The following is a 225,327-nucleotide window of genomic DNA, read 5'->3' on the forward strand; positions in this document are numbered from 1 at the left end:
GGACCTGGGGCTTCCGGACCTGGACGGCGTCGAGGTCATCCGCCGCCTCAGGCGCTGGAACGAGGTACCCATCCTGGTCCTTTCCGCACGGCACGGCTCCGATGACAAGATCCAGGCCTTGGACGCCGGGGCGGACGACTACGTGACCAAGCCGTTCGGGATGGACGAACTCCTCGCCCGGCTCCGGGCCGCCCTGCGCCGCGGCGCCCCGGGGGACGCCCCGGTGGTGAAAACCGAGGACTTCACCGTTAATCTGCCCGCGAAACAGGTGACCCGCCGCGGGGTGCCCGTGCGCCTGACGCCCACGGAGTGGAACATCCTGGAACTGCTGGTCAGGAACAGCGGCGCCCTGGTCAGCCACGAGGAGATCCTCACCCAGGTGTGGGGCCCCGGCTACGCAGGCGAGACTGCCTACCTGCGCGTCTACCTCGCACAGCTGCGGCGGAAGCTTGAACTGGACCCGGCCAACCCCCGGCACCTGCTCACCGAAACCGGCCTGGGGTACCGCTTCCAGGAGTGACCGCCCGGCCACGGCGGACCGCCCGCGCCGCCACGGCCCTGCCATGCTCCGGCGGAGGCGTTAAGAAAGCATTAAGATCCCCGGAATCGCCCGCTGGGCAGCGCCTGGCCGGTGCTACGCTCCGGTGGTTATCAGCACAGTGCCGCGCCTGGAAACGGGGACCGGTGTGCCCTCAACAGGCAATATAGAAAGACACGTCCCTTGACGGCTCCCGCCCAGTTCTCCCTTCCCGCCACCGTTCCCAACCCTGAACGCGAGATAGAACCCGGCAGCGCGTTTGTCCGGTGGCTCCTTGAACACCGGGTGCACCAGCCCGTCGGGCCGGAAGCAGCAGAAGCCCACGCCCCGCAGCAGAGCTGGTGGAAGGTTATGTGCCTCACCGGGGTGGACTACTTCTCCACCCTGTCCTACCTGCCAGGCATCGCCGCCCTGGCCGCTGGTGCGCTGTCCCCGCTCGCCACCCTGCTGATCGTGGCCCTGACACTGCTCGGAATGCTGCCGATGTACCGGCGGGTGGCCAAGGAAAGCCCCCACGGGCAGGGTTCCGTGGCCATGCTCGAGCGGCTCCTGCCGTTCTGGCGCGGGAAGGTCTTCGTGCTGATCCTGCTCGGCTTCGTGGCCACCTCCTGGATCATCACCATCACCCTGTCAGCAGCCGATGCCACCGTGCACCTGCTCGAAAACCCGTACCTGCCCCGCTTCCTGGAGGGCCAGGCCGTCACCATCACCGTTGTCCTGCTCCTGATCCTGGGCGGGGTGTTCCTGATGGGCTTCTCCGAAGCCGTTGCCGTGGCGATTCCGCTGGTGGCGGTCTTCCTGCTGATGAACGCCGTGATCATCGGGGCCGGCATGGTCGAGATCTTCACCACCCCGGGCGCCCTGAACGGCTGGACCGATGCACTGACATCCTCCGGCGGCGGACCGGGCGGGGTCATCGGCCCGGCCCTGATGGCTTTCCCCCTGCTGGTCCTGGGGCTGTCAGGCTTCGAGACCGGCGTCAGCATGATGCCCCTGGTCGCCTCCAAGGGCGCCACTCCGGAGGAGAAGCTCGCCGGCCGGATCAGGAACACCCGCAAGCTCCTCACCGCAGCCGCCATGATCATGAGCGTCTACCTGATCGGCAGCAGTTTCGTCACCACCGTGCTGATCCCCGCGGAGCAGTTCCAGGCCGGCGGCGAGGCCAACGGCCGCGCCCTGGCATACCTTGCCCACGAACACCTCGGCAACGGCTTCGGCTCCGTCTATGACATCAGCAGCATCCTCATCCTCTGGTTCGCCGGCGCCTCCGCGATGGCCGGCCTGATCAACATCGTTCCGCGCTACCTGCCCTCCTACGGCATGGCCCCGGACTGGTCCCGCGCCGTCCGCCCCGTGGTCCTGGTCTACACGGCCATCAGCGTCCTGATCACCATCGGCTTCAACGCGGACGTCAACGCCCAGGCCGGCGCCTACGCCACCGGAATCCTGGCCATGATGGTCTCCGGCGCCATCGCCGTCACCATCTCCGCCATCCGGAAGAAGCAGCGCGCCGCGTCCATCGGTTTCACCGTGCTCACCCTGGTGATGCTCTACGCCCTGGCCGCCAACGTGATCGAGAAACCGGACGGCATCACCATCTCCGCGTTCTTCATCCTTGGCATCATTGCCGTCTCCCTCGTCTCCCGCATCAGCCGCACCACAGAGCTGCGCGTGGACAAAATAGAGTTCGACGACGGCGCGCGCCGCTTCATCAGCGACACGTTGGAATTCGACGGCCGGATCAACCTGATCGCCAACCGTCCGCAGGACCGGAACGGCGCCGAATACAGGGACAAGGAAGCCGTGCAGCGGGAGAACAACCCCGTGCCCGGCACCGCGGACGTCATCTTCCTGGAGATCGACATCACCGATCCCTCCGAGTTCAGCGACATCCTGAAGGTCCGTGGCGTGGAAGTGGACGGCCACCGGATCCTGCGGGCCAACAGCCCGGCCGCTCCCAACGCCATCGCCGCGATCCTCCTGGCCCTGCGGGACGGCACGGGCGTCCGGCCGCACGCCTACTTCGAGTGGTCCGAAGGAAACCCCCTGGCCCACCTGATGCGCTACCTCCTCCTGGGCCGCGGCGACACTGCCCCGGTGGTCCGCGAAATCATCCGCGAGAACGAACCCGACCCGGACCGCCGCCCGGGCATCCACGTGGGATGAGCCTGCGCCGGAGCGGCCCGCCGCCGTCGAACACCTCGAAGACCGGCCAGGACACTGCCAGTGTTGCGGCAATCCAGAAGATGCTCCGCGACGCCAGGAACGGAAAGGGCACCGGCAGGGAGAACTTCCTCCGCCGGCTGATGTCCCACCCGGTCAGGGCAGTCCCGGTGGCGTTCCTGATGGTCATCATGCTGGGCACCGCGCTGCTGATGCTCCCGGCGGCCCGGACGGACGGCGGCTCCGAAGCCTTTATGCCCGCCGCTTTCACGTCCGTCTCGGCCGTGTGCGTCACCGGACTCATCACCGTGGACACGGCAACGTTCTGGACCCCGCTGGGGCAGGGCATCATCCTGGGCCTCATCCAGGTGGGCGGGTTCGGGATCATGACCCTGGCAACGCTGCTGGCGCTGCTGGTCCGCAAGAGCATCGGCCTGCGCGGCCAGCTCGTTGCCCAGTCCGAGACGCACACCCTGAACCTCGGCGACGTCCGGGCGGTGCTGCTCCGGGTTGCGAGGATCATGCTCTCGTTCGAAGCCGCAACAGCGCTGATCCTGACTGTCCGGTTCTGGATCGCCTACGACCAGAACCTTGGGACCGCCCTGTGGCACGGGATCTTCCACGCCGTCTCCGCGTTCAACAACGCCGGGTTCTCCGTGTACAGCAGCAACCTGATCGGCTTCGCCGAAGACCCCTGGATCATCACTCCCATCTGCCTGGCCATCATCGCCGGCGGGCTCGGCTTCCCGGTCATCATCCAGCTCACCCGCGGTGAAATCGCACCGAAGAACTGGACCATCCACCTCCGCCTGACCATCTACGGAACGCTGCTGCTGCTGGCCGCCGGGATGGCACCGTTCGCGGCCTTCGAGTGGAACCGGAACGAAACCCTGGGCCCGCTCTCCCTCACCGGCAAGATCCTGGGCTCCTTCGCCGGCAGCGTCTTTCCCCGCACTGCCGGCTTCAACAGCATCGATTACGGCGCTGCGGCACCGGAAACACTCATGGTCACCAACATCCTGATGTTCATTGGCGGCGGCAGCGCCGGCACCGCCGGCGGCATCAAGATCACCACGTTCCTGGTGCTCGGCTTCGCCATCTGGAACGAAGTCCGCGGCCGCGACCAGGTGACCATCGCCCACCGCTCCATCAGCTCCTCCTCCCAGCGCCAGGCCCTGTCCGTGGCACTCCTGGGGATCGCCGCCGTCGTCACCGGAACCATGCTCCTGCTGATGTTCACCGACTACAGCCTGGAGAAGGTCCTCTTCGAATCCATCTCCGCCTTCGCCACGGTGGGCATGAGCACCGGCATCACCTACAACCTTCCGCCGGCGGCGGAGTGGGTCCTCATGGCGCTCATGTTCACCGGCCGCATCGGGACTGTGGCCGTGGCGTCCGCGCTGGCCCTCGCGGCCCGGCCTCGCCTCTACCGGCTGCCGGAAGAACGGCCCATCATCGGCTGACGCTCAGCCCGAGCAAGGGATCGGACTCGGAGGCTGATACTTGCCTCGCAGATCCTGGAAAGAAATATGTCTTCTTTTTGCGCCTGACGGGCACTCCAGCTTTAGACTTTTCGCAGTTGCAAGAGCCGGGGGGCCAAGTGGAAGAACAGAACGTTTGCCTGGTCATAGAAGATGACCCGGACATCCGTGGATTGATTACTGCCGTCCTGGGCCGTGCAGGGTTTAATGTGCTGGCGGTAGAGACCGGAGCCGAGGGCATTGCCGCGTGCACCGCTGCCGGCGCGTCCCTGTCACTGATCACCCTGGACCTGGGCCTGCCGGACATGGACGGACATGACGTTGCCCGTACGCTCCGGGACCTGAGCCAGGCGCCGCTGCTGTTCCTCACGGCCAGGTCCGAGGAAGAGGACGTCCTTTCCGGAATGGCGTCCGGAGCCGCCGCCTACGTCACCAAGCCGTTCCTGCCGCGCGCCCTGAAGGAAGCGGCCCTGGGCCTCGCCGGGCTCCAGGACAGCACCAGGCTGCCGGCAACAGGGAAACCCTAACCGATGTAATAAATGTCCCCATGTTGCGTGCATCACAATCAGCCCCTACTCTGATTGAGGCTTAAGAAACGGGCCATAGCAAGAAGCTGCAGCGTCGCAGCCAATGCCGGGGAAGGCTTTACAACTTGAATTCCAAGCTGAACATTGTTGTCCGTGTAGATCTCGACCACGCCAGGGCCCAGGTGATTGCAAAGGGGCATATCACCGTCCACAGCGTCAACGCACTTTATGTAGTAGTCAAGCGCGCCAATTCCTTGCGGAAGGGCCTTGGCGTGGAGCTGGACATTTCCCACGCCCGGGTGGACCGGGAAGCGCTGGAAATGCTCCACGACTCCTCCGCAACACACCACCTGCCGGCCCGGATCGATCCGGACCAGGCCCCCTGTACCATCAGCGTCCTGGCACCTCGCACAGACGCCGCTGCCGTCCGCCGCGCCCATTCGCCGGCGCTCATGGCCGCATAGGCGTCCCAAGGCAACGGCACCCGCAGCGCCCATTCATCGGGCCAGGGCCGCCAGCCGCACCCTTTACTCCGTGGTTTCCACGGCCGGCGAGCGCAGCTGTATCCGAATAGACGGGTAGCTGCACTCCCAGCCAGGCGCCACTCAGGCGCCGACGTCGCGCCGCCGGAATCCCAGCACGGCCAACGCAAGGAGTACGACGGCGGTCGCAACCGAAATTGCCACGCTTCCGCCGTCGAGTCCGTTCCGTAAGGGATCGTGCCCAATGTACTGGTAAAACGGCGAAAGCTCCTGGATGTCCGCCAGCCAGTCCACCAAGGAGGCCAGTCCGTTGACGATGTAGGCCACCACGGCCACCAGCGCGGGTACTCCCTTGCTGAGGCCGGTCCGGCCCGTCGCGGCGGACAGCATCAGGGCCAGGGTTCCAAAGACCACGCCCAGCAGGGCCAGGTGCAGCATGGCGGCGGCCACCTTGCCGGGAGGCAGGTTGAGGTCCACGAGGTTGCCTTCAGCCACCATTCCCACGCCCATGACGGCGGCGATCAGGAAGGTCCCCGCGGCCATGGCCAGGAACTTGTCCAGGACCACGCGGCTCCTGCTGACCGGGTTGGAGAGCAGCAGGTCCAGGGTGTGGCGGTCCTCCTCGCCGCCGATCGCCCCGGCGCCCGAGCTGACGGCGTACGTCAAGACGGCGGCCGGTCCCATAAAGGCGAGCAGTTCCACCTGGACGTAGCCGGTGGGGGTGGACATGTCCGCCCCGGAGGAGGCGAACAGCGCCCTGAACGCCTCGGGCATCTGGTCCAGGAGGTCGCTCATGGAGGGCTGGTCCCGCACCGTTGGCCAGAACGCCACGTACATGGCGATGAGCAGCGCAACCGAAATGCACCAGCCCAGGAGCGCGCGCCTCTGGTCCCGGAGTGTCTTGGTCAGGACACTAGTGAGCATCGAGGCCTTCCTTCCCCGCGTGGTGGGGTCCGTAATAGGTAAGGAAGGTTTCCTCAAGCGGCGCTTCCGCGCACTCGAAGTCCACCACCCTGCGGGCGCTGACCCGTTTCAGCAAGGCGTCGAGGGAAGCCTGGGGTGCATTGCAGGTCAAGGTCCGTTTGTTAACCACGAGGTCCCGGAGCCCGGGCAGGTCGTCGTAGTCGGCGTGGGCAATGTCTTCGGCGAAACTCGCACGCACCCTGTGCAGGGACCGGGCGGCGAGCTCCTGGAGGCGCTCCACCGCAACCAGGCGCCCTTCACGCACCACGCCGATCCGGTCCGCCACCCTTTCCACTTCGCCGAGCACGTGGGAGGACAGCAGCACGGAACCGCCGCCCGCGGTGTGCTCGCGGAGGAGGGAATGGAAAACCTGCTGCACCAACGGGTCCATGCCGCTGGTGGGTTCGTCGAGCACCAGCAGCCGGGGGCCGGACATCATGGCGAGCACCACGGCGAGCTTTTGCCGGTTCCCGCGTGAGAGTGTTTTGGCGGGGCGGTCCAGGTCCAGGTCCAGCCCGGCGGCCAGGTCAGCGGCGCGCGGTGAGGCATCGTGGCGGCGGAGGTGGGAGCAGAAGGCAATGTGGTCCCGGCCGGTGAGCCGGTCATAGAGCGCCGGTTCGCCGGGGACATACCCCACCAGCTTGCGCACCTCCACGGACTGCCGCCACGCGTCCCGTCCCAGGATCTCTGCCCGCCCCGCGCTTGGCCGCAGCAGGCCCATCAGGACGCGGATCGTCGTCGTCTTCCCCGCTCCGTTGGGCCCCAGGTAGCCAAAAGCTTCGCCCTCGCCAATGGTGAAGCTCACGCCGTCCAGCGCGGTGGTCTTCCCGAAGCTCTTCCGGAGGTCCGCCAGCTGCACCATCGCATCAGCTCCCATACCCCCAGTGTCCGGCCGGGGCTCCCCCGCCCACAGAGTCTTTGGACCCCGGAAGGGTTAACCGCAGGGGCGTGCGTCCAGCCACTCCTTGAGGAGCGGGGCCGGAAGCGGGCGGGCAAAGTGGAAGCCCTGGGCGAGGTCGCAGCCCATCACTTTGAGGGTTCGCAGTTGGCCGGCGGTTTCCACACCTTCGGCAACAGCCCGCAGGCCAACCGCGTGCGCCAGATCGATGCAGCTGCCCACAATGGCGGCGTCTCCTTTGTCCGAGTCCAGGCCGCTGATGAAAGAGCGGTCGATCTTCAACTCGTCGATAGGGAATCTCTTCAGGTAGGTAAGGCTGGAGTAGCCCGTGCCGAAGTCGTCAACGGCAAGGCCTACCCCCAGGTCCTTGAGGGCGGTCAGTGATTCGAGCGCAGCGGAGGGGTCCGCCATCAATGCTGTTTCGGTGATTTCCAGGAGCAGCACCGCGGGGTCGACCTTCCGTAGCCTGAGGGCGTCGTCCACCGTAGCCACCAGGCCGGGATCGTTCAGCTGGCGGGCTGACAGGTTGACCGCAACTTCGAGCTCCGCACCGCAGCGACCTTCACTGCGCCAGCTGGCAGCCTGTTTGAGGGTTTCGTCCAGGACCCAAGCGCCAAGTGGCAGCACCAGGCCCGATTCCTCCGCCATGGTGATGAATTCCGACGGCGGCAGCAGGCCGCGCGTCGGGTGCTGCCACCTGACCAGCGCTTCCACCCCGCTGGCCAGCCCGGTGCGGAGGTCCACACGGGGCTGGTAGTGAACACGGAGCGCGCCGTCGCTGATTCCGTGCCGCAGTTCGCCAAGTGCGCGGAGCCGGTCCACGGTGGGATCTGAATCCGCCGGCCGGTGCAGTTCCCAGCGGCCGCGTCCCAGCTCCTTCGCCCGGTACATGGCGATGTCTGCACGGCGGACAAGATCATCAATGGTTTCGTCCCCGTCACTGGCAATGGCCACGCCGATGCTGGCTGACGTAACAATCTCCAGGCCCTCGATCCTCATCGGGGCCTTCAGCACGTCCAGAAGCCCCGCGGCGAGCGAGGTCGCCTCCTGCGGATCCGCGAAGGTGTCCACCACAACAAACTCGTCTCCGGAGAGCCGGGCCACGATGCGTGTCCCCTGGCCCGCCGGGAACAAGCGCTGCGTGACAGCGATCAACAGTTCGTCCCCGGCCGCGTGCCCAAGGCTGTCATTGACAGCCTTGAAGTGGTCGAGGTCTATGAAAAGGACAGCCAACACGTCCTTCCCTGGAGCACGGTTCGCCCGGACCGCGTCCAGCTTTGCCTTCAGCCCCGTCCTGTTGGGCAGGCCGGTCAGCGCATCGTGCAGGGCGAGTCGGTGCAGTTCCTTTTCCGCCAGGGCCCTGCGGGCTTCGGATTCCTCCGCGGCACGGAGGGCTGACACCAGTTCCTGCTCGTACATCCGGCGTTCGTGCGCGCTGAAAATGATGACCCGGACGCTGCGGGGCTCCTCCCCGGTGGCCGCCGACCGGGATGCCGAGAGCAGGACAGCGCGGCGTCCCCCGTCGGCGCCGATGATTTCAACGGCTACCTCGGACACAGCGCCGTTGATGCCCAACTGCGGAATGCAGTGGGTTGAATACAGGATCTGGTCGCCCACGGGCATGAAGGCCTGCAGCTTTTGCCCCAGCAGGTGGGAACGGCTGTGGCCGGACCAGCGCACAAAGGTGTCGTTGACCGCTGTGATGCGGCCGTCGTCGTCCGTTACCAGGTAGCCGCAGGGGGCCTGGTGGAACAGCGCTTCAAAGTGGCCCGGGTCCGGGCCGGGGCTGCCACTCACAGTCCGGCAGCCAGATACTGCTGGATAGCAGCGGCTGTTGCCTCCGGCGCGCTGACATGCGGACAGTGCCCCGTCGCCTGCAGCTGGACGAAGGCGCTCCCGCGCAACTGCCGGTGCACGTACGCGCCTACCTCCAGCGGGGCGAGGAGATCGTCGGAGCATTGCAGGACCAGGCTTTCCGTGCGGACTTTCTCCAGCACGTGCCGGGTGTCGGAGAGGAAAGTGACTCGGGCAAAGTGCCGGGCGATGGAGGGGTTGGTCCGGCAGAGGCTGGTGTGCAGTTCCTCCGCGAGGCCCGGCTCCTCCGGATTCCCCATTGCCATCGGCGCCAGGGCCTCTGCCCAAGCGAAGTAGTTGCTGTCCAGGGATACCAGCAGGCCCTCGATGTCCTCGCGCGAAAAGCCTCCAACATAGCCGCTGGCAGTGTCATCGGTGTAGCGGGGAGAGGGCGCCACGAGGACCAGCCGCGAGAACCGCTCCGGTTCCTGCGCCGCCGCGATCACCGCAATCATCGCACTGACGCTGTGGGCAACCAGGATGACATCATCCAGGTCAAGGGAGGCGCAGATTTCCAGGAGATCCGCCGCATAGCCTTCCAAGGACCCGTACTTCGCGCGGTCATAGGCACTGGCGTCGGAGCGGCCGGCGCCGACGTGGTCAAACAGCACCAACCGGTAGCTGCCGGCGAAGTGCGGCAGCAGCCTGCGCCACATGTCCTGGTCGCAGCCAAATCCGTGGGCGAAAAGCATCACAGGTCCGTCCGCCCGGCCGGAAACAGTGACGTTGTTCCGGCGTATGACCGATGAGACGGCTGCGGTTGCTGCGTCGCCCATTCCCCACCAACCCGTAAGTAAGCTGACTTTTCCTTTGCACAGATACTAGCGGCGGGAACCGGCAGAATCCTAGGGTTCGTCGCGGCCTTGTGAGGCCCGACTAGTCAGCCACGAACTCCAGCAGGTCGCCCGGCTGGCAGTCCAGAACCCGGCACATGGCCTCCAGCGTGCTGAAGCGGACGGCCTTGGCCCGGCCGTTTTTCAGGACCGCCACGTTGGCGGGCGTGAGGCCCACGCGTTCGGCAAACTCCCCCACGCTCATTTTCCGCTTGGCCAGTTCGACGTCGATGCGCACCACGATCGGCATCAAATCACCGCTTCCATGTCCGCGCGGAGGTCCGCGGCCTGCCGCAGCAGGGCGCGCAGCACTACCACCACCAGGCCCAGGGCGGCGCCGGCCACCAGGACCAGGAGCAGCAGGAGCGGCAGTCCGGGATCGTCGGCGTTGAGGACCACGACGGCGGCGAGGGCGGCGAGCATCGTCCAGCCGCTTGCAATGGCCCACACAATCGCATCCACCCACACCAGGGCACCGCGGGTGAAGATCCTGTCCTGCTTGACCAGGGTCAGCAGTTTCCAGGTGCCGACGATCACCACCTGGACGCACGCCACTTCCAGGATGAAGAAGATGGTCAGCGGCCACTGCAGGGACGCCCGCTCCGGATTCTCCTGCGCCATATGGGCGAACTGGCCCGGGATGGACATGACCTGGAACAGGACCAGGAGGAGGAAGGCGGCAACGAGCACGATCCTCAGGGCAGGGACGGCCAGGCGGGTTATTTGCATGTATCGAGTTTCAGCTACTACCTATCGAAAGTCAATCGACAGCCAGGGGACCGCCGCGCGGCGGGAGGGGAATGCCGGGTCAGGGAAGCAGCTGGGCCCGGCGGTACCGGAGCTCCCGCCGGGCGCCGTTGAGCGGCGATCCCGTGAAGGGCAAGGCGTCCAGGTCGATGCCCTCGGCAGCTTTGAGGGCAATGATGTTGGCCGCTGCCGCGGCCCGCGGCGGCAGGGCGATGGCGGCCGCGAACTCCTGCCAGTGCCTGGCTTTGAGCCCCTTGACCTTGCCGGCGAGGGGCAGCGCCATGGTGTCGTCGCCATAGAGCAGGGTGCAGGGGATGTCATAGATCGGCGAAACGGCCCAGCCGCCGTTCCGGCCTGCAAGGACGGCGGCGTTCTTGGCGTGGAGGTCCCCGTTGCCGGTGAGCCAGGCGAAGGCGAACTGAAGGTACAGGTTCCTGGCCGCCACGGCCTTGGCCTTGCACAGCCCGGCCAGCGCCAGGACCAGTTCCTCCGAGCTGACTGCGTATTTCGACGCCGGCGGAAGGTTCAGGACCTGCGCCCCGTCTTCGAGCGCCAAGCGCACCGGCCCGTCAACGTGGGCGCGGTCGAACCGCTCCACGAGGAGCCCCGGCCGGCCCTTCCTGTCAGTGACCACGCTGTGCTGGGCCACGGGGATCTTGAGGGCCTTGGCCCCGGCGAGATGGGCGGCCTCGTTCACCACAAGGTGCGGGTACTGGGGAGGGTCCAGCTTGAGCAGGTAGCGCCGGCCGGCAAGCGCCAGAGGGGTGGTCATCATCGAGGCGCTGGCCTTGTGCTGCACCCCGGGCAGCCCGTGCGGGTCCACCGCGTCCGCCAGGTAGGCGAAGTCCAGGTCTTCGGGCCGGGAGGTATCCGCCAGCGGCTGCTGCTCCACCAGGGGTTCGCCGGCGGGGACAACCTGCACATCTCCGGGCACGTCCGCGCCGACGGCCAGGAGCAGGCTGAGCTCATCGCTCAGACTCGTCTTCACGGCATCTTTGAGCACGGTGAGCCGGTGGCCTTCCGGCAAGAGGCCGGAGAAGAAGGCCGGCAGCGCGCCGCTGGGTGATTCCACGGGATCGGCGGTGACCGGCAGGGTTGTTGCCACGGGCCGCGCGCCGGCACGGAGGTAGTGCTCGGCGTAGGAAAAGGCCACGCTGCCGCGGTCCGTGCGCGCCAAGTGCCCGGCCAGGATGCCTGCCTTGTACACGTCGGCGCCGCGGACGAACTTGAGCCGCCGGAGGTCCTCAGTCATCGGTGGCCCGGAGGCGGAGCCCCACAGCGTTGGCGGCGGCGGCCACCGTTCCCAGGGACGGATTGCCCGTCCCCGTTTCAATGGCATGGATGGTGCGGGCGGAGGTACCGGCCAGGTCCGCCAGCGTACCTTGGGTGATGCCGGCTTCCTTCCGGGCCCGCCGGATCATCTCGCCGATCGCGGCCACGTCTTCCATGGTTCCCTTTCTGCAAGATATTGCTGATTGGCATCCTTCTTCCTGCCACCATCCACCAGAAACCACAAAACCGCAAGATATTGCAGAAAAGGAGATGGGACGGGCGGCGAGGGCCTCCTCTGACCAGAACCGGCAATATCCTTCCGGTCCGGGACGGCCGCAAGGCCAATTTGGAAATTCTTGATCCGATCCTCGCCGATCCTTGAGGTGGCCCGTGCACACTGGCTCTCGTAAGGCCTGAAGCGTACAAAAGTAGCAGCTGGGATCTGGGCCCAGCGCGCCAAAGCCCCCAACTCGGTTACGGCCGAAGGTCTCAGTGCTTGGCGGTGTCAGGAAACCGGCACCGCCAAGCACACCATCTTCCAGTATTTACGTAGGATTTCTCTATGAGGATTGCCGTCGCGGGGGGAACCGGTACCGTGGGACGCCACGTTGTAGCCGTAGCGAAGGAGCGCGGCCACGACGTTGTGAGCCTGAGCCGTGCCGAGGGTGTGGACCTGGTGAACGGGCGCGGCCTGGCCCGGGCCCTCGCGGGCATGGACACCGTGATAGACGTCTCCGGCATCCAGACCACCTCCACCAAGCAGGCCGTGGACTTCTTCACCAACGCCACCCAAAACCTGCTGGCAGCGGAAAAGGACGCGGGCGTGCAGCACCACGTGGCGCTCTCCATTGTGGGCATCGACGGCGCCACATCCGGCCTCTACGCGGGGAAGCTGGTGCAGGAGGACGAGGTCCGGCACGGCGGCATCCCGTGGACCCTGCTGCGCTCCACCCAGTTCCACGAGTTCGTGCCGCTGACGGTGAAGATCGGATCTGTGGGCCCGCTGGTGGCCGTTCCAAAAATGGTCACCCAACCCATCGCTGCCCGCGAGGTGGCCGAGGCCCTGGTGGACGCCGCGGAGGCAGGACCCCGGGGACGGATCACCGACCTTGGCGGGCCGCGGACCGAGGAACTCGCAAACCTGGTCCGCACCTATCTCGCCAAGACCGGCGAGCGCAAGAAGGTCCTGGAGGCTGTGCTGCCCGGCCGCATGGGCAAAGCCATGCGCAGCGGTGCGCTGGTCCCGGCGCCTGGTGCCGCCGTCGGACGCCAAACGTTCCAGCAGTGGCTGGAAGCCAGCACCTCCAGCGCCGGATAACCGGCTTTCCCTGACTGCCAACGCACTCCAGTACTCCAAGCAAGTAGTCCCTCCGCCGGGCAGGAAAAGTAGAGTACCTGCTACTCGTGCCCTTCCCCGGCGGTCCCGCTAGATTCAGGGAAAGCCCGCGCAGCGAGGCACGGGCCGGACTGGACGGGGGCAAAGCGTGGCAGCACATCCGGCGACTGACGGCAGGCGCCAGGACCGGCCCGGGTTCCTGTTGGACCTGATCACCGGGACCGAGACGGAACTGGACTCGCTCCAGCGGCTCACCGAGGCCGCTGCGAAGGCGGTCAACGGCCAGGCCGGGTCCGGGATGGACTGCGCCGCCGTGCTGGCGCGCGGAGGGACTACGCTGGCCACCGCCGGCAGCAGCAGCGCGGCCGCCGAACTGGCCGCTTCGGAGGACCGGTACGGGGACGGTCCACTGATGCAGGCACTGAGTACCGCGGGTGCAGTGACGGTCGACGGCGACACGTCAGTGCGGTGGCGGGCGTACCGGCGGCGGCTGGTGGCCAGCGGGTATGGCCGCGCGGTGGCGGTTCCGCTGGGGCTGGCCGGCGGCACGTCCTGCGCCCTGGTGTTCCTGGGGCGGACCGGCACCGGGTTCCCGGAAGACCTCCTGGCGGAGGCGAAATGGTTCGCCGGGGTGGCAACCCACAGCATGCGGCTGGCCCTTGAGGTGCGGAACGTCCGGTCCGCCGGGGACAACCTGAAATCCGTGCTGGAAAGCCGCACCTCCATCGATGTGGCCTGCGGTGTGATCATGGCGCAGAACCGCTGCACGTACCCCGAGGCGTTCATCAAGTTGGCCAGCGCGTCCCGGCAGCGGAACCTGAAGGTCCGCAGTGTTGCCGAGAACATCCTCAAGGCGCTGCCCAGCGGCGCTCCGGCTGCACGGTTCGAATTCTGAAGGGGTCCGCAGTATCAGCTGGCGCAGCCGGACTGTCCGGGCAAGGGGAAAGCCCCTCCTAGGAGGGGCTTTCAACGTAGTGGTCAATTGTCTTCTGGCTACGGTCAGTGGTGGTGATGCGCTACCCCTTCCCAGACGCCCCCCGGCGCCCATCTGGACTATGACAAGAACTGACTTTAATAACCTGTGCCCCGGAAGTAAACAGCTAATTAAAAGTTCCCGCGCTCCCCCCGCGGATTTCCACATGATTCGGGATTTTTACTTGCGCGAAACAGGCCCGGCCGTATTATTCATGCATGTGGACTAAACAGCACCAGGCTCTGTGTGTCACGTGTGGCAGGAACACCAACCACGTGACGCACTATGTAAAGGACGACGTCGGCGGTTCGTTGATTGCCCAGGTCCAGTGTGCTGAGCACCACGAGGCGCAGGTCCGCAGTGAGCAGTACCAGGCTGTGCGGCTGGCACCGGCAGAGGAGCCCGCAGCCTGACCTTCCCCACGGCCCTTCGGGCGGCGCGGTTGCCACGCCCCCGCTCTGGGAACGGCGCTCCCGGGCGGCAGCACGCGCGGACATTACCCTCCACTGGTTTAGGGGCATGCGGAATTAGTAAGTAGACTGATTAGCATGGCTTGTAAATCAGCACAGAGGCATGGGCTGGATGCGCATCCCATGCCCCGGCGGAAAGCATGAGCGACGAGTCAGAGCGGCGGCTTGAGCTTGCTGCCATGATGGTTGCCGGTTTGGACCCGGCGCACATCTGGCCGGCCTACTTTGGCGGCGCCCGCTTTTCCGATTTTGAGCTGCGTGCCTACCTTCACGGCGCCCTGGCATTGCCCGAATTTGAACAGGGCTACAGCGCCGGCACAGTTCCCGCACCTGCGCAGCAGCGGGGCCGGGGACACCAGCACGGGAGTGGAAGCACCAGCGAGGATGCGCTGGCGTCCTTGGGAGCCGCGGGCAGGTTTCTCCTGACGCCTGAAAGGGCAGAAGAGGAACGGATACAGTCCCTTCGGGAGACCAATCTGCTCCACACCGGGACGGTGGACATCTTTGACCGGGTGGTGGAAACCGCCAAGGACTATTTCGGCGTTGGCGCCGCGTCCCTGTCCCTGATCGCTGAAAACGCCCAGTTCCTCAAGTCCGTGGTCGGCCCCCTTAGCGTGGAGACACCCCGGGAGATCGCGCTGTGTACGCATACCGTCCGGCTGAACAGGATGCTCGTAGTCAACGACACCCTCACCGACAACCGGTTTGCCACCAATCCCCTGGTCCTCGGGGAGCCCTTTATCCGCTTCTACGCCGGTTATCCCCTGCACGGACCCCGCGGCTGGAACATCGGAACGCTGTGCGTCATTGACCACAACCCCCGGGCGTTCAGCGACTCCGATGAGCAGGTACTCCGTACACTCGCCACCATCGTGCAGAACAACATCGACGCCCGCACCGGCGCCGCCGGCTAGGACCCGCGGCCGGCGGCCACCAGTTCAGGGCTGCGGTCCGGCGCAGGTTTTCGCGCCGCCTCCGGAGCGGAACGCACGACGGCGGGCTCCAGCCTGGTGTTTGCCCAGCGGCGGACGGGCGTTTCCACCAGGCGGTGGGAGGCATAGGCCAGCAGTGCGGTCCCCGCTGCAGCCAGCGGCACGAGCAGCCACAGCGAGGGGACCAGCGGCATCAGCAGCAGGTAGACGGGCAAGTGCCAGAGGTAGAAGGCATACGAGAGGTCGCGGCCGGGCCCGGCAAGCCAGGGATGGCTGAGGACCCGTGCGGGAAATCCGGCCGGCTGCAGCACAAGCGATCCGATCAGCACGGCCGCCAGCAGGGACAGCACCGTGGGCCCGGCGGTCCAGAAGGCGCTGAACCAGAGGCCAGGGGTGTCCGGTTCCTTCAGCAGGAACAGGGCCGCCAGCAGGATGAACCCGGCGGCGGGCCCGGCCCAGCGGGCCGCTGCCCGGAGTGTTGCGTGTAGCCGGGAGCCCGGGGTGACAGCGGTGAAGGCGAGGGCCAGGGCACACCCGATCAGCAGCTCGTCGGCCCGCATGTCCGGCCCGTTGTACAGGCGGTTCAGCGGCGCCCCGAACAGGACCAGGACAAACCGCTCCAGGAGGAACGCCGCGGCCAGCCCTCCGGTGATCCACGTGACGGTGCGGACCTTCCAGTACCGGAGCAGCATCAGCAGGAGCAGCGGCCACACCAGGTAGAACTGCTCCTCGACGGCCAGTGTCCAGGTGGGGCCAAGCGTTTCACCGGCTATGGAGTCGCCGAACATTCCGAAGCGGGCCAGGTTCATCACGTACCCGGCGGCCGGCAGGACAAATCCTTCCTGTCCCGCCCATTTCGACGCCGGGAAGGCCACGCCCACCACGACAATCACGCCGCACAGGGCCAGCAGCGCCGGCCATAGCCTGGCCATTCGCTTGGCGTAGAAGACCCCCAGCCGCAGGCGGCCGGCAGCCAGATACTCCTTCATGATTAGGAGGGTGATCACGAAGCCGCTGAGCGTGAAAAAGACGTCCACCCCAATGGATCCGCCCGGCATCAGGGCAGTTGCCGTGTGGAAGAGAAACACCCCCGCCACGGCAAGCGTCCGGAGCCCGTCCAGGGCATGCTTGCGCCCGGCGACGAGGCTTGTCCCGGGTACCGCGCTGCGTCCGGGTGCTGACAAATTTCCGCTGCTTGACCTAAAAACCACCAAGCAAGCATATATAACGTTTCCATAACTGCGCTGAACGCAGGCTGGACGTTGGCTGTGTGAGGGCAGGTTGCACAAGCGGGCGGAACGGGCTGAAACGGACGACGGCGGCACGCGGCCGCCGTCGTCCGTTCCATGTGAGCCGCTCCCGGCAGAGGGGTGGAGCTAACACCTGCCGGCGCGTCAGTGGTGTGTTGCCGCAGGGCTCCGCATGCCGCTGTACGCTGCCGCTACCCCCACCAGGAAGATGAGGACGGCGAGGTAGATCAGGCCGAGGTGCCCCAGCGTTGCCAGGCCCCACGGGTAGTGCGCGGGAAGGGCCACAGCGAGCCCAACCACCGGGACGACAACCGCGGTGGCGAAGGCCCACCGCTCCCCCCGGCGCACCCCGTACCAGGACAGGCCCGCGACAGCCAGGCCAGTGGCCGCGATGAAGCCGCTGACCGCGATGTGCAGGTGGCTTATGTAGTGGTACAGCTGCGGACTGAATGCCTCGATCTCCGCCTTCCCCTTGTCCACCTGATCCGGTCCGATGCCCAGCTCAAGGAAGGCGTCCGTGAAGTTCATGACCAGGAAGATCAAGGCGTACCCCACGAATGCCAGCCCGGCGAATGTCATGAGTGCCGCTCCTGTCCGGAGGCGGGACTGTTGCTGGTGTGGAGATTGGATGGTGGACATGGCCACCACTTCCTTTCTATTCAAGTAGATACTTGAATAAGAACCCCGCGACGGTAGGATTGTCAAGAGATCTCTTGAATAGGAGGAGCGGGTGGGCGACCAGCAGGACAAGGACGCGCTTTACGACGTCCTCGTAGAAGCCGCCAAGGCGTTGGGGAACGGCCGGAGGGCGCAGCTGATCGATGTCCTCGGCCAGGGTGAGCGCTCGGTTGAAGAGCTGGCTGCGGAGATCCATCAGAGTACGGCCAACACATCCCAGCACCTGCAGCGCCTGCTGCGCGCCGGCCTCGCCTCCTCGCGGCGCTCCGGGACGCGGATCTACTACTCCCTTGCCAGCCCCGCAGTGGAACGGCTGTGGCGGGCACTCCGGGAGACGGCCGAGGCGCACGCCGGGGAGCTTGGCGAACTGGTCCGCGCCTACGTCGGCGACCGCACCGACCTGAGCATGATCACGCGCGACGATCTGCTGCTGCGGCTGCGGCAGGGCGGCGTGGTGGTGCTGGACGTGCGGCCACGGCCGGAATACGACGCCGGACATATCCCCGGCGCGCTGTCCCTGCCCCTCTCCGACGTCAAGTCCCGGCTGCGGGAGGTTCCCCAAGGGGGTGAAATCGTTGCCTACTGCCGGGGCGCGTACTGCCTGTTTGCGGATGAGGCCGTCCGGCTGCTCGCGGACGAAGGGCGCCCCGCTGCAAGGCTCGAGGAGGGCTTCCCTGAGTGGAAGGCCGCAGGACTGCCGGTGGAACAGTCCGGCACGTAGTCCGCCCGGACACCAGCCGGGCACCCAGCTGGCGGCCCTGGATAATTTGAGGAAGTCTTGGGTGGTTCTTGACGGTATCTGCCGCCGCCCTTGAGGATGAAAGCCCACAGTAGTCCGTGAAAGGCAGCGGCGCATGGGGGTGCGGCTGGAACTGGGTCCAGTAGTACCGCAGCCTTGAGTCGGGAAACCGATGGGTCTCAGCGCTTGGCGGTGTCAGGGGCGGCGCCGCCAAGCGGGACCCCCTCGCAGCACGCGTCACCCCGCCAGGCATCAAGGCCTTCCCGGACGGCGATACCCGCAATGACCAGTGCCGCGACGGCGTCGGCCCACCACCAGCCCAAGGTGCTGTTCAGGACCAGGCCAAGCAGCAGTACGGCCGAAAGGTACGTGCAGAGCAGCGTCTGCTTGGAATCGGCGACGGCGCTCTTTGAGCCGAGTTCGCGTCCGGCGCGTCGTTGTGCCCAGGACAGCACGGGCATGATTGCCAGGCTCAGGGCTGCGATGACTATGCCTGGTGTCGAGTGCCGGGCTTCCCCGGCCCCGCCCAGTGACCGGATGGCGTCCACGCTCACAAACGCGGCAAGGGCGAAGAAGGAGACGGCGATGATCCGCAAGGTAAGGTACTCACGCCGTTCCGGGTCCTTGGCGGCGAACTGCCAGGACAATGCGAGAGCGGATGCCACCTCGATGACGGAGTCAAGGCCGAATCCGATCAGCGCCGCGGAGTCCGCCACTCCCCCGGCCCAGAGTGCCACGGCGGCTTCGATGACGTTATAGGTGATGGTCGCGGCCGCGAGCAATCGGATTCTCCGGCTCAGCACCGCCCGCCGGTCAGTGCCAGGTGAAGGGGGCCGTGGGGTCATGCCACCCCCGACGCATAGGACGGCGCGTCCGCGGATGCCATCAGAATCCGGGCCCGGGCCGGGTCGGACGCCGCATAGCCGAACCTGGCCAGAACAGGCGCACGAGTGAGGGCTTCCATGGAGCCAAAGTACATCGAGGGATGTACTGCGGAAAAGCTGTAACGCTGTGGTAACGCCTCGGCAGGTACTACTGGGGCTCGCTTCCAGGACGGAGAAGAACCGTAATGAAATCATTACCTCGAAAAGCAGCGTTCAGGGCAACTGCCCAGACCGGCACCCTGAGGGGTGGCGCCCGGCGCATGGGGTTGATGGCCGCCGTCGCCACGGGACTGGTGGCCGGCTCCGTGGCCGCGCCGGCAACCGCGCAGGACTCCGGACCGCTGGACTACGTTGCCCTGGGGGATTCCTATTCCTCGGGCATCGGTTCCTCGCCATATGTCACCGCCTCCCCGCTCTACCCCGCAGAGCTGCAGCCGTGCTACCAGGCATCACCGGGCTACGCCGACGTGCTGGACGCCCAGGACGGCGTGCAGCTCACGGGCAACGCCGCCTGCGCAGGCTGGACCGCCGCGGCCGTGCCCTACCAGGTCCAGGTGGCCTCCGCCACCGGCGTGCTGAACGCAGAAACGGACCTGGTGACCATCACCGCCGGCGGAAACGACGTTGGTTTCACGAACCTGCTCGCAACCTGCATGCTCCAGGCGTTGAAGGACTGCAAGACAGCAGTCAGGGCAGGCGAAGCCGTTGCCAAAACCCAGGTCCTACCGGCCCTGATGGCGGCGTACGCGGCCATCCGCGCGCAGGCGCCCAACGCCAAAATCGTGGCACTGGGATATCCGCATCTGTTCTCGCCGGAGTTCGGGGACACCCCCATCATCACCGCCGACGCAGCCCAGATCTTCAACAAGGGAACGGACACCCTGAACAAGGTCATCCGTGAGGCGGCCGCAAACTCGGCCGGAACCGTCTACGTCAATGTCACGGACGAGTTCGCAGGGCACGGCATCGGACTGCCCGGTTCCTGGTTCTATTTCGACCCGACCGACCCCTTTGCCGGCATGAACTTCCACCCGACTGCCACCGGCTACGCCGAGGGCTATGCGGACGCCACCATCCGCGAAGCGAAAATCCCAGCCCTGAGCAACTGATTCGTGGCAGGACTGGCCGCCCCCAACAGCGGCCAGTCCGGTCAGGGAATCGCTCCGGCTACTGGGTCAGCGCAGGACGGGGATCAGCCCAGGACGCCGCACACCGCCAGGTCCGTGGCCTCGGCAGGCAGGTCACCATTCAGTTCGCTTGCACCCTCAGGGTCGCTGAAGTTGTAAGTGCCGTTGCCTCCCATCAAGCGGCCGCCGAGGAGGCTTGGCGGCCTTCTGTGATTCGCAGCACCAAGGGCCGGGGATGGGTGGGCCGGCCGCAAGAACCAGCGGCACACCTGAGGCTATGGCTGATTGGGCAGCACCAGCCCGCCCGCTCTGTGGCAGTCGGGAGGGAAATTGATGGAACGTTGATGCTACGTACTGCGCCTTCTTGAGAGTGGATCGCCAAAATTGTGGGGTTGGGCCGAGCCGCTGGGGTTGGGCCCGTCTTTTTGAACGGGGTACACCTCATGGGATTCGGCGTGAACAGAGTGTCCGGTGCAGCTCAGGCTCCCGGGACTGTTGACGCAGACAGCTCACGTGGCTGGGCACGAACGGCCGGACCGGCGCCTGCACTGGACTTCGTGCTGATCAGGAAACTCGCCGAGGATCTCAGCCCGGACGCAGCGCTCAGGTTCCTGTCTGATTATCTGGGCATGCTGCCTGGCCGCTGGACCCGCATCCTCCTGGCCCTGGAGGACGATGACACAGAAGTGGCCCTGGACGCCCTGGTCAGCTTGAGGATCACCTCGTCCATGACGGGCGCACTGGAGGCCGAAGGCCACTGCCGGCAGTTGGAATCGTTTGTGCATGCCGGGTGGTTTGCCAAAGCCCGGACGGAAGCCTCGGAGCTCGGACCGAAGCTTGAGCGCCTCTTCTGCGCGGCCCCGGATCTGCTGAAGCAAGCACGAAACAGCCTGGGCACGGTGTCCGTCCGCTAAGTTGTGACGGCCGAGGATCAATTCACATCCGAAACCGGTCTTTCCCTTTCCGGAGCATCAGCTCTCTTGAGACCCATTCTGCCTGCGCAGTTACGGCACCTTGGCAATAACAGAAGAGCTACTTGGTCAGTGCCATATGCACAACAAAAGCGGTGGCAATTGCGAGCAGGGAAAGGAAGATATAGGATAACGCCCGGAGCCGGCGCGCACGATTAATTTCGCGTTCGTAATAGCGGTAATAAGCAGGACCGTACTCGCGAGGGCGCGGCTTAGCTGGGCTCTGTTTCATACTTTTCTTCCTCATCAGGGGGTCTCACAGACCAAGGTGAGATGACAGTGGATGCGCAATCGTTCTAAACGACGTCTCATGCATCGCGTCTGCATGGCTCTAGCCCGGGGGCCCGAGTCGCACGAATGATTCTTCAGGCCGAGACTCAAAAACCGCTGCTGCTTTAGCTCAAGATTCACTCAAAACACGTGAATGTAAATGCAGCGGAATTCCGGGCGGCGGATAACCAAGAATGTACTCTCAATTCCGCTATGCATAAGATTCCATCGGATAACAAGGCAGGCTGATTCCAGAAGAATTACAAAACGGAAAACAGGAAGTAGGCAGCCAGCGCCGCGGCCAGCACCAGGACGGCAGCCAGGATAACGACGGGGCGGCGGCCTCCTGTGGCTGGCCCCGGTCCGCGGCGGCGCCCGTGCTTTCGTTCAATTGCATTCGCCATGCGCCGACTCTATGCACCCTTAAACGTCGGCGCCCGCGTATTGCCTACTCGTTTTACAAATTTCCACCACGTGGTTCCCGGCAGTGTCAGCGCACGCCGGGCGGCCCGCTCACCGGGTCAGGCCGGCCCAGGACTCCAGGAACTTCCGGGCGAGGTAGGCGTGGCCGGCGGTGTTGGGGTGGGCGCCGTCGGCGTCGAAGCCCGGGCTGTTGGCACTCGTGAACCAGTTGCCCTCGACGGCGTCAATAAACGGAGCGTTGGCGGCCGCAGCACCGGCACGCACGGCGCTGTTCACCCCGCGCAGTTCCTCCGCGAGGGGCTGCGGCGCCGACGGCCCGAGCACCACCACCTGGATTCCCGGCCAGAACCTGCGGGCCGCCTCGATGGTCTGCGTCGTGGCAGCTTCCACTTCCTTCACGTCGGGGCTCTGGGAGTCGTTCTGCCCGCCTTGAAGCACCAGTACGTTGGGCACAAAGGCGGGGTTGCCAGCGATCCTCCGCAGCCGGACCTCGTACTCTTCACCCCGCTCGTCCTGAGCCCCGCCGCCCCACGCGAATCCGGTCCCGCCCACGCCGTCCACGTCGGCGGGGTATCCCAGCTCCTCGGCCACCAGGTACGCCCACCCCTGGTCCGGCTGGTCGGCTCCAACCCCGGCGGTGTACGAATCGCCAAGAATCAGCAGGACGGGCTCGGCGGGCAGCTGAATGCCCGGCGGCTGGGGTGTTGCGGTACCGGTGGGTGACGGCGCCCCGGTAGCCGGCGGCGCGGCCGCCGACGGGGGCGCGGAAGCGCTTGCCGAAGGACTCCCGGAAGGGCTCACCGGCACGGGTGCGGTTTCCTCCGGCGGTCGCGGTCCCATCAGGGCAATGGCCGCCACGCCGAACGCCACAATCGCCAGCACCAGAAGCCCGCCGTACTTGAGCCAGTCCTGCCTGGACGCGAAGGCACCCAGCCGGCGTCCCGGCGTCGCGCTATCCATCGAACCGCGCACTGTTGCTGCTCTCCGGCACCACAACGTGCACGGCGTTGCGCTCGATGGTGAAGTCGGCGGGCGTCACGGTGGCGATCTCGCCGTCGAGGTTCACCGGCACGGGCGGCTCGGTGACCAGCCGGACCCGCCGGCTGGTCAGGTGGTACACCCCGCGGTGCTCCACAAAGCTGCCGTCCTTCAGCAGCCTGGCGATCCGCACGTGCTCGCGGAGCGGCGCCCCGGGAATGGCGTAGACATCAAGGAGGTGGTCATCAATCCCGGCCGTCGGGGAGACCGTGTTGCCCCCACCGTAGTGCCGGCCGTTGCCCACGGCCACCTGCAGCATGTCCTCGAGCTCCAGCGGTTCGTGGTCCCCCTCCGGGAACTCGAGCCGGGCGCGGAAAGGCTTGTGCCGGGCGTAGGCGCGCACTGCGGCAACCCCATAGGCCACCGGCCCGAGGTACCGCTTTAGGCGGGGGCTGAGGGTTTCGGTGACGCCGACCGAAAGTCCAACGGAGGCCACGTTCAGGAAGGGCTGGCCGTTCGCCCGCCCCAGGTCGATGTCCACCACCTTCCCGCCGGCCAGCGCGGCGCAGGCCCCGGCGAGGTCGTTCGGTATCTCGAGCGTGCGGGCAAGATCGTTCGCTGTTCCCAGCGGCAGGACGCCGAGCACAATCCCGGTCCCGGCGAGCCGGCCGGCGGCGCAGGACACCGTTCCATCACCGCCGCCAACAACCACCAGGTCGTGCCCGTCGGCCACCACCCGGTCCAGGGTTCCGGCCAGTTCGGCGCCGGAGAGCACATGGTGCACGGCGGCGACGGGCAGGCCTGCCCTTTGCAGCGAGTCCGCCGCCAGGTCCGGCCCCGCCGCGCCCCGGCGTGCCCCGGCGTTGATCACCACGGCAGCGGAGTGCGCCTCTCGGGCAAGCTTCATGGGGACCATCCTAGGCTGGGCGGGCGGGGAAATCCCTGAGCCGCAAGGAGGAAGGTGCGCACCAGGCAACGCAAGGCGTGCGACGGCGGCACGCGCCCGCCGTCGTACGCTTCCTTTTGACGACCGGCGAAAGGGTTAGGGAACCGTGACCATGGGGTTGTTCCTTAGCCGTGAAACGCGCATTACTGTCAGGTGCACTATCCGGGGCACAACGGAAGAGGCACGATGAGCATCGACATCGAGATTGGCAGCAGGCTCAGCAATGAGGACGCAGCACACTTTGCAGCCGAGACGGAAGCAATCACCACAGCGATGCAACAGGTACGGGCACAGCACGCAGCATATAGCTGGGTATGGACGGACGAGATCCGCTGCCGGGGATGCAATGCCAGCCTCAACATACCGATACTTGCCAGCACCAACCTCAACGCGGACAAGGCTTTACAGGCGCATCAGTCCGCCCAGCTGGATGCCCTGTTGGCTGCAAACGGCAGGGATGAGCCGCCAGCAGTCGTGCGGGCGTAGAGTCCTCCGGATACTACTGGCGGCCGGCCCGCTCCTGGTCGTGGCCGGCTATGAGGCCTTGCCGCCGTTCAGTGCTCGCGGCGGGTCTCCTGGAGCCGCTTGATGAACCAGCGGGACTGTTCCGGCCCGTAGGGCAGGACGGGGATGGCCTTGGTGGCGTCGCTGGGGGTGTCGCGGATGGACTGGCGCGCCTGGCGGACAGCCGTGGTCAGCGTGTTGGCCATGGTCTTGACGAACTGGTCGCTGCACGGCTTCCCGTGCCCGGGGATCAGGAACTCGTAGCGGTGGCGGAGCGCCGAGATGTGGCGGAGCACGTCCGCCCACTCCTCCGGGTACGAGTCCTCAAAGGACGGGTGCGCGCCCTGCTCCACCAGGTCCCCCACGTAGAGGGTGGTGGGGGTGCCCACCAGCAGGTCGCCGTCGGTGTGGCCGCGGCCCAGGTAGAACAGGGTGGCTGTCAGCCCGCCCAGGTCCACCAGCACAGGCTGGTCCTTGACGATGGCGTTGGGGACCACGAGCTCCACGTCCTGGCCCTCGCCGGCGGACATCTCCGGTTCGATCGTCCCGACAAACCGGCGCTGCAGGTCCCCCCGCTCCTCGATTTCGGTGGCGCAGTTCTGGTGCGCCCAGAACTCGGTGGCGCCGGCTTCCGCGAACACAGCGTTGCCGAAGAAATGGTCGTAATGCGCGTGGGTGTTGACGACGACGAGCGGCAGCTGGGTCTTCTCCCGCACCGCGTCCAGGATTTCCCGCCCCTGCCGGGGCCCGCAGCCGGTATCGATCACCATGGCCCGCTCGGATCCCACCACCAGTCCGGTGTTCAGCAGCGATCCTTCGGTGACCAGCACGTAGTTGTTCGCGCCGACTTCGAGCCATTCCGACATTGTTTCTCCGTACCTCCGGCAAAGCAGTGTGCGTTCGTCTGTGTTCGTTCGTCTAGGCGTCGATTGTACCCAGCATGCCGGTGAAGTTCCCGGGACGCGCACGCATGCCGGTGGCCGGGCAACCCGGATACGGGCGGACCGTATCTATTCCTTGGCCCAGATCGCTACCCAGTCAACGTAGACATGGCCGCTGGTCTCGGGCGCCGGGCAACCTGTCAGGCAGGACTCGGTCTGCAGGATGTAGCGCATTGGCGTATCCGGAACCATCGACGTAGCAACGCCTATGGAATTGCCGTCAAGGAAGAACTCGATGCGGCCGGGGCTCCACTCGGTGGTTGCCACGTGCCAGTCCGTAAAGGGAACGTTGGGACGAAAGACGTCGAATCTGTGCCCATCCGGGCCGATGCCGTGCAGGGCGGCGTATATGACTTTGGACAGATCCCCTTCCGGGAAATCGACCTCCCCGTCCTGCGGCCACTGCTTGCTGACGGGCCAGAGCAGCCAGGCCACCTTGAAGCCCGGCAGGGAATCGGCCTTGAAGCGCACGGAGTAACGCCCGTACAGCTGGCTGTTGTACGGCGGCTGATTGGCTCCTGCGAAGCGCGGGGAAGGTGCGGCTCCCATGGAAACGCCGTTTTCCGAGTGCAGGAACATGTCCAGGACGCCACCATGGACGCTCAGAACCTTGGACGGATAGTAGCCGGACGTTCTCTGGTCCTTCGCCTGCGTCTTGGCATGGGTGTCCGGTGCGCCGTCACTGTAGGTCTCGTGCCATCTCGAACCGTAGATGCCGGGAAAACCGCCAAGGGGCACGTCCCCGTCCGTGAAGTCCTCGACAAAGACCTGCTTCCAGCCGGGCAGGTCGCCCACCGGCACAGCTTCAAGGGACGGCGGAGGCTCGGTGTTCAAAGCCGGCCCGGACCCGGCGTCTTTTGTGGGCTCCGGGGGTGCAGTCTCCGCAATGGCTTCCGGGGTGCTTGCCTCAGCGCTTGGCTGCTGCGGCCCAGGATCAGGAGTCGGTTCCGGAGAGGCAGCAGCCGTGCTGGGCTGCGCTGAGCCGGTCACCGGGGTTATTGGCTCTGCGCCCTTGCCTTCCACGGACTGGGGCCTGGGGGGATTTGCTGCAATGCTGAGCGAGCCAATTATGATCGCCAAGAGTACTATCTTCAGGACGGCGCCGCGGGTACGCGCACGCGAATCGATCGGCTCCGCCGGCGACGTTCCGTCCCCGGCGACACGCTGCCGCAGCGTCCGGAGCGCAGCCCTCCAGGCAAAGAGGGCATTGCGGGGGCTGTTTGCCATGTGTCCTCCCAGCGTGGTCCACAGGGGACTGTGGGCAGGAACGGAGCGCCCCGGTCTTATCCCCTTCGGTTCAGCCTAAGAGCGTCGCCGCTGTCCGTCACGAGTATCGAGTACTCATATTTCGGATTCAACTCTCGTTCGGATACCTGTTTTCCCTCTCCCCCAAAGTGTGATGGGTGTAAATGGCCGGGATCCAAGGCGGGCCGGAACGCGCAGCCCGGTTCCTGCCGCTTCCCCGGGGCGCCAACAACTTCAGGGGTTGCAGTAGCCACACACAGCGGGGCGCGCGTACGGTGCGTCGGTCAGCTCGCGGGTGTCCTGGAAAGGGCATCCGGGGCATCCAAATGTCTCAGCAAGTGCCTCGCCGGTCGGAGTACCGCAGGCACTGCACGGGAGCCCCGGTACCCGGGCGATGCGGCAAAACCCTGGAGTGCCGCACGCCGGGCACAGCGAGGAAAGCTTCCGCGCGAGGTCTTTGGCCGCGAGAGCGATCACCTCCATGCGTGTTGAGTTGGCGCTGGCACGCATGTCAGTCTCGATCAGGACCTTGCCGCTGGCGGATCGGGCCAGCGCCCTCGAAAAGGCGCGTTCCAGGTCCGGCCAGCTTGCGATTCCCTTGCAGATGGACGGTCCGTGGCCGCCGTCAGGGCGGACCACCAGGTGGTGCCCGGGAAACTGTGCGCCACGGGCGAACGCCTGGGCTGCCACCCACTCGCCAGTGAGCATATGACTGAAATTGCTGGCCCCCTGCCCCATGCCCACAACCTCAAGGTTGCGCCCGGCATCCCTCCAGACGATCAGTTCGATGTTCCACGGAAACATCGGGAAGGATGGATTCGGCCCAAAAGACCCCTCACTGGCGATCCCCAGCAGCAGGCCCGAGAGCTCCATGCCCACTGTTGCCTTCTTGCGGGCAGCTTCCAGTTGGGTTCCTGCACGGGGAACGTCGCGGGTGAACGTACCCAGCAGGTCCGTGTCATAACCCGTGACGCGTTCAACCCGGCACCCAAGGGCTTGCTCCAGCACGGGACCCAACACCCGCTCCTTTCCATGCTGGGTAAGGAGGGCAGCGCGTTCACCGGCATACACCGAACGCGGCACCGGATCGTCAGGTTTGGTCACGGCTCACCTTTCAACAAGCAGCACGGCTGGAAGTACAACCTCGCGCAGCCTCCACGATACATGAATTACGTTTCGTGAATTGAATTGCATGTTTACGATGCATTCGTGGAATGCTGGTGCAGCGAAGCGGCCAAGGGGCCCTGCAGGGTCTGTTACCGCTTCCGTCCATCCGCCGGGAAACAACCAGAGAGTCCGAGCATGGTAGACCCCATCATCCTTTTCTTCATTCTTGGCGCGCTTGCCGGGCTGCTCCGCTCCGAGCTGCGCCTCCCCGCGGCGATCTATGAGTTCGTGACCATCGTGTTGCTGCTGGCCATCGGCCTCAAAGGAGGCGTGGAGCTGGCCAAGCAGCCTTTTGGAGAACTGCTGCCGCAGATGCTGGCTGTCGTGGCGATGGGCTTCTTCCTGTCCCTCCTGGCCTTCCCGGTGCTGCGCTACCTGGGCCGCTTCAAGCGCGCCGACGCAGCTTCCATTGCCGCCCACTACGGATCCGTCAGTGTGGGTACCTTTGCTGTGGCCATCGCCTACCTGGGCACACGGCAGGTGGTCTTCGAGGAGCATATGCCGCTGCTTCTGGTGATGCTGGAAGTGCCGGCCATTATCGTGGGCATCGTTCTGGCCCGGGGAATTTCCAAGGAAACCCGGTGGAAATCAGTGGCCCATGAAGTCTTCCTCGGGAAAGGCATCGTACTGCTGCTGGGCGGCCTGCTCATCGGCTGGATCGCCGGGCCGGAGGGCCTGTCCTCCATCGAACCCCTGTTCGTCGACATGTTCAAAGGCATCCTGGCCCTGTTCCTGCTGGAAATGGGGCTGCTGACGGCAACGCAGCTGGGAGGCCTGCGCAAGTACGGCGTGTTCCTCGTGGCCTTCGCCATCATCATGCCGCTGTTATCCTCCGTCATCGGCGCAGGGCTGGGCTGGGCGCTGGGACTATCGGTGGGCGGAACAGCTATTCTGGCAACACTGGCGGCCAGTGCCTCCTACATTGCGGCGCCGGCGGCCATGCGGATTTCCGTACCGGAGGCCAACCCCACTCTGTCGCTGGCGGCATCCCTGGGGATCACCTTTCCGTTCAACGTGGTGCTGGGCATTCCCATCTACCACGCCCTGTCCATCTGGATCCATACCTTCGCGAGGGGATAACGCCGTGGAAAGCCATCAACGCAAGCTCCTGACCATCGTCACCGAGGCCGTCCTCGAGTCAACGCTCGTCCGCGACATCGAGCAGCACAACGCCCACGGGTATACCATCACCGACGCGCGCGGGAAGGGCAGCCGGGGCGTCCGGGGAGCAGGGTGGGAGGCAACCAGCAACATCCGGATCGAGGTGGTGTGCGACGCTGGGACAGCGGAAGGACTTGCTGCCCACCTTCGCGAGCACTACTACGCGGACTACGCCATGATCCTGTTCCTGAGCGACGTCGAGGTCCTGCGGCCGGCCAAGTTTTAGGCCTGCGTGCCCTCCGCGGGCAGCCCCCTTTCAGGGACGAGGACGGCCAGGAGCTCGTCCAGCTGGTGGCCGGAATCGATAGGGTGCCGGAACGGGCGGCCGGACACCACTGAATAGATGTTCCGCCGGCCTTGCCGTGTCCTGGTGATGTAGCCTGCCTCCGCGAGGTCGGCGGCGATCTTCTGGGCGGCTCGCTCGGTGATTCCCACCGTGGCGGCCAGCTCGCGGAGCCGTACCTGCGGGTCACGGGCGATGGTCAGCAGCACGTGGGCATGATTGGTCAGGAATGTCCACCGGGTCCCGCTGCCGGCCGTATCGTTTCCCTTTGCTTCAAAATCTTCGCTCGCCACCCCTTGGACAATAGCCGAGGGTTCAGCCATGCCCCAAGCAGCACACCACCTGGCCAGCGCTTATGGCCATGCGCGTTGCCGCACGGTTATCCCCGGCGAGCCTGAAAAGCGGATGACGGGGTATCCGAGCTCCTCGAGTGCCGCCTTGTCGGTGGTTGAAGCTGTGGAAACGCACACGGTAACGCCCCAGTAACGCGCGGCAGGGTCCACTGGGCAGTGCCGGAGCGGCGTTTACGAGGGAGCGGAGAGAAAACATGGGATGGAGCGGCTGGTTCAATCTGGGTGGCCCTGGGGGCGGGTTCAACGGTGGCCCGGCTACCATCTCCCGCAACAAGGACGTCTGCAACATCTACGTCCGCGGCAATGACAACGCCCTGTGGCAGCGCGCCTGGTTCGCCAACAGCTGGCACCCCTGGGGCAGGCACAACGACGGCGGCGTCCTGGCTTCGGAGCCCGCGCTCGGCTCCATGGGCCCGGACCATGAACACGTGTTCGTGCGCGGGACCGACGGCAATGTGTGGCAGAAGTACTGGACGGGCGGCGGCGGGTGGAGCGGCTGGTTCAACATCGGCGCCCCGGCCGGCGGGTTCAGCGGCGGGCCGGCAACGATCTCGCGGAACAAGGACGTCTGCAACGTGTACGTCCGCGGCAATGACAATGCGCTGTGGCAGCGCGCCTACTACGCCAACAGCTGGCACCCCTGGGCTCGGCACAACGACGGCGGCGTCCTGGCGTCGGAGCCCGCGCTCGGCTCCATGGGCCCGGACCATGAACACGTCTTTGTCCGCGGGACCGACGGCAATGTGTGGCAGAAGTACTGGACAGGCGGGGGCGGGTGGCAGGGCTGGTTCAACATCGGCGCCCCGGCCGGCGGGTTCAGCGGCGGGCCCGCCACCATCTCCCGGAACAAGGACGTCTGCAACGTCTACGTCCGCGGCAACGATAACGCGCTGTGGCAGCGTGCCTACTACGCCAACAGCTGGCACCCCTGGGGACGGCACAACGACGGCGGCGTCCTGGCTTCGGAGCCTGCGCTGGGCTCCATGGGACCGAACCACGAGCACGTCTTCGTCCGCGGCACGGACAACAACGTCTGGCAGAAATACTGGGTCCATGAGGTGGAACCGGCAGGCGAGGTGTCCTTCGCGGTGAGCGAATGCGTCTATGGCTGGACGGCCCGCTACCACCAGTCCGGGACGCGGGTCACGGTGCGGATCCAGCTGAACCCCGACGCGGGCATCAGCACCGCCACCATGGACAGCCTGCGGACCACCTGGCGGAATGGCATCATCAATAAATGGTCGGACCGGTTCAGTTGCCTGGCCCCCAACGGCGGCCGCCAGTCCATTACCTTTGACGTGCAGTGGGTCAGTTCCGGAGCGCACCATGTGGTCCGCGTCCAGCCGGGGCCCGCCCGCTCGAACATGGGGCTGTGGGACACCAGCGACACCGGCGATGTGGCCTCGCACGAGTTCGGGCACATGCTGGGGCACCCGGATGAATACTCGGACGCGGCGTGCCCCGCCAGGAGCCCGGTGGACACGGGCACGGTCATGGCGGACAACACCGAGACCGTGGCCCGTCACTACAATCGGATCACCGGATTCCACGGCTCGGGCCACAACCCGGTGGCAGGCCCATCGGAGCCGGCCGAGGTCCCCGAGGAGGCCGCCATGACGCTGAAGAACATTGACAACCTGAGGCCGGAACCGCGGGCCGCCGTCCTGGGCAGGCTGCGCGGCATGGGCGGCGGCGGCGCCGCCCCGGAGCGCGCGGAGGACACCGAAGTGTCCTTCGAGGTCAGCGGCGGCGCACCGGGTGAGCGCTACGTGTACCGGCTGGGCGTGCACGGTGACGGGGCCGCCCAGCGGAGCGTGGTTGATGAGCTGCAGCAGGGCGGGGATGAGGAGACCAGCCATGCGGTGGACCGGGAGCTGGCGGGCCGGGTGTTCCAGGCCGCCGCCGACGCAGGCTTGCTCAATGACAGCGCCCCCTCGGTGCCGCAGCAGCAGGTGGAGGGCGAGGTGCTGCCGGACAGCATGGTTGCGATCATCACCGTGCGCGACGGTGACGCCGTGCGCCGCATCGCCGTCCCCGCGGACGAGCCCGCCAACGCCCAGGCGAGCCTACCCGGCGAGCCTGCGGACATCCCGCTGCGCACCCAGGTCCAGCTCCCTTCCGATTCGGCCACGGCCCTGCGCCCGGTCCTGGAGGCGCTGGGGGCGGTTGAAGCGGCGCTGTGACGCCTGCGCGGTTTCCCTTAGGCGGAGCTGGCAGAGGTGAGAGTACGACTGCGCCCCGCGGCCGCCGTCGTCGGCCTGCCTTGTGGTGGTAGTTGGGCTTTGCGACGCGCAAACTCGTTTTCGATGCGGCAATTCCCTGGCGCTACCAAAATGTGGGTAGCGCCAGGGAATTTCCCCATCGAAAATCCGGACGCGCGTCGAAAACGGTGGCGGGAGTTCGAGCGGGGTTCTAGAGGCCAGGGGACGAACGTCATCAGCGTCGGGCACTTCCAGGTATGCGGTTCCGCTGGGGTGTTCGAAGAGTGCCTCCAGGATTGAACTGATGGCCGGGACGGGGTTTCGTCCCGGCGAGCAGCACGTGCCGCGCGTCGCCCGGTTTCCAGTTAATGCCGGCCTCCGGGAGGGGTGTGGCGGTGGTGACCGCGGCGGCGTCTGGTCCAACGAACCATACATACCGGCTGCCCCGGGCCCGGCCGCTCCTGCCGAAGCCAAACCTGGTACCAACCTGCCGCACCGGGTGGACGTGCTGGAACTCGTCCGCAGGCTGAACCGCGAACACCAGCGCACAGTGGTGATGGTCCTGCACGACGTCCCGCTCGCGGGACGGTACTCGGACCACATTGTTGCCATAAGGACGGCGCCATCATGGCACAGGGCACCCCTGCAGAGGTGATCAAGCCCGAGCGCCTGCTGGAGGCGTTCGGCCTTGACGCGCACGTGGTATGCGAACCAATCGAGGGCCGCCGGCATGTCATCCCGCTCGGAACCGGGTGGCTGCTGCAGTCTTGAGGAATTCTTGATGCAATCCGGGCTTGTTCTTGAGCTGCCGGGTTCAGAATGCTGGAAACAGACTGGGGCCGACGGCGGAGGCGGCGGATCAGCGTCGATCCGCAAAGAAGCCGCCGGCTCCCGCGCCACGTGCCCTGACCGCGGTGGTATCCTCACGTGGCGCCTAGGCCGAAATCCTGTCGATGAAGGACAGCACGTCAGGGTGGGACGGATCGATCAGGTGGCCTCCGCGTACCAGAACGGCCTCTGCTTGTGGCAGGGCTGCAGCCAACCGCACGTTTACCAGCCGGCAGGCTTCCAGCGAATCTTCGCCGGAAACGATGAGGGCAGGACAGCTTATCGCGGCGAGTTCCGCCTCCGTCCACGTGGCTGGTTCCTGGGAAAGGTCCAGCCCGCGGCCTTTCATCTCCGCCAGCAGGGCAGGGCCCGTGTCCAAAAACATGCCCTTGAGCTTGTCCGGGAGGGATTCCCAGACGTCATCCCCGAGTATGTCCCGAAGCAATGCCTCCGCCGCCGCTGCGGGGTTTTCAGCCGCCCGCCGAAGCACCCGCTTGCGCAGGTCGGCTGCCCAAGCATTCGCTTTCGGGTCAATCGTGAACAGCGCAGGTTCCAAGAGGACCAGGCCCTTCACTTTGTCCGGGAAGTGCCGGGCGAGCTCCAAAGCAATTTGGCCGCCAGTGCTGCGTCCGATTACCACCGCAGGCCCGGCGTGCAAGGCGGCCAGGAGTGCTGCTGCGTCGTCCACGTGCTCAAGCAGATCCAGGCTCGTGAAAGGAGTGGCGGGCGCGCTGCGGAAAAAGCCCCTGCGGTCGTAGATGATGCTTCGGCCGTGCTTCGCCAATTCGCGGGCGGCAGCAACCCACGCCAGCGCGGAACTCGGGGTGCCATGTATGCCAAGAACAGGCACCCCTTCGCCTTGTTCTTCGAAGTAGAGGTCGACGCCGTTGACGCGCACCCTGGGCATGACTTCAGCCTAGATCCAGCTGCCAACGCCGTACAGTGCCGTCCTGGCGGCGGCATTCGGTGTAGTCCGCCCCCGCTATGGCCACATGGCACCCGGCTAAGCCGGGTGCCATGTTCTTTATGGCGTACGACGGCGGCACGCGGCCGCCGTCGTGCGCCTAGCCTTTCCGCGGGTGGTCCGGGCACCGACTGAGAGAGGGTTTGGGCTAAACCGACATCGAGTGAGAGAGGGCGTGGATAAAACCGACGTTAAGTGAGAGAGCGTCTGGGGTGGGTTGGGGTTGGGGTGGACGGGTTTAGAGGTCTGCTAGGAGGGTGGTTGGGTTTTCTATTGCGTCGGCTACGAAGCGGAGGAAGCCTGCCGCGGTGCCGCCGTCGCAGACGCGGTGGTCGAAGGTAAGGGTGAGTTCGGTGACTTTCCGGACGGCCAGCTCGCCGTTGACCACCCAGGGCTTGTCGATGATCCGGCCCACGCCGAGGATGGCCACCTCGGGGTGGTTGATGATCGCCGCCGATCCGTCCACGCCGAACACCCCGTAGTTGTTGAGCGTGAAGGTGCCGCTGCCCAGCTCGGTGGGGGTCGCCTTGCCTTGGCGTGCGACGTCGGTGAGCCGGCGGATCTCAGTGTCCAGTTCGCGGGCGGTCAGCTTCTCCGCGGCTCGGACGGACGGGACCACCAGTCCGCGGTCGGTCTGGGCGGCGATGCCGAGGTTGATGCCGTCGAACGAGACAATCTCCTGGGACCCGTCTGAAGCGGTTTCGATCCTGGTGTTCAGCTCCGGATACCTTTTTAACCCGGCTGTGACAAAACGAGCGATGAACGCGAGCAGGCCCGGCACCTGGGAGCCGCCGGCTTTGAGTCCTTCGCGGAGCTCGAGCAGCGCCGTGGCGTCGACGTCCACCCAGACCGTAGCTTCCGGGATCTCGGAACGGCTGCGGGCCATGTTCGCGGCAACGGCTTTGCGGACTCCCCTGACCGGCGTGCGGGCAGCGATGGGCAGGCCGGTGCGGGTATCGACGCCCTCCGGAGCCCCAGCGGTCTCGACAGGCCGGGTTTCTGCAGGCCTGGTCTCAACGGGCTTGGTTTTAGCAGGCTCTGCCACCGGAGCATGGATGGCCTTCTCCACGTCGCGGCGCATGATCAGGCCGCCCTCGCCTGAGCCGGGGAGCTCGCCGAGGTCCACGCCGTGCTCCCGGGCCATCCGCCGGACCAGCGGGGAGATCACCGCACCGAGCTTGCCGGGGACGCGGGTGCGCAGCAGGGTGAGGTCGTCGTCGGTGGGCTTGGTTTCCTGCGGCTCGAGCACGGAGACTGAGGTCTTGGGCGCGCGGGTCCGCCGGGCAACACCGTGCCCGCCGGGAGTGCCGTACCCGATCAGGACATTCCCGGAACCGGCCTTTTCTTCTTCCCGGTAGGCCTCCGCCTCGGGGTGGGTTTCGACGGGTTCGCCCAATTCGGTCTCGGTGGGTGCGGTCACAGGCTCTGCTGGTTCCGAAGCCCCAACAGGCGTCACCGAGATCAGCGGCTTTCCAACGTCGAGCGTCTCGCCCGGCTGCCCGTGCAGCTCCGCCACAATCCCGGCGTACGGAGACGGCACCTCAACCGTGGACTTGGCGGTCTCCACCTCGGCGATCGGCTGGTCAACAGAAATCGTGTCGCCCACGGCAACGTGCCAGGACACCAGCTCGGCTTCGGTCAGCCCCTCACCCAGGTCCGGCAGCAGGAATATGCGTGTTTCACTCATGGTCAGTTCTCCCACTGAAGGTCGTCGACGGCGTCGAGGATGCGGTCCACGCCGGGCAGGTAGTACTTCTCAAGCTTGGGCGCCGGGTACGGGATGTCGAACCCGGTGACGCGGCGGATGGGGGCGGCCAGGTAGTGGAAGCAGCGCTCCTGCACCCGGGCCACGATCTCGGAGGACACGGACGCGAAGCCGTGCGCCTCGGCGATCACCACCGCCCGCCCGGTCTTCCGCACCGACTCACACACCGTCTCGTCGTCGAACGGCACAATGGTGCGCACGTCGATGACCTCCAGCGAGCGCCCTTCCAGCGCTGCCGCCTCGGCGGCGGCGAGAGCGGTGGGGACGGACGGGCCGTAGGCGATCAGCGTGGCGTCGGTGCCGGGACGCGCGACGGCGGCGCGGCCTTCGGTGGTGCGTCCCGCCGTCGTGCCTTCCGTGTGAAGGCGCCGCAGCTCGTCAAGGTCCACCAGATCCTTGGACCAGTAGAGCTTCTTGGGCTCCATGAAGATGACGGGATCGTCCGAGTCGATGGCCTCGCGGAGCATCCGGTAGCCGTCCGCCACGGTGGCGGGGGTGTAGACCTTCAGGCCGGCGGTGTGGGCGTAGTAGGACTCGGAGGAGTCGCAGTGGTGCTCCACTCCCCCGATGCCCCCGCCGTAGGGGACCCGGATCACCATGGGCAGCTTCACGGCGCCCTTGGTGCGGTTGTGCATCTTGGCCACGTGGCTGACGATCTGCTCGAACGCCGGGTAGGCGAACGCGTCGAACTGCATCTCGATCACGGGGCGCATCCCGTTGATGGCCATGCCCACGGCCATGCCCACGATGCCGGACTCGGCCAGCGGGGTGTCGAAGCAGCGCTGTTCGCCGAAGGTTTTGGTGAGCCCGTCGGTGATACGGAAGACGCCGCCCAGCATGCCCACGTCCTCGCCGAACACCAGGACGGACGGGTCCGAGTGCATGGCGTCGGCCAGCGCCGTATTCAGGGCCTTGGCCATGGTGACCGGCTGCGGGCCGGCGGCCTCGGCTGATGCAGCGGCGGACGCGGCGGCCCGGGCGGTGGCGGCGGAAACGTTGCCGTTGGCCTCGGATGAGGTGGTGATGGTGGGGCTCACTTGCCGGCCTCCTTGGCTTCGGAGTTCTGGGATGCTGCGTCGCGGGCGAGTTCGTCGGCGAGCAGGGCGGACTGTTCCTTCAGCTGCGGTGTGGTCTTTGCGAAGACGTGGCGGAAGAGTTCCTGCGGGTCCACGGGAACGTCCTCGCTGAGGCCCTCGCGGAGCTGGGCGGCCACGGCCTCGGCGTGCTCGGCGATCCGCGCTTCAACGGAGTCGTCCAGCAGGCCGCGGTCCGTGAGGTAGGTCCGCATCCGGTTCACCGGGTCCTTGGCCCGCCACTCCGCAACCTCGCTGCTTTCGCGGTAGCGCGTGTCGTCGTCGGCGTTGGTGTGGGCCTGCATGCGGTAGGTGTTGGCCTCCACCAGCAGGGGGCCGGAGCCTTCGCGGGCGAGTTTCACGGCGCGGTCCAGGACGGCGAGGAGGGCCACGACGTCGTTGCCGTCCACGCGTTCGCCGGCCATGCCGTAGCCCACGGCCTTGTGCGCGAGCGACGGCGCCACGGACTGGTGTGCCAGCGGCACCGAGATGGCGTACTTGTTGTTCTGGACGAAGAAGACAACCGGCAGGTGGAAGACGGCGGCGAAGTTCAGGGCCTCGTGGAAGTCGCCTTCGCTGGTGGCGCCGTCGCCGCACATGGCCAGCACCACGGTGTCCTCGCCGCGGAGCTTGGCGGCGTGGGCCACGCCCACGGCGTGCAGCAGCTGGGTGGTGAGCGGGGTGCACTGGATGCCCACCTTGTGCTTCACGGGATCGAACCCGCCGTGCCAGTCGCCGCGGAAGATGGTCATCACCTGCACGGGGTCCACGCCGCGGGTCATGACGGCGACGGCGTCGCGGTAGGTGGGGAACATCCAGTCGCCGCCGGAGAGGCACAGCGCGGCGGCCACCTGGCAGGCTTCCTGGCCGTGGCTGGACGGGTACACGGCCATGCGGCCCTGCCGGACCAGGGCGGAGTTCTGGTCGTTGACGCGGCGGCCGACGACGAGCTGTTCGTATGCTGCCAGCAGTTCCTCGTCGCCGGGCAGGGGGTATTCGTGGCCGGGTTCGGTGCCCTGCTCACCTTCCGGGATGAGCCGGCCGTCCGGGGCCACCATCTGGATCTGGTGCCGGGCCGGGAGCATGTAGTCCTCGGCGGTGATGCCGAACTTCTTGGCGGTTTCCGAGAGGTCAGTTCCGGCGGGGGCTGCGCCTGCCTGGCCGGCGGTTGTTGTGTCCGGCGCGGTGTGGTCTGCGGAGATCGTCATTGTTCCGTCCTTCTGTTGCCACTATTCCTTCCCAGTATCCGCCTAGGCCGTGTTTCGTATCCAGCACCTTACGGAATCGTGGAGAAGCTGCACGATTCCTCCTGCTCCGGAAGACGAATCGTAACTGTGAGCTGGGTTACGGGCCGGTGTGTGGACAAATTGGCGGCGCAAGGAGGTGCGCTGCCAGCGGTCCTGACATGAGCCGGGGCGGACGTGGCGGCTGATAATATCGCAGGGCTCTGATACACGCCCCCAGGAAAGTAGCCCAAATGGCATCATCGCGCCCTGCCCCCTCAGTATCGGGGCCGGTCCGCCCACGGCTGCTGCTCCTTGATTGTCTGCGCCTGGCGGCAGCCCTTAGCGTCGTGGCCTACCACTACACATCGGTTTTCGGGTCCCTGTTTTGGGGCGTTCCCGCGCGGGAGGTCTTTCCCAGGCTCTCGGGAGTCACTGCCTACGGCGCGCTGGGGGTCCAGCTCTTCTTCATCATCAGCGGCTTTGTTATCTTGATGTCCGCCTATGGGCGGACGGTGGGCCAGTTTGCCGCGTCACGGATTTCACGGCTGTTCCCGGCCTACTGGGCCGCATGCATCCTCGCCGCTTTTCTCCTGCTGGTGGTTACCGACGGAGAGATGAATAAAGTGACGTGGACCGATGCGGTGGTAAACCTCACCATGCTGCAGCAGTCCCTTGGAGTCCGTTCCCTGGACGGTGTCTTCTGGACGCTTTGGGTTGAGCTGTTGTTCTACCTGACTGTTGCGCTGTTCCTCTGGCGGGGTATGACCTACCAGAGGCTGCTTGCCTTTGTTTTCCTTTGGCCGCTCCTTGGAATGCTGTCCCTCCAGGGGGATTCGAAGTTGCTGCAGACGCTGCTCATGCCTGACTTCTCCCCACTTTTCGCGGTTGGGATGGGTCTCTACCTGATCCACTCCCACGGGCACGACCTCGTCCGGTGGTTGGCCGTTGGCGTCAACGCGGTCCTCGCTTCTCATCAGACAGCGGACAGGTTCCTGCCCGGGATGTCCCAAAGTACGGGCCACCAGCTTTCCCCTGAGGTGACGTGGCTGGTTATTCTCGGCTTCGTCGCCGTTGTTGCGCTTGTCACTACTACGCCCCTGCGCCACGCTGGGTGGAAGTGGATGAGCATCGCAGGCGCGCTCACTTACCCCCTGTACCTGGTCCACGAAATGTGGGGGTGGTGGATTATCAGGAGCCTGCACGGCGCCGTGGGAGCGTGGCCCTCCGTTGCCGTGGCGCTGGGATCCAGCCTTCTCATGGCGTGGTTGATCCACAGGTTCATTGAGCGCCGCTTCGCGGGGAAGTTGAACAGGGCTTTGCTTGCTTCCCTATCACCGGCACCCCTCACCGCGGAGGGACCTGAAAGGCGGGCACAGCCGCCAGCGGCGGGAGCCTCCCGCTCGCTTCAGGATCAGCTCCGCTAAAAGCTGGTTGCAAAGCTGGGACATGGCAAGTGTGAGCCGGGTTACGGGCTGGCGCGTGGACAAATTGGCGGGAAGCAAGGGACTGAAGTCCCTTGATCCTTACCCGCGTGAGGACCACACTCAGGGGGATGCGTTTGACGGAAACGTCAATGCGCTGAATCGAGAAGGTCCTTCTCCCTCGTGAAACAGGGAGAAGACTCCGTACCAGGCGGCAGGGATTTCCCTTGATGGGGGCGCGTGGTGCGGCGATGGACGCGGTGGGGACAGCGTGGTTCCCTCCGCCCGTCAATCACTTACCGGCATCAGTCTTCCTGTCGCCGGCGCGGACCAGAAAGAAATACGCCATCAGTCCTTCGGGGCCTGCGGCGTCATGCATGCAACGAAAATTACAAAGGGTGGGGTAGCTGTAATGGGCATTGAGAACTTGTGGGACCGGCTTGAGCCAGAAACGCGGCAGTGGCTGGTGGACAATCCTGGGTGCAGGATCCTTCCCCGGACCGTGGTGGCGGCGATAGCAAAGTCCACGGGAGCCCAGCTGGAGCAGGACCGGCACGGTGAAACTCTCCTCTCCCCCGAGGACTGCGACTTCATCCGCTCCGCGGCCGAACTGCAGGACGCGCACTTCCACAAGTCTTCGTAGCCGCGCACCCAGCAGGATTCCGTATTCAGCACCTGCCCGGGCGGCTCAAACGCTGGACAATTCGTCCTACACTGGGAGACGAATTGCAATTGTGAGCCAGCTTACTGACGGGGGCCTTGGGCAACGTGGCAGCAAGGGATGGCGGGACTGAACCTGTCCCGTTGGACGACATCGACCGCAAGATCATTTCGGAGCTGACGCGGGACGGCCGGATGTCCGTGACGCAGGTGGCGGAGAACGTCCACATTTCGCGCGCGCATGCGTACACCCGGATCGGCCGGCTCACGTCCGAGGGGGTGCTGTCGAAGTTCACCGCGCTGGTGGACCCCATCAAGGCGGGGCTGCGCTCGTCCGCGTACGTGACGCTGAAACTGAAGCAGGACGCCTGGCGGGAGCTGCGCGACCAGCTCGCGGTGATCCCCGAGGTGCACCACGTGGCCCTGGTGGGCGGCGACTTCGACGTGATCCTCCTGGTCCGCGCCGTGGACAACATCGACCTGCGGCGGGTCATCTTCGACCAGCTGCAGTCCATGCCGGGCGTGCTGGATACCCAGACGTTCCTGGTGTTCGAGGACCTGGATACGCGGTAGTTGCCCGTACTGCCCGCTATCGCCACTGCAGAGCCGCTATCTCCAACTCGGTGCCAAGCGCTCCGCTTCAGCTTCCCGGAAACGGGTCGCGTCGGCCACGTCGCTGCTGACAAAACGCGCAAGGGCTTCCACCCGGGCGACTCGCCGGTCCGGCAATTCCTGGGATCGGCTGGAACGCTGACGGTTTAGACAAAGCGCCGTCCAAGCGGCGAGTACCTAAAAAGCTGAACGCCAATGCCCTGCTACGGAAGACACGTGGAGACGCCAATGATCGTGGTCGTCATGGACTCGTCAATGGTGCCTAGCCGGGCAGCTGCAGCATCAAAAGTCACCTACAGTCAGTGACTCAGGAGCAGCAGGAGCCGTAGAACCAGGATTATTGGTCACGTTCTTGTCGTAGTAATCCTGGCCTTTTGAGACAGGGTCGGCAGCTCGTGTGTAGCGCTGTTGTGGAGAAACCGAAGCCGCCAAGATGGCAGCGGCTAGCCATCGAGCAAGGCGCAAGTTTCCTCAAAAGAGCAGTTGTGAGGTAGAGATTCTAGGACACTTCTGAGCGGACGCGCCTACCCGGTGCCCGGCTGCCCCGCAACTTATCCAGGGCCCTCTTGGAAATGGCAATAACGGGCCTCTCTACAAGAATGTGCACAAACACGCCACCGGCAACAGCGAAGATACACAGTACGAGGAAAGCAGCCGCGAAGTTGCCACCTCCCAGTATCTTCACCCACAGCGTTGCGCCGATCAAGAGAATGATGTTGTGAGTTAAATAGATGGCGTAGGAAGCATCGCCCAACAGCTGCCAGGTACGGGCGAATAAGGTTCCCGAGTTTGGCGTCAGCAAGCCGCTAACTACGGTTGCACATGCTGCAAGGGCGACAGCGGCGGAATTGAGACTGTCCCTCACGAAGAATGCCAGGACGGACGTGCCAATAATTAGAAGCCAAGGCAGGAACGGGTTCTCGCTCAGCGGTCTCCGCGGCAGCTCATACTTTTGACAGATCAATCCAATGGTGACGCCGCAACCAAACATGGCGTTGGCGCGGTTGAAGACGAAATCGAAGAGCTCGCCAGCCTCGAAGTGCATTCCTCCGATGTCGCGCAGCAGCCAAAGGGCCAGCGGCGAGACGGACCAGATGTAGAGGACGTAGGGTGCCTTCTTTCGCAGAAGGAACGAAGCGGCAAAGACGATGTAGAAGAGGGCCTCATGCCGCAGTGACCAGACGACGTTCGGTCGGACCTCACCCACGGGGACTAGGAACAGCGAGTTCAGATACGGGCCCCATTCGAACTCCTGCGTGCCAACGTAGCGGATAGCGGCATAGGCGGCGACTGCTACCCAAAGGAACGGAACGATCCGGATAAATCTCTTCGCAAGGAAATCAGCGAGCCCGGCCCGGGCCTGGAGCGTTCTTTTCTGCAGAGCTACATGGATGATGATGAATCCGCTCAGCACGAAGAAGATATCAACGCCGACGGCGCCTTTCGCGAAGAGCCCGCCCAGAAATAGCCGGTGGAAGTTTTCAGGAAAGGCAAGTATCGCCGCTGCATGCGTCATCACGACAAGCAGTACCGCATTTGCGCGGACGAATTGAAGCCCCTGAATGCCCTTGATGGGCGCACCTTTGACAAGACCGAACATCTTGATTCCCCCAAGTCTGTGATGCTCACCCGAGCAAATGGCATCAAGCCACTATTTTAGCGGTCTGAGTAGACCGGCCTCGACCTCGCAGCCTTAAACGTCGTTGTGGTTCGGCCTTCAACTCTTGGCTTTCCAGCCTCCACCTGTGTTCAAAGTGGATGCTGCAGGGCCGTAGACTTCAAGCGCAGGCCCCTTTCGATCGGCCGCTCGAACCACTCATATAGGAGGCCTGATACGGCGACGCAGAGTGAACCGATCGCCAAGCATCCGATCAGCGCCCACTCGAGCGGAAGCGGGTCAATCCACCGGTCAGCAAGTTTGATGAACATCTCGTGCACGAGGTACAGCGCGAAGGACCACTGGCCCAGTTTCACGAGGCGGTGACTGCTAAAGTGGCCAGCGCGCCCGTCCATATCGGCAGCAGCGGAGGCTGCAATAACCGCGACAAACCCGGGCAGCATAACCGTGTTGGCAACCACATACGGAAGGTTCTCGGCAGACCCTACGGCAAGGAACGTTCCCGCCATCAGAAGCACATAGAGTCCGCCTGCGACGAGCAGGGCCTGCCGCACCGTAAAGCGTGGACGCCAGTTGCGCTGAAGCGCCACGGCCAGGCAGATGCCGATAATGAATTCGCCCAGCCGGAAGGCCGGCATCGTGTAGAACAGGTAGCCCAGCGCCCGTTCCGGGGCAACAATGATGCCTCCCGCTCCAACGATCGCGGTCACGGCGAACACCAGGCCGGCCATAACCAGCACGCGCTGGAATCGTCTGACGGTGGGCAGGAGGAAGGGGAACAGCAGGTAAAAGAACGCCTCGCAAGCGAGGGACCAGGAAACACCGTTGAAGGCATAACGGTAGTCACCGGGCAGCAACCATGCCTGGGTGAGGGTCGCCACGTACGGCAACGCCGACCACACAATAGGCAACCCGATGATCACTGCGACAACCGCGGCAATGCCAGTGGTCAGTGCGTGCAGTGGCCAGACCCGGGCGAACCGGTGCCAGTAGAACTGCCTCTTGGTGTCTCCGGGCCTAGCTGACCACGCCAGCACAAAGCCGGACAGGACGAAGAAGAAGCTGACGCCGGTATAGCCAAACCCCACCAATGGGGCCGTGACTTCCATAGGTTCGAAGTAACGAGAGAAATGGTAAAGAACCACAAGGGCTGCGGCGTAAAACCTCAGACCCGTCAGGCTGCGCAGATGAACACGGCGCGTCTGAGCCACCAGCATTGTTCCCCCAAGAAGTTATCGAGACTGCCCCAATCATAAGGGGCCAATAAGACCGAATAAGTGCCACGACTCCGACGGGACAAATGTACTGGCCAGGTCCAACCGGCCCCTTGTTCCGCCGGAACGTGGGGCCTGCGAGTCGGTGACTCCTCGTCTTTTAGCGTACCCAAGCGAGGATGCCCCTTCTCGGCGGAGCTCGTAACAGGAGCCACAACTTGGCCCATCGCCGGGGCAAGGGGACAAGTTTCGAATGGGCGTTACCGGTACCCATCCATAATCGCCGCAGCGATCTCCTTGTAGGCACGGCGGGTCTCCGGTTTGAGCACGTTCAGGGTGACCAAGTCACCGTCTGCAACGCCGCGGTCGTGCGGGACGGCAATCAGCTCGCGGCAGATGCCAGAGAGGTGCTCCTCGATCGCATCCTTGTCAACGCGGGAGGAGACCTCGTCCTTGTCCGTGATCACCACGATGGCGTTCCGTGCCAGGTCCTCATACCCGTGCCCGGCCAGCCACTGCAGCGTGCTTCGGGCGCGTTTGGCGCCGCTCACTGCGTAACCGGCGGCGATCACCAGGTTGTCCGCAGACTGCAGGATGCCGCTCATGGCGTTGTGGGTCACGCCTGTACCGCAGTCGGTCAGCGCCACGGAGTAGTAGCTGGAGATGAGCTTGCGGATCCGCAGGTACTCAGCAGCCGTAAGAGAATCCGAGACCTCCGGGTCCTGCTCCCCCGCGATCAGGTGCAGCCGGCCGGCGTGGTGCATGTACCTCGCCAGCGCCGTGAGCGAGTCGATGGATTCGATGTTCTTCAACAGGTCGGTGATGGTCCGCGGAGTGGACTGCTGATAAATGCCTTCACCCAACGCGCGTTCCACCAGGTCCCCGGAATCCGGGTTGGCATCGATGGCGCAAGGGGCGTCCCCGCGGTACTCGGCGAGGGTAAGGCCCACGCCCACCGTGGTGGACGTCTTGCCGATCCCGCCCTTAAGGCTCAAGATCGCGGTGTTGTAGCTGCCCTGGAGCTGGCGCGAGATGCGGCGGGCCAGCTCATCCTCCTGGCGTTGCTTGGCGCTGGGGCCCAGGTTCCAGGCGCCGCCGGTCATGCTGTAGAGCGCGCCGCGGATGCCGCCCACTGGGCGCGGCTTCTGTTCCTTCACGAACAGCCCGGGTGAGCTGATGAAGTCAGGCATGGGGCTCTCGGCGATGCTGTCGGCAACGGTGGGCCGGACGCGGCGGAAGGCGGGGGTCTCGGTAGGCGGGGCCGGCGGCGCGGGCACGACTTCCGCAGCGGGCGCATCCGGGATGGAGGTGATGGTGTCCGGCAACGCTGGCCGAGAGGAGGCCGGCGGCCGGGTGGGAGCCGGGACCTGCGTGGAAGGCTGTGCGGCGTCAGCTGCGGCGGCTGCCTCCGCCCAGGAGGTCCGGTGCGTCACCGGCTGCGCGGCGTCAGGCTGGCTGGAAGGGGTGGGCGGTACGGCTGGCATGGTTCCTGTCCGGGCATCCTTGGGCTCGCCATCAGCGCGACGAAGGTCGCGTCGTCGGCGCAGCGGCGGCTGCCCTGCATCCTCTGCATGGGCGCGTGCGTTCTGATCCGCCGGATCGGGCATGTCTGTCCCCCAGGACGTTCGGCAAAAAGTTCGGCAGCACTAGTTCAAACAGTAAGTCTACGATGCTTTGGAGGGTCAGCCCGGACCTAGCGGTGGGTCAGTGCGGCGGCAACTACGGCCGCGGTGAGGATCACGAGGACCACCAGAATGGCGTAGGCCTGCCACTTGGGGCGGCCTTTATGGGGGTTGATGTCGACGTACGGCATGGCTAGGGGCGGTCACCTCGGGATGCGGCGGGAGCGGTTACCCGGATGGCGCGGCGCTTGAGCCTTAGCATTTGGTACAGGACGAAGAAGGGAACCAGCAGGGTGCCCAGCAGTGCGCAGAGCGCAAGGGCGTAATCGGATATAGCCACAAAAGCCTCCATCGGTCACAGTGATCCCCATCGCCCATGACCTAACCACGTGACAGTTCGATTGACAAGTCAAGTTGTCCTCGCCACCAAGAGTCGGTAATGAATCAGCGGTGGAGAACCAGGAGCACCACCGCCATCGTTGCTACAGCCAGCATTGACAGCAGGAAATGGGAAAGTAGCTACAACTTGGCGTCTCAGCTCCCGCCGTGACCGTCGGGCATACATAGCCCCCATATCTCCCCATGCCCCGATGTTATGAAGCTCAAGGTTTTAATCAAGTTGACAACCTACTGCTACGTCGCAGGCTAGGCTGTTCATGCCGTTCTTACGGCCTAGCACTTCCACGGGCTTCTACTGCAGAAGCGTTTTGAAGGCTCTTCACGGTTCGTGGTGAATGTTCTGCCGAAGGAAGTTCATGCTTGCTGTTCTCGCGGCACTGCGCAACAGGATACGCGTTTTGTAGTTGCGCGCGTTGGTGGATCCCCGCGCCAGTCCTCTTTATGTGCTTTATCGCGGTGTTGTTGGCTTCCACTTTCGCGGTTGTGGCACCCGTGACAGTGAGCACTTCGATCTCCTTCCACGACCAGCAGACCGTCCGCAGAGCCGGTTGGTTTCGGGCTGCGCGGCCTGAACCACCAGTGCATGAAGCCGGTCTTTCGCGGCAGCCGCGTCGGCGAGGGACCCGGTGGCCAGCAGGGCCCGGAGCTGTTCTTTGACCAGCCAGGCCGTCCGCAGTTTCCCGGTGGCATCGTCGGTTGTGAACACGGTGCTGAGCCTGTCCCGTGCCCGGTCCGAGAGTGTGTTCCCGGCGCGAAGGAGCAGCCTCCGGTTGGCCCAGACCGGATCAATGGAACGCCCCCGCCGGCCATGGACCTGCTGGTGGGTCGTTGCCGGACTTCGGTGAGCATGTCGTTGCCGAGCTTGACCAGGTGGAACGCGTCGACTGAGACAGCAGTGCGTGGCAGCCACATCCGCAATGCCTTGCGGAACGCGGCGGATGGGTCGATGGCAGCGACCTGCACGCCCAGGCGCCATTCGAGCGGGCGGGCGAACAGCCAGTCCCCGAGACCCTCACTGTCGCGGCCGTCCAAGATTCCCAGGACTTGTCCGGTGTCCAGATCGACAATGGTGGTCATCCAGGGTTCGTAGCGTTTCCAGGCCTTGGTGGCGGGGTCGCAGAAGAACCGTACGGACCGGTAGCGGTGTTCATCGATGCCGAGCATCCGCGGTGCCAGGGCGTCGACATCGGGCAGCGTCAGCGCCGCGGAATCCAAGGCCCGCTGGACCAGCCACCACGAGACACCGAACGAAAGCGCGGCCTCGGCCGCGGCCCCTGCCGGATCCGATGACGGCGGACACGAGGGCGTCGCGGAGCCGGCGGGTGGACCGGGCCCGGCGCGGGACCTGGGTTGTTTCCTCGGTGAATGTCTGGCGCGGGCACAGGTACTCATCGCAGAAGAATCTCCGCATGGCCCAGACCACTTCGATCGGCCCTGCGACGGGGATGTCGCGCAGGCGTTGTGGGCGGCGGGAACGCACGCGGTTGCTGATCACGCCGCAGGACGGGCAGCCGACCTCGGCGGTGGCCACGCCACGGATCCGCCGCTGGCCGAATGCGGGGATCTCGGTATCGGTGACGCGGTAGTCGGGCAGGTTGAAAATCGCGGTGGCAGCATCGGGGCGCGGCGAATAAGGCTCGATCAAGGCTCGTAGCTCCTGACTTGATGAATGCGTAGAGAACATCCATCACAGCAGGGCTACGAACCCTTCAGCTTTCAAGACACGGAATCCGTTTGACCACGAACCACGAAGAGCCCGTTTTGGACCACCGCGACCGCTCCGGCCCCAGGACCAGCACGAGAATGGCCTCGGTTGCACCGCCAGAACTATTAAGCTCGACTGCGCGAGCTTGAGGGGCAGCCTTTGAATCCTTGCAGGGCTACGATCCCATCAGCTATCAGCATACGGAACCTGGTTCACCACCAACCACGAAGATCCGGTTTGAGGTCAGGAGTGGCACCACATCCGCACGAAGTGTTACTGGGGGCCACGATGTTGGGAAGCCGGGTCTGAACTATAACCCATAGGGTTGGACCTCTGCCACCGCCAGTGATCTTCACACATTCGGGCAAGGGATCGCTTCGCTGACCAGCCCAAGTCAGCCATAGCTTGAGATGGATCCGCATAACTCACCGCTGAGTCACCGGACCGACGCGGGGAGAATTCGTAGGGGACTTCTTTTCCCACAGCAGCACTGAATGCGTCCAGAACCTCCAACACGGACGATCCACTACCGGTCCCTAGGTTCCAACTGAACGTACCCTGAACCCCTTCTAGATAACTCAGGGCAGCGAGGTGTCCAAGCGCGAGGTCGACGACATGAACGTAATCTCGAACGCCTGTCCCGTCAGTCGTGGGATAATCATTACCGAACACCTTGACGTATTCATGTCGCCCCGCCGCCACCTGAGCAACAAAGGGCAACAAGTTGTTCGGTGTGCCTAGCGGATCCTCACCAATAAGACCGGACTCATGAGCGCCAGCGGGATTAAAATAGCGTAAGAGCGCAATGCTCCAGCGACTATCAGCGCTGCCCAAATCAGTGAGAATGTCTTCGATGTGCTCCTTCGTCCGACCATATGGATTAGATGCATTCAACTCGCACCCTTCAGTAAGGGGAACACGGTCGTTGTCCCCATAGACAGTGGCGGACGAGCTGAACACTAGTGTCCGAACATCATGTTTATCCATAGACCGTAGCAGATTGATTGTTCCAACCACATTATTGTGGTAGTACATAAGAGGCTTCTGCACAGATTCGCCAACGGCTTTAAGCCCGGCAAAGTGCATTACAGCATCGAAGGCACCAGCGCCTAGTAATTCGTCCACTGCCGCCGAGTCCAATAGATCAACAATCCGAAGGTCAACGTTTTTACCGGTGAGATGACCTACCCGCACCAAAGACTCGGAGCTGGAGTTTGCCAAGTTGTCAACAACCACGACTTCGTGGCCAGCTTCCAAAAGGCTCAAGGTCGTGTGTGAACCTATGTATCCGGCACCACCGGTCACCAATATTCTCATGAGTCAAGTCTAGTAGGCAGCAATAGAGTCAGGCTAGGTTGCGTCGGATAATCCCCAATTAGCTGCATGGAACTCCATCTCACGAAGCCGGATCTTCGTTTTTGATGTTACTTCCCCATTCTTCCTACCGAAAGCGGGACAACGCCCTCAAGTGCCGATCTTTACGGGTAACAAAGACTGCGCAACTTGGCAAGCGTAGTTTGATCAACCAGACCTTCGCCGTCTAGCAATGAAAGGCCCGCCAACTTTGCAGATTTTCTCTCCGCGAACCATGAACCCTTTACTGCTTTGAGAACTCTGTGGATGGTGATCCCTAAGCGTCGCGTGACCGGTACATAAGACTGGCGAATGTTATAGCGGCTCCGAATTAACAGGTGCTCAGAGGTATTATATGCCACCTGGTTATGCGTCACCTGCTCTTCATGAAAACGGAACGCCGCAAATGGTTCGGAGACATACTTGAAACTGATTGCAGAATCCTGGCGCAGGCGTAGGAATAAATCCCAGTCCATCCGCATGCGCAATTGACTATCGAATGGAGCAGAACCTAAAACGCTCTTACGGAAGAAAGTCGAAGTACTCATCAAAGTGCACCCACGCCACCGCAAAACGCTATCCGGAACGTCGTAGCACTTGTAAAGGCGCATAACTTTACCCTTGCCGTCAACCAAGACCGTATCACCATAGAGTACATCCAACGATGGGTCTGCGGAAAACTCCTGAGCAACACGGTCCAAGGCTCCAGGTAAGTAAAAATCATCGGCATTAAGCCAACCAACCACTTCTCCCGCAGCTCGATCTAGTGCCTTATTAAGAGCATCAGATTGCCCATTGTCATCCTCGCTACACCAAGCGATCTTATCGCCATAGGCGGCCAGTTTATTCTGAGTGCCATCGGTAGAACTACCGTCCATAATCACATGCTCAACCGATATGTGGTTGGCCATTACTGACTTTATGGCAGTATCTATGTATCGTGCATAGTTGTACGATGGAGTAAGGATAGAAATCCTCAATTGCTACCTTCCTAAGGACTTGTATTCGGAATGCCGGGCAAAAAGATTACGATCGGGTACAGTGCATCTATGGCCTTCATCGACACACTCAGGGCCGACGCGCGTCGGCTCCACGCCAGCAGCACATCCCTCACGAGTCTTGTAAAACTTTTCGTGACTAACAGTTCTTTTGCTGCTGCTACTGTCTTCCGCTTGTCTTCGGCGTTACGGGACTCCAGCCCTGGAACAGCTCGGCTGCTCGCTAAGGCCAATTTGATCCTACACGGCATTGACATTGATTACCGAGCGCGAATTGGACCTGGCATCCTGTTTGCACATCCCGTGGGGACAGTTATCGGCGGGGATTGTCGCATCGGAGCCAACGCCACCTTGATGAGTGCCGTCGTATTGGGTCGACGGGACGTGCTGGGTGGACCGGACAAGGGAATGTATCCGACAATCGGAGACGATGTGACGCTTGGAACCGGGGCCAGTGTGCTAGGCCCCGTTACGGTCGGAGCCGGCTCGTTGGTTGCAGCGCATGCATTGCTACTGGAAAGTATCGAGTGCGATTCTCTAGCCGTGGGCATGCCGGCCAAAGCCAGACCTGCCAAGGTGAACACCCAACAAAATGTAAGTACTCACCACAGTTCCGATGGTTCCAATTGAAACAGCCCAGACAAAGTCCTGCAGGTTGCCGTTGTTTATAAGGACCATATAGAACGCTATAGCCGACGCTGCAATCCCTATTACCTGACCGGCGAGGGAAAGTCCGCCCAGCCGTAGTACCCGAATCACTGCCCCGCCTGGCTGACCAATGAGTACGAAAGTCAGAGCCACTATCACAGGAAGTGAAAGTTCTTGCACCACCTGTAGTTGCTGCTTAGGTAGCCAATGCTGTCCTGTCACCCGGACGGCCCAAAATGCTGCCACTCCCATAAGGCAAGCAACGACACTGCATGCAGAGACGCCTATAACGAGGTTCCGGATTAGAGTCTTACGGTCTCTTCCAGCACCAAAGACTTTGATCATTCCGGGCTGGAATGCCGTACCTAATAGCGCTAGCGGAGACAGCGAACTCTGGGTCAATCGCATACCGCCAAACGACGAGGATCCATACATAGGCAGAGCCATCAATGGTAGCAATTGCGAGATACCGGTCGCGAAAAAGTACTGTAGAGCTAGCAGGAACTCAAACCTACTCTTGCCGCGAATAAAAGCCATAGCTCCTGACATGGCAACATTTCGCCTTGTCATAAAGCCGGCAGTCGGCCAAACTAGAGCAATAACGGCACTTAGCCACATATTTGGAGTATGTTCAAACCCGGTCATTGCCAGAGTGATGAATAGTGCTGCAAAGGCGAACCGGGTCGCCTCGACTAAGAGAACAACTGCACGACCTACCTGTTCTCCTGCGAAGAACCAGTACCTTATGGCGTCCGAACCTACAAATCCTGCCATATAGAGAGCGCCTGGCAAGAGCTGCGGCATTTGAACTCCGACCAAGAAGGCGACGGTCAAGCATGTAAGGCCGCTTATCCATACGATAAAAAAGGCCCCGTAGCCCACTGACCGTTTATCAGCCAGTCCTTGCGAGAGAAGCTGTTCCGCGAATACCGAACGATTGAATGACAAAATTAACATCCAAACGAGCCAAACACCCGCAAGGTGCCCGAAGTCATCGGGCGGTAGCAACTGGGCAAAACCTAATGTAACCAAAAAGCTTGTACCCGACTGAAGGACCTGACTAGCCGCTGTATACAAGAGAGATAAAGCACCTTTTCTCACTGTCTACGTCGCCTCGGTGAAACTTTTGTGTTTCTAGAAAATGTGCTCGCCACAGCTGCTCCCCCATCATTCGGGGCAACAGTCGCTATCCCACTGGCTACCGGGCGAAAAGTAGTTCGCGTTGTATTAGCAAGCCCTACACAAATAATTGCATAGAAGAAAAGAGCAGAACCAAGGCTGTCAATAACCGGATTCACCGCGAAGGTGGTAAGTCCGGCCACAAGCGCCGGCATCCATTGCTGCACAAAGACTTGGGAAGTGGGATCTGAGAGTTGCATGGCAGTACCCACCATTGTCACCAGAAGAACGCACAAAAGCACCACGGAGATAGCCCCTCCGACTAATCCTAGCGTTAGGAAGGAATTGTGTAATGGGGTGGGCCGAAAGACACCGTTAATGTTGGCAAGGGCAGTAATACTAACTCTGGCTGCACCCCCAACGAGCGGATCCTCCTGAATGTATGGTACAGCTTGCTTCCAGAGGAATAGCCTGGTCTGGGTGTTATCGGTGCGTCCCACCGCAGAGTAAAAGCCCGAAAGGGCCCTTTCAAGGGGTTCCATTAGGGCAAAGGCAATTAGCGGCACGCCAAACACCACTACGCTAACTTCAAAGCCGCTACGCCTTTTTCGTACGAGGAGGAAAATGAGAGCCGCCGAGAACAAGGTGGCCACAGTTGTGGCAGAGGGATACGCTATAAGTGACCCGACCATAGCCGCCGCCATTAGAAACTTCACACCGGAGGCGCCCTTTCTTCTAGGCATGCAAAAAATGAAAATTGCAATAAACGCTTTCTCGTGACTGAGCAGCACCAAGGGCCCCGTTTTATTGGTCATTAAAACCTCAATTAGGCAGAGCAAAGCAAAAAGACCAGCTCCGATGTACGCAACTGTCTCAGCACCTATGCTGGAAACCCTTTTACCGTCGCCCAGTCTAAGGAGTTGCATGACACCCATCGCCCCAATCAACAGGGGTACGGCCGCAACGACCAGGGTGTCAGTTGACCATGCACCCTCTACAGCCGCAGCGCAAACCAGCACGAGAAGCCATGCACTATAAGTAATCGAAAGCAGCGCTAGGAAATAAGCCCGCGGAGCGCGCAGGGACAAACTGCCCTGTAAATCGAAGCCAACTGCGAGGACCAGGCCTAGAAGCACGGGACCGTAACGCCAACTTGGCCCGCCTGTTGTCCATCCGAAAAAGTCAAGGGAGACAAGCGTCAAAGCAACCGCGGTCGTCAAAGGCATAAGGAGTCTGGGGGTGCTACCAACGGAGCCCTGCGTCGCCTGATGCTGAATAATACGCATGCGGTTAAGGTTTCGTTTCAAGGGTTACCGCTCTTACTTCTAGGACTGAAGCCGCCCTCGATTGCTTTTCGTACCATCGCAGACACGACGGTCCGCGAGATAACCCACACAAATTCCGTATTTCCGAAAAAGTATCTCTTCCATAGACGTTTAGGGTCAGATAACAGCCTAAAAAACCATTCCGCACCAATTCTCTGCACCCAACTCGGCGCTTCTCTGACGGTTCCAGCCGCAAAATCAAAGGCTGCTCCGACACCCGCGGCCGGAATGCCGAGCGATGCAACAATTTCTCGTGCAATGAAGTCCTGCTTCGGTGTACCTAGACCGACCCACACAATATCTATGTCCTTATTGCCGAGAGCCTGAACACATTCCGCGATTAGGGTCGAATTAAGTGGTGAGAACGACGGCGCATATGAGCCGGCTATCTGGATGCTTGGATACTGCTCCCTGAGTCGTTCTTCAAGTTTTCTTAAAGTGTCCGCGGTGGTACCAAGAAAAAAGTGCCTTGTGTTCTGCGGCAAGCCGAATTCAATGGTCCTTCTAAAGAAGGATGGTCCGCGGACTCTTCCAGCGTGTGTGTAGCCAGCAAACCATTTCATACATGAAACGATGGGTGCACCGTCAGGATAATTCCGGCCCGTCCTCATTAGGAGGTCAGAATATGCTGGATCGGAATTTGCCAAGACAACGCTGTAGGCATTCGCGAGCCTTATGCATTGTGGCTTTATCTTGCCTGATGCCATCGCCAGTGTGCTGAGGGCTGCTTCGTCCAGTGTCGTGACGGCGAAAGGTACACCACCAACCACGGCAATGGGTGTGACGTCAGCTTCCAATTCGGTTCCCATTTCGATAGGTATGCAATCTAGAACGAGTGTTTTAAGACGCTGGCCATGGTCTCACCCACCAGCCGATGGCATGCTCAGTGGAGCATGGAATCGGCGACACAAGCCCTTGACATAGGTGTTTGGGAGACCGAGTCCTCGGCTTCCGAGCAGCCAGCTAACCCACTCTTTCCGTCGTGGAATAGTAGCTATACGTGTACGCATCCTGCCCCTTCGTAGGCATATGGTTCAAAACCAAACCCAGAAGTTCGGCTTCCACCAATTCCAGTGAGGACAATGACTTCTGCAGATCTTTGGACTTGACTTTCGAAGACCCAACTACCAGCACGACACCACCCACTTGTTGGGCTAGGACAACAGCATCCGTGACCGGGAGAAGTGGCGGCGCATCAATCACCACAGCGTCAAAGGCTTCTTCCAAGCGTTCGATGAGCTCTCTCATAGCCTGAGAACCCAGGAGTTCGCTCGGATTCGGCGGAATGCGTCCGGAAGTTAGAACCCATAACTGGTCATCACCCCACGGCTGCAGGAGGTCGTTGACCTCAGCTTCGCCAATGAGCGCTGTAGTTAAGCCAGCGTTCCGTTCCAACCCCAAGTAATCGTCAACGCGAGGTCGGCGAAGATCTGCATCCACCAGAACGACTGACTGCCCGGCCTGGGCCATAGCGATAGCAAGGTTGGTAGCCGTCGTGCTCTTTCCTTCGCCCGGAAGTGAAGATGTGATCAGAACAGCCTTCGAGTTGCGATTCACATGCGAGAACTGAAGATTGGTCCTGATCTGGCGAAAGGACTCCGCGCGTGGACTTTGGGGCCGCGTTTGGGTAAGAAGGGGCTTCTTAGCTGCATCCGCGTCAAACGAAATGCCTCCGAGTATCGGGGCCTCCGTGATCGATCGCACCTCAACTTCTCCTCGGACTTTCGTGTCCAACGTGGAGCGTGTAATCCCGATGATCGCACCGAGTATCAGTCCGACGGCCCCGCCTACTAGGAGGTTGAGACGAATGTTTGGTGAGGCGGGTGCGGTGGGAGCCACGGCAGGCGAAACAGTGGAGATCTTCACCGGCGACAACCCGCCCTGGGATGGCTTCTCCAAGTTGTCAATCGTACGTACGAGGCTGTCTCCTACGGCTTGAGCTATGGAGGCAGCTTGTACAGGTGACCCGTTGGAGACACTTATGGTTATCAAAACTGTATTAAGACCCGCGCTGGCTTCAACGCTCTTGGCGAGTTCCTGCGGCGAAACTTCTAGCCCCAAAGCGTCGATCACTGGCTGCAGCACGGCCGGAGTTCTAACAGTTTCAACGTAGGATTGAACCCTCGCCTGACTGAATGTATTTCCCTGCTGCAGCTCAGTTATCGACCCCGCACTTTGTATCGAAACAAATAGCTGCGTCCGAGCTGTGTACTGAGGAGACACTGCCAGGGAAGCGGCGCCCGCGACGAGTATCCCTAAGAGTAGGGCTGATACCACGATGGTCCAGTTTCGCCGCAGCATTCTAAGGTAGTCACGCAGCTCCAAAATATGGCGCCTTTCTTCAGTCGTTTCCAGCTTCACCTTGCTGGATGTTATGAGGCATCGCCCTGCAGCTTTACTGGGCATTCGGGCACCACGGAGCCAGACGCTAGGAGTAGGCAGCCTTCAGCAAAGAGGTCATGCTGTTCTTTGTCCAGTTCCTTTGCGGCATGTAATCCTGCTTGTAGGCACCTTCCACCGCTCGTGCCAGTCTAATTCCCAAATCCTGCACGGGCTCAACGTCAACTACCACGGCGTTATCACCCGCCATCTGAGCAACTCCGCCAAGATTCAGGCAGACGACAGGCAAACCCGCTGCCGCCGCTTCGGCGGATGCCCAAGGGGCCGTGTCATGAAGGCCGGGAAAAAGCAAAACGTCGGCCTTAACGAGATGGTTCGCAATCTCTGAGTGCTCGATTTGCCCCAACAGAGAAATCCTATCTTCGAAACCCGTCGCCCATGCCTCTAACCCAGCACGTAAGGGACCATCTCCTATCACAACTAATCGCCAATCATCATCAAGTTGCTCGAAGGCCGACTTAACCAAAAACAATCCTTTTAGGTCTATGAGTCTTCCTACGAACAATACGACCTTACGCCCGGGGACGTACTGCCGCGTCTCGTAGTCTTCGTAAGGTAAAACGCAATTGGAATGCAATAAAAGTTCTGCTCCTGCCGGCGAACTCCTAACGGAATCTTCATTCAGCGATATGAAGACGTCCACTCTTCCCCGAAGGGCCAGTCTGACAAGCGCGCGAGACGTCTTAGTGGCCACCGTCCGTAGCGCCTCCTTGAAGGCAAACTTCTTCGCTAATCCCCTCAACAAGGCGAGCGGTGGATAAGTGTTTCCCCCGGCGGGACCCCACACAAATCTCGTTCCCTCAGGCAGACCGAAAAGTACAGGAGGAATCATCCAGTCGGAGGCAAAAGTAGCATGGTGAAAAACCGTCGAGTTTTTGGATTCACGCCTTACTACAGCTGAGGCAAATATGATCCACGAAAGATATCTACAGTATGTTGACTTTTTTCCGTCAAAAGGAGTCCGAACGCGAACAATGCGTACTGAACATGGAAGTTTGAGCACCTCGGACTCCAATGTCGGCGCGTTCCCGGTACGAGTAACAACAGTGATGCCATCTACTAACTCGGCAGCAGCCTGCAGGAGGGACCACCCAGCACCCGACTCACTTCCCTGGGTAGGATCACACGCGTAGGCTGAGAAGACGAGATTGTTAGCCGGAGAAGTTTTATCTACTAGCATTCGGTCACTTTCTGAGTCTGTTAGCTACTTGTTTAGAGTGTTTGTGCATAGGCGCGCGACCAGGACCGGTGAACTGGCTATTCACTTCTATAGTCGGGTTAGTGAAGGTGCTAATTTTGCCGTGCCCATAGCAACTTTATCGACTGGCAAGTAACCCGCCGAAGACTTCCTCTGTCGCATTGAGCCAACAATCGGGAGCGAACGCTTGATCGTAGTACCGCCGAGCACCGGCAGAAAGCTCAAGACGCTCTGGAGGCGTACTACGCAACACGCCCACAATTGCTAGTGCCAGTTGGCGGGGATCGTTGGGCTTCACTAGCGTCACCCCTGGGCCTACGAAATCAGCCATCCCGCCTACATTCGAAGCTATTACTGGGGATCCGCAGGACAACGCCTCAATCACTACTCTGCCAAAAGGTTCTGGCCATATAGACGGAACGACAACTGCCAGGGCCTTGGCCATGGCAGGCGCAATCGCTGCGGGTTCCACCGCCCCATGAAAAACTACACGGTCGTCCAAAAGCCCTGCCGGTTGTGCACAACCGTAAACATCGATTCTCAAGGCCGGATCAGGCACGAGTGCCGCAGCAGCGAGCAAGACGTGCAAGCCCTTTTCAGGGGAGTCCCTCCCGACAAACACGAAGGACGATCGTTCGCCTCCATTTTGTTGAGTGGATTTGAGTGGATCAGGCCAGACAAGGTTGGGTCTAACAACTATTCGATCTGATTCCAAACCGGATGCAACAGCGATTGCTTTAACGTACTCAGAGACAGCTATGAAAGCGTCAGCAACGTTAAGTAATCCCAAACCACTTTGCATCATCTTGGCTAATGTAGTTGCGGTCGAGGCTGCTCTAGAGTCTCTGTAGCACGCATGACGAATGCCGCTCAGGGGGATTGCGCGCCCTACACATAATTGGCAGTCCTTACCCTCCCTGAAAGTTGTTCCAGCGATGCAGCCTATACGATAATTTCTCAAGACCTGCACCACAGGAATATCCATCGATTTCGCGGCAAGGATCGCACTTGGCGAAAGCGCGGGAAAAGTATTGTTAACGTAGACGACATCGGGCCGAAATGACGCTACAAGTTGCTTTACGTCCTTATAGACGGCGCGATTGAATGTCATGTCCGTCAGCGTTCTAAGCGGACGGTTCGCGGCGACATCGCTATTCCTGACGGTATAGTCCCTGACCTGGTATCCACTCGCCTTGAGAAAAGCCCCTTCGGTTTTGTGGCTTACGTCTTCGCCGCCCAAAACTCGGTATTTGGCATGCATGGTCAAGACGCGCAGAGGCGAACTCCCTGCCTGATTTAGGCCGCTAGACAAGCGATCCTCCTGCAAAGTTGACGATAACTGACTTGCAAAGATTCTTCGGGCATACTTTGCTCGGCTTCACAAATCAGGAGCGATCCCGGTTGGCGATACCTCTGACGGCTCGCATTGACCCACACCCGCTCTAGTCTGGCATACTCCATGGCCGCTACTGGATGTTGCCCTCGCAGGAGGGCTGTAGTTTCGCTACTACGGATAGGAATCGCTCAATTCCGCACTCCAAACGCTAGGCTTCGGACGCTGCAGTTTGCTGGCCGGGCTGGCCTAGCAATCCCAACCTCAGTGGGTTGCTGGCAGTGGCACGCGGGCTATCACACTTTTCGAGGACCGGCAATCTCGGCCGTGTGACGATCCAGCTATGGGATATTCTGTCTCGCGACATAGTTTCTGCGGCAAAGGCACCGACCCTGTAGTCAGATTCTGCCGCGGACCACAACAATGGGGGGAATCCTATGACCATGAGAGCACTGATCACTGGTATAACGGGCCAGGACGGCTCCTATCTTGCTGAGCTATTGCTGGGAAAGGGCTACGAAGTCCACGGACTAATTCGTAGGGCTTCGACCTTTAATACAGCACGAGTTGACCACTTGTACGTCGACCCGCATGACGCCAACGCAAAGCTGTTTCTCCACTATGGGGATCTCAGCGATGGGGCCCGGCTAGTCACGCTCCTGGCCGAGATCCAACCGGATGAGGTCTATAACCTCGCTGCGCAGTCTCATGTCCGTGTTTCTTTCGACGAGCCCGAGCACACGGGAGACACAACTGGTGTCGGTACCATTCGCCTTCTGGAAGCCGTTCGCATGTCGGGGATCAAAACTAGGTTTTATCAAGCATCGTCCTCCGAGATGTTTGGTGCCACCCCTCCTCCTCAGAACGAAGAAACCCCTTTCTATCCCCGTTCCCCCTATGGCGCAGCAAAGGTCTACAGCTATTGGATTACGAAGAACTATCGTGAGGCGTACGGAATGTTCGCCGTTAACGGGATCCTCTTCAACCATGAGTCACCTCGCCGCGGCGAAACGTTTGTCACCCGAAAAATTACACGAGCCGTCGCGGCCATCAAGGCCGGCAAACAGGATCTTTTGTACATGGGCAACCTGGACGCGGTCCGCGACTGGGGCTATGCAGCAGAATATGTTGAGGGCATGTGGCGCATGTTGCAGGCCGACGAGCCGGATGACTTCGTGCTGGCTACGGGGGGCAATTACACAGTGCGCGACTTCCTTCAGATCTCCTTCGAGCACGCAGGCCTCAACTGGGAAGACCACGTTCGCTTCGATGACCGCTACCTTCGGCCGACAGAAGTTGATGCTCTCGTGGGCGACGCTTCCAAGGCTCAAGAGAAGCTCGGGTGGAAGGCGTCAGTGCACACCCCGGAGCTTGCTCGAATAATGGTAGACGCAGATATCGAAGCTCTGAAGCATGCGGGAAACCACTGGATCGACAAGGTGTCTCTTGAAAGCTGGAAGAACTAGTGGCTGAGGAACTGAATTTCGTTCCCACCAAACTCGACCGCTCGTCTACGTTCTACGTAGCGGGACATCGAGGACTGGTGGGTTCAGCGATCTGGCGCAGACTTGAGCAGGACGGTTTTTCCGACCTCGTTGGCCTTACCTCCGCAGAACTTGATCTCAAGGACCGGGACGCGGTCCTCCGATTTTTCGCAGATGCGAAGCCCCGGTACGTGGTTCTGGCAGCCGCAAAAGTGGGTGGCATCCTGGCCAACAGCACCTATCCCGTCGATTTCTTGAGTGACAACCTTAGAATTCAAGTCAACGTCCTTGACGCGGCCAGAGAGTTCGGCGTTGAGCGGCTCCTCTTCCTAGGTTCTTCTTGCATCTACCCCAAGTTCGCGGAGCAGCCCATACGCGAAGATTCGTTGTTGACCGGTCATCTGGAACCGACCAATGATGCGTACGCCATCGCGAAAATCGCTGGGATCATGCAGATTCAGGCGATTCGGCGGCAGTACGGTCTGCCATGGATTTCTGCTATGCCAACTAACTTGTACGGTCCTGGGGACAATTTCTCTCCGGAGGGATCGCATGTCCTTCCAGCACTGATCCGTCGTTACGATGAGGCTGCTCGTGCCGGCACACCTATAGTAAGCAATTGGGGTTCTGGTACTCCTAGGCGGGAATTCCTCCACGTAGATGACATGGCGGCGGCTTGCCTACATTTGTTGGAAAACTACGACGGGCCATCCCAGGTGAACGTAGGAACGGGCACCGACGTATCGATCAAAGAACTGGCAACTCTTGTGGCCGATGCTGTGGGATACACCGGAGAAATTGCATGGGACACGACCAAGCCCGACGGAACACCCCGCAAACTCCTCGATGTCTCCAAGCTTGCAGCAGCTGGTTGGCGATCGACTATTGGGCTTGAAGCGGGAATTCGCTCGACGGTTGATTGGTATAGATCCAACCTCGCGCATATTCGCAACTAGTCAAGAGCGACTGATTTCGTTAGTGACTCTGAATTGGGGGAAATGTAATGAATGCGGGCGACGATTGGCGGGCAAGATCCGCCCGCCAGTTGCGAGTAGTTGACGCGTTCGTTGTAGTTTGGGCTGTCGTCGGGGCCTACGTCATACGCTTCGGTTTCGAAACGGACGCGATAGTGACAGGTCAAGAGTTTAACTACGCCTGGCTGTCAGTCGCTCTAGCCATCGTGTGGTGGCTGATGTTGGGCGCATGGAACAGCAGACAAAGCAGGATCTTGGGTGCTGGACCTGACGAATACAAGCGAGTAGCTGCGGCGTCACTGTGGCTTTTTGGGCTCATTGCCATTGTGTCGTATGTCCTAAGAATTGATACAGCTCGAGGCTACGTCGGGGTCGCACTTCCGTCCGGCTTATTGGGATTGCTTCTGGCGCGCTGGCTCATTCGGCAGCACCTAAGCGTCAACCGCCAACTGGGAGAGAGTATGTCCCGTCTCCTCCTGCTGGGCGGCCCCAGCGCGGTGGCGCATCTTGCACGTTCTTTGGATACTGCGAAGCATGCCGGTTATCTGCCCGTTGCCGTGTACACACCGGGTAACGCCGAAGGCCTGGTTGTCGAGCCCGAGTCCGGGCTACCTGTCCTTGGGAGTAAAGCCGATGCCAAATCCATAGTTGAAGCCATCGAGGCCTGCAATGCGGATGCCGTAGCAGTTTCAGCAGGGGTCCAATTGCACCCGCAGACACTCCGTCACCTTGGTTGGGAATTGGCTTCCCGAAATATCGGGCTCATCATGGCGCCGGCACTCACAGACATAGCCGGACCGAGGATTCACACTCAGCAGGTTGCTGGCCTCCCTCTTATTCACGTCACCACCCCAACGCTTGAAGGGGGGCAGCGCGTGGCCAAACGGCTGTTCGATGTCATCGTTTCCGGCGTTCTCATTATCGTTTCTTTGCCTGTCATGGCGGCCGTTGCGTTGCTGATCAAGTTCCATGACAAGGGACCGGTGATTTTCCGGCAAGACCGTGTGGGAATTGAAGGAAAGCCATTTCAGATGTTGAAGTTTCGTTCGATGATTGTTGATGCGGAGCGGCGACTAGCCGAACTGAGATACCAAAGCGATGGTAACGGGCTGCTCTTCAAGATGAAGAATGACCCTAGGATTACGCCAGTTGGACGTTTCCTCCGGAAATTCAGCCTCGATGAGTTACCTCAGCTCTTCAACATCTTCGTGGGGTCGATGAGTCTTGTTGGCCCGCGTCCTCCACTTCCTTCTGAAGTTGCTGCCTACGAGAAAGACGTCCGCCGTAGATTGCTAGTTAAGCCCGGGCTCACGGGTCTTTGGCAGGTTAGCGGTCGCTCTAACCTATCGTGGCAGGATTCGGTGAGGTTGGACCTCTATTACGTGGAGAACTGGTCCTTGGCTGGCGATCTTCTGATTCTCATCAAAACTTTCCGTGCCGTCTTCCGCGGCTCCGGAGCCTACTAAACGATGCCTCGTACGAAAACCGCCCTTCGGGGGAAGGACAACTACACATGAAAATATCTGTCATCGGTTGCGGATACTTGGGAGCCGTCCACGCGGCTTGCATGGCTAAATTAGGCCACGACGTAGTAGGAGTAGATGTCGACGAGCGCAAGATCGCTGAGCTCTCCGCGGCAAGGGCTCCCTTCTATGAGCCAGGACTTGAAACGCTCCTTCAAGAGGTACAAGAAACGGGCAGATTGAAGTTCACCACGGACGTCTCAGCTGTCGCCGGTAGTGCGGTCCATTTCATTTGTGTAGGAACTCCGCAAAAAAAGGGCGAAAACGGAGCCGATCTTACTTTTGTCGACGCAGCAATGCTAACCCTGATGCCTCACGTAATGCCGGGTGACGTGGTCGTTGGAAAATCGACAGTTCCTGTCGGCACAGCGGCGCGGCTCGCGGGTTTGCTCGAGAATGATCAGCCCTCGGCGCACCTCGTTTGGAACCCAGAGTTCCTCCGCGAAGGGCATGCCGTTGCTGATACGCTCCAGCCCGATCGCCTCGTGTATGGCGTGCTGACTGGTTCAGAGGAGCACGCTGCTGTGGGGGTCCTCGACGATGTGTACAGAGTGCCGCTTTCGGCCGGTACTCCACGCCTGGTCACAGACCATCCCACGGCTGAGCTCGTGAAGACCGCTGCAAACTCTTTCCTGGCAACGAAAATCTCATTCATCAACGCTATGGCGGAGCTCTGCGAGGCAGCCGGGGCCGACGTTACGCAACTTGCGGATGCAATCGGCATGGACGATCGAATAGGACGAAAGTTCTTGAACGCGGGGATTGGATTCGGCGGCGGTTGCTTGCCAAAGGACATCCGCGCGTTCATGGCTAGGGCAGGTGAACTCGGCGCCGACCAAGCTCTTACGTTCCTCCGTGAAGTCGACGCAATCAACATGCGCCGGCGGACCAAGGTGGTTGAGCTGTCCCGCGAGCTGTGCGGAGGCTCCCTGCTGGGCAAGAAGATTACGGTGCTCGGCGCAGCGTTCAAACCGGAGAGCGATGATGTTCGTGATTCTCCCGCACTGAGCATTGCTGCCCAGCTACAACTCCAAGGGGCAGTCGTGACTGTCACGGACCCCAAAGCATTGAGCAACGCCGCCCGCCGTTTTCCGGAGCTTCACTATGAGGCGGACTTCAGCAAGGCACTTGAGTCTGCCGACGCGCTTCTCCTACTGACTGAATGGCAGCACTACCGGGACCTCGACCCGTACGAAGTGGCTGGCATCGTCGCGTCGACACGGATCCTTGACGGTCGCAACATACTTGATCCAGCCAAATGGCGGGCAGCGGGTTGGGTCTACCGGGGCCTTGGGAGGCCCTGAGTGGCAAACTCTCGCATTACATCTCAGACCCGCGACGCACGCACTTTTGGGACCAAATCACGTAGACAGCTTGGGCGCCGGAGGAATCGTTCGCTCATAGTGCTAGCACTTTGTGGAACCGTTGTCGTTGTCGCTGTCGCGGCAGCAGCTTGGTTGGCGACCAAGGCAGCGACCATAAGGGACGAGCTAAACGCGGCAAGCGTGTTGATCGCGCCTTTAAAGAGTGAGGTAGCCAGCCAGGACACTGAAGGTGCTATTTCGACAGTTGACCAGTTGCGCGTCCATACGACAGCAGCCAAGCAATCTGCGGAAGATCCTATCTGGACCCTGGCCTCCGCTGTTCCAGGAATCGGAGCCAATTTTGCTGCCGTTACTGAGGTCACGCAATCGGCAGACGACGTGGCTAACTTAGGACTGGCGCCCCTTGCAAAAGTCTTCCATTCGCTGGACTGGAAGACCTTGGTACCTAGCGGAACGGCTTCAAACCTGGGGTCCTTGAAGGCTGCTTCTCCCTCTGTTAGTTCAGCTGCTCATGCTGTTCGGGCTTCGTCCGAACGACTGGATGGAATTGATGCTGACGGCCTCTGGCCTCAGGTTGCCAGACCGCTCGTGGAGGTTAGGGACCAGCTACGAGAGGTGACGGGCGCTCTCGATGCATCTGCGGACGCTGCACGACTGCTGCCCAATATGATGGGAGCTGGAACCCCTAGGAACTATTTGCTCATGGTGCAAAACAACGCCGAGTCTCGCGCGTCGGGCGGTATTCCTGGAGCACTGGCCGTTCTAGAGCTTCACAGCGGGAAGCTCTCACTGGGAGCACAAAGCAGCGCGGGTGAGATAGGCACGATGTCCCCTGTTATCGCTCTGGATGAAGTCCAGCAACAGATCTACTCAAGACGCTTGGGCAAATTCATGCAGGACGTAAATCTAACACCTGATTTCCCTACTGCGGCCAGAACGGCCGCGGCCATGTGGGAGCGTAAGACCGGTCAACGCCTCGATGGTGTGGTTTCGGTTGACCCAGTTGCGCTGAGTTATCTTCTCAATGCCACGGGCCCGGTCCGCATCAGCGGAAATGAGCTTTCACAGGTGACGAGCCTTGGGCTACCCACGGAACTGAACGGCCAAAACGTCGTGCCAACTCTCCTTTCGGAGGTTTACGCAAGAATTGAAGAACCCAAGCTGCAAGACGCCTACTTCGCTGGGGTGGCCCAGGAAATCTTTCGCGCCCTTTCGAGCGAACAGACTGATCCGAAAGACCTCATTTCTGGTCTTTCGCGTGGGGTAACCGAGGGTCGCATCTCTCTTTGGTCTGCGACGGAATGGGAACAGTCGATCATCGGTACATATCCACTTAGCGGTTCTATCGCAGGGTCAAGCGTTCCAGCGGCCCAGTTCGGCGTCTACTTTAACGACGGTACCGGCGCCAAGATGGACTATTACGTAGAGCGCACAGTCCAACTGATTAGGGAATGTCCAAAAGATGGATATGAGAACACGACCGTACGCGTCACTAGTACGAATAATGCTCCAGCCGACGCAGCGACGTCCTTGCCGGCCTACGTGACTGGGGCTGGAGTCTTCGGAGTGCCGCCAGGATCGGTTCAGACTAACATCGTTGCCTACGGCCCAGCCCAAGCCACCGTGGAGACCGCACGGCTGGACGGGCAGAAGACCGGGTTTGCACCCTATCTACATAGCAACAGACCCGTAGGGGTGCTGGCCGTCCGACTAGCACCAGGCGAAAGCAGAACGGTCGACTTCACGTTTGGAAAGATTGTGCAGCATACGGAACCTAACGTAGTTGTCACACCTACCGTCCAAGATGTAAAGGACGTAAAGTTGCCGATGGAAAACGCGGCCTGCGGGTAGACAATGGATAACTCGTTAACACTATGTAAACCGACTGGATTGAGATTGCTCACACGCAAGAGCAGATGGTAGCTTCTTACTTGGGATATCTATCCGTAGTTCTGCACACAGGTCTCGTGCGGAGGGGAACACCCCGATATCGGGTAATCAAAAAACTTATACGTCTCCGGGGGGACACATGAAAAAAACACTCGCAGCACTCGCGCTTGCCGGTTCTATTGCCCTTGTAGGGGCGGCTCCTTCCATGGCAGCCACCTACCCCGCCCTTCCGCCGCAGGCCGCAGTTTCTGACGGCGTCGTAGGCCCGGGCGAAGACTTCATTTTCAGTGGCCAGGGGTTCCTTGCCGGTGAAACTCTCACGATCACAGTGACTCCGGGTGACGCTCCGGCCTCGGACGGCGCAAGCATCGCCGGTGGTGCAGCTGTAGCTGCGAAAATCAACCTTTACTTGGCCCCGAGCACTCTCAGCACGACGGCTGACGCGCAGGGTCGGTTCTCGCTTCCCATTTCCATCAGCGAAGCCGGCACCTACTCCATCACGGCAACCGGCAACACCTCAGGCGTAACAGTCGGTCCAGTGACGGTTAAGGTCGCCGCTTCACTCGCCAACACGGGCGGCGCCCCGCTGGCTAACACCGGCAGTGGCCTGGCCAACACCGGCGCTGATTCCGGTCTGATCCTCTGGACCCTCGTTGGGGCAGGAGCACTGGCTGCCGGCGCAACTTCGGTTGTTGTTGTTCGCCGCCGCGCCAAGGCTGAGGCTGCTGCCTAACAGCGACAGGCAATCCACCGAAGAAGGTGGGTGTACTCCAGAAATGGGGAACACCCACCTTCCTTCTTTAAGGATTAACGAGCTAAGCAACGAAGGCTGGCGGCCGGACTGTGGTATCAATATGAGCTATGGGGAGACATTGGAGCAGAACACCGAGAGAGTTCGACTTCTCCATACCACTCCCCCGCCCACAGGTGCTCCGTTACGCCCTTCTTTTACTTCTGGCCGCATTCGCCACCGCGACTACGGCATTAGCCCTTCTACGGACCCCCTGAGGCCCAGCTTGTGGCACCTCCGCGACCACAGGCTTTGGCAGGTCCTCCTCGCCGCCATGCTGATTGCCCTATCCGTCATTGCGTTTTGGCCAAGCCCCGTTGATCAGCCTGTACAAGGTCAACTGGCTGCTGCGATGGATTTCCTTCATCTTCACGGAATTCCAGCTTGGTTCAACTACAAATTTGTTGAGGCATCGGCAAATGTAGCGCTCTTCGTGCCGCTAGGAATAGTGAGCTCGCTGGCCTTTCCTGATAAATGCTGGTGGCAGGTTGGAGCATTTGGCCTGCTGATTTCCGGCTGCATGGAGCTGGGCCAGCTGCTATTTCTTCACGACCGCTTTTCGACCCCGCAAGACCTCGTGACAAACACGTCAGGAGCAGTCACAGGCGCGCTCCTGACCGGGTGGGCGCTCAGAAAACTAGAGGCCCGCCACCTTTCGGCAGCGGACCTCTAGAAGTCAGTGGAACGCGAAACTAGCTGACGAAGCCCTTCATCCAGGTCTTCAGGTCCTCGCCGAACTCAACGCGCTCTGACGCCAGCGTAATTACGGCCTTGAGGTAGCTCAGCTTGTCGCCGGTGTCGAAGCGGCGGCCCTTGAAGACAACACCGTAGACGCCGGAGCCTTCGCCCTCAACGGCGGCCAGGGTCTGCAATGCGTCGGTCAGCTGGATCTCACCGCCGCGGCCCGGCTCGGTGTTCTCCAGGACGCCGAACACGGACGGGTGCAGCACGTACCGGCCGATCACCGCAAGGTTGGACGGCGCCTCCCCTACGGCAGGCTTTTCAACGAGACTGTTGACGCGGACGTAATCCTCGCCGTCGACCGCTGTGATGTCCGCACAGCCGTAAGCGCTGATCTGGGACGGATCAACCTCGATCAGGGCGATGACGGAGCCGCCGGTCTTCTGCTGCACATCCATCATGGTGGTGAGCAGGTCCTCGGCCTCGTCAATGAGGTCGTCGCCGAGCAGGACCGCAAAAGGTTCGTTGCCCACGTGCTGGCTGGCGCACAGCACCGCGTGGCCCAGGCCCTTGGCCTCGCCCTGGCGGACGTAGTGGATGGGGCCAAGTTCCGAGGCGTACTGCACGGACTCCAAGCGGTCCTTGTCGCCCTTTAGCTCCAGTGCACGCTCGAGACCCGGCTCGCGGTCGAAGTGGTCCTCCAAGGAGCGCTTGTTGCGCCCCGTAATCATCAGGAGGTCGGTAAGGCCGGACTTCACGGCTTCCTCAACGACGTACTGGATGGCCGGCCGGTCCACGACCGGCAGCATTTCCTTCGGCATTGCCTTGGTTGCGGGCAGGAAGCGAGTCCCCAATCCGGCAGCAGGAATGACGGCTTTGGTGATAGCTTTCCCCGTAGTCATAGCTGAACCTTACAAATCAGGTGTAGACAAAGGCAATTTCTCCGCCTAAAGGGCTTACCGAAGTCCGCGGAGATCGCGCACGAGCCGCGGAGCTGAACGGAGGAATCTTGCCCATCTGGCCCGATACTGCGCGAGCTGGCCCCGGAGCGACATGTCAGCGTAGATGTTTTGACTCAGGAGGACCTCAGGAGGCGGGAACATAGCGCGCCACAGCATCCCAGGCTTCTCCCGCCACGGCGCCCGGACGATCGCCACGAGCCGGGCGCTCCCCGGTTCCCTGGCCATCAGCCGGTTGCGCCACTCCATTGACGGCTCAGGCCACTCAGGTACGGTGGTGTCGGGCAAGAGGTCCTCAAGGAAGGTGCGCATCGCCGCCAATGAGCCAGTCGCCGTCGCGATCTCAAAGATGGCTGGCGCGTGGGAGTAACGCTTCGTGATGTCAGCCAGAAATTCGAGTTCCTTCCGGCACGCAGGCAGCTGGGGCGATCTCAGGGCATGCAGTGCCAGGATCAGGATTCCCAGCGCCTTGGAGGGGACGCGCACCTGCTGTCCGGCCAGCTCAAGGGTTTCGGTGCTGGCCCACATCACCTCAAAACACTCCTCGGCGGCCATCTCCATCCCCGGAAAGCGGAAGTGGACGTCGATGCAGCACGGCCATTCTGGATGGTCGAGGGTAAAGGAATGCTTGGGAAACGTTCTGCTGTCAGGATCCACGGGGCGTTCCCGCCAGCCGCGTTCCCGCAGGCCTTGCAGCATCCGTTCGACGCTGGAGGGTTCCACGTAGACGTCCACGTCCGCTGACGTTTTGGGCTGGCGCAGGCCCTGTGCCACACTCGCCGGCCCCTTGATGAAGAAGGCCCGAATGTCCAGGCAGTCCGCCACCCTCGCCACCAGGGTGTGGCCCAGGAGGACGGCCTCGGAGATGCTGAGCTGCGTTGCACTGCCGTTGTCCGCCACGGGAACCGCCTAGTCCCTTGCCCTGCGGCCGCTGAGCGCGGCTTCCATTGGGACTTGGACATCCCTGTCCGGTTCTGCGCCAGGGCGCCGGGATGCGGCGGCAGGCTTCGGGCTGGGCGCGGACGTATACGTTCCGTAGTAGGAGTAGGCGTCGGTTCCCTTGGTGGGCACGTAATTGAGGACGGCGCCGAGGATCCGGCCCTTGACCTTGTCCAGGTTCCCCAGGGACTGTGCAAGCTGCTCCTGCGTTGTCCTGCCCGTCCGGATCACCACGATGGCTCCGTCCGCCGCCCGGGAGAGGACCGCGGCATCCGTCACCGGCAGCAGCGGCGGGGCGTCGATCAGGACAATTGCGTCTTCCGCCAGGCGGTTGAGCATATTCCTCATGGCCTGGGACCCCAGCAGTTCACTGGGGTTGGGCGGGATGCGGCCTGAGCCGAGGACTGACAGATTCGGCAGGGCACCCCACGGCTGGAGGACGTCCGCCAACTCGGCGGTACCGGTGAGGACGTCGGTGACGCCCACTCCCGGAACAAGGTTGAAAACGTCCACCAGCGTGGGCCGGCGGAGGTCGCCGTCGACCACCACGACGTTCTCGCCGGCGGCCGCCATGGTGACCGCCAGGTTTGCCGTGACCGTGGACTTGCCTTCCGCCTGCACGGAGCTGGTGACCACAATGATCCGCGGCGGCTGGTCCACGTCCAGGAAGCTGAGGTTGGTCCGCAGCTCCCGGAGGGCCTCCGCCATGGCTCCGCCGGCGTCGTGGACCTCCGCCTCGGTGTCCGCGTCCAGGATGGTGCTTTTCTGGTCCAGGCGGTGGTCCAGCGGCAGGGTGCCGACCACGGGGACACCGAAGAGGCGTTCGACGTCGGCAGCCTTGCGGATGCGCCGGTCCAGGTGCCGGCGGATCAGCGCGTAGGCCACGCCGAGGGCCAGGCCGACAACCGCGCCCAACAGCAGGTTGAGCTTGGTGTTGGGCGACGTGGGGCTGGTGGGAAGGACTGCCTTGCCCAAGGGAAGCACACGCACGGCCGTTGCCGTGGGAGTCACGGGCGTCACGGCGTCCGCCGTTGCTGTTCCGGGCTCACCGGTAGTTTCGGCGGGAGGTGCCGTTTCGATCGCTTCCACCTGGGCGGCGAGGCCGTTGACCCAGGCGTCGGCCACGCGTTGTGCTGTGGCGGGGTCCGTGGAGAGGGCGGTCACCCGGATCTCTGCGGTGTCCAGCGGGACCTTCACGCTGATGCTGCCGAGAAGGGCGTCCGCTGTGGTGTTCAGCTCAAGGGAGGCGATGACCCGGTCCGCCACGAGCCGCGACTTTGCCACGGACTCGTAGTTCTTGACCTTGGCCTTCGCCAGGCTGTCGCCGGCCAGTGACAGGCTTACGTTGTCCGAGCCCGGCGTGACCACAATGCCGCTGGAATCGGAGGAGTAGATCTTGGGCTGGAGGACGGTCCAGCCGAACGCCGCCAGCGTGGCCAGGAGGGTGAAGGCGACAATGGCCTTCCAGTAGACCCGAAGGACCCGGAGGTAGTCCGCCAGGTCCATGCCTGCGGGCGCTTCCGCCGGGGGTGCTGCTGTGCTCATGGTGGTTCCTTCCACTCAAACCTACTTGCGGCCCTGTTCCAGGACCGACTTGGCGACCAGTTGTTCTGTGGCTGCGGCGACGGCGTCCCGGTAGCCTTCTGGGGTGCCGTGCACCTTGCCGACTTCTTCGGCGAGCCTGTCCGGCTGTATTGGGTTGGCGGATGCTTCCCAGATGGCCGGGCCGATCCCGCTGAGCCGCACAATCTCGTTGTCCAGCATCACGAGGAGGTCGCCGCCGATAACCACGGCGTCCTTGGGTGCTGCACGCCGGATGAAGCCCTCCGGGACGGGTCCGGCGTGGGCGTCGTCTGCTGCGGGGGCTTCCCACTCGCCTGCGCTCCCGGTCTGCGACCGGAACAGCGGCTCCAGGGCGGCCGGAAGATCAGCGGCTTCAGAGTAGGTCACCTGCCACACTCCCCCTATGCCGTCGACCAGGCGGCACAGCGACTGCAGCGGCTCCACCATCTCCCCCTGCGAGGACGAATCCGGGATCAGGGCGAGCACCGCGTCAGCCAGCGGGACCCTTTCGAGCACTGGCGCGGCAGGGCGGCCGCTGGGGACCCGGTTGAGCAGCACGACGGACTGGATAAAGGGTTCTTCAGGCGCCGGCTGAAGACCGAGCTCATCCGGCCCCACCTGCCGCTTGGGAAGTACGGGTCCCTGCTTGACGGACAGCGGCTTGGGGTATGGAACCACCGAGCCGTCCCGGGCGATGGCCACGGTCTCGTCCGTGACATACCCGTAGGTCCCGGCCAGCACCGAGGCCGCGGTGGTTTTGCCCGTTCCCGACCTGGCCACAAGCGCCACCACCGCACCCGTGGCGGGATCCGCCACTCCGCATGCGTGGAGCATCGTCAGGCGGCCCGCATTGGCCAGGATGACCTCCACTGTGAGCCGGGACGTGAGGTGCTCAGCCAGCTCCGCGAAGGAGGCGGACCGCAGCTGGAACGTGCCGGCGTCGTACTTCCGTGACCGATAGGCGACCGACGCCGTGAACGGCTGGTCCGCGGTGGGTTCCAGCGGCCGCGGCGGAAGCAGGGGCCTGCGGCCGCCGGCACACCGTGCCCATGCCGAGCGCATGGAATCCCGCTGCTGCCACGTCACCGCACGGCCCCAGCTGACCGCGAACTGGGTTCCCAGGATGTCCAGGGACAGCAGATCGCTGCCCTTTGCCAGTTCCTCGACCAAGCGGTCCTGCCACGCCAAACGAGTGTTCCCCAGGACTCCTGCGGCCCTCATGCCGTCACCGGGACTCGCCGCTGGCAGCCTCGATCAGGGACTGGGCCTCAAGGCCAGCCAGGAAGCTTTCCACCTGGGCCTGCATCTGGCCCGACTGGTCCTCGAAGGTGGCCTCAAGCTCAGCCAGGAGATCCTGCTGCGTCCGCTGGCCGTCGATTAGGTCCCAGATGGCTGCAGCCGGGCCTTCAAGGACCACGGGCTGCGTTGCGTCGAGGTGCAGCAGGGCGACGCGTCCCTGCCCCTCCGCCCGCGCTTCCGCCACGAGGCCACCGCGTTTCCAGACCATGGTCAGTACGCCACAGTCAGGGTGCCGGTCAGGATCCGGTCCGTCCCGTCCGGCAGCCGGAGGGTGATGGTCAACGTGTAGCTGCAGGTGACCTTCGAGGGTGCGGGAGTGACGCGCTCGTACTGGAAGGAGACAGGGAAATTCAAAGTCTGGCCAGCGGTCAAACCGCCTGCATAGGTGAAGGTGGCGTTGAAGTCGTGGGCGGCAGTGTATGACGGCGATGTCAGGGTGGCGGAGGTGATGGACTGGACGCCGACTCCCGCGGTCACTGTTCCTGTTGGCTTGATGTTGATGGTGCCGGTGATAGCACCGGTAAAGGCAGCACCGCTATTGACGATCTGGAAGCCCGTCGGACCGGTACCTGTGTGGTTCGTGCCGGATCCGGTAGCCGTTGAACTGGTGAAGGTGATGGCCGAGCCGGCGCCCACCAGTGCTGCTGTGGTACTAAGGCCGGATGCCGCCGCTGCGGGGGCAGCAATGGCGGTGGCGATCACCGGCACTGTCCATGCCACTCCAGCAATTACCCTGCGCCGGCTGACGCCGTGTGCTTTGCCGCCACTGACCTTCGCGTTCAGAACCTCAGACAAGTCTGCTCCCAAGTATGTTTTCCAGCCCGGCCGGTCCTTGAAGACGGGCCGCGAACTTTGGCCGGGATTCCCCGGCTTCGCCTACTCTTTCGAAGCTGGCGAAAGATTCCTGCAACCAACCTGCAAGGTTCGGTCAAGATCAGGGAAAATGCCGCAGGAAAATGCGCTTGACCTGCAGTGATAAGGGTTCTGGGGTTCCTGGTCAGGCCTTGGCCCCGCCCGCCTGGTGCGGGAGGACCACATCGTCGGCGGCGCCCCCGGCAGAGGGAAACAGGAGGAGCAGGAGGCCCAGGCCTGCAGCCGCGCCCACGAGCTGGGCGATGACGAACGCGGGCACGGAGGCGGGTGCGATGCCGGCGAAGGTGTCACTGAAGATGCGGCCGACAGTCACCGCGGGGTTCGCGAAGGAGGTGGAGGATGTGAACCAGTACGCGGCCCCGATGTAGGCGCCGACCGCGGGCGCGGCCAGCACTCCCCGCTTGGTGGCGGCGAGAGTGAAGATCAGCAGGATAAGTCCGGCCGTTGCAACGACTTCTCCGAGCAGATGCCCGCCAGTGGCCCGGTCCTTGACCGAGATGGAGGTCCCCACCTCAAACATGGCATTCGCCACCACGCTGCCGCTGATCGCACCGAGGGTCTGCGCGGCCACGTAGGCCCCGAGCTCGGGCAGGGCAAGGCCCGTGCCGCTGCGCCGGCCCAGGATCAAGTCCACGAGCGAGACGACGGGATTGAAGTGCGCGCCGCTGACCGGCCCGAATACGAGGATCAGGACGGTCAGGCCCAGCATGGTGGCAGTGCTGTTCTGCAGAAGCTGGAGGCCAACATCGCCGGAAGATAGCTGCTGGGCCATAATCCCGGAGCCCACAACGACCATCACAAGCAGGCTGGTGCCAAGAAATTCAGCAAGGGCGCGGCGCCACAGCGGCGGCTGGTTAGTAGTCATGGCACCAAGCTTGACCGACGAGATTACCTCAGTCAAAATTGAGTCAATGAATACTGAACCAGCAGATGCGTTCCAGTCGCGGGTGGCCAAGCATGCGGCCCTGGCCGATCCGGCGCGGCTGCGCATTGTTGATCTGCTGACCCTCGGGGACTTCTCACCCACGGAACTCCAGGCCGAGCTGGGCATGCCCTCAAACCTGCTGTCCCACCACCTGCGCGTCCTGGAAGGAGCCGCCCTGGCCACCCGGCACCGCTCCGAGGCGGACAGGCGCCGCAGCTACATCCGGCTCGCCCCGGGCGCGCTGGAGGGACTCGCGCCCGGGGTGGAGCACGGTGCCGCCCGCATCCTGTTTGTCTGCACTCGGAACAGCGCCCGCTCCCAACTGGCTGCCGCCCTCTGGCGCCAGGTCAGCGACATTCCCTCCACCTCGGCCGGGACGCACCCGGCGGAGCGCATCGCCCAAGGCGCCATCGACGTCGCCCGCCATCACGGAGTAGCCCTGCCGGAGGTTCCACCCAGGAAACTGGGCAGGATCGCCGGTGGCGACTTCGTGGTCACCGTCTGCGATAACGCCCATGAGGAACTCACCAGCCTCGGCGCCACCCACTGGTCCGTGCCGGACCCCCTGCGGATCAACACCAAGGAAGCCTTCGAATACGCCTTCGAGGACATCTCCCACCGCATCAACGGCCTCGCGCCGCGGCTGCACGCCGCCTGAGGGCGGCCCTGTCCCCCGCCGCGTCCCAAGCAGGCTGTTCCACCTCAGTGACTCCAGGAGAAACCAATGAGTACCGAAACCACAAAGAAGCCTTCCGTTCTGTTCGTCTGCGTCCACAACGCCGGCCGCTCCCAGATGGCCGCGGCCTTCCTCACCACGCTCGGCAAGGGTTCCATCGAGGTGCGGTCCGCCGGCTCCCAGCCCGCGGACAAGATCAACCCGTCCGCGGTGGAAGCCATGGCGGAGGTGGGCATCGACATGTCCGCCGAGGTCCCGAAAGTCCTCACCACGGAGGCAGTGAAGGAATCCGACGTGGTGATCACCATGGGCTGCGGCGACGAATGCCCGTACTTCCCGGGCAAGCGCTACGAGGACTGGGTCCTGGAAGACCCCGCCGGCAAGGGCGTGGAATCCGTCCGGCCCATCCGCGACCAGATCAAAGCACGCGTCGAGAACCTGATCGAATCCCTCATCCCCGCTGCCAAGTAGCCCGTCCCGGACCAGGAGTGATACCCGTGAGCAGCAACAGCGAAAACCGTGACACCAGCCTGGGGCTGCAGGACAACACCGAACTCCTGCACCGCATCAGCGCCCGCCTCGGCGAGCGATTCTCCGGGATCTTCGCGACCGAAACCGTGGAGCGGTACGTCTTCGAGTCCTACGCCGCGCTGGCGCGGACGGCGAAGATCACCAGCCACCTGCCCGCCACCACCGAGCACTTCGCCGGTGACCGGCTTGCCGCCCTGGCCAAGTCCAAGGGAGCGATCGCCTCCGAGGTTCCGGAGGTTTTGTTCGTCTGCGTGCAGAATGCTGGCCGGTCCCAGATGGCCGCGGCGCTGCTGACCGTCGAGGCCAAAGGCCGGATCAACGTCCGCTCCGCAGGTTCCCTGCCGGCGGCCCAGCTGGATCCCGCCGTCGTGGCAGTCCTGTCCGAGATGGGCCTGGACCTGGCACGGACCTACCCCAAGCCCCTGACCGACGACGTGGTCCGTGCCTCGGACGTGGTGGTCACCATGGGCTGCGGCGATTCGTGCCCCATCTATCCCGGCAAACGCTACGAGGACTGGGAACTGCCGGACCCGGCAGGCCAGCCGCTTGAAACCGTGCGGGAGATCCGCGACCAGATCCACGGCAGGGTCAAGAGCCTGGCCGCCTCACTCACAAAGGAAACAACGCAGCCATGACCACCGAACCCACCGGCACGCAGAAGACCCCGTCCGTGCTCTTCGTCTGCAGCAAGAACGGCGGCAAGTCCCAGCTCGCCGCCGGCCTCATGCGCGAAGCCGCGGGAGACGCCGTCGACGTCTACTCCGCGGGCACCAAGCCCGGCACGTCCCTCAACCCGCAGGCCGTTGAATCCCTGACCGAACTGGGGATCGACATCACCGGCGAACACCCCAAACCCGTCACCGACGAGGTCCTGGACACGGTGGACGCCGTCATCGTCCTGGGCACCGAGGCGGAGCTTGACGCCCCCGAGGGCACCCGCTTGGAGGTGTGGGAAACGGACGAACCCTCTGAGCGCGGTATCGAAGGCATGGAACGCATGCGCCTGGTCCGTGACGACATCCGGAACCGGGTCCAGAAGCTGTACGCGGAGCTCACCGGGAGCTAGGGCGTGCCTCCTCTTCGTGGCGGGAATTTTCCTCACTCACGCCGCTGTACATTGCCATGAAACCGTAGTGGACCAGCACAGCCAGCACCGCCCCAATAACGAGCAGCACCGCGGCAGAGACGGCTCGGCCTGTCACGGGCATGGCCTAGTGTAGGTCCGCCTGGCCACGTGTCAAGAAGCAGGCGGCCAAAAGACCCTGTTTGCGTTCCCTACGCGGTAGTACATTTCGGGAACCGGCCCCCGCCCCGGGAAGCCGGCGAAAAGGAAGAGGCCCCCATGCATTCAACAGACTTACGCCAAAGAACCCGCATCACCGCGACCGTCGCCGGTTTGCTCGCCTCGTTGGGCGGTGCCCTCCTTGCGGCGCCGCCCGCGTCGGCCGCAACGGTCTTCAGGGTGCAGTACAGCTCCGAGTACGCCCAGGCCTACACCAACTCTGTGTCTGCCGACGGGTGCACCTACAGCAGCACGTCTGCCGGCGCCGGAACCGCCGCGGACGGCGGCACTACCGTGTTCTACTTTTCCTCTACCTTCAACCAGTGCACCTGGGAGGGCTCCTCAGCCTATGGCGAAGCACCTACCGAAACCTTCACCGTGGACCGGAATTCCGCGCATGCCGTAGCCACAGTGCCGCTCTCTGACGGGTCCCAGATCTACCTGGACCTCACCTGGCAGGGCACCGGAGTGGTGGAACGCGGCGGCACGACGTCCAGGAGTGTCCTGCCCGGTCAGTATGTGCAGCGGACCGCGGTCCGGGGCACAACGCAGCAGGCAACAGTTACCGGGACCCTCTCCTTCGAGAACGCCTATATTTCAACATCCAAGGGCGCCACGATGTTGGTGGCGATAACCGGCAGTTGAGATTGGGCAGGCCCTGACAGTTCGCTGGGGTTATGTCCGACGACGTTGCGGCCTTTGCAGTCCTCTCCGGCCTTGGCACCAGGTCAGTTGCCGAGGCCGGAGAACCTGGGCTCCCGCTTCTTGCAGAGCCGGGCGGACCACCTATGTGGACGGGTAGGGCCCGGACTCGGCCGAGAAAGTGGTTCCGCCTTCATCCGTCACCATCTGGTCCGATTCCGTGAGCGCAGCCGACGCGGAACAGTCATCGCACCGGCCAACAAACTGGTGGGGGCAGGCCTCGAGTTTGATTCCATCCCCGGTGGACATTCTGGTTCGCATGGTTCCCGCCGTTCCTGAATCGTCCCGGGTCACCAGGAGACTCATTCGTCCAACCGCCGCGAGGGTGGTGCCGGCGAATGCTGCGGCGGGAGCCGTGGCCACTAAGCCCCTCGCCTCGCCGGCACTTCCATTGAACAACCAGGCCACGCGGGTTACACGAGTAGGTGATACCCGTTTCCAACGGGCCAACCGTACTTACCCACGTCCAGGGAACCGCTCCCTACCTAAGCCCCCACCGGGCTTGGCCCCACAGGCGCCTAACCCCGAAACTGCGGCTCGCGCTTCTCCTGGAAAGCCCGGACACCCTCGGCATGGTGCACCAGCCCGAACGGCCGGCGGCCCTAATCTCCTGATCCGTGCCTCAGACTTTGCCCTGGCGGATGGCGCCAAACGTACGGCATCCAGACATCGTCATATTCAGCGAACCTTGGCTTTGGTCACGGTGATCGTGATAGGGCCCGTGGTCGCGTCGGGGCCGACCCCGTTGGTAGCGGTGACCGTAAACGTTGCCTTGCCGCCCTTGGTCGGGGTCCCGGAAAGGACCCCCGTGGTGGTGTTCAAGGTCAGGCCCACGGGCACTGCACCTGAGGACACGTAGAAGGTCGGGGCAGGGTCACCAGTGGCGGTGAACGTGTAGCTGTAGGCGGCACGCGTTGTCGCTTTGGTCGGAGGTGTGGCCGAGGTGAACACCGGGGGTGCCGAGCTAACATCGATGACCGACACCGTGTTGGAACCGTAGTTGGTGACGTAGGCCGTGGACCCGTCAGGGGTGAACGCAACATCGGTTGGGCCCGACCCGACCGGGACCGTCGAGGCCACCGTACCCGACGCCACATCGATGACCGACACTGTGTTGGAACCGTCATTGGCGACGTAGGCTGCCGCCCCGTCAGGGGTGAACGCAACACCAAGCGGATGTGACCCGACTGTAATCGTGGAGGTCACGGTGCCAGACTCCACATCAATCACCGACACTGTGTTGAATCCGTTGTTGGTGACATAGGCTGTCGCCCCGTCCGGGGTGAATGCAACGCCTGCCGGCTCCGACCCGCCCGTGATCGTTTTGGTCACCGAGCCCGACCCCACATCTATGACCGACACCGCGTCGGAAGCGGGGTGGGTAACATAGGCTGCCGACCCGTCCGGGGTGAACGCAACACCCACCGAGCCCAAGCCGACCGTGATCGTAGATGTCACGGTGCCCAACGCCACATCGATAACCGATACCGCGCCGGAAGAGGCATGGGTGACATAGGCTGCCGACCCGTCCGGGACGAAAGCAACGTTGACCGGATTCGACTCCAGCGTGACCGTGGAGGTCACGGTCCCCGAAGTCACATCGATGACCGAAATCGTGTCAGAACCCCAGTTGGTGACGTAGGCTTCCGAGCCGTCGGGCGTGAATGCGACATCGTTCGGGCCCGGCCCCACCGGGATCGCGGAGAGCGTTGTCCCCGATGCCACATCGATGACTGACACTGTGTTGGAGCCGCTGTTGGTGACGTAGGCTGCCGTGCCGTCCGGCGTGAGCGCAACACCAACCGGAAGCGTCCCAACCGGGATCGTGGACGTCACCGTACCCGCGGCAGTTGCCGGGAAATTACCGGCCAGCATAAGGGCAGCGAGGACAGTGCTGATGATGGCGGCACGCCGTCGGGACAGGAGGGAAGCGGATGTACTCCCGCGGAGCCGGCCTTCGCCTGCACCAGGATGTTCCATGCTCGGGGAGGAGCGCCGTTCCTGGTGTCGCCGGGCCAATGTTGTTCTGAACGCCATCAGTTCCTCCTGCATTTTCCGAGCGGAAACTGTTGCATCGCGTTCGTGCTCCGGTGCGTGCAGGCACCCGGGATCACATTGCCCGATACAACAGCTGGACCCGGAGCCTATCGACCAGGCAGACAAACGGTCAGCAGTAGTTGTTACCTGTCTTTGGGGCCGCGACTACCTATTTCCGTGGTGCCGCTGGAGCTCTGGCCCCGGGGTCCGCCCTGATTCGCGGCGAAGGGTTTGCCACGGCCTTCGGGAAACAGCAGCTCTTCGCAGGCCTCGACGTGGCCATTCATTCCCGGGAACGGCTGGCCACCAGGACCCCGCCCTGGCCTTTCAACCGCGCGTGGCCCTCAATGATTCCTTCGGCAACCTCATCCGGCTTATCACCCAGGAGGAAACCAGGGTCTGCCCTCATGGAACAGGTCGAATGCCAGGGCGCCCTGGTACTCGTCAGCCACGACAGCACCCTGCCAGCGCCGTGACCCACCGCAGCATCACGATGGGAACAACAGAAGAAGAGTCCGTGGATAGGGCCGAAGCCTTCGCCTAAACAGCACAACGGGCAGGGCAAGCGGTTATCCTTTGAACACCGGCGCGCGCTTCTCCTGGAATGCCCGGAAACCTTCAGCGTAATCCTCGGTTTTGCAGAGCCGAGCCTGCTCGGTGTTCTCCTCCTGCATGGCCTCCCAGAGGCCCAGGCGCTGGTCCCGGATGTGCGCCACCAGTTCCTTGCTGGCCACGAAAGCACCGGTGGCACCTTGGGCAACGCGGCCCACGATCCCCCGCGTGATCTCCAGCAAAGACTCCGCGGGCATGGCGCGGCTGAACATCCCCTGCGCCACGGCCTCGGCCCCGGAGATCAGGTCCGCGGTGTAGATCAGGTCCAGGGTACGGTGCATGCCCAGCCGCTCCGTGAAGTACCAGTGCCCGCCCGAGTCCAGCGTTGCGCCCAGTTTGGCGAACGGCGACCCGAACTTCGCGTTCTCCGCCACGTACACCACGTCCGTGGCCAGCAGCAGCCCCAGCCCCACGCCCAGGCAGGCGCCATGGGCTGCAGCAAACGTCGGAGCCGGGAAGGCAGCCATCTTCTTCAGCAGCGGCTCCACCAGCCCGCCCAGGTACGCGGCGGCGTCGTCACTCTCCGGCGTCACGTTCTGGATGTCCCGGCCCGCGCAGAAGGCCCTGCCTTCTCCCCTCAGCAGCAGCGCCCGCACCTCACCGCGTGAGGCGGCGGCAGCAGCGTCGTCGTACGCCTGGGACAGCTCCGCCAGCGCCTGCTCGTCCAGCGAGTTCAGCTTGTACGGCGCGTCCAGCACAACCTCGGCAACGCCGTTGGTGATGGAGAGGGAAATCATGGGGCTCCTTTGGTGGGACCGGGGACGTGGTGGACCGGGGACTTAGACGTCGAAGTCGACCGTGACTTCCTTGCTGGTGGGGTGGCTCTGGCAGGTCAGCACGTAGCCCTTGTCCAGCTCATCCTGCTCCAGGGCGTAGTTTTCGTCCATGGTCACGCTGCCGGTGACCACCTTGGCCCGGCAGGTGCCGCACACTCCCCCGGCGCACGCGAACGGCACGTCCGGGCGGACCCGCAGCGCGGCGTTGAGGATGGACTCGCGGGCGTAGGTGGGGCTGGCCACCTCGCCCTGCAGGCCGTCCAGCTTGAACGTGATCTTGTACGTCTCCTTGGACTCGTCCACCAGCACGGGCCGGCCGGCGTTGCCCTCCGGCTTGTCCGGCTTGCCGGACGTGAACAGCTCGAACCGGATGTTCTCCGGCTTCACGCCGCGCTCGGCCAGGGTGTCCCGGCACAGCTGCACCAGCTCGAACGGCCCGCACAGGAACCACTCGTCCACATCGTCCGCGTGGATGGCGGTGCCCAGCAGCTGCCGGAGCTTCTCCGAATCGATCCTTCCGCTCAGCAGCGGCGCGATCCGCTGCTCGCGGGACAGCACGTGGTGGATGGCCAGCCGCTGCGGGTACTTGTCCTTCAGGTCCGCGAGCTCCTCCAGGAACATCACGTCCATGGCGGCCTTGTTTGCGTAAATCAGGTCGAACCGGCACTCCGGGTTCTTGGCCAGCAGTGTGCGTGCGATCGCGATCACCGGGGTGATCCCTGAGCCGGCGGCTATTGCCACGAAGCTCGCTTCCCCCTGGGAGGCGACGTCCCCCGCCAGCTCCTCCGGGTTGTTCATGGAGTTCATCCGGTTCTGCTCCATGGCCTGGCCGTCGCGGCCGAACTTGGAAACGAACGCGCCCATGGGGCTCATGACGTCCAGGGTGTCCCCGGCCTTCAGCTCGGCGTTGGCCCAGGTGGAGAACAGCCCGCCCAGGTCCTTCTTGATGGCCACGCGGATTTCGCTGGTGCCATCCGCGAAGCTGCGCGGCTCGGCGCAGATGGAGTAGCTGCGGCGGATTTCCTTGGGCTCACCCGTCTCGTCCGGCAGCGTGGTGCGCAGGGCGACGTACTGGCCGGGCAGGTAGTCGAACTGGCCGGCGAGCTCCGCGGGCACGTGGAAGGAGACCTCGATGGCGTCCTCGGTGAGCCGGCGCACCTCCTTCACGGCGAGGGTGTGGAAGGACGGACGACGGCGGCCGGTGGCCTGCGCCTCTTCGGCGGCGGTCTGGCGGACAACAGGCATGGGGCTTCCTTACAGCACTTTGAAGTAATCGAACGGTTCCTTGCAGTCCTGGCAGACGTACAGCGCCTTGCAGGAGGTGGAGCCGAAGCGGGTGAGCTCTTTAGTGTTCAGGCTGGCGCACTGCGGGCACTTGACGGCCATGCTCAGGCGGATGGGGCCGGCGTGCCGTGCTGCTTTTGAGTGGCCGGTGGGCGGGGCGATGCCGTACTCCTGCAGCTTCGCTTTGCCCTCTTCGGTCATCCAGTCCGTGGTCCAGGCCGGGGCGAGCACCAGGTCAACCTCGACGTCCTGGTAGCCCTCCTTTTCGAAGGCGGTCGTGAGGTCGTCCCGGATGGCGTCCATGGCCGGGCAGCCCGAGTATGTGGGGGTGATGGTGACCTTGACGTGTCCGTCCTGTCCCACCTCCACCTTCCGCAGGATCCCCAGGTCCGCGATGGTGAGTACCGGAATCTCCGGGTCCACCACGGTGGCGGCGATGTCCCAGGCGCGCTGCTCCGGCGTCGTACTCTTGCTCTCAAAGTCACTGACGTAGATGGCCACGGCACTCACCAGCTTGCCCCGGGGTGCTCGCGGGCCAGCACCTGCATCTCGGCCAGGATGTAGCCCAGGTACTCCGAGTGCCTGCCCTGCCGGCCGCCGCCCGGGGCTGCCGGAACGTCCGGCACCTCCAGCCCGGCCTCGGTGAGGACTTCACCGGTGAGCCGGTCAAAGTCCTCTTTCAGGGACGAAGGCGCGACGGCGATCCCCGCCTCAGCGAGGCGGCTCGTCAGCTCGTCGTCGCGGAAGAGTTCCTCCACATAAGGCCACATGATGCGGAAGCCGTGGATCATCCTGGTGCGCGACTCGTCCGTGCCGCCGGCCAGGCGGAGGACCCACTGCGCGGCGTGGTCCCGGTGGTAATCCACTTCCTTCACGGCCTTGGCGGCGATGGCGGCCAGGGTGGCGTCCTTCGACTCCGTGAGCCCGCTGTAGAGCAGGAACTGGTAGTAGCTCACCACGAACTGCCGGGCGATGGTGGCCGCGAAGTCGCCGTTGGGCTGCTCGAACAGCTGGACGCTGCGGAACTCGTGCTCGCGGCGGAAGTAGGCCAGGTCGTCCTCTGTTTTCGGCGAGCCGTCCTCTTTGGTGAGGGCGCCGCCGGCGTAGCTGAGGAAACTCCGGGCGTGGCCCAGCTGGTCCAGGGCGATGTTGCCCAGGGCGATGTCCTCCTCCAGCTCGGGGGCGCGGGAGATCCAGTGGCCCAGGCGCTGGGCGAGGATCAGGGCGTCATCGCCCAGCCTCAGTGCGTACTCGGCGGTGTCTTCGCTGGGCTTGGCCAGGCCGGTTTTGACTTCGAGGGCGATGTCCTCCGGGCGCAGAGCGTTGCCGGGGGTGATGCGGGTTGCGCTGGCGTTGGAGTCGCCGCTGCCGGACGGGACTGCGACGCCGGTGGAGATGTCGCCGTGGCCGGCTGCTTCGGTGTTTGTTGGGGGTGTGCTCACAGGTGCTTTACCCCTTCGCTCTTGGTGTAGTACGTGGCGTGCCGGTAGTCCTTGCCCTGGGGCGACTCGAAGAACGAGCCCTTGGCGTCCGGGTCGCTGGCGGCGATGGCGTCCGCGGGGACAACCCAGATGGAGACGCCCTCGTTGCGGCGGGTGTAGAGGTCGCGGGCGTTGCGCAGTGCCATGGCGGCATCGGGTGCGTGCAGGGAGCCGGCGTGGACGTGGCTCAGGCCGCGGCTGGACCGGACGAAGACCTCCCACAGGCCCCAGGCGTGGTCAGTGTGTTCCTTGGGTGCCGGGCTGGCTTTGGGGGCCTCACGGTTGATCTCCGTGGCCGAGCTGGCGGGGGCTTCGGGGTTGCCGTGGGGGCTCATGCTGCGTATTCCTTCTGCTTGTTAACCTGCTTGGCTGCATAGGCGGCCGCTGCCTCGCGGACCCACGCGCCGTCGTCGTGCGCTTGCCTGCGGCGCTCAAGGCGCTGGGAGTTGCAAGGGCCGCGGCCGGCCAGCACCTCGTGGAACTCGTGCCAGTCCAGCGGGCCGTGCTCCCACTTTTTGGTGTCCTCGTTGAAGCGGACCTGGTCATCCGGGAGGGTGAGGCCCAGGACCCGGACCTGCTCCACCATCATGCCCACGAAGCGGCTGCGGAGCTCGTCATTGCTGAAGCGCTTGATGTTCCATGCCATGGACTGCTTGGAGTTGGGCGAATCGTCGTCCGGCGGGCCGAACATCATCAAAGCCGGCGCGTACCAGCGGTTCACGGCGTCCTGGGCCATCTGCTTCTGTGCAGGGGTGCCGTTGGAGAGTTCCAGCAGGATCTCGAAGCCCTGGCGCTGGTGGAAGCTCTCTTCCTTGCAGATGCGGACCATGGCGCGGCCGTAGGGGCCGTAGGAGGCGCGGCACAGCGGCACCTGGTTGCAGATGGCGGCGCCGTCCACCAGCCAGCCGATGGCGCCCATGTCCGCCCAGGTCAGCGCCGGGTAGTTGAAGATGCTCGAGTAGCGGGCCTTGCCGGCGATCAGCGCATCCGTCATCTCGTCCCGGTTCTGGCCCAGGGTCTCGGCGGCGGAGTAGAGGTACAGCCCGTGGCCGGCCTCGTCCTGGACCTTGGCCATGAGGATGGCCTTGCGCTTCAGGCTCGGTGCCCGTGAAATCCAGTTGGCCTCCGGCTGCATGCCGATGATCTCGGAGTGTGCGTGCTGGGAGATCTGGCGCAGGAGGGTCTTGCGGTAGGCCGGCGGCATCCAGTCCTTGGGCTCGATGCGGGAGTCCTCGGCAATGACGCGGTCGAAGTTGGCCTGGCCCGCCGCCTCTTCCGTTTCGCTGGTTCCAGCGGTTCGCTCAGCCGGCACTGACTGCAAGTTCTGCGCTGCCATGGTTGCTCCTATGCAAAGACCTTCGGGGGCGGCCAGAATTATTTACCGACCGTTCGTTCAGGATATGCGGAAGCGTGAGGGGCCGTCAAGCGCCCCACCACACTTCCCCACCCCCAGCGTCATCCACTCGGGCGGATGCCAAAGCAGCCCCTGGCTCTCCGCTTCCGGCCGCTCCCGCAGCCCGCCTCCACGTGCGAAAAGTGCGCGCCGCCGTCGTAATGTCCAAGAAATTTCCCGCCCGCCTTGGACCGCGGACATATACTGGCGGCCACGCCGAATCGGGCGTAATAACAGCCATAGGTCTCCTCAAGTCGGCGTTTGGGCACCGCCGACAGCACCCAGCCCCCACACATTTTTCCTGCATGCCTGACGCCGGGCCTTCATGAAACCGGTGTTTGCACGGACGTCAGAGTCGACTTCTAAGAATGGATGGTCATGAGACGGTTCCTGGTATTGATGAGTGCTGTTGCGCTGGCCTGCCTTGGCATGCCGGTGCTGGTTCCTGGTACTGCCCAGGCTGCGGCGGGGCCCTGCATTGGCGCACCTGCAGCCGACGGGACGAACTACGCAGAAACGCGGCAGTTCGTTGACACCCAGGCATGGTGGGTGCCGGATGTGGACCAAGCGAATAACTCCACCACCAACTCGGGCCACGTGCATCTGGGGGCGTGCATACCCGAGCGCGAAACGATCAGCTCGGGCAACCTCACCGTGAAAGTGAGGGTGGTTCTCCACGACAACCCCGGCAAGGCGAACTACGTCTCCATGGTGTTCAAAACCTCAGACAGCGAAACAACCGTCCAAAAATGCTATCTGCGGGCCACTGCATCCAACTTCAGTTGCCCCGGGCCTGCAAGCAACGGCAAGGGTGATTTTGTGTGCTCCGGTACCTGCGAGCGGTGGCTGACGTTCTCGCAGCCGATCTCTGCATTCAACCATTCCGGCTTGCAGGAGGTCCGCTTCCGCGCGTTCGTCCCCGAGCCGGACAGCCAGCAAATGGTCGCGAGCTTCAACTGGCAGGTGGGCATCCAAAACGGAAAGTCCCCATCAAACGTCTCGAGGTACTCGTTCCTCCGCGGCAAGGGGTGGTACACGCACGCCCTGTACTGCGAGGCCTCGCTCCGCAGCGCGCCTCTTCCCGATGGCCCGGTTTCAGGTATCTGGACGCCAGTAGTGGGGCTGACCACCCACCCCGACGGCTCACTCCCGGCCACCCGCTCATTCATCGCGGTCGACCCGGACTTCCATGCTTCCCCGCCAAACCGCGGAACCGTACTGTGGGACGCCGCCGGCCCCTATGGTCCCGAACCTTTTGGAGCCGCTCCCCTTTCCATTGACACCCGGACCCTGGCCAACGGCGTGCACAAGCTGCACCTGCGGACGTCATGCCGCGACAACACGCTGGGTTCAACCAACTCCGGCGTGACTGTGGTTCCCTTCACGGTGGCCAACTGACGGCACCCGCGGCGGCACCGGCGTCGTGTTTCGCGTTTGGAGGCAGTACGCCCTGCTGAGGTGCTCGACTCGCACATTCAGTTTCGACGCGGATGCTCCCCTGCGCAGCCCATATATCGGGTGCGCCAGGTCAAGGGAGGGTCGAAACGGAACAAGCGCGTCGAATGCCCTTGTCCACATAGCAGCAGGAACCCCTCCCACGGGCGCCGCGCAGCTGGGATCGTCGGTCCATGCCGGATATTCCACCGCTCATCTTGTCCCGGGAACGCATCCTGCTTGGGATCACCCCGAATGAGCTCGCCAAGCGCGTGAAGGCCGGCACTTTGGTGCGCCTCCGGCACGGCGTGTACACGGAGGGAGTGGCCTGGCGGAATCTGAAGCCATGGGAGCAGTACCGCCTCCGCGTCCAGGCCGCCGCCGAAACGTTCGAAAAACCCACGGTCTTCGCGCGGCACTCCGCAGCCAGCGTCTGGGGAGTCCCCACGGTGGGCCTGCACCATCCGGTGGAGGCCCTCACTATGAAGAACGACGGCGGCCGGTCGCGGGCTGGCGTCCGCCGCCACTACGCGGCGCCGTCGGGGCTTCATGTAGTCAGGCGGGAGGGCCTCCTTGTCACGGACCGCATCCGCACCGTCCTGGACCTGGCAGCGCATACTCCCTTCGCCGAGGCCGTTGTACCTATGGACCATGTGCTTCGCCCGGACAGGATCCGGGGGCTGGCTGCCATCACCAAGGGGGAACTGGAGGGTGACATCGAACCGAACTACTCCGCCGCAGCTGGGCGGAGGATCCGCGCGGTTCTTGAGTTTGCCGATCCCGCCTCGGGGTCGGCGGGAGAATCCTTAAGCCGGGCCCTGATTCATCTGGCCGGCCTCGAAGCTCCGGTTCTCCAACATGAGTTTGTGGACGCAGCCGGCATGGTGGGCTACGCGGACTTCTATTGGAAGCAGTGCAAAGTTGTCGGCGAATTCGATGGCGAGGAAAAGTACGTCAAGCCGGAATACCTCAAGGGATGGACCGCGTCGCAGGCCGTCATAGCGGAAAAGAAGCGCGAGGACCGGATGCGGGCTCTTGGACTGAAGGTTGTGCGCTGGCATTGGGCCGACCTCATGGAAGCCGGGGCGCTGGAACGGAAGCTGGCAGCGGCCGGCGTGCCCCGCCGTCGTACACGCTCTGCCGTAATCGACTCGCGAACGCGTCCGTGACGCGCATAATCCCTGGCGCCCCCGTAATCCCCGCGTCGACAAGGAACCTGCGCGTCGAGGAGGAATCAGCGCAGCGAACCAGCTCCCGGTAGTCAGCCAGGGTGCTCGAAGAGGTGACCGGCTTCGCGTGCGTCTAAGCGGGACCAAGAGGAGCCTGAAAGCCAGCCACCCTTGACGCAGCGCGCGGAAGGTGGACTCGAACCGCCCGAGGAAGCTTTTGCAGATCCAGGTTCGGGGCTTCCTGAGCCGCAACCGAAGCAACGCGGCGCGGCCTATGGGGATCCTCTGTCGATCGCTTCAGCCCGCCCCGTAACAGTCGTCGAATTAGCGCATGAAAAGTTTGCATAATTCCCCGGCACAGGTAATCTTCCGGTTTAGGTAAGGCTAACCTTGGCGCTTAGGCAAGGCTGCACTGCCTCTGTTTCACCCTCCCCAGCGTGGGCTTTCAGTCCCGCCACACCGCAGTTGTTCAAGCACCCCAACCAAAGGAAATTACGATGCTTCGCGCCGCCCTTGCCGCACTGGCCACCCCCCTTGCCGTCCTCGCACTTAGCGGTTGCGGCACCCAAGCCGCCGCAAACACCCAAGCCTCCGCAAAGGAAGAGGCGTTCGCTGTTCCGGCCGGCGTTCAGGAGCAGTACCAGGTGCTGGCCGATGAGCTTGCCGAGAAGGGCAAAACGGTCGACTCCGGAGAATGGACGGTTAACCTGATCACCGAGGCCGCCGAGCCGTGGTTTGACGAGCACGGCACGCATTTCCGTGCTCCGGAGGCCGGCGAGACTCATCACATCGAGATCATCCCGGTTGAGACGTCCACCGGCAGGATCGTCCCGGACGTGCCCATAAAGCTCGAGGTAGTGAACGCCCAGGACAAGGTGGTGGAGGAGCTGGACCTGAACTTCTACTACTCCACCTTCTACCACTACGCCAACAACTTCACGGTTCCCGAAGCCGGGACCTACACGCTGCGTGCAACCCTGGGTGTCCCCACTTTCAACCGCCACGGGGAAGAGTCTGAGACCCCGGCCCTGGCCAAGGGCGCCACCGTGGAGTTCAAAGACGTCGAGCTGAGCTAGGTTCCACATGTCGCTTTCCACCCCTCCGCGGCGCTGCGCCGTACAGCGCCGCGGGGAACAGCGCAGCGGGGTTCCGCGATGACAGGCATGGCAACGCATCGGCCTGCCCCGCCGGAGACGGCGCGCCCGCCGGCACCGATGTCACGCCGGCAAATGCAGCGGCTGGTCCTCCTCGGGGTGCTGTGCACGGCCGGATGGCTGGCTTCGGTGCTGGTGGGGCATTTTGTGGACTGCGGGCCGGAACTCCACCGGATCGGGCTTGCCGTTCATATCCTTGCCCTGGTCCTGTCCTTTGGCACCATCCTGGTGGTCGACTGGCTGGGTCTGCTGTGGCTGCTCGGCAAGATGGAGATGCACGAGTCCGGGAAGCTTGAGGCCGCAGCAAAGCCGCTCATTTGGGGCGGCCTGGCCCTCCTGCTGGTTTCCGGCGCACTGATCAGCCCCGATCTGGCCAACATGGTCACAGTGGTCAAGCTCGTCGCCGTCCTGGTGCTGATGCTCAACGGCCTCAGCATCGCACCGGCCATGCACCGACTACTCGCGCTCCCGGCCCGCACACGCTTCAGCGAGTTAACCCGCAGGCTGCGTCTCCGGCTTCTGATCGCACTGACCATCTCCCAGACCTGCTGGTGGACTGCGGTGCTCATCGGCCTCATCAACAGCACGCTGCGCCGCTGGACCGGCGCCTGAGCCGGGCGCGCCTGCCGCAACATCACCGCCCAGGCGCGCACCGCCGTCGTCTCCCGGCCCAACTAGGTAGCGCTAAGTGTCATTTTGAACCCTCAAAACGACACTTAGCGCTACTTAGTTGGGGATGGGACCCGGTCCCGGCCGTGTGGATGAGGGGTGGTTTGCAGCCGGCGGCACTCATCCCGGGTCCACCCGTGCGGACAATCGCCTCCAGCGCTTTGTCTCGGTTGTTCGCCCAGGCGCGGGCCGCCGTCGTGCGTTCCTGCCCAGGTACTGTTCCTGCCACCTGGGGGGCGCGCCGCGGACGACGGCGTGTCCCGCCTTTGCAGGGTGTCTCCCCGAAAGCAACTGGGCGGGAACGCACGCCGGGCAGCCAGACGCTCGATCGCTTCCTGCTTGGCAAGTGAGAGAGCGTCGCCCGAAAACCCACGTCAAGTGAGAGAGCGTCGCCCGGAAACCCACGTCAAGTGCGAGAGCGTCGCCTGAAAACACACGTCAAGTGAGAGAGCGTCGGTGGGGGTTAGCGGGTTACCTCCTCCAGCAGCTCGAGGACGTGGCGGTAGTCGGCTCCGGTTGCCCGGGTCATGCCCAGCTCGCAGGTGCGGTTGCACGACGCATGGGCCGACGCCCCCAGCTCGGCAACCTCCTCGCCCTGTTTCCGGGTGGCGGACGCCGTGAGCTCGGGGTGGAGCATGCCACGGTCCCCCGCGAATGCGCAGCAGCCCCAGTTCACCGGGATATCCACCTTCTCTGCTACTGCAGCGGCCACGGCATCAAGGGAACCGTTGATCCCCATGCGCGTGGAGGAGCAGGTGGGGTGCAGGGCCAGCGACTCGAGCTTTGCGTGGTCCGGCAGCTTGGGCAGGATGTGCTCGGCGGCGAAGTCCACGGCATCCACGATCCGCAGCGGCCGCTGGCCCACCAGCGGTTCGTCAGATTCCACCGCCTGGCGCAGTCCCTCCGTGCAGGAGGACGCATCGCAGATGATGGCAAGTTCGCCGTCGCGGGTGGCCTCCCGGAGCGCCGCCAGGGTCTTCCGGCGCATCGTCTCCTGGCCGGCCGCCATGCCCTTGGAGGACCACGGGGTTCCGCAGCAGAGCCCGTCGATCCCCGGCGGCACCAGCAGGGTGATGCCTGCCCGCGCGCACAGCTGCTCAAAGCTGTACTGCACGCCCCGCCCCGAAGCCGGCCCATCAGGAGACGAACCCGCCCCAGCCGGCCCGAACATCGTCCCCACGCACGCAGGGAAGTAGACCGCGTCCGGCGCCCCGACCGGCGTCGGACGTTTCCGCACGGAACCGCCGCCGGGCAGCTCCGGCGAGTACAGCGGCACCGTGTCCGTCCCCAGCACAGCTCGGGCCGCCTTGTTCGGCGCCGCCACCGCCGCGGCGGGCAGCTTGTCCACCACGGTCAGGGCCAGCGAGGCGCCGCGGGTGACGCCCTCCCAGTGCTTCGCGGCGGCGTTCCAGGCGCCGTTGGCCACGGGCCCGGCATCGGAACGCCGGAGCCGCTTGACCAGCAGTCCGGTGTTAATGTCCACGGGGCAGGCCGTCTGGCACATGCCGTCCACGGCGCAGGTCTGCACGGACTCGTAGTCGTAGTCCTTTTCCAGCTGCTGCACCAGCGCCGTGTCCCCGGCCAGGCGGGCGGACTCGATGGCGCGCAGGGTGACGATCCGCTGCCGCGGCGTGAGGGTGAGGTCCTTGCTGGGGCACACCGGCTCGCAGTAGCCGCAGGAAACGCAGCGGTCCACCTCCTCGGCCACCGGCGGGGCCGTCTTGATGTGGCGCAGGTGCGCCTGGGGGTCGTCGTCCATGAGCACGCCGGGGTTCAGCATCCCGGCGGGATCGAACAGCTCCTTGATCCTGCGCATCACGCCGTACAGTTCGTCCCCGTACTGCCGCCGCACGTAGGGCGCCATGACCCGGCCGGTGCCGTGCTCGGCCTTGAGCGAGCCGCCCTCGCCCAGGACCAGGTCCACCATGTCCTCCGTGAACGAGCTGTACCTCTCCAGCTCCTCGTCCGTGGTGAACCCGTCCGTGAGCATGAAGTGGACATTGCCGTCCTTCGCGTGGCCGAAGATCACGCTGTTGCTGTAGCTGTACTTGTCGAACAGCCCGATCAGCTCCCGGCATGTCCGGCCCAGGACGGGCACCGGCACCACAATGTCTTCCAGCAGTGCCGTGGTCCCCTGCGGCCGGGCGCCGGCCACCGAGGCGTACAGGCCCTTGCGGAGGTGCCAGAGCCCGGCCCGCGCCGAGGCATCGCCGGTGAACCGGGCCTCGGCCGAAAGGTTCAGCCCCGCCAGGAGGGCCTCGCCGCCGTGCTGGAGGGCCGCCAGCTCATCCTGCCCTTCGGCCGAGTATTCGACCAGCAGCGCGGCATGGTCCCGCACCGCAAGATCGCGTACGATGGCGGGAGTCCCCTTCAGCCCCTGGCCCACCTTCAGGGACAGGGCGTCCATGAGTTCCACCGTGGCCGCGCCGGAACCCACCAGCTCCGGCAGCGCCGCGTTGGCCGCCTGCAGGTCCGGGAAAACCAGCAGGCCGGTGGCAGCGTGCGGGAGCCGCGGGATGGTGCGGAACACCGCCTCCGCCACGAAGCCCAGCGTGCCCTCGCTGCCCACGATCAGGTGGGCCATGATGTCCACCGGGCTGCTGTGGTCCAGCAGGGAGTTCAGGCCGTAGCCCATGGTGTTCTTCATGGAGAACTGCTGCCGGATCCGGCGCACGGACTCGCTGTTGCCGCGCACCCGCGCGGCAAGCTGCGCCAGGCCTTCGTACAGTTCCGGTTCCAGCGTCCGCAGTTTGTGGTCCGCGTCCGGCGCCCCGGTGTCGATGACCGTGCCCGAGGGCAGCACCACGGTGAGGGACTCCAACGTCTGGTAGGCGTTGTCCACGGTGCCGCAGTTCATCCCGGAGGAGTTGTTGGCCACCACCCCGCCCACCGTGCAGGCCGCCTCGCTGGCAGGATCGGGGCCGAACTTGCGCCCGTACGGGGCCAGCCGCGCATTCAGCGCGCGCACGGTGACGCCCGGCTGCACGCGGACCCGGGCGCCGCCGTCGAGCACTTCAACGTCCCGGAAGTTGCGCCGCACGTCCACCAGCACGCCGTCGGTGACCGCCTGGCCGCTGAGGCTGGTGCCGCCGGAGCGGAAGGTCAGCGGGACGCCCTGTTCGGCGCTGGCGCGCAGGAGCCCGCCCACGTCCGCCGCGCTTCCGGCCGTCACCACGGCCTGCGGGATGAGCAGGAAGTGGGAGGCGTCGTGGGCGTTGGCGTGCAGGTCGATGGCCCGGGTCTTGACCTGGGCAGGATCGTTGACTGCCGAGCGGAGGCCGGCGAGGTCCAGGGACGCCATCAGGGGACCATCCAGCCCAGGACGGGGGTGGACTGCAGGAAGATCAGCAGCGTGATGAGGGCAAGGAGGCCCAGGCTCCAGCCGACGAGCTTGCGGAACAGGGTCCCTTCGGCGCCGTCAAGGCCCACCGCAGCCGAGGCGACGGCCAGGTTCTGCAGCGAGAGCATCTTGCCCATCACGCCCGCGGAGGAGTTGGACGCTGCCATCAGCACCGGCGACAGTCCGGTCTGCTGGGCGGCGGTGGCCTGCATTTGCCCGAACAGCGAGTTGGAGGAGGTGTCCGAGCCGGTCAGGGCGACACCGATCCAGCCGATCAGGGGCGAGAGGACGGCGAAGAAGCCGCCGGCCGAGGCCAGGGCGAACCCCAGTGTGGTGGTCTGGCCGGACAGGTTCATCACGAAGGACAGCCCCAGGACGGCGGTCACGGTGACGATGGTCCAGCGCAGCTGCACCAGGGTGTCCCGGTAGATGCGCAGGCCCTGCGACGCGGTGATTTTGTAGAGCGCCATGGTGATGATGCCGGAGAGCAGCAGCAGGGTGCCGGTGGCCTTGATGTGGTCCAGCTTGAACTTGGTTGCCGCCACCGGCTTGCCGGCCGAATCGGTGATGTCCAGCCCGGGCCAGGCGAACGTTACGCTGCCAACCTGGCTCAGCCACGCCTTGACGGACGGGATCTGGGCCACCGAGAACACGGCGATGATGATCAGGTAGGGGGCAATCGCGAGCCAGATCTGGCGCGGTGCGGGCCGGGAGTTGTCTGCGGGGACCGCGTCCGCTCCAGTGCCGCCGCTGCCGTGCACCGCCGTCGTGTCTTCCTTCGGCGCGGTGCCGCCGGTGTGACCCGTTCCGCTGGCGCTGACGACGGCGGGGCGGACGACGGCGGGGACCGCAGCCGCCTGCACGGCGCCTCCGACGCCAACATTTTCCGCCGGCTGCCAGACCTTCAGCATCAGCAGGACAGCGGCAACGGTGACGACGGCGGCCACAACGTCCGTCAGTTCCACGGCGAGGTAGTTGGAGGTGACGAACTGGGCGGCTGCGAACGCGGCGCCGGCCACCAGGGCTACGGGCCAGGTCTGCCTCAGTCCGCGCTTGCCGTCCACGATGAAGACGAGCAGCAGCGGCACGATCAGGGCGATGAAGGGCGTCTGGCGCCCGGCCATCGAGGACAGGTCGTGAAGCGGCAGGCCGGTGACGCCGTTCAGGGCAATGATCGGGGCAGCCATGGCACCGAAGGCAACAGGTGCCGTGTTGGCCAGCAGCGAGACCACGGCCGATTTCAGCGGCTTCATGCCGGCGGCCATCAGCATGGCCGCCGAGATGGCCACGGGGGCGCCGAATCCGGCCAGGGACTCAAGCAGCGCGCCGAAACAGAAGGCGATCAGGATCGAGAGGATGCGCAGGTCGTTGGAGATGGAGCGGATGGTCCGTCCCAGCACTTCAAACCAGGGGGTGGCCACGGTGAGCCGGTAGATCCACAGCGCGTTGACCAGGATCCAAAGGATGGGGAACAGGCCGTAGAAGATGCCGGCCGCGGTGGCGCCCAGGGCCTGGCTGACGGGCATCCGCCAGCCGACAACTGCCAGCACGAGCGACAGCGCAAGGCTGGAAAGGGCAGCCACGGGTGCCTTGACCCTGAAGACGCCCAGGAGGACGAAGAGCAGGATGAGCGGAAGGGCCGCGCAGAGGGCGGATATCAGTAGGGACCCGGCAATGGGATCGAGGATCTGCTGAAACATGTGTCTCCAGATGTGTGTGAAGCGTCACAACTCCGTGGCGCCCTCAAATTGTCTAACAAGTACACATGTAGGTCAAGTGCTGATGCTGACTTGTCTGGCAAAATAAGGCAACGGGGAAAGTTTTGGGAGGAACGCCAGTGGCCGGACGTGTTGCAGCAGTCTCGATCGTGGATGCGATCGCCGCGGATCTGCGGAACCGCGTCTTCTCCGGCGAGCTCCATTCCGGCGAGGCGCTCACCGAGACGGACGTGGCATCGTCCTACGAGGTGGCCCGGCCTACCGCCAAGGCCTCGATTGAAAAACTCGTCGCCGAGGGGCTGCTGGACCGGGGCGCCCACAAAACGGCACGGGTGGTGGATCTGGGGCCGGAATCCGTCCGGGACATATACGTGGCCAGGGCGTACCTGGAAAGCGAAGTGCTCCGCCGGCTGGCGTCCGGCCGGACGGTGCCGGCCGGCGCCGTGAAGGCCAACAGGGACATTGCGGCCCTGAAAACCGGCGCCCCGCTTGACGTTGTGGAACCGGACATGCGGTTCCACACCAGCCTGATTGATGCGGTGGGAAACCAGCGCATCAGCAGGATGTACCTGTCCCTGGTGGGGGAAGTCCGCCTGTGCATGTCCCGAGTGCAGTCCCTGCACCTCCTGGATACGGCCCTCATCCAGGCCGAGCACCAGAAGCTCCTGGAACTGATTGAGGAAGGCCGGGGAGAAGAAGCCGCCCAGCTGCTGGACATCCACCTCGGGCGTGCCCGCGAACGGCTGGTGGCCGCAATGGGCGGCGAGCCGGGGCCGGAAGCCGACCTGCCGCCGTCGGGCGTTATTGCCGGCTAGCCGCACCGTCCCGGCGGAACCGTCCGGAACGTCACTGGCCGTTAATGCTCAGGAGCGGGCCCGTGCCGTCTGCTCATAGAGCCACGCCACATGGTTCCGAAGAAGGTCCGCGGCAAGATCGGCATTCTTCGCCTCAACGGCGTCGAAGATCGCATGGTGGTGCGCCCTCAGCTCACCGAGCACAACCGGCCATTGGCCCAGGGCCGCCAAGGCGTCCTTGATGTAGCCGCGGATGGAGCCGCTGAGGGAATCCATGATGGTTTCAATCACCGTATTGCCGGCCAGTGCGCTGAGCGCCATGTGGAACTGCGCGTCCAGGGCGTGGAATGTTTCCGGATCCATGTCCGGGGCGTCCATCGCCAGGAGCAGCTCCCTGGCCCGCTGGATGCCCTCAGGATCGTGACGTTCGGCCGCGGTCCGGGCCGCCCAGGTCTCCAGGAGGATACGGGTTTCGACGATGTCCGCCACCGGAAGCCGGCTGCTGGCGATGTGCAGCCGGAGGGTGGAGGACAGTCCCGCTGATGGCTCTGACACGATGACGGCGCCCGATTTGGGGCCGGCCTTGTTCGAGCTGCGGAGAATCCCCATTGCATCGAGGAGGCGCATGGCTTCACGCACTGAGGCGCGGGAGATGCCATAGGTTTCCGCCAGGATGCGTTCTCCCGGAAGCTGGTCCCCTGCCTTGAAGCGCCCGGAGCGGAGGCCCGCCTCGACGTCGTCCAGCAGGACATCATAGGTCCGCTTCGGTGAGGATTCCGCTGCTGATTCGGCCATGCTTCCATCCTGCCCTACGGGACCGTCCTGCACCGCGTTCCGGCCGCGGCGGAGGAGGCGAGGGAAAGGGGCAACGGAAACCCGCTCCCGCCGCCCCTTTCCTCCGCCGCCGCGGCGGCCCGGCCTGCTAGATCGCTTTGCCGGGGTTGAGGATTCCCTGGGGGTCGAAGACCCTGCGGATTGAGCGCTGGAGTTCGAGTGAGAGGCCGCCAAGCTCATCCTCGAGCCAGTCGCGCTTGAGCAGGCCGACGCCGTGTTCCCCGGTCAGCGTGCCGCCAAGGCGCTGCGCCAGGTAGAACATGTCGCCGAGGGCCTTTTTCGCGGGTCCTTCGGTGATGGATTCTTCGGGCTCGACGACGATCATCGGGTGGAGGTTGCCGTCAGCTGCGTGCGCCACGTTGAAGATCCGGACGCCGGTCTTCCGGGAAATGTCGTCCAGGCCGGCGAAAACTGCCGCCAGCCGGTTCCGCGGGACGCCGATGTCGCAGATGGACACCCGGCCCAGCTTCTCGAGGGACGGGATGGCCTCCCGCCTTGTGGCCACGAGCGCATCCGCTGCTGCCGGGTCCACGGCCTTCTCGATGGAGCTGGCAAACGGCTTGATGGCCTGGAGGAGGACGTCCTGTTCGAGGAATGCACCGTAGCCGTCGGTCTGCGCCAGCAGGAAGGCCCCGCCCTTTGACCGGTGGCTGGTGCCGTGCGCTGCATCAACGGCTTCCAGGGTGGGGCCGTCCATGAGTTCCAGCACCGAGGGCTGCAGCCGCGCGGCGATGATGGCAGAGGCGGCCAGGGCGGCGGCGTCCACGTTCGGGAAATACGCGGCAACGGTGGCGGTCTGGACCGGCCGCGGCCGCAGCCGCAGGGTGGCCTCCACCACCACGCCCAGCGTCCCTTCGGAACCGATCATCAGGGCATTCAGGTCATACCCGGTCACGCCCTTGATGGTCTCCCGTCCCGTGCGCAGCACCCGGCCATCGGGAAGGACAACCTTGAGCGCCAGGACGGATTCCCGGGTGACGCCGTACTTTGCGCACCACATGCCGCCGGCGTTGGTGGCGATGTTGCCGCCGATTGAACAGATGGCCGTGCTGGCCGGATCCGGGGCGTAGAACAGTCCGTGCTCCCGGGCGGCGGCGTTGACCTCCGCATTGAGGACGCCGGGTTCAACCACCGCCAGCTGCTCCACGGGGTCGATGTGGAGGATCCGGTTCATGCGGGCCAGGTCGAGGACCACTTCACCTGCCCGGGCTGATGCTCCGGCTGCCAGGCCTGTTCCGGCACCGCGGGGAACAACCGGCACGTTGTGGGCCGCGGCCAGTTTCATGGTGGCCACCACCTCCTCCGTGCTGGTGGCGTACACAACGCCGTCCGGGAGGCTGGGAGGAATGTAGCCGGAACGGTCCGTGCTCACCCGGACGCGTTCGTCCAGGTCCGTGGAAGCGTGTGCGCTTGCGGAGAGAAGCGCCGATGATGCTGTTGCAACTGCAGATGTACTCATGGAAAGGAAACCTCTTTGTTTCTTGGGGCATGGGGCCGGGGGCTGAAGCACTCCCCCGGCCCTGTTTCATTTGTAAGGGCGGCGCGGCGTTTAGGGAACCATCCAGCCAAGCACCGGCGTCGACTGGAGCAGGACCAGGAGGATCATGACGGCCAGGAGCCCAAGGCTCCAGCCCAGGAGCTTCCTGAAGAGCGTGCCTTCTGATCCCTCCATGCCCACGGCGGCGGCTGCCACGGCGAGGTTCTGCAGGGACAGCATCTTGCCCATCACACCGGCGGACGAGTTTGCCGCGGCCATGAGGACGGGAGGCAGGCCCGTCTGTTCGGCTGCGGAAACCTGGAGCTGGCCGAAGAGGGAGTTGGACGAGGTGTCAGAGCCGGTGAGGGCGACGCCCAGCCAGCCGATCACCGGGGAGAGGACGGCGAAGAATCCGCCGGCCGAGGCGAGTGCCAGGCCCAGGGAGGTGGTCTGGCCGGACAGGTTCATGACGAAGGACAGGGCCAGGACGGACATCACGGTCACGATGGTCCACCGCAATTGCTTGAGTGTCTCCCCGTAAATGCGCAGGCCTGCTGCGGCCGGGATGCGGTACAGGGCCATGGTGATGATCCCGGAGATGAGGAGGAGCGTGCCGGTGGCCTTGAGGTGGTCGAACTTGAACTTTTGCGCGGCCACGTGCTTGCCGTCCGCGTCCACAACGTCCAGGCCGGGCCAGGAGAAGCTCACGCTTCCGGCCGCGCTGAGCCAGGTCTTGACCACCGGGATCTGGGCGATGGAGAAAATGGCCATAATGATCAGGTACGGGGCTATGGCCATCCAGATTTCCCGCGGCCCCGGCCGCTGGGCGGAACTGCCGGCCGGTGCCAAGACCCGGGTGGTCGCAGCGGCGGAGACGGCCTCGGTAACGGAGGCAGACGCCGGAATCCTCCCCGAGGCGGGGCGGCGGCCGTCCGTGGACGGGCCCGACGGCGGTTCCTCCTCCCCGGGCTGGTCCGGGCCGCTGGCCTGGCCGGACATTTCGATGATCTCCCGGGGCTGCCAGACGCGCAGCATCAGCAGCACCGCGGCCACGGTGGCTACGGCGGCCACAACGTCCGTCAGTTCCACGGCGAAGTAGTTCGAGGTAATGAACTGGAAGATGCCGAATACGGCGCCGGCCACCAGTGCCACGGGCCACGTCTGCTTCAAACCGCGCTTGCCGTCCACGATGAAGACGAGCAGCAGGGGCACGATGAGGGCAATGAAGGGCGTCTGGCGCCCGGCCATCGAGGACAGGTCGTGCAGCGGCAGGCCGGTGACGCCGTTGAGGGCAATGATGGGTGCGGCCATGGCACCGAAGGCCACAGGTGCCGTGTTGGCCAGCAATGACACAACGGCTGACTTGAAGGGCTTCATGCCGGCGGCCATCAGCATGGCGGCAGTAATGGCCACCGGCGCGCCGAATCCGGCCAGGGATTCCAGCAGCGCGCCGAAGCAGAATGCGATCAGGATCGAGAGGATGCGCAGGTCATTGGAGATGGACCGGATGGTCCGGCCAAGGGCGTCGAACCAGGGCGTGGCGACGGTGAGTTTGTAGACCCAGAGGGCGTTGATGAGGATCCAGAGGATGGGGAAGAAGCCGTAGAAGGCGCCTGCGGCCGTGGCACTGAATACCTGGTCCAGGGGCATCTGCCACACGACGGCTGCCAGGACGATGGACAGCAGCAGGCTGGTCAACGCAGCTTTTGCGGCTTTCACGCGGAAAACGCCCAACAGGACGAACAAGAGGATCAACGGCAGCGCCGCACACAGGGCCGAGAGGCCCAGCGAACCCCAGAGGGGGTCCACGACTTGCTGATAAGTGCTCACAAAAAACTCCTTTGTGTTTGGAGCAGGGGGAGGTGATGGAACGCGGTACAGGGGTGAAGCGCCAGCAAAATTCCACGATGTGAGAGGGAGATTTCTTCAGATGGATCTGAGACTACGTAGCGGTCAGACCATTAGTCAACGGTCTGACCGATTTACTTTCAAACGTTGTTTTTTCATCAGACAGAACATATTGTCCATAATGCGAAAACTTGTTGAAAGGACCAGCAATGCCCCTGACCCGTATCTCCAACCCGCCCTTTGAACGCGCCTCCGAGATCCTGACGCCGGAAGCCCTGGAGTTCCTGGCTGAACTCCACAGCCGTTTTGCCGCCGAACGTGACGCCCGCCTGGAATCGCGGCAGGTCCGCCGGGCAGAAGCGAGCCGGACCGGAACCCTGGACTTCCTGCCGGAGACAGCAGCAGTGCGCGAGGGTGACTGGACGGTTGCCCCGGCTCCGGCTGCCCTGCAGGACCGCCGGGTTGAAATCACCGGCCCCTGCTCTCCCGCAAAGATGGCGATCAATGCCCTTAACTCGGGAGCCAAGGTGTGGCTGGCAGACCTTGAAGATGCCAGCTGCCCCACGTGGTTCAACGTCGTCGACGGCCAGCTCTCGCTGTATGACGCAGCACGCGGAACCCTGGCCTACACCTCGCCCGAGGGCAAGACCTACGCCCTGCGCACCGACGCGCCCACCGCCGTCGTCATAATGCGTCCCCGCGGTTGGCACATGGAGGAGCGGAACCTGGAATTCGACGGGCGGCCCGCCGTCGGAGCCCTGGTGGACTTTGGCCTGCACTTCTTCCACAACGCGAAGCAGCTCCTCGAAAACGGCCACGGCCCCTACTACTACCTGCCCAAGATGGAAAGCCACCTGGAGGCCCGCCTGTGGAACGACATCTTTGTCTTTGCCCAGGACACCCTCGGCATCCCGCAGGGAACCATCCGGGCTACCGTGCTCGTAGAAACCATTCCCGCCGCCTTCGAGATGGACGAGATCCTGTACGAACTCCGCAACCACGCCTCCGGGCTCAACGCCGGGCGCTGGGATTACCTGTTCAGCATCATCAAGTACTTCCGCGATTCCGGCCCGAAATTCACGCTTCCTGACCGTGCGGCCGTATCCATGACGGTGCCGTTCATGCGGGCGTACACCGAGCTCCTGGTCAAAACCTGCCACCAGCGCGGCGCCTTCGCCATGGGCGGCATGGCCGCGGTGATCCCGAACCGCCGGCAGCCGGAAGTCACGGAGGCTGCGTTTGAGAAGGTCCGTGCGGACAAGACGCGCGAGGCCAATGACGGCTTCGACGGCTCCTGGGTTGCGCATCCGGACCTGGTGCCCATCTGCATGGAGGTGTTCGATGCGGTCCTTGGGGATGCCCCCAACCAGGTGCAGCGGACGAGGCCCGAGGTCCACGTCACCGCCGAGCAGCTGCTCGACATCGAATCCGCGCCCGGAGAAGCCACCGAGGCCGGCCTTCGTGGCAACCTCTACGTCTCCGTCGCCTACACCGCCGTGTGGCTGTCCGGCAACGGGGCGGTTGCTATCCACAACCTGATGGAAGATGCTGCGACGGCGGAAATCTCCCGGTCACAGGTGTGGCAGCAGATCCGGAACGCAGTGACCCTGGCGGACACGGGCAACACGGTGACCCGGGAACTGGTGGAGCGCCTGCTGGCCGAGGAAACCCGGAAGCTCCGCGGTGAAGTGGGCGAAGACCTGTTCAGCAGGTACTACGAGCCGGCGTCCAGGATAATTTCCGGGATCTGCCTTTCCGAGGAGTACACCGATTTCCTCACCACTCCGGCGTACGACATGCTCGAATCCGAAGTAGCCGTGCGGTAAGGGAACTGCCCATCGCCTGGGAACGAAAACGCGCGGTCCGCCCTCCTGGCTGGAGGGCGGACCGCGCGTTATGCACTGGCGAAGGCCGCTAAGCGCCAGTTCCTAGCGGCGGGTGCGGCCGTCGTCGTCGAGGTCGATGTTCTCCTTGCGGACCTCTTCGGTGACGGTGTGCTCATCGGTGACCGTTTCCTTGTCCAGGCGGACACGCTCCACCGGGACCGCTTCCTTTTCGACGACGGGGCGCTCCTCGTGGAGGATGACCTCGTGCTCTTCCTCGCTGATGGCGGGGCCGCTCATGGCGTTGCCGCGGTTGGCGTCGGTGATGGGTTCGCGTTCCAGGCGCACCTCTTCGCGCTGGACCGGGACGGTGGTGGTGACGTTTTCGGTGACCACGTACTTGCGCAGGCGCGCCCGGCCGGTTTCCTCCTCGCGGGTGCCCACCTGGAGCTGCTCTTCCGAGCGGGTCATTGCGTCATCGGTGGTGGGGCCTGAGGTGTCATGGCCGACGGTGCCGCGCGTTTCGTGGTCCCGGTCGGCGCGGCGGTCGGTGCCGGCAAACCCGGCGCGGCCGCCGACGCCGTAGTAGGCGTAGAGCCGCTCTTCCTCGGCGGGCTCCAGGTGGCCGTCCGGTGCGACGCGGGGCGCGTCCTTGACCTTGTCCTTGCTGTGGGCAATGACGATGTCATTGCCGTCCTGGGTTGCGGAATCCAAAGGTGCGAAGGACTCGTGGGTGCCAAAGAGCCCGGTCTTGACCGTGACCCAGGTGGGCTCGGACGTCTGGTCGTCCACGTAGATCTGTCCGACGGATCCGATCTTGCTGCCGTCGGAGCCCAGGACGTGTCCGCCGGCAGTGGTCAGTGCGGAAAGGTTCTCAGTGCTGATCATGTGTTCTCCTTCAAATGCTGCGTTGGTTGTTAGCTGATGAAGCAGTTCATGGGTCAGTTTTCGTAGCGGTTCCGCGGCGGCCTGGCCTGCGCCGCGCGGAGCTGCTTGGCCTTACGGGCCTTTTGCACCTTGCTGATGATGGTGGGCAGGAAGAATAAGAACAGTCTTTTCACAGTTGGCGTCCTCCTCCCGGCATGTCGGTGTACGGGTCATCGGGATCCCTCAGCGGGACCCCGCCTTCGGTGCCGGGGTATGCGGGCCGGGCGGGTTCCCCGTAAATGGTTTCGCCGTAGGCGGGCTGGACAGGCACGGGCTCCCGATAGAGCGATTCCTCGCCCCAGGGCGCAACAGGGCTTGCGGCAACCGGCGCCTGTCCCGGGCGGGGCGGGATTCCCTCCTGCGCCTCCGGGCCGGGGGCGCCTGCCTGGAGGCTCCGCGCCACCCGGCCGGCAAGCAGCCCTGCGCCGGCGGCCAGGAGCAGGAACGTGCCCGGCTTGCGGCGGGCGAAGGACTGCACGTCATTCAGGAGTGATCCCGGATCCTTGCCCTCGATCCAGGACGCCACCGCGGCCGTGCGGTCGGCAGCCTGGCGAACAAGGTCGCTGGCTACGCCCTGCTGGTCCGGCGCATCAGCCATGGTGCGCAGCTGGGTGGAGATGGTCTTGACGCCGTCAGCGGCTTTCTGCTGCTGGGCACCGGCTTGGCTGCTCACGCCGGACTTCGCCTGGTGCAAGAGGTCCTTCGCACTGGACTTCGCCTCGGACGCCACGTTTCCAGCCTCGAGCTTGGCGGCCTGGGCCACATTTCGGACCTCACCGGCCGCCTGCCCGGCAACGTTCCCGTACTCGGTCATCATCGCTCGCTTTCGTTGGAAGGCAACTGGTCCCTGAAACCCAGCATGTAGAGATAGTAAGTATGGTTACTACTTAGATACTAAGCACACTTGCTATTGATCGCGCAACGCTTGCCTCCCAGCCTCCCCTCCCAACTAGGTAGCGCTAAGTGTCTTTTTGGGGCGTCAAAACGACACTTAGCGCTACCTAGTTGGGGTGGGCAGTCCGCCGTGCCGCTGGCTACGAACCCTAGAGTGGCACGACGGAACACCCCCACGAATGACAAGGAAGACCGATGGCTGACCTCACCGCATTTGCCCTGATCTGCTCCCTGACCCCCTCGCCCGAGCCGTCCAGCAGCGAACTCATGGCACGCCACGTGCTGGACGAACTCGCAGCGCACGGCGTCAGCGGAACCTCCGTGCGGGTGGTGGACCACAACGTGATGCCCGGCGTGCAGGTGGACATGGGCGCCGGCGATGCCTGGCCCGGGATCCGCGAGAAGATCCTGGCGGCCGACATCCTGGTCCTGGCCACCCCCATCTGGATGGGCCATCCCAGCAGCATCACCCAGCGGGTCATCGAGCGCCTGGACGCGGACCTCGCGGAAACGGACGACGCCGGCAGGCCCGTTATGTACGGGAAGGTGGCGGTCGTGGCGGTGGTGGGCAACGAGGATGGCGCCCACAAGACCGTTGCTGACACGCAGCAGGCGCTGAACGACGTCGGCTTCACCATTCCCGCCCAGGGCGCCACTTACTGGGTGGGCGAGGCCATGCAGACAGTGGATTACAAGGATCTGGACAGCGTCCCCGAGAAGGTGGCCGCCACCACCGCCGGTGCCGCGCGCAACGCTGCGCACCTGGCCCGGTCCCTCGCCACGGCCCCGTACCCGGCCGGGTAAGGGCTGGGGACCGGCCGGGCTCCTCAGCCGTTGCCGCCCAGCGGATTTCCTCGGCCATCTGCTCGGACTGGGTCCAGTGCAGGTAGTGCCCGCCTTCCAGGGGGACGATCCGCTGGCGCCTGACGTTCTTCAGCAGGTCCTGCGTTGACGATGTCTTGGTGGCTGTGGAATCGGTCTTTTCATCGGCGATGAAGGCAAGGACGGGCAGGTCATCGGGATAGCCAACTCCCTTCAGGGCGGCGGCGTTGTTGGCAATCCGCGCTGATTCGTCGGCAACGGCGGGATTGCCGTAGTTCCAGCTCATCATCTGGCGCATGCGCTTCAGCTCGTCCTCCGTGTAGGCGTCGCTGTCCGGGTCCAGCAGGCCCGGGGCTATAGCGGTGACGGACCGGACCAGCCCGGTAAAGGAGAGCACCCGCTCGATGTTGATGCCGGGCTGGGGCTCCTCAACCTGACCGTGCCCGGGTTTCGGTATGGTGGCGTCGATGCCCACCACCGCGGACACCTCACTGCGGAACCGGTTGGCGTAGTCAAGCATGTAGAACCCGGCAATGGAGTGCCCTGCCAGGACGTACGGCTGCCTCACCTGCAGTTTCGCCACGACGTCGTGCAGCTCGGTGCTGATGTTCTCGTTGGTGCGCGCGCTGCCTTCCATATCGCTGTAGCCGTAGCCAATCCCTTCGACCACGATGACGTCGAAGCCGTCCAGCGCACGGATCAGCGGCGCAAAGTCGAGGGCAGGGGCCGGCGTTCCCAGGCCACCGAGGAGGATGATCGGTTGGCCGCCGCCCCCGCTCCGGTACACGTTCAGGGCTTCGCTGCCCACGCGGACCCGTTCGCCGTAGGCGGGAACGCTCGACTTCTCCGCCCGCTCCATGACCAGGTTGACCGCCGTCGACACCAGGACCAGCCCGAGCCAAACCAGCGCGGCGATGCCGGTCCGGCGCAACCAGCGCCGGGGCTTTTTCCGGGGACCCGCACCTGTTGTGGCCGCTTCCCCGGAACCCCGTCCACGGAGCGGGCGGGTAGCCACCGGATCAGGCGGGCTTTGCGAAGACCGCGGCACTCATGACTTCGTAGCCCACGAATGCCTCATCACCCTCCACCCAGGCGTCATGGCCGGCCGGAATGCTGTACGCATGGCCGGGGCTCACCGTGCTCCGTGTTCCGTCTTCCATTTCAACAGTGAGCGTCCCGGCGGTGCAGATCCCCACATGGTTCACCTGGCAGGTATCCGTATGGACCACGGTCTTGACGGTTTCGGACCACCGCCAGCCCGGCTCAAAGGTGAACCTTCCCAACGTGGTTCCGCCGAGGTTCACCACGTCCACCTGCGTCTTGGGCGGGCGGCGCTTTTCATCGGGTTCGTCAAAGGACTTCGCTTCAAGGGCGTTGACAGTTACTCCGGCCATTTCATTTTCTCCAGACAGGGAATGGACTGTTCGTCCGGGGCGTCCAGGCCGCTCCGGGGGCGTTGGCTGGCCGACGCACGCTGAGTCAACACCGCCAACAGTGGCACCCAGCGCTATCAGCCTGCGCCGACGGATGTGCCGTGTCAAGACACGCGGGCGGAGTCCCCCGGGCGCAGGAATGCGCATGGCCGCCGGGGAACCCCGCGCGTAGAATGAAGGCGGTTCCGGGCGCGGAATTTCCCGCAGGTCCGGGCCTCTGCTGAGGACGGACCGCCATGCTCAAGGCACTGTTATGCAGGGTAAATCTGGGGCACCACTGGCTGGCCGACACGGACCAGGACGGTAATTTCCGCCGGCACTGCACCCACTGCGGAAAAGTCGACCGCCGGGTGGCCACATGGCCGGGCCTTAGCGCCCCCGGCAATCCGGAGGCCCACCCCATGGACCACCACGGCAACTGGTGATTCCGGCTAGGATTCCGGGATGGGACTCATCATCACACTGCTTATCATCTGGCTTGTCCTGTCCATCCTCGGCTTCGTCATCAAAGGCTTGGTGTGGCTGGCGGTCATCGGCCTGGTGCTGTTCGTGGCCACAGCTGTCTGGGGCTGGGTGAAACGCAACGCCTGACGACCCACTGAGGTGACGCGCCGCCGTCGTCAGCTCGCGGGGTCGTACTGGAACTGCCGGACTTCCTGCGCGCAGCGGCAGGCGACGGCGATCTTCGCAGCCCACTCCAGCGCCGCCTCCCGCGAGGGCAGTTCGAGGATGGTGTAGCCGCCGTTGGGTACCGTATGGCCCGGGTAGGTGCCCTCGGTGACTGTGCCGTCGCCGGCCACCATCACCGGGGCCACGTCCTCGGCGATCCCGCCACCGAAGACATAGACGCCCGCCTCCTTGGCCTCCTCGATGACGGCATGCGAGGTTCTCACCACCTCCTCGAACTCCTCCTCGGGGACCTGCATGGCCTCACCGGGGAACGAGATCAGGTACTTCGCCATTCGCGGGCTCCTTTGCTTCGGCGGCATGATCCGGCTTTTCACGCACCATGGTTCGTGCCCGATTATGGCGCCGGCCCCCGACATGCAGTCAAGGTGCCACAACCGCGCTCCCCCGGACGCCGGAATCGAGGGGGGGCTACCCGGGTTGTACACGGCCCGGTCGGGGTTGCCGGCCGCAGCCGTGCGTTCCTGCCCAGTTGCTTGCCTGGCAACCGGGCGGCGCGCCGCGAACCACGGTGTGTCCCCGGCTTTAACGGGTTGAGCGGGCTGACCCCCGGAGTAACTGGGCAGGAAGGCACGTCCTCCCGTGGCCCCTAGTTCCCCGCGCCGAGCTTCCCGCCCAGCCGTTCGCGCATGGTGGTGCTGGCGTCATTGAGGCCGATGATTTTCACGTCCTTGCCGTGGGCGCGGTACTTCTCGGTGATGGCGTCCAGGGTGGCGATGGTGGAAGCGTCCCAGAGGTGCGAGGCGTGCATGTCGATCACTACGTGGGCCGGGTCCAGGGCGTACTCGAACTGGGTGTAGAGGTCGTTGGAGGAGGCAAAGAACAGCTCGCCGTCCACCACGTAGGTGGCGGTCTGATGGCGGTTGACGGTGGACAGCGTCCGTTCCACGGTGACGAAGTGGGCCACGCGGCGGGCGAACAGCACCATGGCCACGAGCACCCCGACGCCCACGCCGATGGCCAGGTTGTGCGTGCCGACGGTAGCGATGACGGTGGCCAGCATCACCAGGGTTTCGCTCTTGGGCATCATCTTCAGGGTGCGTGGGTGGATGCTGTGCCAGTCGAAGGTGGCCCACGAGACGAAGATCATCACGGCCACCAGCGCCGCCATGGGGATCAGGGACACGACGCCGCCGAGCACCACCACGAGGACCAGCAGGAAGGCGCCGGCCAGGAAGGTGGAGATCCGGGTGCGTGCGCCGGAGGCCTTGACGTTGATCATGGTCTGGCCGATCATCGCGCAGCCGCCCATCCCACCGGTGAAACCCGTGACGAGGTTGGCCACGCCCTGGCCCCAGGCCTCCCGGGTCTTGTCCGAGCGGGTGTCCGTGATGTCGTCCACGAGTTTGGCGGTCATCAGGGATTCGAGGAGCCCCACGAACGCCATGGCGAGGGCGAACGGGAAGGTGACCTGAAGGGTTTCGAGGCTGAACGGAACGTTGGGGAGGAACAGCGACGGCAGCGAGTCGGGCAACTCGCCCTTGTCCCCCACCGTGGGGACGGCGATGGACGCGAACACTGTGACCAGGGTGAGGACCACGATTGCCACCAGCGGGGCGGGCACGGCGCTGGTGAGCCTGGGCAGGCCGAACACGATCAGCAGGGCAAGCGCCAGCAGCGGATACACCAGCCACGGCACGTTGAGCAGCTCCGGAACCTGGGCCATGAACACCAGGATGGCCAGCGCGTTGACGAAGCCCACCATCACGGACCGCGGAATGAAGCGCAGCAGCCTGGCCACGCCGGAGAGGCCCAGGATGATCTGGAAAATTCCGGCCAGGATGACCGTGGCAATCAGGTAGTCCGCACCGTGGGACTTCACCAGCGGGGCAATCACCAGGGCCACCGCGCCCGTGGCGGCGGAGATCATGGCGGGCCTGCCGCCCACAAACGCGATGGTCACGGCCATGGTGAAGGAGGCGAAGAGTCCCAGGCGGGGATCGACGCCGGCAATGATGGAGAACGCGATGGCCTCCGGGATCAGCGCCAGTGCGACGACCAGCCCGCCCAGGACCTCGGTCTTGAGCCTCCGCGGGGACTTCAGGGCCTCCCGGACGGACTGGAGCTGCTCTGGGGTGCAGGCGCGGGTTTCCCCGGCGGTTGTGGCGGCCATTGCGGTCTCCGTTCAGGCTAGGGACGACGCGCGGGCGTCAGCCGTGGGCGGGTTCGCCCGTGATGCGGTGGTCAGCGTGGTTGATGGTTTCGCGGATGAGCCGCACCAGGTGGCCGTCGTGGAGCGAGTAGATCACGTGGCGGCCGTCCTTGCGGGTGTCCACCAGCCCGCTCAGCCGGAGTTTGGCCAGGTGCTGGCTCACCACTGTCCGCGGCACCGCCGCCGCTGCCGTGAGTTCCGTGACGGTCTTGGGGCCCTCGGCCAGCTGCCACAGCAGGTGCAGGCGCGTTGGCTCGGCGAGCATCCGCAGTGTGGCGGACGCCGTCTCCAGCAGTTCCGGGCCGGGGTCTACCGGGTGGACAAGGGAGGGCGCGTCAGGCGCGGGGTGTGGTCCGCTGGAGGGCTGGCTGCTCACCGTGCTGTTCCTCCCCTGCGGCTTCCGTGGCTGGTGCGGCCACGTGCCGCGGCCAGGACAGGAACGCTCCTGCACTGGCTATTATCGCAACAATTGTCAGTGCCAGCGCAGCCCAGCCCAGGCCCGCCACAGCGCCCACCCACCCGGCCAGCGGATAGGTGAGGATGTAGCAGGCGTGCGAGAGGGAGAACTGCGCCGCAAAAACATAGGGCCGGGTGTCCTCGGTGGACGCCTCGCGCAGGAGCCTTGACGACGGCGTGAGGATGGTTGCGCTGGCAGCGCCCAGCAGGAGCCACAGGCCCAGCAGCAGCCACCACCCGCTTGGGGCGGGGTCCAGGGCGCGGTCCAGGGAGAGCGCGGCGGCGCCCGCCAGGATGAAGGGGATGACAGCAGCCCCGGTGAGCATCACGGCCCTGTCCCCGAACCGGTCGAGGACCTGCGGGGCGGCCAGCGCCACAATCATGGACCCCACGCCGAAGCAGGCCAGCGCCAGGGCCAGGTCGGTGTCCGGGCGCCTCAGGACATCCCGGACGTAGACCACCGTGTTGACCAGCACCATCGCCGTCGGGGCGGCAACCACCAGGTTGAGGGCCAGCAGCGACCGCAGCCGCCGGTTCCGCCAGAAGATCCTGGCGCCCAGGGTGGTGCGGTGCCACAGCGAGGCCTGCGGCACTGGGGCGGACGCGTTTTTGGGCAGGGTACTGATGGCCACCATGGCTGCGGAGGACAGGAAGCCGGCAACCGTCCCGAGGAACAGGTTGTTGTAGCCCACCACAGTCAGCAGCAGCGCGGCTATAGCCGGGCTGGCCAGGGCCTCCATGTCATACGCAAGCCGGGACAGGGACAGAGCCCGGGTGTACTCCCGCTCATCCGGAAGGACGGCGGGGATCAGCGACTGGAAGGCTGGGGTGAAGGTGGCGGAGGCGGACTGGAGCAGGAAGATGACCGCATAGATCTGCCATGTCTCGCTGATGAACGGCAGGGACAGCGCCATCACCGCGCGGAGCATGTCGGCCCCGATGAGGACCCGTTTCCTGGGCCACCGGGCCACCAGCGCAGTAATCACCGGCGCCAGCCCCACGTAGGCGAGCATCTTGACCGTCAGCGCTGTCCCCAAGACGGCCCCGGCGTTGCTGCCGGCAAGGTCGTAGGCCAGCAGTCCGAGCGCCACTGTCAGCAGGCCCGTGCCGATCAGCGCAACAATCTGCGCGGCAAACAGCCGCCGGTAGGTGGCGTTCCGCAGCACCGACCACAATGGGTCCACCTCCTTGAGTGCATATGTGCATGACTATGCACTCAAGAGTAGACCCTCCAGGCGCGGGACAAGGAAAGGGTGCGGCCCCACTGGAGCCGCACCCTTCCGCTTGCCACAAGGCACCTAGTCTTTCTTGAAGGCGTCCTTGACCTTTTCCCCGGCCTGCTTAAGGTCGCCCTTAGCCTGGTCAGTCTGGCCCTCGGCCTTCAAACGATCGTCACCGGTTGCTTCACCGGCGGCCTCTTTGCCCTTGCCGCCCAGCTTTTCGGCGGTGTTTTCGATCTTGTCATCCAAACCCATGGTGTTTCTCCCTACGGTCGGCTCCCGCCTGCGTAACGCCAGCGGCTTGCCCTCCCATCGTAACCACAAATCACTAAGGGTGCTGATTATTGATTGCCACCCGCTGGCTGCCGGTCACCGAGCGGCCGCCAGGTGCCGACGTCGATAGGCTGGACCTGTGCCATCCCTCGCCGCACTGGTCCCCACGCTGTGGGCTGTTGCCATCCTGATGGCCCTGGCCACGGCAGTGCTCTGGGGCGCCCGCTCGCCGTCGTTCCTTGCCCCTGCCTTGGCCATCCTGCGCGGCGCCGCGCAACTGGCCCTCATCAGCCTGGTGCTGGGCGGCATCATCACGGACCCGCTGTGGGTGGGGGCCGCGCTGCTGGTCATGTTCACGGTGGCCGCGGTGACGGCAGCGCGCCGGCTGTCCTGGTCCTGGCGGCGCTTCGGGGCGGTGGCGGCCACCATGGCCGCGGGGATCACCGTGACCCTGGTGGTGGTGTTCGGCACCGGGGCCGTGGAGCTCGCACCGCGGTACGTGCTTGCCGTGGGCGGGATCGTGATCGGCAACTGCATGACAATCGCTGTCCTGGCCGGGCGCCGGTTTTTCGAAACCGTCCACGAGCAGTGGGACCAGGTGGAAGGCTGGCTGGCCCTGGGCGCGGCACCCAGGCGCGCCACGCTGTTCCAGGCCCGCGTGTCCGTGCATTCAGCCCTGATCCCCTCGACCGACCAGACCAAGACCACAGGCCTGGTGACGCTGCCCGGCGCGTTCGTGGGCGCCATTTTCGGCGGCGCGTCACCGCTGGAGGCCGGCCGGTTCCAGGTGGTGGTGCTGGCGTCCATCATGGCGGCGGGCGCCATCACCGCCGTCGCGCTCGTCCATTCCCTCGGCGCAGTCAAGGTCCGCCCGGACCCAACTAGGTAGCGCTAAGTGTCGTTTTGGGCGGTCAAAACGACACTTAGCGCTACCTAGTTGGGCTGGCGGGGAGGGGTTCAGGGGACGCGGACCGTGCAGTTGACGGCGTCGGCCACCACCTCCTCCAGGTCTCCCGTCCGGTGCAGCACCTCGAGCTGCCGTACAGCTCCCGTCCCGGTGCGCAGCACCTCGTCCACCAGTTCCTCCACATGGTCCAGGTCGCCAATGTCCTCCAGCGCCTCACGGATGTGGTTCAGGAGGGAATTGACGACGGCGAGCGCCGGGGCGGGGCGGCTGGTCACCGGATCCAGGAGTTCCGCACGCAGCCCCCACCGGCTCGCTTTCCAGCCGGCCAGCCGCAGCAGCCCGGTGGGTACTGCGACGGGCGGGACGCCCTCGCGCCATTCCCTGGCGGCCGTTTCCACGAGCCCGCGGGCTATCCCGGCGAGCAGTACGGTGTGCTGCGGCCGGAGGCACACGTCCGCGATCCGGATTTCCACCGTGGGATAGTGCCGGGACAACCGGGCGTCGAAATAAATCATCCCCTCGTCCAGCGCCACGCCGGTGCTCACCATGTCATGCACCAGCTGGTGGTAGGCATCCGGCGAACCCAGAATTTCCAGGGGCCCGGCGGACGGCCAGCGGTTCCAGACCTGCGAGCGGTAGCTGGCGTAGCCGCTGTCCTCGCCGTGCCAGAACGGGGAGTTTGCGCTGAGCGCGATCAGCACCGGGAGCCAGGTCCGGATCCGGTCCAGCACCGCCACCCCCTCCTCCGCCGAGTCAACCGACACGTGCATGTGGCAGCCGCACGTGAGCTGTTCCCTGGCGGTGAGGCCGTACTCCTCGGCCATGGCCGCGAACCGCCGCAGCTGCACCGGATGCGGGTCGCAGGGCAACGGGGACGTTGCCAGGGCGGCCACCCTGACCCCCACGTCCTCGGCGGCCTGGCGGGCGATGGCCCTGCCCGCAATGATGTCCGCTTGGAGCGCAGCCATGGTGGAGTGCGGCGGCGTGACCACCTCGATCATTTCCTGCTGGAACTCGGCCGTCAGTACGGGACCGGCGCTCGAATCCAGCGGCCGGACGTACAGGTCAAGGAGGGCAGCCGCCATGGGCACCGCCTCCCCTATCGCGGGGTCCACCAGGAGCAGTTCCTCCTCGATCCCGAAGGTCCGGGTCGTCCGTGCACTGCCGCTGCCGCCTACTCCGTTGCCGTCACTGCCCAAGCTGCCCATCGCCGTCGTCCTTTGATCCCCTAACCCGCCCACTCCGTTCCATCCGCGCCAGTTCATCCCGGAAGGCGGCAAGCAGTGGACTGCACGTCCACCACCGGGAGGCCCACGCTGCGGACGGCGTCCGCCAGCCAGTTGGCCGAGCGGAGCAGGTCCTGCGCGTGCTCCGGCACCCCCAGCACGCCGGGCACGCGCACCCACTCGGCCAGCTGCCCCTCCGGCAGCCCGGCCGCGAGCGGACAAAGGCGTGAAGCCGCGCGCCGCCGTCGTGATCCCGGGCGCTGCCACGGCCGTCCATGCCCGCTCCCCTGCCCCTCTCCCGCCGCCGGACCGGTCAGCGCGGCCGGGCAGGATCGCAGCAGCTGACCAGCTGCGGCATCTCCCCCTTGGCAAGGCCGTAAATCCGGGTGGGAAGCGTGCCCGCCGGGAGGTGGCCGTGGTCCGGCAGGGGCGGTTCCTTGTGCAGGAGTGCCACGGTGTTTTGGGGTGCATCGGTCATGACTGCGGAGCCCCCTGCGCGGAGCCGGAGCGGTCCGGCGAGCCCGTCCGCCCGGATGTGGATGGCCCGCCCGACGTGCCCCAGCCTTGTGCCAGGCGGTCGTAAACCAGGTCCAGCAGCTCCGCGGCCCTCTGGTTCAGCCTGCGCGAGTCATCCAGGCTCCGGTCCAGCCGGGCGATTTCCGCCCGCAGCTGGGCGATGTCCGAGGCAGCTACGGCCAGCCGGAGGTGGACCTCCTCCAGGGGGTCGGCCAGCGGCTCGTGCTCCTGCAAAGCCTCAATCAGGGGATCATTCATGGCGTTGTCCTCCGTTGTATTCGGCGGGTTGCTGCGGCACGTGCGTGGACGCGGCAGTCCCAACCGGAACTGGCGTGGACGGGCTCTGCATACCGCCGAGTGAAGAACATGATAAGCACACTTACCAATGCCCGGGAAGAGGTGCCTGCCATGATGTCTGGCGCTGGGACGCTATGCGGGCCATATGCGGGCCGTGTGCGGGCGACTGCCCGGACCCTGTGGGCGATAGTCGGGCGTACGCAGGCGTGTGCTGGCTGCGGCCACGCCGGCTGCTCTGGCTGTACTTCCTTTTGTGTGACGCGTAATCTCAGGAGTGTGACGGGAATCATTTCCCTTCCCCTCCAGGCCCCCTGCACAGGCCCCAGGAGCAGCCGCTGGAGTAAACCGGCGGCACATGATGCAGAAGCGGAACGGGGCCAACCATGGCAACCTCGCACTTCCAGCAGTTCCTCCACCAAGCCACTGTTTTCGATCCGTCCAACGACGGCGGCCTGGGGCCCGACTGCCTCTACGGCCTGTACGTCAGCTGGGCCGAACTCCACGGGCTGCAGCCCAGATCAGACCAGGCATTCCGCGCCGGAATGCACCGCTGCGGCGTCGACCTGGGGGACAGCAGGCTCCGGATGACGGGGCCGGCCGCGGCTGACTACATCCTCTACAGCTATCCGGCTGTCGCCTGATGTCGCTCTATTGGGATGATGTGGGCGCAGAGTCCGCCCCTTGGCCGGACAACCCTTCGGACGTCCTGGCTTTCGGCGGCAACTACATCCATTGCGGGCAGCCGATGACGCGCGCCGGAGCGGAAGTGCGCCGCATCTCCAGTACATACGAGGAAAAGGACCGGCCGGACCCCTTGGCGGTCTATCTCGCCACCCGGGTGCTCCGTTGCTGTTGCGGTTTCCAGATGGAGATTCCGGACCACAGCCACGCCGGGAACCCGGACCCAAACCAGGAGACGGCGGAGTGAGCAGCCTGCCCCTGGACGACCTGACTGTGGCTGTGGCGCGCATCCGCGGGTTGCTGCTGAGCCAGGAAAAAGCGGACAGGGCCGTCAGCCTGCTGGCCCAGGCGATCAAGCAGGCCATGCCTGGCGCCACAGGAACGGGAGCCTCGCTCCTGGACCCGGCCGGCGGCCTGGTGAGCAGCGGCTCCACGGATGCCGTGGTGCGGCAGGCCGACACCGCTCAGTACGAACTGGGTGAGGGCCCTTGCCTCACGGCGTGGGCCGCGGAAGAAGTAGTCATTATCCAGGACGTCCACACGGAGGGGCGGTGGCCCCGCTGGACGTCGGCGGTTGCCGGGCTGCCCGTCCGATCGGTGGTCAGCGCGCCCCTGCTGGCCGGAAAGGAAGCGATCGGAGCCTTGAAGATCTATTCGGCCCTGCCCGGGCAGTACGACGACGACGCCGGAAGCACCCTGGCCCTCTTCGCCGGAACTGCCGCGACTCTCCTGGCACACATCCAAGGCAGCGAGGCGCCGCTTCGGATGTCCGAGGAGCTCAAGGCCACGCTGGCCAGCCGGGACACCATCAACCGCGCCTGCGGGGTGCTAATGGAACGCCACGGCATCAGCCATGACCAGGCCTTGCAACAGATGATCAACAACGCGCGGGCGGCCGGTGCCCCCTTGGTCAAGATCAGCGAAAAGCTGGTCACCAAGGTGCCGCCTGCCGAAGGCTAGGGCGGACTGTGGGCTTCGATCCGCACGAACCAGAGCAGCGCAGCCGGCTTAATCAGGCCCTGGCCGCGGCAGACGTCACCGCGGGCGAGCTTTGGCTCCGGTACTTCGGCATGAGCGGTTCTGCCGGCGAGTATGAGGTCCAGGCATACCTTGAGGGCCTTCTTTCGCTGCCGCCCAGTGAGCGCGATCTGCTGGCCATGGCGGCGAATGAGCTCATCCGCGAGGCACCGGAACGGCTCATCCGTGGCGCTCCGCCGCTGCTGGCACCCTACGCGGACCAGCTGAACGGCTCCACGCAGGGCGAGCGGTCCGGGAGCGACTGACTGCCCACCCCTGACCCGCCCACCTCGGGCGGTGGGCGGGTCAGGGGTGGGGACGCGGCACCGGGCAGGGGACGACGGCGAAGCGGCGGTTGTCCAGCACCGGCACCTGCCTGCGCACACGCTTGAGCCGGTCCAGGCTGAGGTCCGCAACGATGAGTCCCGCTTCTTCCCCGGCGTTGGCCACCACCACGCCCGCCGGGTCCACCGCCATGGAGTATCCCGTGGCCAGCGGCCCGGTCTGGTTGGCTGCCAGGACGTAGGCCGTGTTCTCGATGGCCCTTGCCTTGAGCAGGGTGCTCCAGTGGTCCTCCTTGCCCGGACCCCTTATCCACATGGCGGGAACCAGGAGCACGTCCGCTCCGGCGTCCACCGCCGCCCGGGCACTCTCCGGGAACCGGAGGTCGTAGCAGGTGAACGCGCCGAACCCGAAGCCGCCCAGGCTGAACACCAGCGGTTCCCCCGGCCTGCCGAGGGCAATTCCCTCACTTTCCCGGTAGCCGAAGGCATCGTAGAGATGGACCTTCCGGTAGCAGCCCAGCATGACGCCGCGGCTGTCCAAGGCCACCAGGGTATTGTGCGGCAGCCCGTCCGGGTTCCTCTCATAGGTCCCCACCACCACGGCGATTCCGTGCCGCCTGGCGAGGGCGGCGACGGCGGCGACGAAGGGGCCGTCCAGGTCCTGCGCCACGGCCGCAATTGCCCTGGACCCCTCATTGCTGCCGTAGAGGCTGGACTCAGGAAGAAGGACCAGGTCCGCTCCCGCACCCGCCGCCGCCTCCACCAGCCGGCCCACCGCCGTCGTATTTTCACCGGCGTTGGTGCCTGCACTGAACTGGCCTGCCGCCACGCGCATCATGCTGCTCCTTCCCAAGCGGCCGGCCACGTTTTCCCGGATGCCGCCCAACCCCTTCCCACCAGCATCCTGCCCGTGCAAGGGTTGCCAGACAAGCCTCCCGCCCCTGGCCGTAGGCACGGGCTCGTGCAGGGGCCTCTGGAGCGTTCGGGAAGGATCCGCCGTGGGTACACGCGAAAAATTCTTAGGCTACGACGCCGGACGGTTGCCTTGGTTGACTGGTAGCGCGGGGAGGCGTCCAGGAGCTGGGCGATGGTGGTGCCGATGAGTTCAACAGGGCTGATTTCCGCCGATGCCGCGCCGCAGCTGATTTATTCAGCATGCCTGCCATCCTGCGCTACTCAAACACCTTTTGACCGGACGTTTGGCTGCCCCGGTACAACAGCCAGCCGCCCACCACCAGGGCTACGCTGACGGCCAGGAAGCCGAGGTCCCATGCCAGCGGCCCGCCAAGATCGTCCCTGACGTGGTGGATCTGCAGCAGCTGGTGGTTGACCAGGCCTTCGACGATATTGAAGCCGCCCCATCCCGCAAGGGCCAGGCCCCCGTGGAACTCCCAGTCAGGGGACAGCCGGCCCTGCCGCCGTGCCCGCACCACCAACGCGGCCGACGCCACCACCAGCACCCACATGGCACTGTGGAACAATCCGTCCGCCAGGGTGTTGAGTTCGAGTCCGGGCACTGTCCTGGTGCTGCCGCTTTCGGTGTGGCTGAGCATGTGGTGCCATTGCAGCAGCTGGTGCAGGACAATCCCGTCCACGAAACCGCCCACCCCCATCCCGAACAGGAAGGCGGGCGCCCGCGCCGCCGTCCCAGCCGCGCTGCCAACTGCCCCGGCAGGCGCCGGCCTACTGCGTTCCCGTGACATTTCGAGCCCCCTCCGCCGGTGCGACCTTCAGCTTGTCCCTACCCGCCGTCGTCCGCTCTAAGCGCAGCGAGCCGCCACAGGTGATGTAAAGGGACGCCCGTGCCCAACGCCGGCACAAGGTGAAACGTAGGGCAGGCGGTGCTTGCCGTCCGCCCGCCGTCGGACGTTCCTCGCCCCGGTTTTCGACAAGGTTATCCACTGGTGACGCGCACGTTCCCTGACGCGGCCCATATATGGGGGGCGCCGCCGATTTTGTGCGTCGCAGGCAAAGATGTGCGTCGCAGGCAAAGATGCGCGTCGCCCGTGCGGCAGAGGCCCTGTTCGCCGGAGCTGAAGGTCACAGGAAAAACACCCGATTGAAACAATTCAGCAACCTCGCCACGGCAAGCTGTGCGTACGGGGACACAACAGCAGGAGGCGCATCATGGAGGCACAAAAAGTACTGACAGCCCAGCTCCGCATCGGCGACCAGATCGAGGCGTGGCACAACGGCAAGCTATTCCACCGGGGGCGGGTGACCGACGTCGTACCCGCCCTGGAACTCTTCTGGATTTTGGACGCGAGGACGGGCGCGCGGAAGCTGCTGGACCCGGAGGCGCTGGAGATCCGGCACGTGGAGGAGCAGGCCAAGCCGCTGGCACCGGCCTGATTTTCGCGGAGCGGCTGGTGCCGTCCCGGGCAAAGGGGGCGGCACCGGCGCGTGCATAGAATGGACCCATTGCGGCACCGCTGCGGCACTCCGGGCGCCACCCGCCCGCAACCACCACGAAGGAGCACACCGTGATCGGATTCATCGTCGCCGGCCTCATCATCGGCGCGCTTGCCCGCCTCATCAAGCCGGGCAAGCAGAACCTGGGCCTGCTGGCCACCCTCCTGCTGGGCCTTGCCGGCTCGGTCATCGGCGGGGTGGTGGCTTCGCTCCTGGGCACCGGGGACATCTTCGAGCTGAACTTCCTGGGCTTCATCGTGGCCGTCATCGCCTCGGTGCTCCTCGTGGGTACGGCCGAAGCAGTGGCCGGCCGGCGGAGTTCAGTCCGCCGCTAAGCCTGGCTCTAGGCCCTGCCCTGGTACACGTCCGGGATGCCGTCCTGGTCAGCGTCCACCCTCTCAAGCTCTTCGGCGGCCCGGTACTGCCGGTTCCGGGTCTTCAGCACCGCCGTCGCCAGCAGCGCGGCGAGCAGGGACGCGGCCAGGATGCCCACCTTGGCATGGTCGTCGTGCAGGCTGCCCTGCCCGAAGCTCAGCTCGGCCACCAGCAGGGACACCGTGAAGCCGATGCCGGCCAGGAGCGCCACCCCAAAAATATCGATCCACTTAAAGGACTCATCCAGCCGTGCCCTGGTGGCCTTGGTCAGGACCCACGTGGTGCCCAGGATGCCGACCGGTTTGCCCAGCACCAGCGCCACGATGATGCCCAGCGCCACCGGATCCGCGAGCGCCGAGCCCAGTCCTTCCAGTCCGCCCACGGCCACGCCGGCGGAGAAGAACGCGAAGATGGGAACCGCGATGCCGGCGGAAATGGGCCGGAACCGGTGCTCGAAGATTTCCGCCAGGCCGGGCCCTGCCTCCGGGCCGCCGCCGGCCTGGGACCGAACGACGGGGATGGCGAAGCCCAGCAGCACCCCGGCAACGGTGGCGTGGATGCCTGAAGCGTGCACCAGCGCCCAGGTGGCCACACCCAGCGGCAGCAGGATGACCCAGGACGCAAAGACCTTGCGGCCGAAGAAGTGGCGGAACTTCTGGGCCAGGAACGCGTAGACGGCCAGCGGAATGAGGGCCAGGAGCAGCGGCATGGGCTGCAGGTCGCTGGTGTAGAAGAACGCGATGATGCTGATGGCGATGAGGTCGTCCACCACGGCCAGGGTGAGCAGGAAGATGCGCAGTGCGCTGGGCAGGTGTGATCCGATGATGGCCAGCACCGCCACGGCGAACGCGATGTCCGTGGCAGTGGGGATGGCCCAGCCGCGCAGGGTTTCAGGGCTGGTGAAATTGATTGCCGCATAGATCACTGCCGGGACCAGCACGCCGCCCACGGCTGCGGCCACAGGAACTATCGACTTGCTGATCTGGCGCAGGTCCCCGGCCACGAACTCGCGTTTGAGCTCCAGGCCCACCAGGAAGAAGAAGATGGCCAGCAGTCCGTCGGCGGCCCACGCGCCAAGGCTGAGGTCAAGGTGCCAGGGCTCGTAGCCAACCTTGAAGTCGCGGAGGGCAAAGTAGCTGTCCGACGCCGGCGAGTTGGCCCAGAGGAGGGCGATGAGCGCAGCGGACACCAGCAGGGCCCCGCCAACCGTTTCCTTGCGGAGAATCTCGCCGATCCGGAGTGCCTCCGCGTAGCTGCCGCGGGCAAAAACGGCGGGCTTCCGCGGCGGGGCTGGGGGCTGGGCGGGCGAGGGATGGTTCATAGGGGGCTCCCGGGATCTGGGTTCGACAAAATCATGCCGACCAGACTTCCCGGCGCACCTTTGTCCATCCTACAGGGACCGCTTTGTGCTCCATTTCACTTTTGTCCCATCCGGAACAGCAGCAGCGCCGAATCACTGCTGTCCCTCATCTGGGACGACCACGTCACTTGTATGAGGAGACTGCTTTCCGATGAACAAGACACTTCGCTACCTTGCTGTTCCCACGCTCGCCCTCGGCGCCCTTGCCCTTTCCGGCGCCCCCGCCACGGCCCATGACGGGGCCGACCACTACCAGTCCACCCTGGGCCAGCTCAACGGCAGCGCGGGCTCCGGCAGCATCACCCTTGACGTCACGGGCAACCAGGCCCACGTTGTCCTGAAGGTTTCGGGCATGCCCGCCACCTTCATGGACGCCCCGTACCCGCACGTCCAGCACATCCACGGCGGAGCCCAGGGCGCCTGCCCGGCTCCTTCTGCCGACAAGGACGGCGACCAGGTCATCTCCACCACCGAGGGCGCCCCGTCCTACGGCGGCATCGTCACCACCCTCTCCACGAGCGGCGACACCAGCCCCGCCGCGGGCCTTGACTTGAAGGTGGGCGGCCAGGGCGCCGCCTACACCGTTGACCGCACGTTTGAACTGAACGCCGAGACCAAGGCGGCCCTCCAGGCAGGCACCGCGGTGGTGGTGGTCCACGGCCTTGACCCGGCCACCCTCAGCGCAGCCGGCCAGGCCGCAAAGAGCGACCTCGCCCCCACCCTCCCGCTGGCCGCAACATCCCCGGCCCTGTGCGGGACCCTGGTGGCCGGGCAGATGAAGATGCCGGCAGGCGGCGCTGATACCGGCATCACCCAGGAGACGGGCACCGGCACCGGAGCCCTGGCAGTTGGCGGCGGCCTCGCCCTGGTTGCCCTCGCCGGCGGCGCCTACGTGGTCCGCCGCCGCAGCTCCGGATCAGCCGCGTAGCAACAGGCCGACTGGATCAGCACTGTGAATGACACGGATTCCGGCCGCCGCGGGGGCCTTTGGGCCTCCACGGCGGCCGGGCTTCTGCTCGCCTTGGCCCTTGCCGGCTGCGGCTCCGGCAGCAACGGAACGTCCGACGCCGGCGCCCCACCTTCCGCTTCCGGCGCCCCTTCCGCGGCGGTCGTCTCTCCTCCGCCCGCCCCGGCCGTGGCGGCACCTTCCGCGTCCACTCCCGCGGCCGCGCCCTCCGCAGCAGGGCCCGCAGCCCTGCCCCGGTCCGAGCCGGTGGCCCTGGAAATCCCCGCGATCGGGGTGCGGACCGACCTCCTGAAGCTCGGCCTGCGGGAGAATGGATCGCTGGAGGTCCCCCAGGACAGCGGGAACGGCGCACCGGCCAGCTGGTACAACGGTTCACCCACCCCGGGCGAACGCGGCCCGTCCGTCATGCTGGGCCACGTCAACTCACCCAACGGCCGCGGCGGCGTCTTCGCGGACCTCCGCAAGCTTGCCCCCGGGATGGACGTCGCCGTTTCCCGCGCTGACGGCAGCACCGCCGTCTTCACCGTTGACCGCGGCGAGCTCTACGGCAAGGACAGCTTCCCCACACTGGAGGTCTACGGAAACACCTCCGGGCCCGAACTCCGGCTGATTACCTGTGACGGCTACGATCCCGCCACCGGGCTCTTCGACGACAACTACGTGATCTACGCCAAGCTCAAAGCCTGACCGGGGCCTCCAGGCAAACGCCACCCCAAACGGCCGCAGGATCCGGAACGGATGCGGCCAGGACGGAAGAGTCATGACCACCCGTTTTCCACTATTCGCCGCCCTGGCACTCTCTTCCCTGCTGCTCTCCGGCTGCGCCGCGGCGGCGGGATCACCGGGCCCTGCGGGGGCGGCAGCGCCGTCGTCGGACGCCCCTTCCCCTGCTGCCGCGCCGTCGAAGGCATCCCCGCCCCGGCACGGCGGCCACGCCGGCCACCACGGCAGCGGTGCCATGTCCCCACGCACCGCGGTCAAAGGCCCCAGCGAGGCGGCAAAGATGGTGTGCGGGGACCAGCCGATGGACCGGCTCACCATGATCCTGGACCTTGGGCAGGACCCGCATACCGTCGAAACATGGGCCGACAGCACGTTCACCTGCACCTACCACCTGGACGAGGGCGCCCTGGAGATCTCCGTCAGGGAAGCGCCGGACCGGGCGGCTGCGCTGACGTACTTCGACGCCATGCAGGCCCTTGCGGTGGGTGCCACGCCCATTCAGGGACTGGCCAACCTTGGTTTTCCTGCCTATGAAACCGCAGACGGCTCGGCGGTGTTCCAGAAGGACAGCTTCGTGCTGCAGGTGGACGCGTCACGCCTGCCGGGAACGCTGGGTCCGGACGCCATCAGCCGCAACGCCCTGGCCTACCAGCTGTCCACCACCATCCTGGCGTGCTGGGTGGAACACCACTAACGGCGCGGTGTATCCGCCCGGGAAGAGCTGGGACAGCGTGGCGTGTGCGGGCAGCGCTATCCCGCCCGCTGCCGGACCGGCCTGCCCTGCCCGTCGGCGGCAATGGCCCTCACGGCCGCCTCCAGGTAGTTGCGGGATTCCGCGGAATTTGCCAGCTGAACGAGCTCCGCGGCCACTACCACCAGCTTCACGTTCCGGTGGCTGCTGGTGCTGACCAGCATTTGGAAGGCTTCGTCCGAGCCCATCTTCAGCTGGCCCATGAGGATGCCGCGCGCCTGGTCGATCACGGTGCGGGTGGAGGTTGCGCCGATCACCGCATCCCGGGCGGTCTGTTCGGTTTCGCGCTGGAGCGTCGAGGTGAGGTCGATCATCACCCCCTCCAAGGCTGTGACCTGGCCGCGGTCCATCATCGCGTCACCGGATGTCAAAACCCGCCGGGTCCGGCCCTGGGCGTCGATGATGCGGTGGTACATGCAGAAGTAGCCGCCGTTTTGGACAACCTGAGCAACAATGTTTTCGCACCGGGGCCTGTCCTCCGGATGCTTGTGGGAAAAGAGCAGCTCAATGGTGGGCACAACCTCGCCCCTGGTGTATCCGTGCAGCTGGAACATGCCGTCGGACCAGTGGATCTTCCCGGATCCAAGGTCCACGTGGAACGTTCCGGCACCGCAGACACTGTCCCCCAGCGCGCTCGAGTAGGTGTAAGGGCCGGTCAGCTCCGTCACAGGCCACCTCCTTGTAGCATCCGACACATCCGCGGGCCTGTGGCACACACGCACTGCCTTAAGTATGGCCGCCCGACGACTGCCGGGATAGGGCCGATGGCCCCCTTCCGCACCGCGGGAGGTTCGGGGAAGGCCTTGACCACTATACCCCCTAGGGGTATATTCAAAGTGTTGTCAGTGAAGTGGTATGTCCAGGCCGGTGCAAGCACCGCCATCACAGCCGTTCAACCCCAGCACCCTGCTTCTCCAGCAAGGAATCATCCTTTACAAGGAACGGAACTGACATGTTTGACATTGAAAACCGGACCGCGCTCCCCCTCGCCTCCAGCGCCGGCTGCAGCTGCTGCTCCCCTGCCGGACACGCACCCAAGGCGCAGTCCGCCGTCGTAAATTACGACGCCGGCACAGGCTCCCGGCGGACGTTCACCCTGGAGGGCCTCACCTGCGGGCACTGCGTCCGGACCGTCGAGAAGGCCGTCTCCACCCTCGACGGCGTTGAGTCGGCGTCGGTTGACCTGGTACCGGGCGGCCGTTCCGGCCTCACCGTGGCCGGTTCCGCTCCGGACGCGGCTGTCCGGCAGGCCGTCACCTCGGCCGGGTATTCCCTGGCTTCCAACTGACTTTCCCGCCCGGGGCTGCTGGTCCCGGGATTGCGGAGCCCTCCAAGGAGGAACACATGCAGGACCACCAGCACATGCGCCATCACGACGACGACCATCCCGCACAAGGGACCCTCACCAGACCAGCGGCCGCTCCGGCGGGCGCCGGCGGCCCAGGCGGGCACACCCACCCCGACGACGACCACACCGTCCACACGCACGGACAGCATGCCGGGCACAGCACAGCCATGTTCAAGAACAGGTTCTGGCTGACGCTGGCGCTGTCCGTTCCCGTGGTCTACTTCAGCCCCATGGTGGGCCACATCCTGGGCTACATGGCGCCCATGTTCCCCGGTTCTACCTGGATCCCGCCGGTCCTCGGCACTGTCATCTTCCTCTACGGCGGCCAGCCCTTCATCAAGGGGGGCCTGCAGGAACTCAAGGACCGCCGGCCCGGCATGATGCTCCTGATCGCCATGGCCATCACGGTGGCGTTTGCGGCCTCGTGGGTCACCAGCCTGGGTATCGGCGGGTTCGACCTGGACTTCTGGTGGGAGCTCGCGCTGCTGGTGGCCATCATGCTGCTGGGGCACTGGATTGAAATGCGGGCGCTGGGGTCGGCCCAGGGCGCCCTGGATGCCCTCGCCGCCCTGCTGCCCGATGAAGCCGAACGCATCACGGACACCGGCACCGAAACCGTCCCCGTCTCCGAGCTCCGGCCTGACGACCTGGTCCTGGTCCGGTCCGGAGCCCGCATGCCGGCCGACGGAACCGTGGTGGACGGCCAGGCGGAGTTCGACGAATCGATGATCACCGGCGAATCCAAGACCGTGCCGCGCGGCCCGGGCGACCCCGTGGTGGCCGGAACGGTGGCCACGGACACGAGCGTCCGCGTCCGGGTGACGGCGGTTGGCGACGACACAGCCCTGGCCGGCATCCAGCGCCTGGTGGCCGAGGCACAGTCATCGTCCTCGCGGGCCCAGGCGCTGGCCGACCGCGCCGCGGCCTTCCTGTTCTACTTCGCCGCCGGAGCAGGCGTGATCACCTTTATCGCGTGGACCCTGCTGGGCAGCATCCCCGAAGCCGTTACCCGCACCGTCACCGTCCTGGTCATCGCCTGCCCGCATGCCCTTGGCCTGGCCATCCCGCTGGTGATCGCCATCTCCACCGAGCAGGCCGCCCGCGCCGGAGTACTGATCAAGAACCGGATGGCGCTCGAACGCATGCGCACCATCGACGTGGTCCTCTTCGACAAGACCGGCACGCTCACCACCGGCGAGCCCAAGCTGGTGGACGTTGCGGCCGCCGGAGGAGTCGATGCCGACGAGCTGTTGGCCCTTGCCGCCGCCGTCGAGTCTGACAGCGAGCACCCCGTGGCCCGGGCCATTGTCCGCGCAGCCCGGGAACGCAACCTCACCCTTCCCGCCGTCACGGAGTTCGGCTCCCTGACCGGCCGGGGCGTCCGGGCCAGCGTGGAGGGACGGACCGTGCACGTGGGCGGGCCCGCGCTCCTGCGTGAGCTTGGCGCCGTCGAACCTTCCGCCCTGGCGCAGTCCACCCGCGGGTGGATGGACCGCGGCGCTGCCGTCCTGCATGTCATTGACGACGACGGCCGCGTGCTGGGGGCAGTCAGCCTGGAGGACGCGGTGCGGACGGAGTCGCGGCAGGCCGTGGCTGCCCTGCAGAACCGCGGCGTCAAGGTTGGCATGATCACCGGCGACGCCCGCCAGGTGGCCCAGGCCGTGGCCGCGGACCTGAAGATCGACGAGGTGTTCGCGGAAGTCCTGCCGGCGGACAAGGACAAGAAGGTGGCCGAACTCCAGGCCCGCGGGCTGAAGGTGGCCATGGTGGGCGACGGCGTCAACGATTCTCCCGCGCTGGCACGCGCCGAGGTGGGCATCGCGATCGGCGCCGGCACGGACGTGGCCATGGAGTCCGCCGGAGTGGTGCTGGCCGGAAACGATCCGCGCGCAGTGCTGTCCATGGTGGACCTGTCCAGGGCCAGCTACCGCAAGATGTGGCAGAACCTGGTGTGGGCCACCGGCTACAACATCCTGTCCGTGCCGCTGGCCGCGGGCGTCCTGGCGTTCGCCGGGGTGGCGCTCTCCCCCGCAGCCGCGGCGGTCCTGATGTCCGCGTCCACTATTGTGGTGGCGTTGAACGCCCAGCTGCTGCGGCGGGTGAAACTCAACCCGTCCGAAGTACGTTGATAGGGCAGGGCAGGACCCCGTTCCCGGGGAAGACCCGGCCCGGCGTCATCCAGACGACCTGCACGAAGGAGGAAACAGCATGACCGCACGCGCCCGCGTCCTGTCGGCAGCCCTCCTCCGCGCGGGGCTGTTGGCGGCGGTCCTGGCAGTCATGGCCGGGATCCTCGGGATGCACGTCATGACGGCCAACCACTCGTCGCACGCGGGGCATGCCGGCACCGTCAAGGCCCAGGCGGCACACCCGTCCGGCGGGCAGTGGGCCGGGGACGGCGCCGTCGGACATTCCCTCGCCGGGCATTCCCACGCCGGGCACACGGCCGGGGACGCCGCCGTCGCGCGCCCTGCCGCACTGAATCCGGCCTACGCCGCCGGACATCAGGCCACAAGCGCAGCTTTTTCCGCCGCGGAGTCCTGCGGCTCCGCCTGCCCTGGCGCGCAGGAAGCCGGCGCACCGTGCATCCCGCTGGCCAAGACCGCTTCGCTCGCCGTTGTCCCGCCCCCGGTCGGCGCCGCCCGGCCCGCCCCCGCAGCCCGCACCCGGGACGCCGTCGGATATTCCTACATCCCGTCAGGCCCCACACCCTGCGACCTGTCCATCAGCCGGACGTAAACGGACTGCGCCGCGTGGCTGCCCACGCACGGATCAGCCCAGTTCAATTACTTCCCTGAAGGACACCCAGAAAAATGAAGACGAACCTCAAAACCCTGTCCATCGCCGCTGCCCTGGCAGCCTCGCTCGGCCTTGCCGGGTGTGCCGCCGGTTCCGGAAGCTCCGGCGGAAACACCATGCCCATGAACCACGGCAGCTCCGGCCCCATGTCCAGCATGATGCCGGACGCCAGTGCCGACCATAACCAGGCGGACATCATGTTTTCCCAGATGATGATCCCGCACCACGCGCAGGCCGTGGAGATGAGCGACATGATGCTCGCCAAGCCGGACCTGCCCGCGGAGGTCACCGCCCTGGCAACCAAGATCAAGAACGCCCAGGCGCCCGAAATCGAAACCATGACCGGCTGGCTTAAAGAATGGAACGTTCCCGCCATGATGTCCGACCACTCCGGGCATGGCATGGGCGGCATGGTGGATCCGCAGGGCCTGGAAAAGCTCAAGGCCGCGCAGGGAACGGAAGCCGTCCGGCTGTTCCTGGAGCAGATGATCGGGCACCATGAGGGCGCGATCGACATGGCCCAGCAGGAGATCGGCGCCGGGAAGCACCCCGGGTCCATCCAGCTCTCCAGGGACATCGTCACGTCCCAGGAAGCGGAGATCGCCCAGATGAAGGAGATGCTGGCAGGGCTCTAACCCTCCCCGCGGCGACCCTCTCTCACTTAACGCGCCCTTTCGGCCCACGCTCTCTCACTTGATGCGCCCTTTCGGCCCACGCTCTCTCACTTTCCTTACGAAAGTGAGAGAGCGTCGGTGGGGAGACCGCGTTAAGTGAGAGAGCGTCCGATTGGGAGGCGGTCAGGGGGTCACGCGGGGTGGCTGACGTGCTCGGGGCGGATTCCGACGCCGATGAACCGGGCCGTCAGCCGGCGCAGCACAGGCGAGGCGAACCGGAGGAGCCCAATGAACCAGCGCGGCGCGATGCTGTTGCCGGCTGCGGCCCGGGCGATGGCCTTGTGCCCGTTGCGCTGAAGCAGCTGCATGACCTTCACCGGCGTCTCGCGGCGCCGCTGCACCGCCGCCAGCTTTCCAACCGGCGCCGTCCCTGCGGCAAGGTCCCCGGAGATGGCGTTGAACAGCGCAACGGCGTCCTGGATGGCGAAGTTCACTCCGACGCCGAACATCGGGGACATCGCATGGGCGGCGTCCCCGATCGCGATGAATCCGGGACGGTACCACCGCCGGAGCCGGTTGATCTGGACCGACAGGAGCTTGATCTGGTCCCAGTCCGCGAGGGTGGTGACGACGTCGCGAAGGACGGGCGCGGCCTGGCTGATCCGCGCATGCAGGGCTTCCAGTCCGGCCGCCCGGAGCTCGTTGTACCCGCCCTTCCGGATGACCATGCCCGACTGGTACGTGTCGCCGCGGTCGATCGTGAGGACCATTCCCTGGCGGGATATGTACCCGAGGGTTGCCGGCGGGGGATCCGACGGTTTGGGCAGGCTGAACCAGAGAACGTCGATCGGCACCCCAAACTCGTCGGGGATCATTCCGGCAGCGGAACGAAGTGCCGACGCGCGTCCGTCCGCAGCGACGGTGAGCGTCGCGCGGATCTCAAGGCCGCCGTCGTCCTCCGTAACGGCCCGTACGCCGCGAACCTCGTCCTGCTCAATGATGAGGCCGGTGGCTTCGGTGAGCATGCGCAGCTCGAAGTTGGGAAACGCCGACGCCTCACCGGCCAGGAAGTTCAGGAAGTCCCACTGTGGGGCAAGGACCAGGAAGTTGTCGGGCTCCGGGAGGGTCCGGAAGTCCACGATGGTGAAACGCTGGCCATCCATGACAGCGTCCATGACGGGCAGCCGGGTGAGCGGCAGCTGCAGGAATTTCCCGCGCAGCCCGAGCTCGCCGAGCAGTGTCACCGTGGACGGGTGCACGGTATCGCCGCGGAAGTCCCGAAAGAAGTCCGCATGCTTCTCGAGCACCGTTACACGCAACCCAGCGCGCGCCAGCAGGTAGCCGAGCACCATCCCCGCCGGGCCGCCGCCGGCAATAACGCAGTCACGCTCGATAACTTTCTCCACGGTCATATCATCGTGCCTCCTCCACGAAACAGTGAGAGATCGTTGCCGAAAAACCCACCGAAAGTGAGAGAGCGTGCGCCAAAAACCCACCGAAAGTGAGAGAGCGTGCGGGGGTTGCGTGTTAAGTTGAAATCCGCGGGCTGGACGGTCCGCTCACCGGCTGGAAAGAGAACATCCCCTTGGACACGTCCCAACCAGTAAGAATCCTGACCGTCTGCACCGGCAACATCTGCCGCTCGCCGGTGGCTGAGAGACTGCTGCAGGCGGGGCTGGACCAGGTGGTGCCGGGCGGTTTCGAGGTGGCCAGCGCGGGCACCCGGGCTATGGTGGGAGACCCCATGCAGCCGCTCTCTGCGGACATCGTGCGCACCTTCGGCGGGGACCCGGACAACTTCGCCGCCCGACAGCTGAACCAGAAGATCCTCCGCGGCGTGGACCTGGTGCTCACCATGACCTCCGCCCACCGCGGCGAGGTGCTGCAGCTGGACGCCTCGCTCCTCAAGCGGACATTCACCATCCGCGAGTTCGCCCGCATGCTCGACGTCCTGGACCAGCGCGCGGCGGCTTCCAGCGGCATGGTGCCCGCCGCTGCGCCCGCCCCGGATAATCACGACGACGGCGGCCGGCTGGGCGCCAACGCCGCCTTCTGGAAGGGCCTCCCGGCACGGGTCGCGGGGGTGCGCCACTTGTCCCTGCCCGCCGACGCCGCCGAGAACGACATCATCGACCCCTACCGGCGCGCGCCCGAGGTGTACCGGCAGATGGAGGACGAGTTGGCACCGGCGATTGTGTCCATCCTCCGCCACGCGCGCCTTAACGCGCCGGCCTGACCCGGCGTGCCGCCGTCGTAATCAAGCGGGATTCGCGCAAGCCGGCACACGCTGGAAGATGACAGTTTGGATACGCATGTAGCCAGCAGGGGCCCGACGGGCGGACACTGATCCCACCCATTCACAAAGAGGTGAGGCACAATGAGCACGCCTGACGGTTCCGGCCCCTCCGGCCCCAATCCATCCGAGCCGGCATCCGGGCCCGCTCCCGGTCACCACAACGGCAGCTGGGTGGCACACGGCCGCCGGCGCTGGATAGCCGCACTGCTGGCACTGGTCCTGGTGGCCGCCGCCGTCGTCGCAGTCATCAGCCTCAACCGCTCCGGCACCGAGGCCCAGCCCGCCGCAACGCAGAGCGAAACACCGTCACCGACCCCATCGGAGACTCCCTCCGAAACGCCGCCGCCCGCCCCTGCTCCCCCGCCGCCGCCCGAGCCCATCCCGGACCTGCCCGCGGTTCCCATGAACGTCCTGGTCATCGGCAGCGACAGCCGCGCCAACGCCCGGGACGCAGCGGCCCATACGGCGGCAACCGGCGAGGCCATGGACCACCGCTCGGACACGCTCATGGTGGTGCACGTCCCCGCCGACCGCCGGACCCTGTACGTGGTGTCCATCAACCGTGACATGTGGGTGGACATCCCCGGTTTCGGCGGCGCCAAGATCAATGCCGGGCTGCAGTACGGCGGCATCGACATGACCACCCAGACGGTGCAGTCGCTGTTCGGGATCACCATTGACCACACCCTGATGCTGGACTTCAACGGCTTCCGGGGCCTGGTGGACGGGCTGGGCGGGATCGACGTCAACGTGCCCATTCCCTTCCAGTCCACGCACGACACGGGGCACGTCTTCGGTCCGGGCGTCAACCACTTGGACGGGCAGTCCGCGCTGGAGTTCGCCCGCGAGCGCTACGCCTTTTCCGACGGCGACTTCCAGCGCGTGCGCAACCAACAGGTCCTGCTCAAGGCCATCCTGGCCCGCCTCACCGGCGGTGGCGGCCTGAACGATGTCAACACGGTCCGCGGCCTGGTGAATTTCGCGTCCTGCTGCCTCACTGTGGACCGGGGCTTCGACCCCGTGCAGGCCGCCATCCTTGCCTACAGCCTGCGGAACCTGGACGCGAACGCGATCGGCACCATGACGCTGCCCACCGCGGGCTCCGGGTTCATCGCGGGCCAGTCCGTGCTGTTCCCGGATTACGGGGCGATCAACGCCGTTGGTGCAGCGCTGAGGGAGGGGCGGATCGGGGAGCTCGCGGTTCCGTAGCCGGGGTCCGCCTGACACTCGACGCGCAAATTCCCTGGCGCACCTCGAATTACGGGTGCGCCAGCGAATGGGCGCTTCGCAGGTCATTTCGCGCGTCGAAACCCGAAGCTGTTCAATCGGGGCTCACCCGGGGTTCACCGGCGGGAAAGCGTCCGTGCGCCCGGCAGGTAGAGGCTGGACGGCATGACTGACATTTCGCGCCGCACCATCGTCAAGGGATCCGTCCTCGCTGCCGCACTGGCAGCCACACCCGCCGCCGCCCAGGCCGCCGCAGCCCAGTCGCCCGCCGGCGTCGCGCTGGTCCGGAACCGGCTCACCCTGCCCAGCGGCATCGCCACCGGAGACGTCACCTCCGATTCCGCCGTCCTGTGGTCCCGCGCTTCCGGTGCCGGGCGGATGACGGCAGTCCTGCGGGCCGTAGACGACGGCGGCGAGATCCTGCGCGGCCGCGGCGCCTTTGAGCGCGTCCTCCGCGGGCCCCGCGCAACCCAGGCCTCCGACTTCACCGCCAAGATCCACGCCGGGAACCTGCCGTCCAACACGCGCTTTGCGCTGGAGATCAGCTTCGAGGACGACGGCGGCACGGCCGGCGAGACCATCAGCGGCAGCTTCCGCACGGCTCCCGACGCCGGGACGTACAACGGCAACGGCCGCACCGGTGGGACGAGCGAGGGAGGCGAGGTGCCGGCGTCGTCCGCCCAAAGCTTTGTATGGACGGGTGACACTGCCGGCCAGGGCTGGGGCATCAACGAGGAAATCGGCGGGATGCGCGGCTACCGCGCCATGCACGAGACCCGGCCGGACTTCTTCATCCACTCCGGCGACACCGTCTACGCCGACGGCCCCATTACGGAGACCGTGGTGGAGAAGGACGGGCAGGTATGGCGGAACCTGGTCACGGAGGAGGTGTCCAAGGTGGCCGAGACGCTCACGGAATTCCGCGGCCGGCACCGCTACAACCAGATGGACGCCAACATGCGGGCGATGTTCGCGAACGTCCCCGTCATCGCCAACTGGGATGACCACGAGACCACCAACAACTGGTACCCCGGCGAAATCCTGGACGATCCCCGCTACACCGTCCGCGACGTCAACACCCTGGCGGCCCGGGGACGGCAGGCCTGGCAGGAGAACATGCCCATCGCCGATTCGGCAGCGCTGTGGCGGCCGGGAACGTTCGACGACGCCGGCCAGTACCAGCCTGCCCGCATCTACCGGAAGATCAGCCGCGGCCCGCAGCTGGACATCTTCTGCCTGGACATGCGCACCTTCAAGTCGCCCAACACGGACGGCAAGGAACCGTACGCCACGGCCATCCTGGGCCAGGAGCAGGTGGACTGGCTGATTCGCGAGGTGACCAGGTCCAAGGCCACGTGGAAGGTGATCGCCGCGGACCTGCCGCTGGGCATCATCGTGCCGGATGGTCCGGTGAACCAGGAGAGCCTGGCAAACCGCGACGCCGGTGCTCCCCTGGGCCGTGAGCTGGAGATCGCCGGGGTGCTGAGCGCGTTCAAACACAACGCGGTTAAGAACGTGGTGTGGCTGACCGCCGACGTCCACTACTGCGCCGCGCACCACTACTCCCCCGAGCGTGCGGCGTTCACCGACTTCGACCCGTTCTGGGAATTCGTGGCCGGGCCGATTGCCGCTGGATCCTTTGGTCCGAACAAGATGGACGGCACGTTCGGGCCCGAGGTGGTGTTCTCCAAGGCCGGCAAGTTCGCCGGAGAGTCACCACGCAACGGTGAGAACCAGTTCTTCGGGCATGTGGAGCTGGGCGGGGACAACAGCTTCACGGCCAGCCTCCGCAACGCCAACGGCGGCATCGTGTTCACCAAGGTGCTAACCCCGGAGCGGTAGCTCGTTTGGTAAATGCAGCGCGGGGTCACATAACGCCCGGTTTTCGGTGGCGGATTCAAGTGGTCGTTGCAACACGTCCTATGCTGCTGATTCTTCCAGTATTTGCTGGAGGGCTTGTGCGGGTGTTTTCCAGCCGAGGGTTTTGCGTAGGCGTCCGTTGAGTCCTGCGGCAGCGTAGTCGAGGTCTGCGCGGGTGACGGTGGTGAGGTCCATGCCTTTGGGGAAGTACTGTCGCAGGAGTCCGTTGGTGTTCTCGTTCGTGCCGCGTTGCCAGGGTGAGTGAGGATCGCAGAAGTAGACCTCGGCGCCGGTGGCAATCCTGACGCGTTCGTGAATGCCGACCATCTCAGCGCCTTGGTCCCAGGTCAGGGACCGGCGCAGCTGGGCCGGCAGGGTCGGAAGGGTTGCCTCGATGGCGGCCAGCACCTGCTCGCCGGTATGTCCGTTAGGCAGGTGCAGGAGCATCACGAAACGGCTGCTGCGTTCCACGAGGGTTCCGATCGCCCCGGCGCCAGGGGTACCGATGATCAGATCGCCCTCCCAGTGCCCGGGCACTGCCCGGTCATCGGCTTCCGCGGGGCGTTCACTGATCAGCAACTCTTTCGGGACCCGGGGCCTTCGCATGCCCGCGCGCCGGTTTGGCTGCCGCACGGCCCGGCCGGTGCGCAGAGCAGCGGCGAGCTCGGCTCTCAGCCCGCCGCGGCCCTGGATGTAGATGCACTGATAGATAGTCTCCGGGCTGATGCGCATGCTTTCATCATCGGGGAAATCAATCCGTAACCGGGCACTGATCTGCTCCGGGGACAACCGTTCCCGCGCCGTCAGCATTCCGGCGACGTAAAGCGCCAGGGCCTCGTTGAAAGCCAGCTTCCGTGCCTTAGGCCTGCGCGCCAGCTTCTGCGCACGGTTCTGCGCCGAGGACGCCAGGTACGGACGGTTGCCCCCGTTCCGGATGTTCCTGCCCAGCTCCCTGCTGACAGTGGACGGGTTCCGGCCCAAACGCCGGCCGATCTCCCGCACGCCGCACCCGGCCGCCCGCCACACAGCGATCAACTCGCGCTCATCGAAGGACAGGAACCGCCCGCACGGGGGCTTCTTCGCAGGATCCACCCCACCATGCTGACGGACGATCAACCTGGCCGCAGACAGGGACATACCGGCCACCGCCGCCGCCACCTCATCAGATGCCCCAGAAGACCGCGCCTCCCAGAAAACCCGCACCACCGACTGCAACAGCTCAGGCCGACCAAAACCCACAACAACACCCCAATCACTCAGGTGTTGCAACGACCCCTTGAACCTGCCGGTGCTTATTAGGCGCTAAGTGACCCCGCGTTGGTAGCGAGGGGCCGTGTGCGGTGCTGTCGCTAGCCGAGGTCCGGGAGCCGGCGGTCCAGATACTTGCCGGTCAAGACCAGAACAGCGGTCAGCACCAGAACCGCCGCGAAATACGTGAGGGTCCCGGCCAGGCCGAAGCTGACACCCACCACGCCGCGCAGGATCAGGTACATGCCCAGCATCAGGATCACAAGCCCTGCCGCAATATGACCCACCCGCGTGCCTTTGGAAACCGACGTTCCGGGCGGGAACGAGGCCGCGTACTCGCGTGGCTGCCCGAATGCCGCCTCGCCGCTTTCCCCGCTCTCGGCCAAGTGGCTGCCGACTTCCTGCAGCGTGCTGCTGACCATATCTTCGCTGTGTTTCCGCTGGCGCAGCTCGTAGGCCAGGGACTTCAGGTATTCCTGTGACGACATTTAGTGAGCCTTCTTTTCCTCTAGCAGGTCCATGATGAGAACAGAGAACCGATTCCAGTCCCGGGCGGACTCGTGCAGCCGCTGCCGCCCTTCAGGGGTCAGGGAGTAGAACTTCTTTCCCGGCCCCGCGTCCCCTTCCCGCCATTCGGAGCTGACGAATCCGTCCGTCTCCAGGCGGTTCAGGGCCGGGTACAGCGTGCCGCCACTAAGCCCGTCAAACCCGGCGCCCCGCAGGACCTGTATCACCCGGTATCCGTACGCGTCATCGCTGCCGGCTATGGCCTGCAGGATGCAGGTGGGAAGCACGGCCCTCACCCAGTCGCTGGGCCACCGCTTGTCTGAACTCATAACTAGATAGTGTCACAAGCTAGATTGCCAGGCAACTCAGTGCCGCACGTCAGATCACATTCCGGCCCTGGTTCCGCCACGCGCCGATGGCCCCAGGAACAGCAATCCAGATCAGCGCGGATGACAGTGCCGCCCACCCGTTTCCGCCTTCCACCAGGACGTTGGAGAGCGTGGCGGACTGCAGGAACGGTGTGGCCCGGCCCGCGAAAAGGCCGATAAGGGAATCAAAAATGAACGACTGGAAAAGAACGAACACTATGGCCAGTGGCGTGGACAGAAGCGCCGAGGCCACCGCGGCGCCGGATACGGAGCCGATGACGCTAACACAGGCCAGCAGCCGGGCGCTCTGGGCAAGATCTCCCAGCACAAGGCCGTTACCTTGCAGAGCCGACACCACAGCGGCGACAGCCACTGCCACCAGGCTGATGCACAGCACAATTCCCAGCGCAAAGGACGCGACGGCAAGGTACTTGGCCAGCAGCAGCGTTCCCCGGGCGGGTTGCAGCGTAAAAAACTTGATGACGTCCCGGTGCTGCCAGTCGGAGGTGATTCCCATAATCGCAATGATGGGTGCGCCTAGACCTGCCGGCAGCGCGAGTGCCGCCAGCATCAGGGATACATCGATTTGCTCGCCGCGGCCCGAGGACACGGCAACAAATACACCCACAATCACGACGCCGACAGCGGCCATGGACAGCAGCAGCCACCGTGCGCTGCGGGTATCCACCAGCTTCCGCATCTCGACATAGACGGACACTGTCAATAGCTGCGGTAAGGAATTGGCGATGGACATCTTATCTGCTCTCCCTCTCGCGGGCCGCCGCAAACTCCGGCGACGTGAGTCCGCTGTAATAGTCTTCCAGACTGGCTCCCGGCTTCCTGCGCAGGAGGCTGATGTGGACATGGTGGCGCCACATGCTTTCCCCCACCCGCTCAGGCGCCGCATCAACCAGGACTACAGCCCCGGAGTCGCCGCTGGCCCGCAGCCCCTTTATGCCGTCGGCCTCCAGGGCGAGCTCAACGCTCCGCAGATCCGGGCCCTGGACCTCCGTGACGTCGGTCCGGGTGAGATCGTGGATGGTGGAGGTGCTGACAATGCGGCCCCTGTCGATGATGACCACGTTGTGGGCGTAGGTCTCGAGTTCGTTCAGCAAGTGGCTGGACACGAGCACCGAGCCGCCGTTCGCTGCGTAACCAGTGAGGAACGTTTTCAGCCACGACATGCCCTCGATGTCCAGTCCGTTGGCCGGCTCGTCCAGGACGAGGAATTTCGGCTCGCCCAGGAGTGCAATTGCCAGGCTGAGCCGCTGCCGCATGCCAAGCGAGAGGGACCTGACCTTCCTCCGGGAAACCTGTGAGAGTCCCACAGCAACCAGGACGGCGTCCACCCGGCTCTTCGGAAGCCGCATCATGATTGCTGGCAGCGCCACCGTCTCGCGGACCGACCTTCCCGGGTGGTGAGCGGACGGGTCGAGCAGGAACCCGGCCTCGATCCCCGGATTCTCCAGGTCCTTATACGCCATCCCGTCGAAGGTGATCGACCCTTCATCGGGGCGAACGAGGCCCGCAATCATCTTGAGGGTCGTGGACTTGCCGGAACCGTTCGGACCGATGAACCCGGTGACCGAGCCGGGCCGGCAACTGAAGCTGACGCCTTGCACGGCATGCACATCACCGTAGGATTTGGACACATTGCTAATAAGGAGAGTCATGGAACTTTCACCGGACCGATTTGTGACGTTTGTCTGATTGTTGACCTGGAGCAGAACAAAAACACCATCGCAAAGATGGTGATGTCCAGCGGAATATAGACCCAAGCGTACCCCGGGTGGTACATCAGGTCCGCCGTAACAAGCGCCGTGATATTCGCCAATGCATGATACAGGACTGCGGGCCAGAGCGATTCGAATTTAAACGCGAGAGCCAGCGCCAGGCAAGCGAAAACAAAACGGTCCACATACATGATGGAAAGCGTCGAGAAATGAAGGGCGGCAAAAGTAAGTGAACTGACTAAAACAACGGCCATCCGCCCTTTTAGTGAACTTTTCACGCCCAGAAGTAACGCCAGCGGCAGTCCGCGGAAAATGAGTTCCTCCAGCACCACGCTAATGGGGGCAGTGGCTGCCGCCAACGGATCGCCTTCGGCAAGCAAGATGAGCAGGGCAAGTGCCAGCAGCATCACCACCGCAGCGGACAGCCACGCCCAGAGGCCTGTCAAGTCCGGACCCGCCACGGGAATCCGGAATGCCCGCAGGAGACTGAACCGTCGACTGGCGAGTGCAGGCAGCACCAGCAAACACGCTACGACGGTGAGGGAAACGGCCATGGACAGATCCTCACCAAGGACGTGTACCGGCATCAGCTCATAGCTGAGGGCTATAACGAGTGTGACGCCGGCGTAGGCAAGGACGGCCCTGGTGACAGCATGCGTAATAAGTCTTTTCATGTCATATTCCGGTTGATTGTCGGGGGCCGCAGCAGCTGGATGACGGTTGGCCTGACTGCCATCCAGCCGCTGGTCAAGCAGACCTACCAGCCGAAGAAGTAGCGGCGCAGTTCAAGGTAGAAGTCCCACAGGGAGCCGCCGATGAACCAGCTGATCGTGTTACGGATCCAGCTTGCCAACCCGTTCCACCAGTTGATGAACGCATTCCAACCCCACCGGACGGCGTTTACCATTGCGTTCCAGATCCAAGGCGCCGCGGCCCGGATCCAGTTCAGCACGGGCCCGATATTAAGGCGCTTCTGTGCGTCAGCCGCGCCCTTGACCGCATCCGGCGTGGCTGACGAAGCCAGCGCAGGCGCGGACGGCAGCGTTACTACCGATGCACCCTGCGCCGATGCCGGCGCCACAACGGACACGGACGCCGGCGAGGCTGAGACCGCCGCGGGTCCGGAAGCAACGCGGACAGCCGCAGGTGCGGACGCAAGAATCGCGCCCGCAAGCGCTACCGCCACACCCCTCTTTTTCCAATTCATACCTGAGCGGCTCTTAACCTGGCTCATGCAGTTCCCCCTTTTGATTGTGTTCACCTTGAACACGGCGCCAAATATAAATCGGTGGAACAGTATAAGTCAAATAAGTTTAGTAACTCTACTTTCCGGCAATCCGGTCGCATCGGTTTTTTGGTGATATTCGGCATACTGGCGTCAAACTCCCGGTGTACTATCAGATTCTTTACATGAACAACAGTCATAGGGATTTGAGAGTGCGGGATCATTTCCCCATCGTCTTTGGCTTTCAGCTGGAATCCGCACCGTGCATTGCATGGGCGGGGACGCCGTCGCTTGAAGGACTGCCGTGGCGGGAAGGCGGAATTGGTGCGCCACCGCCGTCGTCCGTTATTTTCCCGGCCCCGTGGGTACGCCGCTGGTAGTGTTCCTGCATTCGGAACGGCACGCGAACGGGGTGATTTCTCTTGAACGACGACGGGCTGACAGAGGCTGTGCAGGAGGCGGGGGCGGTGGAGCTGCTGCTGATCCGCCACGGCGAGAGCGAGGGCAACGTTGCCGCCACCGAGGCCCGGGAGGCGGGGGCGGAGGTCATCGCCGTGCCGGCGCGTGACGCGGACGTGAACCTGTCCGATATTGGGCAGGAGCAGGCGAAAGCGCTGGGCGTGGCGCTGGCCCGGATCGCCGAGGAGTTCCGGCCGGACGCCGTGGTGTCCTCGCCCTACGCGCGTGCCCGGCAGACGGCGGAAATCGCCGTGGAGGTGGCTGGCTGGCCCGTGCGGGTGCGCACTGATGAGCGGCTGCGGGACCGCGAGCTGGGCATCCTGGACCGGCTCACCCGGCTGGGCGTGGAGCAGCGTTACCCGGAGGAGGTGGAACGCCGCGAGTGGCTGGGCAAGCTGTACTACCGGCCGCCAGGCGGTGAATCCTGGGCGGACGTAGCCCTCCGGCTGCGCTCCGTCCTGGCGGAGCTGAACAACCTGGGCACCGGGCACCGGGTGATGCTCGTGTGCCACGACGCCGTGATCATGCTCTTCCGGTACGTGCTCGAAGGGCTGAGCGAAACAGAACTCCTGGACCTCGCAGCCACAACCTCGGTGCTGAATGCCTCCCTGACCCGGTATGTGCGGCCCTCCGGCGCCGGACCGTGGACGCTCGAGAGCTTCAATGTGGCGGACCACCTGACCGAGCAGGGCGTCACCGTGACCGAACACGGCGGGGATACCAGTGTCCACCCGCGGTGAGGCGGCCGGGGCCGAGCGGGCCGGGGCCGAGCAGCCGACGTTGGTGACGCCGTCGCTCCTGCGCGATTGGCCGCTGCCCTCTCCGGGCGAGGACAAGTACTCCCGCGGATCGGTCTTGGTGGTGGGCGGAGCCCGGGCGACTCCCGGCGCCGCCCTGCTGGCCGGGGCAGCCGCTCTCCGGGCCGGCGCAGGGAAGCTCACCCTGGCGGTCTCGGAGTCCGTGGCCGTCCACGTGGGCGTCGCGCTGCCGGAGTGCGGGGCGGTGGGGCTGCCGGAAACCCCTGGCGGGTCCGTGACGGCCGAGGGCCTTGACCGTATTTCCACGTACCTGGACCGGGCAGATGCCGTGCTGGTGGGCCCGGGCCTCGATGACCTGGACCTGGCCGAGGAGCTGCTCCGGGCGCTGCTCGAGCGGGAGACAGGAGAAGGCGGGCCGAACGGCCCGGGAGGTCCCGCCGTCGTGCTGGATGCCTACGCCCTGGGCGCCCTGGTGAAGGTGGAGGACCTGATTGAGCCGTGGAAAGGCCGCCTGATCCTCACCCCCAACCCCAAGGAGGCCGAGGTCCTGCTTGGCCGCGACGTGAAGGACCTGGAGGCGAACGTGGCCGCGATTGCCGAACGCTACCGTGCCGTGGTCAGCTGCCAGGGCCTGATCGCGCGGCCGCCCGGAGATGCCCCGGAACAGCCGGAGCTCTGGAAAATCACCACAGGATACGGCGGGCTGGGGACCTCGGGCAGCGGGGATGTCCTGGCCGGTGCCATCGCCGGCCTCCGCGCCCGGGGCACCAGTGAAGCGCAGGCCGCATGCTGGGGGACCCACCTTCATGCGGCTGCAGCGGACAGGCTTGCCAGCCGGCTGGGACCGTTGGGCTTCCTGGCGCGCGAACTCGCGGATGAACTGCCCGCGCTGATGCTGGAGCTCAACACCTGACACCGCCTTAAAGGCCCGGACATAGGACGACCCCCGGCCGAAGCCGGGGGCCACCTTATCGGGAAGTTACGGGAGTAGGCTGCCGGTGCGCTTTAAGCGCTGTGGCGTGCGTACTTCGCGATCCGCCCAAAAGGCAGTCAGCAATTTGATACCCGACGTCCCGATTCTTGTGTTGACACTAGGCGGCAATCTCTTGCTTTGCCCCCTTCGTCTCAATCTCGATCTTGCGCGGCTTGGCCTTCTCGGCGACAGGAATCCGCAGCGTCAGGACACCGGCGTCGTACGTAGCCTTCACATTGTCCGTGTCCAGGGTGTCCCCGAGGATCAGCTGACGGCTGAACACGCCGCGCGGCCGCTCGGAGGCGATCAACTCGGTATCCTTGCCCGCGGGCTCGGGGCGCTCGGCCCGTACCGTCAGGACATTCCGTTCCACATCCAGATCCACAGAATCCAGTGCGACACCGGGCAGATCAAAAGCGACTACAAATTCCTGGTCCTCCCGCCACGCGTCCATCGGCATCGCTGCCGGGCGCGCCGCCGTGCCGAGGACCTGCTGGGCCAGCCTGTCCAGCTCGCGGAACGGATCAGTTCGCATCAACATGGCTTCCCTCCTCGTAAGAGACGGTCCAACACTTTTTGGTACCAGCCGATCTGTATTGGCTGATATAGATTTTTTATCACTGGAGAATCAGGTCTGCAAGGGGTTCAGGAGGGATTTTTAAGAGTTTTTCCGGCCTGCCCTGGACGCGGAAGAGGGGCCCTCTGCGGCAGGTAGAAGGCCCCTCTTATCCTGGTTTGTCAGCTCCGCGTGGGGTCCGGCCGGAGCGGCGCCGGGCCGGGGTCGGGCACCGGCAGCGGGCCCGGCGGTTCGGGTGCCGGGAACGGGTTGGGAGCCGGCGGGCCGGGGTGGCCGGGCTGGGTGGGATCTGGCTGGTCCGGGCCTGGTTCCGGCGGAAACGGCTCGGGCTCGTGCACTGGCGGGATGGTCATGTGACGTTCCCCTCTCACGTTTTGATGGACGTGCCTTGGCGTGATCAGGATACGCCCGCCACCTCAAGCCCACTAGGCCAAGCGCCCGCCGTTCCCTGCCGCCCGGCGCGTGGGGTCAGCCCGGGACGGCGCCCACCAGCCGAAGCCAGGCACGCAGCTGGTGCAGGTCCGCCTCCCCGCACCGGAAACCGACGTGCCCGTCCGGGCGCACCGCAACGATGCCGCGGCCGGGATGGCTGCTGAGCCGGTGCACATGAACCTTGCGCCCGGAGAAGGTGAGGTCCGCGCCCGCGGCATCCCATCCGGCGTCGTGCTCCAGCAAGACGTGCACGCCCGGCGCCGCAGTCAACTCGTGAAGGCGGACGCTCCGCCCGCCGGTGACCACCGGCGCATCCGGCAGCCGGTCCCCCGGCCGCGGCCAGCGCGCTGCGGGCGGTGTGCCCTCCACCGAGATGGCGCTGTTCCGGTAGCGGACAAAAGGCTGTGCCAGGAGCCTGATGCCCGCGGACGTGAGCCGGCGCCGGCGCAGGAGCACCGGCAGCAACGGCGCGGAAACCGGCAGGACCCTGCGGAGCAGGCGGGCAAGGGGGTGGGGCGACGCTTCCCCGAAAAAGATGGCATGCGTCAGGGCCAGCACCCGCCGGGCGGCGAGGCGGCGCTCGTAATCATAGGAGCCGAGCAGTTCCGGGTGCGTCCCGCCGCCCGAAGCGAAACCCAGCTTCCAGCCAAGATTGAGTGCGTCGAGAATGCCGTTGTTCATCCCCTGGCCGCCCGCCGGTGAATGGGCGTGCGCGGCATCTCCGGCCAGGAACAGGTTCCCGCTGCGGAACCTGCTGGCGAGCCGGTGCTGCAGGCGGACCTGCGCGGACCACCGCACGTCCCGGACCGTCGCCTCCAGCCCTGACCCTTGGACCAGCCGGGCCACTTCCCCTGCCGCAACTTCCGGCCCCAGTTGGCCGAACGGGCCGGCGGCATGCGGATCTGCCGGGCGGGTGGCGAGCAGCCGCCACGTGGCGCCCTCCCCAAGGGCGAAAAGGAACGCCAGCCCGCCGTTCCCGACGGCGACATGGAGGAGCCCGGGGTCCAGCGGGCCATCGAGTTCCAGGTCGGCCAGGACGGCCTCCACCCGGTACGGCGCCCCGCGCCAGTCGGCGCCGACAAGCCCGCGCACGGTACTGGATTGGCCGTCGCATCCGGCAAGGAAGCGGCAGTCGTGCTGCTCCAGGAGCCCTCCGGGCTGGCCGGCATGGGCCAGGTTGGCACGCGGTCCGTTCGCGGGGAGCCCGTTGCCACGGGGGACGTCGCCGTCCGCCAGCCGCAGGTCGGCGCGCAGCGTTCCCTCCCTGCCCGCGAAGGCGGCCAGGCCACGGAACTCAACGCCCCAGTCAACCGGCACGTCCCGGGCTTTGAGGGCCCGCCACAGAACGTCCTCGACGTCGGCCTGCCGTACCAGCGTCAGGTGCGGGAAGGCCGTATCCGGAAGATCGGCGTGGCCGAGCCTGGCCTGCACCACCCGGTTACCCAGGTGGATGCGCGCCTCCGGAGTTGTGTCCGCCCGGCTGAGCAACTCGTCCGTGACGCCCAGTGGCCGGAGCCCTTCGAGCGCACGGGCATGGAGCATCATGGCCCGCGAGGGACGGACGCGCTCGGCCCGCCGGTCAACAATCCGGACGGTGGCCCCGTGGGCGTGGGCCTGGAGGGCTGTTGTCAGGCCGGCGGGGCCTGCGCCCACCACCAGGACGTCGCTGTCGGCTGTCATTTGTGGCTCAGGAGCCGCCACCACGCCTGTCCGGCCCCGGCGGCCTCCATCCGCGCCGGATTGGCGAGCACCTCGTCGCGGCGCAGCCCGGGTACAACTTTGTAGCTGATCGACCCCGGGACGCTGACCAGTTCCAGGACCCGCCACAAGGCGGAGGCGTAGTGCCGGGCACGGGCGGGGCCATCCCATTCGTAGAGGCCCCGATAAACTCCACGACTGTCATGGGCGCACCAGAGCTTCGACACGAATCCAGGAAACCCGACGAAGAGCGGGGTGTTGAGCAGGCTTTCGGCCTCGAAGAGGCGGTGTGCCCTGCCCCGTACCAGCCTGAGCTTGAAGGCGACGACGAGAATACACGGCTGCCGGGGTGCGGCGCTGACGGCCGTTTCCCGGTACACCCGGGACGTGCTGCCGTCCGCAAATTGCAGGACGCGTCCCACATTCTCCCGGGGCAGGTGGACCTGCCGACGGGCCAGCATCACGAAACTCCTACCCACGCACCGGGCTACCGCCCGCCATGCCTGGGCCCTTGGGGCCGGACCCGATTTGCTGGACATTGGTGTCTCCTTCCGCACCCTGCGTGTTCCCCGACCTATCTCCCCGCTCCTTCCACCGTCCCGCACTCCCGGCCCGGACCCTAGGGTCTTTGGCCCTTTACCCCCTCCGCAGGCGCCCGCAGTCCCGCACCAGGCACCCCGCACCCCCGCCGGGTGCGATCCCCCGGTAGCGAACGGCCGGATAATTGCCGGCGGGGATCTATATATTGAAGGAATGACCCAGACTCCGCTGCGGGATTCCGCCACCACTGCCGCCCCCACACCGCCGGTTGCCAAGAAGATCCCGTCAGAGCGTGTCCACCACGGGGATGTTTTTGTGGACAACTACGAGTGGCTGCGGGACAAGGAATCCCCCGAAGTGGTGGAGCACCTGAAGGCCGAGAATGCCTACCAGGAAGCTGTCACCGCGCACCAGGAGCCGCTGCGCGAGGCCATCTTCCAGGAGATTAAGGGCCGCACCCAGGAAACCGACCTCTCCGTGCCGCACCGCAAGGACGGCTGGTGGTACTTCAGCCGCTCCGTGGAGGGCAAGGAGTACGGCATCCAGTGCCGGGTCAGGGCCGCGGACACCGATGACAAGATAGCCGACTGGACCCCGCCCGCGGTGCAGCCCGGCGTCGAAATCCCAGGCGAGGAAGTCCTGCTGGACGGCAACGTGGAGGCGGAGGGCAAGCCCTTCTTCTCGGTGGGCGGTTCTGCAGTGACCGTGGACGGCACCCTCTACGCCTATGCCGTGGACAATTCCGGGGACGAGCGCTTCACCCTCCGCATCAAGGACCTCAGCACGGGCAAGCTGTTGCCGGACGTCATCGAGAACATCTTCTACGGCGTCGCCTTCTCCCCGGACGGCACCCGGATTTTCTACACTGTGGTGGATGATTCCTGGCGCCCGTACCAGGTGAGGGCGCACGTCCTGGGCACGCCTGTGGCCGATGACGTGGTCATTTACCAGGAGGACGACGCCGCCATGTGGCTCGGCTTCGAGCTCTCCGCCGACAGGCGCCACCTTGTGCTGGGCATCGGCTGCTCCGAGTACAGTGAAACCCGACTGCTCCGCTTCGATGATCCCGCCCAGGAGCTCACCACCGTGATCTCCCGGAACGAACGCGTGCTCTATGAGGCTGAGCCGTTCCTGCTCGCCGGCCCGGACGGTGAAAAACAGGAGCGCATCCTCCTCACGCACAACCGCAGTGCCGTCAACTCCATGGTCTCCCTGGCAGACCCGGCCGGGCTCGCCAGGCCGCTGGCGGAGCAGGACTGGGTCACCGTCGTCGGGCATTCCGACGACGTCCGCATCAATGGCGCGGGCGTCACCTCCACGCACCTGGTGGTTTCCATCCGCAAGGACACCATCGAGCGGGTGCAGTTCATCGGGCTGGCGGGGTTGGGAACGCCTGCCCAGGAAGAACCCGTGGAGCCGGCCTTCGACGAGGAGCTGTACACGGCCGGCGTGGGCGGCTCCGACTACGGGGCCCCGGTCATCCGGCTGGGCTACACGTCCTACTTCACGCCGTCGCGCGTGTACGACTTCGTCCTGCCCACCCCGGAACAGCCCGCCGGCGAGCTGCTCCTGCGCAAGGAAAGCCCGGTCCTGGGCGGCTACGACGGCAGCGACTACGTCGCCACCCGGGAATGGGCCGACGCCGCCGACGGCACCAGGATTCCGCTGTCCGTACTGCGGCACAAGGCCGTGAAGCAGGATTCGACGGCGGCCGGCCTGGTGTACGGGTACGGCTCCTATGAGATGAGCATGGATCCGGGCTTCGGGATCGCGCGGCTGTCCCTGCTGGACCGCGGCGTGGTGTTCGTGATCGCCCACATCCGCGGCGGCGGGGAGCTGGGCCGGCACTGGTACGAGAACGGCAAGAAGCTCACCAAGAAAAACACGTTCACCGACTTTGTGGACGCCACCGATTGGCTGGCAGGTTCAGGCTGGGTGGATCCTGCCCGGATCGCCGCACTGGGCGGATCGGCCGGCGGGCTGCTCATGGGTGCCGTGGCAAACATGGCACCGGAGAAGTACGCCGTGATCGTGGCGCAGGTGCCGTTTGTGGACCCGTTGACCAGCATCCTGGATCCGGAGCTGCCGCTGTCCGCCCTGGAGTGGGAGGAATGGGGCAACCCCATCACCGATCCCGCGGCCTACGCCTACATGAAGTCCTACTCCCCCTACGAGAACGTCAGGGAGGCGGCATATCCCAAGATCGCCGCCGTGACGTCCTTCAACGACACCCGGGTGCTCTACGTGGAACCGGCCAAGTGGGTGCAGGAGCTGCGGAACAAGACCACCGGCACCGAGCCCATCGTCATGAAGATCGAGATGGACGGCGGCCATGGCGGCGCCTCCGGCCGCTACGTACAGTGGCGCGAACGGGCCTGGGACTACGCCTTCATCGCCGACTCCCTGGGTGCCACCGAGCTGCTGCCCGGCGCCGGCCTGAAGTAGGAAGAGAGCGCGCAATCCATCGACTGCTCCGATATTGCCGTTTAGAGCCCCGAAAACGGCAATATCGGAGCAATCGATGAGGAAACCAGGCAGCTCAGGACTGGGGATGCTCCGCCAGCCACTCGGCCAGGGTTTCGAGGTTGGCGCGCACGGTCCGCCCCTGGGCCCGTTCCACGAGCGGGTCGGCCAGCTTGCCGAAGACGCCCCCCAGTCCGCTCGCGGCGTCGATCCGCTGCGTGAGACGGGTGCCGCCGTCGGCCGGTTCAAGCGTGAAGGTGATGGTGAAATCCAGCTTGCCCTCGACGGAACGGGACACCATGCGCCGGGGCGGATCGAACTCAGTGACCTCGACGGTCCAGTCGAACTGCCGCCCCATGACTTTGCTGGTGCCGCGCCCGCGGGTACCGACGCCCAGGGGGCCGTCCCCGACCTGCTCCGAGGTGGTGACCGAGGAGTCAAAGAGTGCGATGTTCTGGAACTTCGACACGAAGTCAAAGACCTCCTCCGGCGGCCGGGCGATAACAACACTTTCTTCTACAACAGGCATTGGAGTCTCCTTGGAAGGGCGCCTGATGCCGGCTTGGCTCTGCCGGCAGGATACGCAGGCACAGCGCCAGAGTGGACCGCCCGCACACCCCTGTCAAGGGTCCGGTGCGGGCGCTATTATTTCTCCACTCATTTTCCTTTAACGGCCGATTTTAGTTAGGTAAGGCTCTGCTAATAAGATCGTCCGATGACCACGCAGCTTGATTTCGCGCGGGTTTCTTTCGCTGCCGATCTTGCGCGCTACGGAAACCGGCCTGCCATCCTCGCCGACGGGCTGACGCTGACCTACCGGGAACTGGCCGCCCGCGTGGACAGCTTTGCCCGGAGGCTGGGCACCGAACGGCGCCTGATTGCCCTTGCGGCGTCCAACGACGTCGAATCCCTGGTGGCGTACCTCGCTGCCCTCGCGTCCGGGCACCCGCTGATCCTCCTCCCGGAGGACAAGCCCGCGGCCCTCCAATCCCTGGTAGCCGCCTACGACCCCGACGTGGTGGTCCGGTCCGCCAACGGCAAGTGCGTCCTGGACGAACGCAGGCCCGTGACCAGGCACAACCTGCATCCGGACCTCGCACTCCTCCTCAGCACCTCGGGCTCCACGGGTTCCCCCAAACTGGTCCGGCTGTCCCACGCCAACCTGCAGGCCAACGCCGAGTCCATCGCAACGTATCTGCGGATCACGGCCGAGGACCGGGCCGCCACCACGCTGCCGATGTCCTACTGCTACGGCCTCTCCGTCATCAACAGCCACCTGCTCCGCGGCGCAGGCCTGGTCCTGACAGGACTGTCAGTGGTGGATCCGTGCTTCTGGGAGCTGTTCCGGCGGGAAAGCGCCACTGCGTTCGCTGCCGTGCCTTACACCTTTGAGCTCCTGGAACGCGTGGGGTTCGCGGACATGGACCTGCCCAGCCTGCGCTACGTCACCCAGGCCGGCGGCAGGCTCGCCCCGGAATCTGTCCGGCACTACGCGGAACTGGGCCGCCGGCAGGGCTGGGAGCTGTTCGTCATGTACGGCGCCACGGAAGCCACGGCCCGGATGGCCTACCTGCCACCGGACCTCGCCGCGGCCCATCCCGGCGCCATCGGCGTGCCCGTTCCCGGCGGGGACTTCCGCATTGAACCCGTGCCCGGCCTGGCGGACGGCGAGCTGGTGTACACCGGGCCCAACGTCATGCTGGGATACGCCGAAACGCCGGAGGACCTGGCGGAGGGCCGCACCGTCACCGAGCTCCGCACCGGCGACCTCGCGGCGAAGAACGACGCCGGCCTCTACGAAGTGCGCGGGCGGCGCAGCCGGTTCGTCAAGATCGTCGGGTTGCGCGTGGACCTGGGCCAGGTGGAGCGCCTCCTGGCGGACCTCGGAGTGCACGCGGCGAGCGCCGGAACAGACCAGGGGCTCGTTGTGGCGGTCGAAGGAACCCAGGACACCCGGCTGCTCACCAAAGTCCTGGCCCAGGGCCTCGGCCTGCCCCGCGCCGCCGTCGACATCCATGCCGTGGCGGAACTTCCCCGCCTGGCCACCGGCAAGGTGGACTACCCCGCCGTGGCGGCGCTCTCCGCAAACGCCCCCACAAACGCCCCCGCCCAGAACGAAACCCCGCACAACGAAACCCACCCCGCCCCGGACAAGCGCCCGCAGCAGGAGCGCGGCAAGCCCGCGGGTCCGGACACCGTCAGGCGCATCTACGAGGACACCCTGGAGCAAACGGACATCGCGGACACGGACACGTTCGTCTCGCTCGGCGGCGACTCACTGTCCTTCGTGGCGGCCTCGGTCCGGCTCGAGCAGGCCCTGGGCCACCTGCCCCCGGACTGGCATGTCACGCCGATCCGGGACCTGGAGCGGCGCCGGGCAGGGAGTCCCGCCCGGACCCGGCTCGCACGGCTCTTCGCTCCCACGGACACCAGCCTGGTCCTCCGGGCCGCGGGAATCCTGCTGATCGCCGGCACGCACATCGGCCTGTTCAACTGGCAGGGCATGGCCCACGTCCTCATCGCCGCCGCCGGGTTCAACTTCGCCCGCTTCCAGCTCTCCGGCGACAGGCTTCCCCGCCTGCGCCGGCAGCTCACCAGCGTGGCCCGGATCGCCGTGCCCAGCATGCTGTTCATCGCTTTCGCCTACCTGGTGACTGACCGCTACGGCCTGGTGAACATCGTGCTCCTGAACTCCATGCTCGGGGACGAACAGATCACCACGCAGTGGCATTTCTGGTTCATCGAGGTGATCGTCTACATCCTGCTGGCCATGACCGCCCTGCTCTCCATCCCGTGGCTGCACCGCGCGGAACGCAGGTTCCCGTTCGTTTTTCCGCTCATCCTGTTCGGCGGCGGGCTCCTGACCCGCTACGAAATCGTGGAACCCGGCGTGCCATACACCGTCCCTGCCCTGTGGCTCTTCGCGCTCGGATGGGCGGTGGCGCGGTCCCGCAACCTCGCGCAGCGCTGCATCGTTTCCGTCCTGGCCGTCCTCACCGTTCCGGGGTTCTTCGAGGACGCCAACCGCGATGCCACGGTGGTTGCCGGGGTCCTGCTGCTTGTGTGGCTGCCCACCCTCCCCATGCCGCGGGTCCTGGGCCCGGTGACGGTCCTGCTGGCCAGCGCCTCCATGCACATCTACCTTGTCCACTGGCTGGTCTACCCGCCGCTGGCCGGCCTGGGCCTTCCGCTGGCACTGGCCGCCTCGTTGGCGGCTGGGGTGGCCTACTGGGCTTTGTGCAACAGGGTTGCCGGGGCCGCGCACCGCCTGCTCGCGCGGAAGTGAGCGGACGACGGCGGCCCTCCCCCGTCGTCGTCCGTCACCTTCGTCGCCCCCCGCCCCTAAAGGTGGCCCCATCCAGGACGCTGACCTCGGCGGACACCGATATACCCAATAACACTAATCATGCTTACTATTGTCTCGCGCTGGCTGCCCGCTGGGGGCAGGCGAACCAGCGCCGCACGTGGAGGTTTGCATGGAACAGGAAATGCGTCCCCTGACCGACGACGAACTGATGGCGGAACAGGCAACGGCATTGCCGGACAAGGAAGTTGCCTCTGTCCTTGACCTGAACGCGGATCTGGACCTTGGCATCGATGCGGCGGCACCCATCGACCTAGCCGTGGCTGCCAACGCCAACGTGGCCGCGCCCATCGACGCCGCCGCTTCGGCCAACATCCTCTCCTACGGCTCCGAAGCCCAGGCTCTGGCGGACCAAGGGGTCATGATCGAGCAGGGCATTGTTGCCGACGCCAATGCGGCATCCGCCCAGGACAGCACCATCGACCAGTCGAACGACACCGTGGACGGCGGCACCACGGACGCCGGCACGGAGGACGGCACCGCGGGCGCCGGGACCACCGACGCCGGCGGCGCTCTGCCCGACGTCGGTTCTCTGCCCGTGGATCCGGCTGCCGCACTCGACGGCGACCTGCTCAACGTCAATGTGGACCTTGCCGCCGACGCGGACATCGCAGCCCCGATCAACGGTGCCGTGGCAGCCAACGCCAACGTGGCTGCCCCGATCGACGCCGCGGTTGCGGCGAACATCGGCTCCATCGACAGCCAGGCCTACGCCGTGGCCGAACAGGATGCCATCATCAGCCAGAACATCGAGGGCGAAGCCAACGCCACTGCCGACCAGCAGTCCGACCTCCGGCAGTAACACCCATGACCCACACCAGCGGCGGGCCACGCACCCAGGCGGGCCCGCCGTCGTCCGCTGCGCCCCTTGCCCACCACCTGCTGCACGCTCCCGCCCGGGCTGACGGCGTGCAGCTCATCGGCCCCGCCGAGGGCTCCGGCTACCGGGAACCGCCGGCGCTGGTCCGCCGCGCTGACGGGCAAGCCCTCCAGCTGACGCCGCTGCTGTTCGCGGTGCTGGAGGCAGTGGACGGCACCCGGACCGTGGAGGAGGTGGCCCGGCATGCCAGCGAGGCGTCGGGAAGGCTGGTCAGCGCGGAAAACGTCCGCAGCTTGATGGACTCGCAGTTGCTGCCGCTGGGCCTGCTGCGGCTTGCGGACGGGTCCCAGCCGGAGGTCCGGAAGGCGGACCCGCTGCTGGGCATGCGCTTCCGCTACACCGTGACCGATCCGGAACGCACCCGCAGGATCACGGCACCTTTCGCGGTTCTGTTCAACCCGCTCATTGTAGTTCTGGTGACCCTGGGGTTCCTGGCAGCCTGCTGGTGGGTGCTGATGGTCAAGGGCCTGGCCTCGGCCACCCACGAGGCGTTCGAGAAGCCCGTCCTGCTCCTGCTGATTTTCGCCGTCACCATCCTTTCGGCAGGGTTCCACGAGTTCGGTCACGCCGCCGCGGCCCGCAGGGGCGGGGCAACGCCCGGGGCCATAGGCGCAGGGTTGTACCTGATCTGGCCGGCATTCTTCACGGACGTCACGGATTCCTACCGGCTGGGCCGCGGCGGCCGGATCCGCACGGACCTTGGCGGCCTGTACTTCAACGCCATTGTTGCCGTGGCCATCATGGGGCTGTGGTGGGCCACAGGCTTCGACGCCCTGCTGCTGGTGGTGGTCACGCAGATCCTCCAGATGGTCCGGCAGCTGCTCCCTTTGGTGAGGTTTGACGGCTACCACCTACTCGCCGACGCCACCGGAGTCCCTGATCTGTTCCAGCGCATCAAGCCGGTCCTGCTGGGCCTGCTTCCGTGGCGGTGGGGACGGCCGGAAAACAAGGTCCTCAAACCGTGGGCGCGCGCCGTGGTGACCCTGTGGGTGCTGGTCACCGTGCCGCTGCTGCTGTTCAGCCTTGCCATGATGGTGTTCGCCCTCCCCCGGCTTCTGGCCACCGCCTGGAGCAGCGCCGCAAAGCAGCAGGACCTGCTCGCCGGCAGCCTTGCCGACGGCGACCTTGCCGGCGCCGCCGTGCGAGGCCTGGCCCTTGCAACCGTGGCCCTGCCCATGGTGGGCATGCTCTACATCCTGGTGCGGCTGCTGCGGCAACTGGTCACCGGCCTGTGGCGGAAGACCCGCGGCCGGGCACTCCGGCGCACCGCGGCAATGGGCGTGGTGGCGGCGCTGCTGGCCGGGCTGGCCTGGGCGTGGTGGCCCGACGGCGGCACGTACCTTCCGGTCCAGCCGTACGAACGCGGAACGCTGGCCGATGCGACGGCCTCGATCCTGCCCGCTTCCGCTTCCGCTTCCGCCACAACGCTGCGGGAAGGCGGCAGCGGACGGACCGTGGCGTTGTGGCCCGAAGGCGCGGCGAAGCCCACCCGGGAGGACCCGCAGCTGAGCATGGTGCTGGTGCCGGTGGACAGCCCGGCGGGGGCTGCCCCGGCTGGATCCACAGGTCCAGCAGCGCCCTCCTGGGTGTTCCCGTTCGAAAGGCCGGACGCTCCCGAAGAGGGCGGCAACCAGGCGCTGGCCGTGAACACCACCGACGGCTCCGTCACCTACAGCGTGGCGTTCGCCCTGGTGTGGGCTGAGGACGGGGAGCCGGTTGATACCCGGAACGAGGCGTATGCCTTTGCCAGCTGCAGCGGCTGCGCTGCCATTGCGGTGGGTTTCCAGGTTGTCCTCATCCTGGGGCAGGCGGACGTTGTGGTCCCGGAGAACCTGTCGGCTGCGGCGAACTACAACTGCCTTGAGTGCCTCACGTACGCCCTCGCCAGCCAGCTGGTCCTGACCCTGGACGGGCCGCTGACGGAGGACGGCATGGCGGCGCTGCAGGCCCTGTGGGCCGAGATTGCCGAGTACGGCCGGAACATCCGGAATGTGCCGCTCTCCGAAATCCAGGCCACGCTGTCCTCCTACAAGGAACAGATCACGGCCATCATCCAGGCGGACCCGAGCGCCACCAAGGGTTCCGCTCCGGCAAGCACTCCCGCCCCTTCGGGGGAACCGGGACCAACCGGAAGCCCGACGCCGGCCCCGTCCGCGCCCGGCACCGGCGCAACCGCTCCGGCAGGAACGGCGCCCGCCACTGCTCCGGCAACGCAGCCTGCCCCAGGCGAGGCGCCGGCGTCGTACGCGCCCGTTGAGACGCCGGTCCCAACGGCGGATACTGGGGGCACGGCCCCCGCTGCCGAACCGCTCCCCACCGCTAACCCCAGCCAGGAGAACTGATGTTATTGAGCAAGGGAACGTCCGTGGAATGGAACACCCCGCAGGCCAAGACCGGAGCCCGGGCAGCGCACAAGGCGTCCGCCCTCACCGAAACTGTCAAAACCGGGAAGAAGTAGCACGGTGGCCGTGCAGCACGAGGTGGTCATCATCGGCGGCGGCAACGCCGGCGTGTCCCTGGCCGCCCGCCTGGAGCGCTACGGGGTGAAGGACGTGGCCGTTGTCGAGCCCAAGGACCACCATTTCTACCAGCCGCTGTTCTCCCACATCGCGGGCGGCCGGGCCCCGGCCGCCGAGGCAGTCCGCGCGCAGGAATCGGTGATGCCCCAGGGCGTGACGTGGATCCGGGACGCGGCCACGGGTGTGGACACGGATGCGAACACCGTCACCCTGGCGTCCGGTTCCAGCGTGTCCTACGGCCAGCTGGTGGTGTGCCCCGGGCTGCAGTATGACTGGGATGCCGTGCCCGGTCTGGCAGAGGCGGTGCATTCGCCCCACGGCACGTCACACTACGAGTTCGAACTGGCGTCCAAGGCCTGGACCCTGCTGAGCGCTTTGACGTCCGGCACGGCCGTCTTCACCATGCCCGCCGGCCCCATCAAGTGCGGCGGCGCAAGCCAGAAGCCCATGTACCTGGCCTGCGACTACTGGCGGGAACAAGGCATCCTGGACCGGATCCGCGTGGTGATGGTCCAGCCCTACCCCACCGTGTTCGGGGTGCCGGAGGTGGACAGGGAACTGGACCGGAAGATCGCGGAGTACGGCATCGAGCTGCGGACCAACAGCGAACTGGTGGCCGTGGACGCGGCGGGCCAGGCAGCCACCATCCGGAACCTTGAAACCGGCGCCGAGGAGAACCTGCACTACGACGTCCTCAACGCCGTTCCGCCGCAGTCGGCCCCGGACTGGCTCAAGGCAACGGACCTGCCGGCAGCGGGAGACGCCGGAGGTTTCGTGGAGGTGGACCGCCAGACGCTCCGGCACATCCGGTTCCAGAACGTCTGGTCGCTGGGAGACGCGGCCGGGACCACCAACTCCAAATCCGGGGGCGCCCTGCGGAAGCAGACCAAGGTCCTGGCCAGGAACCTGGTGGCCGCGCGGAAAGGCAAACCCCTGCGGGCGAAGTACAACGGCTACTCGGTGTGCCCTTTCACGGTATCCCGGGACACTGTGGTGTTCGCGGAGTTCGACGACCGCTACCGGCCCATGCCCACCATCCCGCGGGTGCCCACGTGGAACGAAAGCAGGCTGTCCTGGGTGGTGGACCGGGACGTTTTTCCGCAGGTGTACTGGAACCTGATCCTCAAAGGCCGGGCCTGACCTGAGAGAGCGTCCGGGGAAAACCCACATTGAGTGAGAGAGCGTCCGGGGAAAACCCACATTGAGTGAGAGAGCGTCCGGGGGCGGGGCTGGGTTTAACCGCTGACGACGGCGGCTGTCGCCTCGGCGATGGCGCGTTCCTCGTCGGTGGGAACCACCAGGACGGGAATGGCGGACTGTGCCGTGGAAATGACGCGCGGTTCCCTGGACCGCTGGGCATTTAGGCCGGCGTCGAGCTCTATGCCCAGGGCGCCCAGCCGGTCCGCCACCAGGGCACGGAACTGGTGGGAGTTCTCGCCGATGCCGGCCGTGAAGACCAGTGCCCTGGCCCCGCCCACCGCCACGTGGTACCCGCCGATGTACTTGGCCAGCCGGTAGGACGTGACGGCGAGCGCCGTCGCGGCCTTGGCATCGCCTGCTTCGGAGGCCTCCACTACCGAGCGCATGTCGTTGTTCCCGGCCAGTCCCTTCAGCCCCGATTCGCGGTTGAGCATGGTGTCGATGTCCTCCGGCGTCCAGCCTGCCCGGCCAAGGAACACCAGGATGGACGGGTCCAGGTCCCCCGAACGGGTGCCCATCACCAGGCCTTCGAGCGGTGTGAAACCCATGGAGGTGTCCACCGACTGGCCGCCCCGGATGGCTGTGACGGAGGCGCCGTTGCCCAGGTGGGCGATGACGCCGTCGAACTCTTCCACGGGAATGTCCAGCAGCGCTGCCGCCCGTCGCGCAACGTACTCGTGGGAGGTGCCGTGGAAGCCATAGCGGCGGATGCCGTGGTTGGTGTAGAGCTCATCCGGCACGGCGTAGCGCCAGGCGTGCTGGGGCAGGGTGCGGTGGAAGGCGGTGTCGAACACGGCAACCTGCGGCATGTCCGGCCACTTTTTGGTGATGGCCCGGATCCCCAGCACGTTGGCGGGGTTGTGCAGCGGCGCCAACGGATTCAGCCGCTCGATGGCCCGGGTGATCTCGTTGTCGATCAGCACCGGCTCGGCGAAACGCTCGCCGCCGTGCACCACCCGGTGGCCCACGGCGCCCAGTTCGAGGTCCCCCAGTTCCTGGTGGATGGCGGCGTCCACCTGTTCCAGCGCCTCGGCGTGGTCCCGCGGGCCCTCGATCTCGCCGTCCCCGTCACCGCCGTTGCCCATGCCGATTTTCTCGATCAGCCCCTCGGCCAGGACGCTCCCGGCGGCGACGTCGCGCACCTGGTATTTGAGCGAGGACGAGCCGGAGTTGATGACGAGCACGAGCATGAGGGGCCTCCTGAGGCTTGCTTCTGCGGTTCAAACCCCACTATAGGTGGGCGCGGCGGCCGTTTCCTTGCGGAGGGGGCCCGGCTGCGCCTAGAGTCGGGGCGGACAGGCTGGACCACGCCCGAGAGGACACTGCCATGACGAACGAACCCACTTCGATTGACGAGAATGATCCCACCAACACGGGATCCAGCAGCACCGCTCCCCTGAATGCCCAGGCGGATTCGGACACCGGCTCCGGCTCCGGGACCAAGGACCCCACCGGCATCGAGGGCGCCAACCCGGCCCTGGACGACACCGGCAACCTCAAGGCCGCCGAAACCGGCGAAGCCCCCGAAGCCCCGGAGAACACCGAGGACCTGGACCTCACGCCGCAGGGCCTTTCGGACGAACCCGCCAAGCAGGAAGACCAGGACAGCCTGGCCAAGCCGGACAACAGCTGACCCATGCAAACGGCGACGGCGGCCCTGGCACTTACCGCTGCTGGCCCTCGTCCACCGGATCCACTGCCGCTACGGAGATCAGGACGATCCCGAGGTTCCGGACCCTTGTAAGGACCCCGTGGAGCGCTGCCTGGTCTGTGACGGAACCGCTCAGCTTTGTGGTGCCGTCCCTTTCGCGCGACAGTGTGAAGGGATCGAACCAGGCCGACCAGCGCTCGTCCAGGTGCCCGCCGATACGGATCTCGTATCTGGTGGGCACTTGGTGTTTTGGCAGCGCACTCATGATGTCCCCACTTTGTCCGCCAGCGCGTTGGCCTTGCCGCCGGTGCGGTCACCGCCGTGGTGGCCGCCGCGGTGGATAAAGTGCTCGGCCACTGCGAGGTTGATCACCCAGCCTGCACCCAGGGCCAGGTCGTTGGTGAGCTCGGTGACCCCGAACAGGGCCTCCCCGAAGCCCTGGGTGAACACCTGCGTGCCGGCGCCGAGGGCCAGGGCATAGGCCCGGGCCATCCAGGCCCGGTGCCGGCTGACGTCACCTCGGCGGACCGCTGAGAGCCCCACGAGGATAAAGGCGGCCATGCTGAACCCGAACGCGATCCGGAAAACGAACGCCAACTCCCCCGTACCCGGCTGGCGGGCGAAGAACAGCGTCATCCACAACCCAGAGGCCGCCACTGCCAGCCCGAGGCCTACCGCGCCCCGGCCAGCTATGCGGTGCCAGCCCGGATGGCGATGCCGGATCCCCGGAGCGAACTGGAATGCCCCGAGAAGCGCGTATGCCACGGCGCAGATTATGTGCACCACAACGGGGACGGGTGAGGCTGTCATGCGCGGGTTTTCCGGCAAGAGGTGTGGTCCGCCCGCCAGTTCCACGAGCCGCAGGGTTCCGGCGATGGCTGGGAACAGTACGAGGGCGAGCAGCGCGAACGGTAGCCAGCCGGTGGGCCGGGACCGCGCAGCTGTCCGGGTGGTCACCTGGCACCTTCCGGATGGAGCGGCGTGCCGACGGTACCCGGAGTGGTCCCGGCGGCCGGGGTGCGGAGCCCGCTCCACAGGGAGTACCCCAAACCAATCAGGGCTACGCCGATGGGAACGGCGAACAGCCTGTCATTGACCTGCGGCAGCAGGGGCAGGGCGAGGGTGGCCACGGACCCGGAGGCGAGCAGCGCAGCGGCCCAGCGGGCAAGTACCCTTGCGCGGAAGAGCGCAATGCCGAAGAGGAGGCCGCCGCCCAGGAAGCTGGCCGCGGCGGCCAGGTTCAGGCCCTGCATCAGGCCGATGTCGCCGGAGACAGCGTCCCCCGTGACGGTGGCGAAAACGTCGTTGACGTACCCGGGCGTACTGCGGGCGAGAGTGGGCAGGACAACGGCGCCGATGACTTCGATGCTGATCATAATGAGGTAGCCGGCGGCGAACACAAGGTAGCCCACCAGCCCCGGCAGGCGGGCCTCGGCCACCTGCCGGAGGTACATCCCGGTGATGGCCGCCAGCGACAGTCCCGCCATGAGCACCTTCAAGGTTTGGCGGACCATGTACTCAGTAGTGGTGGCGAAGGACGCATCCAGGTGCGGGTGGTTGATCTGGACACCGATGAACAACAGGCCTGCTGCAACTGCGCTCAGCCCTGCCCAGCTCATGAGTTTGGTGGTGCTGATGGACATGTTTGGCTCCTTGGCATATTTGGTCGACGCCCTGCCGGCAACTCAAAGGTAGGGGCCGGCAGGGTGACGCCGCCTCACCCGGTGATGTGACTGCCAGGGTGAAAAATGCGCGGCAGTTCCGGACGGATCAGCTGTGGGCCGAGAACCACTGCCAGCCGACTACAGCAGGCCGAGGTCGTGGGCCGTGCGGACTGCGGCGCGGCGGCTGGTGACCCCAAGCTTGGTGAAGACGTGCCTGGTATGCGTACGCAGCGTGTTGTGCGAGATGAACAGCGCGCGGGCGATCTCCGGCCCGCTCAGCTCACTGTCGAGGTGCCTGAGGACCTGCAACTCGCGCGCACTGAGCGGTTCAACGCCTGACGGCGGCTGGCCACCGTGGGCGGCAGGCGGCGGCTCCATAGACGCCTCCAGGGCAAGCAGCCGGTGCGCGGCGGCAGCACCGCCGTCGTGCGTTGCCGCACGCAGCAGCTCTAGCATGGGCGGGCCTTCGTCCAGGAACAACCGCACGTACTCGTCCGGTTCGGACAATCCCGCCAACACGGTGCCGAGCATCTCCCGCGCCAGGAGGTGCGAACCCAAAGCATCCTGCGCGAGAGCCTGCAGCATCCGGATTTCCAGCACGCTGCCGGCCCGTCCGGCCGCCGCCGCGGCGGCAAGCAGCCGGTCCAGCAGGCCAACTACTCCTTCGGCCGTGCTGGAATCCGGCTGGGCGCGCTGCTGGGCAATAAGCAACCGGGCAAAGGTGAGGTGGCTGTACTCGTCCAGGTAGCGAGCTTCATCGGTCACGGAGATCCCTTGGGCCCGTGCCCAGCCAGCGGCCTCGGCGAGGTCGCCCCGCCGTACCCGGATCCTGGCCTTGACCGCCGGAATGGGGCGCACATCGGGGAAGAACCCGGGCCGGAAAAGCTGCTCCGCGTGGTCCAGGTAGCTGAGGGCTGCCTCTGGACTGCCTTCGTCCTGTGCCACGAGTCCTTTGGCCAGGTACCACCGGTAAAGGCTTTCGGTCATGGGTTCCCGCTCCGCGAACGGTTCCGCCGCCTCAAGATGCAGCCGGGCCCCGTTGAGGTCCCCCGACTGCCGGCAGACCTCGCTCAGCCCCACATGCAGCTCTGAGCTCGCCCGCACCATGGAGTCGCCCAGGGACTCGGCCTGCCGGAGCGCGTTGTGGTAGATCCGGCGCGCCTGGCCGGGCCGGCCTGCTGAGAGCCACATGTCTGCGAGGATCACCGTGCTGCTGAGCTCGTCCAGCAGGTTTCCGGCAGCGTGCAGGCTCGCCACAGCCTCAGTGAAAGTGCGGAGCGCTTCGTGCACGTCACCGTCCGCCCATGCGGCGAGCCCCAGGAAACCGCCCGCAGCACCCCGCACCAGGTGGTGGTCCGGGCCCGCAAGATCGAGGGCGTTCCGCGCATGCGCCGACGTTTCGGCGGCATCGCCCCTTGCCTGCGCCAAAGAGGCGCGGTAGATCGCGATGGTGGCACCCAGCATCCGCCACTCTTGGTCACCGGGCTGCAGCATGGCCCCAGCTGGCGCTTCCGCGGGTGCCCGCCCCGTGTCCGCCAGGGCGCGTTCGGCGTCGGCAAGCCGCGCTTCCACTCCCGGGAAGTCTCCGGAAACCATCAGCATCCCCCCATAAAAGACACTGAGTAACGGGCTGCGCCGAATGGCAGCGTCCGGGAGCATCTTCAGCCAGCTGAACAGCAACGCGTCCTGGCGGCTGCGCCGGAGCATGGGCACGGCAGACTCAACCAGGTGCGCCGCGCGGTCAAAGTCCCGGCCTTCCATGGCATGCCGCACGGCGTCCTCCAAGAGCCCCTGGGACTCATACCAGCGGCTGGCACGCTGATGCAGCTGCGGAATCTGCCCCGGCTCCTCGCTGAGCAAGCGCCCCCGCAGGACATCGGCGAACAGGTGGTGGTACCGGTACCACTCGCGTTGATCGTCCAGCGGGATGACAAAAAGATTGGCGCGCTCCAGTGCCACAAGCATGTTTATCCCGTCGCCGCCGGCGGTGACCGCATCGCAGAGGGGCCCGTTGAGCGCGCTCAGGATGGCGGTGTGTAGCAGGAACTGGCGGATGGCGGCTGGCTGATGCTCCAGGACTTCGTCCACCAGGTAGTCCACGATGTACCGGTCATTACCGGCGAAGCTTTCGATGAACCCGGCTGGGTCCGGGCGGCCCCGGAGCGAGAGGACGGCGAGCTGGAGCGCCGCAATCCACCCCTCAGTCCGCTGCTCCAGTGTAGCCACGTCCGCGTCAGTCAGTTCCAGGCCTGCCGCGCTCAGATAGGCCGCGGCCTCGTCAGGGGTGAACCGGAGATCAGCGGCACGGATCTCCGCCAGTCTCCCCCGGGCCCGCCAGCGGGACAGGGGCAGGTCCGGATCGGCCCGAGTGCTCAGCACAACATGGACCTGCGGCGGAAGGTGCTCCAGGAAGTAAGCCACTCCGGTGCTCACGGCGCCGCTGTCCACCGAGTGGTAATCGTCCAGCACCAGCCACACGTCATGAGGCACTGCAACGAGATCATTCACCAAGGAAGTGAGCATCAGCTCGGTCGCCGATGGCGAGGACCCCAGGAGCTCCAGCGCCGCGGACCCGACGCCTGGAGCAGCGGTTCGGAGCGACGCGATGACATAAGCCCAGAAGGCGCCGGGCTCGCTGTCCGTGGGATCCAGGGACAGCCAGGCGGCACACCGGCCCTTGCCCGAGCCTTCACTGAACCAGTCAGCCAGCAGCGCGGTCTTCCCGAATCCCGCCGGGGCAGCCACCAGGGTCAGGCCGGGCTCGGCCCCGCGGTCAAGGAGGTCCCTGAGCCGCGGCCGGGCCACAAATCCCCGCCGCGGCGCTGGAAGGTAGAGCTTGGTCGCCATCGTGGCACGTTTCACGGGTGCCCCTTCCTGCCACGCGACGGCGGCACCCCTGGCGGGTGCCGCCGTCGAACCTTAATCTAGGAGGCCGGCGCCTGCGCCTGGATGGCGGTAATGGCCACCGTGTTCACGATGTCCTCCACCGTGCAGCCGCGGGAGAGGTCGTTGACGGGCTTCCGCAGCCCCTGCAGGACAGGCCCCACAGCCACCGCCCCAGAGCTCTGCTGCACCGCCTTGTACGTGTTGTTGCCGGTATTCAAGTCCGGGAAGATGAACACGGTGGCCTGGCCTGCAACGGACGAGCCCGGCATCTTGGACTCGGCGATGGAGGCGTCCACGGCGGCGTCGTACTGGATTGGGCCTTCGACGGCGAGGTCCGGCCGGCGCTCACGGACCAGCTCGGTGGCCTGCCGCACCTCGTCCACCGCCTCGCCGGAGCCCGAGCCGCCGGTGGAGTAGGACAGCATGGCCACCCTCGGCTCCACCCCGAACTGCGCGGCGGTCTCCGCCGAAGCCAGCGCAATGTCCGCCAGTTGCTCCACGTTGGGGTCCGGGTTCACCGCGCAGTCGCCGTACACCAGCACCCGGTCCGGCATGAGCATCAGGAACACCGAGGACACGATCTTCACGCCCGGGCGGGTCTTCACGAACTCCAGGGCCGGCCGGATGGTGTGGGCCGTGGTGTGGGCGGCGCCGGAAACCATCCCGTCCACCACGCCCAGCTGGACCATCATGGTGCCGAAGTAGCTGACGTCCTGCATGATCTCGAGTGCCTTGGCCAGGTCCACGCCCTTGTGCGCCCGCAGCTCCGCGTACTTCTCGGCAAACTTCTGCCGGAGATCGGAGGTGGCGGGGTCAACGATGTTGATGCCGGTGAGGTCGATGCCGTTCGCTGCGGCCAGCTCGCGGACGTCAGGCTCCGGTCCCAGCACGGTGAGGTCACAGACGTCGCGCCGGTGCAGGATCTCCGCCGCGCGCAGGATCCGCACGTCCGTCCCCTCCGGCAGGACCACGTGCCGCCGCTGCGAGCGGGCTCGTTCGATGAGGTCGTGCAGGAAGCGCAGCGGCGTCATCCGCTCGGCCCGCGGCAGGTGCAGGCGCTCCACGAGTTCGGCTTCATCCACCCGGCGGGACCACAGCCCCAAAGCGGAGGCCACCTTGCGGCGGTGCCCGGACCAGATCTCGCTGCGGACTTCCGAGACCCGGCGCGCGGTGGTGTAGGTGTCCTCCTTGGCGGCGAACACGGGGAACGGTGCCTGCGCCAGGAGCGGGTAGATGTTGGCGTCCGGCGCAAGCCCACCGGTGAGGATCAGCGCCGACGCCACCGGGAACTCGGGCGAAAAGGACGACGCCAGGCACGCCACCATCACGTCGGCCCGGTCCCCGGGAACGATCACCAGCGCGCCCTCGTCCAGCACGTTCAGGAAGTTGCCGACGTTCATGGCCGCCACCTTGATGTCCTTCACGTCGCGCTCCATGTCCGGACGGCCGGCAATCTGCCGGACCCCCAGCGCCGTGGCCACCTCGCCGGTGGTGGGCCGGGCGATCTCCTCCAGTTCCGGCAGGACATAGACGGGGCGCTTGGACGCGCCGGGCTTCACAGCGGCCCCGATCGCTTCCACGTCCTCCGGGTCCGCACGGTTCACCAGGATGGCCAGCAACGAGCACCGTTCTGCGGCAAGTTCCTTCCGGGCAACCTCGACGGCGGCCACAGCCTCCGCCACGGTCCGCCCCTTCGCGCCCACCACAGCCACCACGGGGGTGGCCAGGTTGTTTGCCAGGCGGGCGTTGAGGTCGAATTCGACGGCGGAGTCCTGGCCCACCAGGTCGGTCCCCTCCACGATCACCACGTCGCAGTGCCGCGAGATCTCGGCGAAGATCTCCACGCAGCGGGCATCGATCTCGGCGCGGTTTCCTTCCGCCAGCAGGTCACGGACTTCGGTGTAGGTCAGGCCCCCGCGGCACCGCTCATCCTCCAGCGCGAAGCGGGATTTCATCAGCGCCACCATGGGATCGGCCGCCGCATCCGGGCCGTGGACCACCGGCTTGAAGAAGCCGATCCTGTCCGCGTGCCGGTGCAGGGTGTCCGCCAGGCCCAGGGCAACAAGTGACTTGCCCGAGCCCGGGGTGGTTGCGCTGACGTAAATGCCTATGCCCATGGTCCGCCCTTTGCTGTGCTGGTGCCGGTCCCTCCATCCTTGCACCCCGGGCGCCCCAAATGGCAAAGGTGCGCGCCGCCGTCGTACGTTCCAGCCCGGTTGCTTTTCCGGTCACCGTGCGGCGCGCCGCGTACGACGGCGTGCCCCCGCCTTGGTGCGTGGGACGGCCGAAGTAACCGGGCAGGAACGCACGCATCCCCTTGACACGGGACCCCTCCATGGGATTACCTAATGAACATTCGGTAAATAAAGCTGGAGGCAATGACGCATGGCTGAGACCACCCTTTCCGGGCCCACGCACCAGATCCTGGAGAACGACTACGCCTCCGAGTGGATGGGCATCCAGGTCCTCGCCATCAGCGACGGGCACGCCACCATCCGGATGACCCTCCGGCAGGAAATGCTCAACGGCTTCGGCATGGCCCACGGCGGAATGATCTTCGCCTTCGGGGACACCGCCTTCGCGCTCGCGTGCAACCCGGCCGTGCCCGCCCCCGGCGAGGAAAACAGCATCACCGTGGCCTCCGGCGTCGACATCAACTTCCTGAAGCCCGCCTTCCGCGGCCAGGTGCTCACCGCCGTCGCGGACCGCCGCTCCAGCGCCGGACGCAGCGGCCTGTACGACATCCAGATTTTCGCCACTGACGCGGAGCCACAGACGTCCGCCGAGCCAGGCCAGCCCACCCCGAACCAGCCCGGCGAACTCATTGCCGAGTTCCGCGGACGCAGCCGCACCATCCCCAAGAAGTAGGAAACCATGACCCTGCATGCCCCCGAATCCCCCGCAGCCACCACTGCAGCCGCCACAGCAGCCGGCGCCGGACTGGACCGCGAGGAGACCATCTCCCGCGACGAGCTCGAGGCCCTCCAGCTCAGCCGGCTGCAGCACACCGTCGCCTACGCCTACGAGCGGGTGCCCCTGTACAAGCGGAAGTTCGACGACGCCGGCATCCACCCCAACGACCTGCGTGAACTGAGCGACCTGGGCAACTTCCCATTCACCACCAAGGACGACCTGCGCGAAGAGTACCCGTTCGGCATGTTTGCCGTGCCGCAGCACGAAGTAGCCCGCGTGCACGCCAGCTCGGGCACCACGGGCCGGCCCACCGTCGTCGGCTACACCAAGCAGGACCTGGCCGACTGGGCCAAGCTGGTGGCCCGCAGCTTCCGCGCCTCCGGCATCCGCCCCGGCATGAAGGTCCACAACGCCTACGGGTACGGCCTGTTCACCGGCGGCCTGGGCGCCCACGCCGGCGCCGAAGCCCTGGGCTGCACCGTCATCCCCATCTCCGGCGGCCAGACGGAACGCCAGATCCAGCTGATCCAGGACTTCAAGCCGGACGCCATCCTGGCCACGCCCACGTACCTGCTCACGATCGCCGACGCCATGGCCCACATGGGCATCGACCCCGCCTCCACGTCCCTGAAGTACGCGGTGCTGGGCGCCGAGCCGTGGACGGAGGAAATGCGGCACGAGCTCGAGGTCACCATGAACCTCAAGGCTTGCGACATCTACGGCCTGTCCGAGGTGATGGGCCCAGGCGTGGCGGGCGAGGCAGTGGAGACCCAGGACGGCAGCCACATCTGGGAGGACCACTTCCGCCCTGAAATCATCGACGCCTTCAACCCCGTGGTGGGCAAGGAGAACGTGCTGGGCGACGGTGAGCACGGCGAACTGGTGTTCACCTCGCTGACCAAGGAAGCGCTGCCCATCATCCGGTACCGCACCAAGGACCTCACGCGCCTGCTCCCCGGCACGGCCCGCCCCGCGCACCGCCGGATGGGACGCATCACCGGCCGCAGCGACGACATGATCATCCTCCGCGGCGTGAACGTGTTTCCGTCGCAGATCGAGGAAATCGCCCTGCGGATCCCCGAGCTGAGCCCGCACTTCCAGCTGGAGCTCACGCGTCCCGAGGGCCAGCGGATGGACCAGATGACGGTCAAGATCGAGCGCCGGGATTCGGTCAGCATCGAGCAGAGCACGACGGCGGCACGCACCTTGAAGGAACAGATCAAGATCCACGTGGGTTCTTCCTGCACGGTTGACGTGGTGGAGCCGGGCTCGCTTGAGCGGTCCAACGGCAAGCTCCGGAGGATCTACGACCTGCGGCCGAAGGGGTAGCCGCTCAGGTGGCGCCGGCGGCTTCGGCCGCCGGCGCTTCTCCGGGCACCATGAGGACAAGGTTCCCCACCACGTCCCCGCGCTCCAGCCGCGCGTGCGCCTGCCCTGCCCCAGCCAAAGGAAACCGGTCCGCGATGACCGGGCGTATGCGCCGGGCTTCCAGGAGTCCATACAGCGTTGCCCAGGCGTCCATCAGCGGCTTCCGGTCCAGCCGCCAGGATGTTGTCCCGTAGAGCCGGATCCGCTTGCCTTTCGGGACCAGGTTCTGCCGGGCGGCCCGGGCCAGGAGGCGCAGGGTTGCCCTGGGGCTCCCGGGATTGGCATACTCCACCAGCACCCCGCCGGGCCGCAGCACGGCCAGGCCGGTGTCCGCCCAGTCCCCGCCGGCCCCGTCGAGGACCGCGTCGACGCCGGAAGGTTCCAGCCTTTGCAGGGCACTGGCCACGTCCTCACGCTTCGCGTCCAGGGGCACCACCCCGTGCTCAACGAGCCAGGGGTGTTTGGCGGGGAGATCCACCCCGTACATCCTGAGCTCCAGCAACTGCCCCAGCTGGACGAGCGCCGTACCGATCCCGCCGGCCGCGCCGAGGATAAGGATGGCCTGGCCGCGCCGGATCCGGGCCACGCGGGAGAGTGCCTGGTGGGCCACGAGGTAGTTCAGGGCAACAACCACCGCCTCGCCGGCGTCCAGTTCATCGGGAACCCGCATCATGGGGTGTGAGCTCACGAAAACGTACTCGGCGTACCCGCCCTTTTCCGTCATCACCACCACCCGGTCCCCCGGCGTGACTGCGGTGACGCCGGCGCCTACGGCATCCACGACGCCCACCACGGCGTAGCCGGGAACAAAGGGGAACGTCGGCGGGTAGGTGGAGAGCCCGTTCCTGGCCTGCACGTCCACGGCGCTCACGCTGCACGCCTCGACCCGCACCCTGGCCTCGCCCCGGCGCGGCGTCCTCAGCCGCCGTCGTACAACCTCCATCACTTCCGGCCCGCCCACGCGGACAGCGGCCACGCTGCGGTACTCCGCAGGCCCCTCGGGCAACGCCGCGTTTGAAGCCGCGCCGGTGCTCGCAGCGGCCAGCCCTTCCAACTGGCGGGCTGCAGCCGGCCCGGAAATCACCTCCCCGTGCCCGCTGGCCAGCACCCGCGGCCGAAGCCGGGCAAGCGCACCGATGGAAGCCTCCGCCGTCGGCCGGTCCCAGGTGGCAATCCATGGCGGGCCGCTGGCCTTGGGCGTCCGGCCCAGGAGGCCGCGCGGCGAGTTCACGTCCGTGGCCAGCACCGCGTCTCCGGTGAGCAGCACGCCGTCCGCCTCGCGGAACAGGGCAACGTGGCCGGGTGTGTGCCCCGGGGTGGGCACGCACCTCCAGTCCGGCAGCCCCGGCACGCCGGCCGCCAGATCGAGAGGACGCACGACGGCGGTCAGGTCCGTCGCGGGCATGGCACCTTTCGGCAGGACCTTCTGGAGGGGACGCAGCAGCCGCCGGTCGAGGGGGTTGGCGTACTCGTCCAGCAGCTTCCCTGACGCCTGCGGCAGCTCATCCGGATGGATGAAAACCGGCACGTCCCAACGGCGGGCCAGACCCCGAGCCGCCCCGGTGTGGTCCGGGTGGATGTGCGTCAGGACAATGGCTGCGGGTGGGGTGTCCGCGCCAAAGAGGGAATCTGCAGCAGCCGCAATGGCGTGGTCCGCGTTCGGCCAGCCGGCATCCACCAGCACCCAGGCCTGCCCGGAGCGCACAAAATAGACATGGGAGGCAAACCGTCCGCGCCCGGTGGGCAGCTGGTACACGCCGTCCGCAATAGCGGTGGGCTGGGGGTTGCTGGGCTTCATCCCGGCCGGCCTTCCTGGGGGTCAAGCGGCGCTGGTTCGCCTGCCTACCAGCGTGGTCCTCCCGGAGAAAGCGCCACAGGGTCCAAGGTCCCCCGCAAGTAATGGCTAAATTACCGAACGTTCATGAGAAAATGCCGGTATGTCCACAACTGATGCACCCACCAAGCGCGGCCGCCCGGGGTACGACCAGCAATCGGTGCTCCGCATCGCCGTCGACGTCTTCAACCGGCACGGCTACGACGCAACCTCGATGGGAATCCTGGCCGACAACCTGGGCATCTCAAAGTCTGCCATCTACCACCACGTCCCTTCCAAGGGCGACCTCCTCAAGCTCGCGCTCGACCATGCGCTCGGCGGGCTCGAAGCCATTCTGCAGGAACCGGCGGCGACGTCCGGGGCGGCGGACGCGCGCCTGGAGTTTGTGCTCCGGCAGACAGTGGCGGTGCTGGTGGACCGGCTGCCGTTCGTCACCCTGCTCCTGCGCCTGCGCGGCAACACCGAGATCGAGCGGGATGCGCTGGAGCGCCGGCGCGCGTTCGACCACAAGGTTGCCGGGCTCATCTCCGCGGCCCGGGACGAAGGCACCCTGCGCCAGGACATCGATCCGCGGACCGTCACCCGCCTGCTGTTCGGCATGATCAACTCCATCGTGGAGTGGTACAAGCCGGGCGGCTCCCTCTCACCCGAACGGCTGGCCGACGACGTCATCACCATGGCGTTCGACGGCCTGCACTCCACCAAGCCCTGACCCTCCCCAACCAGGTAGCGCTAAGTGTCGTTTTGGACCCTCAAAACGACACTTAGCGCTACCTACTTGGGCTGGGCGTCCCGGTTGAGCCCCCTCAACCGAAACCGCGCCCCAAGAATACTCGCCCTTGGGAATAATAAGGGTGCTTGGTATTAAAGCCGCTTCCCGGCTACCGTTGAAGGACCAGCCAGGATCCGCAGGGAGGCCTCCCATGAGCATCACCACCAGCCGGGCATCACGCCGTCCGGCCCGTTGTTTCCGCACAGCTGCGGGAGGCCTGGTCCTGGCGGCTTCCCTGGCCCTCACGGCCTGCACGGGTTCCACCACTCCTCCCGCGCCCACCGCGACCTCCACCGCCGGCCCCACGTCCGGCGCCACAGCCACGCCAGGCAGCACTGCAGCGGCCCCGGCCCCGGCTGCGGCGGGCGACATCCCCCAGCTCGTGGAGAACCTCGCACCGTCCGTGGTGACGATCTTCACCGAGGGCGGCCTGGGCAGCGGAGTCGTCTACTCCGAGGACGGCCTCATCCTCACGAACGAACACGTGATCCGGGGCAACACCACGGTGGAGGTCGCCTTCGCCGACGGACAGCGGGTGGAGGGAACGGTCAAAGCCACGGACCCCGTGACCGACCTTGCCCTGGTGCAGGCAAAACGCACCGGCCTGCCCAAACCCGTCTACCAGGCCAACCTGCCGCGTGTCGGTGAAGGGGCGGTGGTGCTTGGCTCGCCCCTGGGCTTCGAGAACACCGCCACGGCCGGGATCATCTCCGGACTGCACCGGTCCATTCCCGGATCCGCCTCCAACAGCCTGTCCCTGGTGGACCTGATCCAGACGGATGCCCCCATCAGCCCCGGCAACTCCGGCGGCGCCGTCATCAACATGCGCGGCGAAATCATCGGCATCAGCGAGGCCTACATCCCGCCGTCGGCCGGCGCCGTGGCCCTGGGGTTCGCCATCCCTGCCGCGACCGCCGTGGAGGTGGCGGAGGAACTGCTGGCGGACGGCACCGCAGAGCATGCCTACCTGGGCCTCACGCCGGGCGAACTCACGCCGCAGATCGCCGAGCAGCTCGGCATTAACGCCCGCACCGGCGTCGTAGTTTTGGCAGTGGACGACGGCGGCCCGGCGGGACGTGCGGGCATCCGGCCCGGCGACGTGCTGGAGTCGATGGAAGGCGTGGAACTGAACGCCCCGGAGAAGCTCCTGGCGGAACTCCGCGGCCGCAACCCCGGCGATACCGTAGGCTTCAAGGTCAAGCGGGGAGATCAGAGCCTTGACATCAAGGCGGACCTCATCGCCCGGCCCACAAGTAACACCCGATAGGAAGGTAAGAACATGAGCCACCCCAAGGACGAAGCAGACTCCGGATACATCATCCCGGACCCCTCAAAGGTCCGCGAGGACATTCCCGGCGACGCCGGGGACGAAGCCAACGCCATCCGCTTCAGCGAAGAGCAGGCCCTGATCGAGGAACAGTCCCACGGCATTCGCCCGGACACTTACAGCATCCCCTCCGGCGGTCCCACCATGGCGGAGGCCCGCGGGAACATGGACCTTTCCGATCAAAGCGAGGCCGGGCACGGCACCGGCCGCGAGGATGACAGCAGCGACGACGGCCTGCACGGCGGCGCCGAGTCCTGACCCGTCTCCTTGCCTGAACGGCAGCAGGGGCACCCCGGAAACCCGGGGCGCCCCTGCTTGGCAATTGGGGACGTTCCCTCCGCCGCTACAGTTCGTACTCGGCCTGGACGCCCAGCTTCTCGTGGACGCAGAGGATGTTGTGCTCGGTGTCCATGAACCAGGCACATTTTTCCGAATTCGTGGTGCAGATGTGGTTCTCCGTCTTCAGGTTCGGCAGGTCATAGTCCTGGAACCTTACGCCCCTGGCTTCCATGTCCCGGACTGTCCTCTCAATGTCCGTCACCTCGAAGCTCAGGGCCGTATGCTCTGAGTGCCTGCCGTCCGAGACCGGCATCAGCTGCAGCATCGGGCCGCCGTCGCTGCCGAGCAATTCGCTGCCATCGTCTGCCTTGCCGCGGTGCGGGAGTCCGAGCTTTTCGGTGTAGAACCTACGGGCGCGTGCGGGATCGTCCACTGGCAGGACCGTTGTGGCTGTGTTCATTCTTAGGCTCATAAGGGCCACCTCCTACGGGCAGAATTTTACGCTTCCGCCCGCCGAAAAGATCCAACGCTCCCTCACACAATGCGGCTTAATCACCAACGCTCTCGCACCTATCGCCGGCAGGTGAGAGAGCGTCCGGGGAAAACCCGCGTTAGGTGAGAGAGCGTCCCGGGGGTTACTTCTCCACAAGGGTGAGGACGTCGTAGGTGGCCACGATCTCGTCGTTCTGGTTGGTGAGCACGGCGTCCCACGCCACCTCGCCGTATTCGTCGGTTTCGCGGGGCGTGATCTTCTTGGCCGTGAGGGTCACCCGGATCGAGTCGCCTGCCGCCACGGGGGTGATGAACCGCAGGTTTTCCAGCCCGTAGTTGGCCAGGACGGGGCCCGGGGCAGGCTCCACGAACAGGCCGGCCGCCCAGCTGAGCAGCAGGTAGCCGTGGGCCACAATGCCCGGGAAGAACGGGTTGGCTTCCGCGGCCTCCTGGTTGGTGTGGGCGTAGAACGTGTCACCTGTGGAGTTGGCGAAGGCCGTGATGTCCTCCAGGGTGACCTGGCGCAGGTCCGAGCGGACGGCGTCGCCAATCCGCAGCGTCTCCAGGGACTTCCGGAACGGGTGGGTCCCCTCGGTTTCCAGGGTGAAGTTGCGGTCCGCGCCGGCGTGCCACAGGCCGGTGACGGCGGTGAGCATGTTCGGCGAGCCTTGGATGGCGGTGCGCTGCATGTGGTGCATCACCGAGCGGATGCCGCCCAGTTCCTCGCCGCCGCCTGCACGGCCGGGACCGCCGTGGACCAGGTGCGGCACGGGCGAACCGTGGCCCGTCGACGAGCGCGCGTCCTCGCGGTTGAGCATCAGGACACGGCCGTGGTGCGCCGCGATCCCGGTGACAAGTTCGCGGGCCACGGAAGGATCGTTGGTGCAGACCGAGGCCACCAGGGAGCCGCCGCCGCGGGCGGCGAGGCGGACGGCGTCGGGAAGGTCCTTGTACCCGATCACGGAGGACACGGGGCCGAATGCCTCGAGCGAGTGCACTTCCTCGGCCTCGGGGTCCTGCCAGTTCAGGACGACGGGCGCCATGAACGCGCCTGCCTCCACCACGCCGGTGGTTCCGTCGGCGGAGGTGACCGACGGCGAATCGAGGGTTCCGTACGCAAGCTCACCGCCGGCGTCGAGCATGGACTGCACGGCCGCGCGGACATCGTTAAGCTGCTCCACCGAGGCGAGCGCGCCCATGGTGACGCCTTCAGCCCGCGGATCGCCCAGGACAACGCGCTCGGAGATCCGCTTGCCGATGGCGGCAGAGACGGCGGCAACCAGCTCCTCCGGCACGATGGCGCGGCGGATGGCGGTGCACTTCTGCCCGGCCTTGGCCGTCATTTCCGTAACCACCGACTTCACGAAGGCATCGAATTCCGGCGTCCCTTCCACCGCGTCCGGGCCGAGGATGGCGGCGTTCAGCGAGTCCGTCTCGGAGGTGAAGCGGACCCCGCCCTGCACCACGTTGGGGTGGGCCTTCAGGGACAGTGCGGTGGAGGCGGAGCCGGTGAAGGCCACCAGGTCGCGGTAGTCCAGGACGTCCAGCAGCCCGCGGACGGAGCCGGAAATCAGCTGCAGCGAGCCCTTGGGCAGGATGTTCGATTCGACAATGGCCTTGACCACTGCGGCCGCCACGTAGCCGGTGGGGGTGGCGGGCTTGACGATGGTGGGGACGCCGGCCAGGAAGGCCGGGGCGAACTTCTCCAGCATGCCCCAGACCGGGAAGTTGAAGGCGTTGATCTGCACGGCGACCCCGGGGATGCGGGTGTAGATGTGTTCGCCGGCGAAGGAGCCGTCCTTGGACAGGACCTCCATGGGGCCGTCCACCACCACCTGCGAGTTGGGAAGCTCGCGCCGGCCCTTGGAACCGAACGTGAAGAGCACGCCGATGCCGCCGTCGATGTCGATCATGGAATCCACTTTGGTGGCGCCGGTCTGGGCCGAGAAGGTGTAGAAGTGCTCACGCCGGGCATTCAGGTACTGGGCCAGTTCCTTGAGCTTGAGGGCGCGCTGGTGGAAGGTGAACTGGCCGAGCTCCTGCTGCCCCGTTGTGCGGCCGTATTCCACCACCGCCCCCAGGTCCAGCCCTTCGGTGCTCACCTTGGCCAGGATCTCCCCCGTGCTCGCATCCCTGACTGGAGTCGCGGACCCTGCCGCTCCGGCGTCGGGAGTCCACCATGAGTCCATGATGAAGCTGGGCACTGTCTCCACGGTGTCGACCGTGGCCTGGGGGGCTGTGGCGGTGGTGGTCATCGTTGACGGGTCCTTCCAACAGGGGCAGACGAAAGCGGCCAATGATTACTGACCGTCCGTTCGGTAATATATTTACCATACATGAATGTGCCCCGCTGCACACTAGGAGGCTGGTGCACACTGGAAGCCCGCGCACTTGCCAGACGCCCAGAAGGAGAGCACATGAGCACGCCGCCGAAAGATGCAGTTACGGACCACCACGCCAGCGACAAGGAGCTGTGGAAGATCACCCTTGGCGAACTGGACGAGAAGATGGGCGTGAAAATCATTGAGGAGTCAGTCCAGCGCGTGGTGGCCACCATGCCGGTGGAGGGGAACCGGCAGTCCTTCGGGCTGCTCCATGGCGGCGCTTCCCTTGCCGTGGGCGAGGCCGTGGGGTCCTGGGCCGCGGTGATCCATGCGAGCACCCTGGGCAAGACGGCCGTGGGCGTGGACGTATCGGCCACCCACCACCGCTCCGCGCGGGAAGGCCTGGTGACCATCACGGCCACCCCCATCCACCTCGGCGGCACCCTCACCACCCACGAGGTGCTTATCACCAACGAGGCCGGCCAGCGGCTTTGCACCCTGCGCATCACCAACCTGCTCATGAGGCGCCACAAGTAGCTGCTACCGGGCCGATTGCCGCTTCCGGCGGCGGACCAGCACCATCAGCAGGATCCCGACGGCGAGCGCGGCGGCTGCTGCGATCGCTGCGGAAGCCAGTCCCCCGGCTCCAGTGGCGGCGAGGCTGCTGTCACTGATGTGCCCTGCCGGAAGGACCAACGGCGGGGCATCGACGATGAATGTGAGGTGCGCCGGGGCAGAAGCCACGCCATCCACCGCCTGCGTCACCGACAGGGCGTGGGTGCCCGCTCCCAGCCCGGCGGGGAAAGGAACCCGCCAGGATCCACCGTCCACCAGCACCAACGGTGCCAGGACCAGGGGTACGGAACGGGATGCCGGTGCCGCGCCACCGGCCGCTGTGCCGGAGACCGGCGTCCCATCAAGGGACACCGTCACGTCCGCGCCGTTCAGCCCGGTTCCCGCTATGGCTGACGGCAGGGCGTCCTGCTTGAGGTGTTGTCCGTCGGAAAGGCTCGTTACGGCCGGGGGCGGCGGCATGACGGCGAAGGCCGCCGTGGTGGCCGGGCTGTCCGGAAGGCCGGCGTAGGACTGGACCGCGGTGGCGTTCACCTTGCCGTAGGGGGCCGGGGCCTGCAGTGAAACCGACCAGCGCCCGTCATCGCCCACCAGCGCCGAGCCGGCAACGTCGCCGGAGAGTGTCACCGTGGCACGCGGCGTTCCCGTGCCTTCGACGGTCTTGAGTTCCGGCAGCGGCTGGTTGTCCGGTGTGGTGATCACCGGCGCGAGAAGGAACGATGGCGCAATGACCACGCTCAGTGTCACGGCTCCGGAGCGGCTGAATCCGTTCACGGTTTCGGCAGTGAACGTGAACGGGCCGGGTGCTTCCGGCGCCGTGAAGGCCCAGGTGCCGTCGGACTGCACGGGCACGTCGAACGGCTGCCGGCCGGCATAGGTGATGCGGACCTGGGAACCTTGGGCGACGGCGGAGGCTGGGGCGGCCGCTACCCGGCCCGTAATGCTGGTACCGGCCTTGACCGTCGTGTCCGCAGTGGCCGAGACCCCAGGCTTGTTGAGGAAGAGCTCCAGCTGGTAGCCGGGCAGCACCTCCAGGGATTCCTGCAGGGTGGCTGCCACGGCGAAGTTCAGGGGTGCGGGGTCATCAGGCTGGGGGTCGTCACCGGCGCTGTGGGTGCCCACGGCATAGTTTCCGCTGATCCACGGGCCCCCGGAGTCACCGCCGCTGGACTGCACGTCGTAGGACAGGAAACCGTTGAAGGCCCGGACATCGGCAGGGTCCGCGGGATAGGTGGGTCCTCCCACCAGGAAGATCCCCACGGCAGCCACGGTTCCGCAGGACCAGCCGGTTCTCCACCCGGATCGGCAGACATCCATGCCCACTACAGGGGCGGCAGTGCCGATGATTTTGACGTCCGGCCCGGGCTGCAGCGGGTCACCATACGTGCTGGCACCGGGCAGGGGATCCAGGTCCGGGCGGAGCGCTCCGAGTACCGCGATGTCCGTTCCCACGTTGCCGGGGTCCGTGAGTGCCACGCCGTTCTGGTCCGTGGGAACGTTCTGGTCCAGCACCCTTGCGTTGCCGGGGCCGCCCAGCTGGCTGAACTGGAAGGCACCCAGGAGTCCGGCAGGCGCGCCCTGAAGCAACAGTTCCGCGGTGGTGGCGGTGCCGTCATCGGTACAGTGCCCTGCGGTAAGGACTGCGGGCAGGCCCGAGGCATCAAACGCGGAAAACCCTGTGGAGCAGATGGCGCTGTTGTCCGTCTGGTAGCCCATCCCGCCCGGGACATCCGCCTCAGGTTTGAGGGGCGCGCCGCCGTCGAGCACTACGTTCGCGTACCGTGAGACGAATTCCGACGGCGATATCTTGCCGGGGGCGGCAGTAGTCGCCAGCCCGCCGGGCGGGGTGGCGGGCGTTCCACCCGTGTCCTGCGTTGACTGCGCTGCCGCGATGCTCCCCGTCCGGATGACGAATTTGCCGCCTTCGGAAACCACAGCCTGCAGGCCTGCCGTTCCGACGTCGCGCAGATAAGCCTGGAAGAGCTCATCGACGCTGACTGCGATCCGACGGACCGGGGCCGCCTCAGTTGTTGCAGCGATAGGGGGCTGCGGTACGGGGGACGGTGCCTCTGCTGCTCCCGCTGGGTATGTGGGTGGAACGAGCAGGAAGGTCGCCCCACCTGATTTGTTCAGTTCATTCACCCGTGCCTGCAGGGCAGAACCCACGCCCTGCACTTGAATCTTTCCACTTCCAACACTGATGCCCGCATAACCCGGAAGCACGCGCAGTGAGTCCAAGGCTTCCACCGCTTGCCGCCCCAATTCGCCTGCTGCGTCGAATTCCACCATGCTCATGCCCAAGTCGCGGCGCACCGCGTCAGCGAGTCCGGCATCGGGGGGCGTCGCGGCCTGGCTGGCGGGGGCACTTGGCTCCGGAGTGGGGCTTGCGGTGCTCTCGAGCGCCGGTGATTCCGAAGCGGAGGATCGCGGGACGGCCAGGGCGGGCACCGCAGCCAGTCCCATGGTCAGGGCAATTCCCGCTGCCGTTCCTGTGGCAAGAATTCGTTTCATTCCGGTCGCCGTTCCGCTCGTTCAATGAACACGCCTCGCTCTGCTGTGAAGGCGGACGCTCAAACGAGCCAGTACCAACTGTCACAGGAGTCACATTGGTAACAAGCCTACCGGCCCGCTGTAAGAGTGAGAAGAGCTGTGAGTTCCGCCGAGGAAAGGCCGTGCTCGAGCAAGAAGGCGGTTGAATCCAACTCACGGACGCAAGCCACCACAGCCTGGCCGCGGAGCTCAAGAAGTGGCGCAAGTTCATCTTCCGAAAGGTGCTGCTCGCGGGCGTGGGGCGGGTCGTGGATGCGGTGGCGTTCGTTGATGCCGCGGGCCGCCCGCGCGTAGCCGGCCGCTATGTCCTCATCAGTGTGCCCTGCGAGGTCCTGAACCATCGCGGCGATCATTCCACTCCGGTCCCTCCCGGCAGTGCAGGGAATGAGGACGAAGGAGGAAGCGCCGGCAGCGATTGCATGAAAGATGCCACCGATCTTCTGGGGAAACAGCCTGACGTTGTCGGCGTAGTGAACAGGATCATTGAGGTAGGGGCCGCAAAGGGCCGTGAAACGCGGGTCGCCCGGTTCTTCTGTCGGGGCCGGGACAACTGACATTCCCGACCCAACTGCCTCGGCTACTAAGGGGTCAGTTTCCCTCCGCTGCACCTCCGCCGGGTTGCGCAGGTCCACCACGGTGCGGACCCCGTCGTCGTACGCCTGTTCCAGCCCAGCTCGATGAGCCATTCCGCCTGCCCATGCGGAAGACGCCACCAGCTACGCGCCAGGAGTTCACGGCCCATCCCAGTTGACGGGACCAATCGGGTCGTTCACCGCACAGCTAACCACAGGCTCCTGGATGCTGCACGTTACAAAAACGTCTGGCTAAAAGGGGTCCAAAGACCTCAGGGGCACCGCGCGCATGGCAATACTGTTGCAGCCACATGCTACTCATGTGATTGATGTTCAAAGGAGAATCTAGTGGGAAAATCTACATTGCGCCGCCGACTCCCGGCTTTTGCGGCCGGCCTCGCCAGCCTGGCCATGGCGACGGGCATTGCGGCCATTCCAGCTGAAGCGGCGCCACCGAAGGTGGACTACGTCGCCCTGGGCGATTCTTACGCGGCAGGACAGGGCGCTGTGCCCTATACAGACCCAACCTGCTACGTGAGCCGCAGGGGATATCCCGCGATCGCCGACAAACTTCCGGGTCTCGAACTAACCAACGCGACGTGTTCGGGTCAAATTGTCGAAAACGTCATGCTGGACGTGCCGTCTGTTGCCGACGGCACAGACCTGGTCACTGTTACTGTCGGGGGCAATGACGTAAATACAATGGGCGTACTTGGTGCTTGCATGCCTGCTCCGGCCTCTCAGGCTTGCGCTCAGAGCGTGGCGGGGGCTCAGGAAAAGCTGACCGATGGAAGCCTTGCCGCATCGTTGGCAAGTTTGGTGGCCACAATCCAAGAGAAAGCCCCCGGCGCCAAGGTTGTGCTGACCGGATACCCAAGGTTGTTCGCGCCGGACCAGCCTTTTGCCCCTGTTGCCAACCCGCTGGCCGATATCCTTAACGGGGTTATTGCAGGAGTTGCCGCAAATACAGGGGCTCAGTACGTAGATGTAGCCACTGCATTCGACGCCCACGGCATCGGCTCAACCGATCCGTGGATTACCTTCGACCCCACCAACCCAACAGATCCGGCCAATTTCCACCCAAACGGTAACGGCTACCGGTATGGCTACTACGACTCACTTCGTAGCCAGGGCGCCTTTCGTCTGAACTGACTTCGCCAGAACTCAGACACCTATCCGCGCCGGGCGAGCCTGTACTCCAGCCCGGCGCGGACCATGGGCCATTCATGCTCAAGGATGGAAAACACCACGGTGTCCCGGAGCAGTCCGTCGCGGGTCCGCGAGTGGCTGCGGAGCACACCGTCCTGCTTCGCGCCCAGCCTGGCGATGGCCTCCCGCGACTGGTGGTTTAGCCAGTGCGTCCGGAACTCCACGGCAGGGCAGCCAAGAACCTCGAACGCGTGCCGCAGCAGCAACAGCTTGGAATCGGGGTTCGTGCCGGTCCCCTGCACTGAAGCGGCATTCCAGGTGGAGCCAATCTCCACGCGCGGAGTACCGGCGTCGACATTCATGTAGGTGGTCATGCCAATGATCCGCCCGGGACCTCCGGTGGCTGGATCGGTCAGCCGGGTGGTGAACGGCAGCATGGAGCCCTGCTCCTGCAGGGCGAGCCGCCGTTCGATCTCTCCGGCCATTTCTTCCGGGGACGGCACAGAGGTGTACCAGAGCCGCCACAGCTCGCCGTCCCGCGCCGCGTCCACCAAACCGTCGTGGTGATCTCCGGACAACGGCTCCAGGGTTACATACCGGCCTGTCAGGGTAAGGGGTTCCAGGAAAGTCACGGCACCAGCCTAGGCGGAATCGCCGGGGCCGGTACGCTGGGGAAACACCCAGGACAGCGAGCTAGGGAGTCAACGTGTCAGGAAGCAATCCGGATCCGGAAGAGGACAAGATCACAGGCCTGGAGCCGGGCGGCGGCGTACCGCCAGGGGAAACGCCGCCGGGCGAAGCGTCCACCACCACAACCCAGGGCCACGACGAGCACGGCACCAGGCGCAGTACCCAGTTCATCGTCATCGCCGCCATTGCGGTGGTGGTCCTGCTGTCGCTCCTGTACTTCGTCGGCTACATCGTGGGTATGTTCGACTAGCCCGTGTTCCTGGCCGGGCGTGTTCCTAGTTGGGCCAGTCGAAGAAGCCCTTGCCCGTCTTGCGCCCCAGTTCCCCCTGGGCCACTTTGTCCTTGAGGATCTGGGGCGGGGCGAAGCGCTCCCCCAGTGTTGAGTGCAGGTACTCGGCGATGCCCAGCCGGACGTCCAGCCCCACGATGTCCGTGGTGCGCAGCGGGCCGGTGGGGTGCTTGTATCCCAGCACCATGGCGTTGTCGATGTCCTCCGCGGACGCAACGCCCTCCTCCACCATGCGCATCGCCTCGAGGGCGATGGCCACGCCCAGCCGGGAGGACGCGAATCCGGGGGCGTCATTGACGACGACGGCGGTCTTGCCGAGTGCCTCCACCCACCCTTTCGCGGCGGCGGCAAGTTCGGGAGACGTGCGCTCGCCCAGCACCACTTCGATGAGGGTGGACGCCGGAACCGGGTTGAAGAAGTGAAGGCCCAGGAAGTTCCCGGGACGCTTCAGTTCACCGGCCAGCCCGTTCACGGACAATGATGACGTGTTGGAGGCGAGGTAGGCGTCATCCGCCAGCCGCTCCTCGATGCCGCGCAGCGAGGTGACTTTCAGGTCCCAGTCCTCCGGGACGGCCTCCACCACCAGCTGCCGGTCCGCGAAGGCGTCGTAGTCCACGCCGACGGTGAGCCGGGACGCCATTTCATCCAGGTTCGCGTCCGTCATGCCGCGCTCGATGCTTTTGGCCGCGGCCGACTCCACCCGCTCGCGGGCGGCCTCGGCGGACTGGTCGTCGCGCTCCACCACCAGCACGTCGGCACCCTTCACCAGGAACGCATGGGCAATGCCGGCTCCCATGCGGCCGCCGCCCAGCACGCCGACTCGTGCGGGGAGACCAGACGGCAGGCCGGGGGCAGGTCGCGATGTGTTCATCAGTTCTTTTCTCCGGTCTCGGGGGCGGCGCTGTCAGCAGCGTTCTCGGCCGCGTTCTCGGCAGCATTTTTGGCTGTGTTTTTGTCTGCGTTCCTGTCCAGGAACCTCTGCATCCGGTCGAACTTGGCCTCGGATTCGAAGAGGATGCCCTGGGCCAGCTGGTCGATCAGAGGGTGTGCTTCCGCAGGGGCGTGGAACACGGATTTGGTAATCCGTACTGCCAGGGGGTCCTGGCGCCCGATCCTGTCTGCAAGGCTGTGCGCGGCGTCCAGGAGTCCTGCCGGCTCATGGACCTCGGTAATGAGGTTCACCGCCAGGGCTTCGTCGGAGCCAAGGACCTTACCGGCCAGCAGGATCTGCTTGGCCACCGGCTCCCCCACCAGTTCCTTCAGCCGCCAGCTGGCTCCTGCCGCGGCGAGGATTCCCAGCCCGGTTTCCGGATTGCCGATGCGGACGCCGGGGGTTCCGATCCGGAAGTCGGCGGCGTACGCGAGCTCCGCCCCGCCACCCAGGCAGTAGCCGTCCAGGGCCGCGATGACGGGCATGGGGAGCTTGGCGATCCGGACGAAGATGGTGGAGTTAATGCCCTGCAGGGCATCGTCCCGGCGCCGCTCGCGCAGCTGGCCGATGTCCGCACCGGAGGCAAACACCCCGTCCGTCCCGGCAATGATCAGTATTTTGGGATTCTGTTCCAATGCGGAGCAGACCAGGTGCAGCTCGTCCACCATCTTCTGGTCGATGGCATTGCGCACCTCGGGCCGATTGAGCAGCACCACAACCCGGTCGCTGCGTTCCTCCACAAGAAGGGTGTGGAACTTCTCCGCGGCCAGGTCCACGGCGCCGGGCATCAGACCTTCTCCAGCAGCATCGCGGTGCCCTGCCCCACGCCGATGCACATGGTGGCCAGGCCAACCTTGGCATCCTCGCGCTCCATGCGCCCCAGCAGCGTGATGGCAATCCTGGCCCCGCTGGAACCCAGCGGATGCCCCAGGGCGATCGCGCCGCCGTCGTTGTTCACGATGCCCGGCTCAAGGCCCAGGCGCCGGATGCAGGCGAGGGACTGCGTGGCGAAGGCTTCATTAAGTTCGACGGCGGCGAGGTCGCCGACGCTGAGGCCGCTGCGCTTGAGGACTTTCTGCGTGGCCGGCACGGGGCCGATACCCATGATCTCGGGCTCGCAACCTGCGGAGGCGCCGTCGATGATGCGGGCGCGGGGAGTGAGTCCCAGCCGCTCGATGGCCGCTTCCGAGGCGACGATGATCGCCGAGGCGCCGTCGTTGAGCGAGGACGAATTGCCGGCCGTAACTACCGACCCACCGTGCGTGACCGGTTTCAGTCCCGCGAGGACCTCCAGGGTGGTGCCCTCGCGCGGGCCTTCATCGGTGTCCACGACGTTCTCGGACTTGCGGGTCTTTACTGTCACGGGAACGATCTCATCCTTGAACCGTCCGGCCGCGATGGCGTCCAGGGCCCGCTGGTGGGAGCGGACGGCGAAGGCGTCGGCGTCCTCGCGGGAGATGCCGTCCACCCGGGCCACTTCCTCGGCGGTCTCCGGCATGGAGTAGGTCATCTTGCCGTCCCGGGACAGCTCGCCCTTATGGAACCGGGGGTTGGTGAAGCGCCAGCCGATGGAGGTGTCGAAAATCTGCCCGGGTTTGGCGAAGGCTGCGGTGGGCTTTTCCTGTACCCAGGGCGCGCGGCTCATCGATTCCACGCCGCCGGCGATGACGATGTCCGCCGCACCGGCCTTGATCATGTGGCTTGCCTGGATGATGGCGCTCAGGCCCGACGAGCAGAGCCGGTTCACCGTGATCCCGGGGATGTGGAGGGGAAACCCGGCCAACAGGGTTGCCATGCGGGCCACGTTCCGGTTTTCCTCGCCGGCTCCGTTGGCGTTGCCCAGGATGACCTCGTCAATGGTGTCCGGATCGAGGCCGGCCCGGGTCACCGCCTCCCGGAGCACCAGGGCTGCCAGGTCATCGGGGCGGACCGAGGACAGCGCCCCGCCGTATCTGCCCACCGGCGTTCGTACCCCGCCAACAAGGAAAGCCTGCGGACCTGCGGTTGCAGCCATGGAAACACCCTTCACGCGATAAACAGCACTGTCATCGGCGGCCGGCAGCTCCCCCCACTCCCCAACTAGGTAGCGCTAAGTGTCGTTATGAGCGTCCAAAACGACACTTAGCGCTACCTAGTTGGGTCACTTACCGACCGTTCGTTCTGTAAATAGTACACGGGAGGGGTGATCCGTGGATACCGGATGACGCCTCGGGGACGGTGTGCCCAGGTACGCTGCGCCGCCGCTACAGCGATTCCGCCTTTGCCGCTATTTCCGTGAGGTCCTTCGCAAGGGCTTTGCGGGTGGCGGCCAGGCCCATCCTGCCGAACAGCAGCATCATGACCCTGCTGGCCAGGGTGGGCTTGATGACCTCGGCGCCAAACGTGAGGGTGAGGTCCGTTCCGCCGTTGCGCGAGGCAAGGCTGAACCGTGTTGTGTAGTCCGCGCCGCCCTGGACAGCCTTCACGGTGGTACTGCGGTTCGGCTCGGCTTCGGCCACCCACATCTCCACTGTTTCCGCTTTGCCCAGCATTCTCCGGGTCTCTTTCCACCGGGTTCCCTCGCCGTAGGGGCCGTCCGTAAGGAGCTGCACCGAGTCCACGCCGGAGAGGGTCGCTGCGGAGCCCGGGATGTCCGTGATGACGGACCAGACTTTCTCGGGCGGTGCCTGGATGTGCTGGGTGAGGCTGAGGCTGTGGTCCATGGTTTCGAGCCTAGCCGCGGGCAGGGGGATTCAACAGGCACCGCCCGAGCGGGCAATCAGAGCACTTGAATTAGTAAGCATGCTTTGTGTTAGTGTGAAAATGCATTGTTTGATCAACGGAAACGAAAGGAGGCCATCACCATGGGCCTCGGAGACAAGATCAGTAACGCAGCAGAAGACATGGGCGGCAAGGCCAAGGAAGCGGCCGGCAACGCCACGGACAATGACCGCCTGAAGGCCGAAGGCCAGGCGGACCAGGTCAAGGCCGACGCCAAGAAGGTGGGCGAAAGCGTCAAGGACGAGTTCAAGCGCGACTAGTCCTTGCTGGGGCAGCCGCAGCGAACGGCGTGCTGCATCAGCTTGAAACGGCGGTGGATCCTGCGGGATCCGCCGCCGTTCTGCTGTCCGCGCGCGTGTGAGCGGAGCCCGTTCACCATCCGCTCCGGGTGGGGGTGTGGCCCTGCCGGGAGTCGTCCGGCATCGTCATTTCGGCCCGCAGCCCGAGCAGCCTGATGGGGCGGCCCGGCTCGATCTTCGCCACAAGGTCGAGGACCCGTGCGAGGACTTCCGAGGGATCCGACGTCTCAGGGATCTTCCGGGCGTACGTCTTGGTGATGAACGGGCTGTAGCGGACCTTCAGGGTCAGCCCGACCACCGGCCGCCCCTCCGCCGCGACATCCGCCAGCACGTGCGCCGCCAGCTCCCTGACGGCGCCGTCAATCTGCCCCGGCTCGGTCAGGTCGCGCTGGAAGGTTGTCTCCCGGCTGTGCCCGCGCGCCACCCAGGGCGTGTCATCAACTGTCCGCGCGCCGTCACCCCGTCCCAGCTGCGCATACCAGGGCCCCATTCTTGGGCCGAACTCCGGCACCAGGTCGTCAGGATTGGACGCGGCCAGCTCGGCGACCGTCCTGATGCCGAGCCTGGCGAGCCGCTGCGAGACCTTTGTTCCCACTCCCCACAGTTCGATGGTGGGCCGGTTCCCCATGACCTCCAGCCAGTTGCCTTCGGTGAGCCGGAAGACGCCCGCCGGCTTGCCGAACGTCGTCGCCACCTTGGCCCGGACCAGGGTGTCGCCGATGCCCACACTGCAGTGCAGCCGGGTGGCCCCAAACACGGCGTGCTGCAGTTGCCGGGCGTAGGCGTCCGGATCGTCCGTCTGCACACCAACAAAGGCCTCGTCCCAGCCGAGGACCTGGACGGTAGCGCCGGGCTGCGAGCGCAGCACCGCCATAACCTGTTCGGACGCCTCAAGGTACGCCTCGTGGTCCACAGGCAGGATGACGGCGTCGGGCACTTTCCGTGCGGCGATGCGCAGCGGCATCCCCGAGCCGACCCCGAACGCCCTGGCTTCATAGGAGGCCGTGGACACCACAGCCCGCTCGGTGGGGTCTCCGCGGCCGCCCACGATCACCGCCTTGCCCGCGAGCTCGGGCCGGCGGAGCACTTCCACCGCCGCGATGAACTGGTCAAGGTCCACATGCAGCACCCACGGTTCGCCCACAAGCCCCAGTCTGCCCCGGCCGCGCGCTCCGCACCACCGCTCCCCGGGAAACGCCGACGGCGGGACTCCCCTCCCAAAGGGGCGCCCCGCCGTCGTACATACTGCTTGGGTGAGCCGTTAGCTGTACAGCTCGCTCTTCGGCTCGTTGTTCTTGACCTTCTGCCAGCCCAGCCACAGGACCACGGCGAAGAACGGGATGGTGGCCAGGGTCCAGAGGCCCAGGTAGAACACCTCGCCGGTTTCCTTGTTGGTCATGGTGTCGAAGCCGATCAGGATGGTGATGGCCAGCAGGCCCACCAGTCCCGCCCAGCTGGTCCACGGCGAACCGGGCATCGGCAGGCCGGACGTGACACCCTTGCGGCGGCGGAGCACAATCTGGCTGGCGAAGATGGAGCCCCAGCAGAAGATCACGCCGATGGAAGCGGTGTTAAGGGCGAGATCGAACGCGTGGGATCCGCCCAGCCAGATGTTCAGCATGATGCCCACGAGGTAGAAGGCCGCGATGGCCAGGATGGCGGCGTACGGGACGTGGCGGCGGGACATCTTGGTGAGCCACTGCGGGGCGTGGCCGTTGTTGGCCATGGTGCGGAACACGCGGCCGATCGAGTACAGGCCGGAGTTGCAGGAGGACAGCGCGGCGGTGATGACGATCATGTTCATCACGTCGCCCACCCAGGCCAGGCCCATCTGGCCGAAGACGGTGACGAACGGGGAGGTCCCGGCAACGTACTGGTCGGACGGCAACAGCATGGCCAGCAGGGTCACGGAACCGACGTAGAACACCACGATGCGGAGGACGACGGCGCGGATCGCCTTAGGCACTTCGCGTTCCGGATCCTGCATCTCACCGGCGGTGATGCCGACCAGTTCGATGCCGTTGTAGGCGAAGATCACGGCGTTGAGGACCAGGACCATCACCAGGGCGCCCTTGGGGAACATGCCGCCTTCGGCTGCAAAGAGGTTGGCAACCGAGGCGTTGCCGTCGCCCACCTGGGCGTTGGTGACCACCATGAAAGTGCCCACCGCCAGGAAGATCAGGATGGCGCCCACCTTGAGGCAGGAGGCCCAGAATTCGAATTCGCCGAACGCCTTGACGCTCAGCAGGTTCACTGCCACCAGCAGGGCCAGGGCGGCAATGGCTGAGGCTTCCACCGGAACATTGGGGAAGAAGAACTGGAAGTACAGGCCGATGGCAATCAGTTCGGCGATGCCGGTCATGCCCCAGTTGATGAAGTACATCCAGCCGGACAGGAAGGCGCCCTTCTTGCCAAACATTTCGCCGGCGTAGCTCACGAAGGAGCCGGAGGTCTGGCGGTACATGATGAGTTCGCCCAGGGCGCGCATCAGCAGGTAGGCGATGACGCCGGCGATGGCGTAGGAGAAGATCAGGGCCGGGCCGGTGGAGGCCAGCCGGCCGCCAGCACCCATGAAGAGGCCGACGCCGATGGCGCCGCCCATGGCGATCATGGTGACATGGCGCCTGCCCAGGGTCTTGCTGTAGCCCTCGGCGCTGAGGGTGGGGTCGACGGCGACGGATGGTGCCGTGCGGTTCTCGAGATCTGTGGGGGTAATTTGAGGCACAACGATTCCTTGTGGGTTGGGGGTTGGCCGCATCCGGACTACAGCATGATCCAGCTCACAAAATTCGGGTTTTAGCCGTTGGGGCCACCGTTTGTGAGCGCAATCTTCCGTAAAGCCGAAGCTTCGCGCGGCTCGTCCATCCTACAAGACGCTGAGGGGTGCTACGTGACGCGCGCTACACCGCACCCGTCTCCAGCACCAGGTTCTGCTGCCCATCCAGGGAAATCCGGTAGGTCCGCAGGGGTTCCGCGCCGGTGGTGGAACATCCCGACGTGAGGTCGAAAGCGTGCTGGTGCAGCGGACAGATGACCACCTGCAGGTCCACGGTGCCGTCCGCTACGGGCCCGCCGCGGTGGGGACAGACGCCGGAGACCGCCCGCAGCGAGCCGTCCCGCAGCCGGAAGACGGCCACCTGTTCGCCCCCGACCCCGAAGGCCCGCCCCTCGCCCATCGGAATCTGGTCGACCGGTCCCAGGACATGGGCGCCGGTACCCGTTCCGGCGCTGCTCATCGGACCGGCACCTGCGGGAGGACGGTCAGCGGCAGCGAGGTCCTGAACTGCCCGGGTGTGTGCGGGTCGTCGCGTTCCTGCCACGGGTCAACGTAGCTGTCCACGGAGGCCTGCATGGCCTCGTCCAGGCGCCCGGCGATCCCCTCCGAATCTTGGACAATCACGGCCCGCAGGTGATCGATGCCCACCCGCGGGACGAAGGCGTAGGTCCGTTCCAGCCAGTTGGCCTGTTCCCGGTAGTACTGCATGAACCGGCCGGTGAGGACCTTCACCTCTTCCGGGCTGTCCACGGTGGCCAGCAGGTCTCCCTTGCGGATATGGGCACCGGCCGCTCCGCCCACGTAGATCTCCCAGCGGCCGCCTTCCACCGCCACCACGCCCACGTCCTTGACCAGCGATTCGGCGCAGTTCCGCGGGCAGCCGGAGACAGCGAGCTTGAGCTTGGCCGGTGACTCAAGGCCCTGGAAACGGGATTCGATCTCGATCCCCAGCTTCGTGGAGTCGCCGGTGCCGTAGCGGCAAAAGTCCTTTCCAACGCACGTTTTCACCGTCCGGAAGCTCTTCCCGTAGGCGTAGCCCGAGGGCATGTCCAGGTCCGCCCAGACCTGCGGCAGGTCCTCCTTGCGGATTCCGAGCAGGTCGATGCGCTGCCCGCCCGTGAGCTTGATCAACGGGACGTTGTGCTTCTCCGCCACATCGGCGATCCTTCGCAGCTGCTGGACCGACGTCACGCCGCCCTTCATCTGGGGCACCACGGAAAAGGTGCCGTCCCGCTGGATGTTGGCGTGGACCCGGTCGTTGATGAAGCGGGCGTCGCGTTCGTCGATGTACCGGTCCCCCAGCATCATCTTCAGCAGCGAGGCGAGTCCCATCTTTGACTTTGCGTCCTCCGCGCCGCCCGGTGCCAGCGCCCGGAAAACGGCCGAGACGGACCGCAGGCCGCGGGCCCGGACCTCAGCCATCAGCGACTGCTTGTCCAGGGGGATGCCGGGGACGTAGTAGCCGGCCGCCGGGTCCTCCTCCACCGCTCCTTCAGCCGCCCATTCCACCACCTGCCGCACCAGCAGCCTGCAGGAGCCGCAGCCTTTGCCGGCGCGCGTGGCATCCATGGCCCCGGACACCGAGGCGCAGCCGCCCTTTACCGCCCCCACCAGGTCCTTTTTGCTGACGCCGTTGCAGTTGCAGACCTGGGCTTCGTCATCGAGCTCCGCAACCCCCGTCTCTTCGCCCGGCGTGCCGAGATCGAACATCAGTCCCAGGCGTTCTTCGGGAAGCGGCATGCCGCGGTCGAATGCCTGGGTCAGGTAGGCCACCTTGCGGCTGTCTCCCAGGAGCGTGGCGCCCACCATTTTGTTGTCCCGGACCACGATGGATTTGAAGACCCCGCGGCTGGGTTCCGAGAAGACGATGTGTTCGTCCGTGGGGAGTTCCGGGCCCTGTAGGCCCATGGACGCCACCTCGACGCCGGCCACCTTCAGTTTGGTGGCCGTGCGCGAGCCCAGGTACGCGGACCCGGTGTCCGTGCCCGTCACATGGTTGGCCAGCACCACCGCCTGCTCCCACAGCGGAGCCACCAGCCCGTACACCTCGCCGCGGTGCTGGACGCACTCCCCCACCGCGTAGATGTCGTCCTCGTCCTGGACCCGCAGGCTGTCATCCACCACGATGGCCCGCTCCACCGGCAGCCCGCTGAGGACAGCAAGGTCCACGTTGGGGCGAATGCCGGCCGCCACCACCACCATGTCGCACTGGATGTCCGGCCTGTCGCGGAGCCTGACGCCGGTCACCCTGTCCGTGCCCAGGACCGCCGTCGTCCGGCTGCCGGTCAGCACCCCGATGCCCAGCGCCTCTACGCTCCGGCGGAGCACCGCACCGCCGTCGGGCCCCATCTGCGCGCTCATCAGGTGCCCGCCGGAGTGGACCACGTCCACGCCGAGCCCAAAGCTGCGCAGCCCGGCGGCGGCCTCCAGCCCCAGCAGTCCGCCGCCGATCACCACGGCGTGCCGGTGATGCTCTTGCCGGGCGTGCGCCGCCATCTTGCGGGTGTCATCGATCGTGCGGAAGCCGAAGACGCCCTGCTTCACGGACCCTCCGGGCGTGTAGAGGCCGTCCATGGGAGGCAGGTGGGAGCGGCTTCCGGTGGCGATGATCAACGTGTCGTAGGGCGTCACGCGGCCGTCGCTGGAGAACACATGCTTGGCGAACCGGTCGATCCTGTCAGCCCGGACCCCCGCGTGCAGCGTGATGCCGTTGTTCTGGTACCAGGAAAACGGGTTGAGGAAGATGTCTGCGTCGCTCTCCTCACCCGAAAGGACGTGGCTGAGCATGATCCGGTTGTAGTTTCCGTAGGGCTCGTCCCCGAACATGGTGATGCTGAACTGCTCCGCACCGCCCCGGGCGAGGATCTCCTCCACCGCCCGGGCGCCGGCCATGCCGTTGCCGATGACCACAAGGCGCCGGCGGCTGTCCCGCCCGCCGGCGCGGGACCGCGGCCTGGCGCGCACCTGCTCCGCCACGCTGCCCATCAATGTTCCACCATGCCCAGGTCGATCACCACGGACCCGTGGACGCCCTCCGGTGCCGCCAGGTACAGCTCGATCACCGAGCCGCCGTCGATGTCCTCCACCACGCGGAGCGGAACGTGGACCTCGCTTTTGGCGCCGATGGGGAAGTACCGCATGGGAACGCCGTTGCGCATGAGCACCACGGCGATCAGCTCACTGCTCGAATTGCCGCCGCGGAAGTACAGCGCCTGGTTGATCACGCCGTCCGGGACATAGTGCGAGAGCTCGCTGTGCAGGGGAACGGGTTTCTCCATGCCCACTCCCTGGAAGTGGTAGATGCCTTGCAGGAAAAGGTTCTTGGTGATCACGGACAGTTCCTCTCGGCCGGCGGAAAGACGGGCATGGCCCCATTTTCCGCCGCCGATGTTTCCTGCCGCCGGTCCCCCGGTAAAGACTGCTTTACGCCAAACTCACCGCCCTGCGGCCTGGTGCTGCCCCACATGCGTCACTTATGCCCTGCGCGACGGGAGGAAACCCCGCAATCCCGGCCAAAGGCACCACGGCGAGGCCAAAAGTGACGCAATCTGGTCAGGGCCTCCCCTAGACCGGCGCGAGCACGCCTTTGTCCATGGAATACCGCGTCCACCGTCCGGCGGCGGTGTTCCCGGCCCCGGCGCCTTCCCGGCCGCCGGCCTCACCACCCCCGCCGGGCGCACCGCGCCGCCGCGCGCACGCCGCGAACCACTCCCTCAGGGCCCTGTCGTGGCTGACCATCACAACTGTCCCGGCGAAGTCCGCCAGTGCCGCCTCCAGCTGTTCCACCAGCACCGGCGCCAAATGGTTGGTCGGCTCGTCCACCACCAGGGTGCCGTAGCCGCCCAACAGCAGCCGGGCAAGAGCCAGCCTGCGCTGCTGGCCCGCGGACAGGCTGCCCACGGGAACGTGGAACTCGCTGGTGCGGAACAGTCCAAGACGGAGGAGGGCCTCGGCGTGCTCGTCGATGGTGCCGACGAGGCCCGCCGCGAAGGCCGGCAGCAGCCGCAGGGTGGGCCGTGGCGGCAGCTCCAGCTCCTGCTGCAGGTAACCGATCCGGTCGGGCCGCGTGACGGAGCCCACTGCCGGTTCCAGGGTCCCTGCCAGGACGGAGAGCAGCGTGGACTTGCCCGCGCCGTTGGGCCCGGTAATAAGGATCTTCTCGCCGGCGCCCGCCTGGAAGTCTGTGGCGCCCAGCCGGCCGGGCACACTCACGCCGCGCACAGCCAGCACCGGCCCGCCATTCTGCGTTGCCCCGGACGGCGCAACGCCCGGACCGGAAGCGGGGAGATCCAGGTCGACGTTCAGCCGCAAGGGCACGGGCGGGCGGTCCACCGGGCTGGCTTCAAGCCGGCGCAGCCGCTCCTGCGCATTCCGCACCTGGCTGCTGGCGGCTTTCTGCCAGGTGCCCGCCTTGAAGTCGAAGCCCATCTTGTCGCCGTCGCGTTTGCGGCCGTAGCCCATGGTCCCTGCCACAGTCTCTGCCTGGCGCTTTTCGGACTCCATCGCATCAATCCAGGTGTGGTACTGCTGGACCCAGCGCGCGCGTTCGGCTGCCTTCTCCCGCAGGTAACCGTCGTAGCCGTTGCCGTAGCGGGTAACGGCGCGGCGCTCGGCATCCACTTCGATGATGGTGGTGGCCACCTTGCGGAGGAGCACGCGGTCGTGGGACACCACCACCACCGTGCCGCGGTGGGCCGCCAGCCGGTCCTCCAGCCAGGCGGTTCCGCGGGCATCCAGGTGGTTGGTGGGTTCATCCAGGAGCAGGATGTCCGCCGGATCGGCCAGGACACAGGCCAAAGCCACGCGTTCCTGTTCCCCGCCGGACAGCGATCCCAACACCCGGTTCCGGTCCAGGCCGCCCAGCCCCAGCCGGTCCAGGGCGGCCTCCACCCGGGATTCCGCGGCGTAGCCTTCGCGCAGCTGGTACTCCGTCTGCAGCCGGCCGTAGGTCTCCAGTTCGTCGTCCCCGGCGTCAGCCAGCCCTGCCTCCAGCCGGTCAAGCTCCGCTTCGATGGCGCGCAGCGAGGCAAGGGATGCGTCGACGGCGGCACCCACCGTGAAGGACTCGGGAAGGCCGTGGGTCTGGGCAAGGTACCCCACCCGGCCCTGGATCGCCACCGCGCCTTCGTTAGGCACTTCGAGGCCGGCCAGGATCCGGAGCAGGGTGGATTTGCCGGCACCGTTTTCGCCCACCACGGCAACGTGCTCGCCGGCCGTAATCACCAGGTTGATGCGGTCCAGCAGCCGGCGGTCGCCATAGCCATGGGAGACATCCGAAAGGTTAAGGTGTTCAGTCAAGGGAAGTCCTCACAAAGTTCCGCAGTGTTGCCGCCGGAGCTGAACCGGACGTTTCATCCAGCGCTCAACGGCGGCCTTGGTTTGGGAGAACAGCCTGGCGCATGGCCGTGGCTGCTGGTCAGGACTTCATCGCTCCAGACTGCCCCGTGTGAAGCCACCGAGTCAAGCTGCCGCCAGGGCGGCGGCCTTCCTGCGCCGGGCCTTGGCCAGGCGGGTCCCGATCAGCCCCTGCCGCGGGCTGAAGAGGTAGACCGCGGCGAACACCACGCCCTGCGTCAGCACCACCATGGCGCCGGAGGCCGTGTCCAGGTAGTAGCTGACGTAGATGCCGGTGATCGAACAGAGTGCCGAGACCACCGGGGCGATCACCAGCATCCGGGAGAACCGGTCCGTGAGCAGGTAGGCCGTGGCGCCGGGGATGATGAGCATGGCCACCACCAGGACCACGCCCACGGTCTGCAGCGCCACCACCGAGGTCAGGGCCAGCAACCCCAGCAGCAGCGCCCCGAGCCTGCGCGGTGACAGGCCGATGGCGTGTGCGTGCGTGGGGTCGAAGGCATAGAGGGTGAGGTCGCGGCGCTTGAGGATCAGGATGGCGAAGGCCACCACCCCCAGCACCAGCACCTGGATGAGGTCCGGGACGCTCACGCCCAGCAGGTTGCCGAAGATGATGTGGTTCAGGTCCGTCTGGCTGGGCGTCACGGAGATCAGCACCAGGCCCAGGGCGAACAGCGAGGAGAACACAATGCCGATTGCCGCGTCCTCCTTAACCCGGCTGGTATTGCGGACCACCCCGATCAGGGTCACGGCGATCAGGGCGAACACCAGCGCGCCCAGAGCGAAGGGGGCGCCCACAATGTAGGCCAGGACGACGCCGGGCAGCACCGCGTGGGACACGGCGTCGCCCATGAGGGACCAGCCGATCAGCACCAGCCAGCAGCTCAGGACGGCGCAGACGACGGCGGCGAGCGCCGTGGTGACGATGGCCCGGACCATGAAGTCGTAGCTGAGGGGTTCGAGGAGGAGTTCCATAGGTCAGCTCCGCCCTTCGCGGTTGAGCACGTCCAGGCCGAATGCCATGGCGAGGTTTTCGGGCTGCAGCACTACCTGCGGCGGGCCATGCATGAGGACCCGGTGCATCAGCAGCACGGCTTCGTCGCAGAGCTGCGGGAGCGCATGCAGGTCATGGGTGGATACCAGGATGGTGCAGCCGTCCGAGGCGAGCTCGCGCAGGAGCCGGGTGATGGTGGCTTCGGACCTTTTGTCCACGCCGGCGAACGGCTCGTCCAGCAGCATGGTGGTGGCACCCTGGGCGATCCCGCGGGCCACGAAGGCACGCTTCTTCTGCCCGCCGGACAGCTGGCCGATCTGCCGCCCGGCATAGTCCCCCAGTTCCACCCGGTCCAGTGCCTCGTCCACGGCAGCCCGGTCCGCCTTCGACGCCCGGCGAGTGAAGCCCTGGTGCCCGTAGCGGCCCATCATCACCACGTCGCGGACGGACAGCGGGAACTGCCAGTCCACTTCCTCGCTCTGCGGCACATAGCCGATGCCCCCTTCCCTGCGCGCCCTGGAAGGTGACTGGCCTGCGATCCGCACCGTGCCGGCGTCGGGCTTGATCATGCCCATGATCACCTTGAACAGGGTGGACTTCCCGGAGCCGTTCATGCCCACCAGGCCGCAGATCCGCGCGGGGTCAAGGGACAGGGAGGCGGAGTCCAGTGCCAGGACTTCGCCGTAGTGGACCGTGACGTTGTCCACCAGGATGGCCGGGAAAGTCATGGCCCAACCCCCGCGGTGAGCGCCTTGGTGATGGTGTCGGCATCGTGCCGGATCAAGTCCAGGTAGGTGGGCACGGGCCCGTCCGCTTCGGACAGGGAATCCACGTACAGGGTGCCGCCGAACCGTGCGCCCGTGGCTTCCACCACCTGCTGCATGGGGGCGTTGGACACCGTGGATTCACAGAAGACGGCGGGGACTTTGTTGGCCTTTACGTACTCGATGGCCCGGGTGATCTGCTGGGGCGTGGCCTGCTGTTCGGCGTTCACGGCCCAGATGTAGACCTCCTTCAGCCCGGTGTCACGGGCCAGGTAGGAGAATGCGCCTTCGCAGGTCACCAGGGCGCGCTGGGCTTCGGGCACCGACGCCAGGCTGGTGGTCATCTGGTCCTGCACAGCCTGGAGCTCGGCTTTGTAGGCGTCCCCGTTGGCTTTGAAGGCAGCAGCGTTGGCGGGGTCCAGTTCGCTGAAGGCCCGCACCATGTTGTCCACATAGGCCTGGACGTTCAGCGGGGACATCCACGCATGCGGGTTCGGTTTGCCCTGGTAGGAGTCCTCGCTGATGGGCATCGGCTCCACGCCCTCGCTCACCACGGCGTGGGGCACGTCCAGCCCGTCCACGAACTGCGCGAACCAGGCCTCCAGGTTGAGGCCGTTGTCCAGGATCAGGTCGGCCTTGGAGGCCTTCCGGATGTCGCCCGGGGTGGGTTCGTAGCCGTGGATTTCCGCGCCGGCCTTGGTGATGGACTCCACGGTGAGCTTGTCCCCGGCGACGTTCCGGGCGACGTCGGCCAGGACCGTGAACGTGGTCAGCACCACCTTCTTGCCGTCGCCGCCGTTGCCCGAAGCGCCGCCGCCGCAGGCCGTCAGCAGGAGGGAAAGCACGACGGCGGCCGCCGCCAGCGCGGGGAAGCGCGCCGTCCTGCGGGCGCTGGTCGGCGCGGCTACTTTGGTGCACCGAAACGTAAATTTAGGCATACCGAATATTCTAGGCGACGCACGTTTCCTCCAGCAACGCGCCCGGCCACTTCAACCCTCCCCCCTCCCGGCCCAACTAGGTAGCGCTAAGTGTCGCTTTGGGGCCCCATAACGACACTTAGCGCTACCTAGTTGGGGGGATAGGCTGAAACCATGGCGACCGCCCACCGAATTCCCCCTGCTCCGCAGCCACAGCTCTACCGCTTCTCGCCATTGGATGGGGCCACGCTGATCGTTTACGTGGCCATCGCCGGGTTCTTCGCCGTGGCCGGAGAGCTCCTGGCCCCGTTCCTGCGGCAGGTTGCCCCTTCCCCGGCCGCGGCGTCCTACGCGGTGAACCTCCTCTTTTATGCCTCGGTAGGCATCCTGGCGCTGCTGGCGGCCCGGAAGGTGGTGGGCCGCGACCTGAAGGTCCTGGCCACGCGGCCGTGGTTCACGCTGATGATGGTGCCCGCCGCCGTGATCGCCATGCTGATTTTGACGGCCATCGTGGTGGCGGCCAGCGGCGAGGCGCAGACGTCTGAGAACCAGGCGGGCCTTCAGGAACTGATGCAACAGGTGCCGGCCTGGCTCATGGTCCCGCTGCTGGTGGTGGTGGGGCCGTTTGTGGAGGAGTACATCTTCCGCCACCTGCTCATCGGCAAGCTGAGCCGCCGGGTGAACATCTGGATCTGCTGCGCCCTGTCCGTGGTGCTGTTCGCCGCCATGCACATCGTGGGCCAGGAAGCACTCACGCTGGCCGCTTTGCTCCCGTACCTGGCCATGGGCGCCACCCTGGTCTTCGTCTACGTCTGGACCGGGAAGAACCTGATGTTCTCCTACTTCGTCCACGCCACAAAGAACCTGCTGGCCGTGGTGTTCATCTACGCCATCCCGCCGGAGGTCTTCGAACAGCTCCAACAGGTGCAGCCCTAGGCGGGAAGGGGCCCAATCCAATCCGGTCCAATCCACCGGCAGCTTCCCCCGCATCAGCGGCCAACGTACCGTGGTGGGATGGGACTGAACATCCAGATCGTCGTCGATTGCAGCAAGCCGCACGAGCTCGCGGACTGGTGGGCCGAAACCCTGCAGTGGTCCGTGGAGCCCCAGGACGCCGCGTTCATCCGCTCCATGATCGCGCAGGGCTTCGCCACCGAGGACCAGACCATGACGCACCGGGGCAACCTGGTGTGGCGCGAGGGGTGCGCGATCCGGCCGCCTGAGGAACTCGAGGCGAGGAGCCCCGCCCGGAGGTTCCTCTTCCAGACGGCGCCGGAGGGGAAAACCGTGAAGAACCGTGTGCACTGGGACGTGAACCTGGCCGGCCGGGACAAGGACGAGGTCCGCCGGGAACTTGAGGCCAGGGGCGCCACTTTCCTCTGGACGGCCAGCCAGGGCCCGCACTCCTGGCACACCATGGCAGATCCGGAAGGCAACGAGTTCTGCATCAGCTGAGGCCGATTACTAGACTTGGACGGTGAGCAAACAGATTCCCGCCCCAGTGTCCGACGTCTTCGACCCCATCCGCTGGCGGACCGTGGCCGGTTTCGAGGACTTCCAGGACATGACGTACCACCGGCAGGTGGAAAGGGATTCCGACGGCGGGTGGGTGCGTGACCTGCCCACGGTGCGGATCGCGTTCAACCGGCCCGAGGTCCGCAACGCCTTCCGGCCCGGAACTGTGGACGAGCTGTACCGGGCAATGGACCATGCCCGCATGTCCCCGGACGTCGCCACGGTCCTGCTTACCGGCAACGGCCCCTCCCCCAAGGACGGCGGCCACTCCTTCTGCTCGGGCGGGGACCAGCGGATCCGAGGCCGGGACGGCTACAGGTATGTAATACAAGAAACAGACGGCGAGACGCAGGAAACCATTGACCCCGCCCGCGCGGGCAGGCTGCACATCCTTGAAGTCCAGCGGCTGATGCGGACCATGCCCAAGGTGGTCATCGCCGTCGTCAACGGCTGGGCGGCCGGCGGCGGGCACTCGCTGCACGTGGTGGCGGACCTGACCATCGCCTCGCGCCAGCACGGCAAGTTCAAGCAGACTGACGCCACGGTGGGAAGCTTCGACGCCGGCTACGGCTCCGCCCTGCTGGCACGGCAGATCGGGCAGAAGGCAGCGCGGGAGATCTTCTTCCTGGCACGTGAATATTCCGCCGAGGACATGGTCCGCATGGGCGCCGTGAACGAGGCCGTGGACCACGAGCGCCTCGAAGAGGTTGCCCTGGAGTACGCCGCTGATATCGCCCGGCAGTCGCCGCAGGCCATCCGCATGCTCAAGTTCGCGTTCAACCTTGCCGACGACGGCCTGGCCGGCCAGCAGGTGTTCGCCGGCGAGGCCACGCGGTTGGCTTACATGACGGACGAGGCGGTGGAGGGCAAGGAGGCCTTCCTGCAGAAACGCGAGCCGGACTGGTCCACCTTCCCGCACTACTTCTAGGCAGGAGCGGAAACATGAACGCGCTCAACATCGAGCCGGCCCTCAAAGCCTTGGCGTCCGCCCTTCACGGCGAGGGCCCCGCCGTCGAACTCTCCGTGGGAAGCGACGGCGCCCTGGTGGTGGGGCATGTGGAAACGCCCGGCTGCGACGACGCGGTGGCCGTGGTGCGCACCTCCGGCTCCACCGGTGCCCCCAAGGCGACGGTGCTGACGGTGGAGTCCTTGGCGGCCTCCTCGATGGCAACGGCGCTGGCGCTCAAGGGCGAAGGCCAGTGGCTCCTGGCCCTCCCGGTGGAGTATGTGGCGGGCATCCAGGTGCTGGTGCGTTCCCTGTTCGCCGGCACGCGCCCGTGGGTTATGGACATGTCCCGGGGCTTCACGCCCGAAGCATTCACCGAGGCCGCCCTGGAACTGACGGACAAAATCCGCTTCACCTCCCTGGTTCCCACGCAACTGCAGCGTCTGCTCGACAATCCCTCGCCGGAGACCCTGGCCGTGCTGCGACGCTTCAACGCCGTCCTGCTGGGTGGCGCGCCCGCCCCGGCGTCCCTGCTGGCCGCCGCCCGCGACGCCGGCGTCCGGGTCATCACCACGTACGGTTCCGCCGAGACGTCCGGCGGGTGCGTCTACGACGGCTTCCCCCTGGAGGGAGTGTCGGTCCGGGTTGAGGGGGACGGCAGGATCCTGCTGGGCGGCGACACCATCGCCGCGGGATACCTGGAGGCCCCGGAAAGCACCGAGACTTTCTTTGAGGAGGATGGAGTGCGCTGGTACCGCACCAGCGACCTCGGCAGCATCGGCGACGACGGCCGCCTGACCGTCCTGGGCCGCGCCGACGACGTGATCATCACCGGCGGCATGAAGGTGTCCGCGGCGCACGTGCAGGAAGAGCTGGAAAAGTCCGACGGCGTCGCGGCGGCTTTTGTGGCCGGCGTCCCCTCCGCGGAGTGGGGCCAGGCCGTGGCGGCCTACGTGGCGCTGGCCGGGTCCGCCCGCGGTGCCGAAGCCGAAGGCGCCCCCCACAGCGGGGATCACGCCGTCGTGCTTCAGCGGGAGTGGCGCCGGACCCTGGGGATCCTGGCGCCCAAAACGGTCCTGGCGGCGTCCTCGCTGCTGATGCTGCCCAACGGCAAGCCGGACCGGCTGGCCATGACCGCCGAACTGAATGCCCTCCACGAGGGAAAGTAAAGTAGACCTGCACCACCCGGCAGGGCTCCCCTCCTGCCGCCCTCCCCAACCACACGCGAGGTACTGACCGTGGCCACAGCCGCACAATGGATCCAAGGCGCCCGACTCCGGACGCTGCCCGCCGCGATCGCGCCGGTGCTGATCGGCTCCGCCGCCGCCTACGAGATGGATTCGTTCCTCCTGCCCAACGCCATCCTCGCGGCGCTGGTGGCACTCCTGCTGCAGGTGGGCGTGAACTTCGCCAACGACTACTCGGACGGCATCCGCGGCACCGACGACGACCGCGTGGGCCCGCTGCGGCTCGTGGGTTCAGGGGCGGCAAGCCCGGAGCACGTCAAGCGGGCGGCCTTTGGCGCCTTCGCCGCCGCCATGGTCTTCGGGCTCATCTTGGTGGTGATCACCCAGAGCTGGTGGCTGATCCTGGTGGGCCTGGGCTGCGTCATGGCCGCGTGGGGCTACACCGGCGGCAAGAACCCGTACGGCTACATGGGCCTGGGCGACGTTTTTGTGTTTGTGTTCTTCGGTCTGGTGGCAACCCTGGGCACCACCTACACCCAGGCCGGGCAGATCAACCTACCCGCCATCATCGGCGCGATCGGCACCGGGCTCATCGCCACCGCCCTGCTGATGGCCAACAACGTGCGGGACATCCCGACGGACATGCAGGCCGGCAAGAAGACCCTGGCGGTCCGGCTGGGCGACAAGCACGCCCGGGAAAGCTACGTGCTGATGCTCGCGGTGGCCATCCTGCTGGTGGTGATATTGGCTCCGGGCCGGCCGTGGATGCTGATTGTGCTGCTGCTGATCCCGGCCTGCCTGATGCCCGCGTGGCTGATGATCAACGGCCGCAAGCGCAAGAGCCTGATCCCGGTCTTGAAGCAGACCGGCCTGATCAACCTCGGCTACAGCCTGCTGTTCTCAGCGGGCCTGGTCCTCAGCCACGGGTTCTAGGGCCTAGGCCTGTTTGCGGTCCTTGGCGTCGTTGCTGATGGCCACGTTCGGGTTGGCGTCCAGGAGGGCGTCCTCGGCGTTGGCGTCCTGGACCTCGCCGGCGGAACGCAGCGGCTTGGCCTTGCCGGAGAAGCGGTGCTGCAGGGCCGCGGCTGCCTCATCCCGTTGCTTCTGGAAGAACAGGTAGCTCACGGCGAAGGCAATCAGGGCGGCGCAGATGACGGACATCAGGGCGCCCAGGCCCAGGAAGGTGAACAGCACGAACAGGGGTGCGAAGAGCGCAAGGCGGATCAGGGAATATTTCAAAAAGGCCACTATTCAAGTTTAGCCGCCTCCGGCCCACGGCCCCCGCGCCTCCTGACGATAGACTTAATGGCATGCTCCTCCGTGTGGTTTTGGCCGTCGCAGTCCTCGCCATCTTCGTGTATGGCCTTGTCGACGTGATCCGCACCGACGCGCGCCTCACCCGCGGGATTTCCAAACCTGCCTGGATCGTGGTCATGATCGTCCTGCCGGTCATCGGGGCGATTCTCTGGCTCCTGATCGGTCGGCCACGCGGCACTCCCCCGCAGCGCGAGAACTACCGCCACCCCACCGCCCCGGACGATGATCCTGACTTCCTCCGCAACCTGGAGGTGCGCCGCCGGCAGGAAGCCGAGGCTGCACGCCTGAAGAAGCTCAAGGATGAGCTGGATGCCAAGGCAAAGAACGACGACGGCGGGAAAGACAAGCACGAGACCGACGAACACGACAACGACGGACTGAAGTAGGGGACCGGCTTTATGGCTCACGAAACTGACGGCGAAGACCGGCGGCGGACCCCCGCCGGGGCAGCTTCACCGCCAGATGGGCCACCGCATGCACAGCCCGCGCCGCCTCCGCGGCCCGGGCTGTCCTATTCGTCCCCGGCCCCCATCGTGGTGGTTCCGCCCGTTCCGCGCAGCGTCCGGCTCGCCCGGAACCTGTGGCTGTTCAGCTTCGTGGCCGGGTTGGCGGTGCTGGTGGGCTCCTTCCTTACCCGGGACTCCCACCTGGAACGGCTTCGAACCGTGGTGCAGGAGATGGCTCCCGGCGGTGATGAGACCGCCGTGACCACGGCCACCGCCGTCGTCTTTTGGGGAAGCATCGGGGCGCTGCTGCTGGTGATGCTCCTTGAGGCGGCCATGCTCGGGGTGGTGGTGGGCCGGCAGGGCTGGGCGCGGCTGGCACTGGTCCCGCTGCTCGCCGGGCACGTGCTGGTGATGGTGGTGACGGCCACGTTCCTGGTACCCCCGGGCGACGCCGGCAGCTACGTGGTCATGCTCTGGGGCATCGAGATCCTGCTGGCGTTCATCGGGCTGGTGCTTTTCTTCTTCCCGTCCGCTGCCGCCTGGCTCAGGTCAGGCCGATAAGGGCTTGGCCTGCCGCGCCGAGTGCTGGGCGAGCTGACGCTGGAACTCGCGCACGGAGCATTCGGCCACAATGGCCTCGCAGCTCCGGATCACCACCCTGCAGGCATCTAGGGCGGCCCGGTCCGTCAGCGGGTTCTCGGCAAGGGCACGCCAGCGGGACAGGAACCGCCGTGCCTCGTCAGCCAACTGCTCGGGGGTGGCATCCGGCCCCAGTCCGAGCCGTACATGCGAGGCCGCACCCAGGCCCCCGATCAGTGCCTCCGCTTCAGCCGCAAACTCGGGGTTCAGGCCGACGCCTGTGGTCCTCAGCGTTGCCAGCAGCCGGAGTTCGCGGAACTCATGGGCGTTGACCTGGAGCTTCTCGAGTGCCGCGGCCAGGTGCCCGGTCCCCTCCCTGGGAGAAGCGCGAAGCAGGGTTTCCACTCCCACCAGCGCCGTCCGGGCCTTCAGCGCATCTGCCCTTGCCTGGAACTGCCGGCCCACCGTGTCCAGCAGCGGGTCCAGGCCGCTGCGGCGGGCGAGCTCGTGGGCCAGGGGTGTGGGCTGGTCGAAGCCGTTGCGGAGGAGGACCACCGCAAGGCGGATGCCAAAGAGTCCATACCTCTCCAGCAGTGAGGCCCGGGCCTCCGCTGCCATCCCTTCCGGTTCGGCTGCCCGGAGGAACCGGTCAGCCGAAAGCAGCATTTTCTCCCGGGCCGCACGGTCCATTCCCACCAGCAGTTCAAGGGCGTGGAAGTCCGGCTGCCGCATGGTCCGGGCACTTTGCGCCAGGAGGCCCGCCACGGGGACCACGCCCAGCGCGAGCTTCCTCAGGTTGTGGTCGCGGCGGTACCTTTCGGCGATGTCACCGGCGGACAGGAGGGAATCGATCCGTCCTGCGCCCACCTCGTCGGCCCGGGACAGGACGGCAATGGCGTTCACGGTGCCCGAGCGCCCCGCCGCGGTATCGGCAAAGGATTCCAGGAACCTCAGGTCCGAGGCGTGCATGTGCCGCATCAGGTAGATGATGGCATCAGCCTCCGACGGCGTGTCCTCAGGGGTCAGGAAGCTGGTGGACCGGGCAGAGACATCCCCCGAGAGCGAGGCTATGCCGGGGGTATCGATCAGCGTCATGTCCTTCAGGCGCGGCGCGGGCCACTGGACGTCCAGGCGCTCCACGTCCTCCGCCCGCACGTCTCCCAGGACAAACACCAGCCGCCCGTCCACCCGTTTGAGGGGGAGGTTCCGGGGCTCCCCCGCCACCGGGTAGAGCGTGATGCGGGGCGTGTGCCCGTGCCGGTACCACGTGACGATCCGGGTGCATTCGCCCGTATCCGTGGGAGCTATCTCTTCCCCGATGATGGCGTTCAGCAGCGTGGATTTTCCGGCTTTCACCATTCCGGCGATGGCAATCCGCAACGGCTCGGACAGCCTGCGTCCATAGCCCTTGAGCGCGGCGGAGGCAGCGGGATCATCCCGGTACACTTCCAGGGCGGCAGCAACCAGCTCCTTGGCACCTGCCATCGTGGAGTTTTTCATCCCACGGCCGCCACTGTCGGAGCGCCCGCCGGCCCGCTGGCTGAAGGCGGGGCCGCGTTCTGGCCGCCCCCGGCCACGCTTGGAGTGGCCGGGCCGGGGCCGGCGGCTCCACCCACGCGGCGGGGCGTTGCCGCCGATACCTCTGCGGCAATGGCTGCGGCTGCGCGGGACACCGCGTCAACCTTCTTAAGCTCAGCCTTGATCTCCCGGATGCGGACGTCCTTTTCAAGGGCGTACGTGGTGGCGGCCTTTTGCGCCGCCGAGACTGAGTCCGTTAGCGACCGGTGGTGCTCGTCCGCGATCTCCGTGAAGTGGTCCCGGGTGGAGCGCTGGACCAGCCGCAGCCGGTCCTTCAGCTGCTTGCCCACCTGGAAGGTAACATCGTCCAGTTGGCGGCGTACCAGCGCCTTTGCTTCGCCCTGCCGGCGCTTGAGCCGTGCTTCCTGGTCTTCCCGGAACGCCTTGCGTCCCAGCAGCAGTCCGGCCCCCACGGAGAGGGGATTGATCAAAGCCATCCCGAAGATCCCGGTCAGGAGCCCGAACATCAGGACGCCGCCGTAGGAGCCGCGCATGCCGATCAGCACCTTCTGCATCGGCTTGATGCGTCCGTCGTCGAGCGTTGGCATTTCATCCACAGGGTCCAGGGCGTCCCCGGTGTCGGACACGCGGAACACCGGCAAGGTGACTTCGTCCGCCGCGAAGTGCTCCGCCACCTGCGCCGCGAGCCACTGGGCCCTTTCACTGGTCCACACAAAAGTATCCGAGATGGCGGCCGCAGCACATTCTTCGAGCCATTTGGAGAACTGGGGCCAGGTTGGTCCCGGGTCGCCCTGGTCAATGGCTGTTTCGGCTTCCCGCTGGATCCGCCGAAGCCGGTCCCGGAGGTCATATTCCATGTCCGCAATCAGATCGCTGATGCCGTCGTTGAGGGTGATCTGCCACCGCGCCGAGCGTTTGCGGAGGTCGTCCGCCTCGGCTTTGGCAAGCTCCAGCCCTGCGATCATCTGGGGTGTGCCCTGCGGGTTCTCGAGGGCTTCAAGCTCGGACTGCAGCGAGAGCCTTAGGTTTTCCGTGACGGACAGCAGGTCCTGGCTCACCGAGCGCCGCTGGAGGCGCTGTGCCTTGCCCACAATCTCGTTCCGAAGGTGCGTGATCAGGCGGGGGAAGCCTGATTCGGCGTTGAGCTCGGCGTCCTGCAGCCGGGAAGCCTCCAGGCGCAGGTCGGAGGAGACCGGATAAAGCGGGATGTCGGGTGCAACCTGGGCGAGGTGGCCCCGGTCCAGCTCCTCCACACGCCGCCATTCCGGGTAGAGGTCCGTCTTGGACAGGACTCCCACCACGCTGGGAGTGATCCGCATGGCCTGCCGGAGGAAGCGCAGTTCCGGCTCGGTGTATTCCTGCGAGGCATCGCTGACCAGCAGCATGGCATCCGCTGTGGGCAGTGCGGTGAGGGTGGTCAGGGTGTGCGAGGAACCCATGCCTCCGACGCCCGGGGAGTCGATGACCGTGAGTCCGCCGGTCAGGATCCTGCGGGGAAGGCAGACCTCTGCAGCCACGAGCTTCTTGCTGTTCCCGGGGTTGCCGCGTTCTGAAACGAAGGCGGCAAGTTCGGCAATGTTGACCGGCTGCCGCTCCACGTTGGTTTCGTCCGGGGCGTCCGTGCCGGCTTTTGGCACCAGGATGCTCGCCGAGGCGGGATCGCCGTAGCGGACCACCGTGGGGACGGACGTGGCAATGTCGTCATCCACCGGGCATACAGGGGCATTCACCAAGGCATTGATCAGCTTGCTCTTGCCTTGCTTGAATTCCCCCACGACGATCACCCGGATGCTCGGGTCCTTGAGCCTTGCCAGGGTCTGGTCCAACCGTTTGCGGAGATCCGCCCTGTCCCCTGTGCCCACCAGCTGGAGGCCTTGCTCCACAAGGTTGATGAGCTGCCCCGCGCTTGCCGCCGTTGGCTGCCCTCCGGTCGTGGGGGTTAACTGTCCTGCTTCTGCCACAGTGTGTCCTTTGCCTCAACTCGGAAATGGGACGTGGGATGAGCCCCGAAATGCCCGGCAGGAGGGAGGAACCTCCTGCCGGGCGCTTCCGGTGGACCCGGGACTGCCTAGCCGGCGACTGAATCGTCGATAGCCGTGTTGACCTCGATCTCTTCCACGTACACCTCAGTGTTGTCCTCCTCAGTCGAGTTGTCCTGGAAGGAGTCCTCGATCGCAACCTCCGTGGTGTCGGTCTCCGTGCTGGAGTTGTCCTGGAAGGAGTCCTCGATCGCGACCTCGGTGGTGTTCGTCTCCTCAGTCGAGTTGTCTTGGAAGGAGTCCTCAATGACAACGTCCGTGGAGTGGTCCGAATTATCTACGCTGTTGTCGGAGTTGTCGTTGAACGAATCCTCGACTGCGACGTCAAGTTCGGTGGTGGTGTCCGAATTGTCGTTGTAGGAGTCGTTCACGGAGTTGTCCGAATTGTCGGAGTTGTCCGAGTTGTCGTTGAACGAGTCATCAACATCGACATCGAGGTCGGTGTTGAAGGAGTCGGCGATATCCGTCTTCTCGTTGCCGATATTGACGTCGTGGCCGGCGTGGACGGAATTGTCCGTGGAGTTGTCCGCGGAATTGTCTGTGTTGTAGGAATCGCTGACGTTGTTGGAGTCCCTGACGTTAGCGTCGTCGCCGGCTGCGATGGAACGGTCCCCGGAGGCGATGACGGAGTCGTTGTCGAACCACTGCTCAACGTCGCCCTCAGCCCAGATGTTCTGGTTGACGGACTGGTCAACAATGTTGTCCCGGTCATCCACCGTTGAAGTGTAGGAGTAGTTGTTCACCACGTGGTGGAGCTGCTGGACCGCGTGGGCGTGATCATCGTGGTCGTGGTTTCCGCCGCCTGCAGGAGGAGTGTGTCCGGCGCCGCCCGTGCCTCCGCCGCCGATATGGCCGGTCCAGGACGTGTTGCCGCCGGTGTTGTACTCGCGGTCGAACCGGGAGGTGTAGGTGGAGACTGGTGCGTAATCCAGGACTACGGGCATGGCGGCGTCCACATCTGCAGAGCAGACTCCACCGAGGCCGTGGTCTTCCAGAACCTTCTCGGGATCGTCCAGGAAGTCCTGTGCGGCCTGGCGGTTGCCAAAGAGGTGCATCAGGAACTGGACGAGGTCGTTTGCGAGTGTCATTTGATTGTCCTCAATCTTCTCTGAGTTGCGGATCGCCCGGCGTCGCTACCGGGCTTGCATCAAACGTATGGTCCGGGACAAGGACCGGGCATCGGGCCGATTCCCCCTCCCGGATGGCTAGTTGCCGGGGAATCGGATCCCGTGCCCTTAGGGCATTAGGGGTTTATTCCTGTGCCGGGTCTTCGGGGCCCAACGCAATGCGGAGCCGGGCCAGCAGGTCGGAGCGGTTTTCCGCGCCAAGGCGGCGCCGCATCCTTGCGATGTGGTGTTCCGCGGTCCGGGGGGAGATATAGATGGCTTCGCCGATCTCACGGTACGTCTTGCCCTCGAGTACCAGGCGGGCCACTTCCTTTTCCCGTTCACTCAGTCCGGAACCGTCCGGGTGCAGGCTGCCGGCCGCCTCATCGGTGGCATGGTTGCTGCGGACGGCGGGCCCGGATGAGCCGTTCGCTGCCGGGCTGACCTGGGGATGCAGGTCCCGTGCACAGGACAGCAGCCGCACCATGTCCTTGCGCTCCTCAGCCCGGGCCGCTGCGTGCCCGGCCAGCCTGGCGCCTTCCCAGGGCATTCCCACTCGGCCCAGGCCCCGGGCAGCAGCCTCCACATCGGCAGGAGTCAACCTGCCTGCCAGGACCGAAACCCAGGCTTTGCCCGCACTGGCAAGCACCGCGGCAAGGTGGCTGTCACGCGATGCCCGTGCCAGCGCTGCCGCGTGGGGAGCGAGGCCCGCAGGGTCCTCGCTCAGCAACGCGGCCTGGACCGCCGCCCAATGGAAGGGCACGGCCCACAGCGGCGGATCGCCCAGCCGGTCAAGAAGCTGCCACGCCTCGTCAAGGTAGTGCGCCACGCGCCGGGTCTCCCTGAGCCGTGCGGCCGTAATCATCACCTCGCCCCACGGCAGGAGGCTGTAAAGGTCCACGGACGTGTGCAGCATGGCTTCACGGGCCCGCTCCCACGCCATGACGAGTTCCGGGACGTCGCCGTTCCGCCGGGCCAGGCCAACGTCCAGGGCTGCGCGCAGGAACTCGTCCCGGGGCACCAGGGGCCAATGATTCGCTTTTGAGGCCTCGTTGATCGCGAGCCGGGCATCCTCGAGTTTGTCCTGCTGCATGGCAGACCAGGCCTGGAGCAGGAAGAGCCTGGGCTTCGCAGCGTTACCGCCCTGGCCGGCAGCAGTTGCAGACCGGCACACCGTTTCCGCCAGCCGCGGTTCCCCGCTGTGCAGTGCCAGGAGGGCAGCCAGCGCGGCCGGCGTCTCCGGCAGCGGCAGCGCCGCGTCTGCCGCGTTGAACATGTCCGACGCATGGATCAGCACAGGCAGTGCGTGCTGCGGGTCGGCGCTGACTGACTGGTAGATGCCTTTTCCTGTCTCAGCCAGAGTGGCAGCCAGGAGGGTGGGCGAAGCGGGCGGAGCGCCCGGCTGGAAAAGTGCTTCCGCGCCGGCCCGGTTTCCGCAGCCGATCATGGCCACCGCCGCAAGGGGCGCTGATGGTCCAATCCGGCTGGCACCCAGCCAGCTGTACACGTCCGCTGCCCGCGCCAGCATGCCTCGCTGGGCCCAGACTGCTGCGGCCACGTCCACGCCCCGGCGCACGTCCGGCGGATCGTCGCACACGAGTAGCGAGTCGATGATCCGCGTAGCTGCGTCCAGGTCGCCGTTTGCTGCTGCGGCCTGGGCGCGGCGGGCGGCGGTCGCTGCTTCGTCGGCCCCTGCCAGCAGGGCTTCCCCATAGAGTTGGGATGCCAGCGCAGGATCATGGTCAAGCGCCTTGTCGGCCGCATGCTCCAGTTCAGCCGCCACGCGGGAATCTGCCAGGCCACCGCGCGCCAGTTCGCGGGCGACGTCGCCGAGGGGCACGCCGTCCCTGGCGTACGCCGTAACGAGCTCGCGCTGAAGCGCATGGACCTTGGCGACGGGGACGACGGCAAGCAGGGCTTGCTGCGCCGGCCCCGCCACGGTCCCGTCCGCCGTCAGGAGTCCTGCAGCTTCTGCCCGTTCCACAAGGGCGCCAAGGCTTTGCACGTCGCCAGTGTCAAGTCTGCGCTGCAGGTCCGCTGGCAGCGGTCCAGGCAGGACGAAGCCGACGGAAAGGGCCAGCAGCAATTCACGCATAGCAGCGTTCTCGCCTTTGAGCTGCCGGGCCATCTGTTCTGCGGCACCGGGCTCCTGCACGTGGTGGTTCAGCTCGGGCAACAGGGTCACCGGCCGGATCTCATTCCCGGTCATGCTCAAGCCGCCGGTTCAGCGGCCGTGGCCGGATCGGTGGCCGGAGCGGACTCCGTGGCCGTGGACGCGGTGGCCGGAGCGGACTCCGTGGCCGTGGACGCGGTGGGTTCGGGCGCGGAAGGCGGCGGCTCCTCGGTTGCCGGCGGTGGGGGCTCCTCCGTCATCGGGGGCGGAGGCTCCTCGGTAGCTGGCGGGGGCTCCTCAGTCACTGGCGGAGGCTCCTCGGTCGCGGGCGGCTCCTCAGTCGTCGGCGGCGGGTCCACGGGGACAGGGCTCCCCGTTCCCGTCTCAACCGGCACTGGTTCGCTTGTACCCGGCGCAGGATCAGCCGTTCCGGCAGGGACAGTGGGTGTGCCGACGGGCTCCGTAACTCCGCCGGCACCGGTTCCGGCGGCGTCAGCTGTAGCGGTACCGGTGTCAAGAGCGCCCGTTCCGCCGGAGTCCGCGGCAGCCTGCTCCGCGGCGGCGCTGGACGTCGGCCGGCTGGTGGGAGAGGCGGCCACGTCCAGGCCCGCGCCGCCAGGGGCGGAGTCCTTCGTGCTGGCACTGGCTTCGATGCCCCTCGCAGGTTCCTGCGCTTCCGCACCGGCACCAGCCGCTGCCGCCCCGCCGACTCCTCCGCCGCCGCCCGAGCCGCCTAAGGAAGAACCCTTCTCGGGGGCGGCGTCCGCCTTGGGGGTGAAGATGGATGTCAGGCTGCTGAGGCCCTCGGGGCTCTGGGCAGCGGTAGCCGAAAGGACCGTGAACGCGGCCGCAGCTGCCGCGATGGCGGTCAGCCGAACCGTAGGTTTCGGCGCGTGGGCGCCGCCCCGGTGTCCGTGCTGGCCATGCACGGCACCCTGGACTGCGATTCCAGCCATAGCGCCTGCCGCCGTCGTGCTCTTCCGCGACCAGCTCGCCAGCCGTCCGGGCGCGTAACCCGGTGCGGCCGCATCACGGGCCGCGGCGGCACGGCCGGCTTCCGCCGCAGCGGCAGCCTGCGCCGCAACCTCGGCGGCGGCTGCCTCGCGCGCCAGGACAGCCGCGGCGGCAGCACCGAGGCAAATGGAGGACTTGGGATCAGCGTCGACGGCGATGGGCCGGTCCAGCTGTTCGGAGATCACCTGCGCAACCAGGGGGATCCTCGATGATCCGCCGATGAGGAGCACGGCGGAAAGGTCCGCCGGTTCCAGCCGCAGGCTGGCCAGGGACTGTTCCAGCGCGTCCACCGTGTCCCGGATGGGTTCGTTGATCAGTGCCTCGAATTCGGAACGGACCAGGCGCACCTGCTGGTGGAAGCCCGGCAGCAGGACGGAGATGCTGGCTTCGCTGTCCGCGGAGAGCGCCTCCTTGGCTTCCACGCATTCGCGCTGCAGCCTCGCCAGCGCAGCGCGGGCCCCGGGATCGGAGGTGTCCAGCCTGGAGAGGATGCCGCCGGTGTTACTGGCCACGTAGCGCAGGACCGCCGCATCAAAGTCGGCTCCCCCAAGGTTTTCGATGCCTTCCGGGCGGCCCAGCAGCTCAAACCGGTTGTTGCCGGCCTTCCGGAGGACGGCCGTGTCGAAGGTTCCGCCGCCAAGGTCGTAGACGGCAATGGTGCTTCCCTCTTCCACGCGCACCTGGGAGGCGTAATGCAGGGCTGCGGCCTCCGGTTCCGTCACCAGGGCAACGTTCTGCAGGCCCCTGGCGGCCAGGGCTTCCCTAAGGAGCGAGGTGCGGTGGCTCCCCCAGGCGGCCGGATGGGTCAGCATGATTTCCGACGGCGGCGCCCCCTCGCGTTCCTCCGCGCGGTCGGCCACCCAGCGGGCCATGGTGGCGAAGACGTCCTCGGCGGGCAGGGAGAGCGTGCCCACGGAGATCGGCACGGCGTCGCCTATGCGGCGCTTGAATTCCCGCACCACACGGGCCGGGGAATCAAGCCCGCGGCGTTCCGCGGCTTCCCCCACCAGGACGGGGCCTTCCTCCGGGTAAAACAGCACAGAGGGTACTGAGGTTCCGCGGATTCCCAGCGGGAGGCACTCAGGAGAAGAGGAGGTACCGTGATCGAAGCGTGCAACGGCGGCAGCGGTGAAGCTGGTCCCGACATCAATGGCGAGAACGTAGCTCATGGGGTACCTCAGGGAATACTGTCGTTTCGCCTGCAAGCTTCATCACTGGCGAACGTCACCAAGGTAGCATTACGGCCGGACCGGGAACACCCCCATTGCTAAAACGAATTGTTATTTCCCCCTGTGACGCCCCGGCGCCGGAAAGAAACCCCTGTTCAGAGCCCTGAGTATGAGTGAAGGCCGTTAAAGAATTGGTTCACGATGGTGAAGTTAAAAACGACGCACAGGTAGCCAACGATCGACAGCCAGGCCGCACGCGTGCCTGTCCAGCCGCGTGTAGCACGCGCGTGGAGGTACCCTGCGTACACCACCCAGATGACGAAAGTCCACACCTCCTTGGTGTCCCAGCCCCAGAACCGGCCCCATGCCTTCTCGGCCCAGATGGCGCCGAACATGAGGGTGAACGTCCAGCCGATGAAGGCGATCGCGTTGATGCGGTAGGACAGGTTCTCCAGGCTCAGCGCGGACGGCACCAGGCGCATGAACCCGAGCTTGTCCGCCCCGCCGGCAGCCACCGTCCTCTGGCGGTGCGACTGGACCAGTTGGAGCGCGGACATGGCGAAGGTCAGGGTGAACAGCGCGGAGGACAGCACGGCGATGGACACGTGGATGATCAGCCAGTAGCTCTGCAGGGCGGGGACCAGGTGGCCCACCGGCGTCCAGTACGCCACGGACGCGGCCACCAGCATGATGATGGCCAGCCCCACCACGAACGTGCCCAGGAAGCGAAGGTCGCGGCGGACCAGCACCAGCAGGAACACGGCGACCGCCACGAAGGCGCCGGTGGTGAGGAATTCGTACATGTTGCCCCACGGGACGCGTCCTGCACCCAAGGCGCGGGTGACCACGCCGGCACCGTGGATCAGCGCGCCGAGGACGGTCAGTGCCACGGCCACCCGCGCGGGCGCGCGGCGTTCCGCGGCGTACCGCATGTCGGCGTCGGCAGTGGCCACGCCTCCGCCCCCTGCAGCTTTGGCAGTGGACGACGACGGCCGTTCGGCCCTGCCCGCAGGCCCGGCCAGGTGCGTTTCAGCGCGCTCCCCCACCCCGGCTGCCACCGGAACCTTGGCCGACTCCCGGGCCTGGCCGTCGAGGCCGGCCTGGGCGGCCTTCAGGTCGATGGCGCGCAGGGCCCTGCTGCTCTTGGCCAGGTCCCAGGCGAAGGCGATGAAGGCCACCGTGTATGTGCCGGCCGCCAGCAGCATGAACAGCTCGCTGTACTGGCCCATGGTTTCGTTGATTCCAAACGGCATTACTGGTCCTTTTCGGGCCCGGAGGGGCCGGCTGGGGTGGTGGCTGGGCCTGTGGTTGCGGCAGCGCCGGGGCTATTCTCGCCCAGGCTGCTGGGTGTTTGCTGGGAAGACCCGGGCTGGGCCGCGTCCTGTCCGGGGTCCAGCTGCCACTCTTCACCGAGCAGCTTCCGGAGGGCGGCGGCCTCGGCAGCAAGGCGGTGGTCCTCGCCGCGGGCCAGGAGCCCGTACTCAACCATCGTGCGCCCGTCCTCGTGTGTGCCCGTGCGGACCCATACCCGGCGGCGGTTGACGTAGAGCGAAAGGATCAGCCCGGCCACGGCCAGGAGCGCAAACACCAGGGCGTAGACCTGCCCGGGGTTGTGGTGGATGTCCACGCCGATGTAGCGCTTGACGCCGTCGAAGCTGATGGTGCCTTTGCCGTCCGGCAGGGTGTAGCTGGTCCCCGGCGAGAGGGTGATGCCGCCGGCGTCCAAGTTGCGGGCGTTCAGCGGGGTCAGGTCCTTGACGTCCAGTTCGAAGACGTTCTGCGGAGCCCCGTCATCCAGGCCAAGGTCCCCGTAGTAGGAGTTGAGCGTCAGCTGCGGGTTGAACAGTTCCGGGTCCCCGCTGAAGGAGACCCCCTCGTTGGTGACGAAGGCGGTGGGCAGGAAGAAGCCTGCAAACCCCAGCTGGTCCGGTTTGGCGTCGGGAACCTTGATCACCACGGAGGAGTAGTAGTTGTCCCCCTGCAGCTTGGCCACCACGGGTCCCTGCATGGCCACGTTGCCGGCGCCGTCCCGGATGGTCACCACGGGGGCGTAGCCGTTGCCGGTGAGGTAGATGCTGGTACCGCCCAGGGTGATGGGATCGTTGACCTTCAGGGTTTCCTGTCGCGCGGGCGCGTCGGGGTTTTCCTTTGTGGTCACCGCCGCCGAGAAGTCGATGGGCTGGCCGAACTTGCCCTGGGATTCGCGGTCGAATGTAATGTCGAACTTGTCCAGCTGGATGGAGTAGGGCTGCAGCTGGCTGGACTGGAAATTGGTGCCGGGCGTGAACTGGTCATAGCCCACCAGGGTGTTCACGAACGTGTCGCCCTCCACCAGGATGCGCTGGCCGCTGTAGCCGAACAGGCCGCCGATGGCCACTGACACCAGCACGCCGATGAGCGAGGTGTGGAAGACAAGGTTTCCCACTTCCTTCAGGAAGCCGCGCTCGGCGCCCAAAGACGGCCGCGCGCCGCCGTCGTCCCTCACCTCAACGCGGTAGCCGCGCTTCTCCAGCAGCCCGGCGGCACTGTTGATGGCGTCCGACGCCGGGATCCCGGCGTCGGCCGGAATGACCAGGGTGCCGTACTCGGGAAGGCGGGAGAGTCGCTTGGGCGTGCGCGGGGGCTGGGAGCGCATGGCCTTGTAATGGGCGATGGCGCGGGGCACCACGCAGCCGATCAGGGAGATGAACAGCAGCAGGTAGATGGCGGAGAACCAGGCCGAGGAGTAGACGTCGTACAGCTGCAGGGTGTCCAGCAGCTTGCCGTAGTCCGGGTTGTCCTTAATGTACTGAGTGACCACGGCAGGGTTGGCCGGGCGCTGCGGGAACAGCGAGCCCGGCACGGCCGCGACGGCCAGGAGGAGCAGCAGGAAAAGCGCCGTGCGCATGCTGGTGAGCTGGGTCCACGCCCAGCGCAGCATCTCCTTGGGTCCCAGGGCCGGCAGCGCGGCGTCCGCCTTGGCCTCGGCCACTGCGGCACCGGATGCCGGGGAGGACTGCTTCTTCTCTACGTTCACGCGCTCGCTCATCAGATCGGCAACTTCACATCGGTTTGGAACCAGTACTGGAGTTCGGTCACCCAGGTACCCCAGACGCCGCTGGCCATCAGCAGGCCCAGCACCACCAGGATGCCGCCGCCAATGCGCTGGATGGCCACCCGGTGCTTGCGGAAGAACGCCATCACACCCATGCCGCGGCGGACCGCAAGGGCGATCAGCAGGAAGGGAATGCCCAGGCCCAGGCTGTAGACAAAGGCCAGGAAGGCGCCCTTGGCGGCGGAGGAGCCGCCGGAGAGGCTCAGTAACTGGACGGCGGAATAGGTGGGGCCGATGCACGGCGCCCAGCCCAGCCCGAAGGTCAGGCCCAGCAGTGGCGCGCCCCACAGCCCGGCCGGCGGCTTCGCGTGGATCTTGGCGTCGCGCTGCAGCCAGCTGAAGCCGCCCATGAACACCACGCCCATGACGATCACCAGGACGCCCAGGAGCTGGGTGATCCAGGCATTCTGTGAGCCCGTGATGAGGGTTCCCAGCTGGCCGAACGCACCGCCCAGCAGGACGAAGATCACGGAGAAGCCCAGCACGAACAAGCCGATGCCCAGCAGCATCCGGCCGCGCTTCTGCTTCTGCAGGTCCACACCGCTCAGCCCCGTGACGTAGCCCAGGTACCCGGGAACCAGGGGCAGGACGCAGGGCGAGAGGAAGGAGACCAGTCCGGCCAGCAGTGCCACCGGAATGGCAAGGAGGAGCGAGCCGTTCAGGATGGCTTCGGCGAAGGGGCTGTTCACGGTCCGGGCCGCCGCTACTCTGCCACGGCGGCAGCGATGAGGGCTTTCAGGGTGCCCTTCTGGACTTCGCCGAGGACGCGGGAGGCCACGCGGCCCTGCTTGTCCAGCACCAGCGTGGTGGGAACCGCGCCGGGCGGAACCAGGCCGGAGACGGCCAGGAGGACGCCCCCGTCCTTGTCGTCAAAGCTCGGGTATGTCAGGTTGAAGTTGTTTTCAAACGCCTCTGCCGTGGCCTTCTCGTCCCGGAGGTTGACGCCGAAGAACTGCACACCCTGGTCCTTGAACTCCTGGTGGAGCTCTTCCAGGATGGGCGCTTCCACCCGGCAGGGGGCGCAGGCCGCGAACCAGAAGTTCAGGACTGTCACTTTGCCCTGGAAGTCGGCGGGCGTCACCGCGGTGCCGTTGAACAGGGTGCCGTTGACCTGGATGGCGGACTTGCGGTCCCCGGCAGCGAACTCCGTGACGGATCCGTCCCCGGCCACATAGTTCTTGTTGTCCCCCGCCTTGGCCTGCTGCGCCAGGGCGTCCTCCTGGGCACAGCCGGACAGCCCCAGGGTCAGGGCGGTCAGGGCCAGGCCGCCGGCAGCGAGCAGGCTGCGGCGGGAGGTGGTCTTACTGTTGGTCACTACTAGGCTCCAGGGGTGCTTGCCGCACCCGGAAGAAGGGAAGCCGCCGGTTCGCTGTACTGCACGCGCAGGAGCGTGCCGCCGTCGTCGAACACCAGCGACGTGATGGAGGTCAGCGTGCATTCACGCTTCCGGGGATCGTGCCACAGGGGCCTGCCTTCGGCGCTCAGCCGGGTGGCCCAGATGGGGAGCTGGTGGCTGACCATTATCGCTTCAGGCCCGTCCGCGCCGAAGTCCCCGGCCGCGAGTTCGATGGCGCGCAGGCGTGCTTCCTGCACCGCTTCCATCACCCGGGAGGCCTGCTTCTTGTAGGGCTCGCCCCACGAAGGCCGCAGCGGGTTGACCAGCCGGGGCCAGTGCTTGGGCCGGCGAAGCTCAGCCTTGGTGACCTTCATGCCCTCGAAGTAGTTCTCCGCCTCGATGATGCGCTCGTCCGTGTGGATTTCCAGGTGAAGGGCGTCCGACGTCGGCCGTGCAGTTTCCTGCGCACGGTCCAGTGGCGAGGCTGCCAGGTAGGTGATGCGGGCACCTGCTGCAGCGCGGCGGCGGAAGTGCTCCGCGAGCATGCGCGCCATCTCCTGCCCCAGTTCGGAGAGGTGGAATTCGGGCAGCCTTCCGTACAGGACGCCGTCAGGATTGTGGACCTCGCCGTGGCGGAGCAAATGGACAGTGGCTTGGGGCATGTTTACCAGTTTCTCAAAGATGACGTGCGATCCGAAATCTCCCGCACAGACTTTCTACAAACAGTAGAACTGAAGTTTTTGAAGAAATGTTCCAAAGGCGGGAATGAAACATGCAAATGCATGTTTATACTAGGTGCAGCAGTTAGTTGAGACTTCAACAGATGAAGCTTCAATGGCAGACCTTAACAGCACGCACATAACAAGGAGCAACATCATGGCACTTCCCGCAGACGTCACCACCGGCACCTGGGTCCTGGACAACTCCCACAGCGAGATCGGCTTCACCGTCCGCCACGCAGGCATCAGCAAGGTCCGCGGCCAGTTCAAGGAAGCAGCAGCAACCCTGGACCTTCCCGAGGATGTGGCCGGCGCCAAGATCAACGCCACCATTAACGCCGCCAGCTTCGATTCCGGCGATGCCAACCGTGACGGCCACGTCAAGGGCGAGGACTTCTTCGACGTGGAGAAGTTCCCGGAGATCTCCTTCGTCTCCAACGGCCTGGTGGCCAAGGGCAACAGCTACGAGCTCACCGGCGACCTGACCATCAAGGGCGTCACCCGCCCCGTCACGCTGGACACCGAATTCAACGGCGTGGCCGTGGACCCGTTCGGCAACACCCGCGCCGGCGTTTCCGCCGAAACCACCATCAGCCGCAAGGACTTCGGCCTGACCTGGAACGCTGTCCTGGAGACCGGCGGCGTCCTGGTGAGCGACAAGGTTGCCATCAACCTGGAACTGGCGTTCATCGCTCCCGCAGCGTAATCGCCTTTCCTGGAGGCACCCCGGCGCTGGACTTCGCAGTCCAGTGCCGGGGTGCCTCCTTTTAAAGGTTCCTCCTCCTCCCTTCCCAGGCAGCCGCGGGGTTTGCGGAGGGGTTTACAGTGAGGGCCATGAGCAACTCTCCCAGCACGCCCCGTTCCGGCTTTGCCCGGATGTTCCTGGTGGCGGGACTTCCCACCGAACTCAAGGTCTCGTTCTGGATCTGGTTCGTGGGCGGCATCCTGGGCCTGCTGGGCGGAATCCTCGGCATGCTGGCCTCCCTGGTGCTCTTCGCCGCAGCACCGGGAGCCGCAACCCTGGTGCTGCTGCTCATGCTGCTGGCTGCAGCCGTGGGAGCAGCCCAGATCGTGTTCGCCCTCGCAATGAAGGACGGGAAGCATTGGGCGCGGCTGGGTTTGACGGCCCTCACAGCCATCACCCTGGTCCTGGCCGTTGCCAACTGGGCCATCGGCGTGGGCCAGGGCGGTAACTGGACCGCCTTCCTCATCAGCCTGGCCGCGACCGTCCTTCTCTGGCTGCCCCGTTCACAGGCCTTCTTTGCCGCAGCAGGACGGCGCGGGAATACCTCTTCCGAATGACCCACAAGGCGCCCGCCCGGGGGTACGGTGGACTTAAGCCATGCTGGGGGTAGGGCACAGGACCATTCCCGGCAGCCTACCTGGAACCCGACATGCAAAAGGACCGCTCATGAGTACTCCCCCTGTCCCGCCTCCCGTTCCGAACGATCCCGAGTCCGGGTCCGAGTCTGGCTCGCAGGGTCCGCGCTACGGGCAGAACACCCCGCAGTACGGACAGCAGTCCGGCGCACCCCAGTACGGGCAGAACGCCCCGCAGTACGGACAGCAGTCCGGCGCACCCCAGTACGGACAGAACGCCCCGCAGTACGGACAGCAGTCCGGCGCACCCCAGTACGGACAGAACGCCCCGCAGTACGGACAGCAGTCCGGCGCACCCCAGTACGGGCAGAACGCCCCGCAGTACGGGCAGCAGCCGTACGGCCAGTCCCCCTACGCGCAGTATCCGTCGGAGCAGCCCCAGCCCTCTGGAAGCGCCGGCGTCCCGCAGCTGGTCAACATTTCGTTCTGGCTGCTGATCGCCTCGGCCGCCATCTTCGTCGTCTCCGCTCTTGCCGGCCTCGCCACGCTGGACGATCCCCGGTTCCGTGATGTCTTCGACAGCCAGGTCCAGGGCACCGGCGCGGGAGTCACCTACGAGGATATGAAGGGCGTCATCGCCGGCACCCTGGTGGTGTTTGCCATCATTGGCCTGGCGCTGTACCTGCTGGTGGCGTTCTTTGTCCGCAAGGGCAAGAACTGGGCACGCATCCTGGGCACAGTCTTCGCGGCCCTTTCCGTCCTCGGCCTCTTCAGTCCTCCCAGCTTCGCGACCATCGGCACATTGTTGGGAATCGCGGCCATTGTGCTGCTCTACCTGCCGGGCGCAGCTCCGTATTTCCGGAGGCAGCAGCCGTTCGCCAACCCGTACGGCGGCGGTATGGGCAACCCCTACGGCCGGTAGTCCAACCACACCACCCTGCGGGCGTGGGTCCCGGAACCAGACGGTACCGCCAGAAACCTAGGCGGTCTGGCCCGGGGCCTGCGCCCGCTGTGCGTGGTACGCAAGGATCTGCAGCTCCGTTGCCATGTCCACCTTGCGGAGGTTGACCCCTTCCGGCACCTGGAGCATCACGGGCGCGAAACTCAGAATGCTGCGGACGCCGGCCGCAACCACGCGGTCGCAAATATCCTGGGCCACGGCGGCGGGCAGTGCCAGCACCACCATGTTGGCACCCGTGCGGTGCAGCACGGTTTCCAGGTCGGCCACGTCACTTACCCGCAGCCAACCCACTTCGTTGCCCACCACCATCTGGTCCGCGTCAAAAATGGCAACCACGTCAAAGCCGCGGGATTCAAAGCCGCCGTACCGTGCCAGGGCCTTGCCCAGGTTGCCGGCACCCACGATCGCCACTTTCCAGTCGTGCGTGAGTCCCAGGGCGGCGGCGATGTGCCGGCTCAGGTACTGCACTTCGTAGCCCACGCCGCGGGTTCCGTACGAGCCCACGTGGGAGAGGTCCTTGCGCAGGGTGGCGGAGCTGACGCCGGAGGCCTCGGCGAGGGATTCTGAGGAGACGCGTTCCACCCCCTCTGCGAGCAGGGTGTTGAGGGCGCGCAGGTAGAGGGTCAGCCGTGCCACCGCAGCCGGCGGAATCTGCTTGGCTGCCATGCCCGTGGCTCCCGGCAGGTCCGGGACAGCCTGGGGAGTTGAATCCAGCGAAGCCACCAGCTCCTCCCTCGCATTGCGTTGTGACTCCACTCTAGAGCCCCATCAGCAATGCCAACAAAGCAGGTGCCGCACCGATACCCGAGCCATCACAAGAACTGCTCCCCTACTGCGCCATGGCCCGCCGGAGCACGCGTTCCAGGCGGGCTTCGTCTATTTTCCAGAAATCCCGCTGCACGCCGTCCACCAGCACCACGGGGATTTCCTCCGCATAGCGCTCACGCAGTTCCGGCTGGTGGTCCACCAACTCTTCGTTCCACTCAAGTCCCAGCAAGGCCGTAACCCGCCCGACGGCGTCGCGCGCGTCTTCGCAAAGGTGGCAGTCTGCTTTGGTGATGAGGAGGACGCGGGGTGTGGCCATGCCTTAACGGTATCCCCGTCGCCCGGAGCCCTGCGACGTCCAGCGCGAGGGCGCAGTGGAATGAACAGTGGATTGGCTAGACTCAAGTCCATGCCCGAGGAGAAATACGTCGCCGTAGTCACCAAGCCGGTTGCTGCGCCGCAGCCGGGCGAGGCGGCGTTCTTCGATGTGGACAACACCCTGATGCGCGGCGCCAGCCTGTTCCACGTTGCACGGAAGATGCACCAGCGCGGCGCCTTCACCATGACCCAGGCCGCCGGCTTCGCCTGGAAGCAGTTCAAGTTCGTGGCCCGCGGCGAGAACATCGACGATGTCCACGCGGTGCGCGATTCCGCCCTCACCCTGGCCGCGGGGATCACTGTCGACGACGTTAAGGCCTTGGGCGAAGAGGTCTACGACGAGATGATCGCCTCGCGGATCTGGCCCGGCGCCAAAGCCTTGGCGGAGCAGCACCTGCGTGTTGGCCGCCGGGTGTGGCTGGTCACCGCCACACCCATTGAAGTGGCCACCGTGATTTCCACCCGGCTGGGGCTGACCGGAGCGCTGGGAACGGTGGGCGAAATACATGAGGGCATGTACACGGGCCGGCTGGTGGGAGACATCCTGCACGGCTCCGCCAAGGCGGTCGCCGTCCAGGCCATCGCCGACGCCGAGGAGCTGGACCTAAAGCGCTGCTGGGCCTACAGCGACTCCTACAACGACATCCCCCTGCTGACATTGGTGGGGCATCCCGTGGCCATCAACCCGGATGCCCGCCTGCGCCGGCACGCCCGGGACAACAACTGGCCCGTCTACGACTTCCGGGCCGGCCGCCGCGCAGCCACCCTGGGGCTCAAGGCGGCAACGGCCTGCGGCGCCGTGTACGGGCTCTGGAAGGGCTTCGCCCGCATCCGAGGCCCCCGCATCTAGGTGGCGCGAAGTGTCGTTCTGAGCGCCCATAACGACACTTGGCGCTACCTGGTTGGGCCAGGACACAGAAATGCCCGCCACCTCGGAAGGCGGCGGGCATTTCCACGCAGTTCGAAGTATTGCTACTTCTTGTTGCGGCGCTGGTGACGGGTCTTGCGAAGCAGCTTGCGGTGCTTCTTCTTGGCCATACGCTTGCGACGCTTCTTAATAACTGAACCCACGAAAGTTCCTCACAAACTAGATGCAGTACCTGTCTGATGGAAAAGGTTCGTGGACAGAGCTACGAACTGAACAACTGACAGATTCTTACAATGACGTAAAACGTTCCTTAACAGGGTACCGCTTCCGGGAGGCGGCTACGGACAGGCGTGTCAGGCGGTCTCGGTATGGCCGTCCACCACGGCACCTTTGAGGTACTGCTCCACGGCCTGTTCCGGAACCCGGTAGGAGCGTCCGAAGCGCACTGCCGGCATCTCGCCGGAGTGCACCAGCCGGTACACGGTCATCTTGGAAACGCGCATGACCTGGGCGACTTCAGCCACGGTGAGGAACTTCGCGTTTGAGAAGTTCTGTTCTGCCGACATTTCCCATATTCCTTTGCTGACGGATGGACAACAGTGACCCCATGTTCATGCCAATGCGGTGTTCCGATGCTGAGCCATCCACCAACCACCTACCTAGATACTCTAGATGTTCCTGTGGCAGAAGTGAAAGTAGTAAGGTCCCCTATTTCACCCCCTAATTAACGGGAGTTGACTTCCTCCGCTTGCGGGCGGAGGCGGCCAGCTGGTCCAGGACCGAAACAGAAACGTCCCACTCCATGCAGGCGTCGGTGACGCTCTGCCCGTAAACGAGTTCCGTGCGTCCCGCGGCGTGCTCGGCGACGTCGAGGTTCTGGGCGCCGCCCACCAGGAAGCTTTCCAGCATGACGCCGGCAACCGCCTGGGCAGCGGTGCCGCCGTCTTCCAGCTGGGCGCCGATCTCCAGGGCCACTTCGGCCTGGCGGTGGTGGCTTTTGCCGCTGTTGGCGTGGCTGGCGTCAACGATGAGGCGGGAGTTCAGCTGCTTGTTTGCCAGCTTCGCAGAGGCATCCTCGACATCGGCGGCAGAGTAGTTCGGCCCCTTGCGCCCGCCGCGGAGGATGACATGGGTGTCCGGGTTTCCGGCGGTGGACACCAGCGCGGCCCGGCCGTCGCCATCGATGCCGAGGAAAGCCTGGGCGGCCCCCGCTGCACCGCAAGCGTCAATGGCTACTTGGAGGTCGCCGTCGGTCCCGTTCTTGAAGCCGATGGGCATGGACAGGCCGGAGGCGAGCTGCCGGTGGATCTGGCTTTCGGTGGTGCGGGCCCCGATGGCGCCCCAGGAGATCAGGTCCGCCATGTACTGCGGGCTGATCGGCTCCAGGAATTCGGTGGCTGTGGGCAGCCCCAGAGCGGTGACCTGCTGCAGGAAGCGCCGTGCGGTCCGGAGGCCGGTGACCATGTCGTGGCTGCCGTCCAGCCGCGGATCGTTGATCAGGCCCTTCCAGCCCACCGTTGTACGGGGCTTCTCGAAGTAGGTCCGCATGACGATCAGCAGGTCTTCCCTGTGCTTCTCGGCCTGGCTGACCAGCCGCCGTGCGTACTCCAGCCCGGCTTTCGGATCATGGATGGAGCAGGGTCCCACGATGACCAGCAGGCGGTCGTCCACGCCGTCCATGATGGCGCGGACTTCGTCGCGTCCGCGTTCGACGACGTCCGCCGTCCGGGCGTCCAGCGGCAGTTCCGCGATGACTTCCTGGGGCGTGGGCAGCGCGGTGAATTCGCTGACCCGCAGGTTCGACGTCGATTTTGCGGCTTTGGTGCCGGCGGCGGCGCTTGTGGGGGCTGTTGCGGTGTTCATGTTCGGGTCCTGTTCCAGATGGGAAGCGGGCCCGGATCAGAACCCGCCGGAGAAACGGCGAAGGGCAGAGAATGATCTCTGCCCTGTTGGCTCTGAAGGAAAGTTGGATGCGTGTCAGTTAGACGCGGGCCCCTCCAGAGCCAACGAAAAATACGCATACCAACGGTTAGTCATGCCATGAACCATAACCGCGCTTCGGCACGCACACCAAATCCCACGTAACCAGGAAGCGCTACGTGTCGTTTTGCTTGGGGACAGCAGCAGTGGATGACGAGGCGGGGGGGTACCTGGCTGCGCGGCACCTGCTGGACACCTGCCGCCGTCGACTGGCCTTTGTGGGTGGCCCCACCTCCATCCCGCAGCCCACGGAGGCGCTGGGGCGCACCACAATCGAACTCCTCGCCGAAGAGGTGGAGTTCAGAACCCGACGCACCGTTCGGTGGTCTTCACGCCGGAACTGGTGGTGCGGCAGAGTACAAAAACCAACTAATTACCTGCCCGCAGCCATTCCATGGACTCTGTCCGGGAGGTGAAAAACCGGGTGGGGCAGGGCGGGATATGCACGCCGAGGAAAAAGTTGGCGAAGATCCGGTCCACCGGGCTTGCTCCCAGCAGCGCAATCCTGTTGGCAGCACAAGGGATGGAGAAGACGGAACGCGCTGCCCTGGTGACGTCCTCGGTGGTGGCCATGTCCACCAGCATCGGGTAGGTACTGTCCCCCGCTATCTGGTTCACGGCAGCCATGGCCGCCCGGGCGTCCTGCAGTTCTATCCGGACGTTAGGTTCCCAAATCAGGTGGATGATGCCGTCTGAACGCAGCTCCACGGTCCCTTTACCGCCGTCGAAACTTACAGGCTCCAAAACCTGCCTCCCTTCCGTGGGCGCACTCCTATGACTTTCCCATCTTGCCGTATCCCTCCGGACCTGTTGCCGGAATCGCGGGAGGGGACAGAACCAAATGCGGCAAACATGGCTACTGCCCTTGTGGGGGACCGGGAGCAGAAGCAAGGATTGGTTATGGATGACGCGCGGCACACTGCCAGGGACCTGCTGCGGCGCAAAGACCGGGGCCTGATCGATCTCTGGATCATGTACTGGAACCACGGCGGGCGCTGCCACCCCTTCGAATTCGACGCCTTTGTCCACAACGTGCTGCCAGCCGCCTGGTTCGACATGGACGTCCTGGCCGTGGCGGTTGAGGAACTGGCCGTGGAGAACATAGCCTGATGGATGCCCGGTTTCCTAACAGATGAGCAGACGCGCCTGCTGTCGTCCTGGCTCGGGCCATTCGAGGTAGTCCGGGACCACTCCTGGCCCCTGCAGGACACGTCCGTGCTTCACGTCTCCACACCTGCCGGCGGGAGCTTCATCGTCAAGGCGAGCGCCACCAGCCACCACATCCGGCGTGAGGTTGCCGCCCTCAGGCATGGCCTGCCTGGCCTGCAGGGCAAAGCTTCCCTTCTCAGGTACGCATCCGTGGCGGCCGGGATCCTTGTCACCGAGTTTCTGCCCGGAGCGTCCGTGGAGGGATCGGCTGCCGAGCATGACCCCGAAACGTACCGCCAGGCAGGCGACCTTCTGGCGAGGCTGCACCGGCCTGCGGGCACATCTTCCCACTACGCAAAGAAGCTCGCCCACCAAACACAGCTGTTGATCCGATCGGCCCGGGGGCTGGTAGGTGAAGGCACCCTGACCCTGGCCGTCCGGGGGCTGGCGGGACTGAGGCTGGGCCCGGTCCAACTCGTCACCACCCACGGGGATTATCAGCCCAGGAACTGGCTCCACGACGAAGGCCAGATCAAGGTCATTGACTTTGGACGCGCCGACCACCGCCCCTGGATGCACGACCTGGTGCGGCTCACCAACCAGCAGTTCTTGGAACAGCCCGGGCTTGAGGAAGCCTTCTACAGCGGTTTCGGGCGGCGCATTCAGGAATTCGAGGCCGATACCTGGCAGCTGGAAAACCTGAATCAATCTCTGGGGACGGTGGTATGGGCACACAGGATTGGAGACTCCGCGTTCGAGCGGTCAGGGGTGGAAACATTGGAGCGTACCCTGGCGGGGCCCTGGGCCTAACGGCCCGCGGTGATGCCGCGCATCTTGCAAGAATGGGCTTATGGACTTCAACCGGCTGCTGCAGATCCGCCGCATCTACGCGCAGCCTGCCGCCCTGGAACTTCCCCGGGGCAAGGAAATCGTGGAACGCTGGCCGGACGCCGACGTGCTGCTCGTCGAGAACCACTGGAACATCCCGGATGTGCATGGTGATGAAACGAACGTGCCGCGGTGGTCCCGGATCAAAACGGAAGCCCTGGTCCTCGGCGTCAAAAAAGCGCTGACCGTCAAGCCCAACGGCCGGTCCGCGGACTTCATCGCACCCTCAACTGCGAACGGCTGCGCCATGGCATGCGCCTACTGCTACGTGCCCCGGCACAAGGGCTACAGCAATCCCGTGACCGTTTTCGCAAACATCGACCAGATTGCGGGGTTCCTGGAGCGGCACGTTACCCGCCAGGGCATCAAGCTCGAGCCCAACCAGTGTGATCCGGAACTCTGGGTCTACGACATCGGCGAGAACAGCGACTGCTCCGTGGACGCCCTGGTCAGCGACAATGTGGAGGACCTGGTCACGCTCTTCCGCGACTTGCCTACGGCCAAGCTGTCCTTTGCCACCAAGTACGTGAACCCGACGATGCTGGGTTGGGACCACGGCGGCCACACCAGGATCCGCTTTTCCCTGATGCCCGCGGCTCTGGCGAAGTCGATTGATGTCCGGACCTCACCGGTAGCTGAACGGATGGCCGCCATCAACGACTTCGTCGACGCCGGGTACGAGGTGCACGTGAACTTCTCCCCCGTCATCATCACCGACACCTGGCTCAGCGACTGGGAAGAGCTGCTGCGCCAACTCGACGCAACGCTGAGTGCCGCTGCGAAGTCCCAGCTTGCGGCGGAAGTCATCTTCCTGACGCACAACGAACGGCTCCACGAGGTTAACCTGGGCTGGCATCCCCAGGCCGAGAGTGTCCTGTGGCGTCCGGACCTCCAGGAATCCAAGGTCTCGTCCAACGGCTTCACCAACGTCCGCTACCGCTCCGGAACCAAAGCCGGCTATGTGCGCCAACTGACCGCGCTGATTGGGAAGATCGCACCGTACTGCCGCATCCGCTACGCCTTCTGAGGGCCTGCCGCCGGGCGGCGCTAGACTGAAGCATGACCGGTGTCCGCCCCCGTCTCCTGGCCTGGCTCGTTGTCCTGGCCGCTTTCCTCGGGGCCTGCACGCCCGCCGTCGGCATTGACGACGCCGTTACCGGGCAAGCGGTCCCGGCCTCCTCGGCGCCGGCATCAGCGAGTCCCGCCGCCCCGCCGTCGTCACCAGCGCCTCCTGCCGTGCCTCCACCGCTTGTCGCGCCGCCGCCCGTTCCCGAGCCGTTCGCCCTCAACCTCTACCAGGAGGGCGACTTCGTGCCGCAGTACACCTTTGACTGGTGCGTGGCGGCGAGCATCCAGATGGCCCACAACCTCATTGACGACACGGGTGGCGGCACGTGGGCGGACTCCACGCAGCAGGGCGAACTGTGGGAGATGGCCCGGGCCCGGTCGTCCAACTCGTTCAATGGCGCCAACCCGCTCGGGTGGGCGCAGGTGCTGACGGAGGTTGGCATGGGGCCATACACGGTGGTCAGCATCGCCGATTACGGTACGGCGCTCCAGACGGCGGCACGCGCCATTGCCGAGACAGGCCGCCCGGTGGGACTGGTCATGTGGCGCGGGCGCCATGCGTGGGTGATGAGCGGGTTCGAATCGATCGGTGATCCCGCCCGGTTCCAGGACTTCGCAGTCACTGGCGTTCGCGTCCAGGACCCGCTCTACCCGCACGGCAGCGGCCAGTGGGGCCCGTCACCCGCACCCAACAGCCTGCTCACCCCCGAAGAGCTGGCCACGCAGTTCGTGGTCCGCGAGCCGCGGCGCTGGAGCAGCGAGCTGCCGGCCGGCTACCTGATGGTGCTGCCTGTAGCCGGAGCCTGAAGGCGTGGGCAGGCATCGTCGATCAACAGCCGGGCAAGCCTGACCGCGCGCTGGCCGAAGGTGGCACCGTCAAGGACGGCAGCGGTGGCATATGCGCCGTTAAGGACGATGAGGAGTTCGTCGGCGAGCTGGTTGGGATCCGTGGCACCTGCGTCGGCGGCGAGCACCCCGAAAACAGCCATCAATTTGCCGGCCGCAGTGGCGGGCTCCTCCGCTGCCTGCCGCATGCGGGCGAACCAGGCGTCCGCGCGCCCTTGCACGTAGGCCGTGGCAAGGGCGTCCTTCGTGGGGAACTGTCGGTAGCTCCTGCCCGTGTGGCTCCGCCTCTGGGGCGTGCTCGGCACGCCTGCCTTCAACTTCAAAATCGTGCGCTGACCCCGGGACACTTGGCAGGACAAAGCCAGAGGAGGCGAGGACAATGACTTCCATGAACGGGACCGTGGCACTGGTGACAGGGGCGGGAAGCGGCCTGGGACAAGCTGTTGCAACCGGCCTTGCACGCCAAGGCGCCCGGGTGGTGGTGGTGGGCCGTTCCACGGCCCGGGCGGAGGAAGCGATGGAAGCCATCCGCGCCCTCGCCCCCTCAGCCATGCTGGAGCCGTTGGCCTGTGACCTGTCCGTCCAGTCGTCGATACGTGCTGCGGCGGCCGGGTTCCTCTCACGCCATGACCGGCTCGACGTGCTGGTCAACGCCGCGGGCGTCTTCCGAAAGGAGCGCCAGGTGACCCCCGACGGGCTCGAACTGACATTCGCCACCAACGTGATGGCCTACTTCCTGCTGACCAGCTTGCTGCTGGACGCCCTCAAGAACGCCGCCCTGGCAGGTGGAAGCGCCCGGATTGTGAATGTTGCGTCCAAGTACGGCAACACCAGGCTCCACTTCGACGACCTTCAGACGGCCAAAGGCAAGTACAGCTACCTGCGGTCCACGCCGCCCACTATGCTCGCACGGGTCCTCCTCACCCAGGAGTTCGCTGAGCGCCTTGAGGGCTCCGGAGTGGTGGCGAATGCGGTCCACCCCGGACTGGTCAAGAACACCTCGTTGCTGCAGGACGTCGGCGGCCCCTTCCGCTGGATCACCAACACTTTCGGCGCGCCCGCCGAAAAGGGGGCAGACACAGCGCTCTGGCTCGCCACTGCACCGGAAACAGCGGTACTCTCCGGAAAGCTCTGGGCAAAGCGCAAGGAGCTCCCCACCCCCGGCATGGGAGCGGATCCCCACGCCCGCAAGCGCCTGTGGGAGGCGTGCGCGGACCTTGCCCACGCCCGGTGAACAGCTGAAGCGCGTGGTCCCCAAAGTCCTCACCGTCCAGCGAACCCCAATGCTCCAGGCCCCGCCGTCCCCGCCAACGCACAGCCGCCCTTCCGCCACCCATCGCGCAACGTCGCCGGCCCGGCGGGTAATCGTTTTCCATCTAGGGCTTCCGGGTGGCTGCCTTGGTCAGACCCTGGTGGAAGACTTTGGTTATGGAAGCGGTTTTGGGCACTGCCGGCCGGAAGCTGGTCCGCCGGGACGGCGTCGCGGTCCACAGAAATGACCTGGTGACCCTTCCCTGCAAGCCCGGCAACGACACTGCGCCCAGCCGGCCGGAGCCGCCGGTGACGAAGATCCTGCTCATTGTTGTTCCTTCAGGTTCTGGGGCCGGTCACTTGCCACGGCGGAGGTCGACGCCGAGATCCAGGTCCTCGATGCGTACGGGCAGGGAGGACTCAAGGGAGCGGTTGCCGGCGATGCCGACCGAAACGGAGCGCAGTCCGTCCAGGTACCCCGAGGGACGGCCCAGCGGGTCCTCGGCCGGGCCGTTGAAGAGGTCGGAGAGGAGCAGGTCGTCGCCGCCGCCGTGGCCTCCCTCACCGTTAACGATGGGCACCTCATATGCTGCTTCCCAGTGGCGCTGGACCACCAGGCGTTCACCGGTGCGGCGGATGGGGTCGTCTTCCTCGATGGGGGTGGCGCTGGGATCCACCACGGTCTTTTTGTCCGTGCTAAGGACCGCGGCACGTTCCACGACCTCCAGCTCGGCGCGGCCTTCAGTGCCGTTGACCGCCACGCGGTAGCCCTCCCAGGGGCTGTGGGCGTTAAGGGAGTAGCTCAGGCGCGGGCCGCCCTGGTACTCCACCACCAGCGCAAGGTTGTCCTCGATGGTGATGCCTTCGGTGAAGACGTCCTGGTCGCGGCGGTAGCCGTCGAAATGTTCGTTGTCCAGGAACAGCGCCTTGAGCCGCTGGTCCTCCCTTAGGTCAAGCGCGAACGGATCCTTCTCGTGGGCCGGGGCATCGGCGTCGGGCGTTCCCCGTTCCGGCCGGGGGCCGAGGCCGCGCTCCGCTGCGTTCTTGTCGCCGTAGAACTTCAGCCCGCCTGAGGCGAAGACACGCTCGGGCACGTCATCGATCCACCAGTTGACCAGGTCGAAGTGGTGGGAGGCCTTGTGGATCAGCAGCCCGCCGGAGTTCTTCTTCTCCCGGTGCCAGCGGCGGAAGTAGTCCGCCCCGTGCGCGGTGTCCAGCACCCAGCTGAAGTCGATGGAAGTGACCTTGCCGATCACGCCGCTCTGGATGACTTCCTTGAGCGCGCTGTTGCGGGGCGAGTAGCGGTAGTTGAAGGTGACCACCACGTTGCGGCCGGTCTCCTGCACTGCCTGGGTGACGCGGCGGCAGCCTTCGGCGTCAATGGTGAGGGGCTTTTCGACGACGACGTCGGCACCGGCGCGCAGTCCCTCCACGATGTAGTCTGCGTGCGTGTAGTCCGGCGTCGTGACGATGACGCGGTCGATGTTGTTGGCCTGGATGAACGCGGTGAGGTCCGCCGGATCAAAGGAAGCGACGGGTCCCGGGGCACCGAGTTCCTGGATGAGCTGCTGGTAGAACTCCACGCGGCCGGGGTTCACGTCGGAAAACGCGATGAGTTCGGCGGTATCGGCGTGCCTGCCGAAGATGGCGCGGATGTACATCTCGGAGCGTCCGCCGGTCCCGATCAGGGCGATCCGGGCCCTGCCGCCCTGATGAGCGGAAGCGCCGGCGGCGGGAGCAGCCCCGATGCTCTCCGCGGACTCGGACCGGGCCCCTGAGGCAGAAGTCGACTCGGCTGTGTTGACCATGAGGGTCCCTTTCGAAGGCTTAAGACCGGCCCGCTGGGCCGTTGTTCCGTGAAGATCGGCGGAATCGGGAACGGGAGAGAAATCGGTTTCCCATCCCGTTATATGCTGTCACTCACTGCATGATTTGACGAGAACGTCGACACGGAGTTGGCCGGGTCCCCCTGCCAGCGGAACTGCGCCCAGGCCTGCCGGCTCCGACGCAAAGGAAGGGGCCAGCCATGGTCAGGAAATCGGCTTCCGGCCGGATCGGCATCGCGGATGTTGCCGTGAAGGCGGGCGTCTCGCACGCCACGGTTTCGCGCGTCATGAACGGCAACTTCACTGTTGACCCTGAGATCGCTGCCCGAGTGAGGGCGGCTGCGGCTGAACTCAAGTACCAGCCCAACCCGGTGGGCCGAAGCCTGGCCCTCGGCAAGACCGACACCATCGGCATCGTGGTGCCGGACCTGGCCAACCCCACCTTCCAGGCCATCCTCCGTGGGCTGAGCCGTGCGGCGGCCGAGGACGGCTACCGTGTCCTGATCGCGGACTCCTTCGAAGTCTCCAGCGAGGAGTCAATCCTTGCGGGTGAAGCCCGCCGGCGCTGCGACGGCCTGGTCCTGTGCGCACCGCGCATGAGCGACGCCGAACTGGAGGAAATTGCCCCCTCACTGCGCCCGCTGGTGCTCATCAACCGCACCACGGCAGCCGCGGATGTCCCAAGCCTGGTGGTGGATTATGGCCAAGGCGTGCAGGCCATCGCCGAACATCTGGTGGAGCTCGGCCATACGCGCCTCGCCTTCCTGGCAGGGCCTCCCCGCAGTGCCTCCAACAACCTCAGGCTCCAAGGCCTGGAGGCGTTCAAGGCCGCCCACCCGCAGGTTGAGGTCACCATGCTCGAAGGAGGCTCCGATTTCGATACCGGCCATGGGGCAGTGGACGCGGTGCTGGATAGCGCCGCCACCGGGATCCTGGCGTTCAACGACCTCGTTGCCATGGGCCTGATGAGCGGGCTGCACGAACGCGGCCTGGACGTCCCCGGCGACATCTCCGTCACCGGGTTCGATGACATCCCCTTTGCCCAATACACGACGCCGGCGCTCACCACGGCAGCGGTTCCCATCACTGAGCTTGGGGCGCAGGCCTGGCACCAGCTGCGGGCCCTCATCCGCAACGAAGAAAGCCAGGCTCCCGGCAGCCGCTACCAGCCGCGGCTCGAAGTGCGGGCCAGCACAGGCCCGGCCAAAGCCGCCCGCACTGTGGTGCACGGCTGACGCCCGTTCACGGAGCCGGCCGGGCCTCCGCCGGATTCAGCCCCGCTTCCCTGTAGTACCCCTGGATGTGGGCAGCAACGAGCTTTGCCGCGCGTTCGCCGTCGTCATTCCTGATCGCCGCGAGGATGGCGCGGTGCTCCGATTTCAGCCGCGTGGCCGTGTCCTCCCAGTCGGGGAGGTTGGACGTGAGCTGCGCGGCATACCCCTGGATGGATTCGCGCAGCGATCCCATCATGGCGCTCACTACTGCATTGCCGGCAGCGTCCGCCAGGGCAAGGTGGAAACGGACATCCAGGGCCAGGAAGTCGTCCACGGCGAGCCCCTCCTCGGCCATCTCGTCCAGCAGCGCGCCGGCCGTCGCCAGCTCCGGCGCATCTGGCCTGGCCTTGGACGCCGCCCATGACTCCAGGAGCACCCGGGTCTCCACGATGTCGGCTACCGGGAGGTGCTGGGTGGCAACGTGCAGCCGCAGGGCGGAGCCAAGGGCCGCCGTCGGATCCGAAATGACCACGGTCCCCGCCTCCGGGCCAGAGCCGACCCCGGCCCGGACCACGCCCATGGCTTCAAGGATCCTGATCGCCTCGCGCACGGACGTTCGCGACACCTTCAGCTGTTCCGCCAGCGTGCGCTCAGCCGGGAGGCGGCCGCCCACGGTCAGCCTGCCCTCGGCAAGCTCTTCCTCGATCCATGACAAAACAAGCTGGTGCGTCCGCATAGGGAAATGGTACTTGATGTGGTTGGACCACATGGCCTACAGTGTGGTTAGACCATAGGAGGTCCCGGACGCGGACCTGCCCGCCCAATGGAGGACGCCATGACCCACACCATCCAGCCCAATAACCCGGAAGCAACACCCGCCCCGGACGCGACTGACATTCCGGCCGCGCCGGCGCCGGCAACTGCACCGGCCGCCGCTGGTGTGCCGGCAGCGCTGAAGCGCCGCCTCCCGAAGTACTCGGACCTGGCACCGCTGATGCAGTTCAAGAAGCCAGGGTTCAGCAAGGAAGCCCGGCTCAAGCGGGCCAGCACCATCTGGGAGCTGCGGGACATCGCCAAGCGCCGCACCCCGCAGGCGCCCTTTGACTACACGGACGGCGCCGCCGAAGGCGAAATCACCCTCCGCCGTGCACGCGAGGCCTTCCTGGACATCGAATTCCGGCCCGGCATCCTGCGGAACGTCTCCGCGATCGACCTCAGCACCGAGATCCTGGGCAAGCCGTCCCGCCTGCCGGTGGGGATCGCGCCCACCGGCTTCACGCGGATGATGCAGTCCGAGGGCGAGTACGCCGGCTCCCAGGCAGCAGAGGCCGCCGGTATCCCCTACACCCTGTCCACCATGGGCACGGCCTCCATTGAAGACGTTGCCGCCGCCGCCCCGAACGGCCGCAACTGGTTCCAGCTGTACCTGTGGACGGACCGCGACCGCTCCCTGGAACTGATTGAGCGGGCCGCCAAGGCCGGCAACGATACCCTGATGGTCACTGTGGACACCGCCGTGGCCGGTGCCCGTCTCCGCGATGTCCGCAACGGCATGACCATCCCGCCGGCGCTGACCCTCAAGACGGTTCTCGATGCGTCCTACCGTCCCGCGTGGTGGTTCAACTTCCTCACGCACGAGCCGCTGACCTTCGCTTCGCTCTCGCGGTACACCGGCACGGTGGCGGACCTGATCAACTCGATGTTCGATCCCACCCTCACCTTCGAGGACCTGGACTGGCTGCGCGAAACCTGGAAGGGCAACCTGGT

Annotated in this window: 226 protein-coding genes and 5 pseudogenes (2 of these 231 only partly in view); 95 read left to right on the forward strand and 136 right to left on the reverse strand. The window is 65.6% G+C overall.

Features of this window, described 5'->3' with window-relative positions; genetic code table 11:
• From KTR40_RS14195 to KTR40_RS14215, 5 genes are all read left to right on the forward strand, one after another.
• A protein-coding gene (locus tag KTR40_RS14195) for a response regulator (RefSeq protein WP_139030111.1) crosses the window boundary here: on the forward strand, window positions 1-520 show its 3' portion. Its footprint begins 152 nt before the window's first position; 520 of the gene's 672 nt are visible here — the last part of the coding sequence; the start codon falls outside the window, past its left edge; it ends in the stop codon at window positions 518-520.
• Window positions 521-721: 201 nt separating this feature from the next.
• Window positions 722-2,704 carry an APC family permease gene (locus KTR40_RS14200; protein ID WP_139030112.1) on the forward strand — a complete coding sequence of 661 codons (1,983 nt, stop codon included), beginning with the start codon at window positions 722-724 and terminating at the stop codon, window positions 2,702-2,704.
• 140 nt (window positions 2,705-2,844) lie between these two features.
• On the forward strand, window positions 2,845-4,164 hold the full coding sequence (locus tag KTR40_RS14205) for a TrkH family potassium uptake protein (RefSeq protein ID WP_370633200.1): 1,320 nt from the start codon (window positions 2,845-2,847) through the stop codon (window positions 4,162-4,164).
• A gap of 137 nt (window positions 4,165-4,301) precedes the next feature.
• The gene (locus tag KTR40_RS14210; protein WP_139030113.1) at window positions 4,302-4,709 is read left to right on the forward strand and encodes a response regulator transcription factor; all 408 of its coding nucleotides are present in this window, start codon (window positions 4,302-4,304) and stop codon (window positions 4,707-4,709) included.
• Between the two features lie 125 nt (window positions 4,710-4,834).
• Window positions 4,835-5,173, forward strand: a complete 339-nt coding sequence (locus KTR40_RS14215; protein WP_228404129.1) for a hypothetical protein — start codon at window positions 4,835-4,837, stop codon at window positions 5,171-5,173.
• Between the two features lie 141 nt (window positions 5,174-5,314).
• Here KTR40_RS14215 and KTR40_RS14220 read toward each other — a convergent pair whose 3' ends face one another.
• The 8 genes from KTR40_RS14220 to KTR40_RS14255 form a co-directional block, all read right to left on the reverse strand.
• Window positions 5,315-6,115: an ABC transporter permease subunit gene (locus KTR40_RS14220; RefSeq protein ID WP_139030115.1), complete on the reverse strand. Its 801-nt coding sequence runs from the start codon at window positions 6,113-6,115 to the stop codon at window positions 5,315-5,317.
• Window positions 6,105-7,031 (reverse strand): ABC transporter ATP-binding protein, encoded by a 927-nt coding sequence (locus KTR40_RS14225; RefSeq protein ID WP_228404130.1) that lies wholly within the window; start codon window positions 7,029-7,031, stop codon window positions 6,105-6,107. The genes KTR40_RS14220 and KTR40_RS14225 overlap by 11 nt, the downstream gene beginning before the upstream one ends.
• A gap of 57 nt (window positions 7,032-7,088) precedes the next feature.
• Entirely contained in the window at window positions 7,089-8,849 is a 1,761-nt protein-coding gene (locus KTR40_RS14230) for an EAL domain-containing protein (RefSeq protein ID WP_228404131.1), read from the reverse strand.
• The gene (locus KTR40_RS14235) at window positions 8,846-9,682 is read right to left on the reverse strand and encodes an alpha/beta fold hydrolase (protein ID WP_228404132.1); all 837 of its coding nucleotides are present in this window, start codon (window positions 9,680-9,682) and stop codon (window positions 8,846-8,848) included. Before KTR40_RS14235 ends, KTR40_RS14230 begins: the two co-directional genes overlap by 4 nt.
• Window positions 9,683-9,782: 100 nt before the next feature.
• On the reverse strand, window positions 9,783-9,989 hold the full coding sequence (locus KTR40_RS14240) for a helix-turn-helix transcriptional regulator (RefSeq protein ID WP_139030119.1): 207 nt from the start codon (window positions 9,987-9,989) through the stop codon (window positions 9,783-9,785).
• Window positions 9,989-10,468: a DUF2975 domain-containing protein gene (locus tag KTR40_RS14245; RefSeq protein ID WP_228404133.1), complete on the reverse strand. Its 480-nt coding sequence runs from the start codon at window positions 10,466-10,468 to the stop codon at window positions 9,989-9,991. Before KTR40_RS14245 ends, KTR40_RS14240 begins: the two co-directional genes overlap by 1 nt.
• A 79-nt stretch (window positions 10,469-10,547) precedes the next feature.
• The gene (locus KTR40_RS14250; RefSeq protein ID WP_228404134.1) at window positions 10,548-11,738 is read right to left on the reverse strand and encodes a type II toxin-antitoxin system HipA family toxin; all 1,191 of its coding nucleotides are present in this window, start codon (window positions 11,736-11,738) and stop codon (window positions 10,548-10,550) included.
• Window positions 11,731-11,934, reverse strand: coding sequence for a helix-turn-helix transcriptional regulator (locus tag KTR40_RS14255; protein ID WP_139030122.1), 204 nt, complete (start codon window positions 11,932-11,934; stop codon window positions 11,731-11,733). Before KTR40_RS14255 ends, KTR40_RS14250 begins: the two co-directional genes overlap by 8 nt.
• Window positions 11,935-12,320: 386 nt before the next feature.
• Here KTR40_RS14255 and KTR40_RS14260 point away from each other — a divergent pair, with 386 nt between their 5' ends.
• The 4 genes from KTR40_RS14260 to KTR40_RS14275 all read left to right on the forward strand — a co-directional run bounded on the left by KTR40_RS14260 (window position 12,321) and on the right by KTR40_RS14275 (window position 15,451).
• Window positions 12,321-13,076, forward strand: coding sequence for an SDR family oxidoreductase (locus KTR40_RS14260; protein ID WP_228404135.1), 756 nt, complete (start codon window positions 12,321-12,323; stop codon window positions 13,074-13,076).
• A 166-nt stretch (window positions 13,077-13,242) separates the two neighbouring features.
• Window positions 13,243-13,989, forward strand: a complete 747-nt coding sequence (locus tag KTR40_RS14265; RefSeq protein WP_228404136.1) for an ANTAR domain-containing protein — start codon at window positions 13,243-13,245, stop codon at window positions 13,987-13,989.
• A 353-nt stretch (window positions 13,990-14,342) separates the two neighbouring features.
• On the forward strand, window positions 14,343-14,480 hold the full coding sequence (locus tag KTR40_RS14270) for a hypothetical protein (RefSeq protein ID WP_228404137.1): 138 nt from the start codon (window positions 14,343-14,345) through the stop codon (window positions 14,478-14,480).
• Window positions 14,481-14,677: 197 nt separating this feature from the next.
• Entirely contained in the window at window positions 14,678-15,451 is a 774-nt protein-coding gene (locus KTR40_RS14275; protein ID WP_139030126.1) for a GAF domain-containing protein, read from the forward strand.
• Here the strand turns inward: KTR40_RS14275 and KTR40_RS14280 are convergent.
• A complete protein-coding gene (locus KTR40_RS14280; RefSeq protein ID WP_228404138.1) occupies window positions 15,448-16,653 on the reverse strand; it encodes an acyltransferase in 1,206 nt (401 codons plus the stop codon). The two genes, KTR40_RS14275 and KTR40_RS14280, sit on opposite strands and share 4 nt — an antisense overlap.
• Window positions 16,654-16,863: 210 nt before the next feature.
• Window positions 16,864-17,358, reverse strand: a complete 495-nt coding sequence (locus tag KTR40_RS14285; RefSeq protein WP_139030130.1) for a hypothetical protein — start codon at window positions 17,356-17,358, stop codon at window positions 16,864-16,866.
• Window positions 17,359-17,449: 91 nt separating this feature from the next.
• On the opposite strand from KTR40_RS14285, the gene KTR40_RS14290 reads away from it, so the two are divergent.
• Window positions 17,450-18,118, forward strand: a complete 669-nt coding sequence (locus tag KTR40_RS14290; RefSeq protein ID WP_228404139.1) for a metalloregulator ArsR/SmtB family transcription factor — start codon at window positions 17,450-17,452, stop codon at window positions 18,116-18,118.
• Between the two features lie 197 nt (window positions 18,119-18,315).
• On the opposite strand, the gene KTR40_RS14295 is transcribed toward KTR40_RS14290, so the two are convergent.
• On the reverse strand, window positions 18,316-18,981 hold the full coding sequence (locus KTR40_RS14295; protein WP_228404140.1) for a cation diffusion facilitator family transporter: 666 nt from the start codon (window positions 18,979-18,981) through the stop codon (window positions 18,316-18,318).
• Window positions 18,981-19,100, reverse strand: a pseudogene (locus KTR40_RS14300) (transcriptional regulator); the annotation flags it as partial. The gene KTR40_RS14295 and the pseudogene KTR40_RS14300, both read right to left, overlap by 1 nt.
• 105 nt (window positions 19,101-19,205) lie before the next feature.
• On the opposite strand from KTR40_RS14300, the gene KTR40_RS14305 reads away from it, so the two are divergent.
• On the forward strand, window positions 19,206-20,129 hold the full coding sequence (locus KTR40_RS14305) for an SGNH/GDSL hydrolase family protein (protein ID WP_228404141.1): 924 nt from the start codon (window positions 19,206-19,208) through the stop codon (window positions 20,127-20,129).
• A gap of 575 nt (window positions 20,130-20,704) precedes the next feature.
• The gene (locus tag KTR40_RS14310) at window positions 20,705-21,061 is read left to right on the forward strand and encodes an Hpt domain-containing protein (RefSeq protein ID WP_218950014.1); all 357 of its coding nucleotides are present in this window, start codon (window positions 20,705-20,707) and stop codon (window positions 21,059-21,061) included.
• Between the two features lie 118 nt (window positions 21,062-21,179).
• Here KTR40_RS14310 and KTR40_RS14315 read toward each other — a convergent pair whose 3' ends face one another.
• From KTR40_RS14315 to KTR40_RS14330, 4 genes are all read right to left on the reverse strand, one after another.
• Window positions 21,180-21,350, reverse strand: coding sequence for a hypothetical protein (locus tag KTR40_RS14315; protein WP_228404142.1), 171 nt, complete (start codon window positions 21,348-21,350; stop codon window positions 21,180-21,182).
• Between the two features lie 298 nt (window positions 21,351-21,648).
• Entirely contained in the window at window positions 21,649-21,792 is a 144-nt protein-coding gene (locus KTR40_RS14320; protein ID WP_228404143.1) for a hypothetical protein, read from the reverse strand.
• 109 nt (window positions 21,793-21,901) lie between these two features.
• Window positions 21,902-22,771, reverse strand: coding sequence for an SGNH/GDSL hydrolase family protein (locus tag KTR40_RS14325; protein ID WP_228404144.1), 870 nt, complete (start codon window positions 22,769-22,771; stop codon window positions 21,902-21,904).
• The gene (locus KTR40_RS14330) at window positions 22,764-23,696 is read right to left on the reverse strand and encodes a lipid kinase (protein WP_228404145.1); all 933 of its coding nucleotides are present in this window, start codon (window positions 23,694-23,696) and stop codon (window positions 22,764-22,766) included. The genes KTR40_RS14325 and KTR40_RS14330 overlap by 8 nt, the downstream gene beginning before the upstream one ends.
• A gap of 225 nt (window positions 23,697-23,921) precedes the next feature.
• On the opposite strand from KTR40_RS14330, the gene KTR40_RS14335 reads away from it, so the two are divergent.
• Window positions 23,922-24,221, forward strand: coding sequence for a hypothetical protein (locus KTR40_RS14335; RefSeq protein ID WP_228404146.1), 300 nt, complete (start codon window positions 23,922-23,924; stop codon window positions 24,219-24,221).
• Window positions 24,222-24,289: 68 nt separating this feature from the next.
• Here KTR40_RS14335 and KTR40_RS14340 read toward each other — a convergent pair whose 3' ends face one another.
• From KTR40_RS14340 to KTR40_RS14350, 3 genes are all read right to left on the reverse strand, one after another.
• Window positions 24,290-25,105: an MBL fold metallo-hydrolase gene (locus KTR40_RS14340; protein WP_228404147.1), complete on the reverse strand. Its 816-nt coding sequence runs from the start codon at window positions 25,103-25,105 to the stop codon at window positions 24,290-24,292.
• A gap of 144 nt (window positions 25,106-25,249) precedes the next feature.
• Window positions 25,250-26,407, reverse strand: a complete 1,158-nt coding sequence (locus KTR40_RS14345; RefSeq protein WP_228404148.1) for a glycoside hydrolase family 16 protein — start codon at window positions 26,405-26,407, stop codon at window positions 25,250-25,252.
• A 252-nt stretch (window positions 26,408-26,659) separates the two neighbouring features.
• Window positions 26,660-27,529 (reverse strand): DUF6671 family protein, encoded by an 870-nt coding sequence (locus KTR40_RS14350; RefSeq protein WP_228404149.1) that lies wholly within the window; start codon window positions 27,527-27,529, stop codon window positions 26,660-26,662.
• A 198-nt stretch (window positions 27,530-27,727) separates the two neighbouring features.
• Here KTR40_RS14350 and KTR40_RS14355 point away from each other — a divergent pair, with 198 nt between their 5' ends.
• Both KTR40_RS14355 and KTR40_RS14360 read left to right on the forward strand, forming a co-directional pair.
• Entirely contained in the window at window positions 27,728-28,672 is a 945-nt protein-coding gene (locus KTR40_RS14355) for a sodium-dependent bicarbonate transport family permease (RefSeq protein WP_228404150.1), read from the forward strand.
• A gap of 4 nt (window positions 28,673-28,676) precedes the next feature.
• Window positions 28,677-28,979 (forward strand): transcriptional regulator, encoded by a 303-nt coding sequence (locus KTR40_RS14360; protein ID WP_228404151.1) that lies wholly within the window; start codon window positions 28,677-28,679, stop codon window positions 28,977-28,979.
• Here KTR40_RS14360 and KTR40_RS14365 read toward each other — a convergent pair.
• Window positions 28,976-29,359: a winged helix-turn-helix domain-containing protein gene (locus tag KTR40_RS14365; RefSeq protein WP_228404152.1), complete on the reverse strand. Its 384-nt coding sequence runs from the start codon at window positions 29,357-29,359 to the stop codon at window positions 28,976-28,978. The two genes, KTR40_RS14360 and KTR40_RS14365, sit on opposite strands and share 4 nt — an antisense overlap.
• Window positions 29,360-29,583: 224 nt before the next feature.
• On the opposite strand from KTR40_RS14365, the gene KTR40_RS14370 reads away from it, so the two are divergent.
• The 3 genes from KTR40_RS14370 to KTR40_RS14380 all read left to right on the forward strand — a co-directional run bounded on the left by KTR40_RS14370 (window position 29,584) and on the right by KTR40_RS14380 (window position 32,361).
• A complete protein-coding gene (locus KTR40_RS14370; RefSeq protein WP_228404153.1) occupies window positions 29,584-31,572 on the forward strand; it encodes a hypothetical protein in 1,989 nt (662 codons plus the stop codon).
• 322 nt (window positions 31,573-31,894) lie between these two features.
• Window positions 31,895-32,245, forward strand: a complete 351-nt coding sequence (locus KTR40_RS14375) for a hypothetical protein (protein ID WP_228404154.1) — start codon at window positions 31,895-31,897, stop codon at window positions 32,243-32,245.
• Window positions 32,218-32,361, forward strand: coding sequence for a hypothetical protein (locus KTR40_RS14380; RefSeq protein WP_228404155.1), 144 nt, complete (start codon window positions 32,218-32,220; stop codon window positions 32,359-32,361). The genes KTR40_RS14375 and KTR40_RS14380 overlap by 28 nt, the downstream gene beginning before the upstream one ends.
• Before the next feature lie 163 nt (window positions 32,362-32,524).
• Here KTR40_RS14380 and KTR40_RS14385 read toward each other — a convergent pair whose 3' ends face one another.
• From KTR40_RS14385 to pdhA, 4 genes are all read right to left on the reverse strand, one after another.
• Window positions 32,525-33,325 carry an alpha/beta fold hydrolase gene (locus tag KTR40_RS14385; RefSeq protein ID WP_228404156.1) on the reverse strand — a complete coding sequence of 267 codons (801 nt, stop codon included), beginning with the start codon at window positions 33,323-33,325 and terminating at the stop codon, window positions 32,525-32,527.
• Window positions 33,326-33,620: 295 nt separating this feature from the next.
• Window positions 33,621-35,069 carry a dihydrolipoamide acetyltransferase family protein gene (locus KTR40_RS14390; RefSeq protein ID WP_228404157.1) on the reverse strand — a complete coding sequence of 483 codons (1,449 nt, stop codon included), beginning with the start codon at window positions 35,067-35,069 and terminating at the stop codon, window positions 33,621-33,623.
• A gap of 2 nt (window positions 35,070-35,071) precedes the next feature.
• Complete coding sequence (locus KTR40_RS14395; RefSeq protein WP_228404158.1) at window positions 35,072-36,184, reverse strand: alpha-ketoacid dehydrogenase subunit beta; 1,113 nt, start codon at window positions 36,182-36,184, stop codon at window positions 35,072-35,074.
• Window positions 36,181-37,428: a pyruvate dehydrogenase (acetyl-transferring) E1 component subunit alpha gene (gene pdhA / locus KTR40_RS14400; RefSeq protein ID WP_228404159.1), complete on the reverse strand. Its 1,248-nt coding sequence runs from the start codon at window positions 37,426-37,428 to the stop codon at window positions 36,181-36,183. Before pdhA ends, KTR40_RS14395 begins: the two co-directional genes overlap by 4 nt.
• Window positions 37,429-37,793: 365 nt before the next feature.
• On the opposite strand from pdhA, the gene KTR40_RS14405 reads away from it, so the two are divergent.
• The 3 genes from KTR40_RS14405 to KTR40_RS14415 all read left to right on the forward strand — a co-directional run bounded on the left by KTR40_RS14405 (window position 37,794) and on the right by KTR40_RS14415 (window position 40,100).
• Window positions 37,794-38,870: an acyltransferase gene (locus tag KTR40_RS14405; protein WP_255708073.1), complete on the forward strand. Its 1,077-nt coding sequence runs from the start codon at window positions 37,794-37,796 to the stop codon at window positions 38,868-38,870.
• 409 nt (window positions 38,871-39,279) lie between these two features.
• Complete coding sequence (locus KTR40_RS14410; RefSeq protein WP_228404161.1) at window positions 39,280-39,510, forward strand: hypothetical protein; 231 nt, start codon at window positions 39,280-39,282, stop codon at window positions 39,508-39,510.
• 212 nt (window positions 39,511-39,722) lie between these two features.
• Window positions 39,723-40,100 carry an Lrp/AsnC family transcriptional regulator gene (locus tag KTR40_RS14415; RefSeq protein ID WP_240793728.1) on the forward strand — a complete coding sequence of 126 codons (378 nt, stop codon included), beginning with the start codon at window positions 39,723-39,725 and terminating at the stop codon, window positions 40,098-40,100.
• A gap of 538 nt (window positions 40,101-40,638) precedes the next feature.
• On the opposite strand, the gene KTR40_RS14420 is transcribed toward KTR40_RS14415, so the two are convergent.
• The 9 genes and pseudogenes from KTR40_RS14420 to KTR40_RS14455 form a co-directional block, all read right to left on the reverse strand.
• Complete coding sequence (locus KTR40_RS14420) at window positions 40,639-41,739, reverse strand: acyltransferase (protein WP_228404162.1); 1,101 nt, start codon at window positions 41,737-41,739, stop codon at window positions 40,639-40,641.
• A gap of 149 nt (window positions 41,740-41,888) precedes the next feature.
• Window positions 41,889-42,968 carry an acyltransferase gene (locus KTR40_RS14425; RefSeq protein WP_228404163.1) on the reverse strand — a complete coding sequence of 360 codons (1,080 nt, stop codon included), beginning with the start codon at window positions 42,966-42,968 and terminating at the stop codon, window positions 41,889-41,891.
• 263 nt (window positions 42,969-43,231) lie between these two features.
• On the reverse strand, window positions 43,232-44,455 hold the full coding sequence (locus tag KTR40_RS14430) for a MinD/ParA family protein (protein ID WP_228404164.1): 1,224 nt from the start codon (window positions 44,453-44,455) through the stop codon (window positions 43,232-43,234).
• Between the two features lie 331 nt (window positions 44,456-44,786).
• On the reverse strand, window positions 44,787-44,933 hold the full coding sequence (locus KTR40_RS14435; protein WP_228404165.1) for a hypothetical protein: 147 nt from the start codon (window positions 44,931-44,933) through the stop codon (window positions 44,787-44,789).
• Between the two features lie 507 nt (window positions 44,934-45,440).
• Window positions 45,441-45,968, reverse strand: coding sequence for a transposase (locus tag KTR40_RS19050; protein WP_255708079.1), 528 nt, complete (start codon window positions 45,966-45,968; stop codon window positions 45,441-45,443).
• A pseudogene (locus KTR40_RS19055) lies at window positions 45,875-46,156 on the reverse strand (transposase); the annotation flags it as partial. The pseudogene KTR40_RS19055 and the gene KTR40_RS19050, both read right to left, overlap by 94 nt.
• Window positions 46,140-46,637, reverse strand: a complete 498-nt coding sequence (locus KTR40_RS14445; RefSeq protein WP_228404166.1) for a transposase family protein — start codon at window positions 46,635-46,637, stop codon at window positions 46,140-46,142. The gene KTR40_RS14445 and the pseudogene KTR40_RS19055, both read right to left, overlap by 17 nt.
• 333 nt (window positions 46,638-46,970) lie before the next feature.
• Window positions 46,971-48,014 (reverse strand): UDP-glucose 4-epimerase GalE, encoded by a 1,044-nt coding sequence (gene galE, locus KTR40_RS14450; protein ID WP_228404167.1) that lies wholly within the window; start codon window positions 48,012-48,014, stop codon window positions 46,971-46,973.
• A 161-nt stretch (window positions 48,015-48,175) separates the two neighbouring features.
• On the reverse strand, window positions 48,176-48,961 hold the full coding sequence (locus KTR40_RS14455) for a glycosyltransferase family 2 protein (protein ID WP_370633141.1): 786 nt from the start codon (window positions 48,959-48,961) through the stop codon (window positions 48,176-48,178).
• 138 nt (window positions 48,962-49,099) lie between these two features.
• On the opposite strand from KTR40_RS14455, the gene KTR40_RS19145 reads away from it, so the two are divergent.
• Complete coding sequence (locus tag KTR40_RS19145) at window positions 49,100-49,678, forward strand: serine O-acetyltransferase (protein ID WP_370633142.1); 579 nt, start codon at window positions 49,100-49,102, stop codon at window positions 49,676-49,678.
• Here the strand turns inward: KTR40_RS19145 and KTR40_RS14460 are convergent.
• The 6 genes from KTR40_RS14460 to KTR40_RS14485 form a co-directional block, all read right to left on the reverse strand.
• Window positions 49,586-50,797, reverse strand: a complete 1,212-nt coding sequence (locus KTR40_RS14460; RefSeq protein ID WP_228404169.1) for a hypothetical protein — start codon at window positions 50,795-50,797, stop codon at window positions 49,586-49,588. The two genes, KTR40_RS19145 and KTR40_RS14460, sit on opposite strands and share 93 nt — an antisense overlap.
• Window positions 50,794-52,101, reverse strand: coding sequence for an O-antigen ligase family protein (locus KTR40_RS14465; RefSeq protein WP_228404170.1), 1,308 nt, complete (start codon window positions 52,099-52,101; stop codon window positions 50,794-50,796). Before KTR40_RS14465 ends, KTR40_RS14460 begins: the two co-directional genes overlap by 4 nt.
• Window positions 52,102-52,118: 17 nt before the next feature.
• Window positions 52,119-52,949 carry a WecB/TagA/CpsF family glycosyltransferase gene (locus tag KTR40_RS14470; RefSeq protein WP_228404171.1) on the reverse strand — a complete coding sequence of 277 codons (831 nt, stop codon included), beginning with the start codon at window positions 52,947-52,949 and terminating at the stop codon, window positions 52,119-52,121.
• Between the two features lie 154 nt (window positions 52,950-53,103).
• Window positions 53,104-54,441 carry a polysaccharide biosynthesis tyrosine autokinase gene (locus tag KTR40_RS14475; protein ID WP_255708920.1) on the reverse strand — a complete coding sequence of 446 codons (1,338 nt, stop codon included), beginning with the start codon at window positions 54,439-54,441 and terminating at the stop codon, window positions 53,104-53,106.
• A gap of 127 nt (window positions 54,442-54,568) precedes the next feature.
• Window positions 54,569-55,183: a glycosyltransferase gene (locus KTR40_RS14480; RefSeq protein ID WP_228404172.1), complete on the reverse strand. Its 615-nt coding sequence runs from the start codon at window positions 55,181-55,183 to the stop codon at window positions 54,569-54,571.
• Window positions 55,184-55,856: 673 nt separating this feature from the next.
• Window positions 55,857-56,999: a glycosyltransferase gene (locus KTR40_RS14485; RefSeq protein WP_255708922.1), complete on the reverse strand. Its 1,143-nt coding sequence runs from the start codon at window positions 56,997-56,999 to the stop codon at window positions 55,857-55,859.
• Window positions 57,000-57,508: 509 nt separating this feature from the next.
• Here KTR40_RS14485 and gmd point away from each other — a divergent pair.
• From gmd to KTR40_RS14520, 7 genes are all read left to right on the forward strand, one after another.
• Entirely contained in the window at window positions 57,509-58,537 is a 1,029-nt protein-coding gene (gene gmd, locus KTR40_RS14490; protein ID WP_228404174.1) for a GDP-mannose 4,6-dehydratase, read from the forward strand.
• Window positions 58,537-59,511 carry a GDP-L-fucose synthase gene (locus KTR40_RS14495; protein WP_228404175.1) on the forward strand — a complete coding sequence of 325 codons (975 nt, stop codon included), beginning with the start codon at window positions 58,537-58,539 and terminating at the stop codon, window positions 59,509-59,511. The genes gmd and KTR40_RS14495 overlap by 1 nt, the downstream gene beginning before the upstream one ends.
• A gap of 47 nt (window positions 59,512-59,558) precedes the next feature.
• Window positions 59,559-60,995: a sugar transferase gene (locus KTR40_RS14500; protein ID WP_228404176.1), complete on the forward strand. Its 1,437-nt coding sequence runs from the start codon at window positions 59,559-59,561 to the stop codon at window positions 60,993-60,995.
• Between the two features lie 47 nt (window positions 60,996-61,042).
• On the forward strand, window positions 61,043-62,356 hold the full coding sequence (locus KTR40_RS14505; RefSeq protein WP_228404177.1) for a UDP-glucose/GDP-mannose dehydrogenase family protein: 1,314 nt from the start codon (window positions 61,043-61,045) through the stop codon (window positions 62,354-62,356).
• Window positions 62,357-62,509: 153 nt separating this feature from the next.
• Window positions 62,510-64,228, forward strand: a complete 1,719-nt coding sequence (locus tag KTR40_RS14510; protein ID WP_228404178.1) for a DUF4012 domain-containing protein — start codon at window positions 62,510-62,512, stop codon at window positions 64,226-64,228.
• 178 nt (window positions 64,229-64,406) lie between these two features.
• The gene (locus tag KTR40_RS14515) at window positions 64,407-65,000 is read left to right on the forward strand and encodes an LPXTG cell wall anchor domain-containing protein (RefSeq protein WP_228404179.1); all 594 of its coding nucleotides are present in this window, start codon (window positions 64,407-64,409) and stop codon (window positions 64,998-65,000) included.
• A gap of 331 nt (window positions 65,001-65,331) precedes the next feature.
• Entirely contained in the window at window positions 65,332-65,730 is a 399-nt protein-coding gene (locus KTR40_RS14520; RefSeq protein WP_228404180.1) for a VanZ family protein, read from the forward strand.
• Between the two features lie 19 nt (window positions 65,731-65,749).
• Here the strand turns inward: KTR40_RS14520 and galU are convergent, their stop codons facing one another.
• The 7 genes from galU to KTR40_RS14555 all read right to left on the reverse strand — a co-directional run bounded on the left by galU (window position 65,750) and on the right by KTR40_RS14555 (window position 72,236).
• Entirely contained in the window at window positions 65,750-66,640 is an 891-nt protein-coding gene (gene galU, locus KTR40_RS14525; RefSeq protein ID WP_228404181.1) for a UTP--glucose-1-phosphate uridylyltransferase GalU, read from the reverse strand.
• Window positions 66,641-66,694: 54 nt separating this feature from the next.
• Window positions 66,695-67,597, reverse strand: coding sequence for a nucleotidyltransferase family protein (locus KTR40_RS14530; RefSeq protein ID WP_228404182.1), 903 nt, complete (start codon window positions 67,595-67,597; stop codon window positions 66,695-66,697).
• Window positions 67,598-67,606: 9 nt separating this feature from the next.
• On the reverse strand, window positions 67,607-69,181 hold the full coding sequence (locus tag KTR40_RS14535; RefSeq protein WP_228404183.1) for a polysaccharide biosynthesis tyrosine autokinase: 1,575 nt from the start codon (window positions 69,179-69,181) through the stop codon (window positions 67,607-67,609).
• 21 nt (window positions 69,182-69,202) lie between these two features.
• The gene (locus KTR40_RS14540) at window positions 69,203-70,369 is read right to left on the reverse strand and encodes a hypothetical protein (protein WP_228404184.1); all 1,167 of its coding nucleotides are present in this window, start codon (window positions 70,367-70,369) and stop codon (window positions 69,203-69,205) included.
• 55 nt (window positions 70,370-70,424) lie between these two features.
• Window positions 70,425-70,706, reverse strand: a complete 282-nt coding sequence (locus tag KTR40_RS14545) for a PqqD family protein (RefSeq protein WP_228404185.1) — start codon at window positions 70,704-70,706, stop codon at window positions 70,425-70,427.
• A 2-nt stretch (window positions 70,707-70,708) separates the two neighbouring features.
• Window positions 70,709-71,293 carry a hypothetical protein gene (locus KTR40_RS14550; RefSeq protein ID WP_228404186.1) on the reverse strand — a complete coding sequence of 195 codons (585 nt, stop codon included), beginning with the start codon at window positions 71,291-71,293 and terminating at the stop codon, window positions 70,709-70,711.
• 202 nt (window positions 71,294-71,495) lie between these two features.
• Window positions 71,496-72,236 carry an MIP/aquaporin family protein gene (locus tag KTR40_RS14555; protein WP_228404187.1) on the reverse strand — a complete coding sequence of 247 codons (741 nt, stop codon included), beginning with the start codon at window positions 72,234-72,236 and terminating at the stop codon, window positions 71,496-71,498.
• A gap of 46 nt (window positions 72,237-72,282) precedes the next feature.
• Between KTR40_RS14555 and KTR40_RS14560 the strand changes: the two genes are divergently transcribed.
• From KTR40_RS14560 to KTR40_RS14580, 5 genes are all read left to right on the forward strand, one after another.
• Window positions 72,283-72,954: a helix-turn-helix domain-containing protein gene (locus KTR40_RS14560; protein ID WP_228404188.1), complete on the forward strand. Its 672-nt coding sequence runs from the start codon at window positions 72,283-72,285 to the stop codon at window positions 72,952-72,954.
• A 66-nt stretch (window positions 72,955-73,020) separates the two neighbouring features.
• Complete coding sequence (locus KTR40_RS14565) at window positions 73,021-73,443, forward strand: arsenate reductase ArsC (protein ID WP_228404189.1); 423 nt, start codon at window positions 73,021-73,023, stop codon at window positions 73,441-73,443.
• Between the two features lie 26 nt (window positions 73,444-73,469).
• A complete protein-coding gene (locus KTR40_RS14570; protein WP_228404190.1) occupies window positions 73,470-74,138 on the forward strand; it encodes an arsenate reductase ArsC in 669 nt (222 codons plus the stop codon).
• A complete protein-coding gene (locus KTR40_RS14575; RefSeq protein WP_228404191.1) occupies window positions 74,135-74,569 on the forward strand; it encodes a low molecular weight phosphatase family protein in 435 nt (144 codons plus the stop codon). Before KTR40_RS14570 ends, KTR40_RS14575 begins: the two co-directional genes overlap by 4 nt.
• 276 nt (window positions 74,570-74,845) lie before the next feature.
• The gene (locus KTR40_RS14580; RefSeq protein WP_228404192.1) at window positions 74,846-75,430 is read left to right on the forward strand and encodes a hypothetical protein; all 585 of its coding nucleotides are present in this window, start codon (window positions 74,846-74,848) and stop codon (window positions 75,428-75,430) included.
• 141 nt (window positions 75,431-75,571) lie between these two features.
• Here KTR40_RS14580 and KTR40_RS14585 read toward each other — a convergent pair whose 3' ends face one another.
• The 9 genes from KTR40_RS14585 to paaA all read right to left on the reverse strand — a co-directional run bounded on the left by KTR40_RS14585 (window position 75,572) and on the right by paaA (window position 83,013).
• On the reverse strand, window positions 75,572-75,850 hold the full coding sequence (locus KTR40_RS14585) for a hypothetical protein (protein ID WP_228404193.1): 279 nt from the start codon (window positions 75,848-75,850) through the stop codon (window positions 75,572-75,574).
• 315 nt (window positions 75,851-76,165) lie between these two features.
• The gene (locus KTR40_RS14590) at window positions 76,166-77,524 is read right to left on the reverse strand and encodes a beta-propeller fold lactonase family protein (protein ID WP_228404194.1); all 1,359 of its coding nucleotides are present in this window, start codon (window positions 77,522-77,524) and stop codon (window positions 76,166-76,168) included.
• Window positions 77,525-77,807: 283 nt separating this feature from the next.
• Window positions 77,808-77,933 carry a hypothetical protein gene (locus tag KTR40_RS19060; protein ID WP_255708090.1) on the reverse strand — a complete coding sequence of 42 codons (126 nt, stop codon included), beginning with the start codon at window positions 77,931-77,933 and terminating at the stop codon, window positions 77,808-77,810.
• A gap of 160 nt (window positions 77,934-78,093) precedes the next feature.
• The gene (locus tag KTR40_RS14595) at window positions 78,094-78,873 is read right to left on the reverse strand and encodes an enoyl-CoA hydratase/isomerase family protein (RefSeq protein WP_228404195.1); all 780 of its coding nucleotides are present in this window, start codon (window positions 78,871-78,873) and stop codon (window positions 78,094-78,096) included.
• A gap of 42 nt (window positions 78,874-78,915) precedes the next feature.
• Complete coding sequence (gene paaE, locus KTR40_RS14600; protein WP_228404196.1) at window positions 78,916-80,157, reverse strand: 1,2-phenylacetyl-CoA epoxidase subunit PaaE; 1,242 nt, start codon at window positions 80,155-80,157, stop codon at window positions 78,916-78,918.
• 9 nt (window positions 80,158-80,166) lie between these two features.
• Complete coding sequence (gene paaD, locus KTR40_RS14605; protein WP_228406155.1) at window positions 80,167-80,691, reverse strand: 1,2-phenylacetyl-CoA epoxidase subunit PaaD; 525 nt, start codon at window positions 80,689-80,691, stop codon at window positions 80,167-80,169.
• A gap of 11 nt (window positions 80,692-80,702) precedes the next feature.
• On the reverse strand, window positions 80,703-81,638 hold the full coding sequence (gene paaC, locus KTR40_RS14610) for a 1,2-phenylacetyl-CoA epoxidase subunit PaaC (RefSeq protein WP_228404197.1): 936 nt from the start codon (window positions 81,636-81,638) through the stop codon (window positions 80,703-80,705).
• A complete protein-coding gene (gene paaB / locus KTR40_RS14615) occupies window positions 81,635-82,012 on the reverse strand; it encodes a 1,2-phenylacetyl-CoA epoxidase subunit PaaB (RefSeq protein WP_139030178.1) in 378 nt (125 codons plus the stop codon). The genes paaC and paaB overlap by 4 nt, the downstream gene beginning before the upstream one ends.
• Window positions 82,009-83,013, reverse strand: coding sequence for a 1,2-phenylacetyl-CoA epoxidase subunit PaaA (gene paaA, locus KTR40_RS14620; RefSeq protein WP_228404198.1), 1,005 nt, complete (start codon window positions 83,011-83,013; stop codon window positions 82,009-82,011). The genes paaB and paaA overlap by 4 nt, the downstream gene beginning before the upstream one ends.
• A gap of 435 nt (window positions 83,014-83,448) precedes the next feature.
• Here paaA and KTR40_RS14625 point away from each other — a divergent pair, with 435 nt between their 5' ends.
• From KTR40_RS14625 to KTR40_RS14640, 4 genes are all read left to right on the forward strand, one after another.
• The gene (locus tag KTR40_RS14625; protein WP_228404199.1) at window positions 83,449-84,468 is read left to right on the forward strand and encodes a hypothetical protein; all 1,020 of its coding nucleotides are present in this window, start codon (window positions 83,449-83,451) and stop codon (window positions 84,466-84,468) included.
• Window positions 84,469-84,698: 230 nt separating this feature from the next.
• Window positions 84,699-85,673 (forward strand): type IV toxin-antitoxin system AbiEi family antitoxin domain-containing protein, encoded by a 975-nt coding sequence (locus KTR40_RS14630; RefSeq protein WP_228404200.1) that lies wholly within the window; start codon window positions 84,699-84,701, stop codon window positions 85,671-85,673.
• 497 nt (window positions 85,674-86,170) lie between these two features.
• A complete protein-coding gene (locus KTR40_RS14635; protein WP_228404201.1) occupies window positions 86,171-86,749 on the forward strand; it encodes an iron transporter in 579 nt (192 codons plus the stop codon).
• Between the two features lie 87 nt (window positions 86,750-86,836).
• Complete coding sequence (locus tag KTR40_RS14640) at window positions 86,837-87,439, forward strand: hypothetical protein (protein ID WP_228404202.1); 603 nt, start codon at window positions 86,837-86,839, stop codon at window positions 87,437-87,439.
• Between the two features lie 520 nt (window positions 87,440-87,959).
• On the opposite strand, the gene KTR40_RS14645 is transcribed toward KTR40_RS14640, so the two are convergent.
• Together KTR40_RS14645 and KTR40_RS14650 are read right to left on the reverse strand one after the other, a co-directional pair.
• On the reverse strand, window positions 87,960-90,797 hold the full coding sequence (locus KTR40_RS14645) for an FAD-binding and (Fe-S)-binding domain-containing protein (RefSeq protein ID WP_228404203.1): 2,838 nt from the start codon (window positions 90,795-90,797) through the stop codon (window positions 87,960-87,962).
• A complete protein-coding gene (locus tag KTR40_RS14650; protein WP_228404204.1) occupies window positions 90,797-92,536 on the reverse strand; it encodes an L-lactate permease in 1,740 nt (579 codons plus the stop codon). The genes KTR40_RS14645 and KTR40_RS14650 overlap by 1 nt, the downstream gene beginning before the upstream one ends.
• A 137-nt stretch (window positions 92,537-92,673) precedes the next feature.
• On the opposite strand from KTR40_RS14650, the gene KTR40_RS14655 reads away from it, so the two are divergent.
• On the forward strand, window positions 92,674-93,369 hold the full coding sequence (locus tag KTR40_RS14655) for a GntR family transcriptional regulator (protein WP_228404205.1): 696 nt from the start codon (window positions 92,674-92,676) through the stop codon (window positions 93,367-93,369).
• 48 nt (window positions 93,370-93,417) lie between these two features.
• On the opposite strand, the gene KTR40_RS14660 is transcribed toward KTR40_RS14655, so the two are convergent.
• The 3 genes from KTR40_RS14660 to KTR40_RS14670 all read right to left on the reverse strand — a co-directional run bounded on the left by KTR40_RS14660 (window position 93,418) and on the right by KTR40_RS14670 (window position 97,489).
• Entirely contained in the window at window positions 93,418-94,143 is a 726-nt protein-coding gene (locus KTR40_RS14660; protein WP_228404206.1) for a FadR/GntR family transcriptional regulator, read from the reverse strand.
• A 127-nt stretch (window positions 94,144-94,270) separates the two neighbouring features.
• Window positions 94,271-95,641 carry an FAD-binding oxidoreductase gene (locus tag KTR40_RS14665; RefSeq protein WP_228404207.1) on the reverse strand — a complete coding sequence of 457 codons (1,371 nt, stop codon included), beginning with the start codon at window positions 95,639-95,641 and terminating at the stop codon, window positions 94,271-94,273.
• Between the two features lie 90 nt (window positions 95,642-95,731).
• Entirely contained in the window at window positions 95,732-97,489 is a 1,758-nt protein-coding gene (locus KTR40_RS14670; protein WP_139030188.1) for an L-lactate permease, read from the reverse strand.
• Window positions 97,490-97,716: 227 nt separating this feature from the next.
• On the opposite strand from KTR40_RS14670, the gene aceB reads away from it, so the two are divergent.
• On the forward strand, window positions 97,717-99,333 hold the full coding sequence (gene aceB / locus KTR40_RS14675; RefSeq protein WP_228404208.1) for a malate synthase A: 1,617 nt from the start codon (window positions 97,717-97,719) through the stop codon (window positions 99,331-99,333).
• 102 nt (window positions 99,334-99,435) lie between these two features.
• Here aceB and KTR40_RS14680 read toward each other — a convergent pair whose 3' ends face one another.
• On the reverse strand, window positions 99,436-100,218 hold the full coding sequence (locus KTR40_RS14680; RefSeq protein ID WP_228404209.1) for a YsnF/AvaK domain-containing protein: 783 nt from the start codon (window positions 100,216-100,218) through the stop codon (window positions 99,436-99,438).
• A 169-nt stretch (window positions 100,219-100,387) separates the two neighbouring features.
• Entirely contained in the window at window positions 100,388-101,071 is a 684-nt protein-coding gene (locus KTR40_RS19150; protein ID WP_370633143.1) for a hypothetical protein, read from the reverse strand.
• Window positions 101,072-101,346: 275 nt separating this feature from the next.
• Between KTR40_RS19150 and KTR40_RS14690 the strand changes: the two genes are divergently transcribed.
• Window positions 101,347-101,955: a flavodoxin family protein gene (locus tag KTR40_RS14690; RefSeq protein WP_139030191.1), complete on the forward strand. Its 609-nt coding sequence runs from the start codon at window positions 101,347-101,349 to the stop codon at window positions 101,953-101,955.
• Window positions 101,956-102,064: 109 nt separating this feature from the next.
• Here KTR40_RS14690 and KTR40_RS14695 read toward each other — a convergent pair.
• A pseudogene (locus KTR40_RS14695) lies at window positions 102,065-102,832 on the reverse strand (alpha/beta fold hydrolase); the annotation flags it as partial.
• Between the two features lie 160 nt (window positions 102,833-102,992).
• Window positions 102,993-103,367 carry a cupin domain-containing protein gene (locus KTR40_RS14700; RefSeq protein WP_139030193.1) on the reverse strand — a complete coding sequence of 125 codons (375 nt, stop codon included), beginning with the start codon at window positions 103,365-103,367 and terminating at the stop codon, window positions 102,993-102,995.
• 483 nt (window positions 103,368-103,850) lie between these two features.
• Between KTR40_RS14700 and KTR40_RS14705 the strand changes: the two genes are divergently transcribed.
• A complete protein-coding gene (locus KTR40_RS14705) occupies window positions 103,851-103,997 on the forward strand; it encodes a hypothetical protein (protein ID WP_171059088.1) in 147 nt (48 codons plus the stop codon).
• Between the two features lie 29 nt (window positions 103,998-104,026).
• Here the strand turns inward: KTR40_RS14705 and KTR40_RS14710 are convergent, their stop codons facing one another.
• From KTR40_RS14710 to KTR40_RS14730, 5 genes are all read right to left on the reverse strand, one after another.
• Window positions 104,027-104,368 (reverse strand): YciI family protein, encoded by a 342-nt coding sequence (locus tag KTR40_RS14710; RefSeq protein WP_228404210.1) that lies wholly within the window; start codon window positions 104,366-104,368, stop codon window positions 104,027-104,029.
• A 314-nt stretch (window positions 104,369-104,682) separates the two neighbouring features.
• Entirely contained in the window at window positions 104,683-106,206 is a 1,524-nt protein-coding gene (locus KTR40_RS14715; protein ID WP_228404211.1) for a SulP family inorganic anion transporter, read from the reverse strand.
• Window positions 106,207-106,243: 37 nt separating this feature from the next.
• Complete coding sequence (locus tag KTR40_RS14720; protein WP_139030197.1) at window positions 106,244-106,621, reverse strand: helix-turn-helix transcriptional regulator; 378 nt, start codon at window positions 106,619-106,621, stop codon at window positions 106,244-106,246.
• Window positions 106,581-107,876, reverse strand: a complete 1,296-nt coding sequence (locus KTR40_RS14725) for an MFS transporter (RefSeq protein WP_228406156.1) — start codon at window positions 107,874-107,876, stop codon at window positions 106,581-106,583. Before KTR40_RS14725 ends, KTR40_RS14720 begins: the two co-directional genes overlap by 41 nt.
• Window positions 107,877-107,999: 123 nt before the next feature.
• Window positions 108,000-108,176: a CsbD family protein gene (locus tag KTR40_RS14730; RefSeq protein WP_139030215.1), complete on the reverse strand. Its 177-nt coding sequence runs from the start codon at window positions 108,174-108,176 to the stop codon at window positions 108,000-108,002.
• A 157-nt stretch (window positions 108,177-108,333) separates the two neighbouring features.
• Between KTR40_RS14730 and KTR40_RS14735 the strand changes: the two genes are divergently transcribed.
• On the forward strand, window positions 108,334-109,083 hold the full coding sequence (locus KTR40_RS14735) for an ABC transporter permease (RefSeq protein WP_228404212.1): 750 nt from the start codon (window positions 108,334-108,336) through the stop codon (window positions 109,081-109,083).
• Between the two features lie 68 nt (window positions 109,084-109,151).
• On the opposite strand, the gene KTR40_RS14740 is transcribed toward KTR40_RS14735, so the two are convergent.
• From KTR40_RS14740 to KTR40_RS14750, 4 genes are all read right to left on the reverse strand, one after another.
• Window positions 109,152-110,309, reverse strand: a complete 1,158-nt coding sequence (locus tag KTR40_RS14740; protein WP_139030217.1) for a glutamate--cysteine ligase — start codon at window positions 110,307-110,309, stop codon at window positions 109,152-109,154.
• Window positions 110,310-110,362: 53 nt separating this feature from the next.
• Window positions 110,363-110,497, reverse strand: coding sequence for a hypothetical protein (locus KTR40_RS19065; protein WP_255708095.1), 135 nt, complete (start codon window positions 110,495-110,497; stop codon window positions 110,363-110,365).
• A 143-nt stretch (window positions 110,498-110,640) separates the two neighbouring features.
• Window positions 110,641-110,805, reverse strand: a complete 165-nt coding sequence (locus KTR40_RS14745; RefSeq protein WP_228404213.1) for a hypothetical protein — start codon at window positions 110,803-110,805, stop codon at window positions 110,641-110,643.
• Window positions 110,802-111,101 carry a hypothetical protein gene (locus KTR40_RS14750; protein ID WP_139030218.1) on the reverse strand — a complete coding sequence of 100 codons (300 nt, stop codon included), beginning with the start codon at window positions 111,099-111,101 and terminating at the stop codon, window positions 110,802-110,804. The genes KTR40_RS14745 and KTR40_RS14750 overlap by 4 nt, the downstream gene beginning before the upstream one ends.
• Before the next feature lie 422 nt (window positions 111,102-111,523).
• Here KTR40_RS14750 and KTR40_RS14755 point away from each other — a divergent pair, with 422 nt between their 5' ends.
• Genes KTR40_RS14755 through KTR40_RS14770 form a run of 4 tightly spaced genes read left to right on the forward strand, consistent with a single transcriptional unit; the run spans window position 111,524 to window position 113,104 of the window.
• A complete protein-coding gene (locus tag KTR40_RS14755) occupies window positions 111,524-111,781 on the forward strand; it encodes a hypothetical protein (RefSeq protein ID WP_139030219.1) in 258 nt (85 codons plus the stop codon).
• Window positions 111,781-112,068, forward strand: a complete 288-nt coding sequence (locus tag KTR40_RS14760; protein WP_228404214.1) for a hypothetical protein — start codon at window positions 111,781-111,783, stop codon at window positions 112,066-112,068. The genes KTR40_RS14755 and KTR40_RS14760 overlap by 1 nt, the downstream gene beginning before the upstream one ends.
• Window positions 112,065-112,781: a GAF and ANTAR domain-containing protein gene (locus KTR40_RS14765; protein ID WP_139030221.1), complete on the forward strand. Its 717-nt coding sequence runs from the start codon at window positions 112,065-112,067 to the stop codon at window positions 112,779-112,781. The genes KTR40_RS14760 and KTR40_RS14765 overlap by 4 nt, the downstream gene beginning before the upstream one ends.
• Before the next feature lie 8 nt (window positions 112,782-112,789).
• Window positions 112,790-113,104, forward strand: coding sequence for a hypothetical protein (locus tag KTR40_RS14770; RefSeq protein WP_139030222.1), 315 nt, complete (start codon window positions 112,790-112,792; stop codon window positions 113,102-113,104).
• 40 nt (window positions 113,105-113,144) lie between these two features.
• Here the strand turns inward: KTR40_RS14770 and KTR40_RS14775 are convergent, their stop codons facing one another.
• Both KTR40_RS14775 and KTR40_RS14780 read right to left on the reverse strand, forming a co-directional pair.
• Window positions 113,145-113,960 (reverse strand): carbon-nitrogen hydrolase family protein, encoded by an 816-nt coding sequence (locus KTR40_RS14775; RefSeq protein WP_228404215.1) that lies wholly within the window; start codon window positions 113,958-113,960, stop codon window positions 113,145-113,147.
• A gap of 334 nt (window positions 113,961-114,294) precedes the next feature.
• Window positions 114,295-114,825 (reverse strand): DUF2243 domain-containing protein, encoded by a 531-nt coding sequence (locus KTR40_RS14780; RefSeq protein WP_228404216.1) that lies wholly within the window; start codon window positions 114,823-114,825, stop codon window positions 114,295-114,297.
• Window positions 114,826-115,249: 424 nt separating this feature from the next.
• On the opposite strand from KTR40_RS14780, the gene KTR40_RS14785 reads away from it, so the two are divergent.
• Together KTR40_RS14785 and KTR40_RS14790 are read left to right on the forward strand one after the other, a co-directional pair.
• Window positions 115,250-115,474: a hypothetical protein gene (locus tag KTR40_RS14785; RefSeq protein WP_139030224.1), complete on the forward strand. Its 225-nt coding sequence runs from the start codon at window positions 115,250-115,252 to the stop codon at window positions 115,472-115,474.
• 131 nt (window positions 115,475-115,605) lie between these two features.
• Window positions 115,606-115,869, forward strand: coding sequence for a GlsB/YeaQ/YmgE family stress response membrane protein (locus KTR40_RS14790; RefSeq protein ID WP_139030225.1), 264 nt, complete (start codon window positions 115,606-115,608; stop codon window positions 115,867-115,869).
• An 8-nt stretch (window positions 115,870-115,877) separates the two neighbouring features.
• Here the strand turns inward: KTR40_RS14790 and nhaA are convergent, their stop codons facing one another.
• Complete coding sequence (nhaA, locus tag KTR40_RS14795; RefSeq protein WP_228404217.1) at window positions 115,878-117,230, reverse strand: Na+/H+ antiporter NhaA; 1,353 nt, start codon at window positions 117,228-117,230, stop codon at window positions 115,878-115,880.
• A gap of 190 nt (window positions 117,231-117,420) precedes the next feature.
• Between nhaA and KTR40_RS14800 the strand changes: the two genes are divergently transcribed.
• From KTR40_RS14800 to KTR40_RS14810, 3 genes are all read left to right on the forward strand, one after another.
• On the forward strand, window positions 117,421-118,197 hold the full coding sequence (locus tag KTR40_RS14800) for a CHRD domain-containing protein (RefSeq protein ID WP_139030227.1): 777 nt from the start codon (window positions 117,421-117,423) through the stop codon (window positions 118,195-118,197).
• Between the two features lie 24 nt (window positions 118,198-118,221).
• Entirely contained in the window at window positions 118,222-118,923 is a 702-nt protein-coding gene (locus tag KTR40_RS19085; protein WP_304940883.1) for a class F sortase, read from the forward strand.
• A gap of 73 nt (window positions 118,924-118,996) precedes the next feature.
• Window positions 118,997-119,653 carry a hypothetical protein gene (locus tag KTR40_RS14810; RefSeq protein ID WP_228404218.1) on the forward strand — a complete coding sequence of 219 codons (657 nt, stop codon included), beginning with the start codon at window positions 118,997-118,999 and terminating at the stop codon, window positions 119,651-119,653.
• A gap of 56 nt (window positions 119,654-119,709) precedes the next feature.
• Here the strand turns inward: KTR40_RS14810 and KTR40_RS14815 are convergent, their stop codons facing one another.
• Window positions 119,710-120,378, reverse strand: a complete 669-nt coding sequence (locus KTR40_RS14815) for a PAS and ANTAR domain-containing protein (protein ID WP_228404219.1) — start codon at window positions 120,376-120,378, stop codon at window positions 119,710-119,712.
• Window positions 120,379-120,662: 284 nt separating this feature from the next.
• Here KTR40_RS14815 and KTR40_RS14820 point away from each other — a divergent pair, with 284 nt between their 5' ends.
• From KTR40_RS14820 to KTR40_RS14835, 4 genes are all read left to right on the forward strand, one after another.
• Complete coding sequence (locus KTR40_RS14820; protein ID WP_228404220.1) at window positions 120,663-120,998, forward strand: heavy-metal-associated domain-containing protein; 336 nt, start codon at window positions 120,663-120,665, stop codon at window positions 120,996-120,998.
• Between the two features lie 56 nt (window positions 120,999-121,054).
• Window positions 121,055-123,187 (forward strand): heavy metal translocating P-type ATPase, encoded by a 2,133-nt coding sequence (locus KTR40_RS14825; protein WP_228404221.1) that lies wholly within the window; start codon window positions 121,055-121,057, stop codon window positions 123,185-123,187.
• A 79-nt stretch (window positions 123,188-123,266) separates the two neighbouring features.
• Complete coding sequence (locus KTR40_RS14830) at window positions 123,267-123,797, forward strand: hypothetical protein (protein WP_228404222.1); 531 nt, start codon at window positions 123,267-123,269, stop codon at window positions 123,795-123,797.
• A 74-nt stretch (window positions 123,798-123,871) separates the two neighbouring features.
• On the forward strand, window positions 123,872-124,492 hold the full coding sequence (locus KTR40_RS14835) for a DUF305 domain-containing protein (protein WP_139030234.1): 621 nt from the start codon (window positions 123,872-123,874) through the stop codon (window positions 124,490-124,492).
• Between the two features lie 170 nt (window positions 124,493-124,662).
• On the opposite strand, the gene KTR40_RS14840 is transcribed toward KTR40_RS14835, so the two are convergent.
• Window positions 124,663-125,883: an FAD-dependent oxidoreductase gene (locus KTR40_RS14840; protein WP_228404223.1), complete on the reverse strand. Its 1,221-nt coding sequence runs from the start codon at window positions 125,881-125,883 to the stop codon at window positions 124,663-124,665.
• 173 nt (window positions 125,884-126,056) lie between these two features.
• On the opposite strand from KTR40_RS14840, the gene KTR40_RS14845 reads away from it, so the two are divergent.
• The 3 genes from KTR40_RS14845 (at window position 126,057) to KTR40_RS14855 (ending at window position 129,836) form a co-directional block, all read left to right on the forward strand.
• The gene (locus tag KTR40_RS14845; protein ID WP_228404224.1) at window positions 126,057-126,707 is read left to right on the forward strand and encodes a low molecular weight phosphatase family protein; all 651 of its coding nucleotides are present in this window, start codon (window positions 126,057-126,059) and stop codon (window positions 126,705-126,707) included.
• A 141-nt stretch (window positions 126,708-126,848) separates the two neighbouring features.
• A complete protein-coding gene (locus KTR40_RS14850) occupies window positions 126,849-127,976 on the forward strand; it encodes an LCP family protein (RefSeq protein ID WP_228404225.1) in 1,128 nt (375 codons plus the stop codon).
• 183 nt (window positions 127,977-128,159) lie between these two features.
• Entirely contained in the window at window positions 128,160-129,836 is a 1,677-nt protein-coding gene (locus KTR40_RS14855; RefSeq protein ID WP_228404226.1) for an alkaline phosphatase, read from the forward strand.
• A 78-nt stretch (window positions 129,837-129,914) separates the two neighbouring features.
• Here KTR40_RS14855 and KTR40_RS14860 read toward each other — a convergent pair whose 3' ends face one another.
• The 7 genes from KTR40_RS14860 to KTR40_RS14890 form a co-directional block, all read right to left on the reverse strand.
• The gene (locus KTR40_RS14860; RefSeq protein WP_370633145.1) at window positions 129,915-131,123 is read right to left on the reverse strand and encodes an IS30 family transposase; all 1,209 of its coding nucleotides are present in this window, start codon (window positions 131,121-131,123) and stop codon (window positions 129,915-129,917) included.
• An 80-nt stretch (window positions 131,124-131,203) separates the two neighbouring features.
• The gene (locus KTR40_RS14865) at window positions 131,204-131,590 is read right to left on the reverse strand and encodes a hypothetical protein (RefSeq protein WP_228404228.1); all 387 of its coding nucleotides are present in this window, start codon (window positions 131,588-131,590) and stop codon (window positions 131,204-131,206) included.
• Window positions 131,591-131,938: a PadR family transcriptional regulator gene (locus KTR40_RS14870; protein ID WP_228404229.1), complete on the reverse strand. Its 348-nt coding sequence runs from the start codon at window positions 131,936-131,938 to the stop codon at window positions 131,591-131,593.
• 49 nt (window positions 131,939-131,987) lie between these two features.
• Window positions 131,988-132,731, reverse strand: coding sequence for a hypothetical protein (locus tag KTR40_RS14875; protein WP_228404230.1), 744 nt, complete (start codon window positions 132,729-132,731; stop codon window positions 131,988-131,990).
• Window position 132,732: 1 nt separating this feature from the next.
• Entirely contained in the window at window positions 132,733-133,650 is a 918-nt protein-coding gene (locus KTR40_RS14880; protein ID WP_228404231.1) for an ABC transporter ATP-binding protein, read from the reverse strand.
• Window positions 133,647-134,384, reverse strand: a complete 738-nt coding sequence (locus KTR40_RS14885; protein ID WP_228404232.1) for a CPBP family intramembrane glutamic endopeptidase — start codon at window positions 134,382-134,384, stop codon at window positions 133,647-133,649. The genes KTR40_RS14880 and KTR40_RS14885 overlap by 4 nt, the downstream gene beginning before the upstream one ends.
• 83 nt (window positions 134,385-134,467) lie before the next feature.
• The gene (locus KTR40_RS14890) at window positions 134,468-134,896 is read right to left on the reverse strand and encodes a hypothetical protein (RefSeq protein WP_228404233.1); all 429 of its coding nucleotides are present in this window, start codon (window positions 134,894-134,896) and stop codon (window positions 134,468-134,470) included.
• A 461-nt stretch (window positions 134,897-135,357) separates the two neighbouring features.
• Between KTR40_RS14890 and KTR40_RS14895 the strand changes: the two genes are divergently transcribed.
• Window positions 135,358-136,134, forward strand: coding sequence for a histidine phosphatase family protein (locus KTR40_RS14895; RefSeq protein ID WP_228404234.1), 777 nt, complete (start codon window positions 135,358-135,360; stop codon window positions 136,132-136,134).
• A complete protein-coding gene (locus tag KTR40_RS14900) occupies window positions 136,118-137,065 on the forward strand; it encodes an NAD(P)H-hydrate dehydratase (protein ID WP_228404235.1) in 948 nt (315 codons plus the stop codon). Before KTR40_RS14895 ends, KTR40_RS14900 begins: the two co-directional genes overlap by 17 nt.
• A gap of 178 nt (window positions 137,066-137,243) precedes the next feature.
• On the opposite strand, the gene KTR40_RS14905 is transcribed toward KTR40_RS14900, so the two are convergent.
• The 4 genes from KTR40_RS14905 to KTR40_RS14920 form a co-directional block, all read right to left on the reverse strand.
• Window positions 137,244-137,666, reverse strand: a complete 423-nt coding sequence (locus KTR40_RS14905; RefSeq protein ID WP_139030240.1) for an Hsp20/alpha crystallin family protein — start codon at window positions 137,664-137,666, stop codon at window positions 137,244-137,246.
• A 197-nt stretch (window positions 137,667-137,863) separates the two neighbouring features.
• The gene (locus KTR40_RS14910) at window positions 137,864-138,055 is read right to left on the reverse strand and encodes a hypothetical protein (RefSeq protein ID WP_139030241.1); all 192 of its coding nucleotides are present in this window, start codon (window positions 138,053-138,055) and stop codon (window positions 137,864-137,866) included.
• Window positions 138,056-138,170: 115 nt separating this feature from the next.
• Window positions 138,171-139,814 (reverse strand): FAD-dependent monooxygenase, encoded by a 1,644-nt coding sequence (locus tag KTR40_RS14915; protein ID WP_228404236.1) that lies wholly within the window; start codon window positions 139,812-139,814, stop codon window positions 138,171-138,173.
• Window positions 139,811-140,371: a hypothetical protein gene (locus tag KTR40_RS14920; RefSeq protein WP_228404237.1), complete on the reverse strand. Its 561-nt coding sequence runs from the start codon at window positions 140,369-140,371 to the stop codon at window positions 139,811-139,813. The genes KTR40_RS14915 and KTR40_RS14920 overlap by 4 nt, the downstream gene beginning before the upstream one ends.
• Window positions 140,372-140,585: 214 nt before the next feature.
• Between KTR40_RS14920 and KTR40_RS14925 the strand changes: the two genes are divergently transcribed.
• On the forward strand, window positions 140,586-142,817 hold the full coding sequence (locus KTR40_RS14925; protein ID WP_228404238.1) for a S9 family peptidase: 2,232 nt from the start codon (window positions 140,586-140,588) through the stop codon (window positions 142,815-142,817).
• Between the two features lie 94 nt (window positions 142,818-142,911).
• Here KTR40_RS14925 and KTR40_RS14930 read toward each other — a convergent pair whose 3' ends face one another.
• On the reverse strand, window positions 142,912-143,364 hold the full coding sequence (locus tag KTR40_RS14930) for an SRPBCC family protein (RefSeq protein ID WP_228404239.1): 453 nt from the start codon (window positions 143,362-143,364) through the stop codon (window positions 142,912-142,914).
• Between the two features lie 186 nt (window positions 143,365-143,550).
• Between KTR40_RS14930 and KTR40_RS14935 the strand changes: the two genes are divergently transcribed.
• The 4 genes from KTR40_RS14935 (at window position 143,551) to KTR40_RS14950 (ending at window position 150,738) form a co-directional block, all read left to right on the forward strand.
• Complete coding sequence (locus tag KTR40_RS14935) at window positions 143,551-146,121, forward strand: AMP-binding protein (protein ID WP_228404240.1); 2,571 nt, start codon at window positions 143,551-143,553, stop codon at window positions 146,119-146,121.
• Window positions 146,122-146,311: 190 nt separating this feature from the next.
• Entirely contained in the window at window positions 146,312-147,001 is a 690-nt protein-coding gene (locus KTR40_RS14940) for a peptidoglycan-binding protein (protein WP_228404241.1), read from the forward strand.
• Between the two features lie 5 nt (window positions 147,002-147,006).
• Complete coding sequence (locus KTR40_RS14945) at window positions 147,007-149,421, forward strand: hypothetical protein (RefSeq protein ID WP_228404242.1); 2,415 nt, start codon at window positions 147,007-147,009, stop codon at window positions 149,419-149,421.
• 120 nt (window positions 149,422-149,541) lie between these two features.
• On the forward strand, window positions 149,542-150,738 hold the full coding sequence (locus KTR40_RS14950; RefSeq protein ID WP_228404243.1) for an NAD(P)/FAD-dependent oxidoreductase: 1,197 nt from the start codon (window positions 149,542-149,544) through the stop codon (window positions 150,736-150,738).
• A gap of 95 nt (window positions 150,739-150,833) precedes the next feature.
• On the opposite strand, the gene KTR40_RS14955 is transcribed toward KTR40_RS14950, so the two are convergent.
• A complete protein-coding gene (locus KTR40_RS14955; protein WP_228404244.1) occupies window positions 150,834-151,988 on the reverse strand; it encodes an acetate kinase in 1,155 nt (384 codons plus the stop codon).
• Window positions 151,989-152,125: 137 nt separating this feature from the next.
• Between KTR40_RS14955 and KTR40_RS14960 the strand changes: the two genes are divergently transcribed.
• Entirely contained in the window at window positions 152,126-152,431 is a 306-nt protein-coding gene (locus tag KTR40_RS14960) for a hypothetical protein (RefSeq protein WP_228404245.1), read from the forward strand.
• A gap of 31 nt (window positions 152,432-152,462) precedes the next feature.
• On the opposite strand, the gene KTR40_RS14965 is transcribed toward KTR40_RS14960, so the two are convergent.
• From KTR40_RS14965 to pta, 5 genes are all read right to left on the reverse strand, one after another.
• On the reverse strand, window positions 152,463-152,714 hold the full coding sequence (locus KTR40_RS14965; RefSeq protein ID WP_139030251.1) for a hypothetical protein: 252 nt from the start codon (window positions 152,712-152,714) through the stop codon (window positions 152,463-152,465).
• A complete protein-coding gene (locus KTR40_RS14970; RefSeq protein ID WP_139030252.1) occupies window positions 152,711-153,406 on the reverse strand; it encodes a DUF2306 domain-containing protein in 696 nt (231 codons plus the stop codon). Before KTR40_RS14970 ends, KTR40_RS14965 begins: the two co-directional genes overlap by 4 nt.
• Entirely contained in the window at window positions 153,403-154,092 is a 690-nt protein-coding gene (locus KTR40_RS14975; RefSeq protein WP_139030253.1) for a hypothetical protein, read from the reverse strand. The genes KTR40_RS14970 and KTR40_RS14975 overlap by 4 nt, the downstream gene beginning before the upstream one ends.
• A gap of 159 nt (window positions 154,093-154,251) precedes the next feature.
• On the reverse strand, window positions 154,252-156,975 hold the full coding sequence (locus tag KTR40_RS14980; RefSeq protein WP_205677053.1) for a LuxR C-terminal-related transcriptional regulator: 2,724 nt from the start codon (window positions 156,973-156,975) through the stop codon (window positions 154,252-154,254).
• 62 nt (window positions 156,976-157,037) lie between these two features.
• Window positions 157,038-159,116, reverse strand: coding sequence for a phosphate acetyltransferase (gene pta, locus KTR40_RS14985; RefSeq protein WP_139030254.1), 2,079 nt, complete (start codon window positions 159,114-159,116; stop codon window positions 157,038-157,040).
• 268 nt (window positions 159,117-159,384) lie between these two features.
• On the opposite strand from pta, the gene KTR40_RS14990 reads away from it, so the two are divergent.
• Window positions 159,385-159,867, forward strand: coding sequence for a hotdog fold thioesterase (locus KTR40_RS14990; RefSeq protein WP_139030255.1), 483 nt, complete (start codon window positions 159,385-159,387; stop codon window positions 159,865-159,867).
• Between the two features lie 6 nt (window positions 159,868-159,873).
• On the forward strand, window positions 159,874-161,241 hold the full coding sequence (paaK, locus tag KTR40_RS14995) for a phenylacetate--CoA ligase PaaK (RefSeq protein WP_228404246.1): 1,368 nt from the start codon (window positions 159,874-159,876) through the stop codon (window positions 161,239-161,241).
• Window positions 161,242-161,245: 4 nt separating this feature from the next.
• On the opposite strand, the gene KTR40_RS15000 is transcribed toward paaK, so the two are convergent.
• Complete coding sequence (locus KTR40_RS15000) at window positions 161,246-163,078, reverse strand: MBL fold metallo-hydrolase (protein WP_228404247.1); 1,833 nt, start codon at window positions 163,076-163,078, stop codon at window positions 161,246-161,248.
• Window positions 163,079-163,217: 139 nt separating this feature from the next.
• On the opposite strand from KTR40_RS15000, the gene KTR40_RS15005 reads away from it, so the two are divergent.
• The 3 genes from KTR40_RS15005 to KTR40_RS15015 all read left to right on the forward strand — a co-directional run bounded on the left by KTR40_RS15005 (window position 163,218) and on the right by KTR40_RS15015 (window position 165,471).
• Entirely contained in the window at window positions 163,218-163,826 is a 609-nt protein-coding gene (locus KTR40_RS15005; protein WP_228404248.1) for a TetR/AcrR family transcriptional regulator, read from the forward strand.
• Window positions 163,827-164,037: 211 nt separating this feature from the next.
• Window positions 164,038-165,153, forward strand: coding sequence for a S1C family serine protease (locus tag KTR40_RS15010; protein ID WP_228404249.1), 1,116 nt, complete (start codon window positions 164,038-164,040; stop codon window positions 165,151-165,153).
• Window positions 165,154-165,165: 12 nt separating this feature from the next.
• Window positions 165,166-165,471, forward strand: coding sequence for a hypothetical protein (locus KTR40_RS15015; RefSeq protein WP_139030259.1), 306 nt, complete (start codon window positions 165,166-165,168; stop codon window positions 165,469-165,471).
• Between the two features lie 85 nt (window positions 165,472-165,556).
• On the opposite strand, the gene KTR40_RS15020 is transcribed toward KTR40_RS15015, so the two are convergent.
• Complete coding sequence (locus KTR40_RS15020) at window positions 165,557-165,952, reverse strand: VOC family protein (protein WP_228404250.1); 396 nt, start codon at window positions 165,950-165,952, stop codon at window positions 165,557-165,559.
• Window positions 165,953-166,127: 175 nt separating this feature from the next.
• Window positions 166,128-168,239 carry a phenylacetic acid degradation bifunctional protein PaaZ gene (paaZ, locus tag KTR40_RS15025; RefSeq protein ID WP_228404251.1) on the reverse strand — a complete coding sequence of 704 codons (2,112 nt, stop codon included), beginning with the start codon at window positions 168,237-168,239 and terminating at the stop codon, window positions 166,128-166,130.
• A 162-nt stretch (window positions 168,240-168,401) separates the two neighbouring features.
• Here paaZ and KTR40_RS15030 point away from each other — a divergent pair, with 162 nt between their 5' ends.
• Complete coding sequence (locus tag KTR40_RS15030) at window positions 168,402-168,845, forward strand: PaaI family thioesterase (RefSeq protein WP_139030262.1); 444 nt, start codon at window positions 168,402-168,404, stop codon at window positions 168,843-168,845.
• Between the two features lie 3 nt (window positions 168,846-168,848).
• Here the strand turns inward: KTR40_RS15030 and KTR40_RS15035 are convergent, their stop codons facing one another.
• Window positions 168,849-171,392: a S1 family peptidase gene (locus KTR40_RS15035; RefSeq protein ID WP_228404252.1), complete on the reverse strand. Its 2,544-nt coding sequence runs from the start codon at window positions 171,390-171,392 to the stop codon at window positions 168,849-168,851.
• Between the two features lie 107 nt (window positions 171,393-171,499).
• A complete protein-coding gene (locus tag KTR40_RS15040; RefSeq protein ID WP_228404253.1) occupies window positions 171,500-172,117 on the reverse strand; it encodes a tyrosine-protein phosphatase in 618 nt (205 codons plus the stop codon).
• 234 nt (window positions 172,118-172,351) lie between these two features.
• Here KTR40_RS15040 and KTR40_RS15045 point away from each other — a divergent pair, with 234 nt between their 5' ends.
• Entirely contained in the window at window positions 172,352-173,155 is an 804-nt protein-coding gene (locus KTR40_RS15045; RefSeq protein ID WP_228404254.1) for an SGNH/GDSL hydrolase family protein, read from the forward strand.
• A 20-nt stretch (window positions 173,156-173,175) separates the two neighbouring features.
• Here the strand turns inward: KTR40_RS15045 and KTR40_RS15050 are convergent, their stop codons facing one another.
• The gene (locus tag KTR40_RS15050; RefSeq protein ID WP_139030264.1) at window positions 173,176-173,784 is read right to left on the reverse strand and encodes a GNAT family N-acetyltransferase; all 609 of its coding nucleotides are present in this window, start codon (window positions 173,782-173,784) and stop codon (window positions 173,176-173,178) included.
• A 74-nt stretch (window positions 173,785-173,858) separates the two neighbouring features.
• Here KTR40_RS15050 and KTR40_RS15055 point away from each other — a divergent pair, with 74 nt between their 5' ends.
• Window positions 173,859-174,092 carry a DUF6480 family protein gene (locus tag KTR40_RS15055; protein ID WP_139030265.1) on the forward strand — a complete coding sequence of 78 codons (234 nt, stop codon included), beginning with the start codon at window positions 173,859-173,861 and terminating at the stop codon, window positions 174,090-174,092.
• Between the two features lie 25 nt (window positions 174,093-174,117).
• Here KTR40_RS15055 and KTR40_RS15060 read toward each other — a convergent pair whose 3' ends face one another.
• The 4 genes from KTR40_RS15060 to KTR40_RS15075 form a co-directional block, all read right to left on the reverse strand.
• Window positions 174,118-175,002, reverse strand: a complete 885-nt coding sequence (locus tag KTR40_RS15060; RefSeq protein ID WP_228404255.1) for a 3-hydroxyacyl-CoA dehydrogenase family protein — start codon at window positions 175,000-175,002, stop codon at window positions 174,118-174,120.
• Complete coding sequence (locus KTR40_RS15065; RefSeq protein WP_228404256.1) at window positions 175,002-175,850, reverse strand: enoyl-CoA hydratase/isomerase family protein; 849 nt, start codon at window positions 175,848-175,850, stop codon at window positions 175,002-175,004. Before KTR40_RS15065 ends, KTR40_RS15060 begins: the two co-directional genes overlap by 1 nt.
• On the reverse strand, window positions 175,850-177,076 hold the full coding sequence (locus KTR40_RS15070) for a thiolase family protein (protein WP_228404257.1): 1,227 nt from the start codon (window positions 177,074-177,076) through the stop codon (window positions 175,850-175,852). Before KTR40_RS15070 ends, KTR40_RS15065 begins: the two co-directional genes overlap by 1 nt.
• Before the next feature lie 229 nt (window positions 177,077-177,305).
• Entirely contained in the window at window positions 177,306-177,764 is a 459-nt protein-coding gene (locus tag KTR40_RS15075) for an SRPBCC family protein (RefSeq protein ID WP_228404258.1), read from the reverse strand.
• Window positions 177,765-177,905: 141 nt separating this feature from the next.
• Between KTR40_RS15075 and KTR40_RS15080 the strand changes: the two genes are divergently transcribed.
• Window positions 177,906-178,082, forward strand: a complete 177-nt coding sequence (locus KTR40_RS15080) for a CsbD family protein (protein ID WP_104998934.1) — start codon at window positions 177,906-177,908, stop codon at window positions 178,080-178,082.
• A 112-nt stretch (window positions 178,083-178,194) separates the two neighbouring features.
• Here KTR40_RS15080 and KTR40_RS15085 read toward each other — a convergent pair whose 3' ends face one another.
• The 9 genes from KTR40_RS15085 to KTR40_RS15125 form a co-directional block, all read right to left on the reverse strand.
• Window positions 178,195-179,250 carry a DNA polymerase IV gene (locus KTR40_RS15085; RefSeq protein WP_228406158.1) on the reverse strand — a complete coding sequence of 352 codons (1,056 nt, stop codon included), beginning with the start codon at window positions 179,248-179,250 and terminating at the stop codon, window positions 178,195-178,197.
• Between the two features lie 132 nt (window positions 179,251-179,382).
• Window positions 179,383-180,846, reverse strand: a complete 1,464-nt coding sequence (locus KTR40_RS15090; RefSeq protein ID WP_228404259.1) for an amino acid permease — start codon at window positions 180,844-180,846, stop codon at window positions 179,383-179,385.
• A 175-nt stretch (window positions 180,847-181,021) separates the two neighbouring features.
• The gene (locus KTR40_RS15095) at window positions 181,022-181,357 is read right to left on the reverse strand and encodes a Rieske (2Fe-2S) protein (RefSeq protein WP_139030278.1); all 336 of its coding nucleotides are present in this window, start codon (window positions 181,355-181,357) and stop codon (window positions 181,022-181,024) included.
• The gene (gene nirB, locus KTR40_RS15100) at window positions 181,354-183,882 is read right to left on the reverse strand and encodes a nitrite reductase large subunit NirB (protein WP_139030279.1); all 2,529 of its coding nucleotides are present in this window, start codon (window positions 183,880-183,882) and stop codon (window positions 181,354-181,356) included. The genes KTR40_RS15095 and nirB overlap by 4 nt, the downstream gene beginning before the upstream one ends.
• Window positions 183,882-184,229, reverse strand: a complete 348-nt coding sequence (locus KTR40_RS15105; protein ID WP_139030280.1) for a molybdopterin oxidoreductase — start codon at window positions 184,227-184,229, stop codon at window positions 183,882-183,884. Before KTR40_RS15105 ends, nirB begins: the two co-directional genes overlap by 1 nt.
• Window positions 184,230-184,461: 232 nt before the next feature.
• Window positions 184,462-186,195, reverse strand: coding sequence for an ABC-F family ATP-binding cassette domain-containing protein (locus KTR40_RS15110; protein WP_228404260.1), 1,734 nt, complete (start codon window positions 186,193-186,195; stop codon window positions 184,462-184,464).
• Window positions 186,196-186,357: 162 nt separating this feature from the next.
• A complete protein-coding gene (locus KTR40_RS15115) occupies window positions 186,358-187,227 on the reverse strand; it encodes a metal ABC transporter permease (protein WP_139030282.1) in 870 nt (289 codons plus the stop codon).
• Between the two features lie 3 nt (window positions 187,228-187,230).
• Window positions 187,231-187,974: a metal ABC transporter ATP-binding protein gene (locus tag KTR40_RS15120; RefSeq protein WP_228404261.1), complete on the reverse strand. Its 744-nt coding sequence runs from the start codon at window positions 187,972-187,974 to the stop codon at window positions 187,231-187,233.
• The gene (locus tag KTR40_RS15125; protein ID WP_228404262.1) at window positions 187,971-188,948 is read right to left on the reverse strand and encodes a metal ABC transporter substrate-binding protein; all 978 of its coding nucleotides are present in this window, start codon (window positions 188,946-188,948) and stop codon (window positions 187,971-187,973) included. The genes KTR40_RS15120 and KTR40_RS15125 overlap by 4 nt, the downstream gene beginning before the upstream one ends.
• 153 nt (window positions 188,949-189,101) lie before the next feature.
• On the opposite strand from KTR40_RS15125, the gene KTR40_RS15130 reads away from it, so the two are divergent.
• The 5 genes from KTR40_RS15130 to KTR40_RS15150 all read left to right on the forward strand — a co-directional run bounded on the left by KTR40_RS15130 (window position 189,102) and on the right by KTR40_RS15150 (window position 193,508).
• Window positions 189,102-189,863, forward strand: coding sequence for a CPBP family intramembrane glutamic endopeptidase (locus KTR40_RS15130; RefSeq protein ID WP_139030284.1), 762 nt, complete (start codon window positions 189,102-189,104; stop codon window positions 189,861-189,863).
• Between the two features lie 78 nt (window positions 189,864-189,941).
• Window positions 189,942-190,382: a VOC family protein gene (locus tag KTR40_RS15135; RefSeq protein ID WP_139030285.1), complete on the forward strand. Its 441-nt coding sequence runs from the start codon at window positions 189,942-189,944 to the stop codon at window positions 190,380-190,382.
• A 22-nt stretch (window positions 190,383-190,404) separates the two neighbouring features.
• The gene (locus KTR40_RS15140) at window positions 190,405-191,370 is read left to right on the forward strand and encodes a 1,4-dihydroxy-2-naphthoyl-CoA synthase (RefSeq protein WP_139030286.1); all 966 of its coding nucleotides are present in this window, start codon (window positions 190,405-190,407) and stop codon (window positions 191,368-191,370) included.
• Window positions 191,371-191,384: 14 nt separating this feature from the next.
• A complete protein-coding gene (locus KTR40_RS15145; protein WP_228404263.1) occupies window positions 191,385-192,557 on the forward strand; it encodes an AMP-binding protein in 1,173 nt (390 codons plus the stop codon).
• Between the two features lie 69 nt (window positions 192,558-192,626).
• Window positions 192,627-193,508, forward strand: coding sequence for a 1,4-dihydroxy-2-naphthoate polyprenyltransferase (locus tag KTR40_RS15150; RefSeq protein WP_139030288.1), 882 nt, complete (start codon window positions 192,627-192,629; stop codon window positions 193,506-193,508).
• A 3-nt stretch (window positions 193,509-193,511) separates the two neighbouring features.
• Here KTR40_RS15150 and KTR40_RS15155 read toward each other — a convergent pair whose 3' ends face one another.
• Window positions 193,512-193,823, reverse strand: coding sequence for a DUF4229 domain-containing protein (locus KTR40_RS15155; protein WP_171059105.1), 312 nt, complete (start codon window positions 193,821-193,823; stop codon window positions 193,512-193,514).
• 62 nt (window positions 193,824-193,885) lie between these two features.
• On the opposite strand from KTR40_RS15155, the gene KTR40_RS15160 reads away from it, so the two are divergent.
• Complete coding sequence (locus KTR40_RS15160; protein WP_228404264.1) at window positions 193,886-194,278, forward strand: PLD nuclease N-terminal domain-containing protein; 393 nt, start codon at window positions 193,886-193,888, stop codon at window positions 194,276-194,278.
• A 12-nt stretch (window positions 194,279-194,290) separates the two neighbouring features.
• Entirely contained in the window at window positions 194,291-194,899 is a 609-nt protein-coding gene (locus tag KTR40_RS15165) for a hypothetical protein (protein WP_228404265.1), read from the forward strand.
• On the opposite strand, the gene KTR40_RS15170 is transcribed toward KTR40_RS15165, so the two are convergent.
• The 10 genes from KTR40_RS15170 to KTR40_RS15215 form a co-directional block, all read right to left on the reverse strand.
• Window positions 194,888-196,417, reverse strand: coding sequence for a dynamin family protein (locus KTR40_RS15170; RefSeq protein WP_228404266.1), 1,530 nt, complete (start codon window positions 196,415-196,417; stop codon window positions 194,888-194,890). The genes KTR40_RS15165 and KTR40_RS15170 overlap by 12 nt on opposite strands.
• A complete protein-coding gene (locus tag KTR40_RS15175) occupies window positions 196,414-198,417 on the reverse strand; it encodes a dynamin family protein (RefSeq protein WP_228404267.1) in 2,004 nt (667 codons plus the stop codon). Before KTR40_RS15175 ends, KTR40_RS15170 begins: the two co-directional genes overlap by 4 nt.
• A gap of 107 nt (window positions 198,418-198,524) precedes the next feature.
• A complete protein-coding gene (locus KTR40_RS15180) occupies window positions 198,525-199,583 on the reverse strand; it encodes an IniB N-terminal domain-containing protein (protein WP_228404268.1) in 1,059 nt (352 codons plus the stop codon).
• 163 nt (window positions 199,584-199,746) lie between these two features.
• On the reverse strand, window positions 199,747-201,810 hold the full coding sequence (locus KTR40_RS15185; RefSeq protein ID WP_228404269.1) for a LuxR C-terminal-related transcriptional regulator: 2,064 nt from the start codon (window positions 201,808-201,810) through the stop codon (window positions 199,747-199,749).
• 2 nt (window positions 201,811-201,812) lie between these two features.
• Entirely contained in the window at window positions 201,813-203,897 is a 2,085-nt protein-coding gene (locus tag KTR40_RS15190) for an Hsp70 family protein (RefSeq protein WP_228404270.1), read from the reverse strand.
• Window positions 203,898-204,052: 155 nt separating this feature from the next.
• Window positions 204,053-205,150 (reverse strand): c-type cytochrome biogenesis protein CcsB, encoded by a 1,098-nt coding sequence (gene ccsB, locus KTR40_RS15195; protein WP_228404271.1) that lies wholly within the window; start codon window positions 205,148-205,150, stop codon window positions 204,053-204,055.
• Window positions 205,150-206,925 carry a cytochrome c biogenesis protein ResB gene (locus KTR40_RS15200; RefSeq protein WP_228404272.1) on the reverse strand — a complete coding sequence of 592 codons (1,776 nt, stop codon included), beginning with the start codon at window positions 206,923-206,925 and terminating at the stop codon, window positions 205,150-205,152. The genes ccsB and KTR40_RS15200 overlap by 1 nt, the downstream gene beginning before the upstream one ends.
• On the reverse strand, window positions 206,925-207,680 hold the full coding sequence (locus KTR40_RS15205) for a cytochrome c biogenesis CcdA family protein (protein WP_228404273.1): 756 nt from the start codon (window positions 207,678-207,680) through the stop codon (window positions 206,925-206,927). Before KTR40_RS15205 ends, KTR40_RS15200 begins: the two co-directional genes overlap by 1 nt.
• A 14-nt stretch (window positions 207,681-207,694) precedes the next feature.
• Window positions 207,695-208,273, reverse strand: coding sequence for a TlpA disulfide reductase family protein (locus KTR40_RS15210; RefSeq protein ID WP_139030378.1), 579 nt, complete (start codon window positions 208,271-208,273; stop codon window positions 207,695-207,697).
• A gap of 35 nt (window positions 208,274-208,308) precedes the next feature.
• Window positions 208,309-208,989 (reverse strand): histidine phosphatase family protein, encoded by a 681-nt coding sequence (locus KTR40_RS15215; RefSeq protein ID WP_139030298.1) that lies wholly within the window; start codon window positions 208,987-208,989, stop codon window positions 208,309-208,311.
• Window positions 208,990-209,203: 214 nt separating this feature from the next.
• Here KTR40_RS15215 and KTR40_RS15220 point away from each other — a divergent pair, with 214 nt between their 5' ends.
• From KTR40_RS15220 to KTR40_RS15230, 3 genes are all read left to right on the forward strand, one after another.
• The gene (locus KTR40_RS15220) at window positions 209,204-209,752 is read left to right on the forward strand and encodes a YceI family protein (protein ID WP_228404274.1); all 549 of its coding nucleotides are present in this window, start codon (window positions 209,204-209,206) and stop codon (window positions 209,750-209,752) included.
• Window positions 209,753-209,880: 128 nt separating this feature from the next.
• On the forward strand, window positions 209,881-210,348 hold the full coding sequence (locus KTR40_RS15225; protein ID WP_228404275.1) for a hypothetical protein: 468 nt from the start codon (window positions 209,881-209,883) through the stop codon (window positions 210,346-210,348).
• A gap of 109 nt (window positions 210,349-210,457) precedes the next feature.
• Window positions 210,458-211,288, forward strand: a complete 831-nt coding sequence (locus KTR40_RS15230; RefSeq protein ID WP_228404276.1) for a hypothetical protein — start codon at window positions 210,458-210,460, stop codon at window positions 211,286-211,288.
• Between the two features lie 57 nt (window positions 211,289-211,345).
• Here the strand turns inward: KTR40_RS15230 and KTR40_RS15235 are convergent, their stop codons facing one another.
• Both KTR40_RS15235 and KTR40_RS15240 read right to left on the reverse strand, forming a co-directional pair.
• Window positions 211,346-212,050, reverse strand: a complete 705-nt coding sequence (locus KTR40_RS15235; protein ID WP_228404277.1) for a redox-sensing transcriptional repressor Rex — start codon at window positions 212,048-212,050, stop codon at window positions 211,346-211,348.
• A gap of 106 nt (window positions 212,051-212,156) precedes the next feature.
• Window positions 212,157-212,411 (reverse strand): glutaredoxin family protein, encoded by a 255-nt coding sequence (locus KTR40_RS15240; RefSeq protein WP_228404278.1) that lies wholly within the window; start codon window positions 212,409-212,411, stop codon window positions 212,157-212,159.
• Between the two features lie 90 nt (window positions 212,412-212,501).
• Here KTR40_RS15240 and KTR40_RS15245 point away from each other — a divergent pair, with 90 nt between their 5' ends.
• Window positions 212,502-213,320 (forward strand): HAD family phosphatase, encoded by an 819-nt coding sequence (locus tag KTR40_RS15245; protein WP_139030304.1) that lies wholly within the window; start codon window positions 212,502-212,504, stop codon window positions 213,318-213,320.
• A gap of 122 nt (window positions 213,321-213,442) precedes the next feature.
• Here KTR40_RS15245 and KTR40_RS15250 read toward each other — a convergent pair whose 3' ends face one another.
• The 3 genes from KTR40_RS15250 to KTR40_RS15260 all read right to left on the reverse strand — a co-directional run bounded on the left by KTR40_RS15250 (window position 213,443) and on the right by KTR40_RS15260 (window position 215,201).
• The gene (locus KTR40_RS15250) at window positions 213,443-213,541 is read right to left on the reverse strand and encodes a 30S ribosomal protein bS22 (RefSeq protein WP_003792170.1); all 99 of its coding nucleotides are present in this window, start codon (window positions 213,539-213,541) and stop codon (window positions 213,443-213,445) included.
• Window positions 213,542-213,691: 150 nt separating this feature from the next.
• Window positions 213,692-213,904 carry a helix-turn-helix domain-containing protein gene (locus KTR40_RS15255; protein WP_066278759.1) on the reverse strand — a complete coding sequence of 71 codons (213 nt, stop codon included), beginning with the start codon at window positions 213,902-213,904 and terminating at the stop codon, window positions 213,692-213,694.
• A 154-nt stretch (window positions 213,905-214,058) separates the two neighbouring features.
• Window positions 214,059-215,201, reverse strand: a complete 1,143-nt coding sequence (locus KTR40_RS15260; protein ID WP_139030305.1) for a 3-deoxy-7-phosphoheptulonate synthase — start codon at window positions 215,199-215,201, stop codon at window positions 214,059-214,061.
• A 254-nt stretch (window positions 215,202-215,455) separates the two neighbouring features.
• Here KTR40_RS15260 and KTR40_RS15265 point away from each other — a divergent pair.
• Window positions 215,456-215,691: pseudogene (locus KTR40_RS15265) on the forward strand (substrate-binding domain-containing protein); the annotation flags it as partial.
• On the opposite strand, the gene KTR40_RS15270 reads toward KTR40_RS15265, so the two are convergent.
• Window positions 215,688-216,062, reverse strand: a complete 375-nt coding sequence (locus KTR40_RS15270) for an STAS/SEC14 domain-containing protein (RefSeq protein ID WP_139030306.1) — start codon at window positions 216,060-216,062, stop codon at window positions 215,688-215,690. The pseudogene KTR40_RS15265 and the gene KTR40_RS15270 sit on opposite strands and share 4 nt — an antisense overlap.
• A 108-nt stretch (window positions 216,063-216,170) precedes the next feature.
• Between KTR40_RS15270 and KTR40_RS15275 the strand changes: the two genes are divergently transcribed.
• The 4 genes from KTR40_RS15275 to KTR40_RS15290 are packed head-to-tail and all read left to right on the forward strand — an operon-like array spanning window position 216,171 to window position 219,230.
• A complete protein-coding gene (locus KTR40_RS15275; RefSeq protein WP_139030307.1) occupies window positions 216,171-216,428 on the forward strand; it encodes a hypothetical protein in 258 nt (85 codons plus the stop codon).
• Window positions 216,429-216,431: 3 nt separating this feature from the next.
• Window positions 216,432-217,277: an aminoglycoside phosphotransferase family protein gene (locus tag KTR40_RS15280; RefSeq protein ID WP_228404279.1), complete on the forward strand. Its 846-nt coding sequence runs from the start codon at window positions 216,432-216,434 to the stop codon at window positions 217,275-217,277.
• A gap of 40 nt (window positions 217,278-217,317) precedes the next feature.
• Entirely contained in the window at window positions 217,318-218,382 is a 1,065-nt protein-coding gene (locus KTR40_RS15285) for a spore photoproduct lyase family protein (protein WP_228404280.1), read from the forward strand.
• Window positions 218,383-218,414: 32 nt separating this feature from the next.
• Window positions 218,415-219,230, forward strand: a complete 816-nt coding sequence (locus KTR40_RS15290; protein ID WP_228404281.1) for a hypothetical protein — start codon at window positions 218,415-218,417, stop codon at window positions 219,228-219,230.
• On the opposite strand, the gene KTR40_RS15295 is transcribed toward KTR40_RS15290, so the two are convergent.
• Complete coding sequence (locus KTR40_RS15295; RefSeq protein WP_228404282.1) at window positions 219,197-219,574, reverse strand: hypothetical protein; 378 nt, start codon at window positions 219,572-219,574, stop codon at window positions 219,197-219,199. The two genes, KTR40_RS15290 and KTR40_RS15295, sit on opposite strands and share 34 nt — an antisense overlap.
• A gap of 74 nt (window positions 219,575-219,648) precedes the next feature.
• On the opposite strand from KTR40_RS15295, the gene KTR40_RS15300 reads away from it, so the two are divergent.
• Window positions 219,649-220,503, forward strand: coding sequence for an SDR family NAD(P)-dependent oxidoreductase (locus tag KTR40_RS15300; RefSeq protein ID WP_228404283.1), 855 nt, complete (start codon window positions 219,649-219,651; stop codon window positions 220,501-220,503).
• Between the two features lie 206 nt (window positions 220,504-220,709).
• Here the strand turns inward: KTR40_RS15300 and KTR40_RS15305 are convergent.
• Window positions 220,710-220,849: pseudogene (locus tag KTR40_RS15305) on the reverse strand (NAD-dependent epimerase/dehydratase family protein); the annotation flags it as partial.
• 27 nt (window positions 220,850-220,876) lie between these two features.
• The gene (locus KTR40_RS15310) at window positions 220,877-222,328 is read right to left on the reverse strand and encodes a Gfo/Idh/MocA family protein (RefSeq protein WP_228404285.1); all 1,452 of its coding nucleotides are present in this window, start codon (window positions 222,326-222,328) and stop codon (window positions 220,877-220,879) included.
• A gap of 218 nt (window positions 222,329-222,546) precedes the next feature.
• Between KTR40_RS15310 and KTR40_RS15315 the strand changes: the two genes are divergently transcribed.
• A complete protein-coding gene (locus tag KTR40_RS15315; protein ID WP_228404286.1) occupies window positions 222,547-223,581 on the forward strand; it encodes a LacI family DNA-binding transcriptional regulator in 1,035 nt (344 codons plus the stop codon).
• A gap of 7 nt (window positions 223,582-223,588) precedes the next feature.
• Here KTR40_RS15315 and KTR40_RS15320 read toward each other — a convergent pair whose 3' ends face one another.
• Window positions 223,589-224,296 carry a FadR/GntR family transcriptional regulator gene (locus tag KTR40_RS15320; protein ID WP_228404287.1) on the reverse strand — a complete coding sequence of 236 codons (708 nt, stop codon included), beginning with the start codon at window positions 224,294-224,296 and terminating at the stop codon, window positions 223,589-223,591.
• A 99-nt stretch (window positions 224,297-224,395) separates the two neighbouring features.
• Here KTR40_RS15320 and KTR40_RS15325 point away from each other — a divergent pair, with 99 nt between their 5' ends.
• On the forward strand, window positions 224,396-225,327 hold the 5' portion of the coding sequence (locus tag KTR40_RS15325) for an alpha-hydroxy acid oxidase (RefSeq protein ID WP_304940884.1). The gene runs 406 nt beyond the window's last position; 932 of the gene's 1,338 nt are visible here — the first part of the coding sequence; the start codon lies at window positions 224,396-224,398; its stop codon lies off the right edge, out of view.

Source organism: Pseudarthrobacter sp. L1SW, from assembly GCF_020809045.1.
In the GTDB taxonomy this organism is placed as follows: Bacteria; Actinomycetota; Actinomycetes; order Actinomycetales; family Micrococcaceae; genus Arthrobacter.

Coding starts and splice junctions, on each gene's coding strand:
- KTR40_RS14875 (WP_228404230.1), bottom strand. CDS start 132,731: ATGTCCATCGCCAATTCCTTACCGCAGCTATTGACAGTGTCCGTCTAT.
- paaE (WP_228404196.1), bottom strand. CDS start 80,157: ATGCCTGTTGTCCGCCAGACCGCCGCCGAAGAGGCGCAGGCCACCGGC.
- KTR40_RS14390 (WP_228404157.1), bottom strand. CDS start 35,069: ATGAGTGAAACACGCATATTCCTGCTGCCGGACCTGGGTGAGGGGCTG.
- galE (WP_228404167.1), bottom strand. CDS start 48,014: ATGAGAATATTGGTGACCGGTGGTGCCGGATACATAGGTTCACACACG.
- KTR40_RS14315 (WP_228404142.1), bottom strand. CDS start 21,350: ATGAAACAGAGCCCAGCTAAGCCGCGCCCTCGCGAGTACGGTCCTGCT.
- KTR40_RS15065 (WP_228404256.1), bottom strand. CDS start 175,850: ATGCCCGGCGCCGTGGACCTGGCCGCGGAGAAGTTCCACACCCTTCTT.
- KTR40_RS15225 (WP_228404275.1), top strand. CDS start 209,881: ATGAGCAACTCTCCCAGCACGCCCCGTTCCGGCTTTGCCCGGATGTTC.
- KTR40_RS15115 (WP_139030282.1), bottom strand. CDS start 187,227: ATGGAACTCCTCCTCGAACCCCTCAGCTACGACTTCATGGTCCGGGCC.
- KTR40_RS14370 (WP_228404153.1), top strand. CDS start 29,584: ATGGGATGGAGCGGCTGGTTCAATCTGGGTGGCCCTGGGGGCGGGTTC.
- KTR40_RS19145 (WP_370633142.1), top strand. CDS start 49,100: ATGGCCTTCATCGACACACTCAGGGCCGACGCGCGTCGGCTCCACGCC.
- KTR40_RS14485 (WP_255708922.1), bottom strand. CDS start 56,999: ATGCATGCCAAATACCGAGTTTTGGGCGGCGAAGACGTAAGCCACAAA.
- KTR40_RS19150 (WP_370633143.1), bottom strand. CDS start 101,071: ATGACCGAGTACGGGAACGTTGCCGGGCAGGCGGCCGGTGAGGTCCGA.
- KTR40_RS14295 (WP_228404140.1), bottom strand. CDS start 18,981: ATGACCCCACGGCCCCCTTCACCTGGCACTGACCGGCGGGCGGTGCTG.
- KTR40_RS14755 (WP_139030219.1), top strand. CDS start 111,524: ATGGCAACCTCGCACTTCCAGCAGTTCCTCCACCAAGCCACTGTTTTC.
- KTR40_RS14535 (WP_228404183.1), bottom strand. CDS start 69,181: ATGAGCACAGCAGCACCCCCGGCGGAAGCGCCCGCAGGCATGGACCTG.
- KTR40_RS15120 (WP_228404261.1), bottom strand. CDS start 187,974: ATGACTTTCCCGGCCATCCTGGTGGACAACGTCACGGTCCACTACGGC.
- KTR40_RS14465 (WP_228404170.1), bottom strand. CDS start 52,101: ATGCGTATTATTCAGCATCAGGCGACGCAGGGCTCCGTTGGTAGCACC.
- KTR40_RS14245 (WP_228404133.1), bottom strand. CDS start 10,468: ATGCAAATAACCCGCCTGGCCGTCCCTGCCCTGAGGATCGTGCTCGTT.
- KTR40_RS14865 (WP_228404228.1), bottom strand. CDS start 131,590: ATGTCGTCACAGGAATACCTGAAGTCCCTGGCCTACGAGCTGCGCCAG.
- nhaA (WP_228404217.1), bottom strand. CDS start 117,230: ATGAACCATCCCTCGCCCGCCCAGCCCCCAGCCCCGCCGCGGAAGCCC.
- KTR40_RS14690 (WP_139030191.1), top strand. CDS start 101,347: ATGGCTGACCTCACCGCATTTGCCCTGATCTGCTCCCTGACCCCCTCG.
- KTR40_RS15095 (WP_139030278.1), bottom strand. CDS start 181,357: ATGAGCAGCGCCGGAACGGGTACCGGCGCCCATGTCCTGGGACCGGTC.
- KTR40_RS14335 (WP_228404146.1), top strand. CDS start 23,922: ATGAGCATCGACATCGAGATTGGCAGCAGGCTCAGCAATGAGGACGCA.
- KTR40_RS15020 (WP_228404250.1), bottom strand. CDS start 165,952: ATGAACACAGCCACAACGGTCCTGCCAGTGGACGATCCCGCACGCGCC.
- KTR40_RS14575 (WP_228404191.1), top strand. CDS start 74,135: ATGACCACCGAACCCACCGGCACGCAGAAGACCCCGTCCGTGCTCTTC.
- paaK (WP_228404246.1), top strand. CDS start 159,874: ATGACCCTGCATGCCCCCGAATCCCCCGCAGCCACCACTGCAGCCGCC.
- KTR40_RS14625 (WP_228404199.1), top strand. CDS start 83,449: ATGAGACGGTTCCTGGTATTGATGAGTGCTGTTGCGCTGGCCTGCCTT.
- KTR40_RS14705 (WP_171059088.1), top strand. CDS start 103,851: ATGGGACTCATCATCACACTGCTTATCATCTGGCTTGTCCTGTCCATC.
- KTR40_RS14940 (WP_228404241.1), top strand. CDS start 146,312: ATGGAACAGGAAATGCGTCCCCTGACCGACGACGAACTGATGGCGGAA.
- pdhA (WP_228404159.1), bottom strand. CDS start 37,428: ATGACGATCTCCGCAGACCACACCGCGCCGGACACAACAACCGCCGGC.
- KTR40_RS14800 (WP_139030227.1), top strand. CDS start 117,421: ATGAACAAGACACTTCGCTACCTTGCTGTTCCCACGCTCGCCCTCGGC.
- KTR40_RS14595 (WP_228404195.1), bottom strand. CDS start 78,873: ATGATTTCCCTCTCCATCACCAACGGCGTTGCCGAGGTTGTGCTGGAC.
- KTR40_RS14635 (WP_228404201.1), top strand. CDS start 86,171: ATGCTTCGCGCCGCCCTTGCCGCACTGGCCACCCCCCTTGCCGTCCTC.
- paaB (WP_139030178.1), bottom strand. CDS start 82,012: ATGAGCCCCCACGGCAACCCCGAAGCCCCCGCCAGCTCGGCCACGGAG.
- KTR40_RS15005 (WP_228404248.1), top strand. CDS start 163,218: ATGTCCACAACTGATGCACCCACCAAGCGCGGCCGCCCGGGGTACGAC.
- KTR40_RS14700 (WP_139030193.1), bottom strand. CDS start 103,367: ATGGCCGGAGTAACTGTCAACGCCCTTGAAGCGAAGTCCTTTGACGAA.
- KTR40_RS14410 (WP_228404161.1), top strand. CDS start 39,280: ATGGGCATTGAGAACTTGTGGGACCGGCTTGAGCCAGAAACGCGGCAG.
- KTR40_RS14640 (WP_228404202.1), top strand. CDS start 86,837: ATGGCAACGCATCGGCCTGCCCCGCCGGAGACGGCGCGCCCGCCGGCA.
- KTR40_RS14710 (WP_228404210.1), bottom strand. CDS start 104,368: ATGGCGAAGTACCTGATCTCGTTCCCCGGTGAGGCCATGCAGGTCCCC.
- KTR40_RS14650 (WP_228404204.1), bottom strand. CDS start 92,536: ATGTTTCAGCAGATCCTCGATCCCATTGCCGGGTCCCTACTGATATCC.
- KTR40_RS14505 (WP_228404177.1), top strand. CDS start 61,043: ATGAAAATATCTGTCATCGGTTGCGGATACTTGGGAGCCGTCCACGCG.
- KTR40_RS14960 (WP_228404245.1), top strand. CDS start 152,126: ATGACGAACGAACCCACTTCGATTGACGAGAATGATCCCACCAACACG.
- KTR40_RS14325 (WP_228404144.1), bottom strand. CDS start 22,771: ATGGATAGCGCGACGCCGGGACGCCGGCTGGGTGCCTTCGCGTCCAGG.
- KTR40_RS14365 (WP_228404152.1), bottom strand. CDS start 29,359: ATGGCTGAACCCTCGGCTATTGTCCAAGGGGTGGCGAGCGAAGATTTT.
- KTR40_RS19050 (WP_255708079.1), bottom strand. CDS start 45,968: ATGGCGCCTGGGCGTGCAGGTCGCTGCCATCGACCCATCCGCCGCGTT.
- KTR40_RS14560 (WP_228404188.1), top strand. CDS start 72,283: ATGAATACTGAACCAGCAGATGCGTTCCAGTCGCGGGTGGCCAAGCAT.
- KTR40_RS14385 (WP_228404156.1), bottom strand. CDS start 33,325: ATGCCCAGGGTGCGCGTCAACGGCGTCGACCTCTACTTCGAAGAACAA.
- KTR40_RS14905 (WP_139030240.1), bottom strand. CDS start 137,666: ATGTTGATGCGAACTGATCCGTTCCGCGAGCTGGACAGGCTGGCCCAG.
- KTR40_RS14715 (WP_228404211.1), bottom strand. CDS start 106,206: ATGGCCGCCACAACCGCCGGGGAAACCCGCGCCTGCACCCCAGAGCAG.
- KTR40_RS15190 (WP_228404270.1), bottom strand. CDS start 203,897: ATGAGCTACGTTCTCGCCATTGATGTCGGGACCAGCTTCACCGCTGCC.
- KTR40_RS15130 (WP_139030284.1), top strand. CDS start 189,102: ATGGCGACCGCCCACCGAATTCCCCCTGCTCCGCAGCCACAGCTCTAC.
- KTR40_RS14965 (WP_139030251.1), bottom strand. CDS start 152,714: ATGAGTGCGCTGCCAAAACACCAAGTGCCCACCAGATACGAGATCCGT.
- KTR40_RS14830 (WP_228404222.1), top strand. CDS start 123,267: ATGACCGCACGCGCCCGCGTCCTGTCGGCAGCCCTCCTCCGCGCGGGG.
- KTR40_RS15070 (WP_228404257.1), bottom strand. CDS start 177,076: ATGGCTGCAACCGCAGGTCCGCAGGCTTTCCTTGTTGGCGGGGTACGA.
- KTR40_RS14785 (WP_139030224.1), top strand. CDS start 115,250: ATGGAGGCACAAAAAGTACTGACAGCCCAGCTCCGCATCGGCGACCAG.
- KTR40_RS15310 (WP_228404285.1), bottom strand. CDS start 222,328: ATGGTCAACACAGCCGAGTCGACTTCTGCCTCAGGGGCCCGGTCCGAG.
- KTR40_RS15215 (WP_139030298.1), bottom strand. CDS start 208,989: ATGCCCCAAGCCACTGTCCATTTGCTCCGCCACGGCGAGGTCCACAAT.
- KTR40_RS14415 (WP_240793728.1), top strand. CDS start 39,723: ATGTCCGTGACGCAGGTGGCGGAGAACGTCCACATTTCGCGCGCGCAT.
- KTR40_RS14810 (WP_228404218.1), top strand. CDS start 118,997: ATGACCACCCGTTTTCCACTATTCGCCGCCCTGGCACTCTCTTCCCTG.
- KTR40_RS14745 (WP_228404213.1), bottom strand. CDS start 110,805: ATGACCGATGCACCCCAAAACACCGTGGCACTCCTGCACAAGGAACCG.
- KTR40_RS15125 (WP_228404262.1), bottom strand. CDS start 188,948: ATGCCTAAATTTACGTTTCGGTGCACCAAAGTAGCCGCGCCGACCAGC.
- KTR40_RS14740 (WP_139030217.1), bottom strand. CDS start 110,309: ATGGGCAGCTTGGGCAGTGACGGCAACGGAGTAGGCGGCAGCGGCAGT.
- KTR40_RS14660 (WP_228404206.1), bottom strand. CDS start 94,143: ATGGCCGAATCAGCAGCGGAATCCTCACCGAAGCGGACCTATGATGTC.
- KTR40_RS14455 (WP_370633141.1), bottom strand. CDS start 48,961: ATGGCCAACCACATATCGGTTGAGCATGTGATTATGGACGGTAGTTCT.
- KTR40_RS14555 (WP_228404187.1), bottom strand. CDS start 72,236: ATGACTACTAACCAGCCGCCGCTGTGGCGCCGCGCCCTTGCTGAATTT.
- KTR40_RS14645 (WP_228404203.1), bottom strand. CDS start 90,797: ATGGCGTCCCTGGACCTCGCCGGCCTCCGCTCGGCAGTCAACGATCCT.
- KTR40_RS14340 (WP_228404147.1), bottom strand. CDS start 25,105: ATGTCGGAATGGCTCGAAGTCGGCGCGAACAACTACGTGCTGGTCACC.
- KTR40_RS15275 (WP_139030307.1), top strand. CDS start 216,171: ATGGCTACTGCCCTTGTGGGGGACCGGGAGCAGAAGCAAGGATTGGTT.
- KTR40_RS14820 (WP_228404220.1), top strand. CDS start 120,663: ATGTTTGACATTGAAAACCGGACCGCGCTCCCCCTCGCCTCCAGCGCC.
- KTR40_RS14255 (WP_139030122.1), bottom strand. CDS start 11,934: ATGGAAGACGTGGCCGCGATCGGCGAGATGATCCGGCGGGCCCGGAAG.
- KTR40_RS14920 (WP_228404237.1), bottom strand. CDS start 140,371: ATGTCCAGCAAATCGGGTCCGGCCCCAAGGGCCCAGGCATGGCGGGCG.
- nirB (WP_139030279.1), bottom strand. CDS start 183,882: ATGGGCAGCGTGGCGGAGCAGGTGCGCGCCAGGCCGCGGTCCCGCGCC.
- KTR40_RS15245 (WP_139030304.1), top strand. CDS start 212,502: ATGCCCGAGGAGAAATACGTCGCCGTAGTCACCAAGCCGGTTGCTGCG.
- KTR40_RS14580 (WP_228404192.1), top strand. CDS start 74,846: ATGCATTCAACAGACTTACGCCAAAGAACCCGCATCACCGCGACCGTC.
- KTR40_RS14840 (WP_228404223.1), bottom strand. CDS start 125,883: ATGACCGTGGAGAAAGTTATCGAGCGTGACTGCGTTATTGCCGGCGGC.
- KTR40_RS15280 (WP_228404279.1), top strand. CDS start 216,432: ATGCCCGGTTTCCTAACAGATGAGCAGACGCGCCTGCTGTCGTCCTGG.
- KTR40_RS15035 (WP_228404252.1), bottom strand. CDS start 171,392: ATGAAACGAATTCTTGCCACAGGAACGGCAGCGGGAATTGCCCTGACC.
- KTR40_RS15135 (WP_139030285.1), top strand. CDS start 189,942: ATGGGACTGAACATCCAGATCGTCGTCGATTGCAGCAAGCCGCACGAG.
- KTR40_RS14910 (WP_139030241.1), bottom strand. CDS start 138,055: ATGACCATCCCGCCAGTGCACGAGCCCGAGCCGTTTCCGCCGGAACCA.
- KTR40_RS14220 (WP_139030115.1), bottom strand. CDS start 6,115: ATGCTCACTAGTGTCCTGACCAAGACACTCCGGGACCAGAGGCGCGCG.
- KTR40_RS14545 (WP_228404185.1), bottom strand. CDS start 70,706: ATGGTCTGGAAACGCGGTGGCCTCGTGGCGGAAGCGCGGGCGGAGGGG.
- KTR40_RS15040 (WP_228404253.1), bottom strand. CDS start 172,117: ATGGCTCATCGAGCTGGGCTGGAACAGGCGTACGACGACGGGGTCCGC.
- KTR40_RS15015 (WP_139030259.1), top strand. CDS start 165,166: ATGAGCCACCCCAAGGACGAAGCAGACTCCGGATACATCATCCCGGAC.
- KTR40_RS14925 (WP_228404238.1), top strand. CDS start 140,586: ATGACCCAGACTCCGCTGCGGGATTCCGCCACCACTGCCGCCCCCACA.
- KTR40_RS14780 (WP_228404216.1), bottom strand. CDS start 114,825: ATGTCACGGGAACGCAGTAGGCCGGCGCCTGCCGGGGCAGTTGGCAGC.
- KTR40_RS15300 (WP_228404283.1), top strand. CDS start 219,649: ATGACTTCCATGAACGGGACCGTGGCACTGGTGACAGGGGCGGGAAGC.
- KTR40_RS15075 (WP_228404258.1), bottom strand. CDS start 177,764: ATGGACCACAGCCTCAGCCTCACCCAGCACATCCAGGCACCGCCCGAG.
- KTR40_RS14565 (WP_228404189.1), top strand. CDS start 73,021: ATGAGTACCGAAACCACAAAGAAGCCTTCCGTTCTGTTCGTCTGCGTC.
- KTR40_RS14885 (WP_228404232.1), bottom strand. CDS start 134,384: ATGAAAAGACTTATTACGCATGCTGTCACCAGGGCCGTCCTTGCCTAC.
- KTR40_RS14760 (WP_228404214.1), top strand. CDS start 111,781: ATGTCGCTCTATTGGGATGATGTGGGCGCAGAGTCCGCCCCTTGGCCG.
- KTR40_RS14880 (WP_228404231.1), bottom strand. CDS start 133,650: ATGACTCTCCTTATTAGCAATGTGTCCAAATCCTACGGTGATGTGCAT.
- KTR40_RS14375 (WP_228404154.1), top strand. CDS start 31,895: ATGGCCGGGACGGGGTTTCGTCCCGGCGAGCAGCACGTGCCGCGCGTC.
- KTR40_RS15165 (WP_228404265.1), top strand. CDS start 194,291: ATGGCTCACGAAACTGACGGCGAAGACCGGCGGCGGACCCCCGCCGGG.
- KTR40_RS14285 (WP_139030130.1), bottom strand. CDS start 17,358: ATGTCCACCATCCAATCTCCACACCAGCAACAGTCCCGCCTCCGGACA.
- KTR40_RS14825 (WP_228404221.1), top strand. CDS start 121,055: ATGCAGGACCACCAGCACATGCGCCATCACGACGACGACCATCCCGCA.
- galU (WP_228404181.1), bottom strand. CDS start 66,640: ATGACTACGGGGAAAGCTATCACCAAAGCCGTCATTCCTGCTGCCGGA.
- KTR40_RS15080 (WP_104998934.1), top strand. CDS start 177,906: ATGGGCCTCGGAGACAAGATCAGTAACGCAGCAGAAGACATGGGCGGC.
- KTR40_RS14935 (WP_228404240.1), top strand. CDS start 143,551: ATGACCACGCAGCTTGATTTCGCGCGGGTTTCTTTCGCTGCCGATCTT.
- KTR40_RS14345 (WP_228404148.1), bottom strand. CDS start 26,407: ATGGCAAACAGCCCCCGCAATGCCCTCTTTGCCTGGAGGGCTGCGCTC.
- paaZ (WP_228404251.1), bottom strand. CDS start 168,239: ATGACCACCACCGCCACAGCCCCCCAGGCCACGGTCGACACCGTGGAG.
- KTR40_RS14680 (WP_228404209.1), bottom strand. CDS start 100,218: ATGATCAGCACTGAGAACCTTTCCGCACTGACCACTGCCGGCGGACAC.
- KTR40_RS14305 (WP_228404141.1), top strand. CDS start 19,206: ATGAAATCATTACCTCGAAAAGCAGCGTTCAGGGCAACTGCCCAGACC.
- KTR40_RS15010 (WP_228404249.1), top strand. CDS start 164,038: ATGAGCATCACCACCAGCCGGGCATCACGCCGTCCGGCCCGTTGTTTC.
- KTR40_RS15240 (WP_228404278.1), bottom strand. CDS start 212,411: ATGGCCACACCCCGCGTCCTCCTCATCACCAAAGCAGACTGCCACCTT.
- KTR40_RS14235 (WP_228404132.1), bottom strand. CDS start 9,682: ATGGGCGACGCAGCAACCGCAGCCGTCTCATCGGTCATACGCCGGAAC.
- KTR40_RS14665 (WP_228404207.1), bottom strand. CDS start 95,641: ATGAGTACATCTGCAGTTGCAACAGCATCATCGGCGCTTCTCTCCGCA.
- KTR40_RS14855 (WP_228404226.1), top strand. CDS start 128,160: ATGACTGACATTTCGCGCCGCACCATCGTCAAGGGATCCGTCCTCGCT.
- KTR40_RS19060 (WP_255708090.1), bottom strand. CDS start 77,933: ATGAGGGCAGACCCTGGTTTCCTCCTGGGTGATAAGCCGGATGAGGTT.
- KTR40_RS14475 (WP_255708920.1), bottom strand. CDS start 54,441: ATGCTGCGGCGAAACTGGACCATCGTGGTATCAGCCCTACTCTTAGGG.
- KTR40_RS14320 (WP_228404143.1), bottom strand. CDS start 21,792: ATGGCGAATGCAATTGAACGAAAGCACGGGCGCCGCCGCGGACCGGGG.
- gmd (WP_228404174.1), top strand. CDS start 57,509: ATGACCATGAGAGCACTGATCACTGGTATAACGGGCCAGGACGGCTCC.
- KTR40_RS15320 (WP_228404287.1), bottom strand. CDS start 224,296: ATGCGGACGCACCAGCTTGTTTTGTCATGGATCGAGGAAGAGCTTGCC.
- paaA (WP_228404198.1), bottom strand. CDS start 83,013: ATGGCAGCGCAGAACTTGCAGTCAGTGCCGGCTGAGCGAACCGCTGGA.
- KTR40_RS15230 (WP_228404276.1), top strand. CDS start 210,458: ATGAGTACTCCCCCTGTCCCGCCTCCCGTTCCGAACGATCCCGAGTCC.
- KTR40_RS14955 (WP_228404244.1), bottom strand. CDS start 151,988: ATGCTCGTGCTCGTCATCAACTCCGGCTCGTCCTCGCTCAAATACCAG.
- KTR40_RS14930 (WP_228404239.1), bottom strand. CDS start 143,364: ATGCCTGTTGTAGAAGAAAGTGTTGTTATCGCCCGGCCGCCGGAGGAG.
- KTR40_RS14850 (WP_228404225.1), top strand. CDS start 126,849: ATGAGCACGCCTGACGGTTCCGGCCCCTCCGGCCCCAATCCATCCGAG.
- KTR40_RS15185 (WP_228404269.1), bottom strand. CDS start 201,810: ATGACCGGGAATGAGATCCGGCCGGTGACCCTGTTGCCCGAGCTGAAC.
- KTR40_RS15000 (WP_228404247.1), bottom strand. CDS start 163,078: ATGAAGCCCAGCAACCCCCAGCCCACCGCTATTGCGGACGGCGTGTAC.
- KTR40_RS14205 (WP_370633200.1), top strand. CDS start 2,845: ATGTCCCACCCGGTCAGGGCAGTCCCGGTGGCGTTCCTGATGGTCATC.
- KTR40_RS14275 (WP_139030126.1), top strand. CDS start 14,678: ATGAGCGACGAGTCAGAGCGGCGGCTTGAGCTTGCTGCCATGATGGTT.
- pta (WP_139030254.1), bottom strand. CDS start 159,116: ATGGGCATAGGCATTTACGTCAGCGCAACCACCCCGGGCTCGGGCAAG.
- KTR40_RS14430 (WP_228404164.1), bottom strand. CDS start 44,455: ATGCCAGCCGTACCGCCCACCCCTTCCAGCCAGCCTGACGCCGCGCAG.
- KTR40_RS15060 (WP_228404255.1), bottom strand. CDS start 175,002: ATGAACACATCGCGACCTGCCCCCGGCCTGCCGTCTGGTCTCCCCGCA.
- KTR40_RS14730 (WP_139030215.1), bottom strand. CDS start 108,176: ATGGGTTTGGATGACAAGATCGAAAACACCGCCGAAAAGCTGGGCGGC.
- KTR40_RS14945 (WP_228404242.1), top strand. CDS start 147,007: ATGACCCACACCAGCGGCGGGCCACGCACCCAGGCGGGCCCGCCGTCG.
- KTR40_RS14420 (WP_228404162.1), bottom strand. CDS start 41,739: ATGTTCGGTCTTGTCAAAGGTGCGCCCATCAAGGGCATTCAGGGGCTT.
- KTR40_RS15160 (WP_228404264.1), top strand. CDS start 193,886: ATGCTCCTCCGTGTGGTTTTGGCCGTCGCAGTCCTCGCCATCTTCGTG.
- KTR40_RS14260 (WP_228404135.1), top strand. CDS start 12,321: ATGAGGATTGCCGTCGCGGGGGGAACCGGTACCGTGGGACGCCACGTT.
- KTR40_RS14835 (WP_139030234.1), top strand. CDS start 123,872: ATGAAGACGAACCTCAAAACCCTGTCCATCGCCGCTGCCCTGGCAGCC.
- KTR40_RS15145 (WP_228404263.1), top strand. CDS start 191,385: ATGAACGCGCTCAACATCGAGCCGGCCCTCAAAGCCTTGGCGTCCGCC.
- KTR40_RS14330 (WP_228404145.1), bottom strand. CDS start 23,696: ATGAAGCTTGCCCGAGAGGCGCACTCCGCTGCCGTGGTGATCAACGCC.
- ccsB (WP_228404271.1), bottom strand. CDS start 205,150: ATGCCGTTTGGAATCAACGAAACCATGGGCCAGTACAGCGAGCTGTTC.
- KTR40_RS14775 (WP_228404215.1), bottom strand. CDS start 113,960: ATGATGCGCGTGGCGGCAGGCCAGTTCAGTGCAGGCACCAACGCCGGT.
- KTR40_RS15260 (WP_139030305.1), bottom strand. CDS start 215,201: ATGAACACCGCAACAGCCCCCACAAGCGCCGCCGCCGGCACCAAAGCC.
- KTR40_RS14225 (WP_228404130.1), bottom strand. CDS start 7,031: ATGGGAGCTGATGCGATGGTGCAGCTGGCGGACCTCCGGAAGAGCTTC.
- KTR40_RS15200 (WP_228404272.1), bottom strand. CDS start 206,925: ATGAGCGAGCGCGTGAACGTAGAGAAGAAGCAGTCCTCCCCGGCATCC.
- KTR40_RS15030 (WP_139030262.1), top strand. CDS start 168,402: ATGAGCACGCCGCCGAAAGATGCAGTTACGGACCACCACGCCAGCGAC.
- KTR40_RS15180 (WP_228404268.1), bottom strand. CDS start 199,583: ATGACACTCGCAAACGACCTCGTCCAGTTCCTGATGCACCTCTTTGGC.
- aceB (WP_228404208.1), top strand. CDS start 97,717: ATGCCCCTGACCCGTATCTCCAACCCGCCCTTTGAACGCGCCTCCGAG.
- KTR40_RS14520 (WP_228404180.1), top strand. CDS start 65,332: ATGCTGATTGCCCTATCCGTCATTGCGTTTTGGCCAAGCCCCGTTGAT.
- KTR40_RS15220 (WP_228404274.1), top strand. CDS start 209,204: ATGGCACTTCCCGCAGACGTCACCACCGGCACCTGGGTCCTGGACAAC.
- KTR40_RS14240 (WP_139030119.1), bottom strand. CDS start 9,989: ATGCCGATCGTGGTGCGCATCGACGTCGAACTGGCCAAGCGGAAAATG.
- KTR40_RS14990 (WP_139030255.1), top strand. CDS start 159,385: ATGGCTGAGACCACCCTTTCCGGGCCCACGCACCAGATCCTGGAGAAC.
- KTR40_RS14250 (WP_228404134.1), bottom strand. CDS start 11,738: ATGACTGAGGACCTCCGGCGGCTCAAGTTCGTCCGCGGCGCCGACGTG.
- KTR40_RS15290 (WP_228404281.1), top strand. CDS start 218,415: ATGACCGGTGTCCGCCCCCGTCTCCTGGCCTGGCTCGTTGTCCTGGCC.
- KTR40_RS15315 (WP_228404286.1), top strand. CDS start 222,547: ATGGTCAGGAAATCGGCTTCCGGCCGGATCGGCATCGCGGATGTTGCC.
- KTR40_RS14975 (WP_139030253.1), bottom strand. CDS start 154,092: ATGTCCATCAGCACCACCAAACTCATGAGCTGGGCAGGGCTGAGCGCA.
- KTR40_RS14355 (WP_228404150.1), top strand. CDS start 27,728: ATGGTAGACCCCATCATCCTTTTCTTCATTCTTGGCGCGCTTGCCGGG.
- KTR40_RS15170 (WP_228404266.1), bottom strand. CDS start 196,417: ATGAAAAACTCCACGATGGCAGGTGCCAAGGAGCTGGTTGCTGCCGCC.
- KTR40_RS14915 (WP_228404236.1), bottom strand. CDS start 139,814: ATGACAGCCGACAGCGACGTCCTGGTGGTGGGCGCAGGCCCCGCCGGC.
- KTR40_RS14470 (WP_228404171.1), bottom strand. CDS start 52,949: ATGGGAACCGAATTGGAAGCTGACGTCACACCCATTGCCGTGGTTGGT.
- KTR40_RS14750 (WP_139030218.1), bottom strand. CDS start 111,101: ATGAATGATCCCCTGATTGAGGCTTTGCAGGAGCACGAGCCGCTGGCC.
- KTR40_RS14515 (WP_228404179.1), top strand. CDS start 64,407: ATGAAAAAAACACTCGCAGCACTCGCGCTTGCCGGTTCTATTGCCCTT.
- KTR40_RS14380 (WP_228404155.1), top strand. CDS start 32,218: ATGGCACAGGGCACCCCTGCAGAGGTGATCAAGCCCGAGCGCCTGCTG.
- KTR40_RS14870 (WP_228404229.1), bottom strand. CDS start 131,938: ATGAGTTCAGACAAGCGGTGGCCCAGCGACTGGGTGAGGGCCGTGCTT.
- KTR40_RS14630 (WP_228404200.1), top strand. CDS start 84,699: ATGCCGGATATTCCACCGCTCATCTTGTCCCGGGAACGCATCCTGCTT.
- KTR40_RS15285 (WP_228404280.1), top strand. CDS start 217,318: ATGGACTTCAACCGGCTGCTGCAGATCCGCCGCATCTACGCGCAGCCT.
- KTR40_RS15255 (WP_066278759.1), bottom strand. CDS start 213,904: ATGTCGGCAGAACAGAACTTCTCAAACGCGAAGTTCCTCACCGTGGCT.
- KTR40_RS14590 (WP_228404194.1), bottom strand. CDS start 77,524: ATGGCGTTCAGAACAACATTGGCCCGGCGACACCAGGAACGGCGCTCC.
- KTR40_RS14500 (WP_228404176.1), top strand. CDS start 59,559: ATGAATGCGGGCGACGATTGGCGGGCAAGATCCGCCCGCCAGTTGCGA.